Source organism: Opitutia bacterium KCR 482, from assembly GCA_029269845.2.
Lineage (GTDB): Bacteria > Verrucomicrobiota > Verrucomicrobiia > Opitutales > Intestinicryptomonadaceae > Merdousia.
Map to the genome: position 1 here is coordinate 575,952 of CP149973.1, position 230,686 is coordinate 806,637.

At 56.6% G+C, this 230,686-nt stretch carries 188 protein-coding genes and 2 tRNA genes (2 of these 190 only partly in view); 96 read left to right on the forward strand and 94 right to left on the reverse strand.

All coding sequences use genetic code 11. The features are described from left to right. Positions 1–406, forward strand: the 3' portion of a protein-coding gene (locus tag P3B99_002380) for a hypothetical protein (GenBank protein WYJ07972.1). Its footprint begins 1,043 nt before the window's first position; the window shows 406 of its 1,449 coding nt (coding positions 1,044–1,449); the start codon falls outside the window, past its left edge; it ends in the stop codon at positions 404–406. Position 407: 1 nt separating this feature from the next. Here P3B99_002380 and P3B99_002385 read toward each other — a convergent pair whose 3' ends face one another. The 3 genes from P3B99_002385 to P3B99_002395 form a co-directional block, all read right to left on the reverse strand. After that, positions 408–1,526: an ATP-binding protein gene (locus P3B99_002385; GenBank protein ID WYJ07973.1), complete on the reverse strand. Its 1,119-nt coding sequence runs from the start codon at positions 1,524–1,526 to the stop codon at positions 408–410. A 1-nt stretch (position 1,527) separates the two neighbouring features. Continuing rightward, a complete protein-coding gene (gene hisD, locus P3B99_002390) occupies positions 1,528–2,811 on the reverse strand; it encodes a histidinol dehydrogenase (GenBank protein WYJ07974.1) in 1,284 nt (427 codons plus the stop codon). A gap of 161 nt (positions 2,812–2,972) precedes the next feature. Further along, positions 2,973–5,192: a DNA polymerase domain-containing protein gene (locus tag P3B99_002395; protein WYJ07975.1), complete on the reverse strand. Its 2,220-nt coding sequence runs from the start codon at positions 5,190–5,192 to the stop codon at positions 2,973–2,975. 26 nt (positions 5,193–5,218) lie between these two features. Here P3B99_002395 and P3B99_002400 point away from each other — a divergent pair, with 26 nt between their 5' ends. Next, positions 5,219–5,887 carry an adenylate kinase gene (locus P3B99_002400; protein WYJ07976.1) on the forward strand — a complete coding sequence of 223 codons (669 nt, stop codon included), beginning with the start codon at positions 5,219–5,221 and terminating at the stop codon, positions 5,885–5,887. 2 nt (positions 5,888–5,889) lie between these two features. Beyond that, complete coding sequence (locus tag P3B99_002405; GenBank protein ID WYJ07977.1) at positions 5,890–6,786, forward strand: TIGR00282 family metallophosphoesterase; 897 nt, start codon at positions 5,890–5,892, stop codon at positions 6,784–6,786. A 183-nt stretch (positions 6,787–6,969) separates the two neighbouring features. On the opposite strand, the gene P3B99_002410 is transcribed toward P3B99_002405, so the two are convergent. Then, entirely contained in the window at positions 6,970–7,884 is a 915-nt protein-coding gene (locus tag P3B99_002410; GenBank protein WYJ07978.1) for an endonuclease/exonuclease/phosphatase family protein, read from the reverse strand. A 160-nt stretch (positions 7,885–8,044) separates the two neighbouring features. Here P3B99_002410 and murA point away from each other — a divergent pair, with 160 nt between their 5' ends. The 3 genes from murA to P3B99_002425 all read left to right on the forward strand — a co-directional run bounded on the left by murA (position 8,045) and on the right by P3B99_002425 (position 11,018). Beyond that, the gene (gene murA / locus P3B99_002415; protein WYJ07979.1) at positions 8,045–9,319 is read left to right on the forward strand and encodes a UDP-N-acetylglucosamine 1-carboxyvinyltransferase; all 1,275 of its coding nucleotides are present in this window, start codon (positions 8,045–8,047) and stop codon (positions 9,317–9,319) included. Between the two features lie 81 nt (positions 9,320–9,400). Then, on the forward strand, positions 9,401–10,030 hold the full coding sequence (infC, locus tag P3B99_002420; protein ID WYJ07980.1) for a translation initiation factor IF-3: 630 nt from the start codon (positions 9,401–9,403) through the stop codon (positions 10,028–10,030). A 4-nt stretch (positions 10,031–10,034) separates the two neighbouring features. Further along, positions 10,035–11,018, forward strand: coding sequence for an N-acetylmuramoyl-L-alanine amidase (locus P3B99_002425; protein ID WYJ07981.1), 984 nt, complete (start codon positions 10,035–10,037; stop codon positions 11,016–11,018). Positions 11,019–11,135: 117 nt separating this feature from the next. Here P3B99_002425 and P3B99_002430 read toward each other — a convergent pair whose 3' ends face one another. The 5 genes from P3B99_002430 to P3B99_002450 all read right to left on the reverse strand — a co-directional run bounded on the left by P3B99_002430 (position 11,136) and on the right by P3B99_002450 (position 17,433). Further along, entirely contained in the window at positions 11,136–12,578 is a 1,443-nt protein-coding gene (locus P3B99_002430) for an endo-1,4-beta-xylanase (GenBank protein ID WYJ07982.1), read from the reverse strand. A gap of 124 nt (positions 12,579–12,702) precedes the next feature. Further along, the gene (gene hemL, locus P3B99_002435) at positions 12,703–13,977 is read right to left on the reverse strand and encodes a glutamate-1-semialdehyde 2,1-aminomutase (GenBank protein WYJ07983.1); all 1,275 of its coding nucleotides are present in this window, start codon (positions 13,975–13,977) and stop codon (positions 12,703–12,705) included. A 7-nt stretch (positions 13,978–13,984) separates the two neighbouring features. Then, a complete protein-coding gene (locus P3B99_002440; protein ID WYJ07984.1) occupies positions 13,985–15,649 on the reverse strand; it encodes an NAD+ synthase in 1,665 nt (554 codons plus the stop codon). Positions 15,650–15,804: 155 nt separating this feature from the next. Next, complete coding sequence (locus tag P3B99_002445; GenBank protein ID WYJ07985.1) at positions 15,805–16,587, reverse strand: hypothetical protein; 783 nt, start codon at positions 16,585–16,587, stop codon at positions 15,805–15,807. 33 nt (positions 16,588–16,620) lie between these two features. Continuing rightward, on the reverse strand, positions 16,621–17,433 hold the full coding sequence (locus P3B99_002450; protein ID WYJ07986.1) for a TrmH family RNA methyltransferase: 813 nt from the start codon (positions 17,431–17,433) through the stop codon (positions 16,621–16,623). A 54-nt stretch (positions 17,434–17,487) separates the two neighbouring features. Here P3B99_002450 and P3B99_002455 point away from each other — a divergent pair, with 54 nt between their 5' ends. From P3B99_002455 to P3B99_002480, 6 genes are all read left to right on the forward strand, one after another. Next, a complete protein-coding gene (locus P3B99_002455; GenBank protein ID WYJ07987.1) occupies positions 17,488–18,705 on the forward strand; it encodes a class I SAM-dependent RNA methyltransferase in 1,218 nt (405 codons plus the stop codon). An 84-nt stretch (positions 18,706–18,789) separates the two neighbouring features. After that, the gene (locus P3B99_002460; protein WYJ07988.1) at positions 18,790–19,284 is read left to right on the forward strand and encodes a low molecular weight protein arginine phosphatase; all 495 of its coding nucleotides are present in this window, start codon (positions 18,790–18,792) and stop codon (positions 19,282–19,284) included. Continuing rightward, positions 19,268–19,714 carry a ribose 5-phosphate isomerase B gene (gene rpiB / locus P3B99_002465; protein ID WYJ07989.1) on the forward strand — a complete coding sequence of 149 codons (447 nt, stop codon included), beginning with the start codon at positions 19,268–19,270 and terminating at the stop codon, positions 19,712–19,714. Before P3B99_002460 ends, rpiB begins: the two co-directional genes overlap by 17 nt. Positions 19,715–19,806: 92 nt before the next feature. Next, complete coding sequence (glyA, locus tag P3B99_002470; protein WYJ07990.1) at positions 19,807–21,066, forward strand: serine hydroxymethyltransferase; 1,260 nt, start codon at positions 19,807–19,809, stop codon at positions 21,064–21,066. 82 nt (positions 21,067–21,148) lie between these two features. Continuing rightward, positions 21,149–23,098 carry a phospho-sugar mutase gene (locus P3B99_002475; protein WYJ07991.1) on the forward strand — a complete coding sequence of 650 codons (1,950 nt, stop codon included), beginning with the start codon at positions 21,149–21,151 and terminating at the stop codon, positions 23,096–23,098. Positions 23,099–23,191: 93 nt separating this feature from the next. Next, positions 23,192–24,880, forward strand: coding sequence for a hypothetical protein (locus tag P3B99_002480; protein WYJ07992.1), 1,689 nt, complete (start codon positions 23,192–23,194; stop codon positions 24,878–24,880). Positions 24,881–25,029: 149 nt separating this feature from the next. On the opposite strand, the gene P3B99_002485 is transcribed toward P3B99_002480, so the two are convergent. The 4 genes from P3B99_002485 to P3B99_002500 are packed head-to-tail and all read right to left on the reverse strand — an operon-like array spanning position 25,030 to position 29,559. Continuing rightward, positions 25,030–26,274, reverse strand: coding sequence for a glycoside hydrolase family 99-like domain-containing protein (locus tag P3B99_002485; protein ID WYJ07993.1), 1,245 nt, complete (start codon positions 26,272–26,274; stop codon positions 25,030–25,032). 18 nt (positions 26,275–26,292) lie between these two features. After that, positions 26,293–27,543 carry a glycoside hydrolase family 99-like domain-containing protein gene (locus P3B99_002490; GenBank protein WYJ07994.1) on the reverse strand — a complete coding sequence of 417 codons (1,251 nt, stop codon included), beginning with the start codon at positions 27,541–27,543 and terminating at the stop codon, positions 26,293–26,295. A 21-nt stretch (positions 27,544–27,564) separates the two neighbouring features. Next, on the reverse strand, positions 27,565–28,764 hold the full coding sequence (locus tag P3B99_002495) for a glycoside hydrolase family 99-like domain-containing protein (protein ID WYJ07995.1): 1,200 nt from the start codon (positions 28,762–28,764) through the stop codon (positions 27,565–27,567). A 42-nt stretch (positions 28,765–28,806) separates the two neighbouring features. Beyond that, positions 28,807–29,559 (reverse strand): SGNH/GDSL hydrolase family protein, encoded by a 753-nt coding sequence (locus P3B99_002500; GenBank protein ID WYJ07996.1) that lies wholly within the window; start codon positions 29,557–29,559, stop codon positions 28,807–28,809. A 252-nt stretch (positions 29,560–29,811) separates the two neighbouring features. Between P3B99_002500 and P3B99_002505 the strand changes: the two genes are divergently transcribed. Then, on the forward strand, positions 29,812–30,297 hold the full coding sequence (locus P3B99_002505) for a pyridoxamine 5'-phosphate oxidase family protein (protein WYJ07997.1): 486 nt from the start codon (positions 29,812–29,814) through the stop codon (positions 30,295–30,297). 233 nt (positions 30,298–30,530) lie between these two features. On the opposite strand, the gene P3B99_002510 is transcribed toward P3B99_002505, so the two are convergent. From P3B99_002510 to P3B99_002555, 10 genes are all read right to left on the reverse strand, one after another. Continuing rightward, entirely contained in the window at positions 30,531–31,532 is a 1,002-nt protein-coding gene (locus tag P3B99_002510) for a GGGtGRT protein (GenBank protein ID WYJ07998.1), read from the reverse strand. Between the two features lie 12 nt (positions 31,533–31,544). After that, positions 31,545–32,252, reverse strand: coding sequence for a hypothetical protein (locus tag P3B99_002515; protein ID WYJ07999.1), 708 nt, complete (start codon positions 32,250–32,252; stop codon positions 31,545–31,547). A gap of 426 nt (positions 32,253–32,678) precedes the next feature. Then, the gene (locus tag P3B99_002520) at positions 32,679–34,352 is read right to left on the reverse strand and encodes a glycosyl hydrolase family 65 protein (protein WYJ08000.1); all 1,674 of its coding nucleotides are present in this window, start codon (positions 34,350–34,352) and stop codon (positions 32,679–32,681) included. A 4-nt stretch (positions 34,353–34,356) separates the two neighbouring features. After that, entirely contained in the window at positions 34,357–35,307 is a 951-nt protein-coding gene (locus P3B99_002525; GenBank protein ID WYJ08001.1) for a hypothetical protein, read from the reverse strand. A gap of 60 nt (positions 35,308–35,367) precedes the next feature. Further along, positions 35,368–38,052 carry a hypothetical protein gene (locus P3B99_002530; protein ID WYJ08002.1) on the reverse strand — a complete coding sequence of 895 codons (2,685 nt, stop codon included), beginning with the start codon at positions 38,050–38,052 and terminating at the stop codon, positions 35,368–35,370. Between the two features lie 113 nt (positions 38,053–38,165). Further along, a complete protein-coding gene (purD, locus tag P3B99_002535; GenBank protein ID WYJ08003.1) occupies positions 38,166–39,470 on the reverse strand; it encodes a phosphoribosylamine--glycine ligase in 1,305 nt (434 codons plus the stop codon). Positions 39,471–39,474: 4 nt separating this feature from the next. Then, positions 39,475–40,590, reverse strand: a complete 1,116-nt coding sequence (locus P3B99_002540) for an LptF/LptG family permease (protein ID WYJ08004.1) — start codon at positions 40,588–40,590, stop codon at positions 39,475–39,477. A gap of 158 nt (positions 40,591–40,748) precedes the next feature. Further along, on the reverse strand, positions 40,749–41,600 hold the full coding sequence (locus P3B99_002545) for a sugar phosphate isomerase/epimerase family protein (protein WYJ08005.1): 852 nt from the start codon (positions 41,598–41,600) through the stop codon (positions 40,749–40,751). Between the two features lie 207 nt (positions 41,601–41,807). Continuing rightward, a complete protein-coding gene (locus P3B99_002550; GenBank protein ID WYJ08006.1) occupies positions 41,808–43,250 on the reverse strand; it encodes a Gfo/Idh/MocA family oxidoreductase in 1,443 nt (480 codons plus the stop codon). Between the two features lie 365 nt (positions 43,251–43,615). Further along, the gene (locus tag P3B99_002555) at positions 43,616–44,626 is read right to left on the reverse strand and encodes an aspartate-semialdehyde dehydrogenase (protein ID WYJ08007.1); all 1,011 of its coding nucleotides are present in this window, start codon (positions 44,624–44,626) and stop codon (positions 43,616–43,618) included. On the opposite strand from P3B99_002555, the gene P3B99_002560 reads away from it, so the two are divergent. The 6 genes from P3B99_002560 to sixA are packed head-to-tail and all read left to right on the forward strand — an operon-like array spanning position 44,625 to position 50,975. Next, positions 44,625–45,158 carry a L,D-transpeptidase gene (locus P3B99_002560; GenBank protein ID WYJ08008.1) on the forward strand — a complete coding sequence of 178 codons (534 nt, stop codon included), beginning with the start codon at positions 44,625–44,627 and terminating at the stop codon, positions 45,156–45,158. The two genes, P3B99_002555 and P3B99_002560, sit on opposite strands and share 2 nt — an antisense overlap. 7 nt (positions 45,159–45,165) lie before the next feature. Continuing rightward, entirely contained in the window at positions 45,166–46,542 is a 1,377-nt protein-coding gene (locus P3B99_002565; protein ID WYJ08009.1) for a sigma-54 dependent transcriptional regulator, read from the forward strand. A 1-nt stretch (position 46,543) separates the two neighbouring features. After that, a complete protein-coding gene (gene murJ / locus P3B99_002570) occupies positions 46,544–48,082 on the forward strand; it encodes a murein biosynthesis integral membrane protein MurJ (GenBank protein WYJ08010.1) in 1,539 nt (512 codons plus the stop codon). Then, positions 48,079–49,128: a uroporphyrinogen decarboxylase gene (hemE, locus tag P3B99_002575; protein ID WYJ08011.1), complete on the forward strand. Its 1,050-nt coding sequence runs from the start codon at positions 48,079–48,081 to the stop codon at positions 49,126–49,128. The genes murJ and hemE overlap by 4 nt, the downstream gene beginning before the upstream one ends. Then, positions 49,125–50,465: an oxygen-independent coproporphyrinogen III oxidase gene (gene hemN / locus P3B99_002580; protein WYJ08012.1), complete on the forward strand. Its 1,341-nt coding sequence runs from the start codon at positions 49,125–49,127 to the stop codon at positions 50,463–50,465. Before hemE ends, hemN begins: the two co-directional genes overlap by 4 nt. 12 nt (positions 50,466–50,477) lie before the next feature. Beyond that, positions 50,478–50,975 carry a phosphohistidine phosphatase SixA gene (gene sixA, locus P3B99_002585; GenBank protein ID WYJ08013.1) on the forward strand — a complete coding sequence of 166 codons (498 nt, stop codon included), beginning with the start codon at positions 50,478–50,480 and terminating at the stop codon, positions 50,973–50,975. Positions 50,976–51,100: 125 nt separating this feature from the next. Here sixA and P3B99_002590 read toward each other — a convergent pair whose 3' ends face one another. The 6 genes from P3B99_002590 to P3B99_002615 form a co-directional block, all read right to left on the reverse strand. Continuing rightward, positions 51,101–52,609, reverse strand: a complete 1,509-nt coding sequence (locus tag P3B99_002590) for an efflux transporter outer membrane subunit (protein WYJ08014.1) — start codon at positions 52,607–52,609, stop codon at positions 51,101–51,103. Between the two features lie 4 nt (positions 52,610–52,613). Then, the gene (locus P3B99_002595) at positions 52,614–55,754 is read right to left on the reverse strand and encodes a multidrug efflux RND transporter permease subunit (protein ID WYJ08015.1); all 3,141 of its coding nucleotides are present in this window, start codon (positions 55,752–55,754) and stop codon (positions 52,614–52,616) included. Between the two features lie 15 nt (positions 55,755–55,769). After that, positions 55,770–56,933 carry an efflux RND transporter periplasmic adaptor subunit gene (locus tag P3B99_002600; protein WYJ08016.1) on the reverse strand — a complete coding sequence of 388 codons (1,164 nt, stop codon included), beginning with the start codon at positions 56,931–56,933 and terminating at the stop codon, positions 55,770–55,772. A gap of 37 nt (positions 56,934–56,970) precedes the next feature. After that, complete coding sequence (locus P3B99_002605) at positions 56,971–57,639, reverse strand: CerR family C-terminal domain-containing protein (GenBank protein ID WYJ08017.1); 669 nt, start codon at positions 57,637–57,639, stop codon at positions 56,971–56,973. Between the two features lie 131 nt (positions 57,640–57,770). After that, positions 57,771–58,925 (reverse strand): MFS transporter, encoded by a 1,155-nt coding sequence (locus P3B99_002610; protein ID WYJ08018.1) that lies wholly within the window; start codon positions 58,923–58,925, stop codon positions 57,771–57,773. A gap of 117 nt (positions 58,926–59,042) precedes the next feature. Further along, positions 59,043–60,665: a TIGR03790 family protein gene (locus P3B99_002615; protein WYJ08019.1), complete on the reverse strand. Its 1,623-nt coding sequence runs from the start codon at positions 60,663–60,665 to the stop codon at positions 59,043–59,045. A 156-nt stretch (positions 60,666–60,821) separates the two neighbouring features. Here P3B99_002615 and P3B99_002620 point away from each other — a divergent pair. Then, a tRNA-Ser gene (locus P3B99_002620) sits at positions 60,822–60,909 on the forward strand. A gap of 61 nt (positions 60,910–60,970) precedes the next feature. Here the strand turns inward: P3B99_002620 and P3B99_002625 are convergent. The 9 genes from P3B99_002625 to P3B99_002665 all read right to left on the reverse strand — a co-directional run bounded on the left by P3B99_002625 (position 60,971) and on the right by P3B99_002665 (position 72,972). Beyond that, positions 60,971–61,498: a transposase gene (locus P3B99_002625; GenBank protein ID WYJ08020.1), complete on the reverse strand. Its 528-nt coding sequence runs from the start codon at positions 61,496–61,498 to the stop codon at positions 60,971–60,973. Between the two features lie 341 nt (positions 61,499–61,839). Next, positions 61,840–62,109, reverse strand: a complete 270-nt coding sequence (locus P3B99_002630; protein WYJ08021.1) for a hypothetical protein — start codon at positions 62,107–62,109, stop codon at positions 61,840–61,842. Beyond that, positions 62,106–63,644 (reverse strand): ADP-ribosylglycohydrolase family protein, encoded by a 1,539-nt coding sequence (locus P3B99_002635; GenBank protein ID WYJ08022.1) that lies wholly within the window; start codon positions 63,642–63,644, stop codon positions 62,106–62,108. The genes P3B99_002630 and P3B99_002635 overlap by 4 nt, the downstream gene beginning before the upstream one ends. Before the next feature lie 110 nt (positions 63,645–63,754). Next, on the reverse strand, positions 63,755–65,131 hold the full coding sequence (locus P3B99_002640) for an acetylxylan esterase (GenBank protein WYJ08023.1): 1,377 nt from the start codon (positions 65,129–65,131) through the stop codon (positions 63,755–63,757). A gap of 39 nt (positions 65,132–65,170) precedes the next feature. Continuing rightward, positions 65,171–66,958 carry a DUF5696 domain-containing protein gene (locus tag P3B99_002645; protein ID WYJ08024.1) on the reverse strand — a complete coding sequence of 596 codons (1,788 nt, stop codon included), beginning with the start codon at positions 66,956–66,958 and terminating at the stop codon, positions 65,171–65,173. A gap of 5 nt (positions 66,959–66,963) precedes the next feature. Further along, positions 66,964–68,661 carry a hypothetical protein gene (locus tag P3B99_002650; protein ID WYJ08025.1) on the reverse strand — a complete coding sequence of 566 codons (1,698 nt, stop codon included), beginning with the start codon at positions 68,659–68,661 and terminating at the stop codon, positions 66,964–66,966. A gap of 195 nt (positions 68,662–68,856) precedes the next feature. After that, positions 68,857–71,169 carry a hypothetical protein gene (locus P3B99_002655; protein WYJ08026.1) on the reverse strand — a complete coding sequence of 771 codons (2,313 nt, stop codon included), beginning with the start codon at positions 71,167–71,169 and terminating at the stop codon, positions 68,857–68,859. Between the two features lie 143 nt (positions 71,170–71,312). Then, entirely contained in the window at positions 71,313–72,317 is a 1,005-nt protein-coding gene (locus P3B99_002660; GenBank protein ID WYJ08027.1) for a hypothetical protein, read from the reverse strand. 238 nt (positions 72,318–72,555) lie between these two features. Then, positions 72,556–72,972 carry a hypothetical protein gene (locus P3B99_002665; GenBank protein WYJ08028.1) on the reverse strand — a complete coding sequence of 139 codons (417 nt, stop codon included), beginning with the start codon at positions 72,970–72,972 and terminating at the stop codon, positions 72,556–72,558. Positions 72,973–73,159: 187 nt separating this feature from the next. Here P3B99_002665 and P3B99_002670 point away from each other — a divergent pair, with 187 nt between their 5' ends. The 5 genes from P3B99_002670 to P3B99_002690 all read left to right on the forward strand — a co-directional run bounded on the left by P3B99_002670 (position 73,160) and on the right by P3B99_002690 (position 77,369). Continuing rightward, positions 73,160–73,474: a hypothetical protein gene (locus tag P3B99_002670; protein ID WYJ08029.1), complete on the forward strand. Its 315-nt coding sequence runs from the start codon at positions 73,160–73,162 to the stop codon at positions 73,472–73,474. A 1-nt stretch (position 73,475) separates the two neighbouring features. Next, positions 73,476–73,880 carry a hypothetical protein gene (locus P3B99_002675; protein ID WYJ08030.1) on the forward strand — a complete coding sequence of 135 codons (405 nt, stop codon included), beginning with the start codon at positions 73,476–73,478 and terminating at the stop codon, positions 73,878–73,880. Positions 73,881–73,925: 45 nt separating this feature from the next. After that, positions 73,926–75,302, forward strand: coding sequence for an FAD-linked oxidase C-terminal domain-containing protein (locus tag P3B99_002680; protein WYJ08031.1), 1,377 nt, complete (start codon positions 73,926–73,928; stop codon positions 75,300–75,302). Between the two features lies 1 nt (position 75,303). Beyond that, positions 75,304–76,590 (forward strand): (Fe-S)-binding protein, encoded by a 1,287-nt coding sequence (locus P3B99_002685; GenBank protein ID WYJ08032.1) that lies wholly within the window; start codon positions 75,304–75,306, stop codon positions 76,588–76,590. A 233-nt stretch (positions 76,591–76,823) separates the two neighbouring features. Beyond that, positions 76,824–77,369 (forward strand): hypothetical protein, encoded by a 546-nt coding sequence (locus P3B99_002690; protein WYJ08033.1) that lies wholly within the window; start codon positions 76,824–76,826, stop codon positions 77,367–77,369. Positions 77,370–77,685: 316 nt separating this feature from the next. Here the strand turns inward: P3B99_002690 and P3B99_002695 are convergent, their stop codons facing one another. Next, on the reverse strand, positions 77,686–79,086 hold the full coding sequence (locus P3B99_002695) for a Gfo/Idh/MocA family oxidoreductase (GenBank protein ID WYJ08034.1): 1,401 nt from the start codon (positions 79,084–79,086) through the stop codon (positions 77,686–77,688). A gap of 40 nt (positions 79,087–79,126) precedes the next feature. Further along, the gene (gene fabG / locus P3B99_002700; protein WYJ08035.1) at positions 79,127–79,873 is read right to left on the reverse strand and encodes a 3-oxoacyl-[acyl-carrier-protein] reductase; all 747 of its coding nucleotides are present in this window, start codon (positions 79,871–79,873) and stop codon (positions 79,127–79,129) included. A 401-nt stretch (positions 79,874–80,274) separates the two neighbouring features. Here fabG and P3B99_002705 point away from each other — a divergent pair, with 401 nt between their 5' ends. Beyond that, a complete protein-coding gene (locus P3B99_002705; GenBank protein ID WYJ08036.1) occupies positions 80,275–83,877 on the forward strand; it encodes a glycosyl hydrolase in 3,603 nt (1,200 codons plus the stop codon). Between the two features lie 132 nt (positions 83,878–84,009). Here P3B99_002705 and P3B99_002710 read toward each other — a convergent pair whose 3' ends face one another. After that, positions 84,010–85,464, reverse strand: a complete 1,455-nt coding sequence (locus tag P3B99_002710) for an alpha-amylase family glycosyl hydrolase (protein ID WYJ08037.1) — start codon at positions 85,462–85,464, stop codon at positions 84,010–84,012. A 338-nt stretch (positions 85,465–85,802) separates the two neighbouring features. Here P3B99_002710 and P3B99_002715 point away from each other — a divergent pair, with 338 nt between their 5' ends. From P3B99_002715 to P3B99_002725, 3 genes are read left to right on the forward strand one after another with little or no spacing between them, the layout of a single operon-like run. Next, a complete protein-coding gene (locus P3B99_002715; GenBank protein ID WYJ08038.1) occupies positions 85,803–86,633 on the forward strand; it encodes a succinate dehydrogenase cytochrome b subunit in 831 nt (276 codons plus the stop codon). Between the two features lie 18 nt (positions 86,634–86,651). Continuing rightward, positions 86,652–88,580, forward strand: a complete 1,929-nt coding sequence (locus P3B99_002720; protein WYJ08039.1) for a fumarate reductase/succinate dehydrogenase flavoprotein subunit — start codon at positions 86,652–86,654, stop codon at positions 88,578–88,580. Between the two features lie 20 nt (positions 88,581–88,600). Beyond that, positions 88,601–89,362, forward strand: coding sequence for a succinate dehydrogenase/fumarate reductase iron-sulfur subunit (locus P3B99_002725; GenBank protein WYJ08040.1), 762 nt, complete (start codon positions 88,601–88,603; stop codon positions 89,360–89,362). 413 nt (positions 89,363–89,775) lie between these two features. On the opposite strand, the gene groL is transcribed toward P3B99_002725, so the two are convergent. The 9 genes from groL to P3B99_002770 form a co-directional block, all read right to left on the reverse strand. After that, positions 89,776–91,407 (reverse strand): chaperonin GroEL, encoded by a 1,632-nt coding sequence (groL, locus tag P3B99_002730; protein ID WYJ08041.1) that lies wholly within the window; start codon positions 91,405–91,407, stop codon positions 89,776–89,778. A gap of 24 nt (positions 91,408–91,431) precedes the next feature. Continuing rightward, on the reverse strand, positions 91,432–91,728 hold the full coding sequence (locus P3B99_002735; protein ID WYJ08042.1) for a co-chaperone GroES: 297 nt from the start codon (positions 91,726–91,728) through the stop codon (positions 91,432–91,434). A 121-nt stretch (positions 91,729–91,849) separates the two neighbouring features. Further along, positions 91,850–93,787: a molecular chaperone DnaK gene (gene dnaK / locus P3B99_002740; protein WYJ08043.1), complete on the reverse strand. Its 1,938-nt coding sequence runs from the start codon at positions 93,785–93,787 to the stop codon at positions 91,850–91,852. Positions 93,788–94,044: 257 nt separating this feature from the next. Continuing rightward, positions 94,045–94,731, reverse strand: coding sequence for a PIG-L deacetylase family protein (locus tag P3B99_002745; protein WYJ08437.1), 687 nt, complete (start codon positions 94,729–94,731; stop codon positions 94,045–94,047). A gap of 5 nt (positions 94,732–94,736) precedes the next feature. Continuing rightward, on the reverse strand, positions 94,737–95,468 hold the full coding sequence (locus P3B99_002750; GenBank protein ID WYJ08044.1) for a glycosyltransferase: 732 nt from the start codon (positions 95,466–95,468) through the stop codon (positions 94,737–94,739). 63 nt (positions 95,469–95,531) lie between these two features. Continuing rightward, positions 95,532–98,102: an Hpt domain-containing protein gene (locus P3B99_002755; protein WYJ08045.1), complete on the reverse strand. Its 2,571-nt coding sequence runs from the start codon at positions 98,100–98,102 to the stop codon at positions 95,532–95,534. Continuing rightward, a complete protein-coding gene (locus tag P3B99_002760) occupies positions 98,099–98,722 on the reverse strand; it encodes a chemotaxis protein CheW (protein WYJ08046.1) in 624 nt (207 codons plus the stop codon). The genes P3B99_002755 and P3B99_002760 overlap by 4 nt, the downstream gene beginning before the upstream one ends. Further along, positions 98,719–99,120 (reverse strand): hypothetical protein, encoded by a 402-nt coding sequence (locus tag P3B99_002765; GenBank protein WYJ08047.1) that lies wholly within the window; start codon positions 99,118–99,120, stop codon positions 98,719–98,721. The genes P3B99_002760 and P3B99_002765 overlap by 4 nt, the downstream gene beginning before the upstream one ends. Position 99,121: 1 nt before the next feature. After that, the gene (locus P3B99_002770; GenBank protein ID WYJ08048.1) at positions 99,122–101,350 is read right to left on the reverse strand and encodes a methyl-accepting chemotaxis protein; all 2,229 of its coding nucleotides are present in this window, start codon (positions 101,348–101,350) and stop codon (positions 99,122–99,124) included. A 162-nt stretch (positions 101,351–101,512) separates the two neighbouring features. Here P3B99_002770 and P3B99_002775 point away from each other — a divergent pair, with 162 nt between their 5' ends. Genes P3B99_002775 through P3B99_002790 form a run of 4 tightly spaced genes read left to right on the forward strand, consistent with a single transcriptional unit; the run spans position 101,513 to position 105,015 of the window. Continuing rightward, complete coding sequence (locus P3B99_002775; GenBank protein WYJ08049.1) at positions 101,513–102,409, forward strand: phosphoribosylaminoimidazolesuccinocarboxamide synthase; 897 nt, start codon at positions 101,513–101,515, stop codon at positions 102,407–102,409. Between the two features lie 58 nt (positions 102,410–102,467). Then, positions 102,468–102,827 (forward strand): diacylglycerol kinase, encoded by a 360-nt coding sequence (locus tag P3B99_002780; protein ID WYJ08050.1) that lies wholly within the window; start codon positions 102,468–102,470, stop codon positions 102,825–102,827. 4 nt (positions 102,828–102,831) lie between these two features. Next, positions 102,832–104,670, forward strand: coding sequence for a sulfatase-like hydrolase/transferase (locus tag P3B99_002785; protein WYJ08051.1), 1,839 nt, complete (start codon positions 102,832–102,834; stop codon positions 104,668–104,670). A 30-nt stretch (positions 104,671–104,700) separates the two neighbouring features. Continuing rightward, positions 104,701–105,015 carry a cupin domain-containing protein gene (locus tag P3B99_002790; GenBank protein ID WYJ08052.1) on the forward strand — a complete coding sequence of 105 codons (315 nt, stop codon included), beginning with the start codon at positions 104,701–104,703 and terminating at the stop codon, positions 105,013–105,015. Between the two features lie 207 nt (positions 105,016–105,222). Here P3B99_002790 and P3B99_002795 read toward each other — a convergent pair whose 3' ends face one another. From P3B99_002795 to P3B99_002825, 7 genes are all read right to left on the reverse strand, one after another. Continuing rightward, positions 105,223–105,468 carry a twin-arginine translocase TatA/TatE family subunit gene (locus P3B99_002795; GenBank protein WYJ08053.1) on the reverse strand — a complete coding sequence of 82 codons (246 nt, stop codon included), beginning with the start codon at positions 105,466–105,468 and terminating at the stop codon, positions 105,223–105,225. 65 nt (positions 105,469–105,533) lie between these two features. Beyond that, entirely contained in the window at positions 105,534–106,913 is a 1,380-nt protein-coding gene (locus P3B99_002800; protein ID WYJ08054.1) for an SGNH/GDSL hydrolase family protein, read from the reverse strand. A gap of 38 nt (positions 106,914–106,951) precedes the next feature. After that, positions 106,952–108,523: a hypothetical protein gene (locus P3B99_002805; GenBank protein WYJ08055.1), complete on the reverse strand. Its 1,572-nt coding sequence runs from the start codon at positions 108,521–108,523 to the stop codon at positions 106,952–106,954. Beyond that, positions 108,520–109,101 (reverse strand): hypothetical protein, encoded by a 582-nt coding sequence (locus P3B99_002810; GenBank protein WYJ08056.1) that lies wholly within the window; start codon positions 109,099–109,101, stop codon positions 108,520–108,522. Before P3B99_002810 ends, P3B99_002805 begins: the two co-directional genes overlap by 4 nt. A gap of 7 nt (positions 109,102–109,108) precedes the next feature. Next, positions 109,109–111,031: a hypothetical protein gene (locus P3B99_002815; GenBank protein WYJ08057.1), complete on the reverse strand. Its 1,923-nt coding sequence runs from the start codon at positions 111,029–111,031 to the stop codon at positions 109,109–109,111. A 10-nt stretch (positions 111,032–111,041) separates the two neighbouring features. After that, positions 111,042–111,413, reverse strand: coding sequence for a hypothetical protein (locus P3B99_002820; GenBank protein WYJ08058.1), 372 nt, complete (start codon positions 111,411–111,413; stop codon positions 111,042–111,044). 70 nt (positions 111,414–111,483) lie between these two features. Beyond that, positions 111,484–113,184 carry an ATP-binding cassette domain-containing protein gene (locus tag P3B99_002825; GenBank protein WYJ08059.1) on the reverse strand — a complete coding sequence of 567 codons (1,701 nt, stop codon included), beginning with the start codon at positions 113,182–113,184 and terminating at the stop codon, positions 111,484–111,486. A gap of 59 nt (positions 113,185–113,243) precedes the next feature. Here P3B99_002825 and P3B99_002830 point away from each other — a divergent pair, with 59 nt between their 5' ends. The 5 genes from P3B99_002830 (at position 113,244) to P3B99_002850 (ending at position 117,498) form a co-directional block, all read left to right on the forward strand. Beyond that, complete coding sequence (locus P3B99_002830) at positions 113,244–113,807, forward strand: hypothetical protein (protein WYJ08060.1); 564 nt, start codon at positions 113,244–113,246, stop codon at positions 113,805–113,807. Continuing rightward, complete coding sequence (locus tag P3B99_002835) at positions 113,804–114,589, forward strand: hypothetical protein (GenBank protein ID WYJ08061.1); 786 nt, start codon at positions 113,804–113,806, stop codon at positions 114,587–114,589. Before P3B99_002830 ends, P3B99_002835 begins: the two co-directional genes overlap by 4 nt. 477 nt (positions 114,590–115,066) lie before the next feature. Continuing rightward, positions 115,067–116,053 carry a DUF3034 family protein gene (locus P3B99_002840; GenBank protein ID WYJ08062.1) on the forward strand — a complete coding sequence of 329 codons (987 nt, stop codon included), beginning with the start codon at positions 115,067–115,069 and terminating at the stop codon, positions 116,051–116,053. A 3-nt stretch (positions 116,054–116,056) separates the two neighbouring features. Next, on the forward strand, positions 116,057–117,025 hold the full coding sequence (locus P3B99_002845) for an alpha/beta hydrolase (protein WYJ08063.1): 969 nt from the start codon (positions 116,057–116,059) through the stop codon (positions 117,023–117,025). 44 nt (positions 117,026–117,069) lie between these two features. Next, positions 117,070–117,498, forward strand: coding sequence for an Rrf2 family transcriptional regulator (locus P3B99_002850; GenBank protein WYJ08064.1), 429 nt, complete (start codon positions 117,070–117,072; stop codon positions 117,496–117,498). A 340-nt stretch (positions 117,499–117,838) separates the two neighbouring features. Here the strand turns inward: P3B99_002850 and cysK are convergent, their stop codons facing one another. Together cysK and P3B99_002860 are read right to left on the reverse strand one after the other, a co-directional pair. After that, positions 117,839–118,759, reverse strand: coding sequence for a cysteine synthase A (cysK, locus tag P3B99_002855; GenBank protein ID WYJ08065.1), 921 nt, complete (start codon positions 118,757–118,759; stop codon positions 117,839–117,841). Positions 118,760–119,450: 691 nt separating this feature from the next. Next, the gene (locus P3B99_002860) at positions 119,451–120,734 is read right to left on the reverse strand and encodes an O-acetylhomoserine aminocarboxypropyltransferase/cysteine synthase family protein (GenBank protein WYJ08066.1); all 1,284 of its coding nucleotides are present in this window, start codon (positions 120,732–120,734) and stop codon (positions 119,451–119,453) included. Positions 120,735–121,108: 374 nt separating this feature from the next. Between P3B99_002860 and P3B99_002865 the strand changes: the two genes are divergently transcribed. The 6 genes from P3B99_002865 to P3B99_002890 all read left to right on the forward strand — a co-directional run bounded on the left by P3B99_002865 (position 121,109) and on the right by P3B99_002890 (position 128,458). Beyond that, on the forward strand, positions 121,109–122,245 hold the full coding sequence (locus P3B99_002865; GenBank protein WYJ08067.1) for an efflux RND transporter periplasmic adaptor subunit: 1,137 nt from the start codon (positions 121,109–121,111) through the stop codon (positions 122,243–122,245). Continuing rightward, positions 122,242–125,376 (forward strand): efflux RND transporter permease subunit, encoded by a 3,135-nt coding sequence (locus P3B99_002870; protein ID WYJ08068.1) that lies wholly within the window; start codon positions 122,242–122,244, stop codon positions 125,374–125,376. The genes P3B99_002865 and P3B99_002870 overlap by 4 nt, the downstream gene beginning before the upstream one ends. A gap of 316 nt (positions 125,377–125,692) precedes the next feature. After that, complete coding sequence (locus P3B99_002875; protein WYJ08069.1) at positions 125,693–126,415, forward strand: TetR/AcrR family transcriptional regulator; 723 nt, start codon at positions 125,693–125,695, stop codon at positions 126,413–126,415. Between the two features lie 160 nt (positions 126,416–126,575). Further along, entirely contained in the window at positions 126,576–127,307 is a 732-nt protein-coding gene (locus P3B99_002880) for a hypothetical protein (protein ID WYJ08070.1), read from the forward strand. A 257-nt stretch (positions 127,308–127,564) separates the two neighbouring features. Next, positions 127,565–128,176, forward strand: coding sequence for a hypothetical protein (locus P3B99_002885; protein ID WYJ08071.1), 612 nt, complete (start codon positions 127,565–127,567; stop codon positions 128,174–128,176). A gap of 33 nt (positions 128,177–128,209) precedes the next feature. Beyond that, positions 128,210–128,458 (forward strand): hypothetical protein, encoded by a 249-nt coding sequence (locus tag P3B99_002890; GenBank protein ID WYJ08072.1) that lies wholly within the window; start codon positions 128,210–128,212, stop codon positions 128,456–128,458. Here the strand turns inward: P3B99_002890 and P3B99_002895 are convergent. After that, complete coding sequence (locus P3B99_002895; protein ID WYJ08073.1) at positions 128,455–129,396, reverse strand: hypothetical protein; 942 nt, start codon at positions 129,394–129,396, stop codon at positions 128,455–128,457. The two genes, P3B99_002890 and P3B99_002895, sit on opposite strands and share 4 nt — an antisense overlap. 269 nt (positions 129,397–129,665) lie before the next feature. On the opposite strand from P3B99_002895, the gene P3B99_002900 reads away from it, so the two are divergent. Continuing rightward, positions 129,666–130,862, forward strand: a complete 1,197-nt coding sequence (locus P3B99_002900; GenBank protein ID WYJ08074.1) for an acetylxylan esterase — start codon at positions 129,666–129,668, stop codon at positions 130,860–130,862. A gap of 279 nt (positions 130,863–131,141) precedes the next feature. Here P3B99_002900 and dgoD read toward each other — a convergent pair whose 3' ends face one another. The 7 genes from dgoD to P3B99_002935 all read right to left on the reverse strand — a co-directional run bounded on the left by dgoD (position 131,142) and on the right by P3B99_002935 (position 145,018). After that, positions 131,142–132,314: a galactonate dehydratase gene (gene dgoD, locus P3B99_002905; protein ID WYJ08075.1), complete on the reverse strand. Its 1,173-nt coding sequence runs from the start codon at positions 132,312–132,314 to the stop codon at positions 131,142–131,144. 25 nt (positions 132,315–132,339) lie between these two features. After that, positions 132,340–133,065 carry an MBL fold metallo-hydrolase gene (locus P3B99_002910; GenBank protein ID WYJ08076.1) on the reverse strand — a complete coding sequence of 242 codons (726 nt, stop codon included), beginning with the start codon at positions 133,063–133,065 and terminating at the stop codon, positions 132,340–132,342. Further along, positions 133,062–134,246: a DUF4380 domain-containing protein gene (locus P3B99_002915; GenBank protein WYJ08077.1), complete on the reverse strand. Its 1,185-nt coding sequence runs from the start codon at positions 134,244–134,246 to the stop codon at positions 133,062–133,064. Before P3B99_002915 ends, P3B99_002910 begins: the two co-directional genes overlap by 4 nt. After that, the gene (locus P3B99_002920) at positions 134,233–135,504 is read right to left on the reverse strand and encodes an MFS transporter (GenBank protein ID WYJ08078.1); all 1,272 of its coding nucleotides are present in this window, start codon (positions 135,502–135,504) and stop codon (positions 134,233–134,235) included. The genes P3B99_002915 and P3B99_002920 overlap by 14 nt, the downstream gene beginning before the upstream one ends. A 162-nt stretch (positions 135,505–135,666) precedes the next feature. Continuing rightward, positions 135,667–138,957, reverse strand: coding sequence for a hypothetical protein (locus P3B99_002925; protein ID WYJ08079.1), 3,291 nt, complete (start codon positions 138,955–138,957; stop codon positions 135,667–135,669). A gap of 3 nt (positions 138,958–138,960) precedes the next feature. Continuing rightward, entirely contained in the window at positions 138,961–141,747 is a 2,787-nt protein-coding gene (locus tag P3B99_002930) for a hypothetical protein (protein WYJ08080.1), read from the reverse strand. A 37-nt stretch (positions 141,748–141,784) separates the two neighbouring features. Continuing rightward, on the reverse strand, positions 141,785–145,018 hold the full coding sequence (locus P3B99_002935) for a hypothetical protein (GenBank protein ID WYJ08081.1): 3,234 nt from the start codon (positions 145,016–145,018) through the stop codon (positions 141,785–141,787). A gap of 158 nt (positions 145,019–145,176) precedes the next feature. On the opposite strand from P3B99_002935, the gene gpmI reads away from it, so the two are divergent. After that, entirely contained in the window at positions 145,177–146,751 is a 1,575-nt protein-coding gene (gene gpmI / locus P3B99_002940) for a 2,3-bisphosphoglycerate-independent phosphoglycerate mutase (protein ID WYJ08082.1), read from the forward strand. A 965-nt stretch (positions 146,752–147,716) separates the two neighbouring features. Here the strand turns inward: gpmI and P3B99_002945 are convergent. Both P3B99_002945 and P3B99_002950 read right to left on the reverse strand, forming a co-directional pair. Further along, positions 147,717–148,706 carry an NAD(P)H-dependent glycerol-3-phosphate dehydrogenase gene (locus P3B99_002945; protein ID WYJ08083.1) on the reverse strand — a complete coding sequence of 330 codons (990 nt, stop codon included), beginning with the start codon at positions 148,704–148,706 and terminating at the stop codon, positions 147,717–147,719. 1 nt (position 148,707) lies between these two features. Continuing rightward, a complete protein-coding gene (locus P3B99_002950) occupies positions 148,708–148,860 on the reverse strand; it encodes a hypothetical protein (protein ID WYJ08084.1) in 153 nt (50 codons plus the stop codon). A gap of 102 nt (positions 148,861–148,962) precedes the next feature. Here P3B99_002950 and P3B99_002955 point away from each other — a divergent pair, with 102 nt between their 5' ends. Continuing rightward, on the forward strand, positions 148,963–150,051 hold the full coding sequence (locus P3B99_002955; GenBank protein WYJ08085.1) for an SGNH/GDSL hydrolase family protein: 1,089 nt from the start codon (positions 148,963–148,965) through the stop codon (positions 150,049–150,051). A 75-nt stretch (positions 150,052–150,126) separates the two neighbouring features. Here the strand turns inward: P3B99_002955 and P3B99_002960 are convergent, their stop codons facing one another. Beyond that, positions 150,127–151,443, reverse strand: coding sequence for a hypothetical protein (locus tag P3B99_002960; protein ID WYJ08086.1), 1,317 nt, complete (start codon positions 151,441–151,443; stop codon positions 150,127–150,129). 98 nt (positions 151,444–151,541) lie between these two features. After that, on the reverse strand, positions 151,542–152,855 hold the full coding sequence (locus P3B99_002965) for a porin (GenBank protein WYJ08087.1): 1,314 nt from the start codon (positions 152,853–152,855) through the stop codon (positions 151,542–151,544). Positions 152,856–153,046: 191 nt separating this feature from the next. Here P3B99_002965 and P3B99_002970 point away from each other — a divergent pair, with 191 nt between their 5' ends. From P3B99_002970 to P3B99_003055, 18 genes are all read left to right on the forward strand, one after another. Next, positions 153,047–153,472, forward strand: a complete 426-nt coding sequence (locus tag P3B99_002970) for a PTS sugar transporter subunit IIA (protein ID WYJ08088.1) — start codon at positions 153,047–153,049, stop codon at positions 153,470–153,472. Next, on the forward strand, positions 153,473–155,233 hold the full coding sequence (locus tag P3B99_002975) for a chloride channel protein (protein ID WYJ08089.1): 1,761 nt from the start codon (positions 153,473–153,475) through the stop codon (positions 155,231–155,233). A gap of 407 nt (positions 155,234–155,640) precedes the next feature. Continuing rightward, positions 155,641–156,066 carry a hypothetical protein gene (locus P3B99_002980; GenBank protein ID WYJ08090.1) on the forward strand — a complete coding sequence of 142 codons (426 nt, stop codon included), beginning with the start codon at positions 155,641–155,643 and terminating at the stop codon, positions 156,064–156,066. Between the two features lie 93 nt (positions 156,067–156,159). Next, positions 156,160–157,098: a 16S rRNA (cytosine(1402)-N(4))-methyltransferase RsmH gene (gene rsmH / locus P3B99_002985; protein ID WYJ08091.1), complete on the forward strand. Its 939-nt coding sequence runs from the start codon at positions 156,160–156,162 to the stop codon at positions 157,096–157,098. Positions 157,099–157,100: 2 nt separating this feature from the next. Further along, positions 157,101–157,469 (forward strand): hypothetical protein, encoded by a 369-nt coding sequence (locus P3B99_002990; protein WYJ08092.1) that lies wholly within the window; start codon positions 157,101–157,103, stop codon positions 157,467–157,469. Beyond that, a complete protein-coding gene (locus tag P3B99_002995; protein ID WYJ08093.1) occupies positions 157,466–159,475 on the forward strand; it encodes a penicillin-binding protein 2 in 2,010 nt (669 codons plus the stop codon). The genes P3B99_002990 and P3B99_002995 overlap by 4 nt, the downstream gene beginning before the upstream one ends. Before the next feature lie 7 nt (positions 159,476–159,482). After that, positions 159,483–161,060 (forward strand): UDP-N-acetylmuramoyl-L-alanyl-D-glutamate--2,6-diaminopimelate ligase, encoded by a 1,578-nt coding sequence (locus P3B99_003000; GenBank protein ID WYJ08094.1) that lies wholly within the window; start codon positions 159,483–159,485, stop codon positions 161,058–161,060. A 27-nt stretch (positions 161,061–161,087) separates the two neighbouring features. Then, the gene (locus tag P3B99_003005; GenBank protein ID WYJ08095.1) at positions 161,088–162,692 is read left to right on the forward strand and encodes a Mur ligase family protein; all 1,605 of its coding nucleotides are present in this window, start codon (positions 161,088–161,090) and stop codon (positions 162,690–162,692) included. Then, on the forward strand, positions 162,692–163,792 hold the full coding sequence (gene mraY / locus P3B99_003010) for a phospho-N-acetylmuramoyl-pentapeptide-transferase (protein ID WYJ08096.1): 1,101 nt from the start codon (positions 162,692–162,694) through the stop codon (positions 163,790–163,792). The genes P3B99_003005 and mraY overlap by 1 nt, the downstream gene beginning before the upstream one ends. Next, on the forward strand, positions 163,792–165,081 hold the full coding sequence (gene murD / locus P3B99_003015; GenBank protein ID WYJ08097.1) for a UDP-N-acetylmuramoyl-L-alanine--D-glutamate ligase: 1,290 nt from the start codon (positions 163,792–163,794) through the stop codon (positions 165,079–165,081). The genes mraY and murD overlap by 1 nt, the downstream gene beginning before the upstream one ends. A gap of 31 nt (positions 165,082–165,112) precedes the next feature. Next, positions 165,113–166,297 (forward strand): LysM peptidoglycan-binding domain-containing protein, encoded by a 1,185-nt coding sequence (locus P3B99_003020; protein ID WYJ08098.1) that lies wholly within the window; start codon positions 165,113–165,115, stop codon positions 166,295–166,297. 15 nt (positions 166,298–166,312) lie between these two features. Then, on the forward strand, positions 166,313–167,440 hold the full coding sequence (gene ftsW / locus P3B99_003025) for a putative lipid II flippase FtsW (protein WYJ08099.1): 1,128 nt from the start codon (positions 166,313–166,315) through the stop codon (positions 167,438–167,440). Next, positions 167,437–168,528 carry a UDP-N-acetylglucosamine--N-acetylmuramyl-(pentapeptide) pyrophosphoryl-undecaprenol N-acetylglucosamine transferase gene (locus P3B99_003030; GenBank protein ID WYJ08100.1) on the forward strand — a complete coding sequence of 364 codons (1,092 nt, stop codon included), beginning with the start codon at positions 167,437–167,439 and terminating at the stop codon, positions 168,526–168,528. The genes ftsW and P3B99_003030 overlap by 4 nt, the downstream gene beginning before the upstream one ends. Beyond that, entirely contained in the window at positions 168,528–169,757 is a 1,230-nt protein-coding gene (locus tag P3B99_003035) for a cyanophycin synthetase (GenBank protein WYJ08101.1), read from the forward strand. The genes P3B99_003030 and P3B99_003035 overlap by 1 nt, the downstream gene beginning before the upstream one ends. Beyond that, complete coding sequence (locus tag P3B99_003040; GenBank protein WYJ08102.1) at positions 169,754–170,665, forward strand: D-alanine--D-alanine ligase; 912 nt, start codon at positions 169,754–169,756, stop codon at positions 170,663–170,665. The genes P3B99_003035 and P3B99_003040 overlap by 4 nt, the downstream gene beginning before the upstream one ends. Then, on the forward strand, positions 170,665–171,570 hold the full coding sequence (locus tag P3B99_003045) for an FtsQ-type POTRA domain-containing protein (GenBank protein WYJ08103.1): 906 nt from the start codon (positions 170,665–170,667) through the stop codon (positions 171,568–171,570). Before P3B99_003040 ends, P3B99_003045 begins: the two co-directional genes overlap by 1 nt. Then, positions 171,567–172,757 (forward strand): cell division protein FtsA, encoded by a 1,191-nt coding sequence (gene ftsA, locus P3B99_003050; GenBank protein WYJ08104.1) that lies wholly within the window; start codon positions 171,567–171,569, stop codon positions 172,755–172,757. The genes P3B99_003045 and ftsA overlap by 4 nt, the downstream gene beginning before the upstream one ends. A gap of 1 nt (position 172,758) precedes the next feature. Next, positions 172,759–174,138 (forward strand): hypothetical protein, encoded by a 1,380-nt coding sequence (locus P3B99_003055; GenBank protein WYJ08105.1) that lies wholly within the window; start codon positions 172,759–172,761, stop codon positions 174,136–174,138. A 204-nt stretch (positions 174,139–174,342) separates the two neighbouring features. Here P3B99_003055 and nagB read toward each other — a convergent pair whose 3' ends face one another. The 3 genes from nagB to P3B99_003070 form a co-directional block, all read right to left on the reverse strand. Then, the gene (nagB, locus tag P3B99_003060; protein ID WYJ08106.1) at positions 174,343–175,125 is read right to left on the reverse strand and encodes a glucosamine-6-phosphate deaminase; all 783 of its coding nucleotides are present in this window, start codon (positions 175,123–175,125) and stop codon (positions 174,343–174,345) included. Then, complete coding sequence (locus P3B99_003065; protein ID WYJ08107.1) at positions 175,116–176,024, reverse strand: PIG-L family deacetylase; 909 nt, start codon at positions 176,022–176,024, stop codon at positions 175,116–175,118. The genes nagB and P3B99_003065 overlap by 10 nt, the downstream gene beginning before the upstream one ends. Positions 176,025–176,399: 375 nt before the next feature. Next, positions 176,400–177,179, reverse strand: coding sequence for a hypothetical protein (locus tag P3B99_003070; GenBank protein ID WYJ08108.1), 780 nt, complete (start codon positions 177,177–177,179; stop codon positions 176,400–176,402). A 146-nt stretch (positions 177,180–177,325) separates the two neighbouring features. On the opposite strand from P3B99_003070, the gene P3B99_003075 reads away from it, so the two are divergent. Continuing rightward, positions 177,326–178,480, forward strand: a complete 1,155-nt coding sequence (locus P3B99_003075) for an iron-containing alcohol dehydrogenase (protein ID WYJ08109.1) — start codon at positions 177,326–177,328, stop codon at positions 178,478–178,480. Between the two features lie 231 nt (positions 178,481–178,711). Here P3B99_003075 and P3B99_003080 read toward each other — a convergent pair whose 3' ends face one another. Further along, a complete protein-coding gene (locus tag P3B99_003080; GenBank protein ID WYJ08110.1) occupies positions 178,712–179,230 on the reverse strand; it encodes a DUF308 domain-containing protein in 519 nt (172 codons plus the stop codon). Further along, positions 179,227–179,982, reverse strand: a complete 756-nt coding sequence (locus tag P3B99_003085; GenBank protein WYJ08111.1) for a superoxide dismutase — start codon at positions 179,980–179,982, stop codon at positions 179,227–179,229. The genes P3B99_003080 and P3B99_003085 overlap by 4 nt, the downstream gene beginning before the upstream one ends. 143 nt (positions 179,983–180,125) lie before the next feature. Here P3B99_003085 and lepA point away from each other — a divergent pair, with 143 nt between their 5' ends. The 5 genes from lepA (at position 180,126) to lnt (ending at position 188,578) form a co-directional block, all read left to right on the forward strand. Beyond that, positions 180,126–181,925: a translation elongation factor 4 gene (lepA, locus tag P3B99_003090; GenBank protein WYJ08112.1), complete on the forward strand. Its 1,800-nt coding sequence runs from the start codon at positions 180,126–180,128 to the stop codon at positions 181,923–181,925. A gap of 40 nt (positions 181,926–181,965) precedes the next feature. After that, a complete protein-coding gene (gene lepB, locus P3B99_003095) occupies positions 181,966–183,207 on the forward strand; it encodes a signal peptidase I (protein ID WYJ08113.1) in 1,242 nt (413 codons plus the stop codon). A gap of 47 nt (positions 183,208–183,254) precedes the next feature. Next, positions 183,255–183,587 (forward strand): hypothetical protein, encoded by a 333-nt coding sequence (locus tag P3B99_003100; protein ID WYJ08114.1) that lies wholly within the window; start codon positions 183,255–183,257, stop codon positions 183,585–183,587. 102 nt (positions 183,588–183,689) lie between these two features. Further along, a complete protein-coding gene (secA, locus tag P3B99_003105) occupies positions 183,690–186,719 on the forward strand; it encodes a preprotein translocase subunit SecA (GenBank protein WYJ08115.1) in 3,030 nt (1,009 codons plus the stop codon). Beyond that, positions 186,707–188,578, forward strand: coding sequence for an apolipoprotein N-acyltransferase (gene lnt / locus P3B99_003110; protein ID WYJ08116.1), 1,872 nt, complete (start codon positions 186,707–186,709; stop codon positions 188,576–188,578). Before secA ends, lnt begins: the two co-directional genes overlap by 13 nt. A gap of 66 nt (positions 188,579–188,644) precedes the next feature. Here the strand turns inward: lnt and P3B99_003115 are convergent, their stop codons facing one another. After that, the gene (locus P3B99_003115; GenBank protein WYJ08117.1) at positions 188,645–190,669 is read right to left on the reverse strand and encodes a M3 family metallopeptidase; all 2,025 of its coding nucleotides are present in this window, start codon (positions 190,667–190,669) and stop codon (positions 188,645–188,647) included. Positions 190,670–190,793: 124 nt separating this feature from the next. On the opposite strand from P3B99_003115, the gene P3B99_003120 reads away from it, so the two are divergent. Genes P3B99_003120 through P3B99_003130 form a run of 3 tightly spaced genes read left to right on the forward strand, consistent with a single transcriptional unit; the run spans position 190,794 to position 193,573 of the window. Beyond that, positions 190,794–191,777, forward strand: coding sequence for a 2-enoyl thioester reductase domain-containing protein (locus tag P3B99_003120; GenBank protein ID WYJ08118.1), 984 nt, complete (start codon positions 190,794–190,796; stop codon positions 191,775–191,777). A 1-nt stretch (position 191,778) separates the two neighbouring features. Continuing rightward, the gene (gene queF / locus P3B99_003125; GenBank protein ID WYJ08119.1) at positions 191,779–192,207 is read left to right on the forward strand and encodes a preQ(1) synthase; all 429 of its coding nucleotides are present in this window, start codon (positions 191,779–191,781) and stop codon (positions 192,205–192,207) included. Between the two features lies 1 nt (position 192,208). Beyond that, positions 192,209–193,573: a trypsin-like peptidase domain-containing protein gene (locus P3B99_003130; protein ID WYJ08120.1), complete on the forward strand. Its 1,365-nt coding sequence runs from the start codon at positions 192,209–192,211 to the stop codon at positions 193,571–193,573. On the opposite strand, the gene P3B99_003135 is transcribed toward P3B99_003130, so the two are convergent. Continuing rightward, positions 193,570–194,295: an RsmE family RNA methyltransferase gene (locus P3B99_003135; protein ID WYJ08121.1), complete on the reverse strand. Its 726-nt coding sequence runs from the start codon at positions 194,293–194,295 to the stop codon at positions 193,570–193,572. The genes P3B99_003130 and P3B99_003135 overlap by 4 nt on opposite strands. Positions 194,296–194,340: 45 nt before the next feature. Here P3B99_003135 and P3B99_003140 point away from each other — a divergent pair, with 45 nt between their 5' ends. The 6 genes from P3B99_003140 (at position 194,341) to P3B99_003165 (ending at position 199,422) form a co-directional block, all read left to right on the forward strand. After that, the gene (locus P3B99_003140; protein ID WYJ08122.1) at positions 194,341–194,895 is read left to right on the forward strand and encodes a flavoprotein; all 555 of its coding nucleotides are present in this window, start codon (positions 194,341–194,343) and stop codon (positions 194,893–194,895) included. Further along, the gene (locus tag P3B99_003145) at positions 194,892–195,839 is read left to right on the forward strand and encodes a uracil-DNA glycosylase (GenBank protein ID WYJ08123.1); all 948 of its coding nucleotides are present in this window, start codon (positions 194,892–194,894) and stop codon (positions 195,837–195,839) included. Before P3B99_003140 ends, P3B99_003145 begins: the two co-directional genes overlap by 4 nt. Positions 195,840–196,193: 354 nt before the next feature. After that, positions 196,194–197,561, forward strand: a complete 1,368-nt coding sequence (gene rpoN / locus P3B99_003150; GenBank protein ID WYJ08124.1) for an RNA polymerase factor sigma-54 — start codon at positions 196,194–196,196, stop codon at positions 197,559–197,561. A gap of 1 nt (position 197,562) precedes the next feature. After that, positions 197,563–198,189, forward strand: coding sequence for a hypothetical protein (locus P3B99_003155; protein WYJ08125.1), 627 nt, complete (start codon positions 197,563–197,565; stop codon positions 198,187–198,189). Beyond that, positions 198,165–199,289, forward strand: a complete 1,125-nt coding sequence (gene alr, locus P3B99_003160; GenBank protein ID WYJ08126.1) for an alanine racemase — start codon at positions 198,165–198,167, stop codon at positions 199,287–199,289. Before P3B99_003155 ends, alr begins: the two co-directional genes overlap by 25 nt. Positions 199,290–199,348: 59 nt before the next feature. After that, positions 199,349–199,422: transfer RNA gene (locus P3B99_003165), tRNA-Pro, on the forward strand. A gap of 170 nt (positions 199,423–199,592) precedes the next feature. Here P3B99_003165 and P3B99_003170 read toward each other — a convergent pair. From P3B99_003170 to P3B99_003190, 5 genes are all read right to left on the reverse strand, one after another. Then, positions 199,593–199,835 carry a GNAT family N-acetyltransferase gene (locus tag P3B99_003170; protein ID WYJ08127.1) on the reverse strand — a complete coding sequence of 81 codons (243 nt, stop codon included), beginning with the start codon at positions 199,833–199,835 and terminating at the stop codon, positions 199,593–199,595. Continuing rightward, complete coding sequence (locus P3B99_003175) at positions 199,796–200,032, reverse strand: hypothetical protein (protein WYJ08128.1); 237 nt, start codon at positions 200,030–200,032, stop codon at positions 199,796–199,798. The genes P3B99_003170 and P3B99_003175 overlap by 40 nt, the downstream gene beginning before the upstream one ends. Positions 200,033–200,230: 198 nt before the next feature. After that, positions 200,231–200,935 (reverse strand): hypothetical protein, encoded by a 705-nt coding sequence (locus P3B99_003180; protein WYJ08129.1) that lies wholly within the window; start codon positions 200,933–200,935, stop codon positions 200,231–200,233. Positions 200,936–201,331: 396 nt separating this feature from the next. Next, positions 201,332–201,562, reverse strand: coding sequence for a L28 family ribosomal protein (locus tag P3B99_003185; GenBank protein ID WYJ08130.1), 231 nt, complete (start codon positions 201,560–201,562; stop codon positions 201,332–201,334). A gap of 110 nt (positions 201,563–201,672) precedes the next feature. Beyond that, positions 201,673–201,846, reverse strand: coding sequence for a hypothetical protein (locus P3B99_003190; protein WYJ08131.1), 174 nt, complete (start codon positions 201,844–201,846; stop codon positions 201,673–201,675). Positions 201,847–201,978: 132 nt separating this feature from the next. On the opposite strand from P3B99_003190, the gene P3B99_003195 reads away from it, so the two are divergent. The 8 genes from P3B99_003195 to P3B99_003230 all read left to right on the forward strand — a co-directional run bounded on the left by P3B99_003195 (position 201,979) and on the right by P3B99_003230 (position 215,761). Further along, on the forward strand, positions 201,979–202,602 hold the full coding sequence (locus P3B99_003195; protein WYJ08132.1) for a sigma-70 family RNA polymerase sigma factor: 624 nt from the start codon (positions 201,979–201,981) through the stop codon (positions 202,600–202,602). 6 nt (positions 202,603–202,608) lie between these two features. Next, positions 202,609–203,052 carry a hypothetical protein gene (locus P3B99_003200; GenBank protein ID WYJ08133.1) on the forward strand — a complete coding sequence of 148 codons (444 nt, stop codon included), beginning with the start codon at positions 202,609–202,611 and terminating at the stop codon, positions 203,050–203,052. Positions 203,053–203,265: 213 nt separating this feature from the next. Beyond that, entirely contained in the window at positions 203,266–209,082 is a 5,817-nt protein-coding gene (locus P3B99_003205) for a hypothetical protein (protein ID WYJ08134.1), read from the forward strand. 7 nt (positions 209,083–209,089) lie between these two features. Next, complete coding sequence (locus tag P3B99_003210) at positions 209,090–209,854, forward strand: hypothetical protein (GenBank protein WYJ08135.1); 765 nt, start codon at positions 209,090–209,092, stop codon at positions 209,852–209,854. A 207-nt stretch (positions 209,855–210,061) separates the two neighbouring features. Beyond that, the gene (locus tag P3B99_003215) at positions 210,062–212,077 is read left to right on the forward strand and encodes a sodium/solute symporter (protein WYJ08136.1); all 2,016 of its coding nucleotides are present in this window, start codon (positions 210,062–210,064) and stop codon (positions 212,075–212,077) included. 6 nt (positions 212,078–212,083) lie between these two features. Next, positions 212,084–213,235 (forward strand): galactokinase, encoded by a 1,152-nt coding sequence (gene galK, locus P3B99_003220; GenBank protein WYJ08137.1) that lies wholly within the window; start codon positions 212,084–212,086, stop codon positions 213,233–213,235. 105 nt (positions 213,236–213,340) lie between these two features. Continuing rightward, positions 213,341–214,333 carry a UDP-glucose 4-epimerase GalE gene (gene galE, locus P3B99_003225; protein WYJ08138.1) on the forward strand — a complete coding sequence of 331 codons (993 nt, stop codon included), beginning with the start codon at positions 213,341–213,343 and terminating at the stop codon, positions 214,331–214,333. 3 nt (positions 214,334–214,336) lie between these two features. Beyond that, positions 214,337–215,761: a UDPGP type 1 family protein gene (locus tag P3B99_003230; protein ID WYJ08139.1), complete on the forward strand. Its 1,425-nt coding sequence runs from the start codon at positions 214,337–214,339 to the stop codon at positions 215,759–215,761. 164 nt (positions 215,762–215,925) lie between these two features. On the opposite strand, the gene P3B99_003235 is transcribed toward P3B99_003230, so the two are convergent. Genes P3B99_003235 through P3B99_003245 form a run of 3 tightly spaced genes read right to left on the reverse strand, consistent with a single transcriptional unit; the run spans position 215,926 to position 217,914 of the window. Beyond that, positions 215,926–216,639: a flavodoxin family protein gene (locus P3B99_003235; protein WYJ08140.1), complete on the reverse strand. Its 714-nt coding sequence runs from the start codon at positions 216,637–216,639 to the stop codon at positions 215,926–215,928. After that, positions 216,636–217,079: a beta-hydroxyacyl-ACP dehydratase gene (locus P3B99_003240; protein WYJ08141.1), complete on the reverse strand. Its 444-nt coding sequence runs from the start codon at positions 217,077–217,079 to the stop codon at positions 216,636–216,638. The genes P3B99_003235 and P3B99_003240 overlap by 4 nt, the downstream gene beginning before the upstream one ends. Positions 217,080–217,086: 7 nt before the next feature. Continuing rightward, positions 217,087–217,914, reverse strand: coding sequence for a lysophospholipid acyltransferase family protein (locus P3B99_003245; GenBank protein ID WYJ08142.1), 828 nt, complete (start codon positions 217,912–217,914; stop codon positions 217,087–217,089). Positions 217,915–217,962: 48 nt separating this feature from the next. Here P3B99_003245 and P3B99_003250 point away from each other — a divergent pair, with 48 nt between their 5' ends. Further along, positions 217,963–218,355 (forward strand): hypothetical protein, encoded by a 393-nt coding sequence (locus P3B99_003250; GenBank protein WYJ08143.1) that lies wholly within the window; start codon positions 217,963–217,965, stop codon positions 218,353–218,355. 9 nt (positions 218,356–218,364) lie between these two features. On the opposite strand, the gene P3B99_003255 is transcribed toward P3B99_003250, so the two are convergent. Continuing rightward, the gene (locus tag P3B99_003255; GenBank protein WYJ08144.1) at positions 218,365–219,018 is read right to left on the reverse strand and encodes a VTT domain-containing protein; all 654 of its coding nucleotides are present in this window, start codon (positions 219,016–219,018) and stop codon (positions 218,365–218,367) included. Positions 219,019–219,125: 107 nt separating this feature from the next. Here P3B99_003255 and ybaK point away from each other — a divergent pair, with 107 nt between their 5' ends. After that, positions 219,126–219,599, forward strand: a complete 474-nt coding sequence (ybaK, locus tag P3B99_003260) for a Cys-tRNA(Pro) deacylase (GenBank protein ID WYJ08145.1) — start codon at positions 219,126–219,128, stop codon at positions 219,597–219,599. Between the two features lie 80 nt (positions 219,600–219,679). On the opposite strand, the gene P3B99_003265 is transcribed toward ybaK, so the two are convergent. Further along, a complete protein-coding gene (locus P3B99_003265; protein WYJ08146.1) occupies positions 219,680–220,336 on the reverse strand; it encodes a DUF4328 domain-containing protein in 657 nt (218 codons plus the stop codon). Between the two features lie 111 nt (positions 220,337–220,447). Between P3B99_003265 and P3B99_003270 the strand changes: the two genes are divergently transcribed. From P3B99_003270 to P3B99_003280, 3 genes are all read left to right on the forward strand, one after another. Then, positions 220,448–221,845, forward strand: a complete 1,398-nt coding sequence (locus P3B99_003270) for an alkaline phosphatase (GenBank protein ID WYJ08147.1) — start codon at positions 220,448–220,450, stop codon at positions 221,843–221,845. Then, positions 221,846–222,970: a YibE/F family protein gene (locus P3B99_003275; protein WYJ08148.1), complete on the forward strand. Its 1,125-nt coding sequence runs from the start codon at positions 221,846–221,848 to the stop codon at positions 222,968–222,970. A gap of 82 nt (positions 222,971–223,052) precedes the next feature. Further along, the gene (locus tag P3B99_003280; protein WYJ08149.1) at positions 223,053–223,883 is read left to right on the forward strand and encodes an FAD:protein FMN transferase; all 831 of its coding nucleotides are present in this window, start codon (positions 223,053–223,055) and stop codon (positions 223,881–223,883) included. A gap of 3 nt (positions 223,884–223,886) precedes the next feature. On the opposite strand, the gene P3B99_003285 is transcribed toward P3B99_003280, so the two are convergent. The 6 genes from P3B99_003285 to P3B99_003310 all read right to left on the reverse strand — a co-directional run bounded on the left by P3B99_003285 (position 223,887) and on the right by P3B99_003310 (position 227,290). After that, a complete protein-coding gene (locus tag P3B99_003285; protein ID WYJ08150.1) occupies positions 223,887–224,198 on the reverse strand; it encodes a cupin domain-containing protein in 312 nt (103 codons plus the stop codon). 105 nt (positions 224,199–224,303) lie between these two features. Further along, positions 224,304–224,576, reverse strand: a complete 273-nt coding sequence (locus tag P3B99_003290; GenBank protein ID WYJ08151.1) for an HU family DNA-binding protein — start codon at positions 224,574–224,576, stop codon at positions 224,304–224,306. Between the two features lie 293 nt (positions 224,577–224,869). Then, positions 224,870–226,219 (reverse strand): terminase family protein, encoded by a 1,350-nt coding sequence (locus P3B99_003295; GenBank protein ID WYJ08152.1) that lies wholly within the window; start codon positions 226,217–226,219, stop codon positions 224,870–224,872. A gap of 1 nt (position 226,220) precedes the next feature. Beyond that, positions 226,221–226,619, reverse strand: coding sequence for a hypothetical protein (locus tag P3B99_003300; protein ID WYJ08153.1), 399 nt, complete (start codon positions 226,617–226,619; stop codon positions 226,221–226,223). A gap of 1 nt (position 226,620) precedes the next feature. Beyond that, positions 226,621–226,881 (reverse strand): hypothetical protein, encoded by a 261-nt coding sequence (locus P3B99_003305; GenBank protein WYJ08154.1) that lies wholly within the window; start codon positions 226,879–226,881, stop codon positions 226,621–226,623. Between the two features lies 1 nt (position 226,882). Beyond that, positions 226,883–227,290, reverse strand: coding sequence for a hypothetical protein (locus tag P3B99_003310; GenBank protein ID WYJ08155.1), 408 nt, complete (start codon positions 227,288–227,290; stop codon positions 226,883–226,885). Positions 227,291–227,814: 524 nt separating this feature from the next. Between P3B99_003310 and P3B99_003315 the strand changes: the two genes are divergently transcribed. The 3 genes from P3B99_003315 to ffh form a co-directional block, all read left to right on the forward strand. After that, positions 227,815–228,474 (forward strand): DUF1080 domain-containing protein, encoded by a 660-nt coding sequence (locus tag P3B99_003315; GenBank protein WYJ08156.1) that lies wholly within the window; start codon positions 227,815–227,817, stop codon positions 228,472–228,474. 471 nt (positions 228,475–228,945) lie between these two features. Continuing rightward, positions 228,946–230,208 (forward strand): serine--tRNA ligase, encoded by a 1,263-nt coding sequence (gene serS / locus P3B99_003320; protein ID WYJ08157.1) that lies wholly within the window; start codon positions 228,946–228,948, stop codon positions 230,206–230,208. Positions 230,209–230,226: 18 nt separating this feature from the next. Continuing rightward, positions 230,227–230,686 carry the 5' portion of a signal recognition particle protein gene (gene ffh, locus P3B99_003325; protein WYJ08158.1) on the forward strand. Its footprint extends 875 nt past the window's final position, so only the first 460 of its 1,335 coding nucleotides appear in the window; it begins with the start codon at positions 230,227–230,229; its stop codon lies beyond the right edge, outside the window.

Here is a 230,686-nt window from a genome sequence, read left to right on the forward strand (position 1 = left end):
GGAGGCGTCTGCGCTGGAATACGTGCTGTGCGCGCGCGCGTTTTTCGAGATGTCCAAGCTCGACAAGAAGTGGGACGGCGCAATGCGCTCCGCCCTCGACGGGCTTGACAGGCACTTCATGACCGACCTCGGCGTGTGGTCGGTAAACGCGAAAAATTCGGCGTTCGCCAAGATGTCGCGTACCATTTTCACGCGCGACGCAAGCCTGCCGTCGTATGTGGGAGAGGCGGCGCAGCTCCTCGCCGAGACGGGCGACACAGAGTCTCCCGCGGCGCGTAAGCTTCAAAAGCTCGCGCTTTCCGCGGCGGCGTCCGCGCCGCTTACAAGCAACCAGTGGGCTTCGCTGAAACTCTCGCTCCTGCCGTCGTTCGACGCGCGGAAGCGGAATTTTGCGGCGGCGCAATAGCTCAGGAAAGCATTTTCACCCTGCGCTCGTTGCGCGGAATGGAAACCGAAACGACAGTCCCCACGCCGACCTTGCTCGAAATGTCGATGTGCCCGCCGTGGGCGCGGACGATTGAATTTATAATCATCATGCCCAAGCCGTGCCCGTTCGGCTTTGTCGTGAAATAGGGCTGGAAGATTTTGGAAAGCTCGTCTCCGCTCATGCCGCAGCCGCTGTCGGCAAACGAAATTTTCACGAAATCGTCGTCGCTCGAAGCGTCAATGCGCACAGAGCCGCCCTGCTCCATCGACTCCATCGCGTTTTTGAGAATGTTGAAGTAGAGCTGCTTCAGCAGGTTTTCGTCGGCGCATACGGCAGGCAGGGCGTTTTCGGAATTTATATCGACGGAAACGCCGCGGTTGACGAATTCCTCGTTCAAAATTTTCAGCGTTTCGGCGAGCGGCTTGATTGGGTCGCATTCCGCCATATTCGGGCGCATCGGGCGGAGGGCTTTGAGGAAGTTTTCTATGATTCCGTCGAGCCGCGCAACTTCCGAAGCGCAGATTTCGACAGATTCGGAAATGTTGCCGAGGGCATCGGGCGCGATTTTGTCGGAGAGCTTTGCGAGCCTGCGCTTTATCAGCTGCAAGTGGATATTTATCGAGTTTAGCGGGTTGCCAAGCTCGTGCGCGACGCCCGACGCCAAATGCAGAACCGAGGCTATTTTTTCGCTTTCAATGCGCTCCTCGGTAGAGCGTCTGTCCTGCGTGATGTCGTTTAGAATCAGCGCGTAGGTGTCGAACTCTCCGCCGAAATTGAAGGGAATAATCTGGGCGTTGAGCACGCGCGTTTCGGGATACGAAATTTCGAATTCGCGCAGAACGGTTTTGTCGCCCCGCGCGACCTCCTCGACGGACTCCTCCATTCCCGGGAGGAGCTTGAAGACCGACGGGCGCGTTTCGCCGAGACCGAGAATGTTCTCCGCAAAGCTGTTGGCAAACTGGATTTCGCCGTTGGCGTCGACAACGATTATCGCCGAGCGGATTGCGTTGAAGACGGTCTCAATCCGCGTGAGGTCGCGCGCAAGGCGCTTGTTCTTGCGGATTAGTTTGCCGAGTGTTTCCTTGTCGGCGGCGTCCATGCTATTTCAGGCGTTGGAGGAGGCTCGAATAGTGGGCGTCGAGAGACTCCATTTTGCCGAACGCCACGACAACGTCCTTTGCGCGGGCAATCGACTTCTTGTCGTACTCAACATAGGAGCTTCGGCGCATGAAGTCCACAAGCTGCAAGCCGCCCGAGAACCTGCCCGTGCGCCCCGTCGGAAGCGTGTGGCTCGGCCCCGCGGTGAAGTCGCCGAGAACGGTCGGGGTGTATTCGCCGACGAGAATCGCGCCCGCCGTCGTGATTTGCGGCACGAGCTTTTCGGGCTGTTCAACCTGCAACTCCATGTGTTCGGGCGCGACGTAGTTCGCCACTTCGACCGCCGCCGCCAGATTCGGCACAAGCGCGACGTAGCAGCCGTCGGCGATTATCTTTTTGAGCTTCTCCGCGCGGGAGAGCGACGCCGACAAAATCTCAATCTGTTTGCGAGCGGCTTCGACAACCTTTTTCGAAGTGCACACAAGGAAAATCTTTTCCTTGCCGCTGCCGTGTTCCGCCTGCGAGAGCAGGTCTGCGGCGATGTAGCGCGGGTTCGCCTTGGCGTCGGCGACAATCAAAACCTCGCTCGGGCCGGGGAGGAGGTCTACGCCGACGTTTCCGAAGAGCTGGCGTTTCGCCTCTATGACATACGCGTTCCCGGGGCCGAAAAGCTTTTCGACGGGAGCGACGCTTTCTGTGCCGACGCCCATCGCCGCTATTGCCTGCGCCCCGCCGATTTTGTAGATTTCACGGACGCCCAAAATGCCGAGCACGCAGAGAATGTGCGGGTTTACCAAGCCGTCCTTGGCGGGCGGCGTGCACACGCAGATTTCCGGGCAGCCCGCGATTTTCGCAAGAGTCGCAGTCATCACGACTGTCGAGACGAGCGGCGCGCTTCCGCCCGGAATATACAGGCCGACGCGGCGAATCGGGTAGAAATTTTCGCCGATTTTCGCGCCCTGCGGATTTCTTGCGCGCCAGTTTTTCGGCTTTGTGTGGAGGTGGTAGGCTTTGACGCTTGCAATTGCCTCGCGCATGGCGCGTTTGTCCGCCGCCGAAACTATTTTCGCCGCCGCCTTCATTTCCTCTTCCGAAACTTTGAGCGACTTCAATTCGACGCCGTCGAATTTTTTTGTGTAGGCGAGAACCGCCCTGTCGCCGTTCGCCCGAACGTCGGCGATTACCGACGCCACGGCGTCCTTTGCCTCCTGCGGGAGGCTTGCCGACTCGCACGCCTTTTTCAACTCTTCGGCGAATGTCGCCGACTTGTATTCCAAAATCTTCATGTCTAAAATATCTTAAAAAATTCCCCCCAAATCAAGAATAATAAAAGACCCGCGCGGAGGAAAGGCGCGGAATGCGCAGTCGGCAAAGGCTCGGCGGCGGAACGCCCCGCGAACGGCGTGAACAAAGGCGCGGCGCGACGAATCAGGCGGAGGCAGTGAGCTTAGAACAGCTCGCCCTGCCCGACGGCTTCTCCGAAGATGTCGGCGAAGCGTTCGCGCCAGTCGTCGATTTTCGACACATAGTAGTCGGCATCGTAGGGCGCGCTTGCGGGGTCGTACGCGGAAATCGGGCGGGCGCGTTTCCAGTCGGGGTCTTTCGGCGAAGCACCGCGCGCCATGTAGTAGAGAACCTTGTCGCCCGCGTCGGGTCTGGGGTTCATCATGAGGGCGGCTTCCAGAGCCGCGCGGCGTCCGCGCCCCGTCTTTGCGATGTCGGCGGAATACTGCGCGGGCGACTTGCCTATATACTCGCCCTTCGCCAAATCTTCGATAGGCGCATTCCCCGAAAGAATCAGGTTTTTTGCGCGTTCTATTTCGCGCGGCAATTCGCCGTCGCGCCCGAACAGCTTGTCGGCAATCATAGCCTCCGTAAGCTTGCGCAGGAACGGCTCGGTCGCCCTGTTCCTGAATGCCGAGCCGCGCACGGCGATGTTTCCGTCCCGCAAAAGCGCGTAGTTTTTCGCCTTGTAGCAGAGCATGGCGTCGAATTTTCCGTCGAACTCCAAGTCCACGCCGTCGGGCAGAACGGCGTCGGCGGCTTCAAGAAGTTCGAGAGGCCTGCCGAAATATTTTTCGGAGGAAATGTAGATGCCGTCGGTATCCGCCTCCAAAACGGTGCAACCCGCCGACTTGAAAAAGTCCACAAGCTTTACGAGAAGCCCGCGCCCCGCTGCGGTGATTTCCGCCGCAAGAGAGGAGTCGCCGAATGCGGCGGTCGAAAGGCCGAGGTATCCGTAAAACGAGTTGATGAGGATTTTAAAGCTTTTCTGGCGGGCGTCGTACTCGCGCCGCAGCGATTCGTCGGCGGTTTCGCGGGCGAGCTTTTTGTATTTCAGGCGGTATTCGCGGAGCGAGCGCAGCTCGTCCAAAAACACGCCGAGATAGTCGTTGCGCGGGCATTTGCCAAGCACGAGCATAAGGCTCGGATACAGCGAGGCAACGTCGTAGTGGAGCACGTTTTTGAAAACGCCCGTCTCGAAAGACTCCGACAGCGCGCCCTCTATGTAGCCGCCCGACGACGGCAGCGGAATCGCCGCCCGCGCCGCAAAATACCTTTCCAAAAACACGCTCTCAACCTTCATGCCCGAACCGCGCAGAAGACACTCCTGCAATGTCATCGGGAAGTTCGAAACCTGCGCGACGTATGTGGGCAAAAGCTTTGCGGCAAGACCCGCGGTCTCTCGAAGATCGTCGGAAAGGTAGGCGCGGAAAGTCTTTCTGTCGGTCTTGAACACTTCGCCGATGTCGCCGCCGCGAATGTATGTGCGCGTGGATTTGTCGCTTATGCCGAAGTGTATTGCCGACTCTTTTAGCGTGTACGAAACCATTTCGCGCGCTCCGATGTCGTAGAGCTGGACGAGCGGAAGGGTGTCGACAACAGTCCGCCCCGCGATGTCGCAGCGCGTGTAGGCGAAAGTGCGCTCGGCAATCGTGAGCCTGCTTTTGCGGAACGCGACGCTCCCGCCGAAACGCCCCCAGCCGAGCGGAATTTTCAGCCGCTTGGAACGCTCGGCGATGTAGGGAATGTCGAACTTGAAAATGTTGTGCCCCTCGATTGTGTCGGGGTCGCGGGCGAGAATTTCGGCGCGGAGGGTTTCGAGAAGTTTGCGCTCGGCGTCGTCGGTGAAGTCCTCCAACTCGATGATTTTTTCGCCGCCCCCGCCCGAAATTCCGACGGCGATTATCCTGTCGCCCGCGCGGGACGCCGACGGAAAGCCGCCGCCCTCGCAGACAACTTCGATGTCAAGCTGCATGCGGCGCAGGTCTGAAAAGCGCATTCCCGCAAACATGCGCAGCCCGCGGGCGGTCAGGAACTGGTTTTCCACGCACGAGATTCTGTCGGACGGCAGGGACTTGTCGCGCGACTTGAAATACTTGTCCATGTCGGCGACGGACTCGAAGAACAGCAGCGAGTCGAGCGGCGTCGGCGGCACTCCGCCCGCGGGGCGCGAGAGAAGCTCCGCGCTTGCGTAGGCGCATTCCGCGCCCGACGCCGACCACATGAACGGGTCGAACTTAACGCACGCGTTGCGCCGCTCGCCCGATTCGTCGCGCAGGCAGAGGCGCACGTTTGCGCCGTCGCACCAAAGCCCGCAGATTGATTCCCTAATTTCTTCGTCCGCCATGCCGAAAATGCTTGCCGATTCCGCGAATGTTTTCAAACTTATAAATCTTATTTCGACAAAAAATGAAGAAAGCAAACCTCATAATGTTGGGCGCACCGGGCAGCGGCAAAGGAACGCGCGCGGTCGCCATCTGCGAAGTTCTGGGTATTGTGCAGGTCGCAACGGGCGACCTCTTCCGCAATAACCTCAAAAACGGCACTCCCCTCGGCAAGCTCGCAAAATCCTACATGGACAAGGGCGAACTCGTACCCGACGACGTAACTGCGGCGATGGTAAAAGACCGCCTCATGCAGCCCGACACCGAAAAGGGCTTTGTGCTCGACGGCTTCCCGCGCACAATCAAACAGGCGGAAATGCTCGACAAAATGCTAGCGGAAATGGGTCGCGAAATCGCGGCGGTCGTCTACCTCGACGTTCCCGACGAGGAAATCGTGAAGAGAATTTCGGGCAGAATGGTTTGCGAAAAGTGCCAAGCGCCCTACCACAAAGTTTTCACACCCCCGAAAGTCGAGGGCGTATGCGACAAATGCGGCGGCAAACTCTACACGCGCGACGACGACAAACCCGAAACCGTCAAGAAACGCCTCGACGTGTTCCGCTCCACGACTCTCCCGCTCGTAGACTTCTACTCGAAGAAAGGGCTTATCGTCCCGATTCCGCCCGAACTCTCAAAGGCGGGCGCAATCGCAGACATGACCGACCTCTGCAAGGAACTCGGACTGCTTAAATAACGATGCGCGTTTTTTTCATAGGCGACATCGTAGGCAAACCGGGCAGGAAAATCCTCACCGAAAACCTCCCCTCAATCAGGGAGAGGCTCGGCGTGGACTTCGTAATCGCCAACGGCGAAAACTCCGCGGGCGGCAACGGCATAACAAAAAACATGGCGGAAGAGCTGTACCGCGCGGGTATCGACGTGATTACGCTCGGCGACCATATTTGGGACCAACGCTGCTTCGAGGGCGAAATAGCCTCAATCGACAGGCTATGCCGCCCCGCGAACGTGCCGCACAGCAACCCCGGGCGCGACTTTGTCGTGGTCGAAAAAAACGGAATGAAACTTGGCGTGTTCAGCCTGCTGGGGCAGACTCTGATGAAAATAAAGTCGGACTGCCCGTTTGCGGCGGCGTCGCGCATGTACGATAAAGTCGCGCCGCTTTGCGACGCCGTGTTCCTCGACTTCCACGCGGAAACGACCTCCGAAAAGGTCTCCATGGCGTGGCATCTCGACGGCAGGGCGCAGGCGGTCGTGGGAACGCACACGCACATTCCCACAAACGACGCCCGCATTTTCCCCAAGGGGCTTGCGTTCCTGTCGGACGCCGGCATGACCGGCCCGTGGCACTCGTGCCTCGGCCGCAAGTGGGAGCCGATTCTCCAAAAGTTCATCGACGGACGCCCGCGCCCGTTCGTAATGGCAGAGGGCGACGACAGAATCTGCGCGGTAATCATCGACATCGATACCGAAAAGAAACGCGCGGTGTTCGTCGAGCCGTTCATCTACCCGCCCTTCCCGAACTCCGCCGAACTTTGGCAAAAAGCAAAAGAGGCCGAAGCCGCGGAACGCGCCGCGAAAGAGGCTGCAAAGGCGGCGGCGGAAGCCCCGGCGAACGACGCCGAACAAAAATAGCGCAAGCGCAAAAAGCAAAAATCCGCGCTCCGAAACAGAACCGCCCGATTGGAACGGAAAATCCGGAGGGCGGATTTTTTTGCGCCCGCGCGTTTTTTAGAAAAGCCAGACCGAAAAACCGCATGCGAAAAAAATCGGCGCGTACCGATTTTGAGCGGCGCGCGCCGATTTGTTTACGCGGATTTATTTCAATAAAACTTTCGCGGAAATCGGATAGTGGTCCGACGGCACAAGTCCGTCAACATGGTCGGTGTATGTGCCGAAATTCAGGACGTCCACGTCGTTGGAAACGTAGATGAAATCTATCGGCATATCGCCCGCCGAAATGTTTTTGTAGTTGTTGAACGTGGAGCGCGTTGTGCCGTAGGGCTTGGAAAGGGAATTTTCGCGGGCGTCCTTTGCGATTGCGCTACCGCGCATGACAAGCGACGCGGGCTGGTTGCGCGTTTCGTTGAAGTCGCCCGAAACGAAGAACGTGCCTTTGCCCGCAATTTCGCGGATTTTTTTCACGAGCAGTTCGGCGGACGGCTTGTGCCATTCGGCGTATTTTTCCACGCAAAGGTGTATGTTGAAAAAGTTGAACTCTCGCCCAGACTCCATGTGGCGGAATTTAGCCCAAACGCAGGAGCGTATGGAATCGAACTGCTTGCCGAAGCCGCGTTCCGCCTTGTCGGGCGTTTCGGAAAAATAGAACTTGCCCGAATCAAGAAGCTCGAACTTGTCGCGCCGATAGAAAATTGGGTTGTTCATGTTGCGCAGCATATTGTCGATATTTTTCGCCGCGGATTTTACGGAAACTTCGGCGAGGGTCAGGTTGCGGACAATCTGCCCCGCGACGGCGTATTTGTCGGACTGCGCGGCAAGATAGTCAATCTGAAAGCCCATCGGCTCCTGCATTCCGACGATGTCGAAACCGTGGAATTCCACAAGAGGCATTATGAGATTTTTGCGGGCGTTCCACCTAACGACGTCGGAGGGGTCTTTGCAAAAACCGACGTTAAAACTCGCCACGGTGAACTCGGCGGGCTTCGGAGCTTCGACGCTTCCGCAGCCGAAAAGCAGCAGAAACAGCGGGGAAATTAAACACAAAACTTTCATCGCAAACGATATTCCAACACAAGATAAACAAGTCAAACAAAATACCCAACGGAAATCGGCGCGGATTTTTCATTTTGCGCTTGCAAAAATCGGCGTTTGGACAAATCATCGCGCCATTCGCAAATGCGCGAAACGAATTTAAAACAATACAAAATATATTATGGATTCTCTTTTGATTAAAGGCGGCTCGCACCTCGAAGGCGAGGTCTCCGTGGCGGGCGCAAAAAACGCGTGTCTGCCGATTTTTGCGGCAACCCTTCTCACCGACCAGAAATGCGTTCTCAAAAACGTGCCCGACCTCTCCGACGTGCGCTTCATGGCGGAAATCGTCGCGGCGATGGGCGCGGAGGTCTCGAACCCCGCAAAGGGCGTCTGGGAAATTCAGGCAAAGAACATTTCGCACGTCGCGCCCTACGAGCTTGTCAGAAAAATGCGGGCAAGCATCTGCCTGCTGGGGCCGCTCACCGCAAGACTGCGCAAGGCGGAAGTGTCGCTCCCCGGAGGCTGCGTCATCGGCGCAAGACCCGTAGACCTGCACATCAAGGGGCTTCGCGCGCTCGGCTGCAACGTGGAAATCGACAGGGGCTTCATCTGCGTGGACGCCCGCAAAATGCGCGGGGCGCAAATGTATCTGGGCGGACGCTTCGGCAGCACGGTAACGGGAACGGCCAACATCATCATGGCGGCGGTGCTCGCGCCCGGAACTACGGTGATTGAAAACGCCGCGTGCGAACCCGAAGTCGCCGACATGTGCAAAATGCTCACGGGCATGGGCGCAATCATAGACGGAGCGGGGTCGCCGACGGTCACGATTACGGGAGTGCCCAAACTCGGCGGAACGGAGCACAGCGTCTTGCCCGACAGAATCGAAGCGGGCACTTGGATTGCCCTCGCCGCGGCGGCAAAGGGCAAGGTGCTCGTAAAGGGAGCGCAGAAAAAATATTTGGGGTCGTTCCTCGACATTCTCGAACGCGCGGAGTGCCCGTTCGAAATCAAAAGCCCGTCGTCGATATACGTAGACGCGTCGAAAATCAAACTCAAACCCGTGGAATGCACGACACTCCCCTACCCGGGCTTCCCAACCGACTTGCAGGCGCAGCTCTGCGCCCTCATGACGCAGGCGGACGGAATTTCGGTAATCACCGAACGCATCTACCCCGAACGCTTCATGCACGTCCCCGAACTCTGCCGAATGGGCGCGAACATCGTAAGGGAAGGCCCGAGCGCAATCATCAGCGGAAAGACGAGGCTTTCGGGCGCGCCCGTGATGGCGTCCGACCTTAGGGCGAGCGCGGCTCTCGTGATAGCGGCTCTTGCGGCAAAGGGCGAGACGCTCGTCAGCCGCATATACCACCTCGACAGAGGCTACGACTCGATAGACAAAAAGCTCGTGTCGCTGGGCGCAAAAGTGGAGCGCATAAAAAATTCGGACTGATACTATTAAAAGATTGAAGTTTTTAGAGGACTCCGCTTTACTTGTCGGAAGTCAACAAAAAATATACCGATATATAAATTAATGGCAACAAACATACCTTACAGGGGCGGAGACAGACGCAATTTCAAGGGCGGCAAAAACTTCGGCCCGAGAAGAAACGAAAGAATAAGAGCGCCGAAAATCAGGGTGATTGGACCCGACGGCGCAATGCTCGGAATCATGTCGCCCTACGACGCGCTCGCGATTGCCCGCCGCGCGGGGCTTGACCTGCTTGAAGTGTCCCCCAACGCCGAACCGCCCGTTTGCCGCATTCTCGACTACGGCAAATACATGTACGAGGAGGCTAAAAAGCAGAAGTCGCACAAGACCGTGGCAGTTAAAGTCAAGGAGATTAAACTCCGCCCCATGATTGAGCAGAACGACTTCATGACGAAAATCCGCAACGCCGAAAAATTCCTCTTTCAGGGCAACAAGCTCAAAATCACCCTGATGATGAGGGGGCGCGAAATGGAATTTAAAGACAAGGCTTTCGACGCCGTTAAACGCGCCCTCGCGGAACTTTCGCATATGGGGCACCCCGACGCCGAACCCAAACTCATGGGGCGCAACATAAGCGTCTCGATGTCGCCCGTTCCGCAAAAGCAGCGCAAGCTGAAATATTCGGGCGAAAACGACGAAGTCGCCGAGGACGACTCCGACTCGGAAGAATAGCAAAATGCTCTCACGACGCGGATTTTTTGCGACGCTGTTCGGTATCGCATTCGCAGTTCCGAACGCGCGCGCGTTGTGGGTAAAAAACGTAGAATATATACCCGTCTCAAAACTGGCGCAGCTCTGCGGAATGCGCTATAAAACGACGGTCGCAAAAAAGTCACAGACGGTGTTCGGGAAAACGTCGAGAATGACTTTCGAAACGAACTCCCGCGCGATGGACTTGAACGGAATCACGGTCTGGCTCGGGCACGCGGTTGTCGAAAGCAAGGGCATGCTGTACGTGGCAAAGCGCGACTATTTCAAGTCGATAATTCCCATTCTCTTTCCGCAAAACAACGGCACGCCGCCCAAGCTCTTCCACATTTTCATCGACGCGGGGCACGGCGGCAAAGACAGGGGCGCGTACAACAAAACCTACAAACTCAGCGAAAAGGCGGTGAGCCTCGACATCGCGCTGAGACTCGGACGCGAGCTTAAAAAGAACGGCTATAAAGTGTCGTACTCGCGCACGCGCGACGAATTTATAGAACTTGCCGACCGCCCAAAAAAGGCGAACGCCCTCCGCGCCGACCTCATGGTAAGCATTCACTGCAACGCTGCGGCGCCGTCGGTTTCGGGAATAGAGACATTCGCGCTGACGCCGCGCGCGATGCCGTCTACGACAAGCAAGGGCGTGTCGAAGTCCGACCACGTCGCGTACGGCGGGCACTCGAACGACGAGTGGAACCAGCTTTTGGCGTACTACATTCAGAGGTCGCTGCACTACACAACGCGCTCGCCCGACAGGGGCGTGAAACGCGCGCGCTTCGCGGTGCTCAAAAGCCCGAAAATGCCCGCAACGCTCGTCGAATGCGGGTTCATCTCGAACAACTACGAGTGCAAAAACATGGCGACCGCCGCATACAGACAGAGAATCGCAACGACAATCGCAAACGCGATTATGAACTACCACGCAACCCTCCGCCGCCTTTCGGCGAAACGCTGACGGCGGCGCGGCGCAAAACGGCTTCCGCAATCGCGGACAGACTCCGCAAAAAAACTCCGCTTCCATTTCGGGCGCGGAGTTTTGCGTTTTCGGAAGTCGACCTGTTTAAAGAGTCGCCTACTCTACCGTGATGTAGGCGTGCTTGCGCACGTTTTTGTTGAGGATCACGGTTTGCTCGTACTTTTTGCCGTTGCGCTCGAACGACACTTTGTATGTGCCGTAGAAGCAGCGGAAGTGGAATTCGTCGGCGGATTTGTCGAACGAAAGGTCCGTGCGCCACTCCTTGTTTATGAGGCGGTCGAGAACGTCGTAGGCGGGTTTTTTTGAGAAGTCGCGGCGGATAATGCCGCTGTTGAAAACGTCCTCGCTGCCCGCGGTGCCGTCCACAAAGTGCCAGTAGGTGATTGCCTCGACTTTCGGGTGCGAAAACCACAGCTTGTAGAAATTCTCGAAGAGGAACGCCTGCTTTTCCTCGCCGACTTTGCCCTCCGCCATGCACGGGAAGCTGATTTCGGTGATGTGGATTGGCTTGTTCAGGCGCGAGAACGTGTCGAGCACGTCGAAGAGTTCGTCGGGCGTCCACGATTCGCCCGCCATGAGGGCTTCGCGGTCTGCCTTTTTGAAGTAGTGGAGCTGAAGCCCGATTATGTCGAGCTTGCCGCCCCGCGCGAGAATGTCGGAAGTCAGCAGGTAGTCGGTGGCGTACTCGTGGTAGCGGGCGACGCGCATCCACACGGGCGTGGTGTAGTTCATGATGAACTCGTTGTTGTACGAAAACGCGCGCTCCGCCTCCTTGAACGCCTTGAAAACGTGGTCGGTCGGGAAGTAGTTGGGAGTTTTGTAGTGGTCCTGAGTGTCGGAAGACTCGTTGGCGACGTCCCAAATGTTGATGTCGCCATTGTAGCGTTCGGCGATTTTGTCTATGTAGCGACACATGTACTTTTCGATAAGCTTGCCCTCGCGCGGAGTCCACTCCGGAAGCCCGAATTTGTTGATGTACCACGCAAGGGGGTGCCCCTTCATTTTAAGCCCGTTTTTGTTGCAGAATTCTACGATTGCGTCCTGCGAAGGGCGGCGGTAGAGGTGCTCCACTCCCTGGGCGGAAACGTCCTTCGCGAACTGGTACACGCCGTCCTTCTGCTCGTACGCCTTCCAATAGAACGGAACTGTGGCGAAGTTGAAAAGCTCCAAAAAATGCTTTTCGTAGAGTCGGTTTTCCTCCTCTGTTTTGAAGCCGCCGAGCAGGAAAATCTGCGCCCCGAAAAGGAAGTCGTGCCGAAGCATTTCTACTTTGAGATTGTCCACTTTCACGGGGCGTTTTTTTTGGTCGATAAACGTCAGATAGAAATCTCCCTTGCGGTTGTTTTCGATTCCGAGGGCGATTTTCTCCTGCAAGACGGGATCTGCCCAAAGCGATTTGAGCTTGTCGGACAGCGGGGCTTCGCCCTTTTGCGCGGCGTTTGCCTTGCGTTCCCACGGCATTGTTTTTGCGCCGTGCTGGGCGAAAATCGGCGACGCCGCAAGAGACGCCGCCGCCAACATCAAAATAAGCTTCTTCATAAGTTCCTCCGAATGTGTGCAGGTTGTTGTTTAATTCGGGAAAAACGTTTAGCAAAAAACGCGGTCTTTCACAACAAAAAACGCGCCGGACGGAAGTCCGACGCGCCGAAAAAGCCGCAAAATGTCAAAGAAGCGCAACGGATTTTGAAACGACTTCCGCCGCCCTGTCCAAATCGTCCTGCGTGTGGGCGGCGCTCATGAAGCAGATTTCGAAAGCCGACGGCGCAAAATAGACGCCGCCGTCGAGACAGCCCTTGAAGAATTTTTTGTACAAGCCCGTGTCGGAACGCCGCGCGACGTCGTAGTTTACGACCTCCTCGGAATTGAAGAAGAACGAGAAAAGCGACGCCGCCATCGGCGTCCGGATTGCCACGCCCTTCTTTTGCGCCGCCGCGCGAACCGCGTCCACAATGAACTTCGATTTGCGTTCAAGCTCGGCATAGGGATTGGACTCGCGGATTAGCGTAAGAGCCGCGATTCCCGCCGCCATCGCGAGCGGATTGCCGCTGAGCGTGCCCGCCTGATACACCGGCCCCAGCGGCGCAATGTATTCCATGATGTCGCGGCGTCCGCAGAACGCGCCGACGGGAAGCCCGCCGCCTATGATTTTTCCGAGGGCGCAGAGGTCGGGCAAAACGCCCTCGCGAGCCTGCGCTCCGCCTGCGGCGACGCGGAAGCCGGTAATTACTTCGTCGAAAATCAGAAGGCTTCCGTATTTGTCGCAGACGCTCCGCAGATGTTTCAGGAAGCCCGCTTTCGGCGGAATAAGCCCGACGTTCGCGGGGTACGGCTCAACGATAATGCACGCAATTCCTTCGCCGTATTTTGCGAAGCATTCGTCTACCGCGTCGGCGTCGTTAAACGGCAGAACAAGGGTGAGCTTTGCGAGGTCGGAGGGAATGCCCGCGGAATCGGGATTGCCGAAAGTAAGCGCGCCGCTGCCAGCCTTGACAAGCAGGCTGTCGACGTGCCCGTGGTAGCAGCCAGCGAACTTCACAATCTTGTCGCGCTTGGTGAATCCCCGCGCGAGCCTGATTGCCGACATCGTTGCCTCCGTGCCCGAATTCGTCATTCTGACCATTTCCGCGCAGGGAATCATCGCGTTGATGAGCTTTGCCATTTGCAGTTCGCCCTCCGACGGCGTGCCGAACGACGTGCCGTTTTGCAGCGCCTTTTCTATCGCCGCGCGGATAACGGGGTGGTCGTGCCCGAAGAGCGCGGGGCCCCAAGTGCAGACGAAATCGACAAGCTCGCGGCCGTCCGCCGTGCGGAGCTTTGCGCCGTGCGCCGACTCCGTGAAAAACGGCTCGCCGTCTACACTGCGGAACGCGCGGACGGGCGAGTTCACGCCGCCGACAAGATATTTTTTGGATTCTTCGAAAAGTTCCTTCGAGTTCATAAAAAGCCTACTGAATGCCGCGACGCGCCGCCACGGGGATTTTTCTGTCCGACGCGTACGCTACCGTCGAAACTTTCGGGCCAATCGGGTACTGAGTGCGCTTGTACTCGGCGCGGGCGACCTTGCGGGCGACGTCCTCGACAACCGCCCTGTCGAAGCCGCGCCCGACGATTTCGGAAACCGACATGTATTCGTCGATGTGCAGGCGCAAAATTGCGTCGAAGAGGTCGTAGGGCGGCAGGGAGTCCTCGTCTTTCTGGTCGGGGCGAAGCTCCGCCGACGGCGGTTTGTCTATCGTGTTTTGCGGAATGATTTCGCGCCCCGCCTCCCTGTTTATGAGGTTCGAAATTCTGTAAACCTCCGTCTTGTAGAGGTCGGAAATCGGGGCGAAGCCGCCGCAGGTGTCGCCGTAGAGGGTGCAGTAGCCGACGGCGCATTCGCTCTTGTTGCCAGTAGTCAAAACCAACGCGCCGAATTTATTTGAAATCGCCATCAGCACAAGCCCGCGCGCGCGCGACTGTATGTTTTCCTCGGTGACGTCGCGCGGGCGACCCGCAAACAGCGGCGCGAGGGTCGATTCCGTCGCCGCGACGATTTCGGCAATCGAGACGGTGTGGAACTCTATCCCCAAATTTTCGGCGAGCTTGCGGGCGTCGCCCTTGCTGTGTTCGCTCGAAATTTTCGACGGCATGGAGACGCCGATTACGCGCTCCGCGCCCAGAGCCTCGACCGCCAGAGCCGCCACAAGCGCGGAGTCTATGCCGCCGCTAAGCCCTATGAGCACGCGCTTTATCGCGCATTTTTCGACGAAGTCGCGCAGAGCCATGACGACCGCCTTTTTGAGGTCGGCGTCGCCCTTGAAGTCGGCGGAGTCTCCGTCGAAGCCCGCCACTTTTTCGGTATCTATAATGCGACAGTCCTCCGCGAATTTTTCAAGGCACTGCGACTTCGGCTCTCCGCGCGAAGCGTCAACATACATGCTCCCGCCCGCGAAAACAATTTCGTCGTTGCCGCCCACAAGGTTGCACCAAAGAAGCGGAGCGCCGACGAGCTTCGAGACTTCGCAAAGTAGGCCGCCCCTGTGGCGCACGGTGTCGTTGCCGCTCGAAAAGACGCTTGCCGAAATGTTTACGAGCATGTCGATTTTTCCGCCCCCCGCAAAATAGTCGAGCGGCTTGGGGAAGTACTCGTAGCGGGCGGCGGTGGGGATTGTCGGGAGAGTCCAGATGTCTTCGCAAATGGTGATTCCCAAGCGTTTGCCCTTGAATTCCACAACGCAAAAATCCTTGCCCGAATCGAAGTTGCGGGCGTCGTTGAGCGCGCCGTAGTTGGGCAGCAAATGCTTGTCGCACACGGCGGCGGCCTTTCCGTTTTCGAGCCAGTACGCCGAGTTGCGGTAGCCCACCGAGCCGTCTCCGCACGCGCGGGGGCAGCCCACGAGCGCGGGAAGCGGAAGTTTTTTTGCAAGCTCCGCAAGGGTTTTCTGCGCGGCTTCCACGAATTTTCCGTAAAACACGAGGTCCTTTATCGGATACCCCGAAACCGCCGATTCTGGAAATACCGCGAAGTCCGCGCCGTCGCGGGCGAATTTTTCGCACGCGGTTAAAATCTTTTGCGCGTTGCCTTCGAAATCGCCCACGCGCGTGTCAATCTGCCCTACTCCGATTTTCATTTTCGTAAAACCGACATTTTTTTTCAGAACGCCGCCTTTGCAAGCTTATAAAAAAGAAAGCGTCGCGAAGCCCACACGCTCCGCGACGCAAAATGCCGCATTTTGCGCGGGTTTGTTCCGCGCCCCGCAGGGAAGTCGGACTTCCGCACGCTATGCTATTCGTCGTAGGAGACGCCTGCGGGGAGGTCTTCCGTTACGACTTTGCGCCACTTGCCGCCGACTTTCACGACCACAATGTCGTTGTCTTTGTCGTAGAACATCGCGCCGTTCTTGGCGTTTTTGAGAGCCTTCTTTTTGAGCATTTTAAGCTCGTACTGGTACATGACTCCCATGCGGGCGTGCTCGCAGTCCCTGTCCGTCTCGAATTTTTCGCGGGGGTGGAGTTTTTCCGCCTCGGCTTTCCAGTCTGCCGCGGGCGGCATTTTGTCGAGCAAATCCGCCCTGCCTATATTGTCGAGAACGAAGAGATTGCGCATATCGACTTCGCCGTAGAAAATAGCCTTGTCGCGCCCGAACATGAACGAGTGGTACGGAACGTCCGAGCCTACCCTGAACCAGTTGTACGCCGAAAAGCCCTGCCCGTACGCCGCCGCGTAATAGTAAAGCTCCGCGACGGGCAGCCCTTCCTCGACGTGCTTGTTCAAAATCATCGTGATGCGCGAGCGGTCGTCGCGGGCATACGCCTCGAAAACGTGCAAGCCCCAGCGTTTCTTGAAGTTGTCGTTGCCGCGAACCATAATGGTCGAGTTCGTCATTATCGACGAGTCGAAGTAAATCGGGACGGGAACTTTCGTCTTGTCGAAGCCGTAGTTGTATGCCTGATTCTTCCAGTTCGCCCAGTCGGCGTCTACGCCCGAAAAGAACTTGGGAGACGAGTCTCCGCCGAACGCCGAAAATGCTGCTGCGAGCGAAACGAGTATTGCGGGTATTTTTTTCATAGTGCGATTTTTCTATTTGTTGTTGTCCTAAATTCAAAGCGCGGATTTGCTCCGCAAAGCCTCGTACAAAAACAGGGCGGCGGCGACGTTTACGTTCATGCTGTCGGAAATTCCGCCCATGGGGATTTTCACCCTGCAATCAAGAAGCCCGTTCCAGTCATCGCCGAGACCGTCCTTTTCCGAGCCTACGACAATCGCGCAGGGAACGGACATGTCGGCGTTCCAGAGGAAGTCCGACGCGCCCAGATGCGCCCCGAAAGTTTTTATGCCGCGGGCTTTCAGCCACTCCGCCGCCTCCGCGGGCGTAGCCTCGGCGACTTTTACCGAAAACAGCGCACCCTGCGACGCGCGGACAACCGCGGGGTTGAAAATGTCGCAGACGGAATTTGTGAGGATTACCGCCTCCGCGCAGAGGGCGTCGGCGCTGCGCAAAAGCGCGCCGAGGTTGCCCGATTTTTCGATTGAATCGGCGACAAGCACCGTCGGATTCTCCGCGCCCGAAAGCTCCAGCTCTTCCAGCCCGCAACTCCACTGCTTTACGACGCCGATAAGGCCGTCGCAGCCCTCGCGGTTCGAGACTTTTTCGAACGCGCCCGCCGACAGCCGGCAGAGCGGAATTTCGGAGTCGGCCCGCAGTTTTTCGACAAACGCCGAATGCTCGCCGCTTTTGAAAAAGTCGGGGCAAAAATAAATTTCGTCCGCGCCGACGGTTTCGACGCAGCGCGAAAGCTCGCGCAGTCCCTCGACCGCAAAAAGCCCCGTTTTCCTGCGCCCCGCCCTGTCGCGCAGCCTGTCTAAAAGCTTCACGCGCGGATTCTGTCTGCTCTGTATAAATTCGTCGGACATATTTTAGTGTTGCCCTTATACGAAAACATAAAAAACTGTCCTGACAACTTTTTTATGAACAAACACGACACTCCCCCAAAAAATTTCGTACCCGAACCCTTCCAGTACCGCGAAATCGTCGAGCTTGACATCGACGACCTCACGAACCTCGGTGCGGGCGTGGGACGCATCGACGGCTGGGTCGTCATGGTGCCGTTCGCGCTCGGCGGCGAACGCGTGAAGGCACGCGTGTACAAAAACCACAAAAACTTTTCGGAGGCCGATTTGGTAGAAGTGCTGAAAGAGTCGCCCGACCGCGTAAAGCCCGTCTGCCCGCTCTTCGGCACTTGCGGCGGCTGCCAGTACCAGCACTTGGCGTACCCCGCGCAGCTCGAATGGAAGCGCAGGCAGGTTCGCGAGCTTGTCAAAAGAATCGGAGGGATAGACTTCGAAGTGTCGCCGACGCACGGCTCGCCCGCGCAGTACGGGTACAGGTCGAAGCTCACGCCCCACTACGAACGCCCGCGCAACGGCGAAATGCCCGTGGGCTTCATCATGCAGGGCAGGAGAAGCGCGCTTGTCGACGTTCCGCAGTGCCCGATTGCGTCGAGCGCAATCAACGCCGCCCTGCCCGCCGCGCACGGGCGAATCAAAAAATCGAACCCGCGCCGCGGCGGAACGCTCCTTTTGCGCGACTGCGCAGAGGGCGTCTGCCAGGACAACAACGCGATTATCACCGAGCGCGTCGGCGGCATCGCCTACCAGTTCTGCGCGGGCGAATTTTTCCAAAACAACCCGCACATTCTGCCCGACCTCGTAAACTACGCGATTTCCGAGGCGGAAGGCTCGCGCAACCTCGTCGACGCGTACTGCGGGGTGGGCGTGTTCGCGCTGGCGGCGGCGAAGAAATTCGAAAACGTCGCGGGAGTGGAAATCAGCTCGAAGGCAATAGTCTGCGCGAACGCCAACGCAAAAATCAACGGAATAAAAAACTGCGAATTCCTCATCGGCAAGGCGGAGACGATTTTCGACGGCGTGGCAAAAAAATTCGGCGGCGCGGAGACATCGGTAATCATAGACCCGCCCCGCGCGGGCTGCGACACCGCGTTCCTCGAACAGCTCACGGCGTTCGCGCCGCGGCGCATAGTCTACGTCTCGTGCGGCCCCGACACGCAGGCGCGCGACCTCGCGTACCTTGTCTCGCACGGATACAGGCTGCTCAAACTGCAACCCTTCGACCTCTTTCCGCAGACGCGGCACATCGAAAACGTCGCGACCCTCGAAGCCGAATAGGCGCAAAAATGCTCGACACCGTACGCAAACCCGCGCATATTCCGACTACATTTACACAATTAAAATACGCATTATATTTTCCAAATGGGAGACGATAAACGAAACAAAGTGGTTTTTGTCTGTTCGGGCAACATCTGCCGCTCGCCCATGGGCGAGGCTCTGCTCAAACACGCAGTCGCCGCGACCGACGCAAACGACCCAGTCCGCAAGCTCGAAATCTGCTCGGCGGGGGTATCGACGGTTGACGGCATGCTGCCGAGCGCGCACTCGATAGAGGCTCTCGCAAAAGTGGGAATCGACATTTCGGGCTACCGCTCGACCGCCATGACGCAGAAAATCGCGGACGGGGCGTTCGCGATTTTCGCGATGGACTCGTCGCATATCGACGCGCTCAAAAGCCGCTTCCGCAACCTTCCCGAACGCCTGTTCAGGGTGCTCGATTTAAGCGAAAAGGCGAAATACAAAGACGTGTTCGACCCCTACGGCGGCAACTTGGCGGACTACACCGAAGTGCGCGACGAAATAGTCTCGGCAATACCCTCAATTTTAAAATACCTGCAAAATGAAACAAAAGCTTAGCATAGGTTGCGACCACGGCGCAATCGACCTCAAAAACGCGCTCGTCGCCGCGCTCTCCGGCGACTTCGAAATTACAGACGAAGGCACTTTCGACAAGTCGAGCGTAGACTACCCCGACTTCGCCGCAAAAGTCTGCGCCGACGTGAAATCGGGCAACGCCGGCTTCGGCGTGCTGCTGTGCACCACGGGAATCGGAATGTCGATAGCCGCGAACAAGGTGCGGGGAATCCGCGCCGCGCTCTGCCACAACGAAGACTGCGCAAAATTCTCGCGCCTGCACAACAACGCAAACGTAATCTGCATGGGCGCAAAATACGTCCCAGCGGAACTCGCCGAAAGGCTCGTGCGGATTTTCGCGGAAACGCAGTTCGAGGGCGGACGCCACGAAAGGCGCGTCGGAAAATTCATGGACTTCGAAAAAGATTGTTAAAGATTTTAGTTGCAAAAAAACGGCAAAGTCGGAATCTCAAAATCTCCCGCATTCCGCGGAACAAAAAATAAACGCTCACAACACGTTTCACAATGAACAACGCCATCAAAGCAGCTCCCCTCAAAGAAGTAGACAGCGCGGTTTTCGACGCAATCAAGGCCGAAACCAACCGTCAGCAAACGCATATCGAACTCATCGCCTCGGAAAACTTCGTTATCCCCGCGGTTATGGAAGCAATGGGCTCGACCCTCACAAACAAATACGCCGAAGGCTATCCGGGCAAAAGATACTACGGCGGCTGCGAATTTGTGGACATCGTTGAACAGCTCGCAATCGACAGGGCTAAGGAGCTTTTCGGCGCGGAACACGTAAACGTACAGCCCCACTCAGGCTCGCAGGCGAACATCGCAGTCTACACGGCGGTGCTCCAACCCGGCGACAAAATCCTGACAATGTCGCTCGAACACGGCGGACACCTCTCGCACGGACACCCCAAGAACCTTTCGGGCATGCTCTACAACGTAGTAAACTACGGCGTTGACGAAAAAACTGGCTATATAGACTACGACAAGCTCGAAGAAACCGCAATGGCGGAAAAGCCGAAGCTCATCACGGTCGGCGCGTCGGCATACCCGCGCACAATAGACTTCGAAAGAATGTCGCAAATCGCCAAGAAATGCGGCGCAATGATTATGGCGGACATCGCGCACATCGCGGGCTTGGTCGCGGCGGGCGTGCACCCCTCGCCCGTTCCGTTCTGCGACTTCGTGACGACAACTACACACAAGACCCTCAGAGGCCCGCGCGGCGGCATCATCATGTGCCGCGAGCAGTACGCAAAGGCAATCGACTCGGCAATCTTCCCCGGAACGCAGGGAGGGCCTCTCATGCACGTCATCGCGGGCAAGGCGGTTTGCTTCGGCGAAGCGCTCAAAGACTCTTTCAAGGAATACCAGAAGCAGATTGTCAAGAACTCCAAGGCTCTCGCGGAAGGCTTGATGAAACGCGGCATCGGGCTGGTATCGGGCGGCACGGACAACCACCTGCTGCTCATCGACCTGCGCATTAAACACCCCGACCTCACGGGCAAAGACGCGCAGACGGCTCTCGACAAGGCGAACATCACGACGAACAAAAACACAATCCCCGGCGAAACGCGCTCGCCCTTCAAGGCAAGCGGCATCAGACTCGGCACGCCCGCGGTTACAAGCCGCGGCATGAAAGAGGAAGACATGGACAGAATCGCCGAGGCAATCGTTACGGTTCTGAACGCGCCCGAAGACGAAGCGGAAATAGCAAAGGCAAAGGCAATCGCCGAAGACCTCTGCAAAAAATACCCGCTTCCCTACTAAAATACGGACGGCAATTTGACGTTTCGGGGAATGTCGGGCAATGCGGCATTCCCCGTTTTTTTAATTCAAAAAGAAAACAACAATGTCTGAAACAAACGAAGAACTCAAAAAACTCGTAGCGGCGGCGCAGGGAAAGATTCTGCCCGCAAGCTCCGAAAATTTGGCAAAATGGCTGTCGCACGACTTCCTGCCCGAATGGGCGCTGGAATCGCTCGCGGAACTCTTCAAAAAAGGCGACTTCGACGAAATCGACGACAGGTTTTTCAAACCGCTCGCGTTCGGAACGGGCGGCATGCGCGGACGCACAATCGGCAAAAAGTCGGCTTCGGCGGAACTCGGAACGGTGTCCGACAAGGGCACGCCCGAACACGCGGCGGTCGGCGCAAGCTATATGAACGACTTCAACGTAGCCCGCGCCACGATGGGGCTTTTCAACTACTGCAAAAAATTTCTCGACTCAAACGGCGGCGGCACGCCCAAGCTCGCCGTCGCCTGCGACGTCCGCCACTTCTCGACGCACTTCGCGCAGCTCTGCGCCTCGGTGTGGCGCAAAATGGGCGGCGAAGTCTACCTCTTCGACGGCCCGCGCTCCACGCCGCAACTGTCGTTTACGGTGCGCAACCTCGCAACGACGGCGGGAATCGTAATCACGGCGAGCCACAACCCGCCGCACGACAACGGCTACAAGGTCTACTTCGGCGACGGAGCGCAGGTAATCTCGCCCCACGCGGAGGGAATCGTGGCGGAGGTAGACAAGATTGAATGGAAGGACATTCGCGACTTTTTGAAAATCGACCTCGACGGCGTTAAAACCGTTCCGCAGGCGTCGGAGGACGCCTATGTGAAGTCGATAGAAAACTGCGTTATCGACAAGGAGGTAATGGCGGCCAACAAGCCGAAGCTCGTCTACACGGCGGTGCACGGCACGGGCGCGGCTCTCTGCCCGTCGGTCATGCGCCACTTCGGGCTCGACCCGATTCTCGTCGACGAGCAGATGGTCATGGACCCGCGCTTCCCGACGGTAAAACAGCCGAACCCCGAATACGCCGAAACGCTCTCGATGGGCATCGCAAAAATGAGGGAAAGCGGCGCGGAATGCCTCATGGCGACAGACCCCGACGCCGACAGAATGGGCGCGGCAATCAGGACGAAAGACGGCGGCGTGAAAATCCTTACGGGCAACATGATTGGCTCGCTGCTCGCCGACTACCGCGCAACGCAGATGAAGGCGAAGGGCATAATCGTAAGCCCCGAAAAATGCGCCCTCGTAAAGACATTTGTGACGACTCCGTTGCAGGATAAAATCGCGGAAATCCACGGGCTGAAATGCGTCAACACGCTCACGGGCTTCAAGTGGATAGGCGGCAAGCTCACCAAGTACGAAAGGGAACTCGTCGAGGCGACGGGCTCGGACTGCACCGACAGGGGATACGCCGAACGCGCGCGCCTCATGCAAAAGCACAGCACGTTCTTCGTGTTCGGCGGAGAGGAAAGCTACGGATATCTCGGCACGGACTCCGTGCGCGACAAGGACGCAAACGCGGCGGTCATCATGTTCTCCGAAATGCTCGCATACCTGAAATCGCAGGGGAAAACTGTTGAGGAATACCTCGATTCCATTTACCTCAAATGCGGCTACTACCTTGAAGACCTCAAAAGCATCTATCGCGAGGGCGCGTCGGGTTCGGCGGAAATACAGTCGTTCCTGAAAATGCTCGACGAAAAGCCGCTCGAAGAGGTCGCGGGAGTGAAAGTCGCAAAGGCGGTGAACTTCAACAGGGACGAAATTTTCGACGCAGACGGCGACCGCATACCGCGCGAAAAATTCTTCTTCTACACGCTCGAAAACGGATACAGCTTCGCGGTGCGCGGAAGCGGCACCGAGCCGAAAATCAAGTTCTACGCGTTCGCGGCGGAAAAGGCGGAGTCGGCTGACAAGCTCGACGCGGCAAAACAGACCGCCCGCAAAGAGCTTGACGCCCTGCTCGACGACCTCGCGCGGAAGTTCGAAAACGCCGTAAAACAGGCTTGATAAACCGTCCGCAAACGGTAAAAATGTCTCTCTCTGGGAGACATTTTTTTATGCCGCCCTCCCCCATTTACCCAACAAACAATCCGAAAAACAATGAAGAAAACGGGATTTTTCCAAACCCTGCTGCTTGCGGCGGCGACGCTCGCCGCCCAGACTTTCGACGCAGACTCCGCAAAGGCGTTCTTCGACGCCTCGCCCGATCTCGCAAAGAAGTCGCGCCAGTATTTTGCCGAGGCGGAAGCGGAATACGCGCCGAACGCAGCCCCCTCCTACGAAAAACTTGTCGTCGCAAAATACCTGTCCGCGCTCGCAAAATACGGCAAAAGCGCAAGCCCCGAACTCCGCGCCGAACTGCTCGGAAACTTCGCGCTGCTCGACGAATTCGTGTCCATTCTCTCGCCCGACGACGACGCCGCGCGGGTGTTCGAAATCCTCGAAAAAATCCGCGCCGCCGCCCCCGATAAATTCGAAAAATACCCCAAGCTTGCAATCGCCACCGCAGTTGTCTTCGACACTCCCCCGCCCGCAAGCTGGCCGCACGCGCAGGTCTCCGAAAAGCTCCTGCCGCGCGAGCCGCGCGACCCGCTCGAACGCTTTTCGAAAATCGTCGAAATGCGCGAGCGCGGAAAATTCCTCATTCCCACGGAAAAGCTTTCGGCGGAGGAGCTGAAATACCTCGTGCCGTCGCCCGCAAGCGACGACGACGCCGAATGGGCGCAGAAAAGCGTCTCGGTAAGCTTGACAAATATACCCAAATTGTATCCGTCAATATCATACGACCACGGCAGGCTCTCGCGCAAGGAGTTCGACTGGAACGGCGAAGACTACCGCCTGAAAACAATCAAAGCCCGCGGCGGAATCTGCACCGACCAAGCCTACTTCACCTCGGAAGTCGCAAAGGCGCGGGGCGTTCCCGCGTTCATATTTTCGGGCGCGGGCAGCGACGGCTTCCACGCGTGGGTGGGCTACATGCAAAAGCCGAACTCGTGGAACTTCGGCGTCGGACGCTACGAGGGCGCGCGCTTTGTGACGGGCAAAACGCTCGACCCGCAGACATGGAAAACAGCGACCGACCACGCGCTCGAATCGCTGCGCGAGGGCTTCCGCAACGGCGCAAAATACAAGGCGTCGGAAATGCACGAGGCGTTCGCAAAGCATTTCTTCGGCAAGGGTGAATTCGCAAAATCGCTCGCGTGCGCAAAGGCGGCGGCAGCCTCCGACCCCCGCAACGCCGACGCGTGGAACACAATCATCGACTCGCTCGAAAAGCTCGAACGCCCGAACGCTGAAATCTGCGCCGCCTACGAAAGCGCAATGAGGGCGTTCTCGAAATACCCCGACACCGACGCCGACTTCCGCCGACGCCTCGTAAAAATCTACCGCGATGCAAACAACCCCAACGCCGCGCGGAAACTCTCGACTTCGATTATCCTGAAAAACAAGAGCCTGCGCCCCGACATCGCAATGGAGTTCGCCCGCGCGGAGCTTGAAATAGACATCGCCGACGGCTCGGCGGACAAGCTTGTATCCACATACAAACGCCTGCTTTCGGCGTTCAGAAACGACTCCGCCGTCGCAATCGACGGGATCACGATTCCCATCGTAAACGCGCTCCTGAAAACCGACAAATACCGCGCCGCCCGCGACATTATGAAGACCACCCGACTTGTCCTGAAGCCCTCGAAAGACAGCCTGATTCTCCCCGTCCTCAACAATATCGACACCCAGCTCGACACAATTATCCCCAAGCTCGACAAGCAGAAGTCGGGCGGCGGCGACTAACCCGCGCGACGCGCTTGCCTATGCGTCGCGCTTCCACCCTCTGCGCGCATTCCCGCGGCAAAACCAACCCCGCCGAAAAGTCGGATGCGCAAATAAAAAAAGGCGGAATTTAAAATTCCGCCTTTTGCTTTTTTTTGAAGCCGCACGCCCTACTTCGCCTGACCGCAGTCGCCGAATACGCGGGCGACGGCGTTAAGGAAGCCGTACCCGAACTCCTTTGACGGTTCGAGATAGCAACCCTCTGTCCATTCGTTCCACGCGTTGAGCGTTATGAGCTTGGGCATGCCCGCGCGGATGTTTTCGTCCGCCCATTTTTTTGCGATCCGCAAACCGCGCTCGAAGTCGGCGGGATTCGAGCCTACTATCCGTTTCGTGTATTCGGGATAGCGCGGGTTATTGTCCCAGCCTACCGAAACGTGCGGGAAATATTGTCCGTCGGGATAGCGCGCGGCGATTTCCCCGTATTTGGCTGTGCTTAGGTCAACCCACTGCGCGTAGGTTAATTCTGGTTCTGCTTTCGTCTTTTCCGACCACGACTCGCTGACCCAGTTGTATGTCGTAAAAGACTCGAAGCCGAGATACTTCACTACCTCCGCGGGAGTCGCCGACGGATTGCCCGGAATAGCCCTGTCCTTGCCGACGGAATACTCTTTGGCTGGGCAGTTCAGCAATAAATGCACGCCCTTAAATCCCGCTTTGACGGCCGCCGAATCGAGATATTCGAGACCCTGCTTCGCCGTTGCGCAACCGCCCATTCCGCGAATGAGGTTTTTCAAGTCGTACACGGCAAACACGGGCTTTCCCGCAATTTTATAGTAATTGGGTTTCTTGAAATACTCGATGAAGCGCGGAACGAGCTTTTCCACAAATTCGCCGTAGGAAACGTCGGCACTCCATACGATTTTCGACTTTTCCCTGCCTCCGACTTTGTTGTTCCAAAGCTTGTCTACGTCGTGGTTCGCCCACATCAGGTAGAACTTCATGCGCTCGTTGTTGGGGGCTTTAAGGAAGCCGTTGTTGAGCGCGTCTTCGAGGAACGGCCTGCCTCCGTACCAATACCAGTCGTAGATAAATACGTTCACGCCCGCGGCGAGGGCGGCGTCGATTTTCCGCGCCACGGCAATCGGGTCGGCTTCGTTTTCGTAGCCCCAAAGAGGCTCTATCGGCTGTTTGTGTCCCGCGCGCTTCGGTTTTGCCTCGTAGACGTTCTGCCATTCCCCGCAGCCGTGGGCGAATATTCCGAGCTCCCGCCAGCGGGGCGCGGGGTGGTACGCCGGCCAGACGTACGCCGCAATGTCGTAATTTTCGGAGGATTTGCGGCAGGCTGATTCCGAAACGGAACCGCAACCCGACAGCGCGCAAACCGCGGATAACAATATAAGCAATTTTTTCATATGTGTATTTGATTGTTTTTATTTTTCAATAGCCTGACCGCTTCCGCCGAAGACTCTGGCGGTGGCGTTGAGGAAGTCGTAGCCGTTTTTGTCGTCGGGCTCAAGCTGGGTGCCCTCCGTCCATTCGTTCCACGAGTTGATGATTAGCAGCTTGGGCATGCCGTCCTGCGGGTTTTTGTCGAGCCACTTCTTGGTTTCGCGCAGGAAGTGTTCGTAGTCCGTCGGGTTCGAATTTTCGATGACCGTCGTAATCTGCTCTTTCGGGAAGCGCGAGTTGTTGTCCCAGCCGATTGTCACGTTCGGAACGTAGGCTACGCCGTACAGTGGGCGCATTTTGTCGAACATGGCAAGGCTCTCTTCGCCCCAAGTTTTGTACTGCTTGCCCTTTTCGATTTTCGAAAGCGACGGCCAGTTGTAAACCGTGGCGCTGTCGATGCCGAGGTATTTGAACATTTCGGGGAACGTCGATTTTTCCTGTCCGGGGACGGCGATTGGTTTGCGCCATGCCCAAACGGGCGTTACCATGGTTTGGATATGCACGCCCGCAAAGCCGGCTTTCTTCGCCTCCGCGCGGAAGAAGTCGAGCGCCTGTTTTGCCTTCTCCATTCCGCCGACTCCCTTGATAAAGTCGTTCGGCAGATAGAGCGAGAACACGGGCTTGTTGTCGATTTTATAATAGTTGGGCTTCTTGAAGTATTCGATGAAGCGCGGAACGAGCTTTTCCGTAAATTCGTCGTACGAAACCGCCGCGCTCCAAATTTTTTCCCACTTCGCGTCGCCGCCAACTTTGTTGTCCCAAAGTTTGTTGACGTCGTGGTTTGCCCACATCAAAAAGAACTTCATGCGCTCGTTGTTGGGGGCTTTCAGGAAGCCGTTGTTGAGCGCGTCTTCGAGGAACGGACGCCCGCCGTACCAGTACCAGTCGTAGACGAAAACGTTTATGCCCGCCGCGAGCGCGGCGTCGATTTTACGCGCCACGGAAATCGGGTTTGCCTCGCTTTCGTAGCCCCAGAGCGGAGTGAGGGGTTCGCGGTGTCCGTCGAACTTGGTCTTCGCTTCGTAGACGTTCTGCCATTCGCCGTTGCCGTGTTTGAAAATGCCAAGCTCTTTCCAGCGCGACGCGGGGTGGTAGGCGGGCCAAACAATAGCCGCAACGTCGTACTGGTCGGACGCGTCGGACGTGTTTACCGCGATTTCTTCGGTTTCGGGCGCGGAGGCGCAACCCGCCGCGACCGAAGCAAGTGTGAGTAATATTAGCAAGTCTTTCATATAGTATATTGATAGTATTTCTTATTTAGCCTGACCGCTTCCGCCGAAGACTCTGGCGGTGGCGTTGAGGAAGTCGTAGCCGTTTTTGTCGTCGGGTTCGAGCTGGCTGCCCTCGGTCCATTCGTTCCACGAATTGATAATCATCAGCTTGGGCATGCCCGCCTGCGGATTTTTGTCGAGCCACTTTTTGGATTCGCGCAGGAAGTGTTCGTAGTCTTTTGCATTCGTGTTTTCGATGACGGTTGTCGTCTCGTTCTTCGGGAAGCGCGAGTTGTTGTCCCAGCCGATTGTCACGTTCGGAACGAACGGAACGCCGTAATGTTTCGCCATTTTGTCGAACAACGCAAAGCTCTCTTCGCCCCATGTTTTATACTGCTTTCCCTTTTCGACCCTCGAAAGCGACGGCCAGTTGTAAACCGTTACGCTGTCGAATCCGATGTATTTGTACATTTCGGGGAATGTGGATTTTTCCTGACCGGGGACGGCAAGCGGCTTTCTCCAAAGCAGCGACGAGAACGTCTGGAAGTGGATTCCCGCAAAGCCCGCTTTTTTAGCCTCCGCGCGGAAGAAGTCGAGAGCCTGTTTCGCCTTTTCCATTCCGCCCACGCCCGTGATGAATTTGTTGGGAACAAAGAACGAGAATACGGGCTTGTTGTCGATTTTATAATAGTTGGGCTTCTTGAAATATTCGATGAAGCGCGGAACGAGCTTTTCGACAAACTCGTCGTACGAGACTTCGGCAGCCCAAACCTTGTCGTGCTTGCCCTTTTTGCCGATTGTGTTGTCCCAAAGGTGGTCTACGTCGTGGTTTGCCCACATCAGGTAGAACTTCATGCGCCCGTTGTTGGGAGCTTTCAGGAAGCCGTTGTTGAGCGCGTTTTCAAGAAAGGGTCTGCCTTGGTACCAGTACCAGTCGTATATGAAAACATTTATGCCCGCCGCGAGTGCTGCGTCGATTTTACGGGCGACTACAATGGGGTCGTCCTCGCGCTCGTAGCCCCAGAGCGGCGTGAGGGGTTCGCGGTGTCCCTCGAACTTCGTGTGCGCCTCGTAGACGTTCTGCCATTCGCCGTTGCCGTGTTTGAAAATGCCGAGTTCCTGCCAGCGGGGCGCGGGGTGGTAGGCCGGCCAGACTATCGCCGCCACGTCGTAGCCCGACGCCGCAAGCGCGGACGCCGACGCCGCTATCGAAAAGAGCGCTGATATTATTGTTTTTTTCATTCTGTTTCCTTTATTGTTCGATTTTTGTTTGTTGAAAAAATTTTATTGCCGCGAAAGAGCTTTGTAGTAGGCGTCGGCGAGAGCCGCCATGCCCGCGTCGGACGGGTGGCTTGCGACGCCGCTGTGGGCGAATTTTCCCTTTGCGGTCATGCCCTCTTTTTGGGCGATTGCGCAGATGTCCACAATCGTTATTCCGTTTTGCCTGGCGAAGTCTTTGAGCTTGTCGTTGAGCTTGCTTGTCGGATACCAGCCCGTGGTGATTACCATCTTCGCCGCGCCGTCGGGATTGAGATATTTTACGAGCTTTGCGTAGTACTTGATGAAATCGTGTTTCGCCGCCATTTCCCGCGATACGTTGTCTACGAGCGAAATTACAATCCACTTCGGCTTGAAGTCGCGAGCCTGCTTGTAGCGCGGCAGGATTTTGTCGGCGTCGACAAAGTTGCGCTCGAAAAACGCGCCCTTTGCAATGCAAAGCGGTATGTCGGGATTGTCCTTTTTGAGCTTTTCCCAAAGCAGATGGACATAGTCGTTCTCCTTTTTGGACGCAGCCATTCCGCAGTCGGAAAACCAGCCAAGCGCGGGCGCGGGGGCGTGTTTTGTGAGCGAATGCCCCATGCACAGCAGTCCGCCCGATTTCCCGTTCCCCTCGAAATACACAAGTTGAGGCGCTTTCGCCTGAGCCGCGCCCGAAACAGTATTGCCGAACTTCGCCGAAATAGTATCGCCGCCGCTTTCCGCCGCCGTCAACGCGCAGGCGGCAAACAACGCCCCCGCAAACATCGCAAATTTCATACATTTTCCCATAGATAAAAAATCCGGCGCGGCGGAATTGCCCCGCTATGTGTCTTGTTGAAATACATTGGATTTTTTGCGATTGCTTGCAAGCCTTTTTGCCGAAAATTTACGCAAATAGTTCAGTGCATGGCGAAAAATTCACTTAAATATTCTCAATCGCCTCGAACATACTCTGTGGAAAAGTCGATTATGCTTCGCGAAGATTTTGCGCGTTAAAAAAAGCTCGCAAACGGCGGAGTTGCGGCAAGCATGTCTACCATGAACATTACCCCGATGCGCAAAGACAGGACAATCACGGAAGAACAAGCCGAGAAAATTCTCGACACTGGCGAATACGGCTTTCTTTCGCTTATCTCAGACGACGAATATCCGTATGGCGTCCCGATTAACTATGTGAAAGTCGGGCGCGCAATCTACATGCACTGCGCTCCCGAAGGGCGGAAAATCGACTGCGTGAAAAAAAACGCAAACGCTTCGTTTTGCGTCGTGGGGAACGCAACTGTCTGCCCGCGCCAGTTCTCGCTCGACTATTCGAGCGCGATTGCATTCGGTAAAGTTTCGATTTGCGAAGAGTCCGAAAAGCTCGAAGCTCTCAGGGAAATCGCCAAGAGGTTTGCGCCGCAATTCATGAAAGAAGCCGATTTCTACATTTCGAAATCAGCGCCGCGCACGACAATTTTGCGTTTCGACATCGAAGCAGTTTCGGGCAAGGCTAAGCACATAATCGAAAAATAGCGGCGACCTGCAAGCAAGCGCAAATTCCTCGCCGAGCGTCGGCAAATTCGGGGCGCACCTCCTCCGCGTCTCGACGGCAGAATTTAAGTGCAATTCTCCGTACATCTGTCGAAATCAAACGGTAAAAGCCCAGAGCCAAGCAGTCCTCGAAAGACCGCCGCTTCATGCGTTGCGGGAATTTCTAAGCAAAAAAAACGCGCACCCGCGGGTGCGCGTTTTCGGTAAAATGCCGACTATTTCGAAGCTTCTTCAACTGCGACTGCAACCGCAACGGTCGCACCGACCATCGGGTTGTTGCCCATGCCGATAAGACCCATCATTTCGACGTGCGCGGGAACGGAAGACGAGCCCGCGAACTGCGCGTCGCCGTGCATTCTGCCCATGGTGTCGGTCATGCCGTAAGAAGCGGGGCCCGCGCCCATGTTGTCGGGGTGGAGGGTTCTGCCCGTGCCGCCGCCCGAAGCCACGGAGAAGTATTTCTTGCCGTGTTCGATTGCCCACTTTTTGTAGGTGCCCGCTACGGGGTGCTGGAAGCGTGTCGGGTTTGTCGAGTTGCCTGTAATGGAAACGTCGACGCCTTCCTTTATCATGATTGCCACGCCTTCGGAGACGTCGTCCGCGCCATAGACGCGAACCTTCGCCTTGTCGCCCTTCGAGAAAGCCGTTTCCTTCGTGATTTTGAGTTCGCCCGTGTAATAGTCGTACTCTGTTTCGACGTGCGTGAAGCCGTTGATGCGCGAGATGATGTACGCGGCGTCTTTGCCCAAGCCGTTGAGGATAACGCGCAGGGGTTCTTTGCGAACCTTGTTGGCGGTCTTTGCGATGCCGATTGCGCCTTCCGCAGCCGCGAACGATTCGTGGCCTGCGAGGAAGCAGAAGCACTTTGTTTCTTCGCGCAGGAGCATTGCGCCGAGGTTGCCGTGCCCGAGACCTACGTCGCGGCTGTCGGCGACGGAGCCGGGAATGCAGAACGCTTGGAGCCCGATACCGATGTTTTCGGCGGCTTCGGCTGCGTTCTTGCTGCCCTTTTTGAGGGCGATTGCCGCGCCGAGAGTATAAGCCCAAACAGCGTTTTCGAACGCGATGGGCTGAATGCCCTTGACGATGGCGTCAACGTTGATGCCCTTGGAATCGCAAAGAGCCTTGGCTTCTTCGAGACCCGACAAACCGTATTCGGCGCATACTTTGTTGATTTTTTCTATGCGTCTTTCATAACTTTCGAATGTGATAGCCATTGTAAAAACTCCTTATTCTTTGCGGGGGTCGATGGTTTTTGCGGCGTCTTCGAAACGTCCCTTTGTGGAGGTGAATTTCTTGAAAGCTTCGCCTGCGTCCATGCCGTTGCGAATGGCTTCGAGCATTTTTCCGACATGCACGGTCTTGTAGCCGATTACCTCGTTGTTTTCGTCGAGAGCCTGTTCGAGAACGTAGCCTTCGGCGAGTTCGAGGTAGCGCGGCCCCTTGACTTCCGTCGAGAACATCGTGCCGACCTGCGAACGCAGACCCTTGCCCAAGTCTTCGAGACCCGCGCCGATGGGGAGACCGCCTTCCGAGAAAGCCGTCTGGGTGCGTCCGTAGATGATTTGGAGGAAAAGTTCGCGCATGGCGACGTTGATTGCGTCGCAAACGAGGTCGGAATTAACGGCTTCGAGAACGGTTTTGCCAGGGAGGACTTCCGCCGCCATAGCCGCCGAGTGCGTCATGCCCGAGCAGCCGATTGTTTCGACGAGGGCTTCCTTGATTACGCCGTCCTTGACATTGAGCGTGAGCTTGCACGCGCCCTGTTGGGGAGCGCACCAACCGACGCCGTGCGTGAGGCCGCTGATGTCGCTAATTTGCTTGGACTTTACCCATTTGCCTTCTTCCGGAATGGGAGCGGGTCCGTGTTTTGCACCTTTTGCAACGCAGCACATTTGCTGTACTTCGTGCGAGCAGTTGTTATTTGGACAACTCATATTTGTTTCCTGTTATATAATTACGTTGTTTTGCTAAAAAAACTGCGTGGAGATTCGCACACTTTGCGCATATTGTCAACGCATTCATAAAATTTTTTCGCCGCAAAAAAAACGCCAAGCCCGACACGCAAACTTGGACGAAATTGAAAAGCGGCAACGACGTATGCCCTCCGCTTTTCTTCAAAACTTCCGCGAACCACCAAGCCACAAAAAATGCGGACGCATTTTTTCAAAACGGCAATCCGCATACTAATCTAAAAACTCCATGCGCGGCTGTGCGCGGGGGGACAGGCGGAAATTTTCGCGGTAGCGAAAACCGCCTTTTGGGGGCGGCAGCCCCCTCTGCGGCGTGCAGGCTCCAGCCTGCCCCAAGATAAGAGTGGCGCGGCTCGCGCCCCAGATTCACAAGCCCTATCGGGACTTGGGCTATCTCACCCTTCTGGAAGAAAAGACGGAGTGCTTCGCCGCCTTGTTCGGCTTAATATCCGAAGAAACAGTCGCGGAAGCCTTTTCCATGTCGAGCTTCATTTGCGAAAGCTTTGCCGAACGCCCTACGAGCTTCCCGTCCACATAAACCGAAAGCCCCGCGCCTTTGCCGTAGCGCGTACCGAAGCGGTCGTACACAACTTCGAGCTTGCGCCCCTTGACGGAAACGTTGCCGAGGTAGAAGTAGTCCCACGAATCGGGAACGAGCGGGTTGATTTCGACGGTAGAATCAAGATTCGGGCGAACCCCGACAAGCTCGGAAATAACGTGGTTGCAGAACTGCGAGTGGTTGTAGTCTTTGCCGCGCTCGCGCCCGCCCTTGCGCTTCGACCACGTGCCGTTCTCCCATTTTTCGAGGCGCGTGCGGGAAATCCAGTCGCCCGTGTAGGGGTTGATGTTTTCGTCAATCCACATCACGCGCCTGCCGTCGGGGAGAACCCTGTGGTGCGACATCGCGTATGTTTGGAGGGTGTCGAAGTACAGACCCTTGTCGGCGTAGGCGTTCTGCCCATTCGCGTTGATGAAGTTCGCGAGAGCGTTGAGGGTCGTGGAAGTCGCAAAAGGCCACGACGGACCGTTCCAGAGGCACTCGTGCCCCTCGTAGGCGACGGCGAATTTCGGGTGGCTCTGCTCGGCGGTCGTCGGCCCGTAGGGGGCTTTGAACGCGGAGGCGTCGGAGAGGAATCTCCACGCGTCGGAGCGGCTCTTCGGCGGAATGTTGTACACCCACGGGGTGTAGCCGTGAAGCTCGCGGACGTCGGAAAATTCGGCCGAGCCGAGGGGAATCACCTTGAAGAATCGGGCGGATTCGTCCCAAAGGGCGGTGTTGATTTTGTCTTTGAGAGCCGCCGCCTTTTCGGCGTAGAGCTTGGCGGCGGAGCCGTCGTCCAAAATGCCAGCAATTTCCGACAGCGCGCGGTATTCGCCGTACATGTGCGCGTTTATCGTCGCCCTGTACCCCAAGAATTTCGGGTGGAGCGAACCGGAAATAGAGTACTCCATGCCGTCGCGGCTGTCCCTTTGCCAGAAAAGTCCGCGCTCGGCGTCGTAGTGTGATTTTTCCCACTCGGCGGCGTTTTCGCGCATTTTGCCGAAAAGCTCGGAAAGAATCGCCTTGTCGCCCGAAACCTTGTACAATTCGAGAACCGAATGCGCCACGGGGAATGTGTATTTGCGGATGTTGTTGCCGCAGTTAAACCAGTAGCGGGCGTAGGCTTCGAGGTACTTTTTGTCGGCAAGCCAGCGACCCTCCGCGAAGTGGTGCGCGCCGGGGCACGAAATCGCGTTGTAAAGCCCCGACCACGGAACTTTCGGGAGGAACTCGGTAATGACGTAGCCGTCGGGCGTCTGCTTGACGTGCTTTCGGAACGTCCACCAGCGGAAATAATAAACGCGCTCAAGCTCGGCGTCGGGACACTCGAACACGGGCGCGTTTTCCGAAAGGAACTTTGCCGCCTGCGAGTTCGGGTAGAGATTCTGAACAAGCTCCTCGTCGGCGGCGTTGAACTGCGCCGTATATTTTTCGAACTTGGACGTGTCGGGAGTTTCCGCCGATACGACATGCGCGGCGATTGCCGCCGCGCACACTGCAAAAAACGTTTTTGCCTTTCCCATGATTTTAGAAACCGAGGTCTTCGCCTTCGTGGATTGCAAGACCGATGCGTTCGAGGTGCTTCGTTCTTCCGTTGTACCAGAGAAGCCAATTCTTGCCGTCGAAGACCGCGTAAGGCTTGTAAGTTGCGTCGGCGTCCCAGCTGTCGGGCGACGGCTGGATTATCGGGTTGCCCGAATAGCGTTCCCAGTTGTGGATACCGTCTTTGGAGCGCGCCATGCAGATTCGCGCGGTGTGGATATCCTCAAAGCCGATGTAGAACATGAGGTAGTCGTTGGCGCGTTTGATGACTTGGCACGCAGTCACCCTGTCCTTTTCCCACTTCATGCCTTTGTTTGGAACCATGACGGGGTTGCCCTTGTATTTTTCCCAGTTGACGCCGTCCTTGCTCGTGGCGTAGCCGATTTCATTGGGTTCGTAGGTTTCGCCGCCCGAATACCACATTTTGAAAATCTTTTCGGACTCGTCCCAAATTACATGCGGGCACATGATTGATTCGCCCTCCCAGTGTTCGGTGGGCTCCATGACGGGATTTTGCTGGCGGACGAAGTTCCTGCCGTCGGTGCTCGTGGCGTAGCCTATGCGCGAGCGGATTCCCTTGTAGCCCTTGACGGGGCGAACCTGGCCCGTGTACCACATGTGGTATACGCCGTCCTTTACGACAACGCAGGGGCGGTTGAGCCTGTACTGCCAGCCCTCGTCCTGAAACGGCAGGACGATTACGGGCGCCGACCACGTTTTGCCGTCCTTGCTGTAATGTACCGCGATTGATTTTTGCGGACGCCACGACGAGAACATTTCGAAGCCCTTGTTTGTTTTGACTACGGCGATGTCGAAAATCGTGCCCAAGTCTCCGCCGCCCAAAAGCGGCTCTTTTCCGTATTTTTTCCATTCGCCGCCGAAGACGGCAGCCGACGCCGCGACAAACGCGGCGAGCGCAAACAGTTTCCCTTTCATTTTAACTCCCATTTTTAAGTGATTGTATGTATGTGTTGTAAAAATTTAATTGAATCCGAATCAGCGGCGTTTGGCAAGCTCAAAAAACACGGTCGCGCCGTTCGCGAGCTTTGCGGTGTCGATGTCTATTTTCAAAACGCCGTTTTCCGCGGCGACGGGCAGTTTTTCCAGCCGTTCGCCCGACAGCGCAAGCGCGTAGAGGTCGAAGTTTTCGGCGTCCGCAATTTCAAGCTCGGCGGAAAGGCGGCAGACCCGCAGGCGAACTGGCTGTTTGCCGCCGCTTCTGAGGGCGCGTTTTTTTGCGGTGATTTTGAAGCCCGTCGAAATGTTGTCGGTGTTGAGCACAAGCACGACGCTCGAACTTTCCGAAAGCTTTTTGCCGTCCATGGAGCACGCCGCGACCGCGCAAGGAACGTCGACCGACTTCACCGTAAGCGCGCCGAGCTTCACGGGCGTCTTTATTCCGCGCGAGGCTACCGCCTCGGTTTTCGGGGTCGAGACCTTCACGAAGCCCTCGTACATGCTCATGAAAATTTCGCCCGTGTCGGACTGGAAAATTCCCTTTTCGGGGTTCGAGCGGTTGTATTTCGGCAGCACGCCGCGCTCGCGCAGGTCGGCGGCGAACGCCGACACGTCCTCTGGCAGATTTTCGGGCGTGTAGACCGCGTCCGCCGAAACCTTTGCGGGCGAAACCGCCGTGCCGTCGGGATTTTTCAGGCTTCCCGCCGACACGCGCTCCGCTTCGGGGAAGGAAATTCCGAAGCCCGTCATGAAAGAGGCTTTTTCCTTTTCGAAGCGCGTTCCCACGCTCGCCGACGAAATCGCGCCCGTGTACCGGAACTCTACGCGCTTTTTTGCGGGCGACACGTCGCCCCTGAAAAACATGCAGTAGTTCAGAAATTCGTTCGCCCTGAAAACGGGGGAATTGAAGACGCTGAAATTTCCAAGCTCGTAGCGGAATTTGTCGCCCATGGCGACGTCGTGGATTGTGAGGTTGTCGTAGTCCTGAAACGCCGCGTACGCCGAGAAAAACACGCCGGCCTCGTACTTGTGCACGTTCCAGTGCCGCTGCGAAAATTCGGAGACCATGAACGGCATGCCCCAAACGCGCTTGCCGACGGTGTACAAAAACCATCTGCCGTCCTCGTCGGCAATGGGGTCGGAAAGCCACGCGGGCTTTTTGTCGGGCTTGAAGTCCGTATGCGCGGTGGACGAATAGGTGTTGACGCCCATGTATTCGCCCCACTCGTAGCCCGCAAGGGTGATGTCGGGCTGCGACGTAAAATTGTACTGGTGCATGGGCGCGTTGAATTTCAGCTCGTCGCGCAGGAATTTTCTGCAAAATTCGGCGAGGTTGCGCGAGCGTTCGACGAAGATTTCGGAGAAGTCCTCCGCGCCCATTTTGAAGTGCTTTGCGTCGGAAAGCAGCTTCACTTCCGAGAACGACGCAAACGGCGTTTCGGGCTTCCACACCTCGTTGAGAGCGTCGATTGTCCCGTACTTTTCCCTGAGTCTTGCGCGGACGAACTTTTCGGCGTATTTGCGCGTCGCCTTAGACATGCCCTGCAAGGGCGAGAATGTGGCAATCATGTCAAGCTCGTTGAAGCACTCGACGGTCGCAATCGACGCGTCTTCGAGCCACGTTTTGCCCGTGTAGGGGTTGACGTGTTCGAGCATTGCGCGGACGGATTTTTTCCAGTTTTCGCGCACGGTTTCGTCGCCCAAAAGGAAGCGCACTTTTACGTCGAACCTGTCGCCCCACAGCACGTCCTTTTCGCCGAAGAGGTGGCTCGAAAGCATTATGTGCGAATACACGCCCTCGCGGGCGCAGGCGTAGAGAAAATAGTCGTACTTGTCCTGAACTTCGGGGGTGTAGGCAAAGTCGCCCGCCAAATCGGCGTTGAGGTCGGGACTGAGACGCCAGCGAATCAGGTTGTAGCCCTGCGCGCGCACGCGCGAAATTATTTTGTCCATCTGCTCCTTCGAATTGAGCATTCGGGCGAAGTCCTGCGCGGGACGCCAGTTTGTGCCCTTGAATTTTACGCGGACTCCGCGCCTGTTTTCGAACTCGAAATACCCGTCTTTCGACACCGCCACGCGCCCGTATTTGCCCGCGGGCTTTTCGCCCATCTGCGCGGAAACGTCGAGAACCGTTCCGCTTTCGACCAAAAGCTTTTTCGAATTTATGGGCTTCCAGAGGGCGTCGGGAAATTCGACGTACTTTTCGGTATCGACGAGCTTCGACGAGAACGTCGCTCCGTACACGCGTATTCCGCCGCCGCCGTACGGCTCGAACTCCAACGCGGCGGGAACGACGTCTTTCTTCCACGATTCGGGGACGACCACCGAGCACAAAAACATCTTTCCGCCGCCGCCGACTTTCCTGCAAGACTCGAAGCCGTCGCCGCCCGCGACGCCGATGTTTACGCCGATTTTCAAAAGCCGGCTCTTGATGCCCGCGCCGTCCGAGCCTGCTATGCGCACGCGCATTCCGCCGCCCGACTGCGTTCCCGCGCCGCACAAAATGTAGAGATTGGAGGTTTTTACGCGCGGAAAATTCGGCAGCTTGTAGCTGTATTTTTTGTCCGACTCCATTTTTACGCCGTCGCCGACCTTGAACGGAAGCGAGCAAATTTCCGTATCGGCCGCGTTTTCCCCGCCGACTTCGGGCACTTTATAGTTAAACTGCGCCGCATTGCACGCGAACGCAAAGATCACCCCGAACAAACATAGTAATAATCTCATAACTAAATACTATTTGCGGCGGAAACCAAGTCAACATCAAAGCGGAAACCCGACGCGCAAAAAAATCCGCGCCCCTTTCGGGAGCGCGGATTGCCGCGGAAAAATTCGGCGGGTTATTTAAGCAGACCCATGCGGCGAAGCTCGCGGTGGGCGATGTCGCGGCGGTAGAACGCGCCGTCGAACGACGTTTTTTTGCAGAGCGCGTAGGCGTCTTCGAGGGCGTCGGGAAGCGTCGCGCCCGTGCCCACCATGCCGAGAACGCGTCCGCCCGCGGTGAGGATTTTCCCGTCAACGGCTTTCGTTCCCGCGTGGATTATCCACGCGCCGTCGGGAATTTCGGAGTCGGGCGGGAACGAGATTTCGTCGCCCTTGCGGTATTTTCCGGGGTAGCCCGCCGCGCAGACTACGACTATCGCGGCGTATCCGCCGGAAATTTCGACTTTCGATTCGTCGAGGCGTCCGTTTGCGATGTCGTCCAGAACTTCAAGCACGTCGCTTTTTACAAGCGGCATAAGAACTTGGCATTCGGGGTCTCCGAAGCGCACGTTGAACTCAACAACCCTCGCGCCCGCGGCGGTTATCATGATGCCCACATAAAGCGTTCCGCGGTAGTCTATGCCCTCGGACTTCAAGCCCGCGAGCGTGGGGGCTATGATGTTTTTGCGGACGTCGTCAAGCACCTCTTTTGTGGCGACTGCGGCGGGCGCGTACGCCCCCATTCCGCCCGTGTTCAGACCCGTGTCGCCCTCGCCCACGCGCTTGTGGTCCTGACTTGCGGGAAGCATTACGTATTTGTCGCCGCAAACCATGAGCATAATGCTCGCCTCTTCGCCGACCATCTTTTCCTCCACGACGATTTCCCTGCCGCTATCGCCGAACGCGCCGCCTTCGAGCATTTCGCGCGCGGCGGCAACAGCCTCCGCCTTCGTTTCGGGAATCACAACGCCCTTGCCCGCCGCAAGTCCGCTCGCCTTAATCACGACGTCGAACGGCGCGGATTCTATGTATTCGACAGCCTTTGCGATGTCGGTAAAGCTTTCGCCCGCGGCGGTAGGCACGCCGTACTTTTTCATGAATGCCTTGGAAAACGCCTTGCTCGATTCGAGCGTCGCGCCGTCCTTGTTCGGCCCGTAGGCCGCTATGCCCTCGGCGCGGAGCCTGTCCGCCAAGCCCATCGAAAGGGGAACTTCGGGGCCGCTTATGACGAGGTCGAAGCCGCCGCTTTTTGCGAGCGACACTATGCCCTCGACGTCGTCAGCGGCGACGCTTGCGACTTCGCAGTCGCGCGAGATTCCGCCGTTTGCTGGCGCGCACACGAGCTTTTCCAAGCGCGGAGACTTCTTCACCGCCTTCACGATTGCATGTTCCCTGCCGCCGCTTCCGACGACAAGCACTTTCAGTTTTTTAGATTCTTCCATAAATTCAGATTGCCTTTCTGTAAAGCGACAGCGCAAACGCGAGCATCGCAATCACGGGAATCGCCGCCGCCCAGAACGGCGGCAGAAATCCGCGTCCGCCCATTGCCGCAAGCACGCTGTCTATGACGAAAAACAGGAAAAACAGGCCGACGGTTTTCGAGACCCCTACCATCGGGTTCGTGCGGACGCCCGCAACCGAAAACGGAATCGCAATCGCCACCACGATTATGCACGCAAACGCGCTCGCCCAAATGGAGTACCAGCGCACCAAATACGGCTGGACTTCGAACGCGGAGCGGTCGCCGAGGGCGTCGATTAGCGTCTTGGTCTCGACAAGCGAAAGGTCCTTCGGACGCCTCATCGAAAGAATCATGATGTTTGGAAGCTCCGTAAAATCGCGGTAGTATTTTTTGTCGAAGCCGACGGCGCGGGTCGCCCTGTGCGTCTGGGGGTCGTAGCTAATCTCCTGTCCGTCGGTGAAGAACCAACATTTGTCTACGTCGTCGTAGACGCCCTCGCGCGCCATCACCCGCGAGACCTCCCTGCCCTTGCCGTCGAGCACCGACACGCGCACGCCGTTCGCCCTGCTCGCCGCGCGGCTGAACGAATTTGTAAACCACAGGCGGCCGTCCTTGCGGTTGTTGAAGCACATGTTGGAGATTTTCCCGACCTCCGAAATGCTCATGCTCTTCATCTCCTTTTCGAAGCGCGCGTTGTCGTAGATGGTGCGCGAGCTCTCCTTGCAGTACGGAATGAAAGACGCGTTCAGCCAAAGCAAAAGCCCCGCAAGAACCACCCCCGCAAACCACAGCGACCGCGTGATTCTAAACACGTTCATGCCAGCCGAACGCATCGCGACAATCTCGTTGTTGCGGTGGAGCGAACCCAACACATACACAAGCGAAAGCAAAAGGCTTATCGGCAGAATCACGGGAACGAGAGTCGGCGCAAGAAATGCGTAGTAGAGCGCGATTTCGCGCGTGCCCGCGCCCCAGTTTATCAGCGCGCCGAGATTGTTGTACATGTCGTGCAACACCAGAATTCCCAAGGTCACCCCGATTGCGATTGCAAAAACTTTCAACCACTCGCAAAAAATATATCTGTCCAACAATTTCGGCATAATAAAAAAGTATTGAACCCATTATCGAAAAGCCGAGCCGAATATCAAATAAAAATTCGCAAAAGCCCTTTCGGCGGAAAAATCCGACGCCCGACAACAAAAAAATCCCGCCCGCGCAAAACGCGCCGAACGGGATTTTCCGCATGCGGAAACGGATTTTAGTTTTCGCGCAGGTACTTTATGCTCTCGCGCATGGTCTCCGTGGGGTTGTCCATCACGCATTCATTCTCGATGACGAAGTAGCCGTCGTAGCCCAAATCGTCGAGGGTTTTCAAGCACTTTTTGAGGTCGAGACAGCCCTTGCCGAGCGGCGCGTCGGTTTTTAGATTCAGAACGCCGAACTGCGCGGGGTCTTTGAAGTGGATTGCCGCAAGCCTGCCGTGCAAGGCCTTGTAGCCCGAGGGAGTGTCCAAGCCCGACCGCGTCCAGTGCCCGTTGTCGGCGCAGGCGTACATGTTGGGCTTGTCCTTAATCAGCTCCCAAAGCATTTCTGGATTCCAATAAACATAGTCGGGCGCGCAACCCTTCTGGTGGTTGTGGATTGCGACCTTTACGCCGTACCTGCCAGCCGCCTCGTTCCACATGTCGATTTTTTCGGGCTTGCCCTCCCAAGTGAAAACGGGAATGCCAAGCTCTTTACATAAGGCGAGATACTTGTCGGGAGTGTTGTTTTTCTTCGACAAATCCCAAATGCCGTAGGAGACGAATTCGATTTTGTTGTCGGCAAAAAGCTTTTTGACGAACGCCTTTTGCTCGGCAGTCATGTCGGGCGAAAACTTTGCGCCGCCGAAACGCGCCGCGATTTTCTGCGAACCCGAACATACCACACCGTCCGCGCCAAGCTCTTTCGCCTCTTTGACAGTCTCTTCGAGAGTCTTCACTTTCGAATAAACATAGCCGTGCAGGGCAATCTTGCGGTGCTTCTGCGACCGGGTTTTAGACGCGTCCGTCCCCGCGCAACCGCAAAGCAACGCGAAAGCAGACAAACATATAATAAGTTTCTTAATCATTTTCTATTTTATACAATTAAACTGTTTCTTTCAAAAAAATCAAATAACCGACAAAGACGATTGCCAACGGCAATACGAACTTATCGGGAAAAGCCCCCTCCGTCGGCGTGCAAGCAACTTGCCTTGGGGGAGCGGGTGGTGAATTTCGCAAAGCGAAATCCACCCCTGGGGGCGAAGCCCCCAAGTTTCGGGAGGTGCGACCCGCGCCTAGTACCAGCCGGGGCGCATGGGGGCGTCAATAAAGGAATTCATGCGGGCAGAACCGCCGATTGCCCTCATTGCCTTGGCGTCCCAAACTACGTCCTCGCCAGTGCGGAGGGTGAGATTGCCGAGCAGGACAACCTCGGTAAGCTTGGCAATGTCGGTGAAGTTGGAGACAGCCTGCGGAATGTCGCCGCGAACCGCCTCGACAAAGTTGAGGCGGTGGTCGCCGTACTTGACGCGCGGGAGCGATGCGGGAATTGACTTTGCCACGGCGGTCTTCGACTTCGGCAAAACAATAGGCTTGCCGATGAGGTGCATCTTGGGCGAATAGAGAACGCCCTCGTCGCCGATGATGAACATGCCGTCGGCGGAGGACAAATCCTTGTAGCTTCTGCCCGTGTCGGTAAATTCCTTCGGGAGGGGCGGGAGGAAAGACTTGTCGAAATTGGGCGCCCACTCGCCGTTCTTGTCGGGTTTGAGGAAGCCGCTGTACCAGTGGATTTCAACCTTTTCGCCCTGATTGCTGTTGTCGAAATAGTAGGTGATGTGGTCCTGACGCGGGACGGAAATTTCGGTGCCGCCGACCTGACGCGACGAAATCTTCGAGGGATAGCCGAGGTCGAGCGCAAACATGGGAACGTCGAGAATGTGCGTGCCGATGTCGCCCAACGCACCCGTGCCGTACTTGTATACGCGACGCCAGTTGAGCGGGACGATTTCCGACGAGTACGGGCCGTATTCGGCGACATTCAGCCACTTGTCCCAGTCGAGGGTCGGCGGGACAGGCTCGGACGGCCACTGAGTGTAGCCCTGCGTGGGGCGGTTGCAGCCGCCGACGGGGCGCGTAGTCCACATGACAACCTTGCGAACCTTGCCGATAAGCCCCGCGGCAATCCATTCCTTGGTGATGCGCAGACCGTCGCCGGAGTGAACCATGTTGCCCATCTGCGTGGCAAGACCCTTCTTTTCGGCGAACGCGGTAAGCTCGCGAATCTGGCGGATATTATGGCAGAGGGGCTTTTCAAGATAAATCGGGAAGCCGCATTTAAGGGCGAGCATCGCGGGGGCAAAGTGCCCGTGGTCGGGCGTCGAGATTACGACGGCGTCCATCTTGCCCTTCATTTTTTCGAACATTTCGCGGTAGTCTACAAAGCCAGCCGCGTCGGGGTCTGCGTACTTCTTGGCGTTGCCGAAGCCGTAAGAGCCAGTGTCGACGTCGCAGTAGGCGACGAGCTTCTGCTTCAAGCCCTTCATGATTTTCATGTTCGCGCCGCCCATAAGCCCGCAGCCGATAAACCCGATTCTTATCGGGTCCTTCTCGTACGCTTCAAGCGCCTTGGGCTTCTGGTTCGGCTCCGCGCCGAACGACAGATACGGAGCGGACACCGCCGCCGCGCTCGCGCAAGCAATGTCGCGCAGGAATTTTCTTCTAGATTTATTTTCCATATATAGAATTTGTTTTGTCTTTAAACTTAATAATATACCACACTCCAACCACAATGTCAAGGGCGCGAGTCGCGCCACCCTACGGAGCTTCGCTCCTTATAGTTGTTATGCGGCGCGGCTATAACCGCGCCTTTCCCCGATTAGTCCGTATTGGCTTCGCCAATTACTGGCGTTGGAATTATTCCTTGCAAAGAGAAAAACTAATTAAAATAGACGCGCTACGCGCGGATAAAAAGAAAAGCGGAAATCCCACAACATGGAATCTCCGCTTACCGATAAACTAAACTTTTATCCCAAAGCACTCTAAAAATCTTCGTGCGCCAGCACTCACTTATTAGGGGCGTTTTCACGCCCCGTTGTGCAAACTATTCTCCTTTTGCAATCAGCTCCGCAATCTGCACGGCGTTCAACGCTGCGCCCTTCCAGAGTTGGTCGCCCGCAACCCAGAACGAAAGTCCGTTTTCGAACGCCAAATCCTTGCGGATTCTGCCCACGCCGCACTTTTCCTTGTTCTGGAAATTGAGCGGAACGGGGTAGATTTTGTTGTCGATGTCGTCCACAAGCTCCGCCCCTGGGAACGCCGCAATGGCGGCTCTTGCGCGTTCGACGTCTACGGGCTTTTCGAACTCGGCGTTGATTGCCACGCTGTGCGCGCGCATTACGGGAACGCGAACGCATGTTGTGGAATTGAGAACGGTCGGAAGTTCGAGAATCTTGCGGGTTTCGTTGAGCATTTTAAGCTCTTCTTTCGTGTAGCCGTTGTCGAGGAAAACGTCCACATGCGGAATGACGTTGTAGGCAATCTGGTAGGGATAGACGCTTACTTCGGGCTTTGTGCCCTCTACAATCGCCCTGTTCTGGGCTTTGAGTTCCTCCATCGCCGCGACGCCCGTGCCCGACACCGCCTGATATGTAGCGGCAAAGAAACGCTTCAAGCCGAATTCCCTGTGGAGGGGGCAGAGAGCCATGAGAGAAATCGCCGTCGTGCAGTTCGGGTTGGCGATGATGTTCTTGTGCCCCTTGATTGCGTGCGGGTTGACTTCGGGCACGATAAGCGGGACGTCGGGGTCCATTCTGAACGCCGAGCTGTTGTCGATTGCGATGCACCCGCGCTTTGCGCATTCGGGAACGAGCTGTTTGGAGGGCGTGCCGCCCGCCGAGAAAATGGCGATGTCGAAGCGCGAGAAGCATTCGGGTTTTGCCTCCTCGACGATAAAAGTTTTGTCTTCGAATTTTATTTCCTTGCCCGCCGAGCGCGACGATGCCATTAATGTCAGAGACTCCATTGGAAAGTTTCTTTTGAAAAGAAGCTTTATGAGTTCTTGTCCGACGGCGCCGGTCGCGCCCACGATAGCAACTTTATACTTTTTATTCATGAATATTTTTTTAGCTAAAATGTTGGAAGCCTGCAATAGGCTGAATGTAAAACCTTCGAAATATCTTATATACGCGTCGATTGGCGAGCAAAAACTTTACGTTTTTTCAAAAAACACGCTTTTAAAGACCTACCCCATATCGACATCGCGCGCCGCGACGAGCTGCGTAAGGGACTCTCTCGGCACTCCGACGGGGCTTCATAAAATCGACGGAAAAATCGGCGCAGACGCCCCGCTCGACACGGTTTTCCGCGGGCGCGTCCCCTGCGGGCTGATTTGCGAGCAGACGCCCGAAGAACAAAAGAAGAACCTCATCACCGCGCGAATCATGCGTCTGCGCGGCTTGGAGAACGGCGTGAACGCGGGCGGCGACGTAGACACCTACGCCCGCTACGTCTACATTCATGGGACGAATCAGGAGGACAAAGTGGGAACGCCCAACAGCCACGGCTGCCTGCTGCTAAAAAACGCGGACGTTGCGGAGCTTTTTGATGTTGTAAACGACGGCTCGCTCGTGCTAATCTGCATGTAGATTTTTTATGCGAAGCATTCTCATAGTTGACGACGAAAAACACACGCGCGACGGGCTGTCCGCGGTTCTCGCCGATTCATACGACGTTTTCGCCGCCGCAGACGCCGACGAGGCAATCAAAATGCTCGACGCCGAACCTTTCGACGCCGTTATTACCGACCTCCGCATGGCGGGAAAGTCTGGCATGAGCGTGATAGACAAGACAATCTCCATGCCCGAAAAGCCCGTCTGCATAATGCTCACGGCGTACGGGAACATGGAAACCGCGGTGGAGGCAATGAAGCACGGAGCTACGGATTTTCTCGCGAAGCCCGTAGACATCGACAGGCTCGAAAAAACGCTCTCCGACGCGCTCGACAGGCGCGACGCGCAGAAAAGCGAGGCTGACATCAAGAAGCGCGAGCACGTCGCCGCCGTGAAGAAATCGCACGGGGAGGACGCGGTGGTCGCCACAAAGCACGTCGAGACGGGCTGTCTTATCGCCACGGGCAAAAAAATGCGCGAAGTGGTGGAAAAGGCGGTTCAGGTTGCGCACTCAAAGGCGACAGTCATGATTACGGGCGAGACGGGAACGGGCAAAGAGCTAATCGCCCGCCTCATACACTCGTCGTCGCCGCGCAAGGACAAGCCTTTCCTTCCCGTCCACTGCGCCGCGCTTCCCGCAAACCTCCTTGAAAGCGAGCTTTTCGGCTATGAAAAGGGCGCGTTCACGGGCGCTGCCCAGCGCAGAATAGGACGCTTCGAAGCGGCGGACGGCGGCACAATCTTCCTCGACGAAATCGGGGAAATCGACGCGCAGACGCAGGTCAAGCTTTTGCGCTTTTTGGAGACAAAGACTTTCGAAAGGCTCGGCAGCACGCAGAGCATTACGGTGGACGTGCGCGTTGTGTGCGCCACAAACAAAGACCTCAAAGCCATGAGCGAGCGCGGCGAATACCGCGAAGACCTCTACTACCGCCTGAACGTTGTGGAAATAAAAATTCCGCCGCTGCGCGAGCACAGGGAGGACATAGAGCCGCTGCTGAAATCGTACATAGGCTACTACGCGCGCGAAAACGGCGTAGAGCCCGTGGAAATTTCGCCCGAAGCTCTCGACATTCTCGAAAAATACGAGTGGCATGGCAACATCAGGGAGCTTAGAAATTTCGCCGAAAACATCGTGGTAATGAGCCCCGCCCGCAGGCTCGAGGCAAAAGACCTCGACCCGAAATTCACGCTTCCGCCGCGGCACGAAAGCCCGACGCTCTCGAAAAAAGAGAACGAGGCGGAGCTTATCAGAAAGGCGTTGGAGGCTTCGGGCGGAAACAAAAGCAGGGCGGCGGAAATGCTCGGAATCAGCCGCCGCACGATCCACAGGAAGCTCGACGAATTCAAACGCGGATAGCATGGGCGCGGATCTGAAAAACATTGCGAAAGTGTCGTTCGGGACGGTCGGCTCGCGCGTGATGGGGCTTGTGCGCGACTCCGCCACAATGGCGTACATGGGAATCGGCGCGGTTAGCGCGGCATACACATTCGCATTCACCCTCCCCAACCTCTTCCGCAGACTCCTCGGCGAGGGCGCGCTGACTTCGGCGCTGATTCCGATTTTCTCGCAGACGCTCAAAAACGACGGCAGGGAAAACGCGTTCGCGTTCCTCAACAGGGTGCTCACGCGCGGCGGAATTTTGATGGCGGCGCTCGCCGTGCTGGGGTCGCTGGCGGCGGTGTGCGCGGCGCAGTTTTTCGACGCCGAACAGCAGAGGTTTCTCCTCGGTGCAAGCTTCTCGGCGGTGCTCATGCCCTACCTTACGCTCGTGTGCCTTGCGGCGGTGTTTTCGGGGGCGTTGAACGCGCTCGGCTCGTTCGGAGTTCCGTCGATTACGCCGGCTCTGCACAACCTCTCGATTATAGGCGGGCTTGCGGCGGGAGTCGCGCTCTTCGGCTCGGAAGACGCGGTTTCGATTGCGTACTGCATGTGCGCGGGCTGGCTTGCGGGGGGCTTCATACAGCTTGCGCTGCCCGCGTACTGGCTGTCGAAATGCGGCTGGAAATTTTCGTTCGACCTCTCGCCGTCGCCCGCGCTGTCGGAACTGTACGCGCTGTTTTTGCCCGCGCTCGTGGGGGCGGCGGTGTTCCAGCTGAACGTGTTTGTCTCGAAAATGCTCGCGCTGTTCCTCAACGACGCGGCTCTCCCTACGCTCTACCTTTCGAGCAGGATTCTCGAATTTCCGCTGGGAGTGTTCACGCTCGCAATCGCGACGGTCTATTTCCCGAAACTATCAAAGCTGGGAGACTCCGGCGCCGAGTTCAGGCGCGAGTACTCAAACGGGCTTGTTGTGACGATGGGAATCGCAATACCCGCAATGTTCGGGATTATCGCTACTTCACGCGACATCTTGGCCCTGCTTTTCGAGTGGGGTCTGTTCGGGACGAAGGACGTAGACGTCTGCCTGCCCGTGCTGATTGTAAGCGTCATAGGGCTGCCTTTCTTCGCGCTCTCGACATTCGCCACGCGCGGATTCCACTCTACAAAAGACACGCGCACGCCCGTGAAAGTGTCGTACTGGGCGTTTGCCGCAAACGTCGCGCTGTCGCTTGCGCTGATGTTCCCGTTCGGAGCGGCGGGGCTTGCGGGGGCGAACGTGGGGGCGGCGGCGTTGCAGGCGCTTATGCTCGACGCCAAGCTGAAACGCAAGAGCGGAACTTCGGGCGAATGCCGCGAGATTTTGAAAATCGTGGCGGCGTCGGCGGCGATGGCGTGCGCGGTGGTCGCGGCGCGGAACGCGCTTGCAGAAACGCTTTCGGGCAAGACGCTCGCGTTCGCAGTGTGCGCGGTCGTGATACCCGTGGCGTGCGTTTTCTACTACGCAATGCTTAAAATTCTGCGGTTTAAAAGAACCGAAAACATCGAAAAAATTTTGTTCAGGAAAATACGGAAATGACCGAAAACACCATGCCAGACTCGCGCGAGCTATTCCACGCAACATGCGCGGGCGTAAAATTCAAACGCCCGCCGTTTTGGCTCATGCGGCAGGCGGGACGCTATCTGCCAGAATACAGGCGGTTGAAGGAAAAGCACGGCTTCCTCGGAATCGTCAGGACGCCTGAAGTCGCGGTGGAGGCGGCGTTGCAGCCAATCAGGAGGTTCGACTTCGACTGCGCGATAATTTTTTCCGACATTCTCGTAATTCCCGAAGCCCTCGGCTTCCCCTACAAATTCAAGGACGCGGGCGGCATTCTCATGGAGCGCAGGGTGGAGACCGAAGACGACGTGCGCGAAATGCGCGACAACATCGGCGGAATCCGCGAAAGGCTCGCCTACGTTTTCGAGAACGCAAAACTGCTGCGCCGCGCGCTTCCCAAGAAGGCGGTGCTGGGCTTCTGCGGCTCGCCGTTCACTCTCGCCGCGTACATGGTTGAGGGCGAAAGCTCGAAGACGTTTCCGCGCTTCCGAAACTTCCTCTCGCAAAGGCGCGGCGTTTTCGAAATGCTCGCCGAAACCCTCGAAGACGCGCTCTCCGACTATCTGAAAATGCAGATTGAATGCGGGCTTGACGGCGTCCAGATTTTCGACTCGCACGCGTCGCTCACCCCGCCCGACGAATACGGAAGGCTGTCGGGCGGGCACATTAAAAACATACTCGACAAGCTCGACGGGCGCACGCGCACGATAGTCTTCGCGCCGCACATGTCGGGGAGGTTCGCGGAAGTCTCGCAACTGGGCGCGGACGTGTATTCGGTAGACTCCGCCGCGCCGCTGCCGTCGCTTAGATGCGGCGCAACGCCCTACTGCCTGCAAGGCAACCTGCCGCCCGAAACGCTGTCGAACTCGACGCCCGAAAAGACCGCCGAACTTACGAAAAAAATAGTCGCCGACATGCTCCCGTTCGGACGCCACATTTTCAACCTCGGACACGGCATTCGCCCCGACGCGAAAATCGAAAACGTGGAGGCGATGTGCCGCGCGGTAAGGAGCTTCGAGCAATGAAAAATCTAAGGGAACTCATAGCAAAATACGAAACTGCGGGGCCGCGCTACACCTCGTACCCCACCGCGCCGCACTTCTCGGCCGATGCCGACAAGCGGCGGCTCGCCCAGCTTGCGTTGGGCGCGGACTCGCCCGCGTCGCTCTACATTCACATTCCGTTCTGCGAGTCGCTGTGCCGCTTCTGCGGCTGCACGTCGAGCGTCTGCCGCGACCCGTCGAAAATCGACGCCTACATAGAGCTTCTCCGCCGCGAACTCGAACTGTGGCGCGACGCGGGGCTTCCCAAACGCGCCCTCAAACAAATACATTTCGGGGGAGGCACGCCCAACCTGCCGTCGGTCGAGCAAATCGGGAAAATCGGGGAACTCGTGCGCAAATACTTTTCGATTGACGCCGACTGCGAATTTTCCGCCGAGTTCGACCCGCGCACGCTCACCGAAGACAAGGTGCGCGAGTTCGTGAAAATCGGGCTGAACCGCGCCTCGATGGGCATTCAGGACACGAACCCCGAAGTGCAAAAGGCGGTCAACAGAATACAGCCGCAGGATACGAACGCCGCCGCCGCAAAATGGCTGCGCGACGCGGGCGTATCGGAGCTTAACATAGACCTCATCTACGGGCTTCCCCTGCAAACGGCAAAGACTTTCGAAAAGACGCTCGAAGACGCGCTTTCGCTGAACCCGACGCGCGTCGCGCTATTCGGATACGCGCACGTTCCGTGGATAAAGCCCGTCCAGAAAACGCTCGAAAATTTCCGCATTCCCGCGCCCGAAGAAAAGGTCGAAATCTTCCTGCTGGCAAAGGATTTCTTCGAAAAAAACGGCTTCGAATACGTCGGGCTCGACCACTTTGCAAAGCCCGACGACCCCCTGATTGCCGCCCGCAAAAACGGCACGCTCCACAGGAATTTTCAGGGCTACACAACCCGCGCGGGGCTTGACACTTTCGCGGTCGGGCTTACGTCGATTTCCGAAACGAAGACGTCGTACCGCCAGAATTTCAAGGACATGGCGGCGTACGAAAACGCGCTTTCGCGCGGCGAGCTGCCGATTGAGCGCGGGATAATCCTCGACGGCGACGACATCATAAGGCGCGGGATAATCATGGACGTCATGTGCTCGCTGAAAGTATGCTACGGGAACTACGGAGTGGACTTCAAAAAAGTCTTCGAATCGGCGCTTCCGAAGCTGGCGGAAATGGAGCGCGACGGGCTTGTGAAAACGTCGCCCGACGGCTTCGAAGTCGAGCCGCTCGGCAGGCTTTTCCTGCGGAACATCGCAATGCTTTTCGACGGACGCCTCGCAAAGGGCGCGCAACGCTACTCAAAAACGATATAAAAAAGGACATGCATGAAACTGTTTCTGCTTCGGCACGCAAAAGCCCGCGACACTTGGCCGGACGCCGAGCGCGAACTGAGCGAACACGGAATCGGGCAGGTGGAAAAGCTCGCCGCCGCCGTAGACGCCTCGCAATTCTACGATGTCGTGCAGATTTGGCACAGCCCCTACGTCCGCGCAGAGCAGACCGCGCGGATTTTCAGGGAGCGAACCGCCATGGGCGCGCAGCTTGTGCCCACGCCCTCAATCACCCCCGAAGACAGCCCCTACGAGGCCGCGCGGCTTGTGGCGTCGCTCTCGTGCTTCGGGAAGGATTTGATGATAGTTTCGCACAACCCGTTTCTCGAAAACCTCGCCGACATTCTGCTTGCGGGAACAAAGCGCGGCGGACGCGCGATATTCGACAAGTGCACGCTGGCGTCGCTCACAATGGAAGAGCCGCCCTCGCACGACATCGAATACGGGCTTTGGGCGCTGGACTTCCTGATTTCCCCGAAAATCATTCGCTGATATTTTCGAATAAGCCCAATCAACAAAAAACGCCGAGCCCCTTTGCGGGATTCGGCGTTTTTTTGCGGCAAGCGCGGAAGCGTCGCCTCCCGCCTGCCGCGCCGCGCGTGCGCGACAGTTCGAGCCTATTTTGCGGCTTCGGGCGCGTAGTCCGAAGCGCGTTCGTAGAAGTCGGGCTTGATGTCGTTGCGGAGGGCGGAATCGTCGTCGTCTTTGGGAAGTTCCCAGCCGCCGCCGATTGCCGCGATGAAGTCTACGCACGCCTTGAATCTGTCGCCGCGCAGGCTGATTTGCGTGCGTTCGTTGGCAAGCGCAAGCCTCGAAGCGTCGCTGACCGAGAAGTAGTCAACAAAGCCCAAGTCGTACTGTTTGCGGGTAAGTTCGTAGACCTTTTTGGAGGCGTCGGTGACGGCGGAGCGTTTCGCGTATTCGTCGCGAAGATTGTTTATCGACGACATCGCGTTTTCGACCTCGCCGATTGCCGACAAGACCTTCGCCTTGTAGTTTTCGAGCGTCTCCTTGTGCGCGGCGAGGGCAACCTGCTTCTGCGCGTAAATGCGTCCCGCCTGAAAAATCGGGATATAGATTTGCGGGCTTACGCCCCACGCAAAGCTGCTCGAATTAAGCAGTTTGTCTATTTTGTTCGCCGAAAGCTCGGTATTTGCGGAAATCGAAACGGTCGGAAAGAACGCCGCCTGCGCCGCGCCGATTCTCGCGTTCGCCGCGTAGACTTCGCGCTCTGCGGCGGCGATGTCGGGACGGCGTTCGAGCAGCTGCGAGGGCACTGCGGCGGGAAGCTTCGGCAGGACGTCGCCGAGGGGCGCGTCGTCGAGAACGAGCTTCGAGGGCGTTGTGCCCACGAGTATTGCGATGTTGTTTCGGGCTTTTGCGATATTCGAGCGCACCGACGAAAGCTGGGCGGCGGCTTCCGCCTCCTGCTCTATTGCGCGCTGCAAGTCGAGGTCGCTTGCGAAGTCGAGCTTTACCCTGTCGGAAATGAGCTTCGTCTGCTCTTTGCGGACTTCGAGCGTGCGTTCAAGCAGCTCCACTTCCGAGTAGTACTGGCGGATTGAAAAATACGATTTCGCAACCTGCGCCTGCATGGAAAGCATGAGGCTGTTGTAGGCGTCGAGGGTCGCCTGGGCGGTGGCGACGTCCGATTCGATAATGCTCATGACGCGCCCGAACAAGTCCAAGTCCCACGTCATGCCAAGCCCCGTCGTCCACTTGTCGTAGCGAGAGTAGGCTTGGGTGAGGTTCTTGGAGGTCGCCGTGCGCATGAACGACGCGTTGCCGTTCATCTGCGGGTACAGCTGCGCCTCGTCCATGCGGGCGTTTTGGCGCGCCTGCTCCACGCGGTAGAACGCCGCCGACAGCGACGGATTGTTCTTTTTGCACTGTTCGAGGAGCGAGTTCAGAACGGGGTCGTTAAAGATTTTCCACCAGTCGCCCTTGGGGAGCGATTCGGCGGGAGCCGCCTCTTTCCAAAGCCCGTCGTCGCGGAAGAAGTGCTCTTCGGAGAGGTCCTGCTTCGCGATTTCGGCGGTCGGCGGGACGTAGTCGGGACCGACCATGCAGCCCGCGAGCGCGAGAGCCGCCGCCCCTGCAATCAAAGTATTCAAGTGTTTTTTCATTTTTTTACGCCTGTCTGTTTGTGTATTTTCTGCGTATTACATAGAAGAAAATCGGGGTAAACATCAGTCCGAGAATCGTGACGCCCAGCATTCCGAAGAACACCGACGTACCCAGAGCCTGACGGAGTTCCGAACCCGAACCCTCCGAGAACGCGAGCGGCACGACGCCCAGAATGAACGCGAACGATGTCATTAGAATGGGGCGCAGTCTGTTGCGCGAAGCCATTTTGACCGCGTAGACAACATCTTCCCCCTTTTCCTGTCTTTGTTTTGCGAATTCGACAATAAGTATGGCGTTTTTGCAAGCCAAACCTATCAAAACGACGAAGCCGATTTGCGTCATGATGTTGTTGTCCATGCCGCGCAAGTCTACGCCGCCTATCGCGAACAGAAGAACCAGCGGGACTACGAGGATAACAGCAAGCGGCAGAGTCCAGCTTTCGTACAGCGCCGAAAGCAGCAGGAACACGAAGAGCACGCATATGCCGAATATCACGATTGCCGTGTTGCCCACGCGCTTTTCTTGAAACGCCAAGTCGGTCCAGTCGATGCCCATGCCCGCAGGGAGCACGTCGGCGGCGACCTGCTCTATTGCCGCCATAGCCTGCCCCGTACTGTACCCCGGAGCGACGTTGCCCATGACTTCGGCGGACGGGTACAGATTGTAGCGTCCCACGCTGTCCGGCCCTATTGTGCGCGACACCGTCGCGACCGAGCCGAGCGGCACGTTGACGCCGCGGACGTTCGGCACTTTCATGTTGTAGATGTCGGTGATGTCGGTGCGCTGCGCGCCCTGCGCCTGCGCCATCACGCGGTAGACGCGGTTGAGAATGTTGAAGTCGTTTACGTACACCGAGCCCATATTGAACTGCATTGTGTTGAAAATCGACGAAATCGGAACGTTGAGCTTCTGCGCGCGCTCGCGGTCGATGTCGACATAGAGCTGCGGCGACGACACGCGGTATGTCGTGAACGCGAGCGAAATTTCTGGGCGCGACATCGCCTTTGCGGCAATCATGCGCGTGTATTTTTCGACCGCCGAAATGCCCAAGCCCATTCTGTCCTGAACCATCGCCTTGAAGTCGCCGCCCATGCCGATGCCGTTGACTGCGGGGGGCGTGAGGACGAACGTCGAGGCTTCGGGAACCTGCGCCTGCAAAATGCCGGAAACTTTGCCTATGATTTTATCGAGCGTGATTCCCTGCTTTATGCGCGAATCCTTCGGGGCGAGCTTTACGAAAATCGCGCCCGCGTTCGACGACTTCGAGAAGCTCGCGCCGTTCAGACCCGCGACGCACATGAAGTCTTGGATACCGTCGACCTTTTGGAGTAGCGACTGTATTTTGGAAAGCGTAGCCTCCGTATGCGCAAGCGAAACGCCGTCGGGCAGCTGCGCGGTGATGAAGATGTAGCCCGTGTCCTGCTTGGGAATGAAGCCCCTCGGAGTGTTTTGGAAAAGGTAGGCCGTAGCCCCCAGCAGCCCCGCGTAGAGAATGAGGAACAGCGCCGACATGCGGACAATCCGCGCAACGAACGCGCCGTACCTGTCGGCGACCCACTCGAAGCCCGCGTTGAAGCCCCTGAAAAACCAGCCGAAGAGCGCGTTCCAGATGCGCGTAAACCAGTCGGGCTTGTCGGTGTGTTTTAGCATGATTGCGCAGAGCGCGGGCGAAAGCGTAAGCGAAACAATGCCCGAAAGGATTGTCGAAACCGCGATTGTCAGCGCGAACTGGCGGTAGAACTGCCCCGAAATGCCCTCGATGAACGCCGTCGGGACGAACACGCTCGAAAGCACGAGCACGATTGCAATCAGCGCGCCCTGCACCTGCGTCATCGCCTTTTTCGTAGCCTCCTTCGCGTCGAGACCGTCGCGCATGTTGCGTTCCACGTTTTCGACGACGACGATTGCGTCGTCAACGACGATGCCGATTGCGAGCACCAAGCCGAACAGCGAAAGGTTGTTAATCGAGAACCCGAACAGGTACATGAAGAAGAACGTTCCCACGAGCGAAACGGGAATCGCGAAAAGCGGAATCACCGCCGCGCGCCAGTTTTGCAGGAACAGCATCATCACAAAAACGACGAGCAGAATCGCCTCGAAAATCGTGTGGTACACGGCCGAGACCGACGCGCGGATGTATTCCGTGTTGTCGAGCGTCACCTTGTAGTCCACGCCCGCGGGGAACTCCTTGCGCATTTCGTCGAGCGCCTTGTAGATGTTGTTTACGGTATTGATGCCGTTCGTTCCGGGGAGCTGGTAGATGCCCATGCCCACGCACGGCATGCCGTTCATGGAGGATTCGTCGCTGTAAGTGTACGCGCCGAGCTCGATTGTCGCCACGTCTTTGAGCAGCACCGTCTTGCCGTCGGGCGTGTATTTAATGATGATGTTTTCGAACTCTTCGGGAGTCGCCAAACGCCCCTGCGTGTTGATGATAAGCTCGTGCGCGACGTTCGGGTTGGCGAGCGGCGGCTGGTTGAGCTTGCCCGCCGCAACCTGCTTGTTCTGCTCGCGCAAAGCCGACACTACCTGCGAGGCGTTCATGTTGAAGTGCGCAAGCCTGTCGGTGTTGAGCCACACGCGCATGCTGTATTCGCGCTTGCCGAAAATGTTGACGTCGCTGACGCCGTATATGCGCGATAGCCTGTCGACCATCTGCGTGATTGCGTAGTTGGTGAGGTACAGTTTGTCGCGGCTGCCGTCGGGCGAATAGAGGTTGCAGACAACGAGCATGTCGGGCGACCTCTTCTTGACGACAACGCCGATGTTGCGCACGTCGTCGGGGAGTCGGGGAGTCGCCATCGAGACGCGGTTCTGAACCTGAACCTGCGCGATGTCGATGTTCGTGCCGAGCTCGAATGTAACGGTGATGGAAACCGAGCCGTCGGCGTTGCACTGGCTCGACATGTACATCATTTTTTCGACGCCGTTGATTTCCTGTTCGAGCGGCGCGACGACCGTATCCATGAGGATTTCGGGCGACGCCCCGGGATAGCTTGTCGAAACCGAGACCTGCGGCGGAACAACGTCGGGATACTGGGTAACGGGAAGCCTGAAATAGCCAACCACCCCGATTAGGGTGATGAGAATGGAAATGACCGCCGCGAAAATCGGCCTGTCTATGAAAAAGTGCGAGAATTTCATTTCCGTTTGCCTCTTTTATTTGCCCTCTTCGAACTTGATTTCGGCGGGCGCGACTTTCGTTCCGGGGGCGGCGCGCTGCAGCCCAACGGCGACAACCCTGTCGTCGGGCGAAACGCCTTCGTCAATCACGCGGTACTTGCCGAGCAGTCTGCCGACCTTCACGGGGCGGTACTGCGCGATGTCGTTTTTGTCGACGACTACGACATAGCGGTTCACGAGGTCCGTGCCGATGATGTCTTCGGGCACGAGCACCACGGGGTGTTCCTTTTCGGCGAGCACGCTGATTTTCGCGAACATTCCGGGCGAAAGCAGGTAGTCGGAATTGTCGAAGTCGGCGCGCATTGTAAGGCTCGAAGTCTCCGTTCCGATTTTGTTGTCGAAGTATGTAAGCTGTCCGTCGCGGGTTGTCTTGCCGTCGAGCAGCACGATTTTCGTTTTCGGGCCGGTCTTTTTAACGGAGTCAATCTGCTTGAAAAGCCCCGTGTTCTTGTAGCGGATATTGTCGCGCTCGCTGATTTCGAAATACGCCTGAATGACGTCGCATTTTACGATTGTCGTAAGGAGCGTGGAGTTCGCCGAAACGAGGTTGCCTGCGTCCACCATTGCCTCGCCGACCTTGCCCGAAATCGGAGCGCGGATATGCGTGAATTCGAGGTTCAGCTCGGCGTCGCGCAGCCGCGCACGGGCGTCGAGAAGCGCGGCTTCGGCGGAAAGCAGCTCGCTTGTGCGGGTTTCGAAAGTCTCCTTCGAAATCGCCTTTGCGGCGAAAAGCTCCTTCGCGCGGTCGGTGTTGCTTTTTGCGAGCGTAAGACGCGCCTCGACTTCCTTCACCTGCGCCTTTGCCGAAGCAAGAGCCGCCTCGTAGGGGCGCGGATCAATCACGAAAAGAAGGTCGCCCTCCTTGACGAATTCGCCCTCCTTGAAGGCGACTTTTTGAAGATAGCCGCCGACGCGCGCGCGCAGTTCGACGTACGCAAGGGCTTCGAGACGCGCGGTGTAGTCGTCCCAAAATTCGACCGACTTGTGCAGGGGCTTTGCTACCTGAACCGCAGGCGCGGGACGCGCAGCCCCCGCCGACGCCGCTACGTTTTTCTTGCACCCCGATGCGAATGCCGTTGCGGCGGCAATCAGCGCGACCGCAAATTTACATATATAGATGTCTGTCTTTTTCATGTTCATTGTCGATGTTTCCTAAATTTTGTTTTTCCGGATTTTTCTAAGAAATGATTTTTTCGAGAGTGGCGGAAAACACGCTCTCCACCTTTTTGTACTCGGCGTCGCCGAAAGACTTCCAGCCGATGGCGCGCTTGAATCCGAGCCTCGCCGAATTGAAGAGCATAATCTGCCCCAAAAGCATGTGGGCGAGAATGCAAGCCTGCTCGCCGAAACTTTTGCCGCGCGTGCACACCGCAAGCATTTCGGAAAGCAGGTTCATAGACGGAAAGATTATTTTTTCGTAGATTACGTCGAACGCCTTTGTGGGGTACATTTCCTCGCGCGTGATAATCATTATTGTGTTGCGCAAAAGCGCGTCCGACTTCGAATCGACGCAAACGCGGCTCATCACGAAATCGAGTATGAGCTTCTTTGCGTCCGCCGCCGATTTCGTCTTTCCGATTTCCGCGCCCCGCGCAAAATAGTCCGCCATGTAGATGTGAATGTAGTCGGCAAGCTGCCTGACTGTCTCGTAATAAAGCTCGTTTTTCCCGCCGAAATAGTAGCTGATTGCGGCGTGATTGACGCCCGCGGTGGCGGCAATGCTGCGCGTACGCGCCGCCGACAGCGGATAGGTCGCGAACTCCTCAATCGCCGCCTTTATTATCTTTGCCTTTGCGTCGGAACAAACGCCCTCGGACAATTCGGCAACATAATTTTTTTCAATCATAAGGTTTAACCAAACGGTTAATCCGTTTGGTTGTCAAACTTTTTTTCGGAAATTTTATGCGTCGCGCCCTTCCCCCGACGCATAAAAAAAACGGCTGTTTGCAGACCGCCGTTCCCCGCGCAAACCCCGCGCTAATTTTCCACGCGCGAGCGCAGCACGGGCGAAACTATCGTCACGAAAATTCCGACCGCTCCCATCAGCGCGAACGAAAACCTCAAACTCGAAACGTGCGCTATGTAGCCGATAATCGGCGGGAAAAGCAGGAATCCGAAAAATCCGACTGTCGAAACGACCGCAATCGCCATGCCCGACGGCATTCTGCGCGAACGCCCCGCCAGACTATAACATGTGGGCACTACCGACGACACCCCGAAGCCCACAAGCAGAAATCCCAACGCGCCCGTTATCGCGCTCGGATACGAAATCGCCGTCGCCATGCCCGCGGCAATCAGCACGCCGCTTATCCGCAAAACCGCCAAGTGCCCGAAGCGGTTTATCAGGAAGTCGGCGACAAACCGCCCCGTAGCCATCGCCGACATGAACGAAATGAAGCCGATTCTGCTTGTGTCGGGAGGCGTTCCCACGACGTCGCGGAAGAAAATTACGCTCCAATCGAACATCGCGCCCTCGCAGCTCATGCAAGAAAACGCAATCACTCCCAAGAAGAGAATGAAGGGCGTCGGACGCCAAAAGCTCCGCGTGCGGGTGTCGGCCTCCGGCGCGAAATCCTCGACAACGAAGTAGCGCGAGGCAAGCAGCAGCGAGACGAATGTAAACACGTTCACCCCTATGTAGTGCGGCAGCACGCCGACGTTGAAGCCCACAAGCAACGCGCTCAAAACGCCGCCGGAAAAGCCCGCCAAACTCCACAACCCGTGGAACGACGCCATCACCGAACGCCCGTAGATGCGCTCGACGTCCACCGCCTGCGTGTTGATTGAAATGTTCGACATGTTCGCGGAAATCCCGAAGAGGAAAAGCGCGGCGAAAAGCGTCGAGATTGAGTCGGCGCAAGTCATCGCAAAAAGCATCGCGGGGTACAGCACGCCCGCAATGCGGACAATCTTCGCGCTCGAAAACTTCGCCACAAGCCAGCCCGACAACATCATCACCGACATCTGCCCGAGCGGAATAGCAAAGAGTATAGAGCCCAACGTGGCGTCGTCGAGGTTCAGCGACGCCTTGAAATCGGGAATGCGCGTCGCCCATGCCGAAAAAACCAAGCCCTGATTGAAGAAAAGCGCGCCCACCGCAATTCTGTTTAATATCCGACTATTTTTGCACATAAAAATACCGTATTACAGACTTTTGAATTTTTACGGAGGGAGGAGTTTGAAACCGAAAACGCGCTTGTCGATTAAAATTTTTCGAAAAAATACGCGCCCCCAAAGCACCCAGCCGCCCTACTTCTTCGCTGGCGCGGCGGACTTCCCCGCGCGTTCCGCGTCCTTCCGCGCCTTCTCGGCGGCGGCCTTCGCGCGGACGGCAGCGTCGATTTCCTCGAACCTGCGCTTCAACGACGCAAACTTTTCCGAAAGCGGCAATCCCGATTTCGCCGAAAGCCCCGCCGCCCGCGCAACGACCGCCCGCTTGAACGCGTCGGAAAGCGAAAGCGGAAGCCTCTCGTAAACCGACATCGCCTCCGCATATTTTTTCCGCGACTCGAAAAACCGCGCAAGCGCAAACGCCGTGCCCAACTTGTCGGGCGCGGAAAATATGCCGCGCGTAAGAAGCGCGTCGGCATGGCGCAAAGAGTCGCCGTAGCCGTCGTCAATCAGACGCATTAAAAGCGCGTCGTCGGGAATCCGCCCCACCCACGACTCTATGTATTTAGAGACCTCCTCCGCGCCCGCGCCCTTCGCCAACCGTCTGTTCGCCTCGCGCAGCACGACATACTGCGAAAGCCCGTCGATTTCCCCGCGTTCGAGAGCCGCCAACTGCACGTCAAGCCCCACATTGAACGGCGCGTACAAAGGGTCGCCCACAACAAGCGTCTGCCAACTCAAATCGGGAACGGAGGCATACGCAACCTCGCCCGCCGACATGCCCCGCGCATACGCCTCCGCGACGGCGTCCACATGGTGCGTGCCCGAAAGATACGGCTCGTAGACGTTTCCGAAAGACTGCGCCGCGCCGCAACGCAAAAACCGCAGAGTCCAGCCGCTCGAACGCAGATTTTTCGCGCTGTAAGAATATATGTGGTCGGCAATCGCGCCGTCGGCGAGGGAAAAGCCCTCCTCCAAGAAATAAAAACGCGGATTCGCCGCATACCACCCCAAATAAACTGCCGCGGCGTCCATTCGCGAATAGTAGTCGAAAAGCCCGCGCCCCTCGTCAACCGAAACGTCAAAATACATCGAGCGGAAAACCGACGCGGCGGAGTCGAGCCACCTGTCGCCCATCGCATACTTCTTCGACTTGTCTATGTACACCCTGCCCCGCAAGCCCGTCCTCTCGGCGGCAAGGGCAGACTCCACCGACTTCTTCGCAGTCGCGAAAGAATCGCCGTCGAGCCGCGCAACACGCAAAACGCCGAATACCTTGTGCGAGTCGGGATTGGCGTAGTTTCGGAAGAGCGGGTTCGGACACGAACGCGCAAGAGAGTCGGAGGCAATGAAAGTCGCGGCAAGCTCGGAATCGACCGACGCGCCGTCGAAGGGCGATTTTTTCGGAGAAGTCGGCGCAACAGAATGCGGCATCATGCACATCACAATGAAATCGACGTCGTGCGAAAGAAACGCATAAAGCCTGCGCGGATACTTCGCCGACCGCCCGATAACCGTAGCCGATACCGCACCGCGCGCAACGAGGGCGTCAATGACGGGGTCGGCAACACTCCGCTCGTAAACCGAGCGCGAAATAACGGCAGACTTCCCCGCGGAAACGGGAATGATGTTTTCGGAGGGAATCGAACGAGCGCGGGAATAGAATTCGGCAAGACGGAGGGAGTCGGTGGAGTCGGAGTTCGCAATAATGAAGATACGGGAAACATCAACCGCCGCATACGCGAAAGAGGAAATGAGCATTACGAAACCTGTAATAAGAAAACGCATGTAAAAAATAAAAGCCGCCGCAACGGAATAATCAAACGAAAACAAGCATCTCAAATAAAACTAAAAAGCGGAGAAATAAATATTGACTGAACCCCAATGACGTGACAGATTGGCAGACTTACATAAAAAGGAGAGGTGACGGAGTGGTCGAACGTGCTCGATTGGAAATCGAGTGTGCGCCAAAAGTGTACCGGGGGTTCGAATCCCCCCCTCTCCGCGTTTTAAATTTCACACGAACCCGTGTGAAATTTTTGGGTCAACACCAAAGAGAGTGGATTTTAATGAAAGACGCCGCATAGAACCAAGACCCTCAATCTGTAATTTTGGAAGTTTTTATAACCGTAAGCCATTCGTTGTATTAGTTTCATTTTCCTGTGGAAGCCTTCCGTTATCCCGTTATTTTTCGTAAATCTCCACATGCGGATTATCGGCGCAAACCAGTCGCTTATGGTTTCTGCTATCCTCTCAAACTCTTGTGTCGCTTCGTATTTCATCTGTTTCATCATTGTTTTCAGTTCTCTTATATTTCTCTTACATTCCTTTGCCGTTTGATGTTTCCTGTTCAGCAGCTCGCACAATCTTTCCTTAAACTCGTAAGCCAGCTTTATCGCGGGATTGTTCACAAAAAACTTTTCCAATCGCTCTCGCTCTTCGGCTTTCAACCTATCTCCACGTTTTCGCAATGGGTAGGTCAGTTTCCTGTTCCATTTTACCTCTTCTTGGGCTTGTTTGCAATTCAAGCGAAGCGCGAATGAGATTTTGCCGCAGGCAAGAGACCCGAAGGGCGAGACGGTTTGCGCATGCAAACGCGAGTCAAAACTCCATAAAATGGTACAATACCAATCTTATTACGTGGAACCTGTCCGCCACTATTTTTGCTTTCGGAAAACACCGCCTTACTATGCTTCGGTAGCTGCTGCTTAAATCCATACACACTACTTTTACTTTATCCCGACCTTTGTAGCTCATTAACTTACTTTCCACCAAGTTGCGAGATTTCCCCTCTATCACATCGTATACCCTATGATGCGTTAAATCCGCTATCGTTGTCGCAAACTTGTACACATAACATAAAAGCTTTCACTTCTGGCTTAACACACCGTTGTAATCACCGTTTACCGCAAATCGAATTAGATGTCGTAAAAAACTACACAGCAGAACATCGTCCACTCTCGCGTTCAAAGCCATACTCCAAAATTCCGCGTGGTTCGAAGAAGCATTTTGCCTCGGCTTTTGTGAATTTATTGGCTGCCAAGCTGACAGTTTTTTTCAAAAATCGAAAAATCTTACCGACTCGGATTTTGTTTAAAAACACCACTCTTTTCCCGCCGAAAGCTTGCCATCTCACACTGTCGTTTATGTAATCGCCAATAAAAAACGAAACCCCGCCAGTTTTGGCAGGGTTTTTGCGGTTCACTTTTCCACTTTGAATCCGAGGAGATTCAGATTTAAAGGTTCGAATTTCGGGTGCGGATTTTTCAGTTCAAAGCGTACTTTGTGTTTGCCGTCGAATTCCGTTGTCCATCTGAACAGCTCATGATTCCGAGGGTATTTGAACTCGTCGAAATAAAAATTGGCTGTGCGAACTTTTTTACCGTCCACCCAGCATTCAACGGACGCGCATATTCCGTCTATTTCGCGATGGGGAGACTTTTTGCCAAGTCCGTCGATGGTGCATGAGACAACCAGCCCGTCTATTTCGGATTCCACGACTGTATTTTTCGCGTTCAAAACGGGAAGTTTTACGTTCGATTTCTTTGTCAATTTCGGCTCGTATTCGAACGGAATCGGCTCGGGCATTTTTAATTCGACGGAAATATTACCGTCGTTGGAAACTTTTGCACCGTGATTTTTCAGCGTTTGAATCGCATGCGAAAAACCTACGGCATATACCTTTTCGCAGGTGTACGTCGTTCCGGTAAAAAATACTGTCGATTCGTGCTGTCGCAATGGGGCAAGCCATTTCTCTGGGATTTTTGAATAACCCTGTATTGCGCCGAGTATACCGCAGGCATTTGACGGATTGCAGTCGGAGTCGAGCCCGCAACGCGTGGATATGTCGGCAGTTTTCCCGAAATCGCCGTCTCCGTAAAGCAGCCCGATTATTATGTACGCCAAATTATACGGCGCGTATATATGTTGATTGCCCAAGTAACTGCGTATCTCCGAAGTGCAGAATTTGTCGGTGAACATCTGCCATGCGGACTTCCAATCGTTCGGATTTTTTGCGTGATAATCGGAAATCGAGGAAACTATCTTGTATGTAAAGCTTTTTTTCGGAAGAATTTTCATGGATTCAACCACAACGTCGCGGGGATTGTCGAAAACGAACGCCAGCGAATACATTGTCGCCACATACGCTCCACAGTAAAAGCCTTCGCCACCGTTGATTGCGCGCCCTACAGTGTCGGCATATTTCAGCGCGGCTTGCGGCAGCGCGGGCGACATCAGCCCCGCGAAGTCCGATTCGATTTGAAAATCGATATCATTCGAGTTTATATTTGTTTTCCACGACACGGGAGCGTCAGGATCCATTCCGTCTAAATATTCCACTCGCGCCTGTCTGTTTGCACACCACAACGGGTACTTGGATTCCGCTATTGCCTTTTTGAATTCACGGCGCGGAGCGTCAAGCCCGAATCGCTCTAATATGTCCATGAAAGTTATATCCAAATAGAGATCGTCGTAAAGACCGCCGAAATCGCCTTTCAAATTCGTAGCCTTTATAATGTTGTTTTCTTTCCACGGAATTTCATGGTCATCGGGAATTCGCTTGAATTTGAATTTAAACTCTGTCGGCCCGCCGTAGGAACAGCCTATCATCTGCCCTGCCCATCCGCCTTTGATTTTGTCGTACAATTGTGTCTTGCTGAACTTTGCCTGCTTGGGGAGTTCGGCCACACAAACGGATGCGGCTAAACACGCACCCACAACCATATATAGTATTTTCATATATTTATTTCTCCTGTTTTTTTGTTATTTGAATATCCTTCTTTATAGAAGGAAAACCGGTGCATAAAATCGGGGATAAGTCGACACTACCGCTATCCGCGCGGTGAAATTCACCAAGTGTGGTTGAAGTCCGTGCGGGGTTTTACGGCGATTCCCTGCTTTTGCAGAATTTTGACGACCTTGTTTTGGAGGATTGTCGGCGTGCCGCGTTTTGGCGCGTGTCGCGACTCCTCATTCACCCATATCTCCTTTCCCGACTTAATATTGTTATATGCCGCATAACAAGACGTAGGTTCGCACACGGGGTCGGCGTAGTTCACCATGAAAAATACCCTGCCCCTGATTTTTGCGGCAAAGTTTACTGCGTCGATATACCGCGCAGCCTCGACCGCTTTTCTGTTATAATTTCCGTCCTCGCCGACACGCGTAAAATGCGGCCAGCCCGTCGTTCTGCCCACCGCCGCGCCGCCGTGATCGCAAAGCGCGGGATACATCGCCAAGACGTAATTTACGCGCGAATCCAATCCGCCCGCCACAAGAGCCTGTCCGCCGCCCTGACTGCCGCCCGAAACCGCCAGATTTTTGCCGTCCCACTGCGGCTGCGAAGTAAGCACGTCCATTGCGCGCATTATCCGCATGTAAAGAGTTCGAAAGAAAATGGTGTCGCGGTTTTCACAGTTTTTCAGCCAGTAGTCTTTCAGTTCACCGATTGAAAGGGCCTTGTAGTAGGATTGCGGCTTGCCGTTAGGAAGTCCGTGGGCGTTCATATCCATGGCGAGAAATCCGTTTTTTGCCCACATTTCCACTGTTCCCTTGCTGCTCGAAGCAACACCCGCGCCATGAAGGGTTAAAAGCGCCGGAAGCGATTTTTCCAGAGCATGCTTCGGGAATGCAATGTATGCCGACATTTTGCCGTTAAACGAATCCGCCTGCACGTCGTAGACTTCAATGTCGGGCACGAGAGTTGCGACTTTCGTCATCTTCACATTCAGGGGAATTTTCGAGAGAATTTTCCTTTGTCGCACCCAATATTTGTCGAAATCCTTTGGCGCAGGCAGGGACGGCTTTATTTCGGAAACATCGAATCCCGCGCCCGCCAACAATTTAACCTTGTCTATTCCTCCGTTTTCGTTCGGGAGAAAAACGCGAATGTCGCACTTTAAAAATCCAGCCTCACACAATGTCTCCGACACCGCAAATTCGCCGTCTTTTGTTTCTCCGACAAAGTTTTTGCCAATCGGAACGGAGTCTTTTGTAATCGAACCGTCGAGTTTTATTCCGTTTGCCGGCTTGCCGCCTTTGCTTGCCGTTAGGACAAATCGGGCGATGTCCCCCGATTTGTATAGAGAACCGTTGCGGTCGGCCTTCAACCTCAGCGAGTATCCGTTATATTCGACGGTCTCCGCGCAGACTTCGACAAACGAAAAGACAAAAACTGACAAACAGGCCGAAACGGCAAGTTTTAAAATCGAATTTGCTGTTTTCATAATTTTTCGAAAATAAATTGTACGATACGGGCTTAAATTTTATCTCATATCCGTAATTGTTCCGTCGGGTCTGAATATCAAATATTCGCGCGGCTTGACTTCCCTGCCCTTGTAGGAATAGGGTTTCTCGGAATAATTGCATACGATTTCCGTTCCGCCCGAACGCTTTGTGTACACTACTTTCGGCGCGAGTTCGCGGCGGTCATCCAAAAATTCAAGCTGCAACTGCGCGATTTTATCGAACTTGTCGCAAATCCGCTTTATGCTTTTTGCAAACGCCTTCGCGCTCTCCAAACGTTTTTCGGGGGGCGTCTGGCTAAGCCTCGGAGCGTATTCGCAACGCGGGCGTCCGCCGAATTCGAAGAACCCGAGTTCCGTCTCCCATTTTCCTCCGGGGTATCCGGGGAAGGAGCATCGATTCCACGGCGTGCTTAAAACAATTCCATTGTAGACTATTTGCCAGAACGGAATTCTTTCGTCAACCAAGCCGCTACTCCATGCAAACCAATGTTCGACATAAACCCAAAGACAGGCATCGAGCGTTTCGAACGCATAGTCAATGCCGCCCTCCGAATACGAACCGCCGAAGTATTTGTTCGAATCTCCGAATATTTTTCTTGCGTACTTTGCGCCGGCCGAGGGCGTCATGGGGTGGCGTTTGTCGAAGCACTGATACGGATAAATTGACGAAACCACGTCGATGTAATGCAAGCCGCGAAATCCGATATCGGAAATCGCCTTGAAATGTTCCTCCGAGAAAAGCTTGTACCACCGTTTCAGACAGAGGTCGTACATTCTTCCGCCGTGGCCAATCGTGTGCCACTTGAAATTGCCGATCCTGTCCTTTGCGACAAATTCCGAATTCCAGCAGTCGGCAATGGAATAACCGTCCGTAGCATTTGCGTGGCATGTCATTTGATAGCCCATGGACTGCCCCTTTTTTATTAATTCGCGAAGTTTTGCCTCTCCCCCGATTTTCTCTTCAATGGGAAGTATCTGCGGATAACGTCCGTCGTGCCCGCCCTTGTTCCAGCCGACAAGACAGATTTCGGCCTTTTTCACGCCCGCGTTTTTCAGCTCGTCCAATATCAGAGCTACATCATCCAGAGAATTGTAGACAACCACGGGCGGTTCGTTTTCGGGAATTTGCTCCTCGATTCTCGGTCGCGACCGTTTTATACCGAGCAAAATGCGAATTTCGGGAGCTTCGACGGCATATGCAAGTTCGGGGCGTTTTTTCATTTTTTCGGCTATGGGTTTAAGCCCGTCTTTATTGATTCTCAACGACCTGTAATACTTTGCCATTTCGACATACCCCGCGGTTTCGGGGAACTTCACGAAGTCAATCTTAACGTCTTCGTAGGGCGGATTTTTGTCGAAGTCGAAACGTACATAGTTCATGTAGCTGTCGCCGATTTTTTCGACTTTATACAAATACGCGAACCGCATTCCCCTTATGTGGGTGAGAAATGCTCCCGACGGTGTCTTCGAGCCGTGAATGGGCATGAGATTTACATCGTGCGAAATGCCCGTTGTTTTTCCCTTTCTGGGGATGAATTTCGTAAGTTCGCCGAAAGAGGAAATAAAGAAGCCGTCATCGCCGACTTTTGCCTGCGAAAAGGAGGGAATTATGTCAATGTATTTGACATTTTTCCCGATTGCCGACTTTGCGATTTCGAGGGTCGCTTTCCCGTTTTCGTCGAAGTCGAGCAATATTTCCTTCGACTCCGTCGTATCGTCGAAGAACGTCGTCGTTATTTCCGCGGTTTCGCCGCCGAACGCAACGGATACCAGTGCGAATGCGCTTATGAATAGAAAAAATTTCATGGATACTACGCTTTCCAGTTGAATGTTCGTATTTTTCCGTTGAGCTTCCATTTTTGCGGCGTGAGCGTCTCGAACCAATCGAGTGCCCGACCGGTCGGCAGAGTTTTCGATGCCAGCTCGAAACATTTTTTAATACATTCGCGCTGTTCCGCACCTACCGCTTTCGGCTGGGGAGAAATAAATAGAGGCGTGCCGCTTTCGGCAAGCAATTCCATCCACTGCCTGTTCAATTCCCATTTGATGTCCACCCGCAACCCGACGCAGTCGGCGTCGCACGAATAAAACGCGTTGTGCTGGGGAGCGCGGAACGCGAGCGTGTTTACGCCCATTTTAAGGGTACGCGCCCATTCCAAACCGCTGGTATCGTCTCCCGTACGCTGCAATTCGAACAAGCCCGCCGAAAGATGCGAAAACGTATTGCAACCTATGACGTACATGTCGCCGCATTCGCGACGTATCAGCCTGTATAAATCGAGAACAACCTCGGCGTTGGTTTTTGTTTTGTCGTAAAACGACCAATCTCCGCGCGTCATGTCGGCGGAGGCAAACATTTCAAAACCCCATTTCCCGAAAATGTCGTACGAGGAATAGTCGTGTTTGATCATTTCGATGCCCCATGCGGAGTATGCCGCAAAACACTCCTTTATATAGTCCCTGTTGCGCCGGATTGTCGGGTCGAGGTATCTGTAATTTTGCGGGTTGTTTGCGTGTGCATTTGGAGAGAGAAGAATTTCCTCCGAAGCGTTGTCGGGCGCACACAGAGGACGCATCCACAAACCGGGGCGCATTCCGCGCCTTTTGATTTCGTCGGCGAGACTTTTCATGTCGGGGAATAATTCGTTCGACTTTCTGAAATCGTCGCTCCAACCGCCGCGGGATCGGGGGTGTTTCGACGAAATTTTGTTCCAACCACCGTCTATTAGACAAAACGGTTTATTGTCGTTGCGTGGAATCAAATCGCCGACCAAATCGGTCAATTCGAGAATCAGCTTTTCGGAATTTTTGCCGTATGCAAAATACCAATCGTTGATTCCGTAGACAGGCTGTTTTGGCAGTCTCGGGTTCGGGCACATTTCTTTGCAGAAATTATGGATTGCATCAAACGGAGATTCCGACACTTTCCCATTTCGCGCGACGACAGACGCCATTTCAAGCACCCTTCCGCCAAGTCTTACGCCGTTCGAACCGTTGCGGACGTCCGCCTTCAACACAAGCCTGTCGGGCGAAACAATCCAAGAGCAGAAAGAGTTGCATTGCGTCATAACGCCGACGCAGTTGCAAACCGTTCCGTCATATTCGGCAAAATACCACGGGAAAACGCGTTTTTCACCGAGACCGCCCCAATGCAGGTCGCCGTATCCGCGTTCCCAATGGTCGTTAAGATATTTGGAGGCGGCGGAATTGGAGACATTCCACGTTATAAAAACAAACTTGGGGTTTTCCCTCGGGCTTTTTAGCGAAAATTCCGTTTTTTTATCCGACACCGCAACAAATAATTCGATTTCCCCGCATTTATACGAACCGCTGTCTTTGCAATAAACAGGCGAATGCCTTCCCGTTTCCGTTTCGATTTCGACGGAATCTGGCAGTTTGAATTTTCGGAAATGTCCGCCGTCAAACAATGCGCACGAAACGATTGATTCCGATACGGACAACGCGCCCAATGCGGCAAACGTATTTTTTATAAATTTTCTTCTGTTCATCGTAGTTCCATATATTTTAGTATACTCTGATTTCGAATACCGAAGCGTACTTCGAGCCGTTTGTGGCGAGTGCATGCAAACGCCGGAATTTCTTGAAAAAATATCCAAGTGTATTCCTATAAAATGATATTAACGATGTTTTGAATACGGAGTCGGCAATGCAACACGAAGTTGCATTGCCGACGTACCCACCACTTATAACTCAAAAGAGTTTCCGACTTCTATGACGAATTTGCCGTCGGATTTTTTCCAATCTGCCGATACCTTGTCCTCCGGCATGAGGTATTCTGGGACAAGCAGCCTACGCTTTACCGTGTCGTTCTTGCCCTTTTTGAACGCAAGCTTCGCGAGTTTGCCGCCGCGGATTTCCGCATCGACCCATCCGCCGCCGTATGCGGGAAGCGAGAACGAATAGTCTTTCCATTTTTTCGGCGCGCCTGTTGCTATGTTTATGTCGCCGTTTTCGCGCGGCATTACAAGCATCTGGTTTAGGGCGAGCACATAAGACCCCGCCGACGTGGAAAACCACGGACATGTGCGCACTTTCGGCTCGTTGATTTCCCACGTTTCGCCGAAATATCCCGTACCCGCCGCGTTTGTGGACATCAATTGCTCTGGGCCAACATTGTCCTCTATGACAGCGAGAGCCGAGGACAGCCAACCCGCATACCACGAGCATATCGAATTGCCCATCGGATACATGTTGCCTGCGGTGCTCAGATTTTTAATGAAATCGTATGCCGCCGAAACCGCCTTTTTGTCGGTTTTGTCGAAGACGGGATACGGGAATAATCCGCTGACGACCGCAATGCTCTTTTCCTTGCAACCCGCAAACGGAACGTACATTTCGTCGGTTTGGGGGAGCGATTCGCGTAGCTTCTTGGCGGCGTCGCGCAATTTCTTTGCGTAGTCGGCGTCGACTCCGAGAATGTCTGCGGCTTTCGCGGCGCATTCAAAATTGTAAATTATGCCGCAGGAAGTAAAAAACGGATTGGGACATGCGGGGCCGAGGCGTTCCAAGTCCGTACATTTCCCGACGACGAGCTTGTCGCCGTTTTCCTGCAACATGTGCGAATAGAAGAACGCGGCGCATTCGCGCATTACGGGATAGGCGTTCTTTTCGAGAAATTCCCTATCGCCCGAGTACAGATAGTTGCCCCAAAGCCCGGACGCGACGTGCGACATATGGAAAACGTGGTCAATCCAGAAACCCGCGGGATTCGGTGCGCCCTCCCTGCCGTCTTCGAGGGTTTCCCACGGATAGCGCGCGCCGTATTTTTTGTCGCTCATATCGAAGTAATGGCGTACGCGGGCTTTTGCGATGTTCAAAACGTCTTTGCGGAATTTGCCCGTGCGCATTGAAATTCCGAATTTGCCCGCCGAAGCCGCACCGTACGAAGGATTCATTTCGTCGAACGCGAAAAAGCGTCCCGACCAACCCGCATAATGCGCGTACAGCCCCACGGGAATTGACCAACGCGTGTACATTGAGTGTATGTGGTACAACGCGGTAATGTAGGCGTCCTGCATGGGCTTGTCGGGGATTTCGATGTTTGCGCCGACCCAATAGTTAGCCCACTGTTTTTTGTGGAAGGCGAAAATTCCGTCGAAGCCCTCCTTCATTACAAGATTTTTGATTGATTCAGCTCGTTGGTCTTTGTTGAGTTTCGGATTTACCGAATTGTAGTACGCCTGCGCAAACGCGCCTTCGAAGCCCTTTTCCTTTGCGACGTCCGTGCCGAAAATGTATTGGAAATTGTCGGCAAGGCACACAAAATAGACTGATTCCGCTTTTCCTTTCGAAGTATCGAAATCGGAATCAAAAGTCGCCGACATTCCGTCGACCGAAATTTTTGCGTCCGCGCTCGAAATCACCGAAACCGAGCCTTGGTAGACCTTATAGGCATAGGCGGTGTAGTCGAGCGAAGCAGTGTTGGGATATTTAGAATCGACGCGCGGAGCGGCGAGCATGCGTTCGGGAAGCTTCTTTGTGTCGGAATCCTCCAAAGTGTATTTAAACCTGATTTTTACCGACTTCGCATTGCCCTTAGGCTCAACGGATTTCTTCACAACAAGCATGTCTAGTCCGTACGGGACAAATGCCATTGTTTTGACTGTCGCGTTTTCGAATTCGACCGTATTTTCAATGTACGCCTCGCGCGTGTTGAGCGTCTGCGACCATTTTACGGGTTTTCCCGACGCCTTGCCGTCTACGAAAATCTCGTCGTCGTAGTGTCCGAACGGCATGAGCGTGCAACTCTTCACCGCAGGACCGTAGCGACGTCCCGCCCAAGCAACATCTGTCCATACGCCGTGATAACTTTTCTGGATTTGCTTGCCGATATTGTCGATGGAAGTCGAAACAGAGCCGTTCCCGATGTAGGGAGGCGCATATCCGTCGGGCTGAGAGTCTCCTTTGCCCGAAATTGTGTGAACAAAAGAATCCGCCGTTGCCGAAAGGGGCAGACACAAGGCGGCAATCAAAATTTTTCCGAAATTTAATCCCATAATATTTAGATTCAGTATATAATGTTGTGAATTGGCAGAAAGGGGAAACACCTAACATAAAGTCGGAAGATTAGCCCCACAGAAAGGCAGTTTTGACGCGGAGAGCACCCGCTGCCCGCGCAAAAACCGTCGAAAGAATTCAACTATCTGCGTCTGCGGTATACAACCAACGCCAACGCAAATGCGCCGAAGATTGCCGCCCATGTTGCGGGTTCGGGAATCACCTGCGTGCTCGAAACATAGTAGTATGTGTTGCCGTCCGCAAGCGTTGCCTTGCCAAAGAAAAGACCGCTATCGTTTCCGAGCTTGTTGCGGTCGGTATCGACAATCGTCAGTTTTTGGTCGTTTCCGGCCTGATTTACCGTAATCGTACCGTCCTTAAAGCCGTCGGATGTCACGATGGATTCGAGGAAATAGATTCCTCCGTCGAGACCTCCGTTGAGGACAATTTCCAAGTCGTTCGCCCATTCGGCAAAAGCGCCGCCAGTTTCCGTTACGAACAATCTTGCGCCGTTTGTGATGCCGAACTGAATGTGCTTGTTCGCATTGTAGGAATTTCCCGAACGGAAGTCGAAACAGAAAGTCTGGTCGGCGCTCATATTCAGTTGAAGTGCGCTCCTCGCATACAAAAACAAACGAACGGGCGAAGAACTACCGTCGGCACGCTGAAAGGCGTTTTTCTTTTCGAGGTTGAGAATCAATGTACCGCGGTTCTGGGCAACAAGGGCGTTTGCGGATATAGTGCCCGCATATTCGCTTTGAACGTTCAAAATGAATTTGCTTTCATAGGAACCCGCAATTATGCCCTGATTGGCGTTCAAACTTGCAGTGGAACCGTCGAGAAAATTTATGGTGGACGTTCCGTTCGCATTCAAACTGTAATTCCCGTTAGATCCGAACTTGGCCGCGCCTGTCATGGTATATGTGCCGCTGTCGGTTATATCGAAGTTAAGCTCGATATTGTCGAGAACCGCATTCGCCACGGTTTTTGTGCTGATGTTTGCAAGATTGCCGGAACTTACGCCGTCGGTTGCCGAAATGGTCAACCCGCCCTTGCCGTTGTCGGCCTCCGTAAAATAGAAGTCCTGCGCAAACGCAGTACCCGCGATTGCACAAGCCCACACATTCATTAATATTATTCTTCTCATATATACTCCTTAGTTTTTTGGATTTTAGCTTATTGGTTTTATATAGGGTATTTTTTATACAGTATTACCAATACTATGCCCATCTGTGGGTTGTATGTATTTGGAATATAGCGCAATATAAAGCACACCAATAATGAGGAGTTGTGGGCAGAATTGGGTTTGTCTTGGAACGCAATGAAAAACAAAAAGTTAAAAATATATGTTGACAACAGTATTGGTAATACTATGGCACACGTCTCTACAGTATTTCCTTCGCCCATTCTACTACTCTAATCCGCCACGGGGTGTGGAGGGATTCTATGCGTTGCCAGTAGATTTGGGCGATGGTGTCTTGGATTTCGGGGCATTCGGCTTTCACGGCTTGTTCGTAGTCCATATAGCCTTGTAGGGTTGTGGCTTGGGCGAGCAGGCATTGAAGTTCAAAATGCTTTTCTTTTGAGACGCAGATAGTAGGCGTGCCCTTCTTCGGAAAAAGCGATTTGTCCAAGATATGGTGGTTGTCGCCTTTGCCGTCGGCGGACTTTCCGCAATACCTTTTGCGCGTCAAAAGTTCAATCGGCACTTTCGTGTACTTGGAGGCTTGCTTGACAAAGTCGGGATACGGGTTGTTCGGGTTGTGTGTGTCTTTGTGAGCGTGAAAAAGTTTTTCGTTCATCTTAGTTCCTTTCGTATGCGAGTTGTTTGTTGGCGAGCAGTCTTGCCGTGTGGAGAATCGGCAAGTTGCAATGTTCGTAAGCTACTACAAAACTTTGCTTTGCCGATTCGCGTTTATATCTGATTTTGACATTGCGAAGATATCGCGAAAATGATTTTGAATGATGAGAAATGAGAGGATTTTAACGATGAAAAAACTCGATATACTACTTGAAAAATACAAACAACGTTTCGGCGAACCGTGCATTCCCAATAAACTCGACTTGTACGGGAAAAAGAACCGCGTAAAAATGCTCGAACGCATACTCGAACGCGGTATCAAATTGGAAGCTTCTCCGGATGAATGGATGAACTACTATGAATCCTACTTCAAAAAGGAATGTCCCGTCCCCTGCCAACCGTTTTCGTTGGACGATATTCCCGTCGCCGACATCAAAAAGGCTTTGATGGAAAACAAACCGCTTCCCGAAATCGATTGGGACTACGAGCACAAAATCTACTAATATGGCCGAAAGCATAATCAAAACGCAGGTTCTCGACGACGTTTCGCCCGAAGTCCGCAAGCTTATGGATAGCCTTTCGCCGGAGGGCAGGCGTAAGCTTTTGCGCAGGCTAGCCCACCTGCTTGTCGAAGACGCCAAGCGGAACTTCGACGACCCCGCGAACCGCCCCGAACCGTGGGCGGACAAAAAGGTCTACAAGCGCGGCAGGGGCTTGTTTAGCGTGCCGTCCAATTTGAAAGATACGGGTTCGCTGCTCAAAAGCATCAAGCTAAAATACCTCGATTCGGACTCCGCCGAAATTTCAGCAAGCCCCGACTACACCGACCCCAAAGGCGTAAGGCACGCGGGCGCAAGACAAATGCGGTACGGGGCACATCGAAATGCGCGGCTTGCCGATTATTGTTGACGGGGCGCGGGGCGCGTCTATTGTCGAAAAGGAATAATCTACAAAATGCTACCGACAAAAGATTTTGAAAAAATAGTCGGCTCGGAAAACGTCTTTACCGAACTCGCCGACAGACAAACCTACGCCTACGACTCCGCCGTGCTCGACCCGACCACGCCCGCGCTCGTCGTAAGCCCCGAAACTACCGATCAGCTCGGCGAAGTCGTCGCCCTCTGCTACAAGCACGGGCTTCCCATGACAGTCCGCGGTTCGGGCACGAACCTTTCGGGCGGCACTGTGCCCGACAAAACAGACTCGGTGGTAATCCTCACGCAAAAGCTCAACCGCATTGTCGAAATCAACACTGCCGACCTCTACGCAATCGTCGAACCGGGGGTAATAACGGCGCAGTTCGCGTCGGCAGTCGCGGCGAAGAACCTCTTTTATCCGCCGGATCCCGGCTCACAGGCGGTCTCGACAATCGGCGGGAACATCGCCGAAAACGCGGGCGGTTTGCGCGGGCTGAAATACGGGGTCACGAAAGACTACGTCATGGGGCTTGAATTTTTCGACAGCAAAGGCGGGCTTGTCAAGACGGGTTCGCGCACGGTCAAATGCGTTACGGGCTTCAACCTCGCGGGGCTGATGGTTGCCTCCGAGGGCACTCTGGGTGTGATTTCGCGGGCGATTCTAAAACTCGTGCCTCCGCCGAAGGCTTCGAAGGCAATGATGGCGGTTTTCGACGACGTCCAGAAAGCCGCCGACGCGGTCGCCGACATCATCGCCGCGCACATTCTGCCCTGCACGCTCGAATTCATGGACAAGGCGACAATCAATTTGGTCGAGGACGACGTGAAAATCGGGCTTCCGCGCGACGCCGAGGCGATTCTGCTAATCGAGGTTGACGGCCACCCCGCGCAGGTCGAAGACGACGCGCTCACGGTCGAGGACAGATTGAAGAAAAACGGCGCGACGTCCATTTCGGTGGCGCGCGACGCCGCCGAGAAAAACGAAATTTGGGAGGCCCGCCGCAAGGCGCTACCCGCGCTCGCGCGGAAACGCCCGACAATCGTTCTGGAAGACGCAACCGTTCCGCGCTCGAAAATCCCCGCGATGATTGCCACAATCAACGACATCGCCAAGAAGTACGACCTGCTTGTAGGCACATTCGGGCACGCGGGCGACGGCAACCTGCACCCGTCGATTCTCTGCGACAGGCGCGACAAGCAGGAATTCGCGCGGGTGGAACGCGCAATCGACGAACTCTTCAACCGCACAATCGAAATGGGCGGCACGCTTTCGGGCGAGCACGGAATCGGGACGGCGAAGGCGAAGTGGCTCGAAAAGGAGACGTCGCCGGCGACAATCGAATTCTCTCGCGCAATGCGCCGCGCGATAGACCCCAAAAGACTTTTCAACCCGTCGAAAATGACGGCTATATAAGATGGACAACCTGAAACAACTTGCGGACGAATTGTCGTCGCTCGACGACAAGCTCGTCAAGTGCATGCGCTGCGGGACATGCCAGTCGGTCTGCCCCGTGTTCGCCGAAACCAAAAGGGAGTCCGACGTAACGCGCGGGAAGCTCGCGCTGCTTTCGAACCTCGCGACGGGGCTTATAGAAGACCCCAAGGCGGTGCGCGAACGCCTCGACCGCTGCCTGCTCTGCGGCTCGTGCCAAAGCGCGTGCCCGTCGGGAGTGTCGATTCTCGACATTTTCATGCGCGCCCGCGAAATCGCCGCGCAGTACATGGGGCTTAACCCGATTAAGAAAATCGCCTTTCGCGTAATGCTTTGCAACCCGAAGCTGTTCGCGTTTTTGGTGAAGGTCGGGCGGCCGTTCCACCCGCTGTTTTTGCGCGACCAGAAGAACGCCCCGCACACGGCGTGCGCTCCGCTCATGAAGCCCGCAATCGGCGACAGGCGCATACCTATAATGCCCAAAACGTCGATTTCCGAAAAATACCCGAACTTGGACATTCCCGCGGGGAAGTCGGGGCTGAAAGTTCTGTTTTTCCCCGGCTGCATGGGCGACAAAGTCTACACGAACGTGAGCGAGGCTTGCCTGAAAATTTTCAGGCACTTCGGGGTGGGCGTGCGCATACCGCAAAACCTCGCCTGTTGCGGAATCCCCGCGCTGGCGTCGGGCGACGTTCCGAGCTTCAAAAAAATGCTCGAACACGACATCGACATTTTCGAAAAATGCGAGTTCGACTACGTTGTAACCGCGTGCTCCTCGTGCACCGAAACAATCGGCGAACTCTGGGCGAAATACGCCGGCGGCGCGTACGCCGAAAAGGCGGAGAAAATCGGCAAAAAGGCAATCGACATCAACGCGTTCCTAACCGACGTGCTGAAAGTCGATTTGACGCCGAAAGGCTCGCCCAAAGAAAGGCTGACCTACCACGATTCGTGCCACCTGAAAAAATCGCTCGGAATTTCCGAACAGCCCAGAAAGCTCCTGAGGGCGAACGCAAACTACGAATTTACCGAAATGAGGGAAGCCGACAGGTGCTGCGGTTGCGGCGGAAGCTTCACGCTGACCCACTACGGGCTTTCGCGGAAAATCGGGCAGCGCAAGCGCGACAACATTGCCGCGAGCGGCGCGAAAACCGTTGCGTGCGGCTGCCCCGCGTGCATGATGCAGCTTTCGAACATGCTTGCGCTAAACAACGACGACATCAAGGTAAAGCACGTCGCGGAAATTTTCGCCGACACTCTCGACGACTGATTCGGGCGGGCTTTGCGAAATTTCCCCAAGCGCGGTCGGGCGGGAAAGCCCCGCCGCGTTTTTGTTTTTTAGCGCAAAGTTATTTCTTGCGTTTGCCGAAGCGTTTGGCAATTCTTGCCGCAAACAAAGTCAACGCACACGCCGCCGCCACAAACAGCGACGCAAAACTGCAAAATATACAAGCGAACATAGATATATTTATAACAAACCCGTCAATAGCTTCGGCAAAAAAAATGAAAAATTTCGCAAAAATCCTCCTCGCTTCAGCCGCCGCAATGCTCGCGCCCGCGCTGTCGGCGGCGGGCTTCGACTACTCCGCCCTGCTCTCGCCCGAAAATTTCGAAAACGTCGATACCGTCTGCCGCAACGCGTCGGGCGCGGAGATTTTCGGAATAAAATTCGAGAAGCTCTCGCTTGTTTTCGGCAAAAGTGCGTTCAAGGTTTCCGTGCCGCAAAAGGTCGTTATAAAAAACCTCGAACTTACGGTGTTCGCAAAAAATCTGACCCAAGCCGAGCTTGAAAAAACCGAATACCAAAGGCCGCTCGACTTCGAAATAAACGGGCTTGCGCTCACAATCTACGGAAAGCGGAACGTCATGACGCTCAGAGCCTCGAACGCGCGGCTTTACAGGGAAAACATAATCTACCTCTCGCAGGACGCCCTGCTTGAAGTCGGCGGAAAATCCGCAAAGTTGGGGAGCGGCGCAAGCGTGGAGCTGAAAGGCAGAATGCTGATTATACGCAGCCGCGCGGCGGGCAACCTCGGCGTAAAAATTTAGCGGCGCACTTCGAACAATTCGCCGACTGCGCAAACGCCGTTCCGCGCGGAAACCCCGAATCCGCCGACGGCGGCGATTGCAATCGCGCCCCGAGAGCAAAAACAACGCCTCCCGCAAATTCGGCTTTGCGCCGACTTCCCGCGCCGCGCGTCGATGTGCGCGAGGCAAAAATATCCGGCGCAACGAATGAGAGAATCCGAGCCGCGAACGGCGCGAATGTTCGGGTTGCGAGCCGCGGCGAATCGGCGGCGCGTCGGTTTTCAATGGTGCAAAAAAAGCGGCGGGAAAAATTCCGCCGCTTTCGCGATTTTTCGACTTAGCCGAAAATGCCGCCGAACGACTTGGACTCCCAGCCCGCGCGTTCGGGTTCTTTCAGGTACTGGTCGAGTTCGGGGCGGTTCTTGGCGCGCATGTTCTCGGCGTCCCATTCGATTTTTCCGCCGACGCGCTGCGCCAACGCGCCCAGAAGCGCGACTTCCGTAAGCTGCGAGGCGTACGCGAAGTTCGAGCCGCATTCGTCGATTTCGCCCCTGATTGCGTCGCACCATTCGAGGTAGAGGTCGCCCTTGCGGACTCTGGGAATGGTCTTCGGCGGGCGGTTTCTTCTGAATTCCGCGAAGAACGCGTCGTTGGACACGCGCGGGTCGAAGTTCGGGCGCGAACCCGTGTGGATTGTGCGCTTGTCGCCAATCATGTACATGCCCGATCGCAGTAGCGGACGGTCTTTTTCGAAGTCGTGCGGGCGCGTGATGGGTTCGCGCGCGCCGTCGTACCAGTACATCACAAGCTCGGGGTGTTTGTCTGTTGCGGCGAACGTCCACTTGACCGTCGAGCCGTTCGGGATAAACACTTTCCGGTCGAACGTGCAGTCGGCGTCGATGAGTTCGACGGACACGGGGTCTTTGAGGTCGAGAATCCAGACGGGAGCGTCGGCCGTGTGGCAGAACCAGTCGCCGAGCATGCCCGTGCCGTAGTCCCAGAAGCCGCGCCAGCTGAGGGGAGCGTAGATGCGGTTGTAGTCGGTATATTTGCCCTGGTTAATCCACAAGTCCCAGTTCAGCTCCGACGGAACGGGCTGTTTCGCCATCGGCAGGCTCTTGGGGCGGACAAAATACGGAGTGCGCTTGGGGTCGCCGTCCCACCATTTCGGGCCGCTGCACATAACGTGGACTTCGCGGACGTCTCCCGTAACGCCGCTGTCGTACCATTCTTTGAGCATTCTGATTTGCTCGGTGGCGTGCCCCTGGTTCATCATCTGCGTTTTTACGCCGTAGTATTTGCGGGCGCGTTCAAGCTCGCGGCACTGCCAAACGTTGTGGGTGAGCGGTTTCTGAACGCAGACGTGCTTGCCGCACTGCATTGAGTCGAGCGTGATTTTGAAGTGCGAGTGGTCGGGCGTCGAGACGCAAACCGCGTCGATTTCCTTTCCGAGCTTGTCGAGCATTTCGCGGTAGTCCTGAAAAATCTTCGCCTTGGGGTACTGTTTCAGACCCTTGCGAGCCATCGACAAATCGACGTCGCAGAGCGCCACGCCGTTTTCGTTTATCATGCCGTTGCGCGCCATCGAGCCGATATTGCCCACGCCCACAAACGCCACGTTGATTTTTTCGTTCGCGCTGATTTTCTTCGCTTTCGGCGCAGACGAGCACCCCGGGAAGAACATTGCCGCAGTTGCCGCTGTCGCCGCCTGTTTTATGAACTTTCTTCTGTCTACCATGATATACAGTTTCCTTTTTTTGTGTGTAGTTGATGAAATTTTACATGTACAGACCGCCGTTTACCGCGATTGTCTGCCCCGTGATATAGCCCGCTTCGTCCGACGCCAGAAACGCGCAGACTTTTGCGATGTCGCCGACTTTGCCGGTCCGTTTAAGCGGAATGTTCGCCACCGCCGCCTCCACAATCGCGGGGGGAAGAACCGCCGTCATGTCGGTGTCGATGAACCCGGGCGCGACCGCGTTTACCGTGATGTTCCGCGCCGCAAGCTCCCGCGCGAGCGACTTCGTAAAGCCGATAATGCCCGCCTTCGCCGCCGCGTAGTTCGCCTGCCCCGCGTTGCCCGCCTGTCCAGAGACCGACGCAATGTTTATGATTCGCCCGCGCCGCGTGCCCATCATCGCGCGGACAAGGTTGCGCACAATGTAGAAGCACGACGAAAGGTTTGTCGAGATAACGTCCTCCCACTGCTCGTCCGACATTAGCATGAGCAGGTTGTCGCGCGTGATTCCCGCGTTGTTTACGATTATGTCAACCGCCTTGTATTTTTTGAGGATTTGCGAGCACGCGTCCTTGACTTCCGCCGATTTCGACACGTCGAAAGCCCACGCCTCCGCCTTTCCGCCCGACGCGTTGATTTCGTCCGCGACCTTTCCGCAAGACGAAATATTTTTGCTCACGCAAAGAACCGTGCAGCCCGCGTTTGCAAGCTCCACGGCAATCGCCCTGCCGATACCGCGACCCGCCCCGCTGACAAGCGCAACTTTTCCCGAGTAATTAAGTTCCATATACAACCCGAACAATGACGGTTTTTTAAAGAAATGGAAGCCTTTTTTGCAAGGGCAGCAAAGGCGAAGCCCTTGAGCAGGCTGCAGCCTGCACGGCTACGGAACTTCGTTCCTACTTGTGATACTTCGGCGCGACTTAGTCGCGCCTTTTGCTTATAAGTTCGCATTGGGCAGCGGAACACCGCCCAATCGCTTTGGGTGTTCGAACTTATTTTGAGTCTTTTCGAAACCGAATAGTTATAACTTGTTCGATGGGGGAATGTGGGCGGTTATTTTGCGAAGTAAAATTCCCACTCGGGGGGGGCGAAGTCACCGCAATGGCGTACAAGCTCCAGCCTGTAAATCTGTGTTTTTGCGTTTTTATGATTGAGCGGAAGAATGCGCAAGATTAGCGTATATTTATGATAAAACCTTACTACTCTACCATATTGCTTGCGGGGCTTTCCGCGTTTGTCTCGGTTTCCCATGCCGATTTCGAAAGTGTCCGCGCCGATTTTCTTAATCCGCCGCAGGACGCAAAGCTCGAGACTTGGTGGCACTTTACCACAAACGCAATCACAAAGGAGGGAATTACAGCCGACCTAGAAGCCTTGAAGGAAGTCGGCTACGGCGGCGCGCACGTGTTTTCGCTCGTAAACCAGACTGCCACGGGAATGCCGAAAATACAGATTCTCGACGACAACTGGCGCGAACTTATGCGGCACGCGGGTCGCGAGGCAAAGCGGCTCGGTTTGCGGCTTGGCGCGCACAACTGCCCGGGGTGGTCAAGCTCGGGCGGCCCGTGGATTAAGCCCGAAGATTCGATGAAAATGCTCGTCGCCTCCGAAACGCGCGCGGAGGGCGGCGAACAGACTCTCAAACTTCCGCAGCCGCGCACGGTGGAGGGGTTTTACCGCGATGTCGCCGTGCTTGCGGTGCGCGGCGGCAAGAAAATGCCCGCGCCGAAAGTTTCAGCCGACTTCGACAATCCGCAGAACGTCGTGGGCGAAAACACAAAGACAGTCCGCCTGCCGCTTTCGAAAAAGGGCGCGAAAAACACGCTTGTTTTCGAATTCAAAAATCCCTACAACGCAAACTTTGCCGAGCTTACTTTCGACAGTCGCGGACTGTATGTGAGCGTCGACATTTCGGTTTCGGACGACGGCAAAAACTACTCTAAAGTCGGCGAATACTCCGCGTCGATTTACAACGACAAGTGCACGCCCAAATTCGTCCCGCTCTCGAAAAACGGCGCGCGGGCTAAGTTTTTCAAATTCGAGTTTGCGACGGCAAAGTCCTTCCACGAATGGGAAAAGCCGAAAGACATCGACCTGAAAAACGTGCGACTGCTTTCGGAGCGAATGATTGCCGATGTGGATTTAAAAAACTCGCTCGCGCAAAGAATCGGGTTTGCCGAACCGAAGGCGGGCGACGAAAACAGGCGCGGACTTTCGAGAGACTCCGTGCTCGACATCACCGCAAATTTTCAAAACGGCGAGGGCAAAGTGAATCTGCCCGACGGCAATTGGATTGTCCTGCGAATAGGCTACACTTCGACGGGCGCGAAAAATTCGCCCACCCCCTTCAAGGGGCTTGAATGCGACAAGCTCTCGCGGCGCGGGCTCGACGCGCACTGGCCGCATTTTATGAAAAAGCTCGAAGCCGATTTCGGCGGCTCGATGCGCTACGCCACAATCGACAGCTACGAGGTCGGCGGGCAGAACTGGACGGACGACTTCGCCGAGCAGTTCGAAAAACGGCGCGGCTACGACATCAAGCCGTGGCTGCCCGCAATGCTCGGGTTTGTTGTCGAGACCGACGGGCAGACCGCAAAATTCCTCTACGATTTGCAGCGCACGGTTTCCGACCTGTTCGCCGAAAACTACTACGACTACTTCGCCGAGCTTTGCAAAAAGGACGGGCTTCTTTCGATTGCCGAACCCTACGGCGGTCTGTTCGATTCGCTCCGCTGCGCGAGGAATATCGACATTCCCACGGGCGAGTTTTGGATTGGGCGCGGCAATCCGCCCGCGCGCATGACTGGCTCTAGCGCGCACCTGTTCGGCAAAAAAAAGGCGGGGTCGGAGTCGTTCACGACGACGGCGGCCTGCGGACGCTGGCTGCACACTCCCGCGCAGCTCAAAGAGTACGGCGACCGCGCGTGGATTTACGGCATTTCGTCGATAATCTTCCACACATACGCGCACCAGCCGTTCATGATAGAGGGCCCCGGAATGTCGATGTACGCAGGCTCCAACATGACGCGCCTTACCACTTGGTGGAAGCTCGCCGACGCGTGGGTTTCGTACGTCAACCGCTCGCAGGCATTGCTTCAGCGCGGACGCTATCGGGCGACGGTTTTGTGGCTTTCGGGCGAATCGCAGCCGAACGGCGCGTGGTATGCCGTGCGCGACGAAATCACGAATGCGGGCTACGACTACGACTATTGTTCGGCGGACGACATCGCCGATTCGCTGAAATTCGAAGACGGCGAAATCTTTGCGTCTGCGGACGGCACGCGCTACAAAATGCTCGCGCTCGGCGCCGACAGGCGGCTTTCCCTGCGCACGCTCAAAGCCGTTGAAAAGCTGCTCGAAGCGGGCGCGAACGTTGTCGGCACCCCGCCGATTGAATCGCCCACGCTTTCGGACAACCCCGAAGAATTTGCGGAAACCGTAAAACGCCTGTGGGGCGGCGGCGAAAAAGTCCGCAAAATCGGCAAAGATACATTGTACGCAATGCGCTCCGTTCCCGATGCGTTGTCGCTTGCGCGAATCGCGCCCGAATTTAAAACGCCGCGCGGAATCCGCACAATCGGCAGAATCGACGGCGACACCGACATACGCTTTGTGGCAAATATGACGCAATCGCGCATTGCAGGCGAGGTTTCGTTCAACGCGGGCGAAGGAAAATCGCCGTATATTTTCGACGCGGTGGACGGCGGCGTTTCGCCCGCGCCGCAGTGGAAATGCGAAAACGGCATTGTCTCCCTTCCCCTTTCGCTCAACCCCTACGAATCGAAATTCGTCGTCTTCAAAAACGGCGAAAACAGGCGGATTGCCGCGTTTGCTCCGTCTGTAAACGGCGCGAAAAAAACGGACGCGGTCGAAATTCTCGAAGCCGTCTACCGATCGAGCGATTCGCCCGAAAAACTCGATGTGAAGGATTTTGTAAAAGGCGACTCCGACGTAAAAGTGCTGAGCCGAACGTTTAAATGCGCGCTCGCCCCGGGGCACGTCAAGGAACTTTATGTAAAGTATAAGTTCGGCGGAAAGGTGTTCGAAAAGGTTGTTCGCGAGGGCGGCACATTCGTCCCGCCCGTTCCCGAAGCGGTGCGAAGCCCGATTTATCCCGCAGTTTCCGACGGGAAACTCGGCGCGGTGTTCGAAGCTGCGGGCACGGCGGAACTGTTCCTGTCGGACGGAGGGGAAGTTTCGCTTTCGGTGCAATCGCTTCCGAAGAATGCCGATATTTCGGAAAATTGGGATGTCGCATTCCAGAAAAACCGCGGCGCGCCCGCAACGGCGCATTTCGAAAAACTCGAATCTTGGACTGAAAATTCCGACGACGGAATCCGCTATTTTTCGGGCATCGCAACGTATTCGAAAAAATTCGAGCTCGGCGGCGAAATGTTCAAAAAGGGTCGGCGCATAATTTTGTCGCTCGGGAAAGTCGCCGACGTCGCCCGCGTGCGGATTAACGGCAAAACCGCCGCAACGCTCTGGCGCGCGCCGTTCGAATGCGACATAACAGAGCTTGCAAAAAAAGGCGACAACACGCTTTCGATAGAAGTGGCGAACCGTTGGCCGAACAGGCTTATCGGCGACGCGCGGCTTGCGAAATCGCCCGACGAACGGCTTCCGAAATGGATTGTCGAAAAGCGCAAAAACGATACCGACAGAATAGCCTACACATTCACAAAAGGCTTCTGGAACGCCGGCGAAGAACCGCTCGAATCGGGCTTGCTGGGCAAAGTGGAAATCCGAGCAGCCGACTTCGTTGAAGCCGCACCGATGGAAAAATAGACAACTCCAAAACGCGGCGAACAAATTTATGCGGACAACCGCAATCCCCGCCGCGCCGAACGGAGCGACATTTGCATACTCGAAACAGCGTCGGGTGCGGCGGGCTGGGGATTGTTTTGTCCGTCGGTAGGACTACATTATCGGGGCGCGGTTGCGGCGCAGCACTTTCGGCTTTCTATTTTCCGCGCTTTTCCTCAGCACTATGTAGCCTTTCGGCTGGAGCTCCAGTTTCGTCTTTCCATTATCCGATTCGCATTTTGCGCCGTACGAAAGCAGTTCCGACGAGCCGCCGAAGTCCGCGTCGACCATCGTCGAAACGCATTTATCTGCCGCGTTGATTACAACCAGTGCTGCGCCGTCTTTCGTTTCGCGGGCAAATGAAAGCACTGCGTCGGGTTTATCGTTGTCTATCCAGCGCGTCTTACCGTCGAAGAACACGGGGTCTTTGCGCAGTTCGATAAGTTTTTTCACGAGTGCGGTTCTGCGTTTCCCCTGTTCGGTATTCATATTCGCCCATTCGGTGAAGTATCTGCCGTGTGTGCGGTCGGAGAAAATCGTCATGGGGGCGTCGTCGGCGAATTCGTTGCCGCTGTAAATAAACGGAATGCCGTCGAGGGTGAAGTTCATGACCATGACGGCGTCCATGCCGCGGTAGCCGAAGCGGATTTCGCAGCGTTTGCGGAATGGCCCGTTGGCGAAGTCGTGGTTTTCCATTGCGCGGAGCACCCTCGCGTTTTTGGGCTGGTCTTTATCGAAAGACTCCCAGCGTTCGCGCAAAATTTTTGCGGGCTTTTTGTCGTGGAAGACTTCGATTGTCTTGCGCTGCCAGAGTACTTCGTAGGTGGCGTCGTATGTTTTTTCCGTCGCGGAGTGGCGTTCGCTTTCCTCAATCATGAGAAGTTCGGGCTTGATTTTGCGCAGGCGGACGGCGGCGTTGTCCCAGAAATCGGAGGGCACCATTTCGCCGACGTCGGTGCGGAAGCCGTCGATGTCGAACTCGCGCAGGAGAAATTCCATATTCTTGGTGAGGTATTCGCGGAGTTCGGGATTTTTGAAATTCAGGCGCGGGAAAGCCCATTCGCCCGTATCGGGAGAGCCGTCGGGCTTGCGCATGATGAAGTCGGGGTGGTCTTTCAGGAAGACGGCTTTCGGCCCGCAGTGGTAGTACACGACGTCGAAGAGCACTTTCAGCCCGAGTTCGTGCGCTTTTTTGACGAAGTTGCGGGCGTCGTCGGCGGTGCCGTACGAGGGGTCGATTTTGTAAAAATCCTTCATGCGGTAGGGATTTTTCGGATTTTCGGTTTTGGCCGCCTTTTGGCGTTCGCTCCAAAAGGTTTTATCCATATCGTCGTCGTGCTCGGTGAGCGGGCAGAGGTAGACGATATCGACGCCGAGCGACTTCACATAGGGCAGCATTTCCGCCGCCTTGTTGAGCGTGCCCTCCTGCGTGAACGAGGGCAGGAGGATTTGGTAAATCACCGAGCGTTTGAAGTCTTCGGAGACGGGTTTTGCGACTTTCGCCGACGCGAACGCCGACGCCGCGAATGCCAGCACCGCCGACACGAGAATTGCTGTTTTTTTCATCATATATTCAAGTTGGTTGTGTGTTGAAAGGTAATAAAGTAAAAATGCAAAGGCAAGGCAACACAATCCAAAATCCGCGCGAAATCGGTAAACAGTTTACCAATTTCGCAAAAACCGCCTTCCTCCGCCGCTTCGAATCGGAAGAGCCGCGACGTCCAAACACTTGCAAAAGCGGCGCAACTTTCGGAGCGCGGCGACGCGGCGCGTTCCGACGCCCCGAAACGGCGGCGGAAAATCGGCGCGGTTTCAAAAAAAACGGAAAATTTTGTTGAAAGGAAGGGGCAATTTTGCCTTAGTAAAGGCTTCCATTTTTTAGCAATCGTAACCTGAAAAAGAAAATCATGGGAAACATAAAGAAATCAATGATGTCGTCGCTTATGAAAAAATTTGCGATGGCGGTGACGGGCTTCGTATTGGCGTCCTTCCTGCTGATACACATGCTCGGAAACTTGCAGACGCTCGAAGGGGGTCCGCACGCAATCAACGCGTACGCGAACTTCCTCCAAACGCTGCCGTGGGAAATCCTCTGGGGTTTCAGGCTCTGTTTGGGCGTGTGCTTCGTACTGCACCTGTTGACGGCGTATTTGCTCGTCCTCGAAAACTCGAAGTCGCGTCCGCAACGCTACTCGGTTAAGAAGAGCCTCGCCTCCACCCTCGCCGCGAGAACCATGATTTTCTCTGGTACGATTATCGCGCTTTTCGCGGTTATCCACATCATGCACTACACGGTGCTCAACCTCGACCCCTCGTTCAAGCTGCTCGAATGGAAGGCGACTTCCGGCATGTACGAAGGCAAGGTTATACACGACGTCTACGCAATGCTCATTCTCGGATTCTCCAATCCGTGGGTTTCGATTGCGTACATTTTCGCGATGGTCGTAATCGGCTTCCACCTTTCGCACGGCGTAAGCAGCATGTTCCAGAGCATCGGCTTCCGCAACGAAAAATGGCGCTACCGCCTCAACGCAATCGCGGTTCTCTACTGCGCGGTTATCGCTCTCGGCTTCTCGATTAACCCCCTCGCGGTTCTCGTATCGAAGTATTCCGACTGCCAGATTCTGCCCGTAAAGCAGGTCGAAAAACAGTTCGGCCAGCTCAAAGACACGAAGGGCGAAATCTTCATCAACTACGACTTCCTCAAAGAAGGCTGCAAACCCTGCGCCAAGAAATAATAAACGAAGGGAACTAAAATGAGTTTGGATTCTAAAATTCCTGAGGGACCCATTTCCGAAAAGTGGTCGAACTTTAAATTTCACGCAAAACTGGTAAACCCGTCGAACCGCAGAAAGTACCGCGTAATCGTGGTAGGCAGCGGTCTTGCGGGCGCGAGCGCGGCGGCGAGCCTTGCGGAACAGGGCTACAACGTCGATTGCTTCTGCTATCAGGACAGCCCCAGACGCGCCCACTCCATCGCGGCGCAGGGCGGCATCAACGCTGCTAAAAACTACCAGAACGACGGCGACAGCATCTACCGCCTCTTCTACGACACCGTTAAAGGCGGCGACTTCCGCTCGCGCGAAGCCAACGTCTACCGTCTCGCGGAAGTCAGCGTAAACATCATCGACCAGTGCGTTGCGCAGGGCGTTCCGTTCGCCCGCGAATACGGCGGCCTTTTGGCGAACCGCTCGTTCGGCGGCGCGCAGGTCAGCCGCACGTTCTACGCCCGCGGACAGACGGGGCAGCAGCTCCTCCTCGGCGCGTACTCGGCTCTCGAAAGACAGATTGCCCTCGGCAAGGTCAAGATGTACACCCGCCGCGAAATGCTCGACCTCGTAAAGGTTGACGGCTCGGCAAAGGGCATCATCGTCCGCAACCTCGTAAACGGCGACATCGAAAGATACTCCGCCGACGCGGTTCTGCTCTGCACGGGCGGCTACGGCAACGTATTCTACCTCTCCACAAACGCCCAGGGTTGCAGCGTCACGGCGGCTTTCCGCTGCTACAAGCGCGGCGCGGGCTTCGCAAACCCCTGCTTCACGCAAATCCACCCCACCTGCATTCCGCAGCACGGCGACCAGCAGAGCAAGCTCACGCTCATGAGCGAATCGCTCCGCAACGACGGCCGCGTGTGGGTTCCCAAGAAGAAGGAAGACTGCACAAAGAAGCCTTCGGAAATCGCCGAAGAAGACCGCGACTACTATCTGGAAAGAAAGTATCCCTCGTTCGGCAACCTCGCTCCCCGCGACATCTCCTCGCGCGCGGCAAAGGAAGCCTGCGACGACGGACGCGGCGTAGGGCCGGCAGTCAACGGCGAAAGACGCGGTGTTTACCTCGACTTTGCCGACGCAATCAAGCGCGACGGCCTTAAAACGGTCAAGGAAAAGTACGGCAACCTCTTCGACATGTACGAACGCATCACGGGCGAAAACGCGTACGAAACACCCATGCGCATATACCCCGCTTCGCACTACACAATGGGCGGTCTTTGGGTTGACTACACCCTCGAAAGCACGATTCCCGGTCTCTTCGTTCTCGGCGAAGCCAACTTCTCCGACCACGGCGCAAACCGCCTCGGCGCGTCCGCGCTCATGCAGGGTCTGGCGGACGGCTACTTCGTGATTCCCTACACGCTCCCGAATTATCTGGCACGCGTCGGCGCACAGAAAATCTCGACCGACCGTCCCGAATTCGACGAAGCCGAAAAGAACGTTCGCGACCAAATCAAGAAACTGATGAGCATCAAGGGCACGCAAAGCCCGCGCCACTTCCACATGAAACTCGGAAAAATCATGTGGGAATACTGCGGCATGGCGCGTTCCGAAGAAAGCCTCAAAAAGGCTCTCGAACTCATTCCGCAGGTTCGCGAAGAATTCTGGAAGGATTTGAAAATCGTAGGCGAAGAAAACACGCTCAACAACGAGCTTGAACGCGCGGGACGCGTTGCCGACTTCCTCGAATTTGCGGAAGTAATGGTTCGCGACGCCCTCGAAAGACGCGAAAGCTGCGGCGCACACTTCCGCGTGGAACACCAGACGGAAGACGGCGAAGCAAAGCGCAACGACGCCGAATACTCGTACGCCGCGGTGTGGATGTACGACGGCGAAGGCAAGCCGCCGCGCCTCGAAAAAGAACCCATCACGCACGACGAAGTAAAGCCCGTCGTCCGTTCCTACAAATAATCTAAAATTTCGGAATACAAATGAAAGTACATCTTAAAATTTGGAGACAAAAGAGCGAAAACGCCAAGGGACGTTTCGAAACCTACACAGTCGACAACGTAAGCGAAGACAGCTCCTTCCTCGAAATGTTCGACATTCTCAACGAACAGCTCGTAGCGCAGGACAAAGAACCGATTGTGTTCGACCACGACTGCCGCGAAGGCATCTGCGGCATGTGCTCGATGGTCATCAACGGCATTCCCCACGGCCCAGAACGCGAAACGACCGTGTGCCAGCTCCACATGCGCAAGTTCAAAGACGGCGACACAATCGTCGTCGAACCGTGGCGCGCGGGTCCGTTCCCGATTAAGAAAGACTTGGTTGTCTCGCGCGAAGCTCTCGACCAAATCCAGCAGGCGGGCGGCTATATCTCGATTCGCACGGGCGCGCCGCAGGACGCAAACGCGGTGCTTATCCCCAAGGATACGCTCGAAAAGGCGATGGACGCCGCCGCCTGCATCGGTTGCGGCGCGTGCGTTGCGGCTTGCCCGAACGCTTCGGCAATGCTCTTCACGGCGGCTAAGGTCTCGCACCTCAACTACCTGCCGCAGGGCGCGCCCGAAAAGGACAGACGCACAATCGCAATGGTCGAGAAGATGGACGAACTCGGCTTCGGCAACTGCTCGAACTACGGCGAATGCCAGGCGGTTTGCCCGAAGGGAATCACGCTCGACTTCATCGCGAAGATGAACCGCGACTACGCAATCGCCAAGGCGAAACAGCTCGCAGCGCAAAGCGAATAGTCGGGATTTCGAAAAGGCTGCAAAAAAGCCCGCCGTCTTGCGACGGCGGGTTTTTTTGCGCCCCTGCGCGGCGCATCCGTCGCATATAACACCGACAATCGAAATTGCAAACTAGCCCCCGCGCATAATCGGCGACAGAATTTGGCGGCAAAATATTTCCCGCCGCCCGCAAGGATAGCGATTCTGCGAAGAGGAAACGCAGTCCGCCCAACCCCTCGCGCAGTCGGAAAACAGAGGCAGCGCGGGCTTTGTGTTCACGGAAATGCGACGCGGCGGGTTGCGGAAATATTGTAGTGCCGCCCCCGCCTCTACCCTGCCCGCTGTCTGAATACAAAAAAGAGAACCGCGAACGGTTCTCTTTTCGCTGTCCGCGCGGATTTCTCCGCGTCGGAAAATTTGCCTGCCGGATCGAATTACATCATGCCGCCCATGCCGCCCATCGAGGGGTCGCCTGCGGGCATCGCGGGCTTTTCTTCGGGCTTGTCGGCAATCATGCATTCCGTTGTGAGCAAGAGTCCCGCAACGGAGGCCGCGTTTTGGAGCGCGGAACGCGTTACCTTGGTCGGGTCAACGACGCCGGCCTTGAAGAGGTCTTCGAACTTGCCCGTCGCGACATTGTAGCCCCACGAGCCTTTGCCGTTGAGAACTTCCTTTACAACCAACGCGCCTTCTTCGCCCGCGTTTGCGCAGAGCTGGCGGAGGGGAGCTTCGATTGCGCGGCGTACGATTTGCGCGCCGACGAGTTCGTCGCCTTCGAGTTGGAGGGCGTCGATTGCCTTTGCCGTGCGGAGGAGCGCAACCGAGCCGCCCGCGCTGATGCCTTCTTCGACAGCCGCGCGTGTCGCGTGGAGGGCGTCGTCAACACGAGCTTTCTTTTCCTTCATTTCGGGTTCGGTAGCCGCGCCGATGTTGATGACCGCTACGCCGCCCGCGAGCTTTGCGAGGCGTTCCTGCAATTTTTCGCGGTCGTAGTCGGAAGTCGTTTCCTCAATCGCCTTGCGGAGCTGCTTTACGCGGCCCTGAATGTCGGCGGATTTGCCCGCGCCTTCGACGATTGTCGTGTTTTCCTTCGAAACCGTGATGCGTTTCGCCTTGCCGAGGTCGGCGAGTTGGAGGTTTTCGAGCTTTAGTCCGAGGTCCTCGGTGATGCAACGCGCATTCGTGAGAATCGCGATGTCTTCGAGCATTGCCTTGCGGCGGTCGCCGAAGCCGGGGGCTTTGACCGCGCAGACGTTGAGCATGCCGCGGAGCTTGTTGACGACCAAAGCCGCGAGAGCTTCGCCTTCAACGTCCTCTGCGATAATCATCAGCGGCTTGCCGGTCTTTGCGACAGCCTGCAAAATCGGGAGGAGTTCCGCGAGGTTGGAAATCTTCTTTTCGTGCACGAGGATATACGCGTTTTCGAGCACGCATTCCATCGAGTCGGTATTCGTTACGAAGTACGGCGAGAGGTAGCCCTTGTCGAACTGCATGCCTTCGACTACGTCGAGGGTCGTGTCAATCGACTTCGCTTCTTCGACGGTGATTGTGCCGTCTTTGCCGACCTTGTCCATGGCTTCGGCGATGATATTGCCGATTTCCGTGTCCCAGTTGGCCGAAACCGTCGCGACTTGGCGGATTTCGTTGCTGTCCTTAACGGGCTTGGAGTTCTTGGCCAATTCCTTGACGGCTGCTTCGACAGCCTTGTCGATACCGCGCTTTACGAAAATCGGGTTCGAGCCTGCCGCGACATTGCGGAGACCTTCGCGGTAGATGGCTTCGCCGAGAACGGTAGCGGTTGTCGTGCCGTCGCCCGCATTGTCGGAAGTCTTGTTGGCGACTTCCTTGATTACCTGCGCGCCCATGTTTTCGAAAACGTCTTCGAGTTCGATTTCCTTGGCGACCGTTACGCCGTCCTTGGTGATGAGGGGCGAGCCGTATTTCTTGTCGATTACGACGTTTCTGCCTTTCGGGCCGAGAGTCGCCTTAACCGCCTTTGCGAGCGTCGTTACGCCTTTGAGGACTTTCTTGCGTGCCGCTTCGTCGAAAATGATTTGTTTAGCCATGATAAATTTTCCTTATTTTAGATGTTATTTGAGAATGGCAACGATGTCGTCTTCGCGGAGGAGGACGAATTTTTCGTCGCCGACAGCAACTTCCGTGCCGCCGTACTTGGAGATGAGAACGTTGTCGCCTACCTTTACTTCAAAGGGAATGCGCTTGCCGTCGCGGTCGAGCTTGCCGCTGCCGATGGCGACAACCGTCGCTTCCTGCGATTTTTCCTTTGCGGCGTCGGGAATGATGATTCCGCCCTTGATTTGTTCTTTTTCCACGGCCTGCTTTACGAGCACTCTGTCGCCGAGGGGTTGGATTTTTGTTTTAGCCATATTGTTTGTTTATTTGTTGTTTATAGTAAAATTAAAATTTATATTTTGCACTTTTCGCGCGTTTTGAAAAGACAAAAGCTTCCCCGCGATTCAAAAAATCGCGGAGAGCCTTTGTTAAACTTTATTCCTTTTTCGGTTTGTCGTCGTCAACTACTTCGAAGTCCGCGTCGACGGGGCCGTCTTTGCCGCCCTGCTGTGCCGCGCCGCCCTGAGCCTGCTGCGCGCCCGCCTGGGCGTTGGGCTGCTGGGCCTGCTGCATGTGCTGCGCGTTTTCCTGCAAGACTTTCATGAGCTTGTCTACCGCCGCTTTCAGTTCGTCTTTCGAGGCGTCAGCCTTGTCGAGAACCTGCTTTGCCGCGGTAATCTCGTTTTCGAGAGCCTGCTTTGCGTCTACGGGCAGGTTTGCGCCGCCTTCGGAAATCTGCTTTTGGGTTTGGTAGATTATGTTGTCAAGCTCGTTGCGGACTTCCGCAGTTTCCTTGCGCATTGCGTCTTCCGCCGCGTGGAGTTCGGCTTCCTTGCGGAGATTTTCGACCTCCTCCTTGCTCAGACCGCTGCTGTTGGTAATCGTGATTTTCTGCTCTTTGCCCGTGCTCTTGTCTTTCGCCGTGACGTTGAGGATACCGTTTGCGTCGATATCGAATGTCACTTCGATTTGCGGCAGACCGCGCGGAGCGGGGGCTATGCCGTCGAGCCTGAAATTGCCGATAAGCTTGTTGTCGCGAGCCATCGGACGTTCGCCTTGCAAGACTCTGATGTCTACCGCCGTCTGGTTGTCCGAGTACGTCGAGAAAACTTGCGAAGCCTTTTTCGGAATTGTCGTGTTGCGCTCAATCATCGGGGTGGAAACGCCGCCGGCGGTTTCGATTGAAAGCGTAAGCGGGGTTACGTCGAGAAGGAGAACATCGCGTACGTCGCCCTGCAAGACGCCGCCCTGAATTGCCGCGCCGCGAGCAACAACTTCGTCGGGGTTGACGCCCTTGTGGGCTTCCTTGCCCGCGAGGTGGTCTGCGATTTCCACAACCTTGGGCATACGCGTCATGCCGCCGACGAGTACAAGCTCGTCGATGTCCGACTTCGAGAGACCCGCGTCGCGCAAGCAGTCGTCAAACGGCTTGATTGTCCTGTTGACGAGGGAGTCCGTAAGCTGTTCGAGTTTCGCCCTTGTAAGCTTTACATTCAAGTGTTTCGGACCCGTCGCGTCCGCCGTGATGAACGGCAGGTTGATGTCGGTCTCCTGCGCCGACGAAAGCGCGATTTTCGCTTTTTCGGACTCTTCCTTCAACCGCTGCAATGCCATTGCGTCGTTGCGCAGGTCTATGCCGTTTTCCTTTTTGAAAGAGTCGATGAGCCAATCCATGATTGCCGCGTCCCAGTTGTCGCCGCCGAGCTGCGTGTCGCCGTTTGTCGCCTTGACTTCGAACACGCCGTCGCCGATTTCGAGAATCGAAATATCGTAAGTGCCGCCGCCCAAGTCGTAGACCGCGATTGTTTCGTCGTTCTTTTTGTCAAGCCCGTACGCGAGCGAAGCCGCGGTGGGTTCGTTGATGATTCTCTTGACCTCCAAGCCCGCGATTGTGCCCGCGTCTTTTGTAGCCTGACGTTGCGCATCGTTAAAGTATGCGGGAACCGTGATGACGGCCTCCGTGATTTTTTCGCCCAAATACGATTCGGCGTCCGCCTTCAACTGTTGGAGAACCATTGCCGAAATCTGTTCGGGAGAGAAGCGCTCGGTCTTGCCGCCGACTTCGCACTCAATCACCGCCGCGCCGTTCGCGCCCTCGACGACCTTGTACGGAAGCTTGCTCGCAAGCTCTTTCACTTCCGAATATTTGCGTCCGATAAGACGTTTTGCCGAAAAAATCGTGTTAGTAGGATTCGTTATCGCCTGACGTTTTGCCGCCTGACCAACCAATCTTTCGCCCGATTTTGTAAATGCCACAACCGAAGGGGTCGTTCTGCCGCCTTCGCGATTAGGAATAACGGTACTTTCGCCGCCTTCCATTACAGCCATACAGGAATTTGTCGTTCCCAAGTCGATACCTAATATTTTACTCATATGCCTCTTTTAAAGCACGCCCCGTGCCAGTTTGGGGAAGTCCCGCGCTTTGCGCCGAAACCATTTTTGTAATTAGCAACTTGCAATTTCACATTTACCGCCTGCTCCCGCCGCCCGAAAGCCCGCCGTCCGCCGAGTGAGACATTATGGCACACGCCCCCGCGCGATTGTCCCACACGGGACACGCCCGTGCGCACTATAATAAAAGAGCGGCAACCGCGCAAACGGAAGCCGCCCAAAACCGGATACCGACTGTTTTAATACGAGAGCCTGCGGACAAGCATGAACGCCTCCGCCGCCCGCATGCCCGAAATCGCCCCGCGGACAATCGCGAGCGACTTCAACGCCTCTATGCTGCGCACGTCGGGAAAATATTTCAGCTGGCTCTGGTACGCCTCGACCGCTTTGAGTTTCAGTTCGAGGAAGTCGTAAATTTCGTTGAAGACGTTGGGGAGGAAACCGCCCTCTACGCATTCAATGTTCCAGTGCGTTTCGGAAAGCGTTTCGTACATGAGAACCTCCTTGATGTTTCTGCCGAACTCGGTGCAAGTGCGGGCGGCGACCTGCGCGGCGTAGACAATTTCGCGGTGGTCTTTGTGGAGGTCGTTGATAAACGGAATGTAGAGAATGTCGGGCTGAACCTCTTTGACGACGTCCACCACAACCCTGTTTACCTTGTACATAGGCTCGTCGTGGAGAAGCACGTTGGGGAGGTCGCGGTAGAGGACGTTTTTGTAGTCTACGCCCAAGATTTCCATAGCCTTTTTCGTTTCGGCGCGGATTTCGGGCTTGTTGGGTTTCATCACGGGATTGTCGTCGCCAATCGACGTGAGAACCGAAACGAAAACTTCGTCGCCCCGCGCCACGTGTTTGGCCATCGACGCGCCCACTCCGAGCGTTTCGTCGTCGTTGTGGGGGGCAAGTACGAGAACTCTTTTTTTCATCAAATCTATCTCCAATTATCTTTCAGCCACTGCGGCGTGCGGACGTGCCTGATTATGCCCTTCAAGCCCTTCGTCTTGCCCGCCATTGCCTGGTCGGGAGTGGGATTGCCGTGGAAGACGACCATCTTGGCGTCGGGCGGAAGAATCGGGTCGCAAAAATAGCAGAGCGGGAAGGGGCGCATGCAGTTGTATTTGAAGCTCGGCATCCACTTTTTCGGCCAGAATTTGAGCTTGCCCGCTTTCGAGAGAACGTCGGTTACATAAGCCTGCTCGTGGCGGTAGTTCGCCTTAACCTCGGACATGTGCGACATAAAATAGTCGTACAAATCGCGGTTTTTACCCGCCTCGAAGCGGTATACGCCCGTTTCGCCGACGCCGTGTTTTTTGGACGGACGCCAGTGCTCTATCACGAAAAATTCGCCGTCGATTTTGAAATACTCGTCGATGTTCCCGACTATCACGGTGTCGAGGTCGAGAAAGAGCACGCGCCCCGAAAGCCCGATGTCGTCGCGGAAAGTGGAGAGCTTGCGCCAGCCGCGTTCGCGGTCCGGGGGCAAATCCATTTCGGGGAGCGGGCGAACCTCTATGTTTTTGTCAAGCCCCGCGCCGTTGTCGGTGAAGCAGATGAACTTGAAAGGCAGGGTGAGGTTGCGGGCTGTCATGTTGTACAGGCGGTTGACGTATTCGGGCCCGTACTTGTCGCCCCATTTCATGGATATTACTGTATATTCAGCCATTTGTAAGTCGGATAAAAATTGATACACCCATGTATCTAAGAAACGCCCCCCGTTGTCAAGACTCTAAACCGACGCGTCCGCGCCGTCTACGAGCGATTTCACCGTGCGCAGGAATGAGTCGTCGCGGAAGCTGTTTTTTGTGAGGTAGGCGTTTGCGCCCGCCGCCGCGCCCCGCGCCCTGTCTTCCGCCCTGTCTTTGTACGAGACTATCACGACGGGTATCGAAGAGTCGGTCTTCCTGATTTTCCCGACAAGCTCGAAGCCGCCCATGCGCGGCATATCGACGTCGCTTACGACCAAATCGTAGTCGGAGAGCCTGAAAGAATTCCAGCCGTCCATTCCGTCTACGGCGGTGTCGACGGCGTAGCCCGCGCCCGCGAGAATCTTGCGCTCAGTCTCTCGCACGGTTGCGGAGTCGTCGACGACGAGGATTTTTTTGAGGTTCGACTCCCCGCCAGACTCCTCCGCCGCCGCGCCAGACTCCGACCTCGACGACGCCGCGTATGCGGTGAGGTCGTCAACGTCGATTATGAGCACGGGCAGCCCGTTTTCGTCGAGCGACGCCGCGGAAATGCACGGAATTTTTCCGAGCCTCGGGTTGAGCGGCCGCACCACAAGCTCGACCTCGTTCGGAAGCGAATCGACTTCAAACGCGAAAAGGCTACCCTTGTTGGCGACAACAACCGCGTAGATTTCGTCCGAAAATTTCGGGCTTGCCGCCCCCAATCCGAGCGTTTCGACGCCCGAAAACAGGCGCACGGACTTCCCGTCCATGCGGAAGAAATTAAGCCCCGACTCCGCCGAGATTTCGCGCGGCGAAAGTTTCACCGTTCTGTACACCCTGCCGAGCGCGAACGCGTAAGGCTCGCCGCCGATGTCCACCGTCAGCGCCTTGATTACCGAGCGCGTAATGGGCAGTTTCATTGTGAACGCCGAGCCGCCGCCCGCGACCGTCGAGACCGAGATTCCGCCGCCCACGTCGCGGAGCATAGACTGCACTACGTCCAAGCCCACGCCGCGCCCGCTCAGCTGGGTTATGCCGTCTTTTGTGCTGAAATTCGGCAGGAAGAGGAATTCGAAAAGCTCGTCCTGCGGCATTTTTTCGAGGATTTCGGGCGGCGCGAGGCGTTTTTCCAAAATCTTTGCGCGGATTTTCGCGGTGTCAAGCCCAGCGCCGTCGTCGGTTATTTTAATCATCAAGAACCCCGCCGAATGCCACGCGCCGAGCGTTATTTTGCCGCCGCGCGGCTTGCCCGCCGCCTCGCGGACTTCGGGAGGCTCTATGCCGTGGTCGCACGCGTTTCTTATGAGGTGCGTGAGGGGCGCTTCGAGTTTTTCGAGAACGTCGCGGTCTACGGGAACGTCGCCGCCGCGTATTTCGAGGACGATTTTCTTTCCCGCCTCTTTCGCCAAGTCGCGCACGAGCCGCGGGAACGCCACAAGCCCGTCTGAGAGCGGGCGCATTCGGCTTGCCAAAACCTCCGCGTAGAGCCTGTCGGAAAGGGCGACGTTGCGGCGCGAATATTCGCCCAGCGCGTCGGTCTGCGCGCGGGATTCGTCCGCGAGCGCGCGCAGGGACTTCCTCAGCTGTTCGAGCCGCGCAAGCGCGGCGTCGGAGCCTTTTGCGCCTTCGAGCGAATTCATCGCGCGTTCGAGCTGCCCGACAATCTGCTCCTGCGAATTTTTAATCGAAGCCGCCGCCTCCCTGAAAATTTCGGCGCGTCGGTTTTCTATTAGAATCTCGGCGGCAAGCTCCATGAGCGAACTCAGGCTCTTTGCGGACACCCTGACGAACGCGTCGCCGCCGCTTTTTTCGGGGACGCCGACGCGCGGCTCGGTCGAAACCGAGCGTTTGGGAGTCGCCCCGTTTTCGATTTCGCGCAGCTGCGAAAGTAGCTCGCCGTAGCGGCTGCGGTCTATGCGAGAGAACCCGTTTTCGCGGAGTTTCCCGACGAAGTCGGCGCAGTCGAGAAACACGTCGAGCGAGTCGGAATTTATGGAGATTTTGGAGTTTTGCGCCGACGAAAAGCAGTTCTCCATTTCGTGCATGAACGAAACCAAATCGGATAGCCCCACGACGCGCGCCGCGCCTTTGAGGCTGTGGCACGCCCGCATGAGCCGCTCCAATTTTTTCGCGTTCGAAAAGTCGTCTTCAAGCTCCACGAGCGACGCCGAAAGCACGGCGAGCTGGTTTGCCGCCTCCTCCATGAAAATCGCCTTCAAGGACGGGTCTACGGGCGGGAGGGCGTCGGGCTGCGACGCCGCGGGCGCGGGCGACGCGGGGCTGTCGGGCGCGGAAAAGTCGGAATTCAAAACGGCGTCCAATTCGGATTCCTCCTCCGAAACCGCCTGTTCGAGTTTTTCGGGCGGGATGTCGGCGCATTTCGCCAATGTTTCAACCGCGTGCATGTACGCCGAGTCGAAGACGCGCCCGCCCCCGTTTAGGAAATTTTCAAGCTTTTCGCAGACGTCGGCGTATTTTGAAAAGCCGAGCATTCGCGCCGCGCCTTTGAGCGAGTTCGCCGCCCGCGCACCCGCCGCCGCGTCGCCGCCGGACGGCAGACCGCGCAGAACGGCGCACTGCGCGCGGACTTCGCGCAGGAAAAGTTCGAGCATGAACGAGTCGTTTTTCATAGGCTTTTCTTGGCGACCGCCCCCGCGAGCATGTCGCAATCGACAAGTGTTGCGGGCTCGCCGCCGAATTTGAAAGTGCCCGCCGAATACCACGCGTCGTCGGGAAACGCGCGGACGAAAGAGTCGGCGTCCGGCGAAACAGAGCCTTTTGCGAAGTCGGCGGGAAACGCCGTTTTTTCGCCGCCGAGCAGGCACACTACAAGGCACTTGAACTGTCCGCCCGCGGAGTCCAGCCCGAAAAGCCCCGCCAAATCGACCGTCGGCACAAGCTCTCCGTCGATGTTCGCAAGCCCCGCCGCGCCCGCGCCGCGCCTGTACGGAATTTTGTGTATCATGCGCATTGACGCAAGCTCCGAGACCGCCTCCGACGGAAGCGCGAAGAGCCGTCCGCAAAGCCCGAAGAGGAACATTCCCCCGCCGCCGCCCGCCGACACGCCGCGCGCGCGTTCCATGCTCTCGGTCCATTCGTCGAAATAGTCCGACGGAATTTTGCGCTCGAAAAGCTCTTTCGCCGCGTCGGAATAGACGCCGCAATTCACGCAGTGCACGCATTCGCCGAGTTTTTCGCACGTCGAATTTCCCCAAATGCCGATGTCGTTCCAGCAGCGGACTCCGCTCATAACGCGCCCTCCAAAACCTTTGCAATATCGACGAGCGCGAGCGAATTTCCGCCGTACTCCGCGTTCCTGTACGCGTCGCCCTCCGCGCCCGAAAGCGCGGATTCGGGAAATTCGGCAACCAGCCCCACCCGCTCGACGACAAGCGCGATTTTCTCGGAATCGCCGCGCGGCGTTGCTATTATGTGCCGCGTGCCGAAAAGCCGTTCGGCGGGCTTTCCCGTGATTGCGTAGTTGAGGTCGAAGGCGGGAATTTTGGAATCGCCGTCGCCGTGCCAGCCCACGAACGGAAGCGGGCGCGACGCGTCGGCGTGGAGGTCGAACGCGGGCGAAACCGTGCAGACGTATTTCAAATCCACGGCGCAGAGTTTGCCTCCCGCCGAAAAGGTCAGCGCGAACATGCTACGCGTCCCCCCTTTCGCCGAAGCCGCGCAACGCCGACGAAAGCCTTTCGGAGGCCTCGCGCAGTTTCGAGCCGCCCGCGACAATCCCGCGCCGAAGCACGGCGGAGCGTTTCAAGATGTCGTCCAGACCCGACATTGTGTCGGACATTTTGGAAAGTTCGGCGCGTTGCGAACGCACGTTTTCGGCAAGCCGCGCCGCGTGGGGAGCGACGGTCTGAATCCTCGCGGCGAGGTCGTCCATTTCGGAGATTATGCGCGAAATTTCCGCGCCGCCCGCGCGTACCTCGTCGGAGAATTTCTCCATTTCCGACACACCGGAGGCAACCGCCGTGCGCGTGTCCTTGACGATGTTTTCGATGTCGTCGGCAGCCGCTGCGGTCTGCTCGGCAAGCCTGCCGACCTCCCTCGCAACAACAGCAAAGCCGACGCCCGCCGCCCCCGCCTTTTCGGCCTCGATGGAGGCGTTGAGCGAAAGCAGGTTCGTTTCCTCGGCGACTTTCGAAATCGCGGTTATGACCGTGTTGACGTTCGACATGCGCTCGCTGATTATCGCGAGCCTGCGCGACACCGCCGACGTGTTCCGCGCAAACCCGCCGAGGGTGGATTCTATTTCGGGAATTTTCCGCCTGCCCTCCGCCGCGCGGCGCGCGCCGTCGGCGGCGGATTCGGAAAGGGCGTCGGCGGTCTCGCAAATTCTCTCGGCGGACTCCCCAAGCTGGCGGGCTTCGGCGAACACGGCGGAAGCTCCCGCGCCGAAGTCTCGCATGCGGTCGTCGTAGTCGCCGGCGGTTTTCTCGGTCTCGGCGACGGAGTCCTCCATGCTGACCCCCGCAAGTCTCACGCGGCTTGCGAACGCCCGCAGTTTCGACGCCATTCTGCCGACCGCCCTGAGCAGGCTGCCCGTCTCGTCGGCGACGTTTTCGGGGTGCGAAAATTCCACGAGGAAATTGCCCTTTGCGATTTCCTCCGCCGCGCGTGTGGCCTCGCCGATTCGCGCTACGATTCCGCCCGCAAGCAGGAGGCTTGCCGCCATCACGGCAAAGAAGACCGCCGCCCCGCAAAGCTCGCGCAAAAGCGACGCGTAGAGCGGCGCGAACAAATCCTCCTCGGGCACGACGTGGACAACAACCCAGTTCCCCGGACGGATAAGGCTTTGCGAAACGCAGAATGTGCGGCGCGTCTGCGGGTCGCGGTAGCGCGATACCCCCTTGCCGAGGTTTTCGACCAGCAGCGAATTTTTGGAGGTCTCGAACGCCGATTTGAGCATGTCGCGGTAGACCGTCTTATATTTGGCGGAATCGAGCATTGCGGAGTTTGCGTCGTCGCGGACAAGCTGCCCGTTTTCGTCGCGCAGGAGGGCGAGCGTGAAGTTGCCCGACTCGTCCGTAAGGAGGTCGTCAACGGAAAGCGTCCTCAGGTTTTCGTTTTTGGTTGCCGATATTATTCTGCCCTGCGCGCTGATAAGAAATATGTCCTCTCCTTTGAGGGTTTTCATGGACGAAAGGGTCGAGGAAAGCGACGCGAGGTCGCGGTCGAAAGCTACCTGCCCAGAGAATTTGCCCTCGAAATACACGGGCGCGGAGTACTCAACCATCATGACGTTGTTCGAATACAGGTAGGGCTCCGTTACGATGAACGCCTCCTTGTCGCCCGACTCCATTTTTTTGCGCAACCCCGCCGAATACATGGCGGTGTCGGGGTTCGCGAGCGGTTCGAGGGTAAGCTCGCCCTTCGCCCGCGACCAGTACGCCACAAACCTGCCGCCCTCCGACTTCGCAATCCACTCGTCCATCGAAACGGAGGTTTTGTTTTCGGCGAATCCGTAGGCGTCCACGCCGCCGTCAACGCTTACGTCCCTGCCGTCGCGCAGGTTTTTCAGCCCCTGCTCGGTTTTGAAGTCGGCGAGGTCGGCGTTGACCTCGTAGCCGACGCTCGCGCCGATGTACATGGGGAATTCCGCCAGAATGTCTCGGACGAGCGCAACGCTTTCGGCGCGGCGTCCGAACAGCACCGACGCCCCTTCGGCGGCGGTCTTCGCCACGGCGACCCCGCGGGTGTTCTCGGCGGAGATTTTCGACGCGATAAGCTCCGTATCCGACACGAACTTCGACTCCGACAGCGTTTTGAGCGTGTCGTAGTTCGACAGCGAATTGTAGACGGTTATTGCCGTGTCCGCCGCAAAAATGGGCAGAACTATGTAGAGTAAAATTTTTGTCCGTATTTTCATGGAGAAACTTTGCGGCGTCTTTATAGTAATATATAAACTACCCCCCCCGCCCCCGTCAAGAAGTCGATTGCCCCGCGCCCCATTTTTTTGACGCAAGAGCCTATCGGAGCGGGCGGACGAATTGTCTTGATTTTTCCGCGCAAAAATTGTGTTATCCGCGTCATGAAATTCAAACTTCCCACCGAACCGCTCATGACGGTTGACAACCTGCCCTTCGAGAAAATCGCGAAAGGCAAAGTAAGAGAAAATTTCGACCTCGGAGATGAACTGCTCATCGTCGCCACCGACCGCATTTCGGCGTTCGACTCAATCATGCCCAACGGCGTCCCGGGCAAAGGCGTGCTGCTCACGCAAATCAGCCTCTGGTGGTTCGAACAGGCGGCTAAATTCATGCCCACGCACCTCGTCGAAAACCACGCCGAACGCGTCGCGGAACTGCTCAAAGGCCGCCCCGAACTCGTCGACCGCTCGATGATTGTAAAGAAGCTCAGGCCCATGCCGATTGAGGCAATCGCCCGCGGCTACCTTGCGGGCAGCGGCTGGAAGGAATACTCGCAGACGGGCAAGCTGTTCGAGTTCGAGCTTCCCGCGGGGCTAAAAGAAAGCCAGAAGCTCCCCGAACCGCTCTTCACCCCCACGACCAAGGCGGCGGAGGGGCACGACATGCCCATCACCAACGCCGAATGCGAAAAACTGCTCGGCTCGGAAATCTTCAAACAGATTAGGGACGCAAGCCTCGCGCTCTACAACATGGGCGAAAAGAAGGCGGCACAGTGCGGAATAATCCTCGCCGACACGAAGTTCGAATTCGGCACGGACGCGAACGGCAAAGTCTACCTCATAGACGAAGTGCTCACGCCCGACTCGTCCCGCTATTGGCCCGCCGACAAGTACGAAATCGGCCGCTCGCAGGCTTCGTACGACAAGCAGTACGTGCGCGACTATCTCGAATCAATCGGCTGGAACAAGCAGCCGCCCGCGCCCGCCCTGCCCGAAGAAGTCGTGCAAAACACAATCAAGTGCTACTCGACAGCCCTCACAAAACTGATGGGCGAATAGCAAAACGATTTCCGAAAGCCGTCCAAGCGGGCGGCTTTTTTTTGGACGCAAACGCAAAATGAAAAACGAAAAAACGGGAATACAAAGGCTGATATCGGCCGCGAAAAATTCGCTCGACGGGCTGCGCGCCACGCTGCGCTCCGAAGCGGCGTTCAGGCAGGACTGCCTGCTTGCGGCGGTTCTGCTTTGCGTCGCGCTCGCCGCCGACGTTTCGAAAGCCGAACGCTGCGCCCTCGTGATTCCGCTTTTCGTTTTGCTGATTGCCGAAATTCTCAATTCCGCAGTCGAAAAATGCGTCGATTTGGTCTCGCCGAACTTCCACCCGCTCGCGAAATTCGCAAAGGACGCGGGGAGCGCGGCGGTGTTCATTGCGCTCGCAAATATCGCCGTCTGCTGGATTGTCGTATTCGTTTTCTGACGCCGTGAAGAACCTCGCCAAAGACGCCGTTTTGTTCGCGACCCTGCTTGCCGTCTATTTTGCGGGCAGGCTCGCGCTGCTTGCGGGCTTCAACGCAAACGGCGCGACGCCCTCGCCCGACTGGTTCGGAATGTCCCTGCGCTTCGACACGATGACCGCAGCCTACATTATACTGCCTACATTCGCGCTGACTCTCCTGGGGCTTGCGGCGGGCAAACGCGATTTTGCGGCGAAAACAAAAGTGCGCTACGCCGCGCTCGCGACGGTCGTGTCCGCGCTGATTGCCGTAATCAACGTCTGCTTTTTCCGCGAGTACAAAAGCCAGTTCAACTACTGGGTCTTCGGAATTCTTTTCGACGACCGCCACGCGATTCTCGCCTCCATTTGGAAGGCGTATCCGGTGCTTACAATTTTCTTCGGGACAATCGGCGTTTCGCTCGGCGCGCTTTTCGGGTTCGGAAAAATTTTCACTCTCATAGACAAGTCGAAAATAGAGGCGGGCTGGAAGACGAACATCGCCGCGACGGCTTTCGCGCTTTGCATAATAGTGCCCGCAATGCGCGGCTGGCGGGCGGACGGGCTGCGCATGCGCGACGTCGCGGTGGAACGCTCCGACTTCCTCAACGCGCTGATTCCCTCCTCCGCCTACTGCCTGCAAAACGAGATTTCTCGCTTCGCAAAATCGGCGCTTGCAGTCGGGCTTTCGGAGTTCAACGCCACAGAGGCGGACATTCCCGCGTTCCTGCGCGAAATTTTCGGCGCGGAAAACTTCGACGCCGCGCTTTGCCGCAGGGCGAAAGGCTCGCCGCTGAAATCGCTCCCCAAGCGGATTTTCCTTTTCGTTGGCGAAAGCCACTCGGCGTGGCCGACCTACGGCAAATTTTCAGAATACGGAATCATGCCCGAAACCCGCGCCCTCTACGGGGAGTCGCTTTTCTGCCGCCGCGCGCTGTCGTCGGGCGGGGGCACAATGGCTTCGATGTCTTCGCTGATTAGCGGCATTCCGTACACGGGGCTTGACGTGCGCGGCATACGGCCGTCGCGCAACGACTGCGCCCCCGCCGCCATTCTCAAACGCCTCGGCTACACCTCGACTTTCTTCTACGCGGGGCAGACCTCGTGGATGCAGATTGGCGACTTCGCAAAATTCAACGGCTTCGACAACGCCGTCGGCGGCGACTCCATGGGCGGACACTACTCCGAAGCGGAATGGGGCGTGCGCGACGCCGAACTTGTAGATTTTCTGCTGAAAACCGACTTTCCGCCCTACTCTTTCAACATGGTTCTGAGCGTCTCGAACCACCCGCCCTACGACATCGACTTGAAAGCCGAGGGCTGTCCCCGCGAGCTGAAAAACGACGACGAAGTGCGCATGTACCACATGTGGTACGCCGACAGGGAAATCGGCAGGTTTGTCCGCGCCATAACCGAGAAATACCCCGACTCGCTCGTAATCATCACGGGCGACCACCCCTCGCGCAATTTTCCCCCCGACGCAAGCTACGCCGAAAAATCGGCAGTGCCCGTGATTTTTACGGGCAAAGCCGTCGCCGACGCTGGGCTTGCAAACCGCGAATGCAGCTCCGCCCAACACCTCGACATTATACCGACGCTCGTGGAACTGCTCGCGCCCGAAGGCTTCGAATACAGGGCGTGGACTTCCCCGCTCGGCGGCCGCACAACGCCCGCAGTCAACCCGCAGTGCGCCGCGACCGACGCCGACATCTTCGCGCTCGACTCGCCCGAATGCCCGCGCAAACTCGCCGACTACGCGCGCAAATACCTCGCGCTCGCATACTATTTTGCGGAGTCCGAGCCGCGCAAAAAATCCGAAAAGCGTTAATTCGGCGGCGTCCGCTCCGATACCGTCGATATGGAAAAGGCAAAAAAATTCGAATTCGCAAAATGCGCCGCCTACGAAAGCGGCGGAATCGTCAGCAAAACCGTAATCGAAAACGGCGGCGGAAACGTGTCGCTCTTCGCGTTCGCAAAGGGTCAGGGGCTTAGCGAGCACAGCGCGCCGTTCGACGCGCTCGTGCAGATAATTGAAGGCGAAGCTGAAATAAAAATCGGCGGCGTAGCGCAAAAGCTCTCTGCGGGGGAATCGGTCATAATGCCCGCAAACGTTCCGCACGCGCTTTCGGCAACGCAGAATTTCAAAATGCTGCTTACGATGATTCGCAAGTAGCCGCCCGACAAAAACGCGCAACGCCGCCCGCGACGCTACGGAAAGCCCACGGCTTTGGGGATTTCGGGCAACGCGCAAAATTCGGGCGCAAAAAAGCCCGCCGAAGTTGAACTCACCCCGTGGGGGCTGTCGCTCTAATCGGCGGGCTTAAAAATTTAAAAACCGACTTGATTTCCGCGCGGGACACGCCCCGCAAAAATCGCCGCGCTATTCGGTTTTGTCGCCGTCTTTAACGGAAGTTTCGGACTCGACAGGCTGCGACTTCTTGACGTCAACCTTCTTGACCTCCTCTTCCTTCATGGCTTCGCGGATATTGTCTTCGACTTCGCTTGTGGCCTTCTTGAATTCGCGAATCGACTTCCCCAAACCCTTTGCGAGTTCGGGGAGGCGTTTCGCCCCGAACAAAAGAAGGATTGCGAGGAAGATGACTACCCATTCGGAGCCGCCGGGCATACCAAACATCAGTATGTTATTCATAAGATTTTTCAATTTATTTTCGGGCGCGGGCGAGTCAAGCGTTATTTTGCCGCCGTCCGCCTAATTTCGTACTTGTGCGGCTTCGGCTGCGCCTCCTTGTAGATTTTTGCGAGCTGTTCGCGGGTCTTGGCGAGCATTTCCGCCTGTTTGGGCTTCATATTCTTGTAGTTTTCGGCGCACTTTCTGATGTAGGGGTGTTTGTACTTGAAATTGCCCTTCAAGAGCGACTCCACTTTCGCGATTTGCTCTTCGGGGCTTGCGATGTCGTCCAAGTGCTGCCACATTTCGGTTGCGTTGATTTCGCGGAGAGTGCCGAAAGTTTTGCGGAACTCGTCTGCGGCGGCGGAAACGCGCAGGCTCTGCGCGCGCTGCGGGGTGTTTTTGTTGTTGCCCAAATCGACGCCCGAATCGAGCGCGGCGGCGGAGTACTCGCCTACCCTTTTGCCGTCGATTAGAAGCTCGTAGCCGCCCGCGGGAAGCCCCGCGACTTTCACAATCTGCCTGTTGTAGGCGTCGAGAAATTTTACATACTTGTCGGCAAACTCGGAATCCTTGTCGACCGCAAACGGCAGGGAGTGCTCGGAAAGCGTGAATTTGACGGAGTCCGCGCCGCACTCCAAATCGGAGACTTCGCAGTTGAAGTTTTCCGAAACCGACTTTTTCGACAAATCGACTGCAACGCGCGAAACTGTGTCGGACTCGCCGAGCGTGCGCACGAAATTCGCAGCCATCACGAAATTCCCGAACGCCTGCGGGTGAACCCTGTCTTTGCCCGATACCGATTTTTCGGGGAAGTCGCGCTGAAGCTCGGCGTTGATTTTCATCATGTAGCCATGCATATCGACGAGTTTGAGCCCGCGCCTTTTTGCCTCCTCCGAAATGCACTTAGAGAACTCGCGAAGCTCGCCGTTTTTGCCGACGGTCGGGGGCGTTTCAAGCTTGGCGGTCTCGTCGTAGGGCGACGGCGTGAAGAGGATTACCCCGCATTTCGCCGCCGCGAATTTGTCGAGAATTTCGGAAAGGTTTTTGCGGTACGCAAGCCTGTTGTTTTCAACCGCCTTTGCGCGGGCGGCGTTCATGTCGGGCTTTGCGTAGACGTTGCAGTTGTTCATGCCAATCATGAGCGTTGCGGCGGCGGGTTTAAGCGCAAGAATGTCCGACTTCATTCGCTTGTTGACGTGCTTGACGGTGTCGCCGCTGATTCCCAGATTGTAGAAATCCAAAAAATCCTCCGGATAGCGCGTGGCGTAGAAAAGCGTAATGTTGCGCATGTAGCCGCCGCCGTGCGTAATGCTGTCGCCCACATAGCAGACAGTCCCGCCCGACGGGAACGCCCTGGGAGATATGTCCTTTGCGGCGAAAACCGAAGCCGCCGCGGAGAAACAGATAGCCGAGATGTATATTATTTTCAATGTTTTCATGATGTTTTTCGGTGTTTTTTTGCTTTTGATAAAAAATGTCAGTCGCGCATAAGGCGCATTATTTCGGCGGAAACCGCGCGGGCGTTTTTGAAGTCGGAAAGGAACTCCGCCCGCGCCTTTTCGAATGCCTCGGAATCGCGCTCCGCCGCCGCCTCGTAGATTTTGCCGAGCGACACGAGCGAATTGTGGTAGACGGGGTTTATGTTCGCAAACGCCACCTTTATTTCGAGCGCGCGGAGTTTCAGCGCGTCGACGTCCGAGACATTCATGAGCGCGTCGAGCGGCACGCCCGTCCTGCCGTCGGGAGAGTCAACCTGCAAGACGGCAAGCCGCGCGATTTCCTCCGCCGAGCGCGCTGGCGACATTACCCCGCCTAGACGCGCGTAGATTTCGCCCGCCAAAACGCAGCGCCACCACAGCCCGAAATCCGCCGACGGCGGCGCGTATTTGCGCAGGCGCGATTCAAGCTTTTGCGGAGTTTCTCCCGCGAGCGCGGCGTACGCAAAGCGCGCGGCGTCGCCCTTTGCCGTCCGCATTGCCGAAATGAAAGTCCAGTACGGGTGCGAAAGCGACTTTTCCGAAACGCCGTCCATTTCGAAAACCCGCGCGGGCATGGACGGCGGATTTTTTGCGCCGCGCTCCGCCATTTCGACGGGCACGCCGTAGCGCAGCGTCTGCTCGAAGAGGTCGGACATCGCCCTTTTGAGCCAGAACGGGACGCGCCGAACGGCAGCCTCTCCGCCCGATTCGAACGCTATTTTATACAAAAGCCCCTCGGCGACCGCCGACGCGAAATTTTCGAGCCGCAGATTTTTTCCCCAGCCGAACGTCAAAACGACGTCGCCGTTTTTCGACACCGAAACCCGCGCGGGAGTGTCCGTCTTTTTGCCCGTAAACTGCAAATCGACCTTTCTTGCAAGCGACAGTTTTCCGTCGGCGTTTGCGAAGTACGCGTCGAAAAGTTTTTCGCCTCTCCGCGCGGCGCGTATCGCAAACGAATGCGCGGAATAGTCGTCGGAAACAATCGCGAACAGGCGTCCGTCGTATGAATAGAGGCGCGGTTCGTCGGTCTTTTTTTTGGCAAGCTCGGCCGCGCGTTTCACGTCGTCGTCGCCGTCGCCCAAACGCCCCGCATAGTAGCCGTTGACGAATCCCTTGTCGGTATCGACCACATGTTTTGCGCGGGACTTGTCGGGGGCGGTCTGGGGTTGTTTTTCAGTCGGCTGAGTTTTTCCGTCGGAAGCCTGCGCAACAGCCGCAGTCGGCGCGGGAGCGGCTTGCGATTTATCCGAGAGTTGCGCGTCCGCCTTTGCCGCGGTTTCTTCCGAAGCTTGCGGCGCGGAAGTTTGCGCGGGCTGGTCGTCGTCGGGCGCGGACATATCGACCGCCAGCGAAATGTCTTCCGAGCGCATCGACGCGCGGAATTTTGCAAGCTCCGCGTTGAAGTCGAAATTGCCGTTTACCACGCGCCCGCTTTCGGCCTTGCCCTCGGCAGCCTCGTCCGCCATGCGTCGGGCGAGCGCGATTTTTTCGGCAAGGCTTACGGGGGCGTCGGAATGCGCAAACTGGAACGCGACAAGAAGCGCGCAGACAAAAAACGCCCTTTTCATTTTTCAAGCACCGCCGTTCCGCCGTCCACCCGCGCGGACATTTTTCCGAAAGCCGCAAAATACGCGTCGAGCGGTTTGAGCGGCTTGTACATTTCAAGGAGAGCGTCGGCGAGCCAGCCCGCCGCAAAGCGCGGAAGTTTTGCCTTTCCGACCGACGCCGACGCCACGCGCAACCCGCCGTCGAAATCCAGCCCGATGTTGGCGCGGACAACAAAAACCCTGCCAGCAAGCGACGCCGCAAACGGAACGCCGAGCACTATTTTTCCGTCGCGAAAATCCGCGCTCGGGGCGGCTGGGTAGGAAATCTGGCGTTTCAAGCCGCGCGAAGTCTCCCGCGCGGCGGATTCGAGAATGTACGCAAGCCCGCCCTCCAATTCCGACGCCGAAAACCCCGCGGATTTTTCGTCGGAAGCTACGAAGTCGGCGAGCTTTTGCGACGAAGCCGGCGCGGCTCGGAAGCCGCCGTCCGACAGCGCGAGAACCCCGAACGCCGCGAGCCCGCCGAAGCCCGCGTAGAGCGCGAATGTCGCGGCAAACCCCGCGAGCGAAAAAAACGCGAACGAAAAAAACCTCCGCATATTCCGCCTATTTTGCGTATTTCGAAGCCGTGCGCTCTATGCCCATGCGGCACGGGCGCGACGCGGGGAAAATCTCCTGCGCGGCGAGGTAATAGTTGAGGGCGACGGGAAAATCGCCCGCAAGCTCCGCCTTTTTCGCGGCGGCGAGCATTTTAACGTAGTCGGAAACTTCGGGCGCGAGCGCGGCGACGGCAAGCGCCAGCTTCGGGTCTTTCGGCTCTATTTCGCGGGCGTTTTCGAGAATGTCCCACGCAAAATATTTGTTCCCCTGTTTTTCGAACTCCTCAGCCTGAGCCATCAGCGCATCTACTTGCGAAATCTTAACGGCTACCCCGCGCAGTTTGCCCGACCTGTCGGCGTCGTTGCGCAGGGCTATTGCGTATTCGGGGGCTTCGGCGGCTATTTCGCGGAACGAGCCGCGGGCGAAAAGCTCGTCGAATTTCTCCGCGTATCTGGAAGCTCCCGAAGCAAGCCCCACCAAGTCGGAATTGAATTCGGCAATCGAGGGGTTCAGCGGCCACGCCTCCATTGCGGCGGCGAGCGACTTCTTCACGTCGTCGATTTTTCCGAGAGCCGCCGCCTGCTTTGCCGCCATGACGTGCATTTCGCTGATTCGCTCGGCGGCGCGGACTTTCGCGAGGGTCTCCTTCGAGGGGAAGTCGGGCGCGAGGGTCTCGAAGCCTTCGAGGATTTTCTCGATTGCGCCCCAGTCGCGCGAGTCCGCAAGGCTTTTGAGCGCGGAGACGTCGCGGTAGATTTTGTGGAGAGTCTTGCGTTTTTCGAACGGGAACGTCGCCATGACGGGGTCGTACTCGCCGATTGCGAAAGTCTCCATGAGGCGTTCGAGCGCGCCGTACCTTTCGCCGCCGTCGTAGAGGGCGTTCACCGCCGCCATGCCGTCGCGTATGTCCTTGCGGGCTTCGGTCGCGACGTTTTCGAAAGTGTCCACAACGGGCACGAAATTCGACACGGGGAAAAGCTCCTTAATCTGCTCGTCGCCAACTTTCATTTCCTGCACGTTTCCGCGGTAGATGTGGCGGTAGAACATCGACGCAATCTGCGCCTGCTGGAATTTGCGCTCGAGCACGAACGCGAAAAGTTGCGACTGGAATTGGAGCACCGCCTTCGCGGCGGTCGCCTCCCTGAACGTCTTTTTGACGGCAAGCTCCGCCACTTCCTCCTGCAATTTCTGCACCCTGTACCCCAAGTCGGCGGTGCCCTCGGTGCGCGGACTGAGGTTTTTCTTGCGCGAGTTGCCCTTCAAGATTTTGTCGTTTGCGTATTCGAGAAATTCGGCGCGCTCCTTTGCGGCGGTCTGCGCGGAATCCACCGACTTGCGCTGGTTGTTCTCGCCGATTTTCGCGACTTCGTATTCGTCGCGCATTCTCCACGAGAGGTAGACGAGGTTTGCAATCGTAAGCGACGAACGCCCGTCCACGTCGTATTCGGCGGCGTCGAAGAGCCTGCTCCAGCACGCGCGAACCGCCTCTTCGGGCAGGGCGTCGTTGGAAGCCGAAAGGCGCGTGTAGATTTCGGAGAGTATCGACTGGTACTTTTCGAAATTCTGAGCGTCTACGGGCGTCGAGAGATAGCGTTCAAAGCGCGCGCGCACCATGCGCGAATTGCCCACGTTGAAGGTCTTTCCCTTCCAGTTGAGCGTGCCGTTTTCGAAGTCGAAGGAATCCTTTTCTGTGTCGAAGAGTTTGTCCGCCATGCGCTCGGTCGTCGCGCTTTCGAAGAATCCGCCCGTCGGGGCGTTCGCGCTGACGCCCGCCTGCCGGGGAGTCGCCGCAGGAATGCTCTGGCTTTGCGCCGCATTTCCCGCCGCCCGATTCGCCGCGTTCTGGTTGTACAGCCACTGCGCCCCCTGCGGATACGCCGCAGACGCCGCCGCGACTACCGCCGCCGTTGTGATGAAAAATTTTGCCATACCGCCCTCCTCAATATTTTTTCATGGATTTCACCACGACCGCGCCGTCGGAAAGGACTTCGACGGACATGTCGTAGCGCTGTTTTGTCCTGACCTCCGCGCCGAGCGAGTCGGGGACGAGAACCGCAAGCTTCGCCCCGCACCCGTCCGAGACCGACACCACGCGCCCCCGCGACGGAATTTTCGCAAGCTGCATTTCCATCTCCGCAGCGAGCGTGTATGTGTTGCCCGCCAGATTTTTGGGCGACTCCAAATACTGCGCGTACGGAAATTCCGCGAATCCCGCGGAGCTTTTCTTGAAATATACCAGCGCAAGCGCGACCGCCACCGACACGAGCGGTATCAGTATTGCGATTATTATCGGCGTTGTTTTGTTTTTCATATTCGTGATTTTTGCGCGGCGGCGCGTCCGCCGTGTTTATGATGTAATTTTCAGGAAAAACGCGCGGCTTTCAAGCATTATAATTTCTGCGCGAGCACCCCCAGAACACGACGGCAAGCGCAATCGCGGTCTGGACGCCCATCGCCAAGAGCGCGAGAGAGGGCGACGGAATGAAATCCCAATCGGGCTTGGTGAGGACGTAGGCGTCGTAGATTCTGCTTTCGCGCATGGACGACATGTAGCCCGCCCAGCCCCAGTAAGCCGAGATGAACGGCCTGCACACCCATTTGAGCGATTCGGGAAGCGCGAGCACTATGCCCGAAAGCGGAAGCTGGAAGCCGACCAAATATATCGACACCAAATTCGCCTTGTCGGACGACGAAAAAATCGAGCTGAACGCAAGGCAGACCGCCGTCATCGCAACGCACGCCGCCGCCATTTCCACGCACTGCACAACCGCCGACCCCGGGAATCCGCACACGAGCTTTACGAACATGCACATCCACACGCCCTGAAACAGCGCAAGCGACACCGCGAAAATTATCTTCGAAAGCGCGTACGCGCACGGGCGCAGACCCGCAAACCGCTCCTTTTCGTAGAGGGCGCGTTCGCCCGCAATCTCCCGCGCGGAGTTGTTCGCGCCTATCAGCGAAAGCAGAACCACCTGAAAGAGCACAAGCCCCGTGGCGATTGTCGAGGCGTACGCGGCGTCCATCTGCATTTTAAGGTTTTGGCGAAGCTCGTCGAGCGCGCCCAAATTGCGGTCGAGCGCAAGGCTCTCAATCTGCGGAAGCCCGCCGATTGAAAAAATCACGACGACAAGCGGAAAGCCGAACGTGATTCCCATCGTAAGCAGCAGGTATGTGTAGTCGCGGAAAAACAGGCGGTAGCGGCGCGAGAGCAACGTTTTGAGCTGCGAAAAGAGCGTCGGGCGAGCCTCCCGCGCGTCGGCGTCGGACGGGTTTTCGCCAGATTCCCCCGCCCATTCTGCGGCTTCGGCGCGGGCGCGTTCGGCAAGGGCGGAACTGCGCCACTTTTCGCGCCAGCGGGAAATGTCGAACGCTTCGAGCGTGTCGTAGAGCGACAGCGCGGAGTCTATGCCGAAGTATTCTTTAAGCTCGCCGAGGTTTCCGAAAAACACGACCTCCCCAGCGTATACGACCGTGATTTTGTCGAAGTAGTCGAGCTTCGCGAGGTTGTGGATTATGCAGATAAATGTTTTGCCGCGTTCGTCGGAAAGCTTTTTCAGGAGGTCGAGAATCGAGTTTTCCGAAAGCGGGTCGAGACCCGAAGTTACCTCGTCGCAAACGACAGTGTCGGGGTTGTCGGCAAGCTCCACGGCAAGCCCCATGCGCCTGAGCTGTCCGCCCGAAAGCGAGCCTACCCGCTTGTCGGCGTGCTCGGCAAGCCCGACGGTCTCCAAGACGGACTCAACCCGCGCCGCCCTGTCGGAGGCGTCCGCAACCGCCAGGTCGAACGCGCATTCGACAGCCTCGCGCACGGTGAGCATTTGGTGCACGCACGTGAACTGCGGCGCAAAGCCGACGCGCCCCGAAAGGTCGTCGCCCGACGCAATCCGCACCCCGCCCAAGTAGGACTCGCCCTCCGAGGGAATGATTTTGAGCATCGCCTTTACGAGCGTCGTCTTTCCGCAACCCGACGGCCCTATGACCGCGTTCATCGCGCGGGGCGCAAACGACACTGTGGCGGAGTTCAAAATTGGGGCGTCCGAATTGGGAACGCGCACTGTCAGATTTTCGCAGCTTAGCATTTGTCGGTTTTCTCGAAATTTCTGTTGAGATTTTTGCGGTTTTATAATTAATTGCAACCATGAATATTCTTAAATTTGCCGCAGTCGTGGCGGCCGCCGCCATTTCGGCGCAGTCCGCGCTCGCGCTGAAAGTCTCCGACGACATCAAAAATCCGAACGTGTTTGCGGTCGAGTTCCCCGAAGGAACGGCGTTCTACGGACGCGCCGACAAGCTCGTGTCGGTTTCCAAGCAGGAGTTCGTCGCAGGGCCTCTTTTCGTAACGGAGGTGTGCCTTGAATTCGACCGCTCGCCCCTGCAAGTGCGCATCTACAATTCCCGCGCGCTGCCGTCGAACGCGGGGGTCGAGACGCTAAAAAAGAACCTTCCCGACAACCTCAAACAGTACGCGACGCCCCCGAAAGGCGTCCAAAAACTGCTCGACGAAAAGACGAAAAACGCCGCAACCCAGCAGTTCGTCTACAAGGACTATCCCGCGACGACCCACGCGCGGACGCTCGAATTCGTCGTAGCCGACGTGAACGAGCTCGGCGAATTTTTCAAAAAAGTTTCGGAATGCTTCGCAAATCAGGCGGGGGAAAAAATCAACGGCAAAAAATTCGTTTTGGAGGATAAAAGGAAATGATGAAAAAACTCGCAATTTCGGCGGCAATGCTCGGCGCGGCGTTCGCGTGCGCAGAGGAGAAAATCGGAGACATCGTAAAGGCAGGCGACACAACATACATGCTCGTCTGCGAGCTTTCCACGCCCGAACAGAACGCGAATTTCCAGCGCAACCTCAACATCATGCAGAGCGACTCGCGGGCGATTGACATTCTCAAAAACGCCGTTGCAAAGGAAGCCGACGCCGCAAAAAAGGCGTCGCTCGAAGAAAAGCTCAAAACGCTCGAAACGAATTTTTCGTCGAACGACGAGGCAATGCAAAAGGCGTACAGGTTTGCGACAAGCCGCAAATACCGCATGATATTTTTGGAGTCGAACATCTGCGTGCCGCTCTCAAACGAAGAGCTGTCCACGCTCAAAGACTCCGACGGCAACGCGCTCGACCCGATGAAAATTCTCACGCGCGGGGGGAAGTCGCTGTACGTCAAAAAAACCGTTTCGGGAAGCGACGAAAACCAGAAACTGCAACGCATGATAGGCTTTGTTGTGGCAAGACGCGCAGACCTCGACAACATGCGCAAAAAACTCGCCGAAACGACAGACCCCGCCGCCCAGCTCGAAATTACCGCAAAACTCGGCGCGGGCGAAAAGGCTCTGGCGGAAGCGGAAGACAAACTGCGCACCGAATACGGAATCAAGGCGAAGTCCGACTATGTTATAGAAACTTCAAAATCCAAAATGTACCTCATCTTGACGCCGGAGGAAATCCTGAAAATAGAAGCCCAAAACAAACTGCAAAAATAGAAAACCCCGCTTCTTCAAAAAAACGCCGCGACCGCGGCGTTTTTTTGCGCCCCGACAGGCGCGGCAAGCCAAATAAATCCCCCGCCCGCAGACACACAAGCCGCGCGGCGACGCCGCCGCGAAAAAACCGCCGAATTATTGCGGCGAAAAAAATGAAAAAATTTTTCCGAAAAACGCTTGACAAAAAATTTAACACTACCATAAAGGTCATCATTATGTTTTTAAATTTTAACAACGGCGAATTTTTCGGAACACAGTGTAGAAGCTGTCGAAGCCGCAACCGCAAACGAATGCGCGGGGCGGCGGTAATCGCCGTGTATTGAGGAATAGTGGGCTTAACGTTCAACCTAACCTTTTTCCGTTCCGCTTTCCCCGACAAACGCAAAAACCGCACGCACCCTTTCCGCCGCCCGACGCCCCGACTCAATTTTAAACTTAAAGACTACTATTTTAATAATATATAAGGAAACCACTAAAATGAAAAACAAAAAAGCACTTCTCGCATACGCGCTCCTCGCGCTTTCCCCCATTACCTACGCGGCGTCTTCGGAAGCCGCAGTCGAAGCAAACGCGGCTCCCGCAGAAAAAGCGGAAGCCCCCAAAGCCGCCCCCGAAAAGGGCGCGCCGCTCCCGCTTCTTACAATAGACGGCGTGGGAGGGGTAGTTCTCACGCCGATAGCGTACCTCGTAAATCCGGGGGCTGAGGGAACGGAAATCGGGCTTCCGTCAATCGGGGCGACATACGTCAACGCGCGGCAGAAAAACGTGGAAAGCTTCGGCATAACAGAAACGCTGTTCACGCGCGTCGAACTCGGCTACAACGCAAGCAGATTCGGCACAGGCTCGCTGCAAAGCGACGTTCTCGCCTACGCGGGGGCGAACATAGAGCGCAACGACGTTTGGCTGCACACGCTCAACGCCCGCGTAAACGTAATCCGCGAAAACGATTTCGACACAAAGTTCCTGCCCGCAATCACGCTCGGCGCGCACTTTAAATACAACGACGGAATCTCCGAAATAAACAAAAATCTCGGCGGACTCCTGACCAACATAGGCTACAACCGCGACTGGGGCGTGGAATTCACCGCGACGGCGTCCAAAACTTTCGTCGTCTACGGACACCCGCTCATTTTCTCGATTACAGGCCGCGCGACCGACGCCGCAAACCTCGGCTACACGGGCTATTCGGGCAAGTACGAATTTTCGGCGGAGGGCAACGTGGTCTTCGGCATAACCGACTGGCTGTTTGCGGCGTTCGAATACCGCCAGAAAATCAACCAGTTCGACGAAGTGTACGCGGGCGGCAAAGAGCTTATCGGCAACGAAAACGACTGGTGGACGGTCGGGCTTGCGGCGGTCGTCTCGCCCCACCTGACGCTGACGGCAGGCTACGGACACCTCGGCACGGTTCTGAACACGCGCGAAAATACCGCTTGGGCGGCGTCGATAAAGTACGAATTCTAAACCATGAAAAACAGTTTCGAAATTCCTACTACGAAAGCCGCGGCCTCGCAAGAGGCGCGGCGTTTTATTGAATCGCTCCCGCCCGACTTCGCGCAGGCGCAGTCGGACGCGCTCGACGAAGCCGTCGCGGGAAATTCGGCAAAACTCGACGCCGTGCGCGAGGGCAGAAAAACGCCAACCGACGTGCGCGACGATTTGTATATGCTCGAAATCCGCAAAAAATTCGGCGGCACAGATTCGAAAATCCGCGTCTACCTGCCGAAAAATTCTGAGGGCGACATGCCGATAGTTGTCTACTATCACGGCGGCGGCTGGTGCATAAACTCGGTCGAAAGCTGCGCGAGAATCTGCCAAGACATAGCGGAGAAAAACAACGCCATTGTGGTCTCGCCCGACTATCGGCTCGCGCCCGAACACCCATTCCCCGCCGCGAACTCCGACGCGACGGAAACGCTAGACTGGACAATTGCAAACGCCGAAAAATTCGGCGGCAACCCGCGCAGAATCTTCACCGCGGGCGACAGCGCGGGCGGACACCTCGCGGCGGTAGCCGCCCTTGCGCGACCGAAAGCCGTGCGCGGCGCAATCCTGATTTACCCCGCGCTCGACCTCACCGCAAAAAGGCGGCCGTCGCGCTCGCTCTTCGCAAAGGGCTTCTGCCTCAACGGCGACCTCATGGACAAATTCACCGCCGCGTACATACCCTCGGAGGAACAACGCGCAACGCCCGAAGCGTCGCCGATTTTAGCCGACAAATCGAACTTCCCCGACGCCCTGATAATTTCGTCGCAATGCGATATTCTGCGCGACGAAGCCGAAGAATTCGCCCGCTCCCTCGACGCCGCAAAACGCAACGTGCGCTACGTCTGCGTGGAGGGCGCAACGCACCTGTTCATCACCCAAAAGGGAATGGACAAAGCGTACGCGCGGGCGCTGGCGGAAATCTCGGAATTCGTGGAGTCGGCGCAATAAAAACTTCTCGACAAACACTTCCGATTCGATAGAGTATAATGGCAATGAAAATTTCCACAAGAGGTAGATACGGACTGCGAATCATGCTCGACCTCGCCCAGCACGACGGCGACCAGCCGCGCATGATTGGCGACATCTGCAAGGCGCAGGACCTGTCGAAAAAATACGTCGGCAGACTGATTCTCAAACTGCGCAACGCGGGCATGATTGCCTCGGTTCGCGGGGCGAAGGGCGGCTATAAAATCAAGCGAATGCCCAAACACATCACATTGCTTGAAATCATCGAAACAATGGAGGGCCCGATTTCGATTGTCGATTGTGTGCGCTGCCCGCGCAAATGCAAACGCTCCGAAAACTGCATAGCCCGCGACATCTGGGGAGAGCTGAACGAAAAAATCAGAAAGACACTCGAATCGCTCACGCTCCAAGACATAATCAACCGCCACGCGGACATCGAAGACTACTGCATTTAGCGCGTTTTTTCGCCCCCCGCCCGCGGCAAACGCAAGAATGCCGCCGCTTAAATAGAAAACAACAATCCCATTAAAAACATCGAAGCCCCGAAAAATTCGGGGCTTTTTCTTTGCGCGGATAGGCGGAAAAATTATAACGGCATCGGAAAAATAAACACCGAATAAAAGCCGCGCACTTTAACAAAAAATCGCGCGCGCCAACAAGCAAAAAACCCCGCGCGGCGCACAATCCAGAATAGAGCGCGGAAACAATCCAACTCCAACACTACACGGCACAAAAAAAGACCGCGCGGAAAGCGCGGTCTCTTAGCGGGACGGGGAATTGCCCGCTTTCGGGAAATTAGTCGCTATACAGCCAAGTAGATAGGTAGCGCGTGCCCGTGTCGGGAACGATTGCCACAATCTTCTTGCCCGCGTTTTCGGGAAGTTTTGCGAGTTCGAGCGCGGCAAAAATCGCAGCCCCCGCCGAAATGCCCGAATGTATGCCCTCCTCTTTCGCGAGCCTGCGGGCGGTGTCGCCAGCATCGGCGTCCTTGACGCGAATTACGCCGTCAATGACCTTAGAGTCGTAGATTTTCGGGACAAAGCCCGCGCCGATACCCTGAATCTTGTGGGGGCCGGATTTTCCGCCCGAAAGAACGGGGGAAGAGTCCGGCTCTACCGCATAGATTTTGACGGAGGGTTTGAGGGGTTTGAGCGCCTGACCGATGCCGCTGATTGTGCCGCCGGTGCCGACACCCGCAACAACGATGTCAACCTGACCGTCGGTGTCCTCCCAAATTTCCTTGCCCGTGGTGAGGCGGTGGATTTCGGAGTTCGCAAAGTTTTCGAACTGTTGTGGAATGAACGCGTCCGCGTTCTGCTCTTTGAGTTCGAGAGCCTTTTCGATTGCGCCCTTCATGCCCTTCGCGCCGTCGGTGAGGACGAGCTGCGCGCCGAGACTGAGCAGGAATTTTCTGCGCTCTACACTCATCGTTTCGGGCATGGTGAGAATGAGCTTGTAGCCCTTGACCGCCGCGACGAGCGCAAGACCGATACCCGTGTTGCCGCTGGTAGGCTCGATAATCAGACCGCCTTTTTTGAGCAGACCTTTTTTCTCGGCGTCCTCGACCATGGCGAGAGCCGCCCTATCCTTAACGGAGCCGGAGGGGTTGAAAAATTCGAGCTTGGCAAGAACCTCGGCTTTCGAATCGTTGAGTTTGTTGAGTCGGACAAGGGGAGTCCCGCCGACAAGTTCAAGAATGTTGTTTGCAATTTTCATGTTTCTACTTTCTTTGTGTTTTAAATTGAATGATATTGTTTGTTGGTATTTTGCACCATCGATTTTCTTTTAATCTTCCGCGCCGTGCGCTCACTTTTTAGGGGCGTCAAAGTACTTTCATAAGAGTGCCTTTCACGCGCTTGCGGGGTGCGTGGCGTACGCGGCTGGAAAAAATCCGCGGTAGCTCGCGAAACACCCTACTCCACTTTTCCCAGAAAACAACCTAAAATCTTCGTGCGCAAGCACTCTAATTTTAGGGGCGTCAAAGTGCTTTCATAAGAGTGGCTTTCCTGTGCGCGGAGGGCGCGTGGCGTATTAAAATTTTTCAAAGAACAGGGCAGCTTCAAAACAGCCAACCTAACTTTTCCACGAAAACAACCTTAAATCTACGCGCCGTGCGCTCACTTGTTAGGGGCGTCAAAGTACTTTCATAAGAGTGCCTTTCACGCGCTTGCGGGGTGCGTGGCGTACGCAGCTGGAAAAAATCCGCGGTAGCTCGCGAAACACCCTACTCCACTTTTCCCAGAAAACAACCTAAAATCTTCGTGCGCAAGCACTCTAATTTTAGGGGCGTCAAAGTGCTTTCATAAGAGTGGCTTTCCTGTGCGCGGAGGGCGCGTGGCGTACTTATCGTACGCGAGCGGTCTGCGCGTACAGGGAAACGCTCTTAGGGAAGTACTTTGACGCCCCGTCAAAGGACGGAGTCAAGCGCTTCAATGATATCGTCGGAGTTTTCGAGACCTATCGAGAGTCGGATTAAGTCTTTCGTCAGTCCGCCCGAAACCTGTTCTTCGTCCGAGAGCTGCGAGTGCGATGTGCTCGCGGGGTGGAGAATAAGGCTTTTTGCGTCGCCGACGTTTGCGAGGTTGCTGAAAAGCGGAATGTTGTCAACAACCTTTACCGCCGCGTCGTAGCCGCCCTTCAAGCCGAACACGACCATTCCGCCGTAGATTCCGCGTTTGAGGTATTTTGCTGCAAGCTCGTGCGAGGGGTCGTCCTCCAAGCCCGGGTAGCGAACCCACGCAACGTTCTTGTGCGACTTCAAATACTTTGCGACTTTCAGCGCGTTCTCGCCATGGCGTTCGATTCGCAGCGGCAGACTTTCGAGACCTTGCAGGAAGAGCCATGCGGCGTCGGGCGCGAGGGTCGGTCCGAGGTTGCGGAGTCCGACAGTGCGGAGTCTCAAAATGAACGCGAGGGAGTTGAGGTCGCCGAGGTCGTGGGCGAAGCGGAGTCCGTGGTAGCCGCCGTCGGGCTTGTTGTAAAGCTCGAACTTTTCGTCGGACCAGTCGAAGTTGCCAGCGTCGATTACAGCTCCGCCGATTCCCGTGCCGTGCCCGCCAATCCACTTGGAGAGCGAGTGGATTACGATGTTCGCGCCGTAGTCGATGGGGCGAAAGAGTCCGGGAGGCGTGAACGTGGAGTCCACAATCAGCGGCAGATGGTGCTTCTGCGCGATTTTCGCGTAGCCCTCGATGTCGGCGAAGTCGAGCTTCGGGTTGCCGATTGTCTCTATATAAATGGCGCGGGTTTTGGAGTTTATCGCCGCTTCAACCTCGTCGAATTTGTTGACGTGCGTGAAGCGCGTGGTGATTCCGAACGACGGCAGAATGGACGCAAACTGCGTGTACGTTCCGCCGTAGAGGTTGTTGGCGGAAACAAGCTCGTCGCCCTGTTTGAGAATGTTGGTGATTGCAAAGGCAATCGCCGCCGTTCCCGACGAAAGCGAAATCGCCGCCGCGCCGCCTTCGAGAGCCGCCAAACGCTTTTCGAGAACGTCGTTCGTGGGGTTCATGAGACGCGCGTAAATGTTGCCGGGCTCGCGGAGCGCGAAGAGGTCGGCGCCGTGCTTTGCGCTCTTGAAGTTGAAGGCGGTCGTCCTGTAAACGGGGACGGCGCGCGCGAGTGTCGCGGGGTCGGGCACTTGACCCGCGTGGATTGCCAATGTTTCGTATCTGTAATTTTTTTCGCTCATTTTTGTGTCTTTCTAAATTTTTTGTTTTTTCGGTTTTGAATTTGAAGTTGGGTTTGAGTGGTTCGGATTAGGCGGAAAGGCGACAACACCCGTCCGCCCCGCTCATTCGAGCCGTCCCGCCCGACGCGAAGCGGACTTCCGCAAGACGGCCGCCGTTCAACCCGCGAGCCGCCGCAATCTTTTTTATATCGACTGAATAAATGCGTTTCATAATCTTTATTGTTTCGGTAGTCTTTCATTGACTACCAAACCTGTCAAGTATTTTTTTCAAAAAAAATCGAAAAGTTTTTTTCCGGCGCAAAATTCGCCGCCCGCTCTCCCTATATTTACTTGACGCGCGGGCGGACGGCATTATTGCTTTAAAGATTATGTATATGACTGGGAAATTACTAACATTTGCGGGAGTTCTGTCGCTCTCCATTCTGCTCTCGGCGTGCTTCGAAAAAAAGGGCAAGCAGACGGAGGCAACCCAATACAACACGGTCGAAGTGGCGAACCCCGAAGTCAAAAAAATCGAAATTTGGGACTCCTACACCGCGCGAATCGAGGGCGAAAAATCGGTCGAAATTCGCTCGCGCGTCAGCGGATACCTCGAAAAAATCTACTTCAAGGACGGCGATTTCGTCAAGGCGGGCGACATTCTCTTCGAAATAGACCCGCGCCCATTTCAGGCTCTCGTCGAAGCCTCGCAGGCGGAAGTCAAGGAGATTGAAACGCGCATCGAGCTTGCGCAAAGCAACCTCGAAAGAGCCCGCAACCTCTACGAGGTAAACGCGATTTCCAAGGAAATTCTCGACACCCGCAAAAGCGAGCTTCTCGCCGCGCAGGCAGTGCTAAGCAGCGCGAAGGCGAAGCTCAAAGAGGCGACGCTCAACCTCGAATTCACAAAGACATACTCGCCGATTTCGGGCTATATCAGCCGCAGGCGCGTTGACGAGGGCAACCTTATCGACGCCTCGTCCACCCTCATGGCGATGGTAGTCTCGCGCGACACCGTCTACGCGTATTTCGAAATCAGCGAGCGCGACGTTATAAAATACACGAAAAACAAGCTCTTCGACTCAATCGACACCGCAAAGCACACAGGCCCCGCCGTGAAGCTCTTGCTGCTCGACGAAACCGAGCCGTCGCACTTCGGCTGCGTTACATATGTGGACAACACCCTGAACGCGTCGTCAATAGAGCTTAGGGCGGAAATTTCAAACGACAAAAAGCAGCTCTACCCCGGAATGTTCGCGAAAATCCTCCTGCGGGCGGGCGAACCCGTCGAGCACATGCTCGTGCCCGAAGCGGCGGTAGGCACCGACCTCGTGGGCAGGTATGTGATGGTCGTAAACGACAAGGACATCGCCGAATACCGCGCGGTTGCGGTCGGCGAACTTTTCGGGAACAAGCGGATAATACTCGATGGGCTGAAAGCCTCCGACCGCGTTGTGGTAAGCGGGCTGCACAGGGCAACGCCGCACAGCAAAGTAAAACCCGTGAAAAGCGCGGAGTCCGAAAATAAATGAAATTTTCGCATTTTTTCATAGACCGCCCGATTTTCGCTGGGGTAATATCGATTCTCATAACGTTCGTCGGCGCGCTCGCGTACCTCGGTCTTCCGATTACCCAGTACCCGAACATTTCGCCGCCGACAATCGTGGTCTACGGAACGTACAAGGGCGCGTCGCCCGAAGTCATCATGGACACGACAATCGCGCCGCTCGAACAGCAGCTCAACGGCGTGGAGGGCATGGCGTACATGAGCAGTCTGGCGCGTCCGAACGGCTCGTGGAACATCGTCATCACGTTCGAAACGGGCGTGGACGTCAATCTTGCGCAGATTCTGGTGCAAAACAAGGTCATGCAGGCGCAAAACCGCGTGCCGAAGGAAGTGCGCGACATCGGCATAAACGTAAGGAAACGCTCGCCCGACATTCTGCTTACAATCAACCTGTTCTCGCCCAAGGGCACGCGCGACAAAGTGTACCTTTCAAACTACGCAATCACGCAGTTGCAGGACAGGCTCTCGCGCGTGTACGGCGTGAGCGAATTCACGACGTTCGGGTCGAAGGAATACAGCATGCGCATTTGGCTCGACCCAGACAGGCTCTCGGCGGTCAACCTCTCGCCCATGCAGGTGATTTCGGCGTTGCAGGAACAGAACAAGCAGGTCGCCGCGGGCAGCCTCAACAAGCCGCCGCTCGAAACGGGAGCGGCGTTCGAGCTTCTCATCAACGCGCAGGGCAGACTTTCGACCGAAAAGGAGTTCGGCGACATCATCGTGAAATACCAGCCCGACGGGCGCATAGTGCATTTGCGCGACATCGCGCGGGTGGAGCTTGGCGCGTACGACTACGAAAACGAATCTTTCGTCAACTTGAAGCCGTCTGTGACGCTGGGCATGTACCAGCTCCCGGGGACGAACTCAATCGAGACCGTCAAGAGAATCCGCGCCGAGCTTAAAGACATGAAAAAGGGCTTCCCCGACGACGTCGACTACGCAATCAGCTACGACGCGACGGAATATGTCAAGGACTCTATCGACGCGGTGTACCGCTCGATTTTCGAGGCTGTGCTGCTCGTAGTGGTCGTGGTGCTGCTGTTCCTGCAAAACTGGCGCGCGGCGGTGATTCCGCTGTTCGCGATTCCCGTTTCGATTGTGGGAACATTCGCGGTTATGAAGGCGTTCGGGTTCACAATCAACAACCTGACGCTTTTCGGGCTGGTGCTGGCAATCGGGATTGTCGTGGACGACGCAATCGTAGTCGTCGAAAACGTGGAGCGCAACATGAAGGGCGGCACGCCCGTGAGGGAGGCTACGAGGCGCGCAATGACGCAAATTCAGGGCGCGCTTGTGGCAATCGTGCTCGTGCTGAGCGCGGCGTTTATCCCGACAATGTTCCTGAGCGGCATTTCGGGGCAGTTCTACCGCCAGTTCGCGCTGACGGTGGCGTCGAGCACAATAATTTCGGGGCTTGTGTCCTTCACGCTGACCCCCGCGCTCTGCGCCCTCTTCCTCAAAGACGGACACGCCGAAAAACGCGGAGTCTTCGACATCGTCTGGCACTACACAATAGGATACCCCCTGCGCTGGTTCAACGCGGGCTTCGACTTCACCGCGTCCGCATACGGAAAACTCGTGAAGCTGCTGCTCAAATGCGCAATCCTCATGGTGCTTGTCTATTTCGGGCTTCTGTGGGCTACGGTAAACCTCTTCAAGGAAACGCCTTCGGGCTTCATTCCCAAACAGGACAGGGGCTTTTTCAGCGCAAGGTTCGAGCTTCCCGCGGGCGCAAGCTTCGAAAGAACGCTCAACGTGATGGACAGGGCGGGCAAAATTCTCGACAAAGAGATGAAGGGCACGCGGCTTCTGACGACAATCGCGGGCGACAATATGTCGAACTTGGGACGCGCCTCGTTCAGGCTCGAAGACAAGCGCGAGCGCGAGGCAAAGGGCGAAGACCTCGAAACGCTCATGAAGCTTGCCAACAAAATCCTCAACGAAAACATCACCGAGGCAAAAATCAACCTCTACACGCCCGCGGTAGTTCCCGGAATGGCGTCGGGCGGCGACATCAAGTTCCAGCTGCAAGACAGGGCGGGGCTTGGCTTCGGGGCAATCGAAAAATACAAAAACATAATGATTGCCGAAATGGAGAAATTGCCGTGCATTTCAAGCGCATACTCCACATTCAAACTGACCAACCCGCAGCTGTACATCGACATCGACCGCGAGCGCGCGCAAAAGCTCAACCTCTCGATTGGCGACATCTTCACCACAATGCAGTACAACCTCGGCGCGGTGTACGTCAACGACTTCAACATTCTCGGACGCGTCTACCGCGTAATGGCGCAGGCGGAGGGCGGAAGCAGGCGCGACATCGCCGACGTCTACAAGCTGAAAATCCCCAACACGCGCGGCGAAAACGTGCAGCTTGGGTCGCTTGCGAGCATTCGCAGATACGTCGGGCCGAACGGGCTTTCGCGCTACAACCTCTACCTTTCGTCGGACATTCTCGGAAACGTCGCAAAGGGCTACACCACGGGCGAGGCAATCGGCGAGATCGAGGCAATCGCCGCGCGGGTGCTTCCCCCCGGAATGGGCATCGAATGGACGGACATCGCATACGAAGAAAAAAAGGCGGGCAACACATCTGTCTACATCTTCGCGATTTGCGCAATATTCGTCTTCCTGCTGCTTTCCGCGCTCTACGAAAGCTGGACGATTCCGCTGTCGGTAATACTAATCGTGCCGCTCGTGATTTTCTTCGCGCTGCTCGGCATAAACTACCGCGGATTCGGCAACGACCTCATGGCGCAAATCGGCTTCGTGGTGTTAATCGGGCTTGCGTGCAAAAACGCGATTCTCATCGTCGAATTCGCAAAACAGCGCGAAGACAAGGGAGAAACGCTCCAACACGCCCTCGCGGCGGCGTCGCAAAACAGGCTAAGACCGATTATGATGACGTCGTTTGCGTTCATATTCGGCGTAGTGCCGCTCGCCTACGGAATGGGTCCCGGCTGCGAACTCCGCCAGCCGCTGGGAACGTCGGTAATGTTCGGAATGGTCGGGGTTACGCTCTTGGGCTGCATTATGACGCCCGTGTTCTACTACATAGTGCGCAGAATCTTCGGACACCCGAAGCTCGAAAAATAACCCCTACCGCAAAAGGCTTTCAAGACGCCGCCGTTTCGGGCGGCGTCTTTTTTTTGCGAAAAAAATGCCTCAAAACGCACTCAAACGATTTACCGCGCTAACAGTTATCGTAAAATTTTTCTAAAAAAAACCAAAAACGCAAAATATTCAAAATGGGCGTGTTCTAAAACACCAAGCCGCCGCCGAATGAAAAAAATCCACAAAAAGAGACTTTTACGTTGACACTTTGTACAAAATCCCTTGTCATAGATAACATTCCGATAGTTTTCACGGAAAAGAAATAAACTGCATATTATACAAGTACAAGGGAACTATTATGACAAAAAACCATTCCGCGCGCAAGGGCGCGAATATTCAGGGCACAAGAAAAAGAAGACAACTCCTCGAAGCGGCGGGCAAGGCGTTCGCCAACGGAGGCTATGCGGGAACGACAATCCGCGACATCGCGGAAATCGCAAACGTACAGCCCAGTGCGCTCATCTACCACTTCGACAACAAGGAAAACCTCTTCCGCGCAACCCTCCGCTACCACATCATCGAAAACGCGAACCTCGAAAAAATCGGCGAAGAATTCGACAACATCGACGTCAACAATCCGCAGACTTTCTCGGACTCGCTCTACGCGGCGACAAAGCGCATAATCGGCGCGTTCCACGGCCCGCGCGGCAAAGTTCCGCATTTGCTAGGGCTCGTGATTGCAATGCTCACCGACGGCGACAAGGAAACGAGCAGAATGGTCATGAAGCTCGGCGCGGACGCAATGGAAAAGGCGTGCACGCTGCTCGCGAAAATCCGCCCCGAACTCACCGCAACCGACGTTTTCTGGTGGAGACACCTTTATTGGGGACAGATTTTCTATACGCTCTACGGCGAACCAATTTTGCTCGCCCGCATGTCGGAAAAGAAATACCCTCGCGAATTCCTCGACGCTCTCGCGCTGAGAATAACGACGGCATGCTGCACGTGGTTGCACCTGCCCGCCCCCAACGGCAGCGCGCCGTGGGAATTGGGCAAATCGGCGGAACAGTCCGAAGAATAACCCCGCAATTTCCGCTTTGCAAAGACGGACACCCCGCAAAGGGCGTCCGTTTTTTTTGCGAAACGGGCGCGGGCGGGCGGATACTAATAATATTCGATAGAAAAAGCTTGAATACGGCGGGCAAAACTTGAATAGTCCGCATTAGATTTTTTGACTTATTATGGCGAAAACTTCACCCAAACTTACGCGCTGCAAAATCAGACTCGGCAAAGACCTCAACTGGTGGGTTACCGAAACAAACGACAAAATCAACTGGGACATCGACGGACTCAGCGTCATCGACCCCCGACAGGCGGCGCATCTGCTCGACACCCTCGACGGACTCCGCGAATACGGGCTTGACGACTCGCTCGTGGAAAAGGCGTTCATTCCCTTCGCAATCGAATCGAAAACCGCCGACAACGACGTGAAAATAGTCCGCACCGACGACTCCGTTTTCGACGCCGACGAACAGCAGCTCTTCCTCCTGCCCGACATCCTCGACGACGAACGCTCGGCATACGCGGAATTTCTCGACCACATCACAAAGTTGCAGGTCAAAATGCTCAACGACACATTCCATTTCGAAAAGGACGTGGCGATTGAAGACCTCGAAGAGGAAATCCGCGAAAACTATTCCAACGACTACATGGAAGGGCGGGCAATCCACGTCTTCCACGAAGTTATGGACATTCTCGAATATGTCCCCGAAGGCTATTCGCTCGACGATGACGACGAAGAGGAAGACAAGGACGAAGAGGACAACTACGACATCGACGACCTCCCCGAAGAAGAGGAAAATATCGAAGAGGACGACACCATGCACTGGGACGACGACGACAACGCCGACGACGACTACATGAACAAGCCCTACGACGGCGACGATATCAATTTCCTCGACGACGACGAATAAACAACGCGCTCCCAACTTTTAGAGGCATTTGGGCGTCCCAATTCGGGACGCTTTTTTTGTGCCCGTGCATTCAAATTCAGCCGCAAAACGGCGCAAAGATGGGGCGCGAAAGCGTCGGCGGAGCGCAAAAATCGGTTGACAATTCATGCGGCGGGGAAACAATATTGGAATCCTTGAACAAGAAAGCCGCGGCGACACGGCACAGCGCCCCACCCCGCGAACACAATCCTGGCGCGCAAAACGCGAAAGGCGCGTTAATGGACAAAATCAGAATCCTCTACACTTCAATGAACGTACTCGCAACAATTTCCGCCGCGTCGGCATTCGTCTTTTTTTTCGCAATGGGAAAGCCCGAATGGGCGACGCCCGAAAGCGGCTGCCTTGAAATCACGCAGGCAGTCATTCTTACCGCAACGCTTGCGATTTTCATTGCCGCGCTCTGTCGAAAGGGAAGCAAAAACGAAAAATGGATTACCCTTTTCATGGCGGTGCTCTGCTACGCGTTCATTCTGCGCGAGGTCGATTTCGACAAAATGGGGCTGCCCGACGCCCTCGTTTTCATGCTCTACGGACACGGGAGAACGGCGGCGATAGTCGCGGGCTTCGCGGTCGCGCTGATAGGAGCGGCGCTCAGTTTCAAGACATACGTCAGGTCGTCGCTGCGCCTGCTGTTTTCAAAACGCGGATTCCTGCTTGCGGCGTCCTGCGCCATGCTCTGGACGGGCTACTTTTTCGAACACCATACAAAGCTCGAAACAAACGAACTTCTCGAAGAGTTTTTCGAACTGATAGGCTACATTCTGCTGCTAACGGAAGCCTACAAGACGGAGAGAATCGCCGAGGGCAAAGACACGCCGCAAAACGCATAGACGGCGAGCATGGTTCTTTCGCCCTGTGGGCCGATGAGGCGGCCGGCATACTGGCGACAATATGCCAAAAATCCACAGCGCAAACGCGCAAGCGAAGCCGACGAAGAATCTTCCACGGCGCGAATCGGCGGCATGCGGGCAAAAAAAAATCGGCGGAGCTTCGCGCTCCGCCGAAATGCGACCGGCTATTTTCTCCTGCGGCAAACCGCCAATCCGACGGCGATTGCCCCGAAGATTGCCGCCCATTCGGCGGGTTCGGGAATCGCCGTGGCGAAGTATTAGTTTTTGCCGTCTATCTCGGTTTTTCCGAATTTGAGCCTGTCGTCGCCCATTTTGTTGCCGTCGGAATCGATAAACGAAATCATCTGCGACTTTGACGCATGGGTTATCGTGATTGTACCGTCGGCAAAACCGTCGGACGTTACTATATTTTCGAGAAAATACACCGTGCCGTCGATATTTCCGTTAACTAGCGTTATGAAGCCTTCCTTTACCGTGTCAGGCAAGTAGCCGGTTGCGCCGTTTACGAACAGGGACGCGCCGTCCGTGATGGATAGGTTGAAGACGCCCTTGATATTGGAGCGGATGTCGAGGTCAATCGTCTGGTTGGCGGACATGTTCAGGTTGAATTGCCCGCGGGCGTCGTTGACAAAAAGGCGCACCAATTTTGTGTAGGAAGAGCTTGAAACGGAAATGGCGTTTGCCTTGTTCAAGTTTAAAGTCACAACTCCGAATTGCCCCGCAATTGCATCGGAAACAATTGTTCCGAGATACCCGCTATCGACATTTACCGTAAGATTTCCGGTGAAATTTGCCGTTTCCCCATAACTCGCCGAAAAACCGTTTTTCAAAGTCATGCCCGCCGTTGCGCCGTTTTGGAAGTTTATTACGGAAGTCCCTTTTGTGCCGAGCGCGTAATCGCCGCTTGCCACCTGTCCCGCCCCGCTAATGACAAGATTCTTGCTGTCCGTCGGAGTAAAGTTGAGGGTGATGTTTTCGAGAACCAAAGGGCCGTCGCTCGGATTCGTGGTTATACTGTCCACCGAACCGGTGTTTACGCCGTCCGTGCCTGTAAGGTAATAGCCTGTTATATACTGTTTGGGATTGGTATTGTACTTCCCGAACTGGCCTGCGGTTTCGGTAAAACGAAAGTCGTCCGCAAAAAGCGAAGCGACCGATAACGCCGAAAGCGTTGCGAATATTAGTTTTTTCGTATTCATGTGCATCTCCTTTTTTCAGAATGATAAATTTATAACAAGCGACAGTATAGTTGTCAACGAAAATCGCCAACATTTTTTAACATTATACAAAAATTTAAAAAACGAAATAAATCGAAATCGAATCGGTGCGCCAATTTGCGGCTTGCCGTCCGCATCGGGCGGGCGCGGCGGAAAATATTTGGATATTTCGAGCTTGCCATATTTCCGCGGCGCGCATATAGTGCAATGTTATGGAACGGTATTTGTCTTCAATTTTTGTTGCGTTTTTTATGCTATCCCTGCCTGTCTCTGCTTCAAACGCGTATTTTGCGGGTTCGTGCGACGGAGACGCTCTCGGCTACAAAATCGGCGAGAAAATGAAGTTCTCGCTCCGAATATTGGACGACAGGGGAAATGCCGTAAAAGGCCAAAAATTCAAATGGGTGCGGCGCGGCGACGACGGAATCACCGAATCCGGCACGGCGGTATCAGGCAAAGAACCCGTGGTAATAGAAACGTCAATCGGGGTTGCGGGATTTGTCAGAATCACGGCCACGCCCGTGGACAACAGCGGCAAAAGGGCGAAGAATTGCGACGCCTTCGACGGCGGCGCGTGCGCGGGGTTCGGCGAAATCCGGCAAACCACGCCAGAGCCCCGCGATTTCGACGGATTCTGGCGGCGTCAGCTTTCGTACCTCGACAAAGTTCCGCCGAAGTGCAAAAAAGAACCCGTATTTCTCGTCCCCGGATTCAAAACGTACATATTGACAATCGATTGCGTCGGCAAGCCCGCCAAGGCGTACCTTACGATTCCCGAAGGGGCAAAGGAAAAGTCGCTCCCTCTTTCCGTATTTTTCAGGGGATACGGAATCGGAAGAATTTACCCAAAATTTGACCGTTCCTGCATTTCGCTTTCTGTCGCCCGGCACAGCTACGATTTGGGACGCGACGACGACTATTACAAATCCCAATCTGTTCTTTTAAAAAACTTCGGTATGAAGGCGTCCGAAAACAAAAACCCCGAAAATTCCTATTTCAGGAACATGCTCTTGCGCGACCATCGGGCAATCGAAGTCGCAAAAAAACTTCCCGAATGGGACGGCAAAAACATCAAGGTTTCGGGCGGAAGCATGGGGGCGTTCCGTTCGATATTCGCCGCAATGCTCGACAAAGACATCACGCTTTGCGATGTGTTCATTCCATGGCTTTCGAATTTGAACGGCGAAGCGGAGGGGAAAATGAAGTCTATTTGCATGCCCGAATATGTCCCCGAACTTCTTTACTACGACATATCGAACGCAATCAAGCGCGTGGAATGCCCCGTAAAAATCTCGGCAAGACTTGGCGACTACGAATGTCCGCCCTCGGGGATTGCGATACTTTACCACAACACAAAGGGGCGCGTCGAGCTGAATTTTAGCCAAAACGGAACGCACGGATACACTTCGCCGTGGAAAGACAATCCCACTTATTCGAGGAGCAAATAGCGCGCGCCCGTTCCGTTATGAATAGGCATTTAAAGTTTTATTCGCGCGAAATCGGAACAGCTTTATCCCTGTTTTATTAGCATCGCGGCAGACGAAGAAAAGCCGCTCCGCGACGCCGGCGTTTCCGGACGCCGGAGCGGGCGTAATCGATAACAATCAGCGAGGGCGGCATTTCCCAAAGCGGCGCAGCCTGCCCACCGCTTCCTGCAAAATCTTCGCGCGGACGCAAAAAAACGGAATCTTGCGATTCCGTTTTTTGTGTAGATTCCCCGCGGAATCCTATTTCTGGAAGTATCCGCCGACCGCTTCGCCAGCGGGGCGAATGTCGGTAAGGGTGCCCTCGTAGTGGCGCAGGTTGCGGCACTCGTAGGGGTGCTTTGCGATTTCCTCTTCGTTGATGTCCAAGCCGAGACCGGGTTTGTCGGGAATGAACATTTCGCTGTTTTCGAAACGCACAACTTCGGTCGTGATGTCCTTGCGGTACGGAATGTCCGTCGCCATCGTTTCGAGCAGGTAGAAATTGGGCATGCAGGCCGCCAGCTGGAGTGTCGCCGCGTTCGCGACGGGGCCGCTCGGATTGTGCGGGCAAACCGCGATGTGGTGCGCTTCCGCCATTGCCGCAATCTTGCGGACTTCCGAAATGCCGCCCGCGTGGGAGACGTCGGGCTGCCAGAAGTCGGCGCATTCCATGCGGAGGAAGTCGAGGTATTCCCAGCGGCTGTAAAGTCTTTCGCCGCCCGAAACGGGGGTGTCGATTTTGCTGCGAACCCACGCGAGACCCTTTTTGTCGTCCGGCGGAATCGGCTCTTCGAACCAGAGAATGTCGAATTCTTTGAGGGCGTTGCCGATGCGGACAGCCGTCGGAATGTTGAAGCGTCCGTGCCCTTCGATGATGAGGTGCACTTGGTTGCCGACGGCGTCCTTAACCGCCGCGATGCAGTCGAGGGCTTCGTGGAGTTCCTTCGGGGCGATGTGCATGTATTCCTTGCCGAATGGGTCCCACTTCAAGCCGCTGAAACCGTTTTTGACGGCGATTTTCGCCATGGTCGCAAATTCTTCGGGCTTCTTTGCGCCCGCGAACCACGCGTTTGCGTAGCACTTGATGGAGTCGCGAACCTTGCCGCCCAGCAGCTGGTAGACGGGAACGCCCAGAGCCTTGCCCTTGATGTCCCACAACGCCATTTCGACGCCAGCGAGCGCGCTCATGAGCACCACGCCGCCGCGCCAATAGGCGTCGCGGTAGACCCTGTGCCAAAATTCCTCGATGTTGTTCGGATCCCTGCCGACGAGGTAGCGTTCGAGTTCCTTGATTGCCTGCACAACGGTCGGCTCTCTGTATTCGAGAGTCGCCTCGCCGACGCCGGTGATGCCTTCGTCGGTAAGAACCTTCACGAAAACCCAGTTCGTGCGGTATGCGTGGCAGATGAATGTTTTTATTCCTGTGACCTTCATTGTGTGTGTTATTTAGAATTGAAATTTAGAAAACGCGCCCCTTGACCGACGGCTCTTCGGTCTCGACGCCGAGCTTTTTGACCGCCGCCATGAACGGGCGCGGGTCTTCCGTGTTGCGGGCAAACAGCCCGTAGTGCATGGGAATTGCGAACTTGGGCCTCAGCTCTTCGACGACTTTCACGGCGTCCTCCCACGGCATGTTGCCGAGCTTGCCGTTTATGCAAATGCATACGATGTCGGGCGCGCCGCAGACTTTCTTGACGTCCGCCGACAGCGTGGGCTGGTAGAGGGAGTCGCCGCTGATGTAGAGCTTTTTGCCCGCGATTTCGAAAACGTAGCCGACCGCGAGGGGGTCGGAGTGGTATGCGGGAACGGCGGTGATTTTAAAGGTGTCGTCCTCGAAAACGTCGCCGATGTCGAGCTTGGTGAAGTTCGACTTGTTGTAGCCGTCCTTTTCGAAATGGTTGAGCGTGCTCGTGGGGCCCGCGAACTTGCAGTCGGGGCAGACGCCGATTATTTCGCGCACCGATTCGGGGTCGTAGTGGTCGGCGTGGTCGTGCGTAAAGCAGACCAAGTCGGGGCGAAGTTCCTCGTAGGGGACGGGGTTGGGCATCATGCGGTTCATCTGCACGTCTTTGCGCGAAACTTCGTAAAGCCTGTTCGACATGTAGGGGTCTACAACAATGCGTTTTCCGTCGGCTTCGAGAAGGAAGCCCGCCTGACACAGCCAAGTGATTTTAAGATTTCTCATAATTCAAATTCCTCTATTTTCAGTCTGCCCGCGGAGTTGAAATATTCAAGTTTAATCTTTCCGACCGACTGCGGAATTTCCGCGGAAATTCTCGCGCCGCGTTCGGGAGAAACCTCGACAGGCTCGCAAAGCGCGTTGCCGAGTTCGTCGAAAACGCCGATTTTCCCAGCCGCGAACGCGCCCGCCGACGCGGTCGCAAACGCCGCGCCTCCGCGCCTTTCAACGGAAAGTTTTTCAGTCAGCACGCCAAGCCCGAACAGCGATTTCACCGTTGCGCCGCGGGGAACCGCGCACGCGCGGAGCTTGTAGGAAAAACCGAAGCTTCCGCCCGCGCCGATTTTCGTAAGCGGCGAAAGCAGCTCTATTTCCATGTAGGGCGGATTCCCGACGGGGTCGTCAGCCGCCGTCCGAAGCACCCCGCGCGAGAAAATCGAGCCTCTGCCCGAAGTCCAAACCTGCACGTTTGTGCCCTGCGGGTAGCGCGCCGATTGCGGGAAGTCGCACGACGCCACGAACGCCGTTCCGTTTGCGGTATCGGTGCACGCAACCCAGCCCGCATTTGTGTTCGCGCCTATTTTGCCCATTATGTATTTGTATGAAACTTCGCAGTTTCCGCATTCGTCGATTCCGAACTGCGGGTTGTTCACAACGCCGTGCAACACACGGAATCCGTCGGGCGACGGGAATGTTATCGACGTATTCTCGTCGGCGCGAACCTGGACGACCGGCCAAATCGACCACTCGCCGCCCCCGCCCGAAACGTCCGTAAGCGACGCGTCGACATTCACCCCCGACTGTCCGTCGAGCAGCGATATTGTGCGGTCTATGCGCAGGCCCGTTTTGGGATCGTCGGGGCTGCGCGTCGAAATTTTCTCCGAATCCGCCGCCAGAAGCGAAAAATATCCGCCGTCGAGCACGGGATCGGGCGGGCCCGCCCATTGCCCTTTGCCGTCCCAGCCCTGCGGAGCGACCCAAACCTTCTCGCCGCCGAAGTTCCGCCAAACGCCGTCCCACGCGGGAGTCGGCTGATCGTTTTCGACGCCCGCAAGCGCGGGATTTTCGAAAAGCAGATTCCGTCCGCAGAGCGAAAACTCCGCAATGCGTCCGCCGAGACGCGGGGCGACGACGACCTTCAACGCCCCGCGCGACAATTCGACGGTTTCGGTGCTATGCCTCGACATTGGCATGGGCGACTTCGTAGTCGCGCTTATAGAAGAATTTGTAGCCTACAAACAGCAGGAAGCTTCCGAAGACCCAAACCGCCGCAAGAAGCGAAATGCCCAGCGACAGCCCCAGCACGGGCTTGAGCATGCCCAAGACCAGCGGCGAAAGCGAGCCTACGCCGAAGCCCAAAAAGAGCATTACGCCCGCCGCCGAAGCGTGGAACTTCGGGGGAATGACGTCGTAGAGCACGGGGTATGTGTTTGCGTCGAAGAAAGCGCGCGCGAAGCCGAAGCCCGCCAAGCCAAGATAGACCGTCCACATTTCGGAAGAGTAGCCCATCATCACGATGAACGGCGCGGCGGCGAGAAGCCCGCAGCTTTGCATCAAAATTCTGTACGCGGGCTTGAAGTGCGCAAGCTTGTCGGAAATTCTGCCCGCAAGGAGAATGCCAACGAACGCGGCAATGTGCGTGTAGAACATCGAGTTGAAGCCCGCGCGGGCCAAGTCCATACCGAACTTTTCGTGTAGGAATGTTGGCGTCCAAGTAAGGTAGCCCTGCAAAACGAAAATCAGGCAAGCGAACCCGATTGTGAGAATGAGGGCGGTCGGCGTCTTGAAAAGAATCGCCATGGAGTCGAGAAATTTGACTTCGTCCTTTTTCTTCTCGGCGGGAGCGGGTTCGGGCTTTTCGGAAACCTTGTCGTGCAGACGCCACATTACGAGCAGTCCGTGCAGAACGCCGACCGCACCGAAGATGTAGAACGCGCTCCGCCAGCCCCAACGCTCGCCAATCCAGCCGGCGAGAAGCCCGCTTACGATTACGCCGAAATAGTACGATGTCTGGTGGATGCTCATCGCCGTGCCGCGCGTGTCTTCGTCGTGGTAGTCGGCGATTGTCGAGTAGTTGGCGGGCCCGAAAGTCGCCTCGCCCATGCCCGTTGCGATACTGCGGAAGAGAATGAAAAGCAGAAGCCCGTGGCACGCGCCCGAGGCGATTGTCGCGCCGCTCCAAAGAATAATGCTGAACACAATAATCCGCTTGCGGCTGATTCTGTCGGCGACGAAGCCCGAAATCGGCACGAGCAGCGCGAAGACGAGGCTGAATAGCGTCGCGATAAGCCCCGCCTCGCCGTCGGTCAGTTTTAGGGTTTCTTTAATCGGCACGAGCAGCGTGTTGTAAATCTGCCTGTCCGCCTGATTGAGGAAGAACGCCACCCACAGCAGCGCGAGAACCTCCCATTTATACCATTTATGATGATTTTTACGAATTTCCATATATAGTGTGTTGCGATTTAAAATATTAACGCCTCCGCGCGGCGGCGGAAGCATCTAAGAAAAAAAATAAACCGCCGTTTGCGGTTTTTGTAAAGCATATAAAGCGTTTTCGGGCAAAAAAATCGGGAGTCGGCGCGATTTGTCCGGCTCCCGAAGTTTCCGCTATCGCGGGCGTTCGACGATTTCGAAGAACAACCCGACGTGTTCGGACGTGTCCAGCTCAATCTTCATGACGCCGTTTTCGATTTCGAAGGGGATTTTCTCCGCGCGCGCGCCGTTCATTTTCAGCCTGAAAAAGTCGAACTTTTTGGAGGCGTCGAGTTTCAGCTCGGCGGAAAGTTTCGCCGTCTGCACGAGAATCGGCGGCTTGCCCCACGCGTTGATTTTCCTGCGCGCGATCGACAAGCCCACCCCGCTCGTAACGGTGTCGGTCGCGAGCACAAGCACCATGCGCGACGACCCGCGAATCGGTTTTCCGTCAATCGAGACCACCGCCACCGACGCGTCCGCCCCGCAGGACTTCACGTTGAAGTCGCCGAGGTTCGCGCCCTCGCCCGCGTTGAGCACCGCCGCCTGACTCTTCGGCGTGGAGACCGTAAGCCTGCGCTTTTTGACGTCCATGAGGATTTCGCCGGTGTCGCTCTGGTAGATTTCGTTGGCGGGGTCGGAGATGTTATCCGCGGGAAGGATTCCGCGCTTTTTGAAGTCGCCGACAATGTCGGCGGTTTTGAAGTCCGCGCCGATTGTCTTGCCGACCTCCGCAAAGTTCATGGCGACCTCGACCGCCGACGCCCCCACGGGCGACATCGCCATGTCGGGCGACTTTACCTCGACCGCCTTCGTCTCTTCGAGCTTGCGGCCGTCGGGGAAAGACAGCGCAAAGCCCGTCATCAGCGAAATCCTCGACTGCTGGTCGTTTACCGCGTACGCCACGTTCGGGCTTTTTTCGAAGAACTCCCTTCCGTAGACGACGTCTATTCTGTGCGGGGAACGCTTTACGTCGCCGCGCTTGAAGAGGAAGTTCGTGAGGAAGTCGTTGGCGCGGAACACGGGGTTTACGCCGATTCCGAAAAACGAGAGCCTTCGCGGGGCGAACGCTACGGGGCTGTCGAACGCAACGAGCGCGTTGTAGCCCTGCAAGGCGGAGTACGCGGGGAAGAGCACGCCCGCCTCGTGCGCGTATTTGTTGAAGTAGCAGTGCTGGTACTCCGTGACGGCGATGGGCATTCCAGAAACGCGCTTGACGACCGTCCCGCGCCAGTATCCGCCCGCGTTGCCTATCGAGCTGTTCTGGTTCACGTCCGCGCCGAGCGAGTACGACGACGGGTGCGCGTGGTAGGTGTTTACCGCCGTGTAGCTGCCGCCCTCGGAGCTAAGGTATGTCCAGAAGACGTTTTTTAGGCAGTTGTTCTGGTGCGTGGGAATTTTCATGCCGATTTCCCCGCGCACGACATTCTCGCAAAACGCCTGCATTTCCTCCATCGCGCCGATTAGGAACTGCGTGAAAACCGGATTCCCCGACCTGTTCGGATACGGCGAGACATCGACCTGTTCGAACTTGTCGAACGCGCCGTTGTATGTCCACGGCTTGCCGATTCCGTCGCAATATGCGAGAAATTCGGAAACGCTCTTGAAGCGTTTTGAGAGGTATTCCGCGAATTTCGCGTTGACGAGCTTTCTGCCTTCTTCGGTAATCGCGTTGTAGACTGCGATTCCGAGCTCAAACTCGTTCCAGTACTCGATTGCCGCAATCGACGGGTCGTCCTTCCACGCCTTGCCCGTGTAGGGGTTGACGTGTTCGAGCTGCATTTTGGCGAGCTTGCGCCACGCCTCGCGCACGGCGGGGTCGCCCAGCATCATCTTGACCTTCACGGTAAAGCGGTCGTTCCATGTGAACGACGGGTCGCCGGTGTCGTGGCTGCAAATGTAGAAGAACGAGTAAATGCCCTCGCGGCCGAGCGCGTGGAGGAAGTAGTCGTACAAATCGCGGTTGAGGGGCTTGAGCTTGTAGGGGGCTTCGAACTCGCCCTTGCCCTTCATCGCAAAACGCCAGCGGATTGCGTTGTAGCCCTGCTTTTTCAGCTCCGCAACGTACTTGTCGATTTCCTCGTGCGTATTGATGTTCCAGCCGAAGCCGCAAATCAGCTCGAAGAAGTTCGCGCTCTTGAAGCGGATTTCCTCGTCGGGTCTGTCCTCGAAAACGAAGCCGCCGTTTTTGCCGATTTTCACCCTGCCGTACTTCCCCGCGGGCGCGCCCCGCGCGACGGATTCCGACATGTCGAGAGCCGAGCCTTTCTCGATTGCAAAGGTGTCGATGTCGAGCGGCTTCCAAACGGCGGGGTCGAATTTCAGGTTTTCGGTCGTGTTGACCTCGCGCGACGACACCGTCGCCGCGACGATTTCCCAGTGCGCGCTCCGCAGAAGCTCGAAGTTCACCGACGCGATGTCGGCAAGTCCGTCGCCGCCGACGAGGTCGAAGCGGCTCATGTATAGCACGCCGGTTTTCGATTTTTTGTCGTTGACGAAAACGGGGAGCGCGTTGTCGAACACAGCGGGGTTTTCGGTAGCCCGCCAGATGTCGGTCTTGCAGGCGACGAGCAGCTTTTTGTCGCGCCCGTCGGCGAATTTTACGGTAATTCTGCCGAGGTTTCCGTTGGCGTCGCCGCCCGCCGTGTGCAGAACGTAGAGGTATTTTCCGCGCGGAAGCGCGCCCGAAAAGTCCACTTTCGCCGAATCGCCCTTGCGGGTGATGACAACCGCCGACGCCCCCTCGTTGCGGTCGGCGTTCAGAATTTTGAATTTCATGCCGCCGTAGACGCGCCCGAGTTTGGGGGCTTTAAGTTTTGAGAACGCGGGCAGAACACCGTCGCCCGCGCCCTCCTTGAAGTCGGAGTTCGCCGCTTTCGACAAATCGACGCAGAATGAGTCTTCCCAGCCGTCGCCGCAAGACACCCGCGCGGAAAATTCCGTGCGCACGCCCTTGACGAGCCTTATTTTGTGCGAAATGCGCTTCGAGCGCGTAGTCTCCGCGCACATTCCGCCACCGCTTTCGACGGGGTTCGGCACTATCGCCACCCTGCCCGTCGGCTTCCAGCCGCCAAGACCGTCCTTGAAGTCGAAGCCCGCCGCGCCTTTGATGTCTGTAAAATAGACCGCCAGCGGCTTTTTGCCCTCGCCCGCGCGGAGTTCCAGCACGGCGTCGCCGTCGGCTTCGGGCACAAGCGCGAATTTCATTTCGCGGAACTTGTTTGAGGACGCCTCGCGAGCGAAGACTTTTACGCCCGCTCCGCCCGACACTTTGCAGTTCGTGCCCTCTGCGTCGATTTTAACGGGGACTGCCGTGCGCAGCACGGCCTCCGCAGGAATTTTTTTCGCGGGGATTTTCGTCTGCGAAAAAAGCGCGGATACCGTTGCCAGTATCCACGCCGTTGAAATTGCAGCATATCTTAACATAAACTATTCCGAAACGATTTCGAAGAACACCGCCGTGTGCTTTGCCGTGTCGAGTTCCAACTTCATCACGCCGTCGGCGGAGACTTCGCAGGGGATTTTTTCGACGCGTTCGCCGTTCATTTTCAGCGAATACACCGCGTACTTTTTGTTCGGCGCAAGCTTCAATTCGGCGGAAAGTTTGCCGGTTTCGATAAGCACGGGCATGCCGCCCCAAGCCGTTACGAACAGCCTGTTTTTCGACACGCCGAAGCCCTTCATGACGGCGTCGGTGTTGTATGTGAGAACGAGCCTGCCCGATTCGGCAATCGGCTTGTCGTCAACCGCCGAGACCGCGATTGCCGCGTTCGCCGTGGACGATTTCACCGTGAGCCTGCCTAACTTTTCGTTTTTGAGCGTCGAGCGCATTACGATAGCCTCCGACTTCGGGCTTACGACTTTCATCATGTTCTCCTTCGAGCGCATTGTGATTTCGCCCGTGTCGCTCTGGTAGACGCCGTTTGCGGGGTCGGAGATGTTGTCGGCGGGGAGTATTCCCTTTGCCTTCAATTCCTTTGCGAATTCGGCGATGTTGAATTTGCCGTCGGGCGAAATCGACATCGTGGCGGGCTTTACCGACACTTTTTTAAGCTCGTCGATTTTCCTCGCCGTCGGGAAGTTGAGGGCAAAGCCCGTCATGAGCGCGATTTTCGTGCGGTCGGCGGCGGCTGGCATTCCGATTGCCTGACTCTTTTCCATCGCCTCCTTGTCGAAGAGAATGTCTACGCGGTTCGGCGAAGTTTTGACGTCGCCGCGGTAGAAGAGGAAGAAGTTGATGAAGTCGTTTGCGCGGAATACTGGGTTTTCGGCGACGTTGAAGTAGCCCAGCTCTCCGCCGCGCGGGGCTACCGCCGCGTCGAATACCACGAGCCCGTCGTAGTCGTTTAGAGCCGAGTACGCGGGGAATGTCAGCGCCGCCTCGTGCTTGAAGCGGTTGAAGTGGCAGTGCTGGTATTCGGTGATTGTCATGGGCATTCCCGCAACTTTTCGGTTGATTGTGGAACGCCAGAAGTTGGTTTCGTCGGCGAATTCGCTGGTGTCGTTGACTATGCCGCCGATGAGGTAGGACGACGGGTGAACGAAGTATGTGTTGCACGCAATGTAGCTGCCTCCCTCCGCGCCGATGAACGACCAGTACAGACGCTTGTTGCAGTTGTTCTGGTGGGTGGGAACTTTCATGCCGATTTCCTTGCGGACGAAGTTTTCCCAAAACGCCTGCGTTTCCTCCATCGCCTTGATTACGAAGTGCGCGTACGCCTTTGAGCCGCGGTTGCCCCAGACGGAGAGGTCGGCGTCGGCGAAGGTTTTAAGAGGCTTTTTCTGTTTCCACGCGGGGTTGTCGGCGAGGAACTTTTCGACCGTTCCGTATTTTCCCTTCAAAAACTCCGCGAACTTCGAGGCTATCAACGCCTTGCCCTCGGCCGTGAGGTTGGGGTAGTTTTCCGCGCCGATTTCAAACTCGTTCCAGTATTCGAGCGTCGCCACTACGGGGTCGTCTTTGAGAGCCATGCCCGTGTAGGGGTTGACGTGTTCGAGCTGCATGCGGGCAAGCTTCTTCCAGTTGTCGCGCACTTTTTCGTCGCCGAGCATCATTTTGACTTTCAGCGTTCCGCGTTCGTCCCAGCGGAATTCGGGACTGCCGTCGTCGTTGCTGCAAAGGTAGTAGAAAATATAGACGCCCTCGCGTTTGAGCGCGTAGATATAGTAGTCGTACATATCCTGAATTTCGGGCTTGAGCCGGTAGGGGGCGTCGTATTCCGCCGCTCCGCGCATTGCGGGACGCCAGCGCACGGCGTTGTAGCCCTGCTTTTTGAGGATTTTCACGTATTCGTCGATGTCCTCGTGCGTGCGCACAAGCTCGCCCGTCACGCGCGGAGCCGACGGGTCTACAACCTCGTTTTTCACGGGGAAGCGGTTTGCAAGGCGCAGGTTTGTGCCCTTGAATTTAATCGGCACTCCCGGCTTCTTTTCGAACTCGAACTTGCCGCTCTTGCCGATTACCACCCTGCCGTCTATTCCGCACGGCGCGCCGAACATCATTTTGGAGACATCGAGAGCCGAGCCCTCCTTGATTGCGAGGTCGGCGGTGTCGAGGGGCTTCCAGACTTCGGGGTCGAAAACGTAGTTTTGGGTTGTCTGCACTTCCTCCGAGGAAACCGCCACGCCCGCGATTTTCCAATCGCCCTTGCCAAAGCTTTTGAATCCGATTTTCGAAATCGGGGCGGGGTCTTTGCCGGGAACCGCCCCATAGTTTACGATGAAGCGCGACAGGTACAAAACGCCCGTCTTGCTCTTTTCGTTTTCCACATAGACGGGAAGCGCGTTGTCGAGCACGTCGGCGGATTCGTCCGCGCCGCCGATGTCGCGGCCGCCCTTAACCCAAACGGTGCGCTTGCGGCCGTCGGCAAAAACAATCTCCATTTCGCCGCCGAAAACCTTGCCCTTGGGCTGGTTTTCGAACGCGTGGAGAAGGAAGACGTAGTTCGCGTTTCGGTTGACGTATTTGGAAACGTCCACTTCGGGCACGTTCTTTTCGTTGCTTGCCGAAATTACCCAGTTGCCGCCGTGCTTCGACGGATCGGCGACGATGAACCCCATTCCGCCAAGCTCCATGCCTCCCGACTTGAAGTTTTTGACCGACGCCATCTTTCCGTTGACCGCCTCCGAGATGTCGGCAACCTGCGTATTTTCCCCGTCGCAACCCGCCGCAAAAAGCGCGAGAATCGACGCCGATAGTAGTAGTAGTTTTTTCATTCCCATATATATTGTGGTTATTGTGTGTTGTTGAATATTATTCGGCGACGATTTCGAAGAAGGGCGAGAACTCCTTGAGCTTCGACGTGTCGATTTCTATTTTCAGCATGCCGTCCGACTCTTCGAGCGGGATTTTTTCGAGGCGTTCGCCCGTGATTTTAAGCGCGTAAAGCGAGAATTTTTTGCCCGCGCCGAAAAGCGAAGCCACGTCGTCGAAGAATCCCAAGCTCGGCTTTTCGAGCGTAGCCGACACTTTGCCGACCTGCATGAGAATAGGCGTCGTGCCTTTCGAGATGAACGTCGTTTCGTCGCGCGAAACTTTGAAGTTCGTAGAGATGTTGTTGGTGTTGAAAATGAACACAATTCTCCCCGACTCCGCAAGCGGGTTGCCGTCAACCGACGACGCCGCAACCGCCGCGGGAACCGAAACCGACTTCACCGTAAGCTCGCCCACCTTCTCGTTTTTCGTGGCGGGCTTGAGCGCGACAGCCTCGGTATTTGCGGTCGCAACTTTCACAAGCTCCTCTTTCACGCGCATCGTGATTTCGCCGGTGTCGCTCTGGAAGACGCCCTTTGCGGGGTCTGTCGCGTTGTCGGCGGGAAGTATGCCTGCCTCGCGCAGGCGTTTTGCGGCTTGGGAAATGTCGAACTTTTTGTCGCCCGCGCCAGTTCCCGCGACGTTCGACGCAGCCCACGACGCCGAAGAGCCAATCGGCTCGAACTGCAAGTCGGCGGGCTTCGTTTTGATTTTCGCGGCGGCGGGCGATTTGCGGGCGGTCGGGAACTCGATTCCGAAGCCCGTAAGCAGCGCGAGTTTCGACTGCTCCGTGTTCATGGCGTTGCCGACTTCGCGCGAGTTTTCAAGGTATTTGTCGTCGTAGACAATGTCCACGCGGCGGTCGGAAGTTTTGACGTCGCCCCTGAAAAACAGCACGGAGGTCAAAAATTCGTTTGCGCGGAACACGGGGCTGCCCGCCACTTCGAAAGGTCCGAGCGCGCCGCGCGATTTAAGAACCGCAACATCGTGGACTGTGAGGTTGTCGAAGCCCTGCAACGCCGAGTACGACGGGAACAGCACGCCGCCCTCGTGTTTGTAGGGATTCCAGTGGCAGTGCTGCCATTCCGAAAGCATCATGGGCCTTCCCGCCACGCGCTTCGCGGCGGCGGCTCTGAAATATTCGCCGAAGTCGGACACAGACGACTCCGAGCCCACTACCGAGCCCTCCGACATGAACGCGCTGGGGTGTTTGTGGTAGACGTTGAGCGCGGTGTAATCGCCCGCCTCCGCGCTTAGCAGCGCAAACGATGTTGCCCTCACGCAGTTGTGCTGGTGGAGCGGAACGTTGAAGCCCTCCTCGCCGCGCACGACGCCCTCGCAGAAGCGTTGGAGGTCGCGCCCGTTTTCGATTATGAACAGGGCGATGTCGCGCTGTGAAATGCCTTCGTCGGATATTTTCACGTCGTCGAAGCTTTTGAGGTTGCGGCGGGCTTTCCATTCGGGCTCGTTCCAGTTTTCGAAAGTCTTGTACTTGTTTTTGAGGAACTCCACGAACTTTGCGTTTACAAACTTCTTCACGCGCGGCGACGCGTTGCGAAGCCCGACGGGGCCAAGCTCGATTTCGTTGAAATACTCGGTGGAGACAATGGAGGGGTCGTCCTTCCACTTTTTGCCTGTGTATTTGTTGACGAGGTTAAGCTCCCACTTGACGAACTTGCGCCAGTCGGCGCGGGTTTTTTCGTCGCCGAAGAACATGAGAATTTTCACGTCGAACCTGTCGGCCCAATTGAAGTCGGGGTTGCCGAGGTCGTGGCTCGAAAGGTTGAAGTGCGAGTACACGCCCTCGCGCGCCATGGCGTAGAAGAAGTAGTCGTACATGTCCTTGTTGTACTCCCTGAGAGTGTACGGCGCGGAGAATTCCTTGTTGCCGCGCATGGAAATGCGCCAGCGAACGAGGTTGTAGCCCTGCCTGCGCATCATTTTTGCAAGCTCGTCGATGTCGGCGTGCGTCTTGATTGTCGTGCCGAAGCCGTCGCCGGGACGCCAGTTCGTGCCCTGAAACTTCACGGGAACTCCCGCGCGGTTTTCAAATTCGAAACGCCCGTTTTCGGAGACTCTCATTTTGCCGAAGCTGCCCGCGGGCGCGCTTTCAACCTGCTTGGAGAGGTCGAGAGCCGTGCCCTCTTTCACCGCCAAGTCGGAGATGTCCACGGGCTTCCACTGGCTCAAATCGTACTGTTTGGGAACGATTGTATCGAGGCTTTCGCTCGAAACCGTAATCGCGAAAACGTTGAGCTTTTCGCCGTCGATTCTTATGCTTTTGATTGCTCCGGCGTTTTCCTTAAACACGAATTTTGTGAAGTAAAGCACTCCGCCGTTCTTGCCCCCCCCGAAAACGGGAATGCACTTGGAGTTAAATTTTGTAGTGCCGGCGGAGTCGCCGAAATCCCTGTCTTTGCGAATCCAGAAATGCTCCGACCCGCCGTTTTCGAAAGAAACGAGCATGCTTGCGCAGGCGTGGTCGGTATACTTCAAGTCGTTCGAGACCGCGCCCAAAACGTAGACGTATTTGCCGCGAATACCTTTGCCCGACAAATCGGCTTTCAGCGGCGTCGATACAGAAACAGCCGCCGCGCGGTTGACGCCCGACTTCGGGAAATCGTACTTCATTCCGCCAAGCTCTACAACTCCCTCGGGGAGGTTTTTATACGCCGAAATGCCGCCCTTCGAGCCGTCGGCCGGAATGTTTGCGCATTCGGAAATGTCGACCGTGTACGTGCCGTCCCACTTGGCGGGGACTTTCGCCTCTACCGACACCGACACCGGCACGCCTTTTTTCACACTGATTTTGGCGGGTATGCCGCGCGCGTATGTAGCCTCATGCCCGCTTTGCCCCGCAAGCTCGGCTTCGGGCTTGCCGTCGAATGCGAGGTTTCTGAACAGAGTGCGGTTTGAGAGCACCGCGCCGTTTTTGTCGCGCGCAAAATTGCTGCGCAGAAGAATGTTGAGCGTTGCGTCGGAATCGGGCACAACGGTGAAGCCCATTTTACTCCATTCGGAGTCCGACACTTTTTTTGTGGCGGTTATCGTTTTCGGGGCGTCGCTGCGCCAGTTTGCGTGGCCCGCGCCCGTGCCTTTTATCTTGGCGACGACCTTTACGTCGGCGTCCGACCACGAGAAGATTTCCGCAACGTGCGATTTTACCGCGTCCGCCGCAAACAATGAAGCCGCCGCGAGTGTTGACAATAGTATTATAGGTGTTTTTCCAAACATAGTAATCCGTGTGTGTGTTAAAGGGTTTGACGTTAACCGATTTCCGCCGCGCATGCAAACATTTTTTCCCGCGCTCCCCGCCGATTCTTTCTTTCCGTGAAAATTGTGTTGCGCGAAGCGATTTTGATGTTTTCATTGTCTTCCGATTTTTAAAATTTATGAACGGAGTAAAAAGACCTGTAATATTAGTAATTAGGGACGGCTGGGGCGAAAACCACGACTCCTCCCTCGACAAATACAATGCGGTAAAACTGGCGGACGCGCCGTTTTGCAAAATGCTCTCGAAAAAATGGCCGCGCACCGAAATTTCGGCTTGCGGGCTTGAAGTCGGTCTCCCCGAAGGAATCATGGGCAACAGCGAAGTCGGACACCAGAACATCGGCGCGGGCAGAATCGTTGACCAGGAAATCGTAAGAATCGACAAGGGCTTCCAGACTGGCTCGGTGCTCGAAAGCCCCGTACTCAACGAAGTCTTCAAGAAGCTCGACAACGGCGGCGCGCTCCACCTCTTCGGGCTTTGCTCAGACGCCGGCGTGCACTCGATGCTCCGCCACCTCTACGCGCTCCTTAAAATCTGCGCCGACAAAAAGTACGACAAGGTTTTCCTCCACGCTTTCACCGACGGACGCGACACCCCGCCCACGAGCGGACTCGGATTTATCCGCGAAGTCGAAGGCAAGATGAAGGAATACGGCGTCGGACAGGTTGCGTCGGTAATCGGCAGATTCTGGGCGATGGACAGAGACAAACGCTGGGACAGAGTCGAAAAAGCCTACGACTGCCTCGTCGGGACAAAGGCCGAAGCCGCGGTCTCCAACGCCGAAGACGCGTTCAAAAACTACTACGAAAAACCCGCCGCCGACAACATGCAGGGCGACGAATTCATCGTCCCCACTTGGATTGAAAAGGACGGAAAGCCCATCGGCAGAATCGCCGACGGCGACGCCGTCATATTCTTCAACTTCCGCGGCGACCGCCCGCGCGAGCTTACAAGCGCGTTCATCGACAAAGGCTTCGACGGCTTCGACCGCTCGAAAACACCGCAGGTCTTCTTTGTTACAATGACCGAATACAAGGTCGGCCTCTGCCCCAACGTGCTCTTCCCCAAGCCGCCCAAAATGGTCAACATTCTCGGCGACTACGTTTCCTCGAAGGGTCTGGCACAGCTGCGCTGCGCCGAAACCGAAAAGTTCGCGCATGTAACGTTCTTCTTCAACGACTACCGCGAAGAACCTTTCAAGGGCGAAGACCGCATTCTCATCGACTCGCCCCGCGACGTGCAGACTTACGACCAAAAGCCCGAAATGAGCGCGCCCGCAGTAGCCGACGCGGTCGTCAAGGCGATTCGCGAAAATAAATACGCGCTTATCGTCGTAAACTTCGCAAACGGCGACATGGTCGGGCACACCGGCAACCTCAAAGCCGCCGTCAAAGCGGTCGAAACCGTCGACAAATGCGTGGAAAAAATCGCGCGCGCGGCCGACGAATTCGGAGCGGCTCTCGTCGTCACAGCCGACCACGGCAACAGCGACCAGCTCTTCGAACCCGCCATCAACGAAGCGCATACCCGCCACACGATGAACCCCGTGGAAGTTGTAATCTACGGCAAGGGTCTCGAAGGCCTGCTCATGCGCAAAAGCGGCACGCTCGGCGACATCGCCCCGACCGTACTCCAACTCATGGGTCTCAAAAAACCCGAAGAAATGACAGGTCAATCCCTAATTACCCAATAGCAGGCTGCAGGCTGCACGGGGCGCGAGGCAGGCTGCAGCCTGCACGGCGACAGAGGGGGCTGCCGCCCCCAAAAGGCGGTTTTCGCTACCACGAAAACTCCCGCCTGTCCCCCCGCTCAAACGCAAGGTGCGCCTCCCTACGGAGCTTCGCTCCTTTCTGTGATTATGCGGCGCGGCTATAACCGCGTCTTTTCCCGTTTAGTTCGTATTGGCTTCGCCAATTACTGGCGTGGGGAAACAGTTTAGCTTCGCAAGAAACGAGTTTAAATAGACGCGCTTTGCGCGGATAAAATCAAAAGCGGAAATTCCAAGTTTCGGAATTTCCGCTTTTTTGTAAACTTTACTTTCCTCCCAACGCACTCTAAAAATCTTCGTGCGCCAGCACTCTAATTTTAGGGGCGTCAAAATGCCGTTCAGGCGGTGGCTTTCTGTAATTTTAGGGGCGTCAAAGTGCCAGTATAAGGGTGGCTTTGCGCGCGGCACAGGGCGCGTGGCGTACTTCCGTACGCGAGCGGTCTGGGGCGTGCGCGAAACGCCCTTAGACTGGTGCTTTCACGCCACGTGTGCGTGGCGTACGCGGCTATCCGCAAACACAAGTCGGCTCGCGAAACGCCCTACCCAACTTTTATCCCAAAGCATTCTAAAAATCTTCGCGCCGTGCGCTGTATTTTTAGGCGCGTCAAAATACTTTCATAAGGGTGGCTTTCCTGTGCGAACAGGGCGCGTGGCGTACGCGGATACCCCTAAGCTACGGTTGCTATGCGAAACGCCCTACCCAACTTTTCTCCCAGCGCATTCTAAAATCTTCCGCGCCGTGCGCTCACTTGTTAGGCGCGTCAAAATGCTTTCATAAGGGTGGCTTTCCTGTGCGAACAGGGCGCGTGGCGTACTTATCGTACGCGAGCGGTCTGGGCGTACAGGGAAACGCCCTTAGGGAAGTATTTTCACGCGCCGTCTCGCGCCGTCTAAGAGAGCATGCGCGACAGACACTCCTCGCGGGTTAGCTTGCCCTCGGAGAGGTCGCACAACGCCGTCATAATCGGCAGCTTCACGTGGTAGAGTTTGTCGAACATTCTGCAAATCTGGATTGTCTCCAAGCCCGCGCAAACCCTGCCGTTGAGCTTTGCCTTCGCCGCCTCCGCGTCAAGCCCGCGCCCAAGCTGTTCGCCCGTTCTGCGGTTGCGCGAATCGGGGCTCATGCAGGTCGTCAAAACGTCGCCCAAAATGGCGGATTCTTTTACAAAAGAGTCGCTCCATGCGCCGAGGGACGCCGCCGCCCTGTAAATTTCCTGAAAGCCGCGCGCCATGACAATCGCCTTTGTGTTTGCGCCAAGCTCCATGCCGTCGCAGAAGCCCGCCGCGAGCGCGACTATGTTTTTGAGAGCCGCCCCGATTTCGACGCCCACGACGTCGTCGGTAGGGCGCACGCGGAAGTTCGGCGTGCAGAAAGCCCCGGAGGCGCGGACCGAATCGGCGTGCGAGTCGAGCGCGATTACAGCCTCCGCGTATTTGTCGAGGGCGACTTCGAAGGCGATGTTCGGACCCATTATCGAGCCGCAGGACGACGCCTGCGGAATCGACTCGCGCAGAATCGCCGACGGCCTGCGCCACGTTCCGATTTCGATGCCTTTGCCCGCATTGAGCATGATTGAGCCGTTCGGAATGTATTTTGCGAAATCGCGCGCGGTCGAGGCAAGGTACTGAATGGGCATTACCCACACGACCATTTCCGCGCCGTCGAGCACTTTCGCGGGGTCGTTGGAAAATTCGACGTTTTCGGGAATTTTGATGTCGGGCAAAAAGAGCGAGTTTTCGCGCTTTGCCGCCACCGATTCCGCGACCTCTTTTTCGCGCGCCCAAACGGAGACGTTCGGAACGTTTTTCGAAAGGATAATCGAGAGCGCGCTGCCCCATGCGCCCGCGCCCACCACTGCTACTTTTTTGAATTGTGCCATTTTAAAAACCGATTTTTTCGACAAGCTCTCCCCCGCCGTTGCGCAGCTGCCACGCCACCGCGCCGACGAACGCCGCCGAAAGCACGGCGACGTACAGGAATGCGAGCGCGATGTTTGCCGCCCCCGCTTTCGGGTTCTTGATTTTTTCAAACATGTGCGGTAGGCTACCACAAAACGCAAACGATTGCAAGAAAACAAAACCGCGCCCCTGCGAATGGGCTTGACCTTTTGGGACGGCGAAAGGAAAATTACGCGCATGGGAAAAATTATATTTACGGCAATTTTGTCCGCGGCGGTAACGCTCTTTGCGGACGGAGGAAAACAGGCAAGCGAGGCAATCGAATGGCGCGATATGTCGAAAATCGGGCTTGAAGGCAAGGCGTGGAGCGACACCGAATACCCCTACGGACGCCTGCCGCTGAGGGCGAAAGAAAAGACCACAAAGGCGGTCTGGAACAACTCGCACTCGTCCACGGGCATGTGCATAAACTTCGAGACGGACTCGCCGAAAATCTGGGTAAAGCGCGAATTTTTGTCGAAACAGCTCGGCGAATACAACTTCAACGTGTGCGCGTTTTCGGGCTTCGACCTCTACACGAAAGACGCCGGCGGCAAGTTCCGCATGCTCGCAACAACCCCGCACAACTCCTCGGAGAAATCGGAATACAGGCTCACGCAGACCGACGGCAAAAAGCGCGTGTACAGGCTCTATCTGCCGCTCAGGAACACGCTTTTGAGCGCGCAGCTCGGCGTCGAAAAAGGCTCGTATTTCAGGGCTATACCCGCGAGGGAAAAGCCCGTGGTATTTTACGGGTCGTCAATCGTGCACGGGGCGTTTGCGTCGCACGCGGGGCTTTCGCACCCGTCGCTAATCGGGCGCAGGCTCGACGTGCCGATTGTAAACTTGGGCTTTTCGGGAGCGGCGAAAATGGAGCCTGAAATCGCCGACCTCCTCGCGGAAATCGACGCCTCGGCGTACGTCATAGACGCGCAGCCGAACATGGGCGCGAAGCTCGTTTCGGAGCGTTGCGAAAAGTTCCTGCGCCGCCTGCGCAAGCTCCGCCCCGACACTCCGATTTTGCTTGCCGAGCGCGTTGAGCACAACCGCGCGTGGCTGATTCCGCAGGAGGGAAACTACGTCAAGCAGATGTGGAAAATACAGCGCGGCATCTACGACAGGCTCGTCGCCGAGGGCGAAAAGCGCATGCTCTACATGGAGGGCGAAAACCTTTACGGCGCGGACGGCGAAGGCTCTATTGACGGAATCCACCCGAACGACCTCGGCATTATGAACATCGCAAACAGAATGACGCCGATTCTCGAAAAACTCTTGGAAATGAAGTAGGGAAAATTTACGCGAAAGCAAAACGCGCCCGCGCGGGGAAATCCGTCAGGCGCGTTTTTTTGCGCGGGCGGCGGCTCAGAAGAACATCTGGATTTGCACAATCACGGCGTCCGACACAGAGCGGGCGTTTCCGCCGAGCGGCTTGTCGAAAAATTCGAAACGCTCCCAGCCGAACGAGTACTTCAAATACTTGCCGTTGACATACCAGTTTATGCCCGCGTAATAGGCGCAGGCGCGGTCGTACAAGCCCTCCGAATCCATGCCGTAAACGACGTCCTTGCCGCGCACGCCGCGCCCGTCGGTATCCAGATAGGTGTAGCGCAAAACAGGCTCGAACTCGCCGATTCCGTCGAATTTCAGCAGCTTGTACGCGCCCATGACGTACACGCCCCACGGCACTGCGGTCGGCGATTTCGACGTATAGTAGGGTCTGTCGGACGAGCGCGACGCTCCGTATTTTACGCTTGCGAGCATGAATTCGGATTGCAGTTCGAAGTCGCCGCAGTCGAACAGCAGGTAGGTGTTGATGCCGAAAGTGTCGCCGAAGCCCGACATGGGCGCAGGAAGCGGCGCGGACTCTTCGACGGCGGAAACGATTTTATCGGCGTACCCGAAATTGGAGACGAAGCGCAGAGACCAGTCTTCGCGCTTGGTTTCGTAGCCTGCGCCGAGCCAGCAGGAAATGCCGTTGTCGTAGCGGTAGTTGTAGTCGCGCGGCTTCGAATTGGTCAAGCCGAGCGAGTACACAAAGCCGTTCAAGCCGGGAATATCGCCGTTCCAGCGCAGCCCCAAATGCTTGCCCGCAAAGCCGAGAGCCGAGCCGTAGGCGGTTTTTATGTAGCCGTCGTAGCCGCTGTCGCCGCCGCCGAAGTAGGGGCAGAGAATGGAGCGGTCGATGCCCTTGATAATCGACGCGCTGTCTATGTCCTCCACGACGAAGTTCACGGCGGAAAAGCCGAACTTGAATTTTCCCGAAATTATATCGCCGTCAAACTCCGCCGCCCAGTAGAGGGTGTCGAAGGGGCACGCGCTCGGCATTGTCATGCACGCCATCAGCTCGGAATTTTCGGAGGTGTCGATTTTCATTACCGTGCTGAACCTGCGGATATTGAAGCGCGACTCGCCCGCAAGCCCCACGACATCGTGCCCGACGTACGAGTAGCGCATGTGGAGAAACCCGTACAGGCGCATGCCCGCAACGGAATCGGGAACGTCCAAAATAACTTCCGCCTGCTCCTTTTTTATTTCGAACGCCTCGTCCTCGGTGATGAAGTCCTTTGCGACAAGCGCGTCGAGCAAAGCCGCGTCGCCGCCCGCCGACGCCGCAAACGCCGCGGGAAACGCGCACAGTGCCGACAAAAACACCACAAGTATCCTCACCGAAAATTTCATGGTCAAAAATCAGATTTCTATCTTTTTAGCATATAAAGTCAACAGCTTTCCAAAATATCCTAAAAAACCACTAAACGCGCAAAGCGGCGGGCTGAATATTAAAACACAACCTGTATCTGCGCTATCGCAGTGTCGGATACCGCCTGCGGCCTGTACCCGCCCGTGGGGGAATCCTCGAAAATATAACGCTCCCAGCCGAGGGAAAACTTCAAGTACTTTCCGTTGAGATACCAGTTTACGCCCGCGTAGTACGCGCTCACGCGGTCGTACAAACCCGCCGACGACATCTTGAAAACGACGTCCCTGCCGCGGATACCGCGCCCGTCGGTGTCGATGTACGAAAAGCGGAAGACCGGCTCGAACTCGCCGAAAGCGTCCGACTTGAAAACCCTGTACGCGCCCAGAACGTAGAAGCCCATGGGAACGGCAGTCGGGGAGCGGTCGGTGTAGAGGGGGACGTCGGCGCTGCGCGTCTTGCCGTATTGGGCGGAAACCAGCATGAATTCGGCGTGCAGGGAAAAATCGCCGTATTCCAAGCGGAAGTAGGGGTTGACGCCGTATGCGTCGCCGAAACGCTCCATTCGCGAGGGGAGCGGCGCGGACTCGGAAATCGCCGAAACGAGTTTCTCGGCGTATCCGAATGTCGCGCCGACGCGCAGGGAGCAGTCGTCGAATTTTTTGTCGTAGCCGACGGTGAGCCAGCAGGAAACGCCGTTGTCGTAGCGGTAGCAGATGTCGTTGGGCTTTGAATTGACGACGGTCAGCGAGTACACGAAGTCGCGGGCAGACGGAATGCGGCCGTCCCAGTACACGCCCGTGTGGTAGCCCGAAAATCCCAACGCCGTGCCGTATGAGGTTTTCAGATAGCCGTCGTAGCCGCTGTCGCCGCCGCCGAAGTACATGCACAAAATGGAGCGGTCGGGAGTTTTGAGGACTGTGCAGCTGTCGCACTCTTCGGTAGCAAAATTCACCGACCAGTGCCCAAGCTTCAGCTTGCCCGAAAGAATGTCGCCGTCGGTATCGACTTCCCAGTGCGCGGTGTTGATGACGGTCGAGCTTGGCATGTACAGGCTGATTAGCGCGCGCGAATTTTCGGAGGTGTCGGCGATGAGCACGGGAATGAGGCGGCGGATATTGAAGCGCGACTCCTCGGCAAGACCGGCGTAGTCGTGCCAAGCGTGGGTGTAGCGCATTTGAAGCATAACGAGCGTGCGTATGCTCGACACGCTTTCGGGCAGACACACCGCCGCCTCCGCCGACTCCTTTTTAAGGTCGCGAGCCTCCTCCGCCGTCAGGATTCCCTTTTTTTCGAGGGCATCGAGAAGCGCGGCGTCGCGCGGAGGGTTTGCCGCAAGCGCGAAAAACGCCGCGGACAAAAAAACCGCAAATGTGATAAATCTGAAAAATGCCATAACAATCCCCGCCGTAAACAAGATCCGCGCACGCAAGACAAACGCGCAAAATAAAATACGAACAATGCCGCCGCCGCGCGGGCAAGTCAAGACATTTCCCCAAGCCGCGCCGCGCATGGAATATTTCGGGCAAACCGCATTTCTGTATTTGACGAAAGCGCGAAAAAGCTTTAACAAGAATCCGATTTTATATGAAAAACGTCTATTTTGTAGAACTCTTCGGCATCGACGGACAGGCGGCGTGTCTTGATTCGCTCTTCGCCGCCCTCTCCGACGCGCTTGGCAAAGACAAGCTCGAAGAGCTGAAAGAGGCTGTCTACATGCGCGAGGACACCGCGTCCACATTCGTGGGCGGCGCAATGGCGGCTCCCCACGGGCGCGTGGCAAACCTCGGAGACCCCCTGCTTGTTTTCGGAATCAGCAAAAACGGAATAGACTGGCCAACGGACGAAGAAAAGGCGAAGCTCGTAGCCCTCATCGCGGTGGACAAAACCCAAGTGGCGGCGTACCTTTCAATCTTCCAGAAAATAGCGAAGTGGCACAAGAAAAACTCCGCGCTTTTGGACGACGCCGACTTTTCGGCAATTAAAAACTCCATCGAAAGGGACATGCGCTAAATGAAGTCCGTCGCGCGCCTATCCGAAAGACTTTACGGAATCCTCCTCGGTTTGAGGTCGCGGATAAACCTCAGCGGCAAAAGCGGAACTTTTTTGTACGCGGTGTGCGCGGGCGTGCTGGCGGCGTTGGTCGCAACCGTTTTCCAAAAAAGCACGCAGTTCATCTTGGCGACTCTCACGGGAACGGAGGGAGGACGCTTTGTGGCGACGTTCCAGCAAATTCCCGACTGGCGCAAAATCTTCGCGCTCGCGGTAGGCGGGGCGATTTCGGGGCTGATTCTCCTGTTCGCGTCGCAAAAAGTGAAAAAAAAGGCGACGCCCTACATGGAAGCCGTCGCAATCGGCAACGGATACATTCCCGTGCGCCCCAACCTGCTCCGAAGCCTCGCGGCAATTATAACGATAGGCTCTGGCGCGTCGATAGGCCGCGAAGGCCCTCTCGTCCAGACTGTGACGGTGTTCGCGTCGCTCTTCGGGCGCAAGATGAACGTGCCCCTGCCGAGGCTCAGACTTCTGATTGCGTGCGCCGCCGCGGGAGGCATGTCGGCGGTTTTCCACACGCCGCTTGCGGGAGGGCTTTTCGTCTGCGAAATCGTAATCGGGGTGATGTCGATAGACATTCTCGCGCCGCTGCTTGTGTCGAGCTGCGCAAGCTACATTACGATTATGACGATTTCAAACCCCGCGCCGCTCTACGAAATATCCCGCGCGTACCTCTCGCAGGAAGTGTCGATTGCGTTCTACGCGCTGCTGTTGGGAATTTTGTCGTCGCTGCTTGCAAAGATGTGGCTTGCGATGCTAAACGGCGCAAGAAAAACCCTCAACGGCAACCCCTACTGGCTGCCCGTCCGTCTCGCGCTGGCGGGGATTATTGTTGGGAGCATCTCGATTTACTACCCCGAAGTCGTCGGAAACGGTGCGCACATAATAAGGGGCATTGTCTCGATGGATTTTTCGGCGGGGCAGATTTTGGTGTTCACGGTGCTGAAAATTTCGTGCGTTGCGCTGTTCTTCGGAATGGGCGCGGTCGGCGGGGTGCTGACGCCGAGCCTTACAATCGGCAGCATTTTCGGCTTCCTTTTCGCAAACGTGCTCGTGTCGGCGGGCGTACCGCTTTCGCCCGAAGAGGTGATCGGGTTCTCGCTTCTGGGAATGGCGGCGTTCTTCACGACTGCGGCGGCGGCTCCGATTACGTCGCTTATGCTCGTGCTCGAATTTACGCTCGCGGGAAGAATGATTTTCCCGCTGATTATAGGGGTGCTGACCTCCTATGCGGTGTCGAAAATGACGGGGGCGAAATCCATGTACAGCTCGGCGTTGGCGGGCAACGTGATGTCGGCGTTCAACCGCCCGATTGCGGAGGTCAAACTGAGCGACATTTTCAGGAAAAACTCCGACACCGTAATGCTCAACGAAACATTCGGCAAAATCTCGAAACGCTTTCTCGCCACCCCCGACGAGGCGGTTTTCGTGGCAAGCCGCACAAACAAATACCTCGGCGCAATATTCAGAAGCGACATTTTGAGCTTTTTGAAGTCGGACTACGTTTCAAACGTCATCGCCGAAGACATCATGCGCACCGACCTCCCCAAACTCTCGCCCGAAACGCCGCTAATCGACGCAATAAAAACGTTTTCGGAAATTTCGGGCGAAATTCTGCCGATTGTGGACGCTTCGGGAAAATTCTGCGGCACTGTCTATAAAAGCGATATTTTGATGGGCTTTGCCGAAGTCATGCGCCGCGAGCGCGTCCGCGTGTAGGCAACACCCGCCCGACAACTTGCAAACCGCAAAACACTTGGGAAACTAATTCACCGCGCAAAACGCAATCAAGCCCCCAGCCCGCCGCAAAGACACGCCCACAAACTTCTTAAAAAAATCGGGAATTTCCAAGCGCAACCCGCAGTCCGAAAATTTCCCCGCCCTCCGCGCCCGCCCTCGAATCGGCGGGCTTTTTTGTATCGGCGCGGAAATTTTTGCCCGCAATTTGTGAATTTTCAGACGCTTGCAAATTAAACTCCCCGCGGAAATTTTTTTAGAAAATAAAAAAACCGCCGAAAAATTACTTGACTCGTGGGTAGAAATGGCAAAAAATGGAGGAAAATGGAGAGCATGGGTTAGAGATGTCCGAAGAACATACAGTTGGCGATACTTACGCGGGTACTTTTATGAAAGTGCTCGACGAGAAGCGTCGCATAACTATCCCCGCAAAGTGGAGGTTCAAGGACGACGACGGCGAAAACTCTTATCTTGCGATACTTGTGAAATACGGCACATACAACGCCGTCCGCGTAATGCCGCCCGACATGGCGGCGGAACTCCGCTCGAAAATTTCGAAAATCCCGATTACGAACGTCGCAAAACAGCGCGCGCTGGCAAAATTCCTGCAAAACGCATGCACATTCGGTTGCGACAAACAGGGGCGAATAATGCTTGACGAATCCATACTTGCGAAAGCGGACATAAAAAAGGAAGTCTGCATGGCGGGCATGGGCGCAAATTTCGACCTGTGGAATCCCGAACATCGCGCCAAATGGCTCGGAGAATCCCCCGACGACGACGATACCGCGCTGCTCGAAGAATTGGGTATATAAACCGCCGAACGCATATGAAGCCGAATTTTACAGAAAACAAAAGGACGCAAACGGCGTTTCGACAAAAACTTTTTCCAGATTTACCGCAAATTAATGCAATATTCAGATGACGACAATTTTCGCGAAGCCCCCAAGCAACACAAGCCCGTGCTGCTCGAAGAGGTCGTGAAAATTTTGTCGCCGCGCGACGGTAAAACATACCTCGACTGCACGTTCGGGGGCGGCGGACACACGAGGAGAATCCTCGAATCGGCGGACTGCAAAGTGGTGTCGCTCGACCGCGACCCCGCCGCAATCGAACGCGCAAAAGCGGTGTCGGCGGACTACCCCGACCGCTTCGAATTCCGCCCCCTCGCATTCTCCGATTTGGACATGCTCGGCGGCGAAAGCTTTGCGGGAATACTCTTCGACTTCGGCGTGTCGTCGTTCCAGCTCGACACCCCCGAACGCGGATTTTCGTTCATGCGCGAGGGGCCGCTCGACATGCGCATGGACACCACAAAGGGCTTCACCGCCCGCGAATACATCGAAAGCGCGGACGAATCCGAGCTTGTCGAAATTCTGCGCGAATACGGCGAAGAGCCGCGCGCGCGCAAAATCGCCCGCGCGATAATCGCCGCGCGCGAGGCTGGCAAAATATCGACGACCGCCGAACTCGCAAAGGCAATCGCCGAAGCCGCGCCCTCGCACGAGAGAATCCACCCCGCGACGCGTGCGTTTCAGGCTCTGCGCATAAAGGTAAACGACGAGCTGGGGGAAATCGAACGCGCATTGCCCAAGGCGTTCGCCGCGCTCGAAAGCGGCGGAGTGATGGCGGCGATAAGCTTCCATTCGTTCGAAGACAGAATAGTCAAAAAATTTTTCAAAAAGGCGGCGGGGAGACCCGAAGACCGCTTCGACACCTCGTTCGTACAGGACAGGGTAAAGCTTGCGGAACTGCTCACGCGCAAGCCGATTCTGCCGTCGGAAGAGGAAACAGCGAACAATCCGAGAAGCCGCAGCGCAAAGCTACGCGCAATAAGAAAGGACTAACAATGAAAAACAAAAGCATTTCAGTGATAGCAGTATTGGTCGGACTTCTCCTGTGCGTGGTTTGCACGGGCTTCTTCGCGGTGTCGGCGGAACGCCAGCAGAAGCGCGAAATCTCGCGCCAGATAGCCTCGCACGAACGCGCAATAAAACAGCTCAGGCGCGACAACGAAGAGCTTTCAGTAAAAATCGCCGAAAAGGAAAACCCCGCCCTGCTCACGCGCCGCGCAAGCACAAGGCTCGTGCGCCCGCAGATGACGGCGGTCGTCTGGGCGTACGAAAACTACGACGGCGGCAGAATCGACTTCGGCGGAAAATCAAAGGGACTTGTCTCGTTCAAAGCCCCCGATAAGAAAGGCGCGGTTCGTCAATGACGCGCAGGCGGCGGAAGACTTCCATTTTCATATACACGGGGAGACTCGCGTTTGTCTCGCTGTGCATAGTGGGGGTGTTCTGCGCAATTTTCGCGCGGCTGTATTTTCTGCACGTAGTAAGGAGCGACGCAAGCATCGAGGCGACCGACAAGGCGCGAAAACTCTTCGACAAAATCCCCGCGCGGCGCGGCAACATTGTAGACTCGAAAGACAACCTGCTCGCCACAAGCCGCCCCGTAATCACGATCGGCGCAGACCCCGAGCGCGTGGAGTTCGACGAAGCGGGCAGGGAGAAGCTCCGCAAGCTCGCGGAAATCCTCAAAATGCGCCCCGCCGACGTCTTCGCAATCTGCACGCCCTATCAGGACGCCGAGAAAATCGGGCGCGTCAAAAACCGCCTCGACGAGCGGCAGACCCAGCGTCTGCGCAGCATAGGCGTAAACCTCAACATGACTTTCGAAGAGCTTTTGCGCAAGTGCCTGACGACCCCGCGCACCGAGCTTTCCGTGGAACGCCGCGTCGAACAGACCGCGCAAAAGCCAAAGGTTTTTGCGGAGCTTGCGCGCATTCTGCAAGTGCCGCAAAAGGAGCTTGAACGCAATTTTGCGTCGTTCTCGCCGCGCTGGAAAAAAATCGCCGAAAACCTCGACGACGCCACATACACGCAAATCAGGGCGCTGAAAATCAAGGGAATCCGCGGCGATAGAAAATACGTGCGCGTGTATCCGTCGGGACGCCTCACCGCGCACATCGTGGGCTTTGTCAACAAGGAGTTCAGCGCGGAACAGGGAATCGAAAAACAGTTCGACTACTACCTCCACGGGCAGGACGGCTGGATTGAAACCGAGCGAGACGGACACCGCGAAGAGCTTGTCCACTACCGCTCGCGCGACGTCGCCCCGACCGACGGGCTGAACGTGGAGCTTTCGATAGACTCGATAATTCAGGAAATGGCGAACCGCGAGGTGCGCAACATAGTTTCGCAGTTCAACCCCAAAAGCGCGACGATTATCGTAAGCGAACCGTCCACGGGCTATATTCTCGCGATGGCAAGCTATCCCGACTTCGACCCCAACGAATACAACAAGGCCGAGCAGGACTCGCTCCGCAACCGCGCAATCTGCGACCAGTACGAGCCTGGGTCCACATTCAAAATCGTCTCGATTTCCGCCGCCCTCAACGAATCGCTCGTGGGACCCGACGACGTTTTCGACTGCAACGCGCCGACAATCACATACCGCGGCAGGGTTCTGCGCCTGCCCAAGGAGGCGCACAAAATGGGCAACCTCACCGTGCGCGAGATAACCAAAAAAAGCTCGAACAAAGGCTCGGCGCACCTCGGCATTCTGCTCGGCGAAAGGAAGCTCTACCACTACGCGAGGCTCTACGGATTCGGCGAAAAGACCGACATCGGGCTTGTCGGCGAAATCGGCGGCACGCTCCACAAAGTCAAGGACTGGGACGGGCTGACGATTACCCGCCTGCCCATGGGGCATGCGGTGGCGGTAACGCCCCTGCAAATCCACTGCGCGATGAGCGTGATAGCAAATCAGGGAATTTACATGCAGCCGCAGCTTGTCAAGCGCGTGTTCGACAAACGCGGCGGAACGGTCGTCGCCTACCCCCCCAAAGCCCTGCGCAGGGTTATAAAGCCGCGCATCGCAACCCTCATGAGCGACATGCTCTCGGAGGTCGTAAGCGACACGGGCACGGCCCGACGCGCCGCGCTCCGCGGCTTCAAGGTGGCGGGCAAAACGGGAACTTCGCAAAAAATAATAAACGGAACTTACAGCACGCGCGACCACGTTGCGTCTTTCACGGGCTTCTTCCCCGCGCAGCGTCCGCGCCTCGTGATTACCGTTGTTGTGGATTCTCCGAAGTTGAAGGGCGTGGGATACGGCGGCATAGTCGCCGCGCCGTCGTTCAAGAACGTCGCCGAACAGGCGGCAAACTACCTCGGAATCCAAACCGACGAAGACTACGAAAAAATGGTTGCTTGGAGATAGATTTAATATGATAGGGTTTTCAAATTTAAACAGTCTGATTTCATTGTGCGGCGCAAGAAGCCGCTTCGGCTCGCTCTCTTTCGCGCAGCAGGAGGGCGGTCTTCCCGCGTACACGGCGGGCGACCTCGCAAAGGCGGTCGGCGCGCTTAAAATCACGGGCGACAAAACCGCCGAAATCAAAATGCTCATTGCCGACAGCAGGCGCGTTGTGCCCAACACGGCGTTCTTCGCTGTAAAGGGTCTGCACACCGACGGCAACATCTATGTCGAAGAGGCGGCGCACAGGGGCGCGGTCGCGGTGGTCTCGGAAGAGCCGGCGCCGAAAGTATTTCCCGCGGCGTGGATTCAGGTTGCCGACATAGCGGAGGCTACCGCGGCGGCGGCCAAAAGCTTTTACGGAAACGCCGACGGACTCCTCGAAACTTTCGCGATTACGGGCACGAACGGCAAGACGAGCGTCAGCTGGATGCTTCAAAAAATGCTCGACGGCGCGGGTTCGAAATGCGGGCTTGTGGGAACTATCCACTACGACCTCGGCGGCAGGTGCCTGCCCGCCGCGCGGACGACTCCCGAAGCGTTGGAGCTTCACGCAATGCTAAGCCAAATGCGCTACGCAGGGTGCTCGGCGGTGGCGATGGAATTCAGCTCGCACGCGATAGAGCAGAAGCGCGTAAAGGGAATCGCCGTAGACTGCGCGTGCTTCCTCAACCTCACGCAGGACCACTTGGACTACCACAAGACGATGGAGTCGTACTTCGAGGTGAAGGCGTCGCTGTTCACGGGCGCGCTCGGCAAAAAGCCGAAGGCTGCGGTAGTCAATTTCGACGACCCGCGCGGCAGGGAAATCGCCGCAAGGCTCTCGCCCGAAACGAAGCTCGTGTCGTTTGCGGTTGACGCCGAAGACGCGGTTGTCCGCGCGAAAGACGTAAACATGCTTCCGCAGAAGTCGGAGTTCACGCTCGTGTGGCCCGACGGCGAAGTCCGCACGACGGTCAACATGCCGGGGCACTACAACGTCTCGAACGCGCTCGCGGCTCTTGCGGCGATTTACGCTTCGGGGCGCGACGTCGCGGCGGCTGCGAAAACCCTCCAAAACTTTTCGGGCGTCCCCGGCCGAATGGAGAAAGTCAAAAGCCCCGCTAAGTTCGATATTTTCGTGGACTACGCCCACACCGACGACGCCCTCAAAAACGGGCTTTCGATGCTGAGAAAAGTCGCAAAGGGAAAGCTGCTTGTTGTCTTCGGCTGCGGCGGCAGGCGCGACAAAACAAAACGCCCCAAGATGACGCGCGTCGTCCAGCAGTACGCCGACTTCGCGTGGGCGACTTCCGACAACCCCCGCGGAGAGGACGTCAAGGCGATTTTCGAGGACATGAAAACGGGCGTCTCCGACGCTTCGAAAATCGAATTCGTGGAGGACAGGCGAAGGGCGATAAACCTCGCAATCGACGCCGCCTCCGACGGCGACTGCATTCTCATTGCGGGCAAGGGGCACGAAACTTTCCAGGAACTCGGCGACACAATCATTCCCTTCGACGACAAGCGCGTCGCGGAGGAGCTTTTGAAGCTCAAAGGACTTTCATAAACACAAACACCAAACATTACAAACGACATGCCTTTCTTTAAAGCAGACGATTTACAAGCGTGGACGGGCGGCAAATGGTCGAAGCTCGACCCTTCCCGCAAACCCGAAATACGCGGATTTTCAAACGACAGCAGAAACATCGGCAAAGACTTCGCTTTCGTGGCAATCAAGGCGGAGCGCGACGGGCACGACTTCGCCGCCGCCGCCGCCGCCAACGGCGCAACAGCAATCATCGCCGAGCGCGAGCTTGACGTCGAAATTCCGACGCTCGTCGTAAAGGACTCCCTCAAAGCCTTTCAGCGCATAGCAAAAATGCACAGACTGCGCTTCGAACACCCCGTCGTTGGAATAACGGGCTCGTGCGGCAAGACCTCCACAAAGGAAATGCTCGCAAAGCTCACGGCGTGGAAAAACCCGCTCATAACCGAAAAGAATTTCAACAACGAAATCGGCGTGCCGCTTACGCTCACCCGCATAGACCTGCGCCAAAATCAGCTTGCAATCGTCGAGGCGGGCGTGGGCGCGCCCGACCAAATGCGCGAGCTTGCCACCATGATTGAACCCGACATCGCAATAATCACAAACGTCGGGCTTTCGCACCTCGAAAGGTTCGAGCAGGTCGGGAACGTCGCCAAGGAAAAGGCGGTTCTGCCCGCGCACGCCGCAGACGGCGGCTGGTGTCTGATGCACCACAACCTGCTCGGCTGGAAGGCGTTTGACGAGCTTAAATGCAAAAAGGCGATAGTCGCCCCCGCCGATGCCCCCGAATTCAAGGCGGACCTCGTTTTCAGATACGCCGTTTCCGACATCGAAAACGACTTCGCGGCAATCGACATGTGCATTGAAGGCGGCGACGAATACTATTTCGAAGTTCCGCAAATGACAAAGGGCATGCTCGAAAACGCCCTCCTTGCCATAGCCGCAACTCTCATGCTCGGCGGGCGCGAAGAGCAGATGGCGCAGACGCTCGAAGGCTTTGCGCCGCTTCCCATGCGCGGCGGAATAGTCGAAACCGACGCCGCAAAATACTACCTCGACTGCTACAACGCCTCGCCCACGTCGATGAAAGACGCCCTTGCGCGCTTCGCAAAAATTTCGGAGTCCGCCGAAAAACGCGCGTACGTTTTGGGAACGATGGCGGAGCTTGGGCTTGCCTCGCACCCGCACCACAAGGACATCGGCGCGCACATTCAGCCCTACTCGAACGACGTCGCAGTGCTCGTCGGCGCGTTCGCGGACGTCTACAAAACGGGGCTTCTCGAAAACGGCTGGGACGAAAAGAACATATTTGTGTTCGACACCGCCGAAGCCGCAAAGGCGAAAGTCGCCGAGCTAGGCGGATTCGTGTTCGTAAAGGGAAGCCGCGTGTGCGCCCTCGAAAAGGCTCTGCCCGACGCCGTGCTCGAAAAGCTTTCCGCAGCCCCCGCCAAGCGCGGCGAACCCGAAGAAGAACCCGAAGAAGAAACGCCCGCCGCCCCCGCAAACGAAGTCGTGGAATCGGACGGCGGCGAAGACATTGAAGACGAAGACTCGGACGAATTTGAAGATGCCGACGACGGCGTAGACGACGGCGGCGAAGACTCAGAAGATTTCGAAGAAGAAGACGACGAGGACGAAAGGGAGAGAATATAATGTTTTTCGAAATCGCAAATCTCGAAGACTTTTTCGGCCCGCTGCGCCTTTTCAGATACCTGACATTCAGGTGCGGCTGCGCGTTGGCGTTTTCGTTTTTTCTGGGAATCGTAATCGCGCCGCGAATCATTGCGACCCTCCGCAGAATAAAATTCGGGCAGAGTTTCAGAACCGCCGAGGAAGTCGGCAAGCTCGCAGAGCTTCACAGCGGCAAAAAGGGAACGCCCGCAATGGGCGGGCTTATCATCTACGCAAGCCTGACTTCGGCGACTCTGCTTTTTGCAAAGTTCAACCTGCTTGTCTTCAATGCGCTCTTTGTGTACACCGCGCTTACGGCTCTCGGCTTCGCGGACGACTACCTGAAAATCGTCAAAAAAAACAGCAGGGGAGTGTCGGGAAAAATCAAGCTTTCGGTGCAGGTCGCGGTGTCGCTCGCCGCGCTCTCGATTCTCTATTTCTCGAAAGACTACGGCTCAATCATGCGCGAGCTTTGGATTCCGTTCCTCAAATATCCGCTGATTGCCTCAATGCCGTTCTGGTTCGCGTTCGTGTTCATGTTCCTCGTCATCGGAGGGTCGAGCAACGCGCTCAACCTCACGGACGGAGTCGACGGGCTTGCGATAGGCTGCACGGTTTCGGTGGCTGTGGCGTACGCGGTGTTCTCGTACGTAGCGGGGAACACGATTGCATCGGAATACCTCTTTTTAAGATACATTCCCGACTGCGGCGAACTTACCGTAGTCTGCTGCGCGCTTCTGGGCGCGTCGCTCGCGTTCCTCTGGTACAACGCGCACCCCGCCGAAGTCTTCATGGGCGACACGGGCTCGCTCGCGCTCGGAGGGCTTGTGGGGATAGTCGCGTTCATGTCGCAACAGCCCGCGACGCTCGTTCTGGTAGGCGGCATTTTCGTGATGGAGGCGGTATCGGTCATTTTGCAGGTGGCGTCGTACAAAACCACGAAGAAAAGAATTTTCAGAATGGCTCCCATTCACCACCACTTCGAGCTGAAAGGCTGGGCGGAGACAAAGGTGGTAATCAGGTTCTGGATAATTTCGCTGATTTTCGCGCTCGCGGGATTGGCGACTTTGAAGATAAGATAATGTCGGACAAAATCGCACAACTTGCCGGTGGCAAACCCGTCGCGATTTTCGGGACGGGCGCAAGCGGAACCGCCGCGAAAAAACTGCTCGACTCGCTCGGAATCGCGTCGGTTTTCTACGCGGAGACTTCGGCGAAAAAGCCCGCATCGGGCGACGCCTCCGCCGTGCGCGAATTTTCCGCCGACGCCGCAAAACGCCACGCCCTCGCCGTGTACTCGCCCGCATTCCGCCCCGACCACAAATGGATTGAAACCGCCCGCAACGCGGGGGCAACGGCAATCTGCGAGCCCGACCTCTCCGCCCTTGCGTGGAGCGGCTCGACAATCGCAATCACGGGCACGAACGGCAAGACAACGCTGACTTCGTTCATCACGCACGCGCTAAACATCGCGGGCTGCGATGCGTTTTCGGCGGGCAACATAGGCGCGCCCCTTAGCGCGTTCTGCCCCGAATACGGGCGCGACCCCCAAAAAACCGCAGTCTGCGAGCTTAGCAGTTTCCAGACCTCCAACCTGCAATTCCTGCGCCCCGACTTCCTGCTGTGGACGAATTTTGCGCCCGACCACCTCGACTGGCACAAAGACATGGAGGAATATTTCCGCGCAAAATTCAATTTGGTAAGCGCAACAAAGGGCGGAATAGTCGTCGGAAGCAGCGTGGCCGACGCCGCGCGCGAATACGGCGCAAAACTTCCCGACGCGGCGGTCGTAATCGACGAATCCGCAACGCGCTCCGCCCCGCCGCCGTTCGACAGCTCCATACAGGCGCGGAATTTCGCGATGGCGGTCGAATTCGGAAAGCTTTTCGGACTGGACAAAAACGCGTTCGAAAAGGCGGCAAAAACTTTCAATCTGCCCGCGTTCAGATTTTCGAAGCCGATTGAAGTCGGCGGAGTGCGCTTCTACAACGACTCGAAAGCCACAAACATACACGCCGCCCTCGCCGCCCTCGAAGAGCTTAAAGGCGAAAAGAACCTCGTTTGGCTCGGCGGCGGCAAGGACAAGCTTTGCGACCTCAAACCGTTGACCGACGCCGTGAACAAACGCGCAAAGGCGGCGGTGCTCATCGGGCAGACCGCGCGGAAGCTCGCCGACGGGCTTGAAATCCCCGCGTTCGTGTGCGAATCGATGGCAGAGGCGGTAAAAAGATCGTACGAACTCGCGGACGGAAACGCCGCGGTGCTGTTCAGCCCCGCGTTTTCGAGCTTCGGAATGTTTTCGGGCTACGTCGAGAGGGGAAAATCTTTCGAAAACGAAGTTTTGTGTTTGAAGAATTTAAATAAAATGTAAAGATAAAGGGTAAACAAAGGGGTATCAGAATATGAAAAAATCCGTTGCAATAACGACAATCATCGCTTTCCACGCCGTGCTCATCGGCGGAATGTTAATACAGGCGGGCTGCAGCTCCGAACCGGAAGCCCAGCCCCAAAAGGCGCAATCGACGGTCGAGGAAATCAACCCGTCGCAGAAGGACGAATCTACCGTAGCAACCGAACAGCCCGTCGCGGAAACGCCCGCGGAACAGGCAAAAGAGGTTATCCCGCCCGAAGGCAGCCCCGCGCTCAGAGCCGCGCCCACGCGCCCCGCGTGGAACATGTCCGGCTCAAAATCGGAAGAACTTGTGCCCGCCGAACAGCCCAAGAAAAGCGGCGGCGACACGCTCGCGCCCATGGCGCCCGCAAAACCCGCAGGCGGCGCAACGTACATCGTGCAAAAGGGAGACTCCCTCGCGAAAATCGCAAAAAAGCACAATGTCTCGCTCGAAAAGCTCCTTAAACTCAACGGAATGAACCGCGCGACGATTATCAAAGTAGGACAGGAAATCGCCCTGCCCGAACCCACTCCCGAAGCGGAAGTCGTCCCCGCAAAGCCCGCCGCGCCGCAAATCGAATCTGCGGTCGAAACCGACGAACTTACGGTCTACATCGTCAAGAAGGGAGACTCGCTCGGAAGAATCGCCCGCAAGCACAAGACGACTGTCAAACATTTGATGGACATCAACGGGCTTAAAAACCACAACATCAAAATCGGGCAGAAGCTCAACGTCTCGAAGAAAGGCGCGGCGGCGGCAAAACAGTCCGAAACAAAGAAAGCGGTCGTCCTCGCGGGCGGCGAACTTGAATATGTGGTGAAAAGCGGCGACACGCTCGGCGGAATCGCGCACAGACACGGCACTTCGGTCAAGGCGATAATGGAAAGAAACTCCATTAAGGACGCCCGCAAATTGAGGGTCGGACAGAAGCTCGTAATCGTCTCCAAAAAGGCGGTTGCGAAAGCCGAAAAGAAACAGGAGGCAAAGCCCGAACAGCCGAAGGCTGAAACGAAGTCCGAACCGCAAATCACGGTTGTGGGCGACGCAAACGCAAAGACGGAATCGGCGGCTTCGCAAGCGCCCGTTGTTGCTCCCGCGGCAGCTCCCGCCGCCCCCGCAACGCCCGCGCCTGCGGTAGCCCCCGAAGCCGCGCCCGCCTCCCAGCAGACAGAACTTCCCGTAACGGAACTCTAACCGGCACTGTCGGACATGCCCGCTAAAATCGAAAAGTCGGGTCTGTTTGGCGCGTGGATTCCGATACTTCTGCCCGCAGTTTTTCTGACATCGCTCGGACTGCTGATTCTGGTCAGCGCGGGCGCGGGAGGAGACGACCCCTACGCCATTTTCCGCAAACAGGCCATGTGGCTTTTTATCGCACTCGCCGCAGGATTCTTTGCGGCGTTTGTCGATTTAAAGTTCCTCAAAAAAATAGCAGTGCCGTTCGCGGCGGTGTCGATGGTATTGCTCGTGCTCGCGGTATACTCGCCGCTCGCGAAGGAGGTCAACGGCTCGCACAGGTGGATTGACCTCAAAGTGTTCGCGATACAGCCGAGCGACATCGCAAAATTCGCGTTCGTAATCTGGCTGTCGGCGTATTTGTACGACAACCAGCGGCGCATGAAGTCGTTTGTGCACGGGCTTGTGAAGCCGCTCTGCATTGTCGGCGCGTTCTGCGCGCTCATCATAATAGAGCCCGACTACGGCACGACGGCGGTTTTCGGCGCGATTGGCTTTATCCTGATTTTCCTTGCCGGCGCGCGCATTCTCTACATCGCGGCGATGGGGCTCCCCGTGCTTGCGGTGTTCTGCACGGCGGTGTACTTCAACCCCGTAAGACTCCAACGCGTGCTGAGCTTCCTCGACGTCGAGGGCACGAAAACGGAAGGCTCGTACCAGCTCTATCAGGCGATACTCGCGTTCGGGTCGGGGAAAATCACGGGCGTGGGAATCGGACAGGGACGCCAACAGCTGGCGTTTCTTCCCGAAGCGCATACCGACTTCGTTTTCGCGATTGTCGGCGAAGAGCTTGGGCTTGTGTTCACATGGCTGGTGGTTGCCATGTTCCTTTTTCTTTTCATCGTGGGAATATTAAATCTCAGGAAAGCTCCCAATCTCTACGAATTTTCGGTGGCGACAGGCGCGTTGCTGATGATTGTGGTGCAGGCGGTTTCCAACATGTGCGTCGTCACGGGGCTTATGCCGACAAAGGGGATATCGCTGCCGTTCATCAGCTACGGAGGGTCGAACCTCGTCGCGATGTTCGCCTTTACGGGATTGCTTATAAACTGCGTGCGGAATTGGAGCAAACCCGCGCAAATAAGGGCAAGCGAACTATGAGCAAATTCATAATTTTGTGCGGCGGCACGGGCGGACATCTCGCCCCAGGGCTCGCCGTGGGACAGGCGTTGATCAAGGCGGGGCACGAAGCGAGCTTTGTGATAAGCCGCAAACAGGTCGATTCGCGCCTTGTTGCGAAGTATTCCGACCTCCACATTATCAAAGCCCCCGGAATGGCGTTTTCGAAAAACCCCGCCAAACTTTTGGCGTTTTTGAAGGAGCTGAAAAACGCGGTGCTGTTCGGCAAAAAAGTTCTCGAAGACGGAAAGTACGACGTCGTGATAAGCTTCGGCGGCTTCAACTCGCTGGGGGTGTCGCTCGCGGCGGCGTGGAAGGGAATCCCGATTGTTCTGCACGAGGCGAACCGCAAGGCGGGCAAGGCTACGCGCCTGCTCGGGCACTTCGCAAAACGCATCTACGTTCCCTACGGCGTGCGCATTCCGCGCCGCAAGGCGGGACAGGTAAAACACGCGGGCTATCCCGTGCGCGACGAAATCAAGCTGCTCCCCGCGGAGGAATCGAAAGCGGCGTTCGGCTTTGCGGCAGAGGCAAACATTCTGCTCGTTCTGGGCGGCAGCCAGGGGGCGGCGGCTCTAAACGAATGGGCGAACGCAAAATTCCAGAAGCTCGCCGACGCGGGAATCGACGTGCTTTGCGTCTGCGGCCCGGGGAAGGACAAGTTCGAAAACCGCGCAATCAAGGCGGCGGACGGCAAAACGCGGCAGATTAAATTCCTCGAATTTTGCGACAACATGGCGGCGGCGATGTCGGCGTCGAAAGTAGTCGTGGCGCGGGCGGGCGCGGGAACAATAGCGGAGCTTGCGCGGTGCAGGCTTCCGTCGGTCATCGTGCCCTACCCCTACGCCGCCGACAACCACCAGTTCGAAAACGCAAAATGCTTCGAGCGTCAGGGCGGTTGCGTGGTGCTCGAACAGCGCAACCTCCACAAACTCTTCGACGAAGTCCTCGAAATTTTCGGCAACGAAAAGCTCAAAGAAAACATGGAGAAAAACCTCGAACGCGTGGACGACCTCAACGATGCCTCGAAGATTGTTTCAGACCTCTCCGAAATAGCGCGCTCCGAATAATGGCGGACAAATTCTACATGATGGGCGTTTGCGGAATGGGCATGGCTCCCCTTGCCGCGTTTCTCAAAGACGGCGGCGCGGACGTGGAGGGCTTCGACCACTCGCCGAATTTCGACGTGAAAAGCGCGCTCGAAAAATGCGGCGTGGAATTCGAAAATCCGCACAGGATCGAGCCCGACAGGAGGGTCGTAATCAGCACAGCCCTTGCGCGCCGAGTCGGCGAAATCAGGGCGGCGACGGGCTGCGACGAAATAATCAGGCGCGGAGAGTGCTGGGCGGAGCTTTGCGCCGACCGCAGGCTGACGGCGGTCGTCGGCAGCCACGGCAAAAGCACGGTGAGCGCGCTGATTGCCCACGCCGCGCGGAAACTCGGGCTTGACTGCGGATACCTCGTGGGGGCAGTCCCCGTAGATTTTCCCATGCACAGATACTGCGGGAAAGGCGGAATCGTGGTCTCTGAAATCGACGAAAGCGACGGCACAATAGAGAGGTTTTCGCCCGAAATAACCGTCGCGCTCAACGCCGACCTCGACCACACCGACACTTACGCCGACACTTCGCGCCTCGAAGAAATGTTCGAAAGGCTCTTTGCGCGCACGAAAAAAACCGTAATCTACCCGAAGGGCGACGCGCTGCTCGAACGCGTCGCGGCGCGGTCTAAATCGCCGTGCCGCGCGGTCGAAACCGGGACTGAATTCACGCAAATCAACCGCGCGATGGCAACGGCGGCGGTCGAGGAGACTTTCGCAATAAAAATCGACACGTCGGTTTTCGACGACTACAAAGGGCTTCTGCGCAGACAGGAAACCCTGCTCGACACCCCGCGCCTGCGGGTCGTCGCCGACTACGCGCACCACCCCAACGAAGTGAAGTCTTTTCTCGGCTGGTTCTGCAAAAAATACGGCGGCGACAGAATCGTGGCGTTCCAGCCGCACAGGTACACGCGCACGCGCAGGTTCGCCGCCGACTTCGCGCGGATTCTCGACGAACGCGCAGACGACGCCGAAATTTTCCTGCTGCCCGTCTACCCCGCGAGCGAGCCTTTCGACCCCCTCGGAGAAAGCTCCGCCATCGCCGAAAAATCGACGCGCATTAAGCTTGCGAAACCCGAAGAATTTTTCAAAATCGTTGCGGACAAAATCAAAAGTGTCGACGCCCGAAAAACGAACGTCGCGATAGTCGGCGCGGGCGATTTCTACTTTTCGGCAAAGGAATTTTTCAGACAATGAAACAAAAATTGGCAGTTTTCTGCGGGGGCATCTCCCCCGAACGCGACGTGTCGCTTGTGAGCGGCAAAAACGTTTTCGACGCGCTCAAAGACAAATTCGACGCCGTACTCGTGCGGCTCGACGAAAACAAACTCCCCGACGGGCCGAACCCCGCCGACACCGTAATATACCCCGCAATGCACGGCGACTACGGCGAGGACGGCACGCTCCAAGAACAGCTCGAAGCCGCGGGGTTCTCTTACGCGGGCTGCGGGCCGCTGTCGAGCCGAGTCTGCATGGTAAAACCCGCGGCAAAGGCGGTGCTCAAATTCGCGGGGCTTCCGACGGCGCGGGCAATCGAGTTTTCCGCGGACGACAAGCCCTCGGCGGAAACGCTCTTCGAACTCTTCCCGAACGGCTCAATCGTAAAGCCCGCCGACAAGGGCAGCAGCGTGGGGCTGATAACGGTGAAGACCCCCGCCGACGCCGAAGCGGGGCTTAAAACCATTTCCGAAGGCCAGTGGCTTGCGGAGGAATTCCGCAGGGGGCGCGAATTTTCGATAGGCGTAATCTACGGCAAGGCGGCGGGCGTTGTGGAAATCAGCCCCGAGGGCGGCGTGTACGACTTCAAGCGCAAATACACTGCGGGCAGCACGCATTACGACTTCCCCGCAAAAATCTCCGACGCTTTCGCTTCCGCCATGCGCGACGCCGCCGAAAGGGCTTTCGCCGCGTGCGGCTGCCGCGACTTCGCGAGGGTGGACTTCATCGGCAACGACGAGTCAGACTTCGTTATTCTGGAAATCAACACGCTCCCCGGAATGACCCCCACAAGCCTCCTGCCCAAAAGCGCAAGCTGCGTCGGCTACGACTTCAAATCGCTCTGCGAAAAACTCGCCGAGGGGGCTGTTTCGAGACTCCGCAAATAATGCCCAAAAAACGCACAACAGACTCCGCCGATTGGACGTCCCTCAAAAGCGGAATGTCGAAGAAAAGCTCGCGCAGCAAGCCGATTTCGTGGCGCGCGCTCGGCCGCCGCGTCTGGGTCTGGACAAAGCGCGTTTGCGCCGTAGCCGCGCTCGTCGGGATAGTATGGGGCGGAATCGAGCTTTACAGAAACTCGTATTTCGACGACTTCTTCGGCGGCGAAAGCAAGCCGATAAGCCGACTCGAATTCAAGACCGACGGCGCGATAACGGGCGCGTGGCTCAACGGCTACCTGAAAATCAGGCGCGGCACGAAGCTTGCGGACGTCAATATTTTCGCGATAAAGCAGTCGCTCGACGCGATGTCGCAAATCAAAAGCTCGAAAGTCGAAAGGCTCTACCCCGACGTTCTGCGCATCACGATTTCGGAGCGCGCGCCGATTGCGAAAGTCTCGCGAAAGGTGGACTTCCAGACGCGCGTGTTTTTGATGGACTCCGACGGCGCGTTCTTCTCGCCCGTGTGCATTTCGGACGATAAGATAAAATCGCTGAAAACGGTAGCGGGGATAGCCACCAAGTTTGCGGGCAACGCCCCCGCGCCCTACGGGCTTGCGCAAAAGCTCGAAGAATTTTTGAACGCCACGAAAGCCCGCGTCCCCGAAATCTACGGCTCGTGGGTGTCGGTCGACGTGTCGCAGCTCGGCAGCCGCACGCTCCCGCTCATAACCGCAACCGCCGCCGACGGCGCGAAATACGTTTTCAAGCCCTCCGAATATCCCCGCCAACTCGACAGGCTGGAATACATAATGAAATACATGAGGGAAAACCCGACAAACAAAGCCGAGAAAATAGACCTCACGCTCGAAGAGTGGTCGGTCGTAAAATTCGAAACACCGAAATCGAAATGAGCAAAAGCAAGACAATAGCCGCGCTTGAAATAGGAACGGGAAAGATGCAGGTTTTCCTCGGCGAAATAGTCGACGGCAAAATGCTCAACATAGTCGGAAGCGGTCAGGCGACGACCGCGGGCGTCAAAAAGGCGGACATCTGCGACGTGGTGAAGGCGGCGGCGCAGGCGCAGGCGGCAATCGTCATGGCGGAGCATTCGGGCGACACGCCGATAAAGTCGGTGTGTCTGGGAATCAGCGGAACGCACATCAGGGGTTTTAGGAATACGGGTTCGGCGAACGTATCCGGCGCGGACGGAATAGTCCGCCGCGAAGACCTGCAACGGGCAATCGACGACGCGCGGGGGAAGTCGCTCGCCGACGGTAGAACCTACATTCAGCGCATTTGCAGCGGCTACTTCCTCGACGGCAAATACTGCGCCGACCCAGTGGGAGAAAAGGCGGAGCACATCGAAGTGTCTTACTGGATGCTCCACGGCGACCGCGAGAAAATCACCGACGCCCTGCATGTGGTGCAGAGCTTCGGGCTTGAAGTGGAATACCTCGTGTTTTCGGGAATCGCGTCGGGATATGTCGTAAGCGACGCAAAGCAGAAGGAAAACGGCGTGCTCGTGGTAGACATCGGCTGCGGTACGAGCGACTACGCCTACTTCAAGCACGGCAAACCCGTCTTCGCGGGCGTAATCCCAATCGGCGGCGACCACATCACAAACGACCTCTCGTTCGGCCTGCGCCTGAGCCGCAAAGACTCGGAGCGCATTAAAATCCACTGCGGAAAGGCGACGATTACCGAAGACGAAAAATCGCAACAGTTCTGGAACATCGGCAACAAGCAAATCGGCGACAAGAAAATCCCGATGGACGCAATCAACCGCATTATCCGCGCGCGCCTCGAAGAGCTTTTCACGCTCCTGCGCGACGAATGCGCCGAGCACATGCCCGAATACGCCGAACTCAACGAATGCGTCATCACGGGCGGCACGGCGAACCTCGCGGGAATCTGCGAGCTTGCCTCGGCGGTGCTCGAAGTGCCGTGCTCGAAAGGCAAATTCGGCGGCGCGTTGCAGCCGTCGCTGAGGTATCAGGAATTTGCGACCGCACTCGGACTCCTCGAACACGCCCGAATGGAGGAGGAAAAATCGGCGCGGAAAAAGACGGGCTGGCTCTCAACACTTTTCAATTTCTGACATGCTTGCAACTTCACAAATAAAAATCGCGGGCGTCGGCGGCGCGGGAATCGCCGTGCTCAACGACCTCGCGCCCGAACTCCCCGCGGGCGTCGCAACGGCGGCGGTCGATACCGACGCGGCGGCGGTGGAAGGCTCGGCGGCTTCCGTCAAAATCGCGCTGATTGAAAACGGCGAGGGTTCGGGGGCCGACACAATGGCGGCAAAAGAGGCGGCAGTCGCGCACGCAAAAGAGCTTGAAACGCTCGCCGACGGCGCAAGGCTGCTCGTGCTTCTGGCGGGGCTTGGCGGAGGCACGGGAAGCGTAGTCGCCCCCATGATTTCGAAAATCGCCGCGCAAACCCCCGACTGCGCCGTGTTCGCGTTTTCGGTTCTGCCGCTCTCGGTCGAAGGCTCGCAAAGGCAGACGCTTGCGTTCAGGGCGCAAAACTATTTGGCAAAGCACTGCCGCGCGGCGTTCGCGCTGCCCAACGACCTTATCCTTGCGCGGCTGAACGCGCCGATTGCCGAGGCGTTCGCGGCGGCAAACGCAAACGTGGTTTCGGCGGCGGCCTCTCTCGTAAAAATGCTCTCGGCAAGGGGAATTGTGAACGTGGACTTCCCGACGCTTTCGAAAGTATTTCCGAAAAGGGAGGACGCCCGCGCGTTTGTGGCGTACGGCACGGGCGCCGGCGATGACGCTGTGGCGCGGGCGGTCGCCGAGCTTTCGAAATCGCCCATGCTGCCCGACGGCGCGAAGCCCGAATCGCTCGTTTTGAGCCTGCGCTGCGGAAAAAATTTCGAGATGAACAAAATGCAAATGCTTCTCGAAAGCGTCTCCGACGCATTCGGCAGACCCGAAAGAATGGCGTTCGGAGCGGCGGCGGAAGACGCGTTTTCCGACAACATCGAAGTCTGTGTAATGGGCCCGTGCCCGTCCGCGCCAAAGCCCGCGGCGGAGACAAAACCCGTACAGCCCGCGGCGCAGCCCGCAGCCCAAACGGCGGCGGAAGCCGAAGCCGAGCAACCCGCCTCCCCCGCGCCAGCGCAAAGCGCGGCGGCGGAAGAACGGGCTTCCGACGACGTGTCGATGCCAGAAGCAAAGGACGATACCATCACATCGAACGAAAAGGTCGAAGTTGCTGCGCCCCTTGCAAGCGCGGCGGCAAACACGCCCGCCCCCGTGCCCGCCGAACCCGAAGAGAAAGGCAGAAAGTCGTTTTTCGGCTTCGGGCGCAAAAAGAAAAAAGCCCCCGAATCTCCCAAGACGCAGACGGAATTCGAATTCATGGAGCTTTCGCAACAGCGCGGATTCTTTCAGGACACGCCGCCGAATATCCGCAACGGCGTTGACTTGGACGTGCCGACCTACATGCGCAAGGGCATAAAAATAGTCCTCTAACGCGGCAAAAATTCAGAACCGAACGCGGCGGCAAACCCCGCTTTCGGCTTCCCCGCGGTGCGCGGGCGTTTGAAAATTTTTGCGCCGAAGCGTGAAATTTCAAAAGACACAAGCCCCGCGATTCGGAAAAATCGCGGGGCTTGCCTGCTATTATACTATGAGTCGGCGCGGGGAGACGCGCCGCATTTATCTATCGAGGGAAATTTACGCTTCGGGAAACGGCTTGCGCTCGGCAACCCATTTGTAGTAGTCGCGCAGTTTCAGCTTCGACGCCGCGGCTTCGTCGAGAAACACCTTTGTGTTGGGGTGCATTTGCAAAACCGACGCGGGCACCATCGAAGTTATCGCGCCCTCCGCCATGGCGGCGACCGCCTCCGCCTTAGACTCTCCGAACGCGAGCATGACGATTGTCTCCGCCTCCATGATAGTGCCTACGCCCATCGTCAAAACATGCCTCGGAACGGAGTCGGGATTGCCTCCGAAAAACCGCGCGTTGTCGCGCACGGTCTCGCGCGTGAGCGTCTTCATGCGCGTGCGCGACGCAAGCGAAGACGACGGCTCGTTGAAGCCTATGTGGCCGTCGCCGCCGATTCCCAAAATTTGCAGTTCTATTCCGCCCGCGTTTTTAATCGCCCTTTCGTACGCGGCGCACGCAAAGACGGGGTTTTCCGCAGTGCCGTCGGGTATGTGGGTGTCGGCGGGGTCGATGTCGATTTTGTCGAAAAAATTAGAGCGCATGTAGTAGGCGTAGGAGTTTTTGTCGTCCCGCCCAATTCCCACGTATTCGTCGAGGTTGAAGGAAACCGCCTTGGAAAAACTAAGCTCGCCGCTTTCGTACTTTTTGACGAGGTTCGCGTAGAGTCCGAGCGGTGTTTCGCCCGTCGCCAAACCGAGCACGATGCGCGGATTCCTCTTGACCGCGTTTGCAACGAAATCCGCGGCGGCGTCTCCCGCCGCAAGCCTGTCGGGGTATATGTTTATTTCCATAGCTGCTCCAAAAGTGTCGAGACCGATTCTTCCGCCGTGAGGATTTTCGAGGCAAACGCGGGCCTCCACGCCGCCCCGCGCCGCGCGAGCACGCGGTAGTTTTGCCCGAACGCGAACTTGGGGGCGTCGCCGCCCTGCCCTCCGACGATTTCCGCACCGCGGCGCACGTTGTCGGTAAAATACGAGACGAGGTTCAGGTGGTAGGGGTTGCGCTCGACCTCTTTTGTGTGGCACGAAAGCGCGCCCGTCATCGCCGCCAAAATTTCGGGCGAAACCTCCGAGAGCAGGTTCGGGTTCTCCATCGCCTGCCAGAGTTCGGTCTGAATGTACACACCGCTCCACGACAGCGTTTTCAGCGCGTCGGAAACAAGCAGCGACGTTCCGATGTGCGACTTGTTCCAGTCGCGCGGGTGCGGCGCGAAGACGACCGCGGGCTTTTTCCTTTCGATTAGCGCGGCGACTTTGCCGACGCATTCCGCCCAGTATTCAAGCTCGCCCGAACGCGTCTTTTTTGCAATGCGCTCGAAGCCGAAAACCGACATTCCCCAACCGAGGAAGTCGCAGGCGTCGGCAAGCTCCGCCTTGCGCGGTTTCTGCCGCGCCCTGTTCGAGCCGAGCGTTACAGCGGCGTCGATTACGTCGAAGCCGCATTCGGTCATGAAGCGAAGAGGCAGGGAGTTCATGCACTCGTCGTCGGGGTGCGGGGCGAAGATGAGGACGGTCGGTTTCAAGCCGATTTTCGAAAGTTTTGCGGCAAGGCGTTTGCGCTCGTCCAAGTCGGTCTTTACAAAGTCGGAGAGGCGTTTTCCGCCGAACGCCGCGGATTTGCCCGTCTTGACGAGCTTTGCGGACTCGACGTTTTGGCGCACATTTTTAATAAACTCGAAATACGTTTTCATTGTTCCGAAACATAGGCGCGAGCGTTTCGGTATTCAATTTAAAAAACCGCGCACTTGCGCGAATATCAAAATAGTTAAAAGTGCGGCGTTTTGTGTGCAAACAGCGCGCCGCATTTTACAATCGCCGCTTCGGCGGCGGAGAAATTCGGAGGCGGTCATTGCAATCTCAGCCGAATGCAAAAAAAAAGCGGCGGGCGAAAATCCGCCCCACTACGCGCCCGACACGCGCAGGAAACAAGGCAACGTTTTGCATAAACAAAAAAACGCCCCAGCCCACGGGCGGAATGACAACACCCGCGCGGGATTTATGCGCGTGCTAGCATTTAAGCACAAAAAAAGCCGCCCGATTGGGCGGCCTTTTCAAAGTGTTTTAGATTATCTGTTGAAACCGATTTTGAATTTCAGACCGATGATGTCACCGTGTCTGTAATTCACGTTAACAGGGTCGCCGTTGCCGTCTATGTATGTGTCGGTATAGCCGAAGTTGTGCGTCCAGAAAGCCGAGAAGCAGAACTGTTCCGTGAACCAGTATGCGAGTTCCGCCGTTACGACTTGGTAGCACGCCTTGCCCGATTCCGCATTGCCCCTCCACTGCCATGTGGGAGTGAACGAGAGCTGGTCGAGAATTACGAATTCGACGCCGCCGCCTACGCCGTAGATGAAGTAGTTGGAAGAGCCGTCAGTGCCCGTGGACTGGTCGGAGGAAACGTCGTTCCAAGCGTAGCCCGCATATGCGATACCGAAGGGCTTGATTGCTTTGAGAGCGGGAAGCTTTGTTTCGATGTTGAGATAGGGGGTGAGACCTACGCCAACGGAATATGTGTTAGAAGCGACGCCGCTGAGGTCGTCGTTAACCTTGAACTTGCCGGAATAGTCGTAATTAAAGAATGCGTTGGCGTCTACGCCAGCCCATTTAATGTCGCGGAAAGCGTTTACGCCGGGTTTGAATACGGGGGCATTGATGACGGCTTCGCCGTACCCGCCGGTGGGGTTGAGGGTATTGCCGTCAGCCTTGACTTTCGCCATGTTTACGCCGCCGCCGAGGCTTACGTACATGCGCCCGAGGTTGCCGGTATTTTCGCTTTTCTTAGTCCACGCAAATGCGGAAGCAGCCGCAAGGATAAGGGATACAGAGATGAGGGTGAATTTTTTCATATTCATAAATTTGAAAGTTATCCTAATCGCGCTTTTGCAAATGTAAAGCTTTTTTAAAACAAAAATGAATCCGCCGCGAGGCGGGCGTAAGTAAAGGCGGGACATCTACTTGACTTTTTGCGGGGAATGCCGATACTTTTCAAATTATGAACTCTTTTATATTATACAATCCCACCAAACTCGTTTTCGGAGTCGGCGAGACTTCGAAGCTGGCGCAGCTCGTTCCCGCAAAGGCGCGGGTGCTTCTCGTATACGGCGGCGGAAGCGTCAAGAAAAACGGCTCGTACGACCAGACGGTCGCGGCTCTCGGCAAGAGGAAAGTCGTGGAATTTTCGGGAATAGAGGCTAACCCCGAATACGAAACATGCCTTAAAGCGGTCGAAGTTGCGCGTAAAAACAGGCTCGACTTCGTGCTGGCTCTCGGCGGCGGAAGCGTGATAGACGCATGCAAATTCATCGCAGCCGCCGTGCCTTTCAAGGGCAAAAATCCGTGGAGCATTCTGACGTCGTACGGAAGCAACGTCAAAGAGGCGCTCCCGCTGGGAACGGTGCTCACAATCCCCGCGACAGGCTCGGAAATGAACCCGAACTCCGTCATCAGCCGCAGGGCGACCTCCGAAAAGCTCGCCTTTGCGAGCGACCTCGTATTCCCCGTGTTCTCGGTGCTCGACCCCACTTTCACGCTCACCCTCCCCGACAGGCAGATTTCGAACGGCGTAGTAGACGCTTTCGTGCACGTCATGGAGCAGTACTGCACGCGCCCCTCCGACGCCCCCATTCAGGACGGATTCTCCGAAACCATCCTGCGCACGCTCGTGGCGGAAGGCCCGAAAGCCCTCAAAAAGAAGGACGACATCGCAGTGCGGGCAAACATCATGTTCTCGGCGACAATGGCGCTGAACAAGCTCATCTGCGTGGGCGTTCCCGAAGACTGGGCAACGCACCTTATCGGGCACGAAATCACCGCGCTTTACGGAATAGACCACGCGCAGTCGCTGGCGGTCGTCATGCCGAAGCTGCTCTCGTACAAGCGGGCGGCGAAGGGCGATAAAATCGTGCAGCTTGGCAGAAACGTGTTCGGAATTTCCGAAAAATCCAAAAAGGCGGCAATCGACAAAACGATTGAAGCGATTGTAAAATTCTTCAAGAAGATGAAAATCGGGACGGAATTTGCCGACTACAAAATCGACGCAAACGCCGCCCCCGCAAAGGTCGCAGCGAACGTCGCAAAACACTTCACCGCGCTCGGCGAAAACGCCGACATCACGCCCGCCGACGTCGAAAAGCTACTGAAACTCTAAGCCCCCCAGACAGGCAAAAAACGCAAAACGCCCCGCGCCGAAAATGCGGGGCGTTTTTTGTGTCCGCCCTCCACGCAAACGCCAAGCCGCATTGCGGCGACGCGTTCTGGACGGGCGCGTTTTGAAATGCCCCTGCCGCCGTACGAACGGGGCGCAAAAAAAATCGGGCGGCGCGTTCAATGTCTCCCGATTTTTGCAAAGCGCAATATTCTTTGCTTCGCCGAACGAATCCTATTGTTTTGATTCGCAGTGTTTGCAAATCGGGGTTTTGTTCGGACTTCCCATGAAGCCGAAAATCCCCCTGAACACGAGGTCGATTCCGACGAGCACGCCCAAGAACCACAGGGCGTCGGAAATGTTCGCGAGCACAAGAACTCCCAGCACAAGGCTAATCACCGCATTGAACAGCGCGACCGCCGAATTTTGCGCCGCGCACCAGTACACCAGCATCAGCACGCCCTCGGCGAAGAACACCGCCCCCAGCGCGACCGCCACGGCGACTATTCCGAGCGAGGGGAACATCAGCATGCACGCGCCGCCTATTGCGTATATCGCCGCAAGCACAATGCAGAGAAGCCCGCGCCAAAATCCGCCCGACGACGGAATGCCCGCGAGCGCAAAGAACGCCCCGCACAGCATCGCAATCCCCACGATGATTTCGACCGAAAACGAGCTTGCCAGCGGATAGCAAATGCACAACGCGCCCACTATTACATAAAGAACGTTCCATATTTTCGCCCGATTGCTCATGATTTTACCACCTTTCCGCATTTGGAGATTTTGTCGAAACGCTCGCTCACGCGCTTCCAGTTAATCAAATTCCAGAGGGCTTCAACATAGTCGGCGCGGCGGTTGCGGTATTTAATATAGTAGGCATGCTCCCAGACGTCGAAGCAGAGAATGGGCTTCATGCCGCACGGCGCGACGTCCTTGCCCATGACGGGCGAATCCTGATTCGCCGTCGCGCAGATTTTGAGCTTGCCGTCGGGAAGCACACCGAGCCACGCCCAGCCGCTGCCGAACTGCCCCATCGCCGCCGCCGTCATCGTCTTCCGGAAATTCTCGAAAGACCCGAACGAATCCTTAATTGCGCATAAAAGCTCGTCCGACGGGTGGGTCTTCTGCGGAGACAGCCCGCGCCAGTAAAATTCGTGGTTCGCGACTCCCCCGCCGTTGTTGCGCACCGCCGCACGAATGGACACGGGAACGGCGTCGAGGTTTGAAATCAGCTCGCAGACCGAACCGTCGAACTTAAACGAAGGCTCCGACGCGAGCGCGGCGTTGAGCTTTTCGACGTACGCCGCCTGATGCTTTCCGTGGTGGAGCGCGACGGTTTCGGCGTCAATCCACGGTTCGAGGGCGTTTTCCGGATATTCCAGAGGGGTAAGGGTATATTTCATTGTCTTGTCTTCATTTTGATTGTTTTCCGCCCCGAACGACACAAACGCGAAAATCACTGACGCGAACGCTATCGACGGATATTTTGCAAACGGAAGTTTCATGCAAAATATATCGGACGCATTGCGGAAAAATAAAGCCCCCCTCCCTCCGCAGGCGCATTCCGCCCTCCGACGCGCCGCCGCGTTAAAAAGTGCTTGCTAAGGGAGCGGAAATTTAAGATTGTGGAAAGTATTAGCGTATACAGATGGAAAATTTGGAAAACATCAGAAACTTTTGCATTATCGCGCACGTCGACCACGGCAAGACAACGCTCTCCGACCGTCTGCTCGAAAGGACGGGCACTATCCAGAAACGCGAAATGCAGGACCAAATGCTCGACTCCATGGACTTGGAGCGCGAACGCGGCATCACAATCAAATGCCACCCCGTTACGATGGAATACGTCCGCGACGGCAAAAAATACCTTTTAAACCTCATCGACACCCCCGGACACGTAGACTTCTCCTACGAAGTTTCGCGCTCGCTCGCCGCGTGCGAGGGCGCGATTCTGCTCATCGACGCCGCGCAGGGGGTCGAGGCGCAGACGGTGGCGAACGCCCACTTGGCGGTTGCGCAGAACCTCGAAATTATCCCCGTAATCAACAAGGTCGATTTGCCAAGCGCGCAGCCAGACCTCTGCAAAAAACAGGTCGAGGACATTCTGGCGATTCCCGCCGAAGACGCAATTTTGGCGAGCGGCAAATCGGGCATAGGCATAGACGAAATTCTCGACGCCGTTATCGACCGCGTTCCCCCTCCCCGCCTTGCCGACTATCCCGCCGTCCGCGCCCTCATTTTCGACTGCATTTTCGACGCCTACAAGGGCGTAATCTGCTACGTCCGCGTGTTCTCCGGCTCGATTAAACCCGGCGACGAAATAGTTTTCATGAGCAACGGACGCCGCACGACCGTCAAGGAAGTCGGCCGCTTCACGCCGTCGATGACCTCCGAACCCACGCTCGACGCGGGCTGCACGGGCTACATCGTGGGGAACATCAAGGAGGTTGCGCACATCAGAATCGGCGACACTATCACGTCGGCGGCGAACCCCGCCGAGCAAATGCTCCACGGCTACAAAGAGGTGAAGCCGATGGTGTTTTCGGGCATATACCCCGTGGACACGTCGGAATACGAAAAACTGAAAGTTTCAATAGCAAAACTGCAACTGAACGACTCCGCGCTCGTGTATCAGGCGGAGACTTCCGTCGCGCTCGGCTTCGGCTTCCGCTGCGGATTCCTCGGGCTGCTCCACATGGAAATAGTCCAGGAACGCCTGCGCAGGGAGTACGACCTCGACATCATCTCGACCTACCCGAGCGTGGTCTATAAAATCGACCTGCAAGACGGCACGCAAATCGAAATCGACAACCCCTGCCGCTTGCCCGACCCCACCACAATCAAGGCGATTTACGAGCCGATGATTGTGGCAAACATCATGATTCCCACGGAATCCATCGGAGACATGCTCGCGCTCGTCTCGGAAAAGCGCGGCTTCTGCCAAAAGACGGAGCTTATAGACGACACCCGCGTAATGCTCGTGTGCTCGATGCCGCTCAACGAAATCCTCATCGACTTCAACGACAGGCTCAAAAGCATAACGCGCGGATACGGCAGCCTCGACTACGAAATGGACGGCTATGTCGAATCGAAACTCGTGCGGCTCGACATTCTCGTAAACGGCGAGCAGATAGACGCGTTCTCGTCAATCGTGCATGTCGAAAAGTCGGAGCAGAAGGGGCGCGCGCTCTGCGCAAAGCTCAAAGACATTCTGCCCAGACAGATGTTCAAGGTCGCCATTCAGGCGGCAATCGGCGGAAAAATCATAGCGAGGGAAACGATAGGCTCGTTCCGCAAGGACGTTACCGCAAAATGCTACGGCGGCGACATCACCCGAAAGAAAAAACTGCTCGAAAAACAGAAAGAGGGCAAAAAACGCATGAAGCAAATCGGCAAAGTGTCGATTCCGCAGGAGGCGTTCGTGAACGTGCTGAAATCAAACGCGTAGCCGCGGAAAAAAAGCGCGGGCGGTGAAAGGAAAACGCAAAATGTTCGGATTTTTCAAAAGCAAAAAACAGAAACGGGCAAAAGACCTGCTCGGCACGGCGTACAAAGTCTACAACTACCGCTGCGACGTAGTGGCGGAGTCCGACGCAAAGTCGCTTGCGGCGTCGATAGAAAAGCTCGAAGGGCTTATCGACGACGGCAAGGTGGGCACGGAGGAGTACGAAAAATGCGCCGACGCGCTCGAAAAGCTCATGCGCAAATGCGGCGGCACAATCTACCCGCTCTCCTCGTGGGCCGACTACACCGACATGATTGTTGTTGCGGGGATTCTCGCAATAGGTATCCGCAGCTTCTTTTTGCAGCCCTTCAAAATTCCGACAAACTCAATGTACCCGTCGTTCTACGGAATGACGAGCGTGGTCTACAACGGCAACGACGCAACTCCCCCGCCGAACCTCCCCGAAAAAATCTGGCGCTTTGCGGCTATCGCCGCCGACAACTACTCGCTCACAGCCCCCGAAAGCGGCGAGCTGTTTGTGGAAGTCAACGCGCCGTCGGGCATGCGCGGGCGCGGAGTGTTTGCATCGGAGGTGCGCCCCGTTAAAAAGTACTTTGTGTGGCCGACGTACGAGCGATTCTACACGTTTTTCGTAAACGGCAAAAAAACCGAACTCGCCCTGCCCGCAGACTTCCAGCTCGACGAAGTGATGTCGAAGGCGTTCGACCTCGAAAAGGCGTCAATCGTCAACAGAAACGGGACGTGGCTTATGAGCCTCGGTAAAGTCGAAAAGGGCGAAAAATACCTGAACTTCGACATTCTCGGCGGCGACATGCTCTTTGTGGACAGGTTCACATACAATTTCAAAAAGCCGAAAATCGGAGACCCAATCGTATTCCGCACAAAATACTGCGAGGGCATGACGCAAATGAACGGCGGCGTTCCAGACGACAAATACTACATCAAAAGGCTCGTAGGCCAGGGCGGCGACACGCTCGCGGTTGAGGGCGACACGCTTTTCAGGAACGGAAAGCCAATCGAAGGCTCGCCCGCGTTCGAGGCAAACGCGAAAAAATCGGGGCTTTACTGCGGCTACAAAAAAGAGGGCGTCTTCCGCGACGGAGGAAACGCGAAAATCTCGCCCAAGCACTACTTCGCAATGGGCGACAACTCCGCAAACAGCCTCGACAGCCGCTACTGGGGCGAAGTCCCCGAAAAGGCGATTGTGGGGAAGTCGCTGATTATATTCTACCCGTTCACGTCGCGCTGGGGGGCTACAAAATAGGCTTGGCACGGACGAACTTTCCCGCTAAGCTCGCGCCCTGATTTTTTATGTTGAAACTCGCGCACAGTCTTTCGATTGCATTCGGCTTCATGGTCGCATGCGTGCAGAGCGTGTGCGGAATCGACGCGCCGTACCTCCCGCATTCGGACGGCGGAGCGAACGCGCATGTGGTCAAAACAGTCTCGTGGGCGTCGGCGCGGCACATGGAGGCGTCGGACATTCTCGCGTATGTGGCGATTCTTGCGGTCGCCCGCGAAAACGGCGCGTCGGCGTTCGGAATGCCCGCGCAAGGCGCGGCGACAGCGGAGGGAGACTTTTCGGCGGGGAATCCCGTTTTTTCGTCAAAGGCAAACGCGATACGCGCGCCGTCGGCGGCGTAGTTTCAAAATCCGTTTTTCGAAGTTCCGCGCCGCGGTCGGCGCGGGGAACAAACGGCGCAACGACGCGCCGCAACGCTTATTTTTTTCAATTTTTAAAACATCATGCTGGCAAATATAATCAAACTTTTCGCGGGCAGCCACTACAAGAAATTCTACAAGAAGACTCGCCCGATTATCGCAAAAATCAACGCGCTCGAAGAGCAGTACCAAAAGCTCACCGACGAACAGCTCCGCGCAAAGACGGACGAGTTCAAACAACGCTACGCAAACGGCGAATCGCTCGACTCGCTTTTGCCCGAAGCCTTCGCGACGGTAAAGAACGCCGCCCGCAGGCTCTGCGGCAAAAAGGTGGAAGTCTGCGGACACGAAATCGAATGGCAAATGGTGCACTACGACGTGCAGCTAATCGGCGGCATTGCCCTCCACAAAAACATGATTGCCGAAATGGCGACCGGCGAAGGCAAAACGCTTGTGGCTACCCTCCCGCTCTACCTCAACGCGCTCACGGGCAAGGGCTGCCACTTGGTGACGGTCAACGAATACCTCGCCAAGCGCGACTCGGAATGGATGGGCTACCTCTACAATTTCCTCGGCATAAGCGTGTCGTGGATTTATAACATGCAGGACATGGAGGAAAAGGCGCGGGCGTACAAGGCCGACATCACCTACGGCACGGCAAGCGAATTCGGCTTCGACTACCTGCGCGACAACGGCATGGCGTCGAGCAAAGAGGCGCAGGTGCAGCGTCCGCACTACTTCTGCATCGTCGACGAAGTCGACTCTATCCTCATCGACGAAGCCCGCACGCCGCTCATCATTTCCGGCCCGATTCAGGAAGACCACGAGCCGCCGTTCAACGAGCTTAAACCCGCAATCGAGGGCGTCGTAAAGCTGCAAGTCGCGCTCTGCAACAAGCTCATAAACGAAGTCCGCGCGGCGGCGGAAAAAGGCGGCGAAATAGACGAAGCCACAATCATCAAAATGTGGCAGGTCAAAATGGGCGCGCCCAAGAACCGCATTCTGCGCCAGCTCATGGAAAACGGCGACCTCCGCAAAAAGCTCGACAAAATCGACATGGAAATGGCGTCCGACCTGCGCAAGTTCGACCGCTTCAAGTACAAGGAAGAGCTGTACTACACAATCGACGAAAAGCAGCATACGAGCGACCTCACCGAACGCGGCAGAAACGCCGTCGCGCCGCAGAACCCCGACGCGTTCGTCCTGCCCGACCTCCCCACGATTTTCGTGAACATAGACTCCGACAAATCGCTCGACCCGCAGAAGCGTCAGGAACTGAAAATGAAGGCCGAAGACGACTTCATCAAGCTTTCCGAATACATACACTGCATCAGCCAGCTGCTCCGCGCGTACTCGATTTACGAAAAGGACATCGAATACGTCGTGCAAGACGGCAAGGTGCACATCGTAGACCCCAACACGGGGCGCATTATGTACGGCCGCCGCTGGAGCGAGGGTCTGCACCAGGCGGTGGAGGCTAAGGAGGGCGTGGCAATCGAAAAGGAAACGAAAACGTACGCCACAATCACAATCCAAAACTACTTCCGCCTCTACGAAAAGCTCGCGGGCATGACGGGCACGGCGGAAACCGAAGCGCAGGAATTCCACGACATCTACGGGCTTAACGTAATGGCGATTCCCACGAACAAGCCCTGCCGCAGAATCGACAAAAACGACGTAATCTACAAAACGCGCCGCGAAAAATACAACGCCGCAATCGACGAAATTCAGGAGGCGCACAAGCGCGGCCAGCCCGTGCTCGTCGGCACGGCGTCGGTCGAGGCGAGCGAAGTTCTCAGCCGCATGCTCAAACGCCGCAACATAGAGCACACGGTTCTCAACGCAAAGCACCACCAGCAGGAGGCGGAAATCGTCGCAATGGCGGGCCAGCGCGGGGCGGTGACAATCGCCACAAACATGGCGGGACGCGGCACCGACATCAAGCTCGGCGAGGGCGTCAACGAGCTCGGCGGACTCTACGTTCTGGGCACGGAACGCCACGAGTCGCGCCGCATAGACAGACAGCTGCGCGGACGCTGCGCGCGCCAGGGCGACAACGGGCTTTCGAAATTCCTCGTGTCGCTTGAAGACGACCTGCTCAGAATCTTCGGCAGCGGCCCGCTGGCGAGAATCCTCCAAAAGACATTCCAAGAGGGTCAGCCGCTCGACCACCCCCTGCTCAACCGCTCGATTGAGCGCGCGCAGAAAACGGTCGAGGCGCAGAACTACTCGATGCGCAAACGCCTGCTCCAATACGACGACGTGCTCAACAAACAGCGCGAAATCGTCTACGGTCTCAGGAACGAAACGCTCTACTCGGACGACCCGCGCAAGCTCGTATTCGACATCATCTGCGACGAGCTTGACGAGCGCGTTGCGACAATCTCGCCCAACGGTTCCGCGCCCGACTCCGCCGACTTGCAGGCGTTTTGCAGCTGGATTACAAGCCGCTTCCCGATTGCGATTATCCCCGAACAGCTCGAAGGGAAATCGCCCGAAGACATCACGAAAACCGTCGTCGACGAAATCCGCGCGGTCTATAAAATCCGCGAGGAAATCGAGAACCCCGAGGCTCTCAAAGCAATCGAACGCTTTGTGCTCATGCGCGCGCTCGACAAAAACTGGCAGGACCACCTCACCGAAATGGAGGATTTGCGCCGCAGCATAGGACTGCGCGGATACGGGCAGAAAGACCCGCTCAACGAGTACAAAAGCGAGGCGTACAAATGCTTCGAAGCCCTCATGGGCAGAATCCGCAACGACGTCTGCATGGGGATTTTCCGCAGCGCGTCGAGCATGGAAGTGCTCCAAACGCTCATCGACAGACTGCGCGAAAAGGTGGACGCCTCCGCCGCGCAAGCCGAACAGCGGGCGGAAGCCGCCGCGCAGAACGCGCAGCAGCCCGCCCCCGAAGCGCGGCCGCAACCCGAAAAGCCCGCGCCGAAAAAGGAGGTCGAGCTGCCGAAAATCGAAGCACGCATAGAGCTGCCGAAAATCGGGCGCAACGACACCGTTACAATCGCCAAGGGCAGCGAGGTGCAGACGATGAAATTCAAAAAGGCCGAACGCCTGATTCTCGAAGAGGGCTGGCGACTTCTGAAATGGGAAAAATAAAAAAATCTTCGGCAAATGCGGCGGCGGTCATCGCCGTCGCATTTTCTTTCTGCATGTACGTTGCGGCGTTCGAGCCGTTCGGAGCGGCGGAGCTTGCGTACGTTTTCGCCGTTCCCGCAATACTCGCGTGCCGCTTCCTCTGCGGAAAAAACGAGGCGGCGCAAAGACGCGCCGCGCTCGAACGCGCGGGACTTGCCGACAAAACCGACCCGCGCGATTCCGAAGCGCAAAAGAAACGCGGCAAAAAAATCTGGCTCGTTTCCACATTCGCGGGTTCGTACGCGGCGTGGATTGCAATCCTCGTGTGGCTGCGCCACGTCTACCCGCCCGCGGGCTACGCAGCGGCAGTGTTGCTGCCGCTAATAATCGCGGGGCTTTTCGTTTTTCCGTGGTTTGCGCTTCTGCCGAAAATGCTGCCGTCGCTTGGGGAAAACCACGCGGCGCGGCTTGTCAAACTGGCGGGAGCGGCGTCGCTATGGGTCGCGCTCGAATGGGCGAGGTCGTGGATGTTTTCGGGCTTCCCGTGGAATCTGCTGGCGCATTCGCAGTGGCTCAGACCAGCGTCGATTCAGTCGGCGGAATACGGCGGCGTCTGGATTGTGTCTTTTACGCTGATTTTCTTCAATCTTGCAATCGCCGAATACGTTTACAGGCTTTTCGAGTGGCAGAGGTGGAAGATGTCGAGCAACTTTGCGGGCAAAATTCCGTACTCGCGATTCTCTCCCGAATTCTACGCGGCGTTGGCTCTTGCGATGTCGGGCGTGTGGATTTACATTTCCAAAATGCCGCGCCCCGAAAACCGCGAAACCGCCTTCTGCGCGGGAATGGTGCAGACCGACTTCGCGGGAATTTTGAAGTGGGACGAAAAGCTCGCCGAAAGCAACCTCGCAATAATAGAACGCCTTACCGACGGGCTGAAACTCGCGCAGGCGGACGTCGCGCTCTGGCCCGAAGCGGCAACCCCGCCGCGCTGGCCCGTCGTCGGAACGCCCGCAATGCAAAAGTGGATTGAGCGGCTCTCCGCAAAAAACGCAATGCCGATAATCATGGGCAACATGGCGTACGACTTCGCCGAAAAAACCGCGCAGGGCGGGGCTTTCGCGGTGTCGCCCAAAGACGGGCTTTACGAAAAATTCTACGCAAAGCGCAGGCTTGTGCCGTTCGGCGAATACGTGCCGTCGTGGTGCAAGTGGCTCGGCAAGGTTGTGCCGACGGGCGACATGAAAGCGGGCAGCGAACCCGTGCTTTTGGAGGCGGAAATACGCGGCAAAAAATACAAAGTGGGCGCGCTGATCTGCTACGAGGACATCTTCCCGAAGCTCGGGTGCGAAACCGCAAAGGCGGGCGCGGACATGCTTTTCGTCTGCACGAACGACTCGTGGTACGGGCGCGAAGGCGGAGCGTGGCAGCATGCGGCGCACTCGGCGTTTCAGGCGGTCTCTACGCGACTGCCGCTCATGAGGTCGTCGAACAACGGGCTGAGCGCGGTGTTCGACCAGTACGGAAACATGAGGCCGTCTTTCACGCTCAAAAACGCCGACGGCTCGACGTGGAACGCCGACACGCCCTCCCCCGCCCCCGCGCTTAAAATTGCCGACCCCTACGGAAACGCGCTCGAACCCGAGTCGCTTAAAATCAGACGCTCAAGCCCCCTGCTCGACTCCGACGGCAGCATATATTTCAGGGGCGCGGGCTTTGCCGACGTCGTATTCTACAAGAATTTCAGGGCGGGCGACACGTTCTATGTAAGACACGGAGACTGGTTTGTCGGGCTGTGTTTTGTTAACCTTGCATACTTGGCAACAAGAAGCCTGATACGCAAAATATCAAAACGCATGCGCCGCGCAAATGCTCAATAATACTGCGCAATGCAAAAAAACAAAAAGCCGCAAAATGCGGCTTTTTTTGTTTTTCTGAAATCCGCGCTAAACGGAGCGGTTGACGAGCGCGGAAACGTCGGGGTCGCGCCCCATGAAGTTTCTGAACGCGGCGTCGGCGTCTATTGTGTTGCCCACGCGCAGGATTTTATCGGCAAACTCGCGCCCCGTTTCGGGGTTCAGCACGCCCTCGCGCTCGAAGCGCGTAAAGGCGTCGGCGTCGAGAACCTCTGCCCACTTGTAGGAGTAGTATCCGGCGGCGTATCCGACGGGGTCTCCGAAAAGGTGGGTGAAGCGCGGAAGAATTGAGGGCACAGGCTCGGAGGTGTCGCGCGAATAGGCGGCGAGAGTATCGCGGGCGGTCTGCTCTATGTCTGCGGAATCGAGATATTTTGCGGAGTTTATGTGCATGTCCAAGTCGATTTTCGCAAACGAAAGCTGGCGCATGGAGGCGGAAGCGCCCATGAATTTGCGCGACGCGTCGAATTTCGCAAAGAGTTCGTCGGGGATTTTTTCGCCCGTTTTCCAGTTCCGCGCGAAAATGTCGAGGCAGTTTTTGAAGTGCACCCAGTTTTCCATAATCTGCGACGGCAGCTCGACGAAGTCCCACGCGACGTCGCGCAAGCCGACCTCCTCGGAGTCCATGAGGAAGAAGTGCACAAGGTGCCCGAACTCGTGGAAAAGCGTCTCAACTTCGTCAACGGAAAGCAGGGGCGGCTCGCCGTCCGCGCCCTCGGTGATGTTTGCGGCAATGACCCCGAGCGCGGGAGAGCTTGCGTCGCGCTGGGAAAGCAGATTCATCCACGCGCCGGCGCGTTTCTGCCTGTTCGGGAAAAAGTCGGCGTAGAAAATGCCGAGCGTCCTGCCGCCCGCGTCGCGGACTTCGTAGGTTTCGACGCCTTCGCGCCAGACGTCGGACTTCCCCGCGAATTTCGAAATTTTCAGCCCGTAAAGCGTCCCGCAAATTTCGAACATTCCCGACATCACCGATTCGAGCGGGAAGTAGGGGCGCATTTGTTCGGGGTCGAAGCCGTAGCGGGCCGCGCGGAGCTTTTCGGAAACGTAGGCAATGCGCCACGGCGGAAGCTTTTCGCCCGCGCCCAAAAGGCCGTTTTGGCGGGCGAAATCGACAAGTTCGCGCCACTCGGCGCGGAAGTGCTTTTCGAATTTTTCGGTAAGAGAGTCCACAAAACGCGCGGCTGTCGCGCCGTTTTTCGCCATTCTGCGTTCGAGGACTGAGTCGGCGAAATTCGCGCGGGAAAGGAGCGCGGCGTTCTCGGCGCGGAGCGACAGAATTTCGCGCATAAGCCCCCAGTTGGAGTGTTTGCCCGAAGCGGCGACGGCGGAAAATTCGCGCCACAGTTTTTCGCGGAGCGCGTCGCTGTCGGCGTAGGTCATGAACGGGACGTAGGACGGCTGTTCGAGGGTGAACGCCCAGCCCTCGAAGCCCTTTTCCGCCGCCTTTTTGCGGGCGACGGCGACGGCGGTTTTCGGCAGCCCCGCGAGGTCGGACTCGTTTTCGATTTTGAGGACGAACCGCTGGGTGTCGTCGAGGACGTTTTCGGAAAATTTCTGCGTCTTTACGGCAAGCTGCGAGTCTATTTCGCGCAGACGCGCCTTTTTGTCTGGCGGGAGCTTTGCTCCGCTCAATTCGAAGTCGAGGAGCGTCTCGGATAGCAGGCGTTTTTTGTCGCCCGAAAGGGATTTCGCTTCGGGAGTTTCGGCGAAGCGCGCGACTGCCGCGTACAGCTTTTCGTCCAAATCGACAGCCGAATAGAAGTCGGAAACAAGCGGCATGAGGTCGTTGAGGGCGGCGCGGAGTTCGGGGGTGTCGGCAACGCTTTGGAGGTGGTTGAGGTATGTCCACGCCCTGTCGAGCGAATCCGAAGCGCGGTCGAGGGCGCGGACGGTGGAGGCGTATGTCGGGGGTTCGGGGGCGTCGGCGGTTTTGCGCACGGCGTCCAAATTTTTCTCCGCCTCGGCGAGAGCCGCGCGAATGTCGGCTTCGGCGCGGTCGGGACTCATCGCGCTCCAGCGCGGGGGAATGCAGTCTTGTAAAAATCCGTCTTTCATGAAAACATATTTTTGCCGACGCGCGGCAAAGGCAATATTTTTATCGGCAAAACTTGCGCGCCAATTCCGCTTTCCGATAAAAATAAAATTGATTCGCCCGAACTTGCATGAAAATATACAAGCCATGAAAAGCATAGCCGCAATACACCGCTCCTACGGGAAGCCCAACGAAGTAGTCCGCGCCGAAACGGTAGACGTGCCCGAACCCAAAAAAGGTCAGGCGGTCGTCAAACTGCTGCGCGCGGTTGTAAACCCGTCCGACCTCGGAATGATAGGAGGCTCGTACGGAAGGCTGCGCCCGCTGCCTGCAATCGCGGGGCGCGAGGGCGTGGGCGAAGTCGTCGCGCTCGGCGGGGGAACGGAGTCTCCGAAAATAGGCTCGCGCGTGAAGCTGCCGCCCGAACCGGGGGCGTGGACGCAATACCAAGTCTGCGACGCCGCGGAACTCGTGCAGATTCCCGACGGGCTTCCGCTCGACACATGCGCGATGGCGTTCGTAAATCCGCCCACTGCGCTGTGCATTCTCGACAATTTCGAAAAGCTCGGCGAGGGCGACTGGTTCATACAAAACGGCGCGGGGAGCGCGCTCGGATATTTTGCGATACAAATGTGCAGGGCGCGGGGAATCAAAACCGTCAACATGCTGCGCAACGCGGCGGCAAAACGCGCCGACTTGGAGGCAATCGGCGCGGACATCGTGGTTGACGAAGCCGAATTTGACGCAAAGAAAATCAAGGAGCTTACCGGCGGCAAGCTGAAGCTCGGACTAAACCAAATCGGCGGAGCAAGCGTCTCGAACATGATTAAGGCGATGGGAGACTCGGCGACGGTCGTTACAATCGGCGGAATGGTCGGCGACCCCGTGCGCTTCCCCACCCGCTTCCTCATTTTCAACGACCTCACCCTGCGCGGCTTCTGGTGGGACAAATGGCAGCGCACGCATTCGAAAGCCGAAGTAGACGCCGTCTACGCAAAAATTTTCGGCATGATAAAGGACGGCACGCTCAAAGCCCCCGTAGACTCGGTCTTCAAAATCGCCGACATTCAAAACGCGCTCGCCCGCGCCATGGAAAATTCGCGGTCGGGCAAGGTAATGATAGAATTTTAAAATGAAAAAAACGCAGAAAAAAGACCTCTCAAACCTGACGCTTCTGGGCGCGGCTCTCGGCGGAAAAAAGGCGAAGCCCTCCAAAAGGCTCGAAACATTCCCGAACAAGGCGAAAGGCCGCCCCTACACCGTCGAGCTTGAAACGAGCGAGTTCACATGCCTCTGCCCCGCCACGGGACAGCCCGACTTTGCGACGATAAAAATCGCGTACGTTCCGAACGAGAAAATCGTCGAAAGCAAGTCGCTCAAACTCTACCTGTGGTCGTTCAGAAACGAGGGCTGTTTCCACGAGCACCTCACGAACATAATCCTCGACGACTTGGTGGAAGCGCTCGACCCCGTTTGGTGCAGGGTCGTAGGCGAATTCAACGCCCGCGGCGGAATCGCAATCACGGTGAAAGCCGAGCACGGCAAAAAGCCAGAAGCGTAAAATGTTCCGCCGAGCCGCAACACTGCTTTTCGCGCTGCTGCCGACGGCGTGCGCCCTGCTCTGCGCCTCTTGCGCGTCGGGTGGAGACGCAAACTCCGCGGGCTTCGAAAACCTGCTCGAAAGCGTCGTGAAAATCGATGTCTGGGAGGTGTCGCAAAAGGACGGCGGAAGCAGGACGAACCGCGCGGTAGGCTCCGGCGCGATAATGTCGGAGGACGGCACGATTCTCACGAATGCGCACGTCGTCAACTGCTACGCGTCGAAAATCGTGGTGACCCTCGCGAACCTCGAACGCGTGCGCGCGGAGTTCGTCGGGTGGGACCACTGGACGGACTTGGCGGTAATCAGGCTCGACCCCGACGAGCTAAAACGCAAAAACCCGAAGTTCGCCGTCGCAAAATTGGGAGACTCCGACACGCTCCGCGCGGGCGAGGTCGTCTACGCGGTCGGCACTCCGCACGGCTTTGCGCGGACAATCACGCGCGGGATAATATCGAACACAAACAGGTACTTCGAGGGCACGATTCTCAACAGCGGCTACGAAACGGGCGCGTTCAATTCGTGGATTCAAACCGACGCGGCAATCAACCCCGGAAACAGCGGCGGCCCGCTAGTGAGGCCGAACGGCGAAATTGTGGGCATAAACACGCGGGCGTACACGAACTCGAACAACCTCGGCTTCTCAGTGCCGTCGAACGTGGCGCGGCGAGTGATAAACGAAATCTCGGCGCACGGGAAAGTGGAGCGCGGATACGTCGGAATAGGCTTCGCGCCCCTGCAAGACATGGAGGAATTTTTCGAAATAGACACGAACCGCGGCGTGCTTGTACAAAATGTGGACGCGCTCTCGCCTGCGGCCGTCGCGGGGATTCTCGCGGGGGACATAGTGCTAAAAATAGACGGCGAAGACATCGACGGCCGCTTTCCCGAACAAATGCCCGCAATCATGGCGAAAATCGCCGACGTCCGCGCGGGCGGCACGATAGAATTAGAGCTTCTGCGCGGCGGCAAAAAATTCTCTAAAACCCTCAAAGCCGAAAAGCTCGAAAGCCGCATAGGCAAAGAGTACACGCTCGAAAAATGGGGCGCGGGCATGCGCGAAATCACCAAGCCCTACGCGCGGGAATCGAAGCTTGATACCGACTCGCGGCTGATGGTCGCGGGCGTAAGGCAGGGCTTTCCGTTTGACGCGGCGGGCATCTGCGCGGGAGATATAATCGTATCGGCTGACAGAAAAAAAGTCTCGACAGAGGCGGAGCTGCGGGCGGTCTACGAAAGCTACCGCAAGTCGCCGAAAAAAATCCTCGTGGAAATTCTGCGCGACCGCGCGCTGTCGTTCCACATTCTCGCGCCGCCAGAAAATTAGGCGTAGAACGCCGAAACAGCCGACAGCGCAAAAAGCGCGGCGGTATCGCACTTCATGACGTTGCGCCCAAGCGTTGCGGGCAGAAAACCCGCCCCGCGGGCAAGCGCGTATTCGGCGGGAGACAAATCGCCCTCCGGACCGACAAGAACGCAGACGCTCTTCGGGCGCGGGGCGGCGCGGAGAATTTCGGCAATCGGCTTCGAGCCGTCTTCGAGGCTCGCGACAATCTTCAAGTCGAAGTCGGCGGAGGAGAGGAAGTCGGAAATTTTGCGCGGTTCGGGCATCTCGAATTTCACGAAGTTGCCCGACTGCTTGACCGCCTCGACAACATGCGCCGTCCACTTTGCCGACTTGCGCTCGGAGTCCGAAATTTTCACCTGAGTGCGCTCGGAAAGAAGCGGGAACACACCCGCCGCGCCGACCTCCACGGACTGCCTCACAATGTCGTCGAAAGTCTTCCCCTTCGGCAGGCTCTGGGCGAGATACACGCGCGGTTCGGGCGCGGGCACTTCGACGGCTTCGCCCACTTCAAGCTCGGCGCGTTTTTGGCTCGGCGAAACGAGCGTACAGTGCCTGACGTTCCCCGCCAAGTCGAACAAATCGACGGCGTCCCCCGCCCTCGCGCGGAGCGAGCCGCAAAGATGCCTGCTTTCGTCGGGCGAAAGCGCGGCGACGCGCGGAACTCCGCCGCCGAAATCGAAATATGCCCTGAAACCTGCCATAATTTACAGCTTGCACTTTTTGCGCGTTTTGTAAAAATTTTTTTTATGCAAAATGGACTCAAAGGCAAAACGGCGGTGGTAGGCGTATGCAGCTCGATTGCGGTCTACAAGGCGGCGGAAATCGTGTCGCGGCTCGCGAAATCGGGCGCGGACGTGCATGTCGTCATGACGGAAAACGCGGCAAAACTAATGTCGCCGCGCATCTTCCAGACGCTTTCGCGCAACAAAACATACGTCTCGATGTGGGAGGAAATTTCCGACTGGAAGCCCGAACACATTTCGCTCGCCGAAGCCGCCGACCTGCTGCTCGTAGCCCCAGCGACTGCAAACACAATCGGGAACTTCGCCCGCGGGCTCGCTCCCGACATGCTCTCCACAATCTACCTTGCAACGCGCGCGCCGGTGCTCGTAGCCCCCGCAATGAACTGCGACATGTACGCGCACCCCGCCGTCGCCGAAAACATCGAAATACTCAAAAAGCGCGGCGTCGAATTCGTCGAACCCGAAACGGGAATGCTCGCGTGCGGACGCGAGGGCGCGGGACGCCTTGCGGAGGTCGGGAAAATCGTCGAAAAGGCGGCGGAAATACTTTCAAGATGAGGGAAATTTTCGAGACACTCTCCGACGAGTTCCGCCGCTGCGCCGCCGAGGGCGCGGAATTTGCGCCCGTAAGCGACGAATCTCTGGCAATCCTGAAACGCCTCGCCGCCGAGCTTGCGCCCGACGACGACGCCCCGCAGCGCAAGCCCGACGAAGAGGAATTTGTGGACAATATCGAGGAAGTCAAATTCGTCTCTGCCGAAGATTTCGTAAAAGAGGAAAAGAAACAGGAAACGCAAAAAAGGATAAAAGTAGTGAAAACAAACCCCATGCCCGACATCAAGCCAATACCCGCGCCGAAAAAATTCGAGCTGCCCGAAGGCGACAAACAGATGCGCTGGGAGGCGCTGAGGGAAATTGTGCTGTCGGACAAAGTTTGCGCCGAACACCTGCGCCCGCAAAAGAAAATCGTCTTCGGAGTCGGAAACCTCGACGCAAAAATTTTCTTCTGCGGCGAAGCACCCGGGGCGGACGAAGAAATTCAGGGCGAACCTTTCGTCGGCAAGGCTGGACAGCTTCTTACAAAAATCATCGCCGCAATGGGGCTTTCTCGGCAGGACGCATACATCGGCAACATCATGAACTGGCGTCCCGAAACGCCCAAGGGCAACCGCCCGCCGACCGAAGAGGAAATGAACTACTGCCTGCCCTACCTGAAAGCGCAAATTGACGTGGTGAAGCCGCAGGTTGTGGTCGCGCTCGGGCTGACCGCCGCAAACGGGCTGCTGGGCTTCGACCCGACCCGCCGCATGGGTAAAATCCGCGGGCAGTGGCAGAAGTTCGGCGACGCCGACCTGATGGTGACCTACCACCCGTCGTTCCTGCTTCAATACGCGTCAGCGCAGATGAAGAGGCTTGTGTGGGAAGACATGATGGCGGTAATGGAGCGCACGGGAATCCCGATTTCGGAAAAACAGCGCGGCTACTTCCTGCCCAAGGAATAGACAACGCACAGGCGAAAAAAATGCCCCGCCGAAACGGGGCATTTTTCTTTTGCGCTACCGAATCTTAAACGGCTGGATTTTCAGGCGGCTGCCCTCCGACAAACTGCTTTCCTTTATCGAATAAAGCTTGTCGCCTACAAGCACAATGACGTTGCCCAGCTCGTATTTCAGCACGACAAATTTACCGCCTTGACCGTTCTCTGCAACTCCACAAGAGACTTGTTTATTCCGACGCTCATAATCGCGACGCTATGCATGTTAAAACAATTCGGGGCGGCTAAAAACTCCGACGCCGAACGTCGAAATTTTCTACTTGTTATGGGCGGCTAAAAATGTTGAAATTAATAGCTGAAAATGTCGGCGGAATTCGGACAGATTCAGAGGCAGGAGCAATCGCTTATCCTGACTCCGCAACTCAAACGCAGCTTGGAAATTCTCCAAGCGGCGTCGCTTGATTTGGAGAAAATCGTCGCGGTCGAGCTGAAAAAAAATCCCCTCTTGGAGGAGATTCCCCCCGACGACTTCGAGCGTCCGCAGACGCTCGGCGAATCGGCTGATTTTGACGACGACGATTTCGGCGCTCCAGCGCAATCCTCCGACACCGAAAAAGAGCAGAAAACGCGCGACTTTGTCCTAAACTCCCTACCCGACAAAACCTCCCTCCAAGAGCACCTTCTCACGGAGGCGAAACTCGATGCCGCGACGCCCGAAATCGCAAAGGCTTTCGAAAACCTCGCCGGCTCGCTTGACGAGCGCGGATTTCTGCTGCCCGACGCCCTCGACAACGCCCGCGCGGCGGGCTTCGACGAAAAGACAATCAACGCCGCCCTCGACCTTCTGCGCGACTCCGAGCCGTCGGGAATCGGCGCGTTCGACATGCGCGACTCTCTCATGTTGCAGCTCGAACACAAGGGCATGGAGAACTCGCTCGCGTACAGGATTCTCGCCGACAGGTTCGACCTTCTTCTGAAACGCAAGGTGGAGGAAATTGCCGAGCTTGAAAACCGCTCGCCCGCCGACGTTGAAAGGGCAATCGGCGAAATCGCGAAGCTCCACACGTCGCCTGCGTCGGAGTACGCCGCCGAGGACGAAAAATTCATAGTGCCGGAGCTTGTCTTCTACCGCGACGACGACGGCGTTTGGCATGTGGACGAGGCAAAATACGCCTCGCCGCGCCTGCGCATAAACCCCGACTACCGCAAGCTCGCCGCCGACGAGCGCGTCCGACCGGAGGAACGCGCGTACATCAAGGAGAAAATCCGCGACGGAAAATTCCTCATGGACGCCGTGGATTTGCGGCGCAAAACCATTCTCAAAATCGGGCGCGCGATACTCGAAAGGCAGTCCGGATTTTTCGAAAACGGCAGGGACGCCCTCAAACCAATGACAATGCAGGACGTCGCCGACGAAATCGGCGTGCACGCGACGACGGTCGGACGCGCGATTTCGGAAAAATACGCGCAGACGCCGCACGGGCTTCTGCCGCTCAAATTCTTTTTCAGCGGCGGATACGAGTCGGCTGACGGAGGCGGGCTTTCGAGCGAGTCGGTGAAAAACATGATAAGAAAAATCGTTTCGGAGGAGTCGCCGCGCGCGCCGCTGAGCGACTCGAAAATCGCGGAAATGCTCGCGGAGGACGGCGTGAGCGTCGCCCGCCGAACCGTCGCAAAATACCGCGAGGAGCTCGGCATACCCGCAAAAACTTTGAGAAAACGCTTCTGATATGTTCGAAGAAACAACACTTATTATCGACGCGTGCGGAGAGCGCGTGAAAATGTCGCTGGCAAAAAACGGCGAGCAGATTTTCGAAACCGTCTCCGACAGGCAGGCGATTGAAAGCGCGGCGCAGTGCGCCCTTGCGCTCCCCTTAGAGCTGCGCAAAATCCGCGCGTACGCAATCTGCACGGGGCCGGGGTCTATGCTCGGCACGCGTTTCGCAAGCGCGTTCGCGTCTACCCTCGCGAAGCTCTCCGACGCCGAAATTTTCGAGTGGGACGCAATGCTTGCCGCCGCGCACGCAATAGCCGACGGCGGAGAGGCGGCGGAATTTTCGCTCGTCGCGCCGTCGCGCAGGGGCTTCGCAAACATAGTAAATTTCGCAAACGGCGGCGTGGAGCTTGAAGCGGAGGTCGAGCTTGAAAGGCTGGAAGGAATCGCAAAGCAGAAAAAATTTCTGCTCCGCCAGCGCAAGTCGGATTTCGATTTCGAGGAATTCGACCCGTCGCCGCGGCAGCTCTTCGAGACGCTCAAAAAGCACCCCGAACTCGCAAAAAAATGCGAGCTGCCGCCCGACGCAAAACCGCTTTCTAAAAGGGAATATGTAAAATGGAAGGGTCAAGCACACATCTGAGGTGCTCGGTGCGCATAGACTTGTGCGCTCTCGAACGAAACCTCGGCAAACTCAAATATTTCATGCCGAAATCGCGCGGGTACATTGCGCTCGTCTCCGCCGACGCGTTCGGCTACGGCGTGGAGGCGGCCGTCGTGCGCCTCATGCTAAGCGGCGCGGACGCGTTCGCGGTCACAAACGTAAGCGAGGGCGCGAGAGTCCGCGAGGTCGGGTCGGGCTGGAAGGTCGTGGTGATGTCGTCGTCGCTCCCCGGCGAGGAGGACGAATACTTCGAAAACTCCCTCACGCCCGTGCTCGTAAGTTGCGAGGAAATCGCCCGCTTCGAAAAAAAGGCGGAGGAACTCGGCGCGACGCTCGCAGTCCACATGCGCCTGCCGACCGTCGGCGAAACGGTGCCGTCGCCCGAAGAGGCAAAAAAAATGCTCGACGCGCTGCTCGAATCGAAGCGGCTCAAACTCGAAGCGTTCTGCCTGCTCGGCACGGGAACGGGCGCTCCGCAGGAGGGCGCAATGCCCGACGCCGACTTCGTCGAATACGCGAAAAGGAAAACCGACAGCCTCGGCGCAAAAATTTTCGTCCACCACAGCGACGTCTGCGACGTCTCCGCGCTGCCGTTCGACCGCGCGCTGCGGGCGGGGCTTGTACTCTTCGGCATGAAGCCGTCGGAAAACTCCATTTTAAAGGGCTTCGAACCGGAACATGTGCTGACGTTCAGAAGCTCCGTAAGCCAGATTAAGAACCTGCCCAAGGGCGCAACGGTCGGCTACGGGCGGACGTACATTCTGAAAAAGGACTCGCGCGTGGCTCTGCTTTCGGTGGGCTACGGCGACGGCGTGCCGCGCAACGCGAGCGAAAAGATGGACGTCATCATCAGGGGCAAACGCGCAACCGTAATCGGGCGCGTCTCGATGGACCAAGCCGCGATTGACGTTAGCGACTTCGACGAAATCGAGGTCGGCGACGAGGCGATAATCGTCGGAGAGAGCGGCGGAATTTCGATTCCGATTGAGGAATACGCGGGCAGACTGGGCATTACCCCCGCGCAGGCGCTTACATCAATTACAAAGAGGGTGGCGCGTTTCTACAAAATGCTATATTAATTGAAAAAAAAGCTTGTCAAACGCAAACGCCAAGGTAAATTGATTTGCTTATAAAAAAACGGGCCGTAGCGCAGTCTGGTAGCGCGCTTGCATGGGGTGCAAGAGGTCCCGAGTTCGATCCTCGGCGGCCCGACGTTTTTCAAAAAACCGCAAATTCGTTTGCGGTTTTTTTGCGCCCACCTGCGGCGCATTGCCCCATGCCCGCCGCTTTTTATTCATTCAGCTACCTTTGTGATGAGCGGAAAAATCGGCTTCCCGCGCACACGGCTTGCTCCGTGTTTTGCCGAATATCCAGAGCGTAAATTAAGGCAGTTTCATATAAATCAGCGGGTACGGGCGGTGTTGTTCGTCGAGGGCGGAGCGTTTATATGCCTTGAAGCCGAGGTGTTCGTAAAAGCCCACGGCTTGCGGGTTCTGTTCGTTGACTGTCAAATTGTCCATGCGGTATTTTTCAATTCCGTATTCGACAAGTTTGCGCCCCGCGCCTTTGCCCTTCTTCGACGACTCTACAAACAGCATTTCCAAGCGGCGGTTCTCGACGCCCATCCGCAAACCGCGCCGCTTTCGTCGGATGCGAGCGCGAGGTTTTCGACGGCGTTCAGCCCTGCGCGGACTTCGGGTTCTATTGCGTCTATTTCGCGCGGCGTCAGAAATGTATGCGTTGCGGAGACGGACTTCCGCCAAATGTTGGCGAGCCTGTCGACTAGCTCCTGCGTTCGCGCGGTCTGTTCCCTTATTCCCATTTAGTTTATTTCCCGATTTGCCGCAAAGTCGCGGGCGGATTGCCGATTATCGGCGGATATTTTTTAACACATTCAAGCCGCAAAGGTTGATTTTACGCGTCAAATATTGCCGTAATGGATTAATATCAGCATAAAAAAACGCACCGAAAAGCAAAAATTCGGCACGTTTTGTCAAATTACATTAAATTTGCAGAAATGTTATTCTTCTGAAAAATCGCGCGAGCGGAAGCGTCCGCCTTCGTCGTCGTCGCGTTGGCGGAAGTTGTCGCGCGGGCGGAAGCCGCTTTTCGGGCGGTAGGATTTGTCGCCGAATTTGCCGCCGCGGTTGAAATCGCCTTTCGGGCGATAGCCGTCGTTGCCAAATTTGCGCGGGCGGTACTCGCCTTCGCCGCCGAAGCCGTCGTCGGAGCGGGGACGGAAGCCTTCGCCGCGGGGTTTGAAGCCTCCCTCGCGCGGGCGGTAGCCGTCTCCCGAACGGAAGTTTCCGCGCGGGCGGAAGCCGCCTCTCGGACGGTATTCGCCGTCGGAGTTCTGGCGGAAATTCCCGCCGTCGCGCCTAAATTCGCCCGATTGGCGGGTGTCGGAATCTTCGCGGCGGCGGTTGTCGAAGCGTCCCGAATTGCGTGGGCGGAAGCCGCCGCCGAAGCCGTTAAAGCGTTCCGTGCGCTCCCTGCTTCTGTCCACTTTCATGGGCCTGCCGCCGAGTTCCGCGCCGTCGAGGGTTTCTATCGCCGCCTGCGCCTGCTGCTCGTCGTCCATGGACACAAAGGCGATTCCCCTGAATCTGCCCGAAAATTTATCCATGAGCATTTTTACGTTCGAGACCGCTCCGCATTCGGCAAACTTGTCCCTAATTTCCTGTTCGGTAATATCGAAGGGCAGATTGCCCACGAAGATTTCCATTTTATTTCCTATCTGCTTTTATTTTTTGTCGGAATCCCCCGACGGGGCTTCCCTAAATTCTATTGCTTTGCGCTTTCGGGCAAAATTTCAATGCGGCTCTCATCTCAAACTATCGGCAAAATCCCGCCGCGCTTTCGGAAAAATACGCGAACAGGCTCAAAATGCGGCGTTCGGAAGAATGTCTGCATGGGCAATGCAAAAAATGTCCGAAGCCGCGCGAGGAAAGCCGAGTTTCCGCCGAAGCTACGCCGAGAATAAACGCCGCCGTTGTGTTGCCAGACAAAAAAATCCCCGACGGAGAGTGCTCCGATGAGGATTCCGAGAGTGTTTCGCGCGCAATTAAATTGCGGGATATTCTATTGTGTGCGTGAAGCAACCTGTTGGTAGGGTGGGAAACTACGCCTTTTCGACGAGACCCGCCTTGATGGCTTTTACGCTGACCCATTCGCGCTTGACTGCGCCGTTTGCCATGCGAACGCGAATGCGCTGCACATTGGGCTTGAATGTGCGCTTTGTCTGCTTGACGAGCTGCAAACCGATACCGCCGCTCTTTTTGCTTTGACCTTTGTGAATGATTCTGCGACCTTTAACGGGACGCTTGCCTGTTACTGAACATACTCTTGCCATGATAGAAAAAATCTTATAGATGTTGAAATTTTGAAATAAAGCACCTTAGCCGCGCGAATCCGCATTGCAAGCCTTTTTTTAGGCGCAGGGCAAATTCGGCGGCGTATGCGTTATTTGCCGAGGTCGGCATTGGCGAGTTTTCTCGCCGCCTTAGCCGCGCTTGCGCGCACCTTGCGCTTGCGGGAGGCAAGGAGCCTCTGTCTGCGTGCGTTGGGCTTTGCGCCCGCGCTCTTTTTACCAGGCTTGCGCTTGGCTTTCGATGTCCATTGAATGAGTCCGCTCATAGTTTTGTCTTTCGAATTTGCGTTGTTTAAAAAATTAAAACGGCTGAATTTAACTGTTTTTTGCTGGCGTTCCAGCTTTTTTTTTATTTTTTTTCAAAGCGAAACTTTTTTGGGGGAAAGGCGTTCGACACTATGAAGGAAAAACGTACAGTGCAGACAAGCCCGACATTCATTCAAGGCGCGACGGAAAGCGCGGCGGCAGGCGACGGCGATGCGGCTCTGATGATTCAGGCGGCGGACGGCTCGGAGCATGCGTTCAGAATGCTCGTCGAGAAGTGGCAGAGGCCGCTGGCGAACTACTTCTACCGCTCGTGCTCCGATATGCACGCGGCGGAGGACATGACCCAGCAGACGTTCCTCAACCTCTACCGCGCCCGCGAAAGCTACGCCGAGTACGCCGGCGGAGACGCCCGAAAGGCGAAGTTTTCCACATACCTTTTCCGCATAGCGCGGAACGTGCTGATTTCGGAGCACCGCAAGAGGGTAAGACGCCCCTCCGACGCCACAGACCCCGCCGACCTGGACTTCCCCGCGGAAGACGCCCGCTCGACGCCCGTGTCGGAGCTGGAGGAGATTTTCTATGCGGCGGTCGAAGACCTACCCGAAAACCAGCGCACCGCAATTCTGCTTCTCAAACAGCAGCAACTTTCATACGAAGAGATTGCTGAGGCAATGAAAGCCAACGTGCAATCGGTAAAAACGTGGATTCACCGCGCGAGAAACGCGCTGCGGGAAGTCCTGAAAAATTCGGAGTAAAAAACAATGGATATTGAAAAGCCCAAAACGCCCGACGAGAAAATCGACGCGCTCCTCGCCGCCGACACCCCCGCCCTGCCCGACTCTTTCACGGAAAGCGTGATGGCGGCGGCGCGGAAAATTTCGGCGGAGGAAAAGCTCGCCGACGGGCGGATAGACGCGCTCTTGGAGCGGCTTGCCGCCTTCCCGAACGCGACCGACAAAATCATGGCGGCGGTCGCAAAGGCGGGGGCGTCGCGCAGGGTGCGCAACTCGATACTCTCGTGCGCCTCCGCGCTGGCGGCGGCGGCATGCGCGGCGGTCGCGGTGTTTTCGGCGACAGCCGACGCCACTATGCCGCGCGGGGTAATCACCGCCGACGACTTCGCAGAAATGTCGCTTATCGACGAGGAAATAAGCGGGATAGCCGCGCTCGTCATACAGGAGGAATTCATAGACCTCGCCCGATAGGCAAACGGGGTTTCAAACACGGGGCGCAAGTTGCGGAGTGAAAGCCGCATTTGCGCCTTTGTTGTACGCGGTGTAGAAAATTTCCCGCAAAAGACGGAAAATCGGCGGGATAAACGGAACGCGGGACGGGCGGAAAATGTCGGTAAAAACGGAAAAAACGGCGCAAAATTTGCTTGCGTTGAAAACGCGCCGTCAATAGCGTTTCCATAGAGTATGAAGAAAACTTTTATTTCTACCCCCCCCGTTCAAAAAAAGCTTTCGGAAAGAAAGGCTTTCGCGCTCGTGCTTTCGCTTGCGCTGATGGGCTTTATGGTTCTGCTTATCGTGACCCTCGCGACGATGGTCCAGATGCAGATGAGACTCAGCCGCCAGAGCATGAACGACTTTAAGGCCAAACAGGCCGCCAAATTCGCGGCGTATCAGGCAATGAGCCGCGTGCAGAGCGCGCTCGGCCCCGACCAGCGAATAACCGCACACGCAATGATGTTCGACGACACCGTGGCGTCGCCGATTACGGAGCTTGACAACGACAAGAAGTTCGAGTGGTGGAGCGCGCCGATGAACATCGACCGCGACGAGGCGGAGAAAATAGACGACGCCGCGATTTCGCAAAACCGCTACTGGGTCGGCGTGTGGGACTCGCGCAGGGGCTACTCGCCCGAAAGGCAGCTCCGCCAGCAGGCGCGGTCGGACTATATCACAAACACGGTCGAACGCGCGCTCACTTGGCTTGTGTCGGGCAATAAAATCAGGGAAAAGGAAAGCACGGACTATTCCGTGGTGAGATACCGCCCGACATCGAAGCTCGACGACGGCAAATACGTACGCGCAGTCAGCGCAGGCTCGTACTCCGACGAATACGGCGCGCCACGCTCCGACCGCGACGTTCTTGCGCCGCTTGTTACCCTCGACGTAGACCCCAACCCCATCACGGGCGAAAAAATCAGCGACGGCAAGGAAACGCGCATTGCGTGGTGGGTAGCCGACGAAGGGCAAAAGGCGTCGCTCAACGCGGTCGCAACGGAGGACATGTTCGAGCACGCAAACCGCATCAATTACAGAATACAGAGCTTGCCGTTCTACTCGGGCATTCACGGCCTGACGGTATCGGGCATGGGCGGCAAGGCGGGAACAAAGGCGTTCGACCTCGACTTCCGCGACGGCGACGACCAAAGCTCGATGGCGCGTATCCGCAACCTCGACGACATCAAACAGCTCGACATTTTCCGCTCGGGCTCGCTGCCCGACAACACACTGCTTTCGAGGGTGTTCTTCCACAGCGCAAGCTTCAACACAAAGGGCATACTCGTAAACGTGCGCGATGGCGGTTTGAAGAAGGACCTTTCCCTCGGTCTTACCCGCAAGGACTTCGGCAACGAAGACGAAGAGCTGCTCGACAAAGACAACAACAACGCGCCCGAATATTTCGAACGCCCCTACGGCGTGGCGGGCTTCGACTTCAAAACGACGGCATACCCGCTCGTAAAGGACAACGTATACAGATACCACCACAACCCGAACAAATCGGGCGAGCCCGACAGAAAGCTCAGGGGCACGGGGCACATCTTCGGCCCGCAGATGTACGGGCACGAAAACACAGCCGACGCAGAATCGCTCTCGACTATCCGGCTGATGGCGGACATGTTCGACGACAAATACATTTGGAAAGACCCCGGCGGCCCTCTTTGGGACCAGCTCCGCTCCTATTATAATACGAGAACCGAAGACCTCGCCGACCGCGAAACGCTCGACGCCCGCGTTCAGACGGACGACCGATACGGACTCAAACCCGTTGTAAAACGCTTCCAAGTGTTCTACGTTCCCACTTTTGTAAACTACGGCGGACAGAAGTACGGCCTGCGTCTGCACATCATGCCGCTGCTGATTCTCTACAATCCGTACGATACGAAAATCAAGGGCGACACATACTACGCAATCCGCGTGTGGGGGCAGTTCAGACACCCCACGGGCGCGTTCAGGTTTGCAATCGGCTACGAAACGGGGCAGTACTTCCAGTGCCTGAGAGACCTCCGCACGGAAATTATCCCCTCGATGAGCGACGAAATCACCCGCGCCGACCCCGACAAAAAATCGCTCCGCCAGTTCATGCTTCCGTTCAGGCGCGGCACGGTCTGGGGAAGAAACGAACAGACCGACAGCGGCACAATCGTCAACAACATCAACCCGACCTCGAACAACGACTACCCGATTAAGTGGCTTATGTCGCGCTACACGGCGTTCTTCGAAGGTTTCAGATACGGAAATACGGACGTTCCCGCGTTTCCGTTGGGCTACGGCATAAAGCAGAACATGCTTTCGCAGGCGGACATAAAAAACGCAATCGCGCCCACCGACATCAACGTCTCGGAAACTTTCAAGTGGAGGCACTGGAAAGACATCGTGGCGGACGGCAACATAGTCCCGTCGAGCGAGCTTGCCTCGGAAAGGGCGACGGCGGGAAGAAACCGCTACGCCGCGCGGGTTGCGAGAATCCCGCTCTATCTCAACAGCATAATCTACGCGGTAACGCACGGTTCGTACTTTAACTCTATCCTAAAAGACCCCGACGCCGCCGAAGGCTACCTGTTCTTCGCACAGCGCAGTATCGACGCCCGCAACCCCGAAAACGCGAGCAAAATCTACACCGCCAGCGACGGCAACACCGACGACGCAAACCTGCGCTTTATGGCCTACGACGCAAAGGGAATCGAACCCGGCAAGGCGAAGATTTTTTCCATGAAGAAAATCATAAGCTACGTCGGCAACCCGAAGAACAAGGGCAGCTCTTCCGACCAGGACAAGGACGGCCCGAACGGCGTACTCGAAGAAAACGCAACAAAGAGCCTTTACGAAGAGCGCGACGCCATGATGTACGGACTCGACAACGGCGGCGTTCTCGGCGGCTGCTTCTATGTGGATATTCCCCACCCAGAAGCCGAGCACGCCGCGAAGTACGACAACGACACCGACTGGCAGTACAGAGACAGGCTCGGCAAATACGTTCTCTTCGACCTAGACCTCATCGCCGCGTGCAACATCAAGGACGTGAACGGCGCGAACATGGAGACGAATATCAACAACCTGTATATAGACATGCAGGACATCGAAGGCGTCTACCCGCGCAAGGAAATGTCGGGCATGGAAACCCACAAAATGCTGGGAGCGGCATTCAACATGACGCCGCTCGGCTACGCGATTTCCTCTTACAACCTCGACTACACCCGCCCGTCGGACTGCTCCTCGAATCCGCCGAACACGAACGCAAAATACTGGAATCCGATTCACAGACACCAGCTTGAATATGTCCGCCTGAACCTCGACATCTGGATTTGGAAGCGCGAAGGTTTCGAATTCGCAAAGTTCTGCCCCACAAACGCAAAAAACACAGGCAGGGACTACGCGGCGGGCTTGCAGATTATGGGGCCGTCGCTCATGCACATGCGCGGCTTCCGCTTCTTCTGCTTCAAACAGCCCAGCTTCCCCGACCCGTCAATCGGCGCGTACGGTCAGAAAACGCAGTCGGGCGAGGCGCAAAACTACTACGTATATACAAACTACCACTGCCCTGGAGAGGCGCGCATGGACAACGGAAGGTCGCTGTTCCTAGCCGCGTACCGCAATACCGACACGAACTCGAACGGCGCGTGGTACTCGGACGGCGTAAACGGCGGCGGCAACCAGACGGTTGACGGCGCGCTGAAACAGCTGCTCGGCTTCGGAACGCCGTTCTCGACCAACGCGCCCGGCAACGACGAATCAAAGTTGGGCGCAGGCTCGACGGTAGCGACAGAACCTATCCACCGCGCCCGATTCTACATCAACTGGCTCACGCTCAACCCCCGCAGACACTCGGCAAACTACTGGAAAAACCACGACAACTGCCGCATGTACAACTCGTCGGCGCAGTACATTCCGTCGGTCGACGCAACGGAAATCTGCATGGACACCGAAGGACTTGGCGACACGCTCCCGCAGGCAATCAGGCACAACAAAGACCTCTCCATTAACAGCACAAACTACAACTACGCCCGACAGCTCTACGCGTCAATCAACGACACCACCGGCCGCGTGCCCTACGGCCTGATTTTCGCGCAGCCCTACGCCAACAGCTCGGCTGGGCACGAACCGTTCTTCAACGTCCGCCCCTTCGTGAACTCCAACATTCACGCGACGGGCTACTACGGAGACTGGTCGGGCAGGGAAATCCCGATTTCGGGCGAAAAGAAAACGCTCTACAACACGATTTCCCGCCTGACAAAGACAATGCAGTCGCTCAATCAGGCTTACGGAACGAAGGACGGCATGACCTACGTCGGCAACTCGCTCGTGGGCGTCGCCGACGGACACGTAAGAATAGGCCTGAAAGAGGAATTGGGCACGTACCAAGCCCCCGTTATCCACGTCCTCAGAAAGACGGAAGTTGTATCCAACCCCGCAAACCTCGCGGGCGCGGGGCTTTCGTTCGGCATCGGCAAATACCAGGGCACGACGTGGCTCTACGAAGACACTGTAAGCGGATACTACGCGAACCTCGTAAACAGCGACCAGTTCCAACGCTCCTACGGATTGCAGACAAACGAATCGCAGTACCCGACGCTCGCGATTGGCAACTCGCTCTGCCCCGCCCGAATCTCGCCCGAACGCGCCTACCATGTAACCTGGCTCGACGGCGCAAGCGCGGTTTGGGACAGAAACGACGACAACAACTCGGTGTCGCGCTCCGGTAAGTTCGACGGCAAGAGGGAATCGGCGTACTACGAAGACCGCGGAGTGCTCTACGACATCTCGTGGCAGCTCAACGACGCCCTCTGGGACGAATACTTCTTCTCGACCCTCCCCTACCGCAAGGACGAATCGAAGAACACTATCGACCAAGAGTACGCCTACCCGCAGAACCCGCGTATCCGCTACGCAGTAGAACGCGACGACTACCTCTCGCTCAGAGACCTTACCTCAGACTCAAACAAGGAGCAATTCGAGGAAAACGCCTCAAAGTTCTGGGTAAACGGAGCGTTCAACGTGAACTCCACAAGCGTGGACGCGTGGAAGGCGGTGCTCTCAACCTACTACGGGCAGGAAATCCGCGACTATCAGGGCAAGAGCCTCAAGCTGGAGCAGTCCGACGCCGCAGCGTTCCACCGCTGGCAGGCGCCCTACTCGGCAAAGGAATTCACCTCGTCTTCGTCGATTACCGAAGAGGACACCGCGTTCCAAGGGTTCAGGGCTTTGAGCGCGGAGGAAATTGAAGAGCTTGCCGTGGCGATTGTAGAACACGTCAAGGACAGAGGCCCGTTCTATTCGATGTCGCACTTCGTCAACAGAGTCGTTCCCGACCTCTCGGCGGAACAACGCTACACGGAGGAATACCTCGGCAACGGCAAAGTTCCCCTGCCCTCAAAGCTCGACGACCGCAAAAACCTCGAAAAGGAATACGACGACCAAATTACATACCGCGTCTCGCACGCGCAGAAGGGCGTCTTGCAAGCGGCGATAGACTCGACTTCAATCAACTACCCGTTCCACACCGACAAAGACTTCATCATCTCGATAGACAACAACCGCAACATGTCGGAGGCTTTGCAGTACGACAACAACTGTAAGGACTATCAGGACGTGAAGAAGATTTGGGAAAACTGGCGCGGAGCTATCGGCCCGCAGGCGACGGGCGCGCCCGCGTACCTCATGCAGCAGGATTTGCTTGCGCGCCTCGGCTCGTTCCTGACGGTGCGTTCCGACACGTTCAAAATCCGCGCATACGGCGAAGTCCGCAACCCCGTTTCGGGAGCGGTCGAAGGCAAGGCGTGGTGCGAAATGCTCGTGCAGCGCATGCCAGAATATTTCGACTCTGAATCGCAAAATCAGGAACCGTGGAGAATCAGCGGCCGCGAACACGAAATCGGCTATCAGGAAAAAGTCAACGACCAGCGCAACTTCAACACGCACGTAGACGAGCTCAACGACCTCAACAAGGAACTCGGCAGACGCTTCAAAATCGTCTCCTTCCGCTGGCTGAACGAAAAGGAAATCTAACACAACAATGCTAAGGAAACTCGCAACACTCGTGTTTCTGTGCGCGTCGATTTTGTGCGCGCAGCAGGAACGGCAGCCACAACAACAGACGGAACAGAAAACGCAGGAGGAAAGCGTCGACGTTACAATCAAAATCTTCAAATGGGCATACTCAAACGCAATGACGATTCCCAATATCGGCGGCGGCGTCTCGACCGTCCGCGCCTCGAAAGACCAAAACTTCGACCTTTGGTATAAATCGGGAGACGCCTACAAGGTTTTGAAAGTGTCGTCGGGTTCGATGTCGAACGCGATACACTACAAAGGACCGCGCACGATGGTCTTCTACAAGCGCGAAGCGGTCGCCACGGAAGACGGCACGCAGTACAACTACCGCGAAGCCTGCCGCATGACAATCCCCCTCGGAATAGACGAACTCTTCGCGATGATGTTCAAAACGGGACGCTCGGTGGTATTCTACCCAATCAACGTCTCGCCGAAAACCCTCCCCAAAGAGAAAATCGCCGTAATCAACATGACCTCGCACAGGGTCGCGCTGATGGTCGGCAAAGAGCCGAAACTGCTCGGATCGGGCGCGAACGCAATCTTCAAGCCCAAGCAGAAGGGGGACACTTCGGTTGAAATCCAGATTGCGAGAATGGTTGACCGCAAATGGAAGCCCGTCTACCACAACAATGTGTCAACCCCAAAAGACGCGCGGTGCGTGGTGCTTCTCTACGACCCCGTAAACAGGGCGTCGCCGAAATTCACGGTGCTTGTGCTCACGCTCTAAAACCGCGGCGGGCACAGCGCGCAAATTTTCCCGCGCGGAGGCAAAACGCGCCCGAACCGCAAACGGCGGGAGGATTTCTAACAAAAGTCCGCACATGCTCAAACATTCCCAAAATGCGGTGAAAAATTCGCGCACCGCGCCTCAAAAAATGTGGACAAAACAAACCGATTATTTCATTCTTTTGCAATTATGAACTTCAACACTATATTGGATATCGCAGTATTTATTGCGTTCATCGCGGCGGTCGTTTTCGTCGGATTGTATAAAAGCCGCGGAGAAGGCGGCAGCGAAGACTACTTCCTTGCGGGGCGCGGACTCACTTGGTGGCTCATCGGCATTTCACTCATTGCCGCAAACATCTCCACGGAACAGTTCGTGGGCATGAGCGGAAGCGCGGCGGGCATTTCGGGGCTGGCAATCGCAAGCTACGAATGGATGGCGGCAATCACGCTCGTCTTCGTGGCGTTCCTGTTCCTGCCCAAATTCCTCAAAAGCGGAATCTACACGGTGCCGCAGTTCCTCGAATTCAGGTTCGACGCGCTCTCGCGCTCGGTGATGTCGTTCATGATGGTGATTGTGCTCGTGCTAGTGAACGTGACGGCGGTCATCTATTCGGGCGCGACGGTCGCCGACACGGTGTTCGGACACTCCGCAGACCTCCCCTTTGCGCTCGACCTCGAAGTCGCGTGCTGGGGCATCGGGATTATCGCGGCGGTGTACGTCTGCGCGGGCGGCTTGAAGGCGTGCGCGTGGGCCGACCTTTTGCAGGGCACGGCTCTCATCGTAGGCGGCATGCTGATTGCGTACTTCGCCTTCGACGCGTTCGCGGCAAAGCCCGCGGCGGAAATCGCAACGACGGCTACGTTCACGCCGCAGGCTCTCGACTCCCTCAAAGACGCGGGCATCATCGAAAAATTCGTATCGCTCAACTACGACAAACTAACAATGTTCATGCCCGCAGACCACTCCGAAATTCCGTGGACTGCCCTCATCATCGGCCTGTGGATTCCCAATTTCTACTACTGGGGCTTCAACCAGTACATCATTCAGCGCACGCTCGGCGCGTCGAGCCTTGCGGAAGGCCAAAAGGGCATCATGCTTGCGGCGGGGCTTAAACTCATAATTCCGTTCATCATCGTAATCCCCGGAATCATGGCGTTCAACCTCTATTCCGACGACCAGGCGCACGCGGCTCAGATGGACAAGAAAATCGCGACGGAAAACGCCAAGGCGTACTCCGTTGTGTACTTCGACTGGCTCGACCAAAACAACAAAAAATACGACCCCCGCCTTGCGGTAGAAACGTTCTCGTACGAGCAGAAAAAGGGCGCAAAGCACCCGATTTTCTCGGAGCACGAAATGAACGCCCTCCACGACGAATACGCCCGCGCAAAGGCCGACGGCACCGTTTACCTCACGCAGTTCGTCTACGACAAGGGCTGGGCGAAGGCAAACGAAAACGGCGCAAAGGCTCTCGTCGACGCATGGAATGCGCGCAACTCGGCGAACTTCGACGACCCCATGTCGACGAAAAAAACCTTCTACGGCTACAAGTACGACTCCGCTTTCGGGCTGCTCATCACAAAGGTGCTCCCCGCGGGCTTCGGTCTCAAAGGCTTCATTTTCGCCGCACTCCTCGGCGCGGTCGTAAGCTCGCTTGCGGCAATGCTCAACGCGGCGTCCACGATTTTCACAATCGACATCTACAAGAAATTCCTCAACAAAAACGCGAGCGACAAAAACCAAGTGCTCGTCGGCAGGCTTTCGGTGCTGATTTTCGCGGTCATCGGCTGCCTCGTAGCCCCCGTGCTCGCAAACCCGAACCTCGGAACGGTGTTCGTGTACATTCAGGAATTTCAGGGCTTCCTCTCGCCGGGCATTTTGGCGGTGTTCATCTTCGGCATGTTCTCGCGCAGGGCCCCGCGCTTCGCGGGCGCAATCGGCATCATAACAAGCCCCGTGGTCTACGGCCTGCTCAAACTCTTCTGCGGCGACATCGCGTTCCTCAACAGAATGGCGATTACGTTCGCGGTATCGCTCGGCATCATGGCTCTGCTCACGCTCGTAAAGCCGCTTAAACAGGATATCGTAATGCCCGAAAACACAACCATGGACCTGTCGTCGTCGAGGGGCGCAAAGATTTCGGGAATCGCGATTCTCGTGACGTGCGTTGCGCTCTACGTCGCGTTCTCGGGGCTCTTCCTCCACGCACCGCAAATGTAGGGAAATATGAAAGAATCACTCGTATCTTCTTTTGAAAAAATCTTCGGGCGCAAGCCCGAAGCCCTCGCGCAGGCTCCGGGGAGAATCGAATTCATCGGCAACCACACCGACTACAACGGCGGTCTCGTAATGGGGGTCGCGCTCGACAAGGACGTGATGGTTGCAATCGCAAAGCGCGCCGACCGCAGGCTGTGCTTCGCCCGCGCAAAATTCGGCGACAAGGTTTTCGTAGAACTCGACGCACTCGAAAAACAGCCCAAAGAGCTGAACTGGGTAAACTATCCGCTGGGCGTGTTCAAGTTCCTCGTGCAGGCGGGGCTGAAAGCCGACTGCGGCTTCGACATGCTCGATTGCAGCAACCTGCCCGCGGGCGCGGGGCTTAGCTCCTCGGCGGCAATCGAACTGGCGAGCGCGTACGCGATGTCGAAACTCTACGGCTTCGAAGCCGACCGCAAGACGCTCGTGAAAATCGGGCGCAAGTGCGAAAACGAATTCGTCGGAATGCCCTGCGGCATTCTCGACCAGGGCGTTTCGGGCTTCGGCAAAAAGGACACAATCGTTTACATCGACTGCCTCACTGAGGAATTTTCAAACTATCCCCTGCCCCCGAACTGCCGCTTCTGGCTCTTCAACTCTACGAAAAAGCACGCGCTCGTCGACGGGCTGTACGCGGCAAGGCACGCGGAGTGCATGGAGGCGGCGAAAATCCTCTCGAACGGCGGCAGGCAAAAACCGCTAAGGGCGTTCACGCCCGCCGATTTGGAGTCGGCAAAAGACAAAATGTCGGACGTAGTTTACCGCCGCGCAAAACACGTTATCGAAGAAAACGCCCGCGTGGTGAAGGCCAAGGAACTGCTGCTTTCGGGCGACATCGCGGGGGTCGGCAAACTTCTGAACGCCTCGCATGAAAGCTCGCGCAGGCTCTTCGAAAACTCCTGCGAAGAGCTCGACTTCCTCGTCGATACGGTCTCGACAATGAAGGGCGTTTTCGGCGCGCGCCTGAGCGGCGGCGGATTCGGCGGCGCGGTAATGGCGCTGACGGACGAAACGTTCTCGCAAGCCGACGCCGAAAAGGTCGCGGAACTCTACGAGGCGAAATTCGGCAAAAAACCCACGGTATTTACTTGCGCGTCGGGCGACGGCGCGAAAACCGTATAACTTGGACAAAAGCGCGTCGGGTGGCGCGCTTTTTTCTTGAAGAAAATGGGCGTCGGGCTAATTTCGCCGACTCCCGAAAACAATTTAACCAATAGAATCGCAATCATGAATGTACTGGTAATCGGAGGCGCGGGCTACATCGGAAGCCACTGCGTAAGACAACTCATAGCCGCGGGGCACAAACCCGTGGTTCTCGACAACCTTGTCTACGGACACAAGGGGGCTTTGCTGCCGTCGGTAAAATTCTACCGCGGAAACCTCGAAGACAAAAAGCTTGTGGGCGAAATTCTCGACAACGAGAAAATCGACATCGTAATGCACTTCGCCGCGTTCATCAACGTCGGCGAATCGGTCATGAACCCCATCAAGTACTACTACAACAACCTTTCGGGCGTAATAACGCTCATCGAAACGATGATAGAGCACGGCGTGAAAAAGTTCGTGTTCTCGTCAACCTGCGCGACTTTCGGCGTGCCGCAGAAGCTTCCGCTCACCGAAGACCACCCGCAGCTGCCGATTAACCCCTACGGTCAGACGAAGCTCGACGTCGAAAACTTCCTCAAAGCATGCGCGCGCGCATACGGGCTGAGCTTTGTGGCGTTGCGCTACTTCAACGCGTCGGGCGCGGCGGAGGACGGCACAATCGGCGAAGACCACACGCCCGAAACGCACATCATTCCGCTTACGATTTTCGCCGCAACGGGCAAACGCCCCTCGATTAACGTCTTCGGGACAGACTACAATACGCCCGACGGCACATGCCTGCGCGACTATGTCCACGTTGACGACCTCTGCCGCGCTCACATCGCCGCGTTCAAAAACCTCGAAAAGGAGGGCAGCTGCTCGTTCTACAACCTCGGCACGGGCACGCCGAACTCGGTTCTGGAAATCATCAAGGGCGTCGAGGAAGTCACGGGGCTGAAAGTTCCCGTGGTCTACGGCGCGCGCCGCGAGGGCGACCCCGACGCGCTCTACGCAAACTCGCAAAAAGCGCAGACGGAACTCGGCTGGAAAATCAAATTCACCGACGTCCGCGCGATTATCGAAACCGCGTGGAGGTGGCACAAAAACAACCCCAACGGATTCCCGAAAGACTAATTTATGGACGCCCAAATTCTCAAAAACAAATTCGAAGCGGCGGGTCAGGGACACGTCTTCAAATACTTCGACAAACTCTCCGAAGGGGAAAAATCGGCGTTGCTCGCGCAGCTCGAACAGGTCGATTTGGCGGAGCTTGACGAACTCAACAAAGAGCTTGTCTTCGCCGAGGCAAAGGGCGCGGCCATCGACTTCTCGAAGCTCGAACCCGCCCCCTACAAGCCGCTCCCCGCAGACAAGGCCTCCGACCCCGAATGGCGCGAGGCAAAACGCGTCGGCGAAGAGGCTATCCGCGCGGGACGCCTTGCGGCGTTCGTCGTGGCGGGCGGACAGGGCACGAGGCTCGGCTTCAACGCCCCCAAAGGCCTCTACAAAGTGACCCCCGTAAAACAGAAGAGCCTCTTTCAGGTCTTTGCCGAAAAAATCCTCTCGGCGTCGAACAAATACGGCGTGCGCATTCCGTGGCTCGTGATGACAAGCCACATCAACGACGCCGCAACCCGCGCGTTCTTCGGGGAAAACAACTTCTTCGGACTCCGCAAAGACGACGTTGTCTTCTTCAAGCAGGGTCTCATGCCAGCGGTAGACCGCGGCGGCAAAATCATCATGGAAAGCAAGTCGAAAATCGCCATGACCCCCGACGGACACGGCGGCTGCCTGCGCGGAATGTGCCGCAGCGGGGCAATCGACGAGCTTAAAAAGCGCGGAATAGACTGCATAAGCTATTTTCAGGTGGACAACCCCCTCGTGAATATCATCGACCCCTATTTTGTGGGATTCCATATCATGAGCGGCTCGGAGATGTCGTCGAAGATGATTCCCAAGGCGTACGAGCTTGAAAAGGTCGGGCACTTCTGCACGCTCGACGGCAAAACGTGCGTCGTGGAATACTCCGACCTCCCCGCGGAATACCAGAAACTGCGCGACGAAAACGGCAAACTGCGCTTTGTGGCGGGCAGCGTGGCAATCCACGTACTCGACCGCGACTTCGTGGAAAAGCTCGGCGGAAACAACTCTTCGGCGAAGCTGCCGTTCCACCGCGCCGACAAGAAAATTCCGTGCATCGACGAAAAGGGCAGGCAAATCAAGCCCGAAAAGCCGAACGGAATCAAATTTGAAATGTTCGTGTTCGACGCGCTCCCGATGGCGAACTCGCCCGTAATCATCGAAGGGTTCAGAGGCGACGAATTCTCGCCCGTCAAGAACGCGGAGGGCCTTGACTCGCCGCTTACATGCAAGAACCACCAGAAACAGCAGGCGGCGCGTTGGCTCGCGAAAGTCGGCGAAAAGCTCGACACCGACGCCGAAAACGTGCCGCTGTTCGACATTGAAATCTCGCCGCTGTTTGCGACGAACGAAGAGGACTTCGCCGAAAACTGGAAAGCCCTCCCCTTCGTGCCGAAAATCGAAGACGGCTTCTACCTCTAAACGAAAATTTGGAAAAACAAAAGGCGGCATTTTTTGCCGCCTTTTTTTGCGCCCGAAAAATCGGTATTTACACAGTCTGCCGCGCCCGCGCCGCAGCGGAGCGACTAAAAGAGCGCGCAACGCGCGAAATGACGCGAAAATTTAAGCGCGGCGGACGGGCGGAATTAAAAGGTTTTGCCGTTTTTCAAAAGCTCCCAAAAAATCTTGGAGCGCGAGGCGAAGACCCTGTCGTTTTCGGCGATTTCCGACTCCGCCGCCGCGACAATTTCGGAGGGGATTGCGCCCGTTTCGGCAAACGCCCTGCCCGCTTCTACAAAAGAATCGAGTATGCGGCGCACGCGCGCCGAACGCGCCCCTAGTGCGCCGAAGTAGGGGGTTTCTCCGCGCCTGATGTCGGCGGCGTATTCCATGTTCATGGAGTCCGCGATGGCGGCGTAGGTTTTGGAGAGCGCGTCGAACGACGAAATCCGCCCCGACGCCGCGCCTATTGTTATGAGCTTTTTGCGGACGGAGGCGGCAATGCACGCGCAACGCCCCTTTTCGGCATCGTAGGCGTATCCGCGCACGAGCGGGAAGCACCTGTCGAAGAACGCCTTTGTCTGCGCGCTCATGGAATAGAAGTAGACGGGGCTTGCGCACACGAGCGCGTCGGACGCGGCGAGGGTTTCGAGAAGCCCGCGCATGTCGTCGCGCAAAGCGCAGACGCCGCCGCTGCGGACGCAGTGGAAACAGCCGAGGCACGGCGAAATTTTAAGCGAGGTCAAATCGGCGTCGAAGACCTCCGCGCCGACGCCGCGAAGCCCGCGGACGAAGAGGTCGGCAAGCCGCGCGGTCGCGCCGTTTTTGCGCGGGCTTCCCCTTACGACAAGAACCTTCATTTCGCCTCCGCGAGCACGAGCGTGCCCGACGCCGCGACTTTCCGCCCGCTCGAAATTTCGACCGAAAACTGGCGCAAAGCCCCGAACGATTTTGCAAGCTCGGCGCGAATCGCAAGCGTTTCGCCCGCATGCACCACGTTTGTGAATTTCACGTTGTTCGAGGCAAGGTAGAACACCCGCGCAGGCTCGGTCGGCTGAGCCCCGCCCGCGGCGTCGAGGGCCACGATAATCCCGCTCGACTGCGCCATTGCCTCGACCATCAAGACCCCCGGCATAATCGGGTTGTCGGGGAAGTGCCCCTTGAAAAACGGATATTCGGGGTCGAGAAAAAGCCTGCATTCGACGGATTTCCCGCGCTCGTACGACTCCACCGAATCGACGAACAAAAACGGTTCGCGCTGCGGCAGATATTTTTTTACTTCGTCTTTTCCGAGAATCATTGGGGCATTATCGCCCGCCGCTCCCCGCCGCGCAAGACTTTTCGGCGCGGATTTCCGCCACGCGCTTTGCAATCATGCGCTGGGCGGCGGCGCAAAGCGCGTCGGCGTTGCGGTAGTCGGACGGTTTCAGCACGCCGATTCCCTCGACGGTATACGACGCCATGCGCGGCGGCAAAAGCCCCTTCTGGTCTTTCGAAAAAAACGGCGAATCCGCAACGACGCACATCGCAACTACATCGCAGCCGCGCTCGTACGCGAGCTTGAACGCAAGGCTCTTGAACTCGCCAACGCGCCCCGACTTCGAGCGCGAGCCTTCGGGAAAAATCAGGTAGTTTTTGCCCTCCGCAAGCAGCCGCTTCGAGCGTTCGAGCACATAAGAAAGCTCGGCGCGCACGGAGGCGTCGGACGCCGAAGCCCAGCCGATTTCGATGAAGTCGAAGCACTTTACAAGATACCAAATTGCGAGGATTTTCCCGTACTTGTTTTTCAGCAAAACCCCCGCGTCGGGAATGAGCGCGAGCGCGTACATGGGGTCGAGCAGCGTGCCGTGGTTGCATACGAACACCGCGCCCTTTCGGCGGAACAGCTCCGCGCCGCGCACGCGCGAAAGCCCCACGAAGCGCAGCGGCGACGCCGCCGTTATGAACATGAAATGCAGAAGCCTGCGCAGGCAAAACGACATAGCCGCCGACCGCCTCTTCGCGGGGCAAAACAGCGCAACCGGAAGCGTTGCGACGACGAAAACCGCGTTGCAGACGGCGTAGAGAAACGCGCCGAAGGAAATCCAAAACTTCCAGACGGCGGTTTTTGCGGTGGCTGTTGCGCGTTCAAACATAGTCTTGACAAGTCAAACCTACGGAAAATATCATTTCAACACAATTCTATGAAAAAACCTATTTACATTGCACTGGCGGCACTCGCGCTCGCGGGAGTCGTATTTACGTCGGGCTGCTCCACGACGACAAGAAGAAACAGCGAACAAATGGCGCAGGCGGGGCAGACCCAGCTGGCGTTCCAAAATCTCGGCGCGTCGAAAGCCTCGGTGCGCGACGCCCTGCTGACGTCGCTCACACTCCGCAAATGGAGCGTGCTCTCCGACGGCGACCCGATTGTCGCGCAAATCTCGCACGGCGGGCAGCTCGCGAAAATTTCGGCGGCGGTCTCCGACGGCGGAATCGTGTTCGAAACAAAAGGCTCGAACATTAACGGCAGCCCGTATGTCCCGATTCGCTATGTGGACATGCTCATGAAGACCGTCCGCAAAAACCTGAAATAGGACGGAAATTCACCTTTCGGAATCCGCGGGCTTGCGCCTGCGGATTTTTTTGTAGTACACGTTCGCCGAAATATGGAACACCGCGAGCACCGCGACAAGCGCGACAAACGCCGCGTATTTTTTCGCGCCCTCCTCCGACATCGACGATGCAAAAAAATTCATAGCCCCCGCAATCGCCCCCTGCCCGATTAGGTTGACCGACATGTACAGCGCAAAGCCCGTGTGCATTCCCCCCAAGACGACATTCTGAACCCAATACGGTATTCCGGGGACTACCCTCACGGCGAAATTTACGTTGAACATTCCCGCGCCGCAAGAGTCGGAGGCAAAGGGAATTTTCCGCAAAAGCCCGCGCAAGAGGGAGTCGGGGAAAAAGAAGCGTCCGAGCGCGTAGCCTATTGCCGAGCTTATCGCGAGCACCGCTGCGCACACGCCCCAGCCGAACCAGAAGCCGAACGCCGCCCCAGCGAGCAGATAGCAGAGCGAAAGCGGAAAGCCGAACGCGCAGCCTACCGACATCAGGCAGAAAAACAGAAACGCGCTGTCGGAATGCGCGCGCGCGACGTCGCCGACAAGCGAGAACAGTTCGCCCCAGCCGATGAAAATTTCGACCGACGCGACAATCGCTGCCGCCGCGCAAATTTTGAAAATGCCCGCCTTCATTCGAAACGCCGCGCGCACGCGCGACAAAACAAAAGACAAAGCACGCAAGCCGCGAACGCAACAAGATTTTTGTTTCTTTTGAAAAAAATCGTGCGATAATCCGCGCCATGAACGAAAAGACGAATGTCGTAAGAGTTTTGGAACGCGCGAAAATAGATTTCGCGTTCCACACATATTCCACTACGGGCGCGATTAGCGGAGTCGAAGTGGCGAAGGCTATCGGCAAAGACTGCTCGCGCGTGTTCAAGACGCTCGCGACGGTCGGGAAGTCGAAGCGCAATTTCGTGTTCGTCATTCCCGTGGCGAAAGAGCTTGACCTCAAAAAGGCGGCGGCGGCGGTCGGCGAAAAATCGGTTGAGATGCTCAAACAGAAGGACCTTCTGCCCACAACGGGCTACGTCCACGGGGGCTGCTCGCCAATCGGCATGAAAAAGCAGTTCGAGACGGTCTTCGACAGTAGCGCGGAGGCGTGCGAAACGATAGTGTTCAGCGCGGGGAAAATCGGCTACCAAGTCGAGCTGCCGCTGGCGTCGCTTTCAAAGGTGCTAAAATACAAAACGGCGGACATCACGACGGACTGAAAAATTCCCGCGCCCCGCAAAAAAACGCCGTTCGGAGTGATCCGCGCGGCGTTTTGCGTTTTCGGAAAAAGGGAGGGAATTTAAGCTTTCGGAGAGTCGGGCAGAACCTCGAATTCGGCGTCGGCAACGGTTTCGCAACCCGCGGCGAGGGCGTCGAGCTTCGCCGTCTGCAAGTCTGTAATTTTCGAAACAAGCTTTACTGACAGAACGCAGTAGGCAATACCGAAAGCAAACCCTGCGAACGACGGAACGAAGTTCATAAACAGGAACATCGCCCACCACCATTTTACGAGCTTCATGGCGTCGTCGGGCGCGTTGTAGGGCTTGGAATTTGTGGCGAAGAGAATCTGCTTCATTGCGATGTAGGGCATGAAATAGTTTAAAATCGGGATAAGATTCCACGCGACAGTCCACGCGGGCGTCATCATGAACGTCTTTTTGCCCGTTTTTGCGTTCTCCATAAAGCCGTCTTTGTTGAATAGAAACTTGTTCTTTGCGGCGGCGTGCAGCCACATCAGGTAGAACACAGCGCAGCAAAGCAAAACCGCGGCGAACGCGAGCATGCCCACGCCCGCAACGATAGCCCAAAGCGCGGGCGGTTCGGGCATGAAGCTGATAACAAGAACGCAGGGAAAGGCGAGAGCGTAGAGCGCGGCGCTTGCCCACAGCAGTTTTATTGTCCAGCCCGCCCTGAACGAAAGTTTCAATTTGGAGTCGGAGATTTCTTTTTTTTCCATGCCAAAATTATGACAGACGCGGCGGCGAATTGTCAATTTTATCCAAAAAAAAAAAATTTGACGCGGGCGGGAATGCGCGGTAGTTTTTTTTGCGTATAAGGCTAATATATCATGGGTAAATTCATAAGGACATTCTCCGCGCTCTGCGCGGCGGTTTTAACTGCGCTTTCGGCGGTCGCGGCGCAACAGCGCACGCCGAACCCCGTAAAATACGTTTTCCTTTTCATCGGCGACGGAATGTCGATTCCCCAGCGCATGATGACGGAGGAATTTCTCAGGCTAAACAACAGGGAGGGGCTTCTCATCAACGCGCTCCCCAACAACGCAATCACGTACACGCGCTCGGCAAACTCCTTCATTACGGACTCCGCCGCAAGCGGCACGGCGATTGCGTGCGGAACGAAAACAGACAACGGGAAAATCGGCGTAAACCCGAAGGGCGAAAAGCTTGAATCGGTGGCGTACGCGGCAAAAAAGGCGGGAAAGAAAGTCGGGATAATCACGAGCGTTACAATCAACCACGCGACCCCCGCGGCGTTCTACGCCCACAACGACAGCCGCGGCAACTACTACGAAATCGCCCTCGACATGCTCTCGTCGGGCTTCGACTTTTTCGGCGGCGGCGGCGTCAGCAAAAACGACGACAAAAAATCCAAATCCTACAAGGGCGACATCTACACGCTCGCACAAAACGACGGCTGGCGCGTGTTCCGCAACGGAACTCTCGAACAGCTCGCGACGCTCAAAAACGGCGACGAAAAGCTCATGTTCTTCGCGGCGGACAAAGCCATGCCCTATGCAATCGACGACGATTCGGGCGTTAGAATCGCCGAAATCACAAAAAAGGCGATTGAGGTTCTCGACAACCCCAAGGGATTTTTCATGATGGTAGAAGGCGGCAAGATTGACTGGATGTGCCACGCAAACGACGCCGCCACGGTTCTGCGCGAAGTCGTCGATTTCGACAAGGCGGTGCGCGTAGCGTACGAATTCGCGAAAAAGCACCCCTCCGAAACCCTTATTGTTGTTACGGGCGACCACGAAACAGGCGGGCTTACCCTCGGCTTTGCCGGCACGGGCTACAACTCTTACATAAACCTGCTCGACAACCAGAAGTGCTCGCGCGAGCGGTTTTCGGAAATGCTTTCCGACGCGCGAAAGCAAAACGAAAAGCTCTCGCTCGACGATATAAAGCCGCTCATCACAAAATGGCTCGGGCTGAAATTCGAGGGCGACCCGAAAGCGGACAGGCTTGTTGTAAACGCCGCGGAGCTTGAATCTCTGCAAAGGTCTTTCGCCGACACGCTCGCGAAAAGCCCCAAAGCCGCCGACAAGTTCGGACGCGCCGCGACGATGGTTCTCGACAACAAGTCGGCGGTTGCGTGGACTTCGGGCGCGCACACGGCTCTGCCCGTAAGCACGACATCGTTCGGCTCGCAGTCGGAAATCTTCAACGGAACTATCGACAACACAGACATCTCGAAGCTGCTGAAAGAAGCGGTCAAATAAATGGCGTCCGCAAAAAAAGACGTTCTGATGTCGATAATTTTCGCCGTGCTCTGCGCGGCGATTTTTATGTTGCCGTCGGTCGAGCGCGAAAGCGAGGGCACGAAGGAAAGAGCCGTCGTGCTTTCGGTGGACAACGCGAACATAATGTCGGTCGGGCTTATCAAACAGGGCGAGCAGAAGCTTGAAGTGGAGGTGCAAAGCGGCAAATTCAAGGGCGAAAAATTCGCGGCGATGAACGTACTTCGCGCGCAGATGGACCTCGACAAAATCTTCGAAGTCGGCGACGAAGCCCTTGTGGGAATTCCCCACGGAGCGACGCCGCAGGGCACTACAATCAACGCGCAGGACCACTACCGCACGGGCTGGACTTTTGCGCTGCTGGGAATCTTCGCGGTGCTGCTGTTCGCGTATGCCGGCGCAATCGGCGTGAAGGCGGTGCTCTCTTTCGTGTTTTCGTGCGCGGTAATCTGGAAGATTGTAGTTCCCCTTTGTCTGCGCGGGATAAGCCCCATTGCGGTGTGTCTCGGCGCGGTCTGCGTGCTGTCGGCGGCGATAATTTTCCTTGTGGGCGGGCTTACGCGCAAGGGCTTTTCGGCGTTCGCGGGAACGGTGTCGGGAGTGCTGGCAAGCTGCATCACGGGCTGGATTTTCGCGGGGCTTTTCAAAATCAACGGCGCGGTTATGCCGTACTCGCAGGCGCTGCTCTATTCGGGCTACGAATTTCTTAGCCTTCCCGACATCTACATAGGGGCGATTTTCCTCTCGTCGTCGGGCGCGGTGATGGATTTGAGCATGGACGTTGCGGCGGGCATGGACGAGCTTCTGCGCCGCAATCCGAATCTTTCGCGGAAAAAGCTGATGGAATCTGGCTTCCGAATCGGGCGGGTAGTTGTGGGCACGATGACGACGACGTTGCTGCTCGCCTATTCGGGCGGATACCTTACGCTGATGATGACGTTTTCGGCGCAGGGCGTTTCGCCGACGGACTTCATAAACAATCCGTATGTCGCAAGCGAGTGCGTGAAGACGCTCGTAGGCTCGTTCGGGCTTGTGCTCGTTGCGCCGTTTACGGCAATCGCGGGCGCGTTCATTCTCAAAGCCGACGCCCGCAAAGCCCGCGCGTAGCCCGCGCGGTTTCCGTTTTCGCCGCCGCGCCTAATTGCTTTACTTGCGGGCAAAATTCTGAAATGCTTTACGCAAAAATATCATGCACACTTTCGACAGAGAATTGATGAACACCCAGTTCCTAATCAGCATTGCGGGCGACGACTTCGAATACGCCCGCAGCGCGGCTCTCGACTGCTTCGCAGAAACCGAGGCGCTGGAACAGATTCTTAGCATGTACCAATTCGGCAGCGACGTTTCGTGCATAAATTCGTCGAACGTCGGCGACACCACGCCGATTACGGAGGAAACCGCCCGCTGCCTGAACCTCGCGTTCGCGGCGTCGGCAATGAGCCGCGGGGCAATCGACGTCTGCATGGGCGAGTTTTTCCTCAAAGCAAAGCGCGGCCAAACCCTGCCCGCGCCCGAAACTCCGCGCCGCGGAAAATTCGAATTCGACGCCGCGCACTTTCTCGTCAAAAAAACTTCGGAGGGAAAAATCGACCTCGGCGCGGTCGGCAAGGGCTTCGCCGTTGACGAGGCCGTCGAAAAGCTCGTGAATGTCTGGGAGATAAAAAGCGCGTTCCTGTCTTTCGGCGGGAGCAGCATCTACGCGTTCGGCAAAAACGGCGACGGCAAAGCGTGGGAAATAAACCTTTCGGACTCCGTGAAAATTCCCGTGGAAAATTTCGCGGTGGGAGCGTCGGGAACTTCGGTGCTCGGCGCGCACATAGTCGACGCCCGCACGGGCAAAGTGCCCGAAAACCAGCCGTTCAGAACGTGGGCGTTCTGCGCGAACGCGGCGATAGCCGACGCTATGTCTACGGCGTTCATGCTGCTCGACAAGTCCGAAATCGCCGAAATCTGCGTCGCCGAAAACATTTCGGCCGCGATACAGCAGACGCCGGAATCGGAAATAGAATTTATAGACTGACGCTCAGTCAAAGTCGCCGAAAAGCGCAAGCCAAACGCTTCCCGCGGAAACCGCCGCCACCCTGTGGCGGACATGCCGCCGTATGACGAGCCACTCGCCCGCCGAAAGTTCGACGCGCCGCCCGTCCGCAAATTCGAGCGTCGCCGCGCCCGAAAGCAGCATGACAAACTCGTCTTCCGATTGGTCGTACCACTCTCCGTTTGTGTACGCCTCGGAGCGTATGCGCTCAACCCTAAACCCGCCGCGCCCGCGCAAAATGGTTTCGACGGTTTCGGGAATTTCGGTTTTTGCAAATTTGAAAATATCGCGCTTCATATGAAAAACGGTTGCGCCGCGCCTCCCGCGCCGACGCCCAAGGTCCACAAAAAAGCCCCGCATTGTTGAATGCGGAGCATTTTGAAATATCCTTGCGGATTGGGCTTATTTCGCCTTGAACGCCGCGCCGGGCTTGAATCTTACGACCTTGCTCGCCTTGACCTTGATCTTTTCGCGGGTTCTCGGATTGAAGCAGGTGCGAGCCTTGCGTTCAACAACGGAGAACGTGCCGAAGCCGATGAGCTGGAGCTTCTTGTTCTTCTTAACGCCCGCCTTGATGGCTTCGATAGTTGCGTTGAGAGCTTTTTCAGCGCAGGCTTTCGTGGCGTCTTTGCCGAGAATTTTCTGAATTTCTTCGATGAGTTGCTGTTTGTTCATATCTTTTTTTGTTTGTGGTTTGAGATAAAAGTCTACCGAATAAACGTAGAAATATTGCCCAATATCAAGAGACCCGCGCTCTCAAAGCTCCGTAAAAAAGCTTTCGCCTTTTTAAGCGGACTCTCGTCAAACTTGAACCCCTTAACGCCACCCAATGTAGGTATTCATTTTTACAAGTCAACATAAATTTCCGAAAAATGCGGCAAAAAGACGTCCGCAAACCCGCTCGGTGCAAAGGACGGCGGATATTTTGGAACGGGGCGGCGGAAAAACTTACGAAATCCGCCGCGCCCCTACCACATGAATTCCCTCGCAGGTTTTTTGCCCACAAGCTCCATTTCGCCGCGTCCGCATGATGTCCGCGCCGAATATGCGGCGAGGGCAAGCGCCCAAAACCTGTCGGCGTGCCCGTCCGCGCTGCGCTCGGCGCGGAACACGACGCCCCCGCCCGACGCCTCCTTTTTCACCGCGTGGAGGTCGGCGGCGATTTCGAGGTCGTCGGGAATGCGGATTGTGCCGTTTTCGAAATGCGTGCGCAATGGGTAGGCAAGCTCCTCCTTGATTCCCCGCGTGAACGACACCCCCTCTATGCGCCCGCTCCCGTAGCGTTCGGCGGCGCGTTCGGCGAACTGGCGTCCGAGTCCGCTTCGGTCGATTGCCGCGCGGCGCAGGCGCGGAAGTTTAAGGTAGCCGTGCAAAACCGCCTCCTGCTCGGAAAACGGAGTGTCGCGGAATACCCTGACGTCGCGGGTGAAGAGCATTTCGCCGCATTTTTCGAGAAGCCAGAACACGGTTAGGTCGCGAGTGCGCCCGACGTCCACGCCAAGAAACAGCAGGCTGTCGGGCGAGAGCGTAGCGCGCCAGTTTGTGTCGGCGGAATAGGTGCAGCGGCGGATATTGTCGTAGTCGAGAAACGCGCCCTTTTCGTCGGCGGGGCAGCACATGTACTCCTGCATGAAGCTTTCGGTATCGGCGCAGGAGTTTTTTATGTAGTCGAAGTATGCGGCTTCGTCCATTTGCATTACCTCGCTGTCGGGCGGCAGCGACGCCTTGATTTTCCGCAGCAGCCCCTGTTCAAGCGCGTCTTGGAGCGTTATGCGGTGGAGCGAAATTTTCTTCGGGTTGCCGCCGTACCGCGCTTCGTCCACAAGGCGGCGGAAGAAGTTTTCGCCCCCGCGGTGCGTCGAGATTATTTGCAAGCTGCCGCCCCACGTTATGCCGGGGTAGGCGACGGCGTAGAGGCGTTCGGGGTCGGGGTGGAGGGCGAATTCGTCGAGCACGCGCGCGCCGCGCTTGCCCGCCTGCGCGTCGGGATTCGACGACAGCGACCATATCCGCGTGCCGTTCGAAAACCCCAACGAGCGCGAATCGGAGCCGTCCACGAGCGAGCCGCCCGACGTTTCGGAAACGGCGACGTCGAGTATTGCGGCGAATTTTTTGCAGTCGTCGATGAAGAGTTTTGCCTGCAATTCGTCGCGCGAGCTTACCCAAGAATCGTACTTTGCCGTCGGCAGACAGTGGCGGCGCACGAGTTCGTAGGCGGTCGTCCAGCTCATGCCGATTTGCCGCGACTTCTCCATGAGTTTTATCCGCGAGCGGTCGCGAATCCACGCGGTCTGGTACGGAAGAAAAAACGGCTCCATGCTACATCATTTTCAGTTGCGACTCGATTTTCGAAAGCGTTTCCTCCGAAAGATCCGCCGACGGCTGCGGCGCGTTCTCCGCCCTCCCCGCGACTTTCGCCGATGCGAGTTTCTGGATTATCCCCGCGACTGTGTTGAAGTCGGACACGCACAGTTCGGACGAGTTGCAAAGGGTGTCGAAGACTATCTCCCAAAGCAGCGCGATTGACGCGTCGCGGGCGTCGAGCGGCTCGTTCGGCGCGACGGCGTCCGCCTCCGCCTTGGCGCGGCGGATTCTTTCCAGATGCGCGGAGAAATCCGAAGCGGCGGCTTTCGGCAATGTTTTTTTTGTTGCGCGTTTTGTTGTTGCCGTCTTCTTTACGGCTTTCTTTGCGGCGGGTTTATCGAGGGTTTCTTCCATGCTAAAAATCCCCCGATTCAAGGTAGTCGCGCCCGTCGGGCGAGAGCTTCGCGCGAATGTGCGCCGCCGAAATTTTCGAGCGCGAAATCTCCACGAGGTTTTTTCCGCGCAAGTATTCGAGTACCGCCGCGATGTCGCCTTCCTCGAATTCGAAGCCCGCGAGTTTTGCGCCCGCCGAAAGGGTCGGCAACGGCAGGCTTGCGGGAGACGCGGCTTCGAGCTGCATCAGCAATGAGCGTCTGAACAGAAGTTCGTCGCGCATCTCAGATTTCCCCCTTCATTTTCAAGACGATTCTGTCGGTCTTTGCCGAAAGTTCGGCTATGCGTTGTCCCGCTATTTGTGCCTGCGCGATGAGTGCGCTTATGTTTTGGGCGTTCTTGCCGACCAAGTCGCGCGTCTCCGAAAGGCTGCGGGCGTGCTGTTTTTGCACGGCGCGGGTCTCCTCCCGAATTTCGGCACGCAGGGCGCGGAGGTCGCGCACAGCCTCGGAGATAGACTGCATTGTCTCCTCTTTGAGTTTATCCATTTGCGCGTGCGTTACGTATGTGAGTTTGGGGTCGGGTCGCTCCGAGTGTTGTTCCCTGATTTTTAAAATCATATAGTATGAGCCAAGCAGCGATGTCAGGGTTATCATCGCGGTGCCGAGCATTGTTGCGTTTTCGGTATCCATAACCCCACATTCTATTCCCTCCCCGCCAAAACTACAAAACAACTTTGGAAATTTTGGCAATAACAAGGCTGCAGCCTTGACGGCAACAGAGGGGGCTTGCCGCCCCCAAAAGGCGGTTTTCGCTACCACGAAAACTCCCGCCTGTCCCCCCGCTGAACGCGAGCCGCGGACGCAAGGTGTGCCAGCCGTTGGAGCTTCGGGCGCAAGCCGCGCCGGTCGGGTCTTGGGGCTGCGCCCCCAGGGGTGGATTTCGCTTTGCGAAATTCACCACCCACTCCCCCCGCAGGCTGCAGCCTGCACGGCGTCGGAGCTTCGCTCCTTTCTGTGATAACTCGGCGCGGCTATAACCGCGCCTTTCCCCGATTAGTTCGTATTGCCTACGGCAATTACTGGCATCTGTACGCAAACCACGGTTTAGTTATTTGTTCTGTATACGACAATTTACTGATGTTGGGAATAGTGAACGCAAGAGAAGAAAGTATTTAAAATTGACGCGCGGGGAACTTGATGTACTGTGAATGTGTATGAAAAAATTATCTGTGTGTTTATCAACCCTTGCGGCGGCACTCCTCTGCGCGTGCTCGACCTGCGAAGACAAAAACAACTGGCAACCGCTCTTCGGCGAAAATCTCGCGGAAGCCGACTACAACCCCGCGGTGTGGTCGCTCTCTCCCGACGGCGTTTTGAGCGCGGAAAAAGACGAAATCATTTTCTCGAAAAAAGATTGGGAAAATTTCGAGCTTGAACTCGAATTCAAAATTTTCAAAGACTCCAACAGCGGAGTGGTCGTCTATTGCGGCGACACAAAAAAATGGATTCCAAACTCAATAGAAATTCAAATTGCCGACAACGCAAAATTCCCGAAACCGCGCACGACTTGCGGCTCGGTATACGGCTTCGTTCCCGCCGAATGGGATACATCGTTGCCGCTCGACACTTGGCATAAAATGAGAATACGCTGTCAGGGAAAAATCATAGACACTTGGCTCAACGGCAAACACGTCTCGCACATGGATATGTCGAAATGGACGGATAATAAAACAAACCCCGACGGCTCGCCAATTCCGCCGTGGCTCGCAAAAAATAAAAAAGCGGAAGCGCCGACAGTCGGCAAAGTCGGGCTCCAAGGCAAACACGGCGACGCCGGCATAAACTTCAAGAATGTGTTAATCCGCCCCCTTTAAGATAGATTGAAAAAATAGACGCGCCTTGCGCGGATAAAAAAAGCGGAAATCCCGAAACATGGAATTTCCGCTTTTTTGCAAACCCAACTTTTATCCCAACGCAATCTAAAAATCTTCCGCGCTCCGCGCTGTAATTTTAGGGGCGTCAAAGTGCCGTTCAGGCGGTGGCTTTCACGCACAGACAGGGCGCGTGGCGTACGCAGGAATCCGCAAACATTAGGCGGCTCACTAACCAAACAACTCCACTTTTCTCCCAGCGCAATCTAAAAATCTTCCGCGCCGTGCGCTGTAATTTTAGGCATGTCAAAGTGCTTTCATAAGGGTGGCTTTCCTGTACGCACAGGGCGCGTGGCGTACTTATCGTACGCGAGCGGTCTGGGCGTACAGGGAAACGCCCTTAGGGAAGTGCTTTCACATGCCGTGTATTTTTGGGTTGAAAATGGCCGCCCCTTGTTCATTATTTGCGCGATTATGATAGACGTAAAAATTCTCAGAGAACGTCCCGACTTCGTTAAGGAAAAAATCGCGCTCAAAAAATTCGATTGCGACATCGACGCAATTCTCGCTTTCGACGTCGAAAGACGCAAGGCTCTCGTGGCTTTCGAGGAAGCCCGCAACGCCCAAAATACCGCAAGCAAGGCAATGGCGGAGCTTCCGAAAGGCTCGCCCGAATTTAAGGAAAAAGTCGCCGAAATGAAATCGGTTTCGGCAAAGGTCAAGGAGCTTCAGGCTGTCTCCGACGAAATGGAGAAAAAATGGAAGTCGATGCTGCTTACTATCCCGAATATTCCGGACGACTCCGTGCCCGTCGGCAAAAGCGACAAGGACAACGTTACGGTCTACACTTGGGGCGACATCGACAAAATCAAGAACGCAAAGCCCCACTGGGACTTGCCGTTCTTCGGCGAACTGCTCGACTTCCAGCGCGGCGTAAAAGTTACGGGCGCGGGCTTCCCGTTCTATGTGGGCGACATGGCGCGTCTTGTGCGCTCGCTGCTTGCGCTATTCCTCGACGAAGCGCGAAACAACGGCTACCGCGAGCTGATGTGCCCGATTATGGTAAACGCTGCGAGCGCGACCGCCACGGGCCAGCTGCCCGACAAGGAAGGGCAGATGTACCACGACGCGCAGGACGACTATTACATGATTCCGACCGCCGAAGTTCCCGTTACGAATTTCTACCGCGACGAAGTTTTCGAAGAATCGCAACTGCCGATTTACGCGTGCGGATACACGCCGTGCTTCCGCCGCGAGGCGGGCAGCTGGGGCAAGGACGTGCGCGGTCTCAACCGCCTGCACCAGTTCGACAAGGTTGAACTCGTAAAATGGGTGCACCCCGACCGCGGCATGGAAGAGCTTGAAAAGCTCCGCAAGGACGCGGAGGGAATACTCCAAAAGCTCAACCTCCCATACCGCGTGCTCGCAATCTGCACGGGCGACATCGGCTTCCCGCACGCAAAGCAGTTCGACCTCGAAGTTTGGGCGGCGGGCCAGCAAAAATGGCTCGAAGTTTCAAGCTGCTCCTGCTTTACGGACTTTCAGGCGCGACGCGCAAACATACGCTTCAAGCCCGCCGACGGCGGCAAGCCGCGCAACGTCTACACGCTCAACGGGTCGGGGCTGGCGATTCCGCGAGTGCTCGCCGCGCTTCTTGAAAACAACGTGCGCGACGACGGCAAGGTCGAAATTCCCGAAGTGCTCCGCAAGTGGTACGGCGGCGAAACAATCGGATAATAACGCATACGGCTCGAAATGTTCGAAGGACTCACGGAAAACCTCTCCAAAGCCCTGCGCAATCTTCGCGGTTTGGGTAAACTGACCGACGAAAACATGGCGGAGGCTCTCGACGAAGTGCGCAAGGCACTTCTGTCCGCCGACGTGCATTTCAAGGTGGCGCGCGAATTTACCGAAAAGGTGAAGTCGCAGTGCGTCGGGCAGGAGGTAATAAAATCCATTACCCCCGGTCAACAGGTGATAAAAATTATCGCCGACGAGCTTGAAAAACTCCTCGGCGAAGGCTCTACGGAGCTGTCGCCTATCCGCCCGCTGAAAATCATGATGGTGGGCCTGCACGGGTCTGGCAAAACGACCTCTTCGGCGAAAATCGCGGGGCTTCTGAAAAAGCGCGGTCTCAACCCCGCGCTCATTGCCTGCGACGTCTACCGCCCCGCGGCAATCGACCAGCTCGAAGCCCTCGGCTCGCAAATCGGGG

What these genes read in the sequence shown, in the direction of transcription:
- hemE (WYJ08011.1), top strand. Translation starts at nt 48,079, where the DNA reads ATGACCGAAAACACCATGCCAGACTCGCGCGAGCTATTCCACGCAACA.
- P3B99_002640 (WYJ08023.1), bottom strand. Translation starts at nt 65,131, where the DNA reads ATGAAAACAGCAAATTCGATTTTAAAACTTGCCGTTTCGGCCTGTTTG.
- sixA (WYJ08013.1), top strand. Translation starts at nt 50,478, where the DNA reads ATGAAACTGTTTCTGCTTCGGCACGCAAAAGCCCGCGACACTTGGCCG.
- P3B99_002805 (WYJ08055.1), bottom strand. Translation starts at nt 108,523, where the DNA reads ATGAAAAGGGCGTTTTTTGTCTGCGCGCTTCTTGTCGCGTTCCAGTTT.
- P3B99_003210 (WYJ08135.1), top strand. Translation starts at nt 209,090, where the DNA reads ATGCTAAGGAAACTCGCAACACTCGTGTTTCTGTGCGCGTCGATTTTG.
- P3B99_002440 (WYJ07984.1), bottom strand. Translation starts at nt 15,649, where the DNA reads ATGAAAATCGGAGTAGGGCAGATTGACACGCGCGTGGGCGATTTCGAA.
- P3B99_003200 (WYJ08133.1), top strand. Translation starts at nt 202,609, where the DNA reads ATGGATATTGAAAAGCCCAAAACGCCCGACGAGAAAATCGACGCGCTC.
- P3B99_002445 (WYJ07985.1), bottom strand. Translation starts at nt 16,587, where the DNA reads ATGAAAAAAATACCCGCAATACTCGTTTCGCTCGCAGCAGCATTTTCG.
- P3B99_003020 (WYJ08098.1), top strand. Translation starts at nt 165,113, where the DNA reads ATGAAAAAATCCGTTGCAATAACGACAATCATCGCTTTCCACGCCGTG.
- P3B99_002455 (WYJ07987.1), top strand. Translation starts at nt 17,488, where the DNA reads ATGAACAAACACGACACTCCCCCAAAAAATTTCGTACCCGAACCCTTC.
- P3B99_002635 (WYJ08022.1), bottom strand. Translation starts at nt 63,644, where the DNA reads ATGAAAATACTATATATGGTTGTGGGTGCGTGTTTAGCCGCATCCGTT.
- P3B99_003170 (WYJ08127.1), bottom strand. Translation starts at nt 199,835, where the DNA reads ATGGGCGTCGAGAACCGCCGCTTGGAAATGCTGTTTGTAGAGTCGTCG.
- rpiB (WYJ07989.1), top strand. Translation starts at nt 19,268, where the DNA reads ATGAAACAAAAGCTTAGCATAGGTTGCGACCACGGCGCAATCGACCTC.
- P3B99_002665 (WYJ08028.1), bottom strand. Translation starts at nt 72,972, where the DNA reads ATGAACGAAAAACTTTTTCACGCTCACAAAGACACACACAACCCGAAC.
- murJ (WYJ08010.1), top strand. Translation starts at nt 46,544, where the DNA reads ATGGGCGCGGATCTGAAAAACATTGCGAAAGTGTCGTTCGGGACGGTC.
- P3B99_002995 (WYJ08093.1), top strand. Translation starts at nt 157,466, where the DNA reads ATGACGCGCAGGCGGCGGAAGACTTCCATTTTCATATACACGGGGAGA.
- P3B99_002695 (WYJ08034.1), bottom strand. Translation starts at nt 79,086, where the DNA reads ATGGTAGACAGAAGAAAGTTCATAAAACAGGCGGCGACAGCGGCAACT.
- gpmI (WYJ08082.1), top strand. Translation starts at nt 145,177, where the DNA reads ATGAACGGAGTAAAAAGACCTGTAATATTAGTAATTAGGGACGGCTGG.
- serS (WYJ08157.1), top strand. Translation starts at nt 228,946, where the DNA reads ATGATAGACGTAAAAATTCTCAGAGAACGTCCCGACTTCGTTAAGGAA.
- P3B99_003035 (WYJ08101.1), top strand. Translation starts at nt 168,528, where the DNA reads ATGGCGGACAAATTCTACATGATGGGCGTTTGCGGAATGGGCATGGCT.
- P3B99_002660 (WYJ08027.1), bottom strand. Translation starts at nt 72,317, where the DNA reads ATGAGAAGAATAATATTAATGAATGTGTGGGCTTGTGCAATCGCGGGT.
- P3B99_002835 (WYJ08061.1), top strand. Translation starts at nt 113,804, where the DNA reads ATGATGAAAAAACTCGCAATTTCGGCGGCAATGCTCGGCGCGGCGTTC.
- P3B99_002650 (WYJ08025.1), bottom strand. Translation starts at nt 68,661, where the DNA reads ATGAACAGAAGAAAATTTATAAAAAATACGTTTGCCGCATTGGGCGCG.
- P3B99_002485 (WYJ07993.1), bottom strand. Translation starts at nt 26,274, where the DNA reads ATGAAAAAATTGCTTATATTGTTATCCGCGGTTTGCGCGCTGTCGGGT.
- P3B99_003275 (WYJ08148.1), top strand. Translation starts at nt 221,846, where the DNA reads ATGGCGTCCGCAAAAAAAGACGTTCTGATGTCGATAATTTTCGCCGTG.
- P3B99_003155 (WYJ08125.1), top strand. Translation starts at nt 197,563, where the DNA reads ATGTTCGAAGAAACAACACTTATTATCGACGCGTGCGGAGAGCGCGTG.
- P3B99_003235 (WYJ08140.1), bottom strand. Translation starts at nt 216,639, where the DNA reads ATGAAGGTTCTTGTCGTAAGGGGAAGCCCGCGCAAAAACGGCGCGACC.
- P3B99_003265 (WYJ08146.1), bottom strand. Translation starts at nt 220,336, where the DNA reads ATGGAAAAAAAAGAAATCTCCGACTCCAAATTGAAACTTTCGTTCAGG.
- P3B99_003180 (WYJ08129.1), bottom strand. Translation starts at nt 200,935, where the DNA reads ATGGAAATCTTCGTGGGCAATCTGCCCTTCGATATTACCGAACAGGAA.
- ftsW (WYJ08099.1), top strand. Translation starts at nt 166,313, where the DNA reads ATGCCCGCTAAAATCGAAAAGTCGGGTCTGTTTGGCGCGTGGATTCCG.
- P3B99_002505 (WYJ07997.1), top strand. Translation starts at nt 29,812, where the DNA reads ATGTCTACCATGAACATTACCCCGATGCGCAAAGACAGGACAATCACG.
- P3B99_003255 (WYJ08144.1), bottom strand. Translation starts at nt 219,018, where the DNA reads ATGAAGGCGGGCATTTTCAAAATTTGCGCGGCGGCAGCGATTGTCGCG.
- P3B99_003305 (WYJ08154.1), bottom strand. Translation starts at nt 226,881, where the DNA reads ATGCGCGACGAACTTCTGTTCAGACGCTCATTGCTGATGCAGCTCGAA.
- P3B99_002945 (WYJ08083.1), bottom strand. Translation starts at nt 148,706, where the DNA reads ATGGCACAATTCAAAAAAGTAGCAGTGGTGGGCGCGGGCGCATGGGGC.
- P3B99_003005 (WYJ08095.1), top strand. Translation starts at nt 161,088, where the DNA reads ATGCCTTTCTTTAAAGCAGACGATTTACAAGCGTGGACGGGCGGCAAA.
- hemN (WYJ08012.1), top strand. Translation starts at nt 49,125, where the DNA reads ATGAAAAATCTAAGGGAACTCATAGCAAAATACGAAACTGCGGGGCCG.
- P3B99_002865 (WYJ08067.1), top strand. Translation starts at nt 121,109, where the DNA reads ATGACTGGGAAATTACTAACATTTGCGGGAGTTCTGTCGCTCTCCATT.
- P3B99_002655 (WYJ08026.1), bottom strand. Translation starts at nt 71,169, where the DNA reads ATGGGATTAAATTTCGGAAAAATTTTGATTGCCGCCTTGTGTCTGCCC.
- P3B99_003310 (WYJ08155.1), bottom strand. Translation starts at nt 227,290, where the DNA reads ATGGATACCGAAAACGCAACAATGCTCGGCACCGCGATGATAACCCTG.
- P3B99_002515 (WYJ07999.1), bottom strand. Translation starts at nt 32,252, where the DNA reads ATGAGTTGTCCAAATAACAACTGCTCGCACGAAGTACAGCAAATGTGC.
- P3B99_003120 (WYJ08118.1), top strand. Translation starts at nt 190,794, where the DNA reads ATGAAAAGCATAGCCGCAATACACCGCTCCTACGGGAAGCCCAACGAA.
- P3B99_002850 (WYJ08064.1), top strand. Translation starts at nt 117,070, where the DNA reads ATGAAAATTTCCACAAGAGGTAGATACGGACTGCGAATCATGCTCGAC.
- P3B99_002545 (WYJ08005.1), bottom strand. Translation starts at nt 41,600, where the DNA reads ATGATTAAGAAACTTATTATATGTTTGTCTGCTTTCGCGTTGCTTTGC.
- fabG (WYJ08035.1), bottom strand. Translation starts at nt 79,873, where the DNA reads ATGGAACTTAATTACTCGGGAAAAGTTGCGCTTGTCAGCGGGGCGGGT.
- secA (WYJ08115.1), top strand. Translation starts at nt 183,690, where the DNA reads ATGCTGGCAAATATAATCAAACTTTTCGCGGGCAGCCACTACAAGAAA.
- P3B99_003145 (WYJ08123.1), top strand. Translation starts at nt 194,892, where the DNA reads ATGAGGGAAATTTTCGAGACACTCTCCGACGAGTTCCGCCGCTGCGCC.
- P3B99_002790 (WYJ08052.1), top strand. Translation starts at nt 104,701, where the DNA reads ATGGAAAAGGCAAAAAAATTCGAATTCGCAAAATGCGCCGCCTACGAA.
- P3B99_003030 (WYJ08100.1), top strand. Translation starts at nt 167,437, where the DNA reads ATGAGCAAATTCATAATTTTGTGCGGCGGCACGGGCGGACATCTCGCC.
- P3B99_002800 (WYJ08054.1), bottom strand. Translation starts at nt 106,913, where the DNA reads ATGAAAACATTGAAAATAATATACATCTCGGCTATCTGTTTCTCCGCG.
- P3B99_003070 (WYJ08108.1), bottom strand. Translation starts at nt 177,179, where the DNA reads ATGAAAAAATTCACCCTCATCTCTGTATCCCTTATCCTTGCGGCTGCT.
- P3B99_002890 (WYJ08072.1), top strand. Translation starts at nt 128,210, where the DNA reads ATGAGGCGGCCGGCATACTGGCGACAATATGCCAAAAATCCACAGCGC.
- P3B99_002605 (WYJ08017.1), bottom strand. Translation starts at nt 57,639, where the DNA reads ATGATTGAAAAAAATTATGTTGCCGAATTGTCCGAGGGCGTTTGTTCC.
- rsmH (WYJ08091.1), top strand. Translation starts at nt 156,160, where the DNA reads ATGCAATATTCAGATGACGACAATTTTCGCGAAGCCCCCAAGCAACAC.
- P3B99_002520 (WYJ08000.1), bottom strand. Translation starts at nt 34,352, where the DNA reads ATGGGAAAGGCAAAAACGTTTTTTGCAGTGTGCGCGGCGGCAATCGCC.
- rpoN (WYJ08124.1), top strand. Translation starts at nt 196,194, where the DNA reads ATGTCGGCGGAATTCGGACAGATTCAGAGGCAGGAGCAATCGCTTATC.
- P3B99_003245 (WYJ08142.1), bottom strand. Translation starts at nt 217,914, where the DNA reads ATGTTTGAACGCGCAACAGCCACCGCAAAAACCGCCGTCTGGAAGTTT.
- P3B99_002970 (WYJ08088.1), top strand. Translation starts at nt 153,047, where the DNA reads ATGAAAAACGTCTATTTTGTAGAACTCTTCGGCATCGACGGACAGGCG.
- P3B99_002680 (WYJ08031.1), top strand. Translation starts at nt 73,926, where the DNA reads ATGCTACCGACAAAAGATTTTGAAAAAATAGTCGGCTCGGAAAACGTC.
- P3B99_003290 (WYJ08151.1), bottom strand. Translation starts at nt 224,576, where the DNA reads ATGAACAAACAGCAACTCATCGAAGAAATTCAGAAAATTCTCGGCAAA.
- infC (WYJ07980.1), top strand. Translation starts at nt 9,401, where the DNA reads ATGGCAACAAACATACCTTACAGGGGCGGAGACAGACGCAATTTCAAG.
- purD (WYJ08003.1), bottom strand. Translation starts at nt 39,470, where the DNA reads ATGGAAGAATCTAAAAAACTGAAAGTGCTTGTCGTCGGAAGCGGCGGC.
- P3B99_002760 (WYJ08046.1), bottom strand. Translation starts at nt 98,722, where the DNA reads ATGAGCGGAGTCCGCTGCTGGAACGACATCGGCATTTGGGGAAATTCG.
- P3B99_003045 (WYJ08103.1), top strand. Translation starts at nt 170,665, where the DNA reads ATGCCCAAAAAACGCACAACAGACTCCGCCGATTGGACGTCCCTCAAA.
- P3B99_002675 (WYJ08030.1), top strand. Translation starts at nt 73,476, where the DNA reads ATGGCCGAAAGCATAATCAAAACGCAGGTTCTCGACGACGTTTCGCCC.
- P3B99_002550 (WYJ08006.1), bottom strand. Translation starts at nt 43,250, where the DNA reads ATGGAAAATAAATCTAGAAGAAAATTCCTGCGCGACATTGCTTGCGCG.
- P3B99_002825 (WYJ08059.1), bottom strand. Translation starts at nt 113,184, where the DNA reads ATGCTAAGCTGCGAAAATCTGACAGTGCGCGTTCCCAATTCGGACGCC.
- P3B99_002425 (WYJ07981.1), top strand. Translation starts at nt 10,035, where the DNA reads ATGCTCTCACGACGCGGATTTTTTGCGACGCTGTTCGGTATCGCATTC.
- hemL (WYJ07983.1), bottom strand. Translation starts at nt 13,977, where the DNA reads ATGAACTCGAAGGAACTTTTCGAAGAATCCAAAAAATATCTTGTCGGC.
- P3B99_002490 (WYJ07994.1), bottom strand. Translation starts at nt 27,543, where the DNA reads ATGAAAGACTTGCTAATATTACTCACACTTGCTTCGGTCGCGGCGGGT.
- P3B99_002560 (WYJ08008.1), top strand. Translation starts at nt 44,625, where the DNA reads ATGAATATTTTTTTAGCTAAAATGTTGGAAGCCTGCAATAGGCTGAAT.
- P3B99_002475 (WYJ07991.1), top strand. Translation starts at nt 21,149, where the DNA reads ATGTCTGAAACAAACGAAGAACTCAAAAAACTCGTAGCGGCGGCGCAG.
- P3B99_003285 (WYJ08150.1), bottom strand. Translation starts at nt 224,198, where the DNA reads ATGAAGCGCGATATTTTCAAATTTGCAAAAACCGAAATTCCCGAAACC.
- P3B99_002780 (WYJ08050.1), top strand. Translation starts at nt 102,468, where the DNA reads ATGAAAAACGAAAAAACGGGAATACAAAGGCTGATATCGGCCGCGAAA.
- P3B99_002430 (WYJ07982.1), bottom strand. Translation starts at nt 12,578, where the DNA reads ATGAAGAAGCTTATTTTGATGTTGGCGGCGGCGTCTCTTGCGGCGTCG.
- P3B99_003250 (WYJ08143.1), top strand. Translation starts at nt 217,963, where the DNA reads ATGAAAAAACCTATTTACATTGCACTGGCGGCACTCGCGCTCGCGGGA.
- P3B99_003205 (WYJ08134.1), top strand. Translation starts at nt 203,266, where the DNA reads ATGAAGAAAACTTTTATTTCTACCCCCCCCGTTCAAAAAAAGCTTTCG.
- P3B99_002875 (WYJ08069.1), top strand. Translation starts at nt 125,693, where the DNA reads ATGACAAAAAACCATTCCGCGCGCAAGGGCGCGAATATTCAGGGCACA.
- P3B99_002645 (WYJ08024.1), bottom strand. Translation starts at nt 66,958, where the DNA reads ATGAAATTTTTTCTATTCATAAGCGCATTCGCACTGGTATCCGTTGCG.
- P3B99_003130 (WYJ08120.1), top strand. Translation starts at nt 192,209, where the DNA reads ATGTTCCGCCGAGCCGCAACACTGCTTTTCGCGCTGCTGCCGACGGCG.
- ftsA (WYJ08104.1), top strand. Translation starts at nt 171,567, where the DNA reads ATGAGCAAAAGCAAGACAATAGCCGCGCTTGAAATAGGAACGGGAAAG.
- P3B99_003185 (WYJ08130.1), bottom strand. Translation starts at nt 201,562, where the DNA reads ATGGCAAGAGTATGTTCAGTAACAGGCAAGCGTCCCGTTAAAGGTCGC.
- P3B99_002715 (WYJ08038.1), top strand. Translation starts at nt 85,803, where the DNA reads ATGGGAAACATAAAGAAATCAATGATGTCGTCGCTTATGAAAAAATTT.
- P3B99_003195 (WYJ08132.1), top strand. Translation starts at nt 201,979, where the DNA reads ATGAAGGAAAAACGTACAGTGCAGACAAGCCCGACATTCATTCAAGGC.
- P3B99_002975 (WYJ08089.1), top strand. Translation starts at nt 153,473, where the DNA reads ATGAAGTCCGTCGCGCGCCTATCCGAAAGACTTTACGGAATCCTCCTC.
- P3B99_003240 (WYJ08141.1), bottom strand. Translation starts at nt 217,079, where the DNA reads ATGATTCTCGGAAAAGACGAAGTAAAAAAATATCTGCCGCAGCGCGAA.
- P3B99_002910 (WYJ08076.1), bottom strand. Translation starts at nt 133,065, where the DNA reads ATGAGAAATCTTAAAATCACTTGGCTGTGTCAGGCGGGCTTCCTTCTC.
- P3B99_002450 (WYJ07986.1), bottom strand. Translation starts at nt 17,433, where the DNA reads ATGTCCGACGAATTTATACAGAGCAGACAGAATCCGCGCGTGAAGCTT.
- P3B99_002750 (WYJ08044.1), bottom strand. Translation starts at nt 95,468, where the DNA reads ATGGCTGAATATACAGTAATATCCATGAAATGGGGCGACAAGTACGGG.
- dnaK (WYJ08043.1), bottom strand. Translation starts at nt 93,787, where the DNA reads ATGAGTAAAATATTAGGTATCGACTTGGGAACGACAAATTCCTGTATG.
- galE (WYJ08138.1), top strand. Translation starts at nt 213,341, where the DNA reads ATGAATGTACTGGTAATCGGAGGCGCGGGCTACATCGGAAGCCACTGC.
- P3B99_002540 (WYJ08004.1), bottom strand. Translation starts at nt 40,590, where the DNA reads ATGCCGAAATTGTTGGACAGATATATTTTTTGCGAGTGGTTGAAAGTT.
- hisD (WYJ07974.1), bottom strand. Translation starts at nt 2,811, where the DNA reads ATGAAGATTTTGGAATACAAGTCGGCGACATTCGCCGAAGAGTTGAAA.
- P3B99_002400 (WYJ07976.1), top strand. Translation starts at nt 5,219, where the DNA reads ATGAAGAAAGCAAACCTCATAATGTTGGGCGCACCGGGCAGCGGCAAA.
- P3B99_002930 (WYJ08080.1), bottom strand. Translation starts at nt 141,747, where the DNA reads ATGAAAAAACTACTACTACTATCGGCGTCGATTCTCGCGCTTTTTGCG.
- P3B99_002555 (WYJ08007.1), bottom strand. Translation starts at nt 44,626, where the DNA reads ATGAATAAAAAGTATAAAGTTGCTATCGTGGGCGCGACCGGCGCCGTC.
- nagB (WYJ08106.1), bottom strand. Translation starts at nt 175,125, where the DNA reads ATGGAAATAAACATATACCCCGACAGGCTTGCGGCGGGAGACGCCGCC.
- P3B99_003055 (WYJ08105.1), top strand. Translation starts at nt 172,759, where the DNA reads ATGCTTGCAACTTCACAAATAAAAATCGCGGGCGTCGGCGGCGCGGGA.
- P3B99_002670 (WYJ08029.1), top strand. Translation starts at nt 73,160, where the DNA reads ATGAAAAAACTCGATATACTACTTGAAAAATACAAACAACGTTTCGGC.
- P3B99_003140 (WYJ08122.1), top strand. Translation starts at nt 194,341, where the DNA reads ATGCAAAATGGACTCAAAGGCAAAACGGCGGTGGTAGGCGTATGCAGC.
- P3B99_002895 (WYJ08073.1), bottom strand. Translation starts at nt 129,396, where the DNA reads ATGAATACGAAAAAACTAATATTCGCAACGCTTTCGGCGTTATCGGTC.
- P3B99_002500 (WYJ07996.1), bottom strand. Translation starts at nt 29,559, where the DNA reads ATGAAATTTGCGATGTTTGCGGGGGCGTTGTTTGCCGCCTGCGCGTTG.
- P3B99_002840 (WYJ08062.1), top strand. Translation starts at nt 115,067, where the DNA reads ATGAAAAACAAAAAAGCACTTCTCGCATACGCGCTCCTCGCGCTTTCC.
- P3B99_002920 (WYJ08078.1), bottom strand. Translation starts at nt 135,504, where the DNA reads ATGGAAATTCGTAAAAATCATCATAAATGGTATAAATGGGAGGTTCTC.
- P3B99_002725 (WYJ08040.1), top strand. Translation starts at nt 88,601, where the DNA reads ATGAAAGTACATCTTAAAATTTGGAGACAAAAGAGCGAAAACGCCAAG.
- mraY (WYJ08096.1), top strand. Translation starts at nt 162,692, where the DNA reads ATGTTTTTCGAAATCGCAAATCTCGAAGACTTTTTCGGCCCGCTGCGC.
- murD (WYJ08097.1), top strand. Translation starts at nt 163,792, where the DNA reads ATGTCGGACAAAATCGCACAACTTGCCGGTGGCAAACCCGTCGCGATT.
- P3B99_002595 (WYJ08015.1), bottom strand. Translation starts at nt 55,754, where the DNA reads ATGAAATTCTCGCACTTTTTCATAGACAGGCCGATTTTCGCGGCGGTC.
- P3B99_003085 (WYJ08111.1), bottom strand. Translation starts at nt 179,982, where the DNA reads ATGAAACTTCCGTTTGCAAAATATCCGTCGATAGCGTTCGCGTCAGTG.
- P3B99_003270 (WYJ08147.1), top strand. Translation starts at nt 220,448, where the DNA reads ATGGGTAAATTCATAAGGACATTCTCCGCGCTCTGCGCGGCGGTTTTA.
- ybaK (WYJ08145.1), top strand. Translation starts at nt 219,126, where the DNA reads ATGAACGAAAAGACGAATGTCGTAAGAGTTTTGGAACGCGCGAAAATA.
- glyA (WYJ07990.1), top strand. Translation starts at nt 19,807, where the DNA reads ATGAACAACGCCATCAAAGCAGCTCCCCTCAAAGAAGTAGACAGCGCG.
- P3B99_002525 (WYJ08001.1), bottom strand. Translation starts at nt 35,307, where the DNA reads ATGAAAGGGAAACTGTTTGCGCTCGCCGCGTTTGTCGCGGCGTCGGCT.
- P3B99_002720 (WYJ08039.1), top strand. Translation starts at nt 86,652, where the DNA reads ATGAGTTTGGATTCTAAAATTCCTGAGGGACCCATTTCCGAAAAGTGG.
- P3B99_002860 (WYJ08066.1), bottom strand. Translation starts at nt 120,734, where the DNA reads ATGAGCGAAAAAAATTACAGATACGAAACATTGGCAATCCACGCGGGT.
- P3B99_002900 (WYJ08074.1), top strand. Translation starts at nt 129,666, where the DNA reads ATGCTATCCCTGCCTGTCTCTGCTTCAAACGCGTATTTTGCGGGTTCG.
- P3B99_003280 (WYJ08149.1), top strand. Translation starts at nt 223,053, where the DNA reads ATGCACACTTTCGACAGAGAATTGATGAACACCCAGTTCCTAATCAGC.
- P3B99_002815 (WYJ08057.1), bottom strand. Translation starts at nt 111,031, where the DNA reads ATGGCAAAATTTTTCATCACAACGGCGGCGGTAGTCGCGGCGGCGTCT.
- P3B99_002795 (WYJ08053.1), bottom strand. Translation starts at nt 105,468, where the DNA reads ATGCCCGGCGGCTCCGAATGGGTAGTCATCTTCCTCGCAATCCTTCTT.
- P3B99_002960 (WYJ08086.1), bottom strand. Translation starts at nt 151,443, where the DNA reads ATGAAATTTTCGGTGAGGATACTTGTGGTGTTTTTGTCGGCACTGTGC.
- P3B99_002770 (WYJ08048.1), bottom strand. Translation starts at nt 101,350, where the DNA reads ATGAAAATACGGACAAAAATTTTACTCTACATAGTTCTGCCCATTTTT.
- P3B99_003190 (WYJ08131.1), bottom strand. Translation starts at nt 201,846, where the DNA reads ATGAGCGGACTCATTCAATGGACATCGAAAGCCAAGCGCAAGCCTGGT.
- lepB (WYJ08113.1), top strand. Translation starts at nt 181,966, where the DNA reads ATGTTCGGATTTTTCAAAAGCAAAAAACAGAAACGGGCAAAAGACCTG.
- P3B99_003080 (WYJ08110.1), bottom strand. Translation starts at nt 179,230, where the DNA reads ATGAGCAATCGGGCGAAAATATGGAACGTTCTTTATGTAATAGTGGGC.
- P3B99_003100 (WYJ08114.1), top strand. Translation starts at nt 183,255, where the DNA reads ATGTTGAAACTCGCGCACAGTCTTTCGATTGCATTCGGCTTCATGGTC.
- P3B99_002880 (WYJ08070.1), top strand. Translation starts at nt 126,576, where the DNA reads ATGGCGAAAACTTCACCCAAACTTACGCGCTGCAAAATCAGACTCGGC.
- P3B99_003000 (WYJ08094.1), top strand. Translation starts at nt 159,483, where the DNA reads ATGATAGGGTTTTCAAATTTAAACAGTCTGATTTCATTGTGCGGCGCA.
- P3B99_002810 (WYJ08056.1), bottom strand. Translation starts at nt 109,101, where the DNA reads ATGCGGAGGTTTTTTTCGTTCGCGTTTTTTTCGCTCGCGGGGTTTGCC.
- P3B99_002955 (WYJ08085.1), top strand. Translation starts at nt 148,963, where the DNA reads ATGGGAAAAATTATATTTACGGCAATTTTGTCCGCGGCGGTAACGCTC.
- P3B99_002385 (WYJ07973.1), bottom strand. Translation starts at nt 1,526, where the DNA reads ATGGACGCCGCCGACAAGGAAACACTCGGCAAACTAATCCGCAAGAAC.
- P3B99_003135 (WYJ08121.1), bottom strand. Translation starts at nt 194,295, where the DNA reads ATGGCAGGTTTCAGGGCATATTTCGATTTCGGCGGCGGAGTTCCGCGC.
- P3B99_002965 (WYJ08087.1), bottom strand. Translation starts at nt 152,855, where the DNA reads ATGGCATTTTTCAGATTTATCACATTTGCGGTTTTTTTGTCCGCGGCG.
- murA (WYJ07979.1), top strand. Translation starts at nt 8,045, where the DNA reads ATGGATTCTCTTTTGATTAAAGGCGGCTCGCACCTCGAAGGCGAGGTC.
- P3B99_002565 (WYJ08009.1), top strand. Translation starts at nt 45,166, where the DNA reads ATGCGAAGCATTCTCATAGTTGACGACGAAAAACACACGCGCGACGGG.
- dgoD (WYJ08075.1), bottom strand. Translation starts at nt 132,314, where the DNA reads ATGAAGGTCACAGGAATAAAAACATTCATCTGCCACGCATACCGCACG.
- P3B99_002495 (WYJ07995.1), bottom strand. Translation starts at nt 28,764, where the DNA reads ATGAAAAAAACAATAATATCAGCGCTCTTTTCGATAGCGGCGTCGGCG.
- alr (WYJ08126.1), top strand. Translation starts at nt 198,165, where the DNA reads ATGGAAGGGTCAAGCACACATCTGAGGTGCTCGGTGCGCATAGACTTG.
- lnt (WYJ08116.1), top strand. Translation starts at nt 186,707, where the DNA reads ATGGGAAAAATAAAAAAATCTTCGGCAAATGCGGCGGCGGTCATCGCC.
- P3B99_002885 (WYJ08071.1), top strand. Translation starts at nt 127,565, where the DNA reads ATGGACAAAATCAGAATCCTCTACACTTCAATGAACGTACTCGCAACA.
- P3B99_002745 (WYJ08437.1), bottom strand. Translation starts at nt 94,731, where the DNA reads ATGAAAAAAAGAGTTCTCGTACTTGCCCCCCACAACGACGACGAAACG.
- P3B99_002685 (WYJ08032.1), top strand. Translation starts at nt 75,304, where the DNA reads ATGGACAACCTGAAACAACTTGCGGACGAATTGTCGTCGCTCGACGAC.
- P3B99_002765 (WYJ08047.1), bottom strand. Translation starts at nt 99,120, where the DNA reads ATGTTCGCGCTGACCTTTTCGGCGGGAGGCAAACTCTGCGCCGTGGAT.
- P3B99_002820 (WYJ08058.1), bottom strand. Translation starts at nt 111,413, where the DNA reads ATGAAAAACAAAACAACGCCGATAATAATCGCAATACTGATACCGCTC.
- P3B99_002980 (WYJ08090.1), top strand. Translation starts at nt 155,641, where the DNA reads ATGAAAGTGCTCGACGAGAAGCGTCGCATAACTATCCCCGCAAAGTGG.
- cysK (WYJ08065.1), bottom strand. Translation starts at nt 118,759, where the DNA reads ATGAAAATTGCAAACAACATTCTTGAACTTGTCGGCGGGACTCCCCTT.
- queF (WYJ08119.1), top strand. Translation starts at nt 191,779, where the DNA reads ATGAAAAAAACGCAGAAAAAAGACCTCTCAAACCTGACGCTTCTGGGC.
- P3B99_002710 (WYJ08037.1), bottom strand. Translation starts at nt 85,464, where the DNA reads ATGATGAAAAAAACAGCAATTCTCGTGTCGGCGGTGCTGGCATTCGCG.
- P3B99_002735 (WYJ08042.1), bottom strand. Translation starts at nt 91,728, where the DNA reads ATGGCTAAAACAAAAATCCAACCCCTCGGCGACAGAGTGCTCGTAAAG.
- P3B99_002845 (WYJ08063.1), top strand. Translation starts at nt 116,057, where the DNA reads ATGAAAAACAGTTTCGAAATTCCTACTACGAAAGCCGCGGCCTCGCAA.
- P3B99_003295 (WYJ08152.1), bottom strand. Translation starts at nt 226,219, where the DNA reads ATGGAGCCGTTTTTTCTTCCGTACCAGACCGCGTGGATTCGCGACCGC.
- P3B99_002530 (WYJ08002.1), bottom strand. Translation starts at nt 38,052, where the DNA reads ATGAGATTATTACTATGTTTGTTCGGGGTGATCTTTGCGTTCGCGTGC.
- P3B99_002610 (WYJ08018.1), bottom strand. Translation starts at nt 58,925, where the DNA reads ATGTGCAAAAATAGTCGGATATTAAACAGAATTGCGGTGGGCGCGCTT.
- P3B99_002830 (WYJ08060.1), top strand. Translation starts at nt 113,244, where the DNA reads ATGAATATTCTTAAATTTGCCGCAGTCGTGGCGGCCGCCGCCATTTCG.
- P3B99_003115 (WYJ08117.1), bottom strand. Translation starts at nt 190,669, where the DNA reads ATGAAAGACGGATTTTTACAAGACTGCATTCCCCCGCGCTGGAGCGCG.
- P3B99_002480 (WYJ07992.1), top strand. Translation starts at nt 23,192, where the DNA reads ATGAAGAAAACGGGATTTTTCCAAACCCTGCTGCTTGCGGCGGCGACG.
- P3B99_002615 (WYJ08019.1), bottom strand. Translation starts at nt 60,665, where the DNA reads ATGCTCATTTCCTCTTTCGCGTATGCGGCGGTTGATGTTTCCCGTATC.
- P3B99_002510 (WYJ07998.1), bottom strand. Translation starts at nt 31,532, where the DNA reads ATGGCTATCACATTCGAAAGTTATGAAAGACGCATAGAAAAAATCAAC.
- P3B99_003300 (WYJ08153.1), bottom strand. Translation starts at nt 226,619, where the DNA reads ATGGAAGAAACCCTCGATAAACCCGCCGCAAAGAAAGCCGTAAAGAAG.
- P3B99_002990 (WYJ08092.1), top strand. Translation starts at nt 157,101, where the DNA reads ATGAAAAACAAAAGCATTTCAGTGATAGCAGTATTGGTCGGACTTCTC.
- P3B99_002755 (WYJ08045.1), bottom strand. Translation starts at nt 98,102, where the DNA reads ATGAAAAACGACTCGTTCATGCTCGAACTTTTCCTGCGCGAAGTCCGC.
- P3B99_002915 (WYJ08077.1), bottom strand. Translation starts at nt 134,246, where the DNA reads ATGTCGAGGCATAGCACCGAAACCGTCGAATTGTCGCGCGGGGCGTTG.
- lepA (WYJ08112.1), top strand. Translation starts at nt 180,126, where the DNA reads ATGGAAAATTTGGAAAACATCAGAAACTTTTGCATTATCGCGCACGTC.
- P3B99_002410 (WYJ07978.1), bottom strand. Translation starts at nt 7,884, where the DNA reads ATGAAAGTTTTGTGTTTAATTTCCCCGCTGTTTCTGCTGCTTTTCGGC.
- P3B99_003230 (WYJ08139.1), top strand. Translation starts at nt 214,337, where the DNA reads ATGGACGCCCAAATTCTCAAAAACAAATTCGAAGCGGCGGGTCAGGGA.
- P3B99_002590 (WYJ08014.1), bottom strand. Translation starts at nt 52,609, where the DNA reads ATGAAAAAACACTTGAATACTTTGATTGCAGGGGCGGCGGCTCTCGCG.
- P3B99_003040 (WYJ08102.1), top strand. Translation starts at nt 169,754, where the DNA reads ATGAAACAAAAATTGGCAGTTTTCTGCGGGGGCATCTCCCCCGAACGC.
- P3B99_003075 (WYJ08109.1), top strand. Translation starts at nt 177,326, where the DNA reads ATGAACTCTTTTATATTATACAATCCCACCAAACTCGTTTTCGGAGTC.
- groL (WYJ08041.1), bottom strand. Translation starts at nt 91,407, where the DNA reads ATGGCTAAACAAATCATTTTCGACGAAGCGGCACGCAAGAAAGTCCTC.
- galK (WYJ08137.1), top strand. Translation starts at nt 212,084, where the DNA reads ATGAAAGAATCACTCGTATCTTCTTTTGAAAAAATCTTCGGGCGCAAG.
- P3B99_002705 (WYJ08036.1), top strand. Translation starts at nt 80,275, where the DNA reads ATGATAAAACCTTACTACTCTACCATATTGCTTGCGGGGCTTTCCGCG.
- P3B99_002775 (WYJ08049.1), top strand. Translation starts at nt 101,513, where the DNA reads ATGAAATTCAAACTTCCCACCGAACCGCTCATGACGGTTGACAACCTG.
- P3B99_002690 (WYJ08033.1), top strand. Translation starts at nt 76,824, where the DNA reads ATGAAAAATTTCGCAAAAATCCTCCTCGCTTCAGCCGCCGCAATGCTC.
- P3B99_003065 (WYJ08107.1), bottom strand. Translation starts at nt 176,024, where the DNA reads ATGAAAACGTATTTCGAGTTTATTAAAAATGTGCGCCAAAACGTCGAG.
- P3B99_002600 (WYJ08016.1), bottom strand. Translation starts at nt 56,933, where the DNA reads ATGAACATGAAAAAGACAGACATCTATATATGTAAATTTGCGGTCGCG.
- P3B99_002460 (WYJ07988.1), top strand. Translation starts at nt 18,790, where the DNA reads ATGGGAGACGATAAACGAAACAAAGTGGTTTTTGTCTGTTCGGGCAAC.
- P3B99_002950 (WYJ08084.1), bottom strand. Translation starts at nt 148,860, where the DNA reads ATGTTTGAAAAAATCAAGAACCCGAAAGCGGGGGCGGCAAACATCGCG.
- P3B99_002870 (WYJ08068.1), top strand. Translation starts at nt 122,242, where the DNA reads ATGAAATTTTCGCATTTTTTCATAGACCGCCCGATTTTCGCTGGGGTA.
- P3B99_003315 (WYJ08156.1), top strand. Translation starts at nt 227,815, where the DNA reads ATGAAAAAATTATCTGTGTGTTTATCAACCCTTGCGGCGGCACTCCTC.
- P3B99_003175 (WYJ08128.1), bottom strand. Translation starts at nt 200,032, where the DNA reads ATGGGAATAAGGGAACAGACCGCGCGAACGCAGGAGCTAGTCGACAGG.
- P3B99_002935 (WYJ08081.1), bottom strand. Translation starts at nt 145,018, where the DNA reads ATGTTTGGAAAAACACCTATAATACTATTGTCAACACTCGCGGCGGCT.
- P3B99_002405 (WYJ07977.1), top strand. Translation starts at nt 5,890, where the DNA reads ATGCGCGTTTTTTTCATAGGCGACATCGTAGGCAAACCGGGCAGGAAA.
- P3B99_002925 (WYJ08079.1), bottom strand. Translation starts at nt 138,957, where the DNA reads ATGTTAAGATATGCTGCAATTTCAACGGCGTGGATACTGGCAACGGTA.